General features: G+C 31.5%; 199 protein-coding genes, 1 tRNA gene and 4 pseudogenes (2 of these 204 running past the window's edge). 95 read left to right on the top strand and 109 right to left on the bottom strand.

The window, feature by feature from the left end; translation table 11 throughout:
• From EAG11_RS18135 to dusB, 12 genes and pseudogenes are all read left to right on the top strand, one after another.
• Nucleotides 1-49 carry the final stretch of a polysaccharide deacetylase family protein gene (locus EAG11_RS18135; RefSeq protein ID WP_129540413.1) on the top strand. The gene continues 728 nt to the left of window position 1, outside the view, so 49 of the gene's 777 nt are visible here — the last part of the coding sequence; its start codon lies off the left edge, out of view; its stop codon occupies nucleotides 47-49.
• Nucleotides 39-674, top strand: coding sequence for an outer membrane lipoprotein carrier protein LolA (locus EAG11_RS18130; protein ID WP_129540412.1), 636 nt, complete (start codon nucleotides 39-41; stop codon nucleotides 672-674). Before EAG11_RS18135 ends, EAG11_RS18130 begins: the two co-directional genes overlap by 11 nt.
• The gene (locus EAG11_RS18125) at nucleotides 640-1278 is read left to right on the top strand and encodes a hypothetical protein (RefSeq protein WP_129540411.1); all 639 of its coding nucleotides are present in this window, start codon (nucleotides 640-642) and stop codon (nucleotides 1276-1278) included. Before EAG11_RS18130 ends, EAG11_RS18125 begins: the two co-directional genes overlap by 35 nt.
• A gap of 33 nt (nucleotides 1279-1311) precedes the next feature.
• The gene (locus EAG11_RS18120; protein ID WP_129540410.1) at nucleotides 1312-1920 is read left to right on the top strand and encodes a porin family protein; all 609 of its coding nucleotides are present in this window, start codon (nucleotides 1312-1314) and stop codon (nucleotides 1918-1920) included.
• A gap of 10 nt (nucleotides 1921-1930) precedes the next feature.
• Nucleotides 1931-2302, top strand: coding sequence for a 3-hydroxyacyl-ACP dehydratase (locus tag EAG11_RS18115; RefSeq protein WP_129540409.1), 372 nt, complete (start codon nucleotides 1931-1933; stop codon nucleotides 2300-2302).
• Between the two features lie 66 nt (nucleotides 2303-2368).
• Nucleotides 2369-3555: pseudogene (locus tag EAG11_RS18110) on the top strand (DUF2062 domain-containing protein).
• 102 nt (nucleotides 3556-3657) lie between these two features.
• On the top strand, nucleotides 3658-4926 hold the full coding sequence (locus tag EAG11_RS22475) for an MMPL family transporter (protein ID WP_242499198.1): 1269 nt from the start codon (nucleotides 3658-3660) through the stop codon (nucleotides 4924-4926).
• A 227-nt stretch (nucleotides 4927-5153) separates the two neighbouring features.
• Nucleotides 5154-7340: a lysophospholipid acyltransferase family protein gene (locus tag EAG11_RS22470; protein WP_242499197.1), complete on the top strand. Its 2187-nt coding sequence runs from the start codon at nucleotides 5154-5156 to the stop codon at nucleotides 7338-7340.
• 1 nt (nucleotide 7341) lies between these two features.
• Nucleotides 7342-8859, top strand: a complete 1518-nt coding sequence (locus tag EAG11_RS18100; RefSeq protein WP_129540408.1) for an NAD(P)/FAD-dependent oxidoreductase — start codon at nucleotides 7342-7344, stop codon at nucleotides 8857-8859.
• 8 nt (nucleotides 8860-8867) lie between these two features.
• Nucleotides 8868-10538, top strand: a complete 1671-nt coding sequence (locus EAG11_RS18095; RefSeq protein WP_129540407.1) for a C45 family peptidase — start codon at nucleotides 8868-8870, stop codon at nucleotides 10536-10538.
• Nucleotides 10535-11827, top strand: coding sequence for an AMP-binding protein (locus EAG11_RS18090; RefSeq protein ID WP_129540406.1), 1293 nt, complete (start codon nucleotides 10535-10537; stop codon nucleotides 11825-11827). The genes EAG11_RS18095 and EAG11_RS18090 overlap by 4 nt, the downstream gene beginning before the upstream one ends.
• 149 nt (nucleotides 11828-11976) lie before the next feature.
• Nucleotides 11977-12969 (top strand): tRNA dihydrouridine synthase DusB, encoded by a 993-nt coding sequence (gene dusB, locus EAG11_RS18085; protein WP_129540405.1) that lies wholly within the window; start codon nucleotides 11977-11979, stop codon nucleotides 12967-12969.
• Between the two features lie 100 nt (nucleotides 12970-13069).
• Here the strand turns inward: dusB and EAG11_RS18080 are convergent.
• From EAG11_RS18080 to rbfA, 6 genes and pseudogenes are all read right to left on the bottom strand, one after another.
• Nucleotides 13070-13909: pseudogene (locus EAG11_RS18080) on the bottom strand (IS3 family transposase); the annotation flags it as partial.
• A complete protein-coding gene (locus EAG11_RS18075; RefSeq protein WP_129538344.1) occupies nucleotides 13903-14433 on the bottom strand; it encodes a helix-turn-helix domain-containing protein in 531 nt (176 codons plus the stop codon). The pseudogene EAG11_RS18080 and the gene EAG11_RS18075, both read right to left, overlap by 7 nt.
• Before the next feature lie 77 nt (nucleotides 14434-14510).
• The gene (locus tag EAG11_RS18070) at nucleotides 14511-15116 is read right to left on the bottom strand and encodes an N-acetylmuramoyl-L-alanine amidase (protein WP_129540404.1); all 606 of its coding nucleotides are present in this window, start codon (nucleotides 15114-15116) and stop codon (nucleotides 14511-14513) included.
• Nucleotides 15117-15186: 70 nt separating this feature from the next.
• Complete coding sequence (locus EAG11_RS18065; RefSeq protein ID WP_129540403.1) at nucleotides 15187-16614, bottom strand: MATE family efflux transporter; 1428 nt, start codon at nucleotides 16612-16614, stop codon at nucleotides 15187-15189.
• A 177-nt stretch (nucleotides 16615-16791) separates the two neighbouring features.
• Entirely contained in the window at nucleotides 16792-17991 is a 1200-nt protein-coding gene (locus EAG11_RS18060) for an FtsX-like permease family protein (RefSeq protein ID WP_129540402.1), read from the bottom strand.
• 1 nt (nucleotide 17992) lies between these two features.
• Nucleotides 17993-18385 carry a 30S ribosome-binding factor RbfA gene (gene rbfA, locus EAG11_RS18055; protein ID WP_129540401.1) on the bottom strand — a complete coding sequence of 131 codons (393 nt, stop codon included), beginning with the start codon at nucleotides 18383-18385 and terminating at the stop codon, nucleotides 17993-17995.
• Nucleotides 18386-18614: 229 nt separating this feature from the next.
• Between rbfA and EAG11_RS18050 the strand changes: the two genes are divergently transcribed.
• Nucleotides 18615-19034: a CBS domain-containing protein gene (locus EAG11_RS18050; RefSeq protein ID WP_129540400.1), complete on the top strand. Its 420-nt coding sequence runs from the start codon at nucleotides 18615-18617 to the stop codon at nucleotides 19032-19034.
• A gap of 208 nt (nucleotides 19035-19242) precedes the next feature.
• On the opposite strand, the gene EAG11_RS18045 is transcribed toward EAG11_RS18050, so the two are convergent.
• From EAG11_RS18045 to EAG11_RS18000, 12 genes are all read right to left on the bottom strand, one after another.
• Complete coding sequence (locus tag EAG11_RS18045; RefSeq protein WP_129540399.1) at nucleotides 19243-20490, bottom strand: murein hydrolase activator EnvC; 1248 nt, start codon at nucleotides 20488-20490, stop codon at nucleotides 19243-19245.
• A gap of 23 nt (nucleotides 20491-20513) precedes the next feature.
• Nucleotides 20514-21293, bottom strand: a complete 780-nt coding sequence (locus EAG11_RS18040) for a DUF4292 domain-containing protein (protein ID WP_129540398.1) — start codon at nucleotides 21291-21293, stop codon at nucleotides 20514-20516.
• Between the two features lie 6 nt (nucleotides 21294-21299).
• Entirely contained in the window at nucleotides 21300-22649 is a 1350-nt protein-coding gene (locus EAG11_RS18035; protein ID WP_129540397.1) for a lipopolysaccharide assembly protein LapB, read from the bottom strand.
• A gap of 49 nt (nucleotides 22650-22698) precedes the next feature.
• The gene (locus tag EAG11_RS18030) at nucleotides 22699-23715 is read right to left on the bottom strand and encodes a sugar phosphate nucleotidyltransferase (RefSeq protein WP_129540396.1); all 1017 of its coding nucleotides are present in this window, start codon (nucleotides 23713-23715) and stop codon (nucleotides 22699-22701) included.
• A 53-nt stretch (nucleotides 23716-23768) separates the two neighbouring features.
• Nucleotides 23769-24131 (bottom strand): four helix bundle protein, encoded by a 363-nt coding sequence (locus tag EAG11_RS18025; RefSeq protein WP_129540395.1) that lies wholly within the window; start codon nucleotides 24129-24131, stop codon nucleotides 23769-23771.
• 89 nt (nucleotides 24132-24220) lie between these two features.
• A complete protein-coding gene (gene dut / locus EAG11_RS18020) occupies nucleotides 24221-24655 on the bottom strand; it encodes a dUTP diphosphatase (protein WP_129540394.1) in 435 nt (144 codons plus the stop codon).
• A gap of 38 nt (nucleotides 24656-24693) precedes the next feature.
• On the bottom strand, nucleotides 24694-26154 hold the full coding sequence (locus tag EAG11_RS18015) for a lipopolysaccharide biosynthesis protein (protein ID WP_129540393.1): 1461 nt from the start codon (nucleotides 26152-26154) through the stop codon (nucleotides 24694-24696).
• A 99-nt stretch (nucleotides 26155-26253) separates the two neighbouring features.
• The gene (locus EAG11_RS18010) at nucleotides 26254-26697 is read right to left on the bottom strand and encodes a GNAT family N-acetyltransferase (protein ID WP_129540392.1); all 444 of its coding nucleotides are present in this window, start codon (nucleotides 26695-26697) and stop codon (nucleotides 26254-26256) included.
• A gap of 64 nt (nucleotides 26698-26761) precedes the next feature.
• Complete coding sequence (locus tag EAG11_RS22940; RefSeq protein WP_371414648.1) at nucleotides 26762-26878, bottom strand: hypothetical protein; 117 nt, start codon at nucleotides 26876-26878, stop codon at nucleotides 26762-26764.
• Nucleotides 26879-27141: 263 nt separating this feature from the next.
• Entirely contained in the window at nucleotides 27142-28734 is a 1593-nt protein-coding gene (locus tag EAG11_RS18005) for a S8 family serine peptidase (protein WP_164998732.1), read from the bottom strand.
• Between the two features lie 165 nt (nucleotides 28735-28899).
• Nucleotides 28900-29058, bottom strand: a complete 159-nt coding sequence (locus EAG11_RS21850; protein ID WP_164998731.1) for a hypothetical protein — start codon at nucleotides 29056-29058, stop codon at nucleotides 28900-28902.
• A gap of 145 nt (nucleotides 29059-29203) precedes the next feature.
• Nucleotides 29204-30925, bottom strand: coding sequence for a helix-turn-helix domain-containing protein (locus EAG11_RS18000; protein WP_129540390.1), 1722 nt, complete (start codon nucleotides 30923-30925; stop codon nucleotides 29204-29206).
• Nucleotides 30926-31407: 482 nt separating this feature from the next.
• On the opposite strand from EAG11_RS18000, the gene EAG11_RS22465 reads away from it, so the two are divergent.
• From EAG11_RS22465 to EAG11_RS17965, 8 genes are all read left to right on the top strand, one after another.
• A complete protein-coding gene (locus EAG11_RS22465; RefSeq protein WP_242499196.1) occupies nucleotides 31408-31557 on the top strand; it encodes a hypothetical protein in 150 nt (49 codons plus the stop codon).
• Nucleotides 31558-32678: 1121 nt separating this feature from the next.
• Nucleotides 32679-33068, top strand: a complete 390-nt coding sequence (locus EAG11_RS17985; protein WP_129540388.1) for a hypothetical protein — start codon at nucleotides 32679-32681, stop codon at nucleotides 33066-33068.
• A 1479-nt stretch (nucleotides 33069-34547) separates the two neighbouring features.
• Complete coding sequence (locus EAG11_RS17980; protein WP_129540387.1) at nucleotides 34548-35690, top strand: HlyD family secretion protein; 1143 nt, start codon at nucleotides 34548-34550, stop codon at nucleotides 35688-35690.
• Between the two features lies 1 nt (nucleotide 35691).
• Entirely contained in the window at nucleotides 35692-37842 is a 2151-nt protein-coding gene (locus EAG11_RS17975; RefSeq protein WP_129540386.1) for a peptidase domain-containing ABC transporter, read from the top strand.
• Nucleotides 37843-37945: 103 nt separating this feature from the next.
• Nucleotides 37946-38080 (top strand): hypothetical protein, encoded by a 135-nt coding sequence (locus EAG11_RS22665; protein ID WP_256387068.1) that lies wholly within the window; start codon nucleotides 37946-37948, stop codon nucleotides 38078-38080.
• A 35-nt stretch (nucleotides 38081-38115) separates the two neighbouring features.
• The gene (locus tag EAG11_RS21845; protein ID WP_164998729.1) at nucleotides 38116-38259 is read left to right on the top strand and encodes a hypothetical protein; all 144 of its coding nucleotides are present in this window, start codon (nucleotides 38116-38118) and stop codon (nucleotides 38257-38259) included.
• A 233-nt stretch (nucleotides 38260-38492) separates the two neighbouring features.
• Nucleotides 38493-39158: a type II CAAX prenyl endopeptidase Rce1 family protein gene (locus EAG11_RS22935; protein WP_129540385.1), complete on the top strand. Its 666-nt coding sequence runs from the start codon at nucleotides 38493-38495 to the stop codon at nucleotides 39156-39158.
• 892 nt (nucleotides 39159-40050) lie between these two features.
• Complete coding sequence (locus EAG11_RS17965; protein WP_129540384.1) at nucleotides 40051-40686, top strand: ABC transporter ATP-binding protein; 636 nt, start codon at nucleotides 40051-40053, stop codon at nucleotides 40684-40686.
• 668 nt (nucleotides 40687-41354) lie between these two features.
• On the opposite strand, the gene atpG is transcribed toward EAG11_RS17965, so the two are convergent.
• The 13 genes from atpG to EAG11_RS17900 all read right to left on the bottom strand — a co-directional run bounded on the left by atpG (nucleotide 41355) and on the right by EAG11_RS17900 (nucleotide 54030).
• Nucleotides 41355-42215: an ATP synthase F1 subunit gamma gene (gene atpG, locus EAG11_RS17960; protein WP_129540383.1), complete on the bottom strand. Its 861-nt coding sequence runs from the start codon at nucleotides 42213-42215 to the stop codon at nucleotides 41355-41357.
• A 91-nt stretch (nucleotides 42216-42306) separates the two neighbouring features.
• The gene (gene atpA, locus EAG11_RS17955) at nucleotides 42307-43884 is read right to left on the bottom strand and encodes a F0F1 ATP synthase subunit alpha (protein WP_129540382.1); all 1578 of its coding nucleotides are present in this window, start codon (nucleotides 43882-43884) and stop codon (nucleotides 42307-42309) included.
• A 28-nt stretch (nucleotides 43885-43912) separates the two neighbouring features.
• The gene (locus tag EAG11_RS17950; RefSeq protein ID WP_129540381.1) at nucleotides 43913-45442 is read right to left on the bottom strand and encodes a hypothetical protein; all 1530 of its coding nucleotides are present in this window, start codon (nucleotides 45440-45442) and stop codon (nucleotides 43913-43915) included.
• Nucleotides 45443-45451: 9 nt separating this feature from the next.
• Nucleotides 45452-45988, bottom strand: coding sequence for an ATP synthase F1 subunit delta (gene atpH, locus EAG11_RS17945; RefSeq protein ID WP_129540380.1), 537 nt, complete (start codon nucleotides 45986-45988; stop codon nucleotides 45452-45454).
• Nucleotides 45989-45992: 4 nt separating this feature from the next.
• Nucleotides 45993-46484, bottom strand: a complete 492-nt coding sequence (locus EAG11_RS17940; RefSeq protein ID WP_129540379.1) for a F0F1 ATP synthase subunit B — start codon at nucleotides 46482-46484, stop codon at nucleotides 45993-45995.
• An 82-nt stretch (nucleotides 46485-46566) separates the two neighbouring features.
• Entirely contained in the window at nucleotides 46567-46770 is a 204-nt protein-coding gene (gene atpE, locus EAG11_RS17935) for an ATP synthase F0 subunit C (RefSeq protein WP_039113322.1), read from the bottom strand.
• 40 nt (nucleotides 46771-46810) lie between these two features.
• Complete coding sequence (gene atpB / locus EAG11_RS17930; protein ID WP_129540378.1) at nucleotides 46811-47974, bottom strand: F0F1 ATP synthase subunit A; 1164 nt, start codon at nucleotides 47972-47974, stop codon at nucleotides 46811-46813.
• A gap of 133 nt (nucleotides 47975-48107) precedes the next feature.
• Complete coding sequence (locus EAG11_RS17925) at nucleotides 48108-48314, bottom strand: hypothetical protein (protein ID WP_129540377.1); 207 nt, start codon at nucleotides 48312-48314, stop codon at nucleotides 48108-48110.
• 175 nt (nucleotides 48315-48489) lie between these two features.
• Nucleotides 48490-48717 carry an AtpZ/AtpI family protein gene (locus EAG11_RS17920; RefSeq protein WP_129540376.1) on the bottom strand — a complete coding sequence of 76 codons (228 nt, stop codon included), beginning with the start codon at nucleotides 48715-48717 and terminating at the stop codon, nucleotides 48490-48492.
• Entirely contained in the window at nucleotides 48695-49087 is a 393-nt protein-coding gene (locus tag EAG11_RS17915) for a polymer-forming cytoskeletal protein (RefSeq protein ID WP_129540375.1), read from the bottom strand. Before EAG11_RS17915 ends, EAG11_RS17920 begins: the two co-directional genes overlap by 23 nt.
• 2 nt (nucleotides 49088-49089) lie before the next feature.
• A complete protein-coding gene (locus tag EAG11_RS17910) occupies nucleotides 49090-51624 on the bottom strand; it encodes a gliding motility protein (protein ID WP_371414607.1) in 2535 nt (844 codons plus the stop codon).
• A 171-nt stretch (nucleotides 51625-51795) separates the two neighbouring features.
• The gene (locus EAG11_RS17905) at nucleotides 51796-52491 is read right to left on the bottom strand and encodes an ABC transporter ATP-binding protein (RefSeq protein ID WP_129540373.1); all 696 of its coding nucleotides are present in this window, start codon (nucleotides 52489-52491) and stop codon (nucleotides 51796-51798) included.
• A gap of 69 nt (nucleotides 52492-52560) precedes the next feature.
• The gene (locus EAG11_RS17900) at nucleotides 52561-54030 is read right to left on the bottom strand and encodes a DUF5687 family protein (protein ID WP_129540372.1); all 1470 of its coding nucleotides are present in this window, start codon (nucleotides 54028-54030) and stop codon (nucleotides 52561-52563) included.
• Nucleotides 54031-54155: 125 nt separating this feature from the next.
• Between EAG11_RS17900 and EAG11_RS17895 the strand changes: the two genes are divergently transcribed.
• Nucleotides 54156-55208: a ferredoxin--NADP reductase gene (locus EAG11_RS17895; protein ID WP_129540371.1), complete on the top strand. Its 1053-nt coding sequence runs from the start codon at nucleotides 54156-54158 to the stop codon at nucleotides 55206-55208.
• A 172-nt stretch (nucleotides 55209-55380) separates the two neighbouring features.
• Here EAG11_RS17895 and EAG11_RS17890 read toward each other — a convergent pair whose 3' ends face one another.
• A complete protein-coding gene (locus EAG11_RS17890) occupies nucleotides 55381-56388 on the bottom strand; it encodes a glycosyltransferase family 9 protein (protein WP_129540370.1) in 1008 nt (335 codons plus the stop codon).
• A gap of 39 nt (nucleotides 56389-56427) precedes the next feature.
• On the bottom strand, nucleotides 56428-57033 hold the full coding sequence (locus EAG11_RS17885) for a DUF4254 domain-containing protein (protein WP_129540369.1): 606 nt from the start codon (nucleotides 57031-57033) through the stop codon (nucleotides 56428-56430).
• A 112-nt stretch (nucleotides 57034-57145) separates the two neighbouring features.
• Here EAG11_RS17885 and upp point away from each other — a divergent pair, with 112 nt between their 5' ends.
• Complete coding sequence (gene upp, locus EAG11_RS17880; protein ID WP_129540368.1) at nucleotides 57146-57799, top strand: uracil phosphoribosyltransferase; 654 nt, start codon at nucleotides 57146-57148, stop codon at nucleotides 57797-57799.
• Here the strand turns inward: upp and EAG11_RS17875 are convergent.
• Nucleotides 57794-58663 carry a DUF6427 family protein gene (locus tag EAG11_RS17875; protein WP_242499372.1) on the bottom strand — a complete coding sequence of 290 codons (870 nt, stop codon included), beginning with the start codon at nucleotides 58661-58663 and terminating at the stop codon, nucleotides 57794-57796. The two genes, upp and EAG11_RS17875, sit on opposite strands and share 6 nt — an antisense overlap.
• Before the next feature lie 202 nt (nucleotides 58664-58865).
• Between EAG11_RS17875 and EAG11_RS17870 the strand changes: the two genes are divergently transcribed.
• Nucleotides 58866-59096, top strand: coding sequence for a uracil phosphoribosyltransferase (locus EAG11_RS17870; RefSeq protein ID WP_129540367.1), 231 nt, complete (start codon nucleotides 58866-58868; stop codon nucleotides 59094-59096).
• Here the strand turns inward: EAG11_RS17870 and purD are convergent.
• A complete protein-coding gene (purD, locus tag EAG11_RS17865) occupies nucleotides 59088-60362 on the bottom strand; it encodes a phosphoribosylamine--glycine ligase (RefSeq protein ID WP_129540366.1) in 1275 nt (424 codons plus the stop codon). The two genes, EAG11_RS17870 and purD, sit on opposite strands and share 9 nt — an antisense overlap.
• Before the next feature lie 133 nt (nucleotides 60363-60495).
• Between purD and EAG11_RS17860 the strand changes: the two genes are divergently transcribed.
• Together EAG11_RS17860 and EAG11_RS17855 are read left to right on the top strand one after the other, a co-directional pair.
• Complete coding sequence (locus EAG11_RS17860; protein ID WP_129541131.1) at nucleotides 60496-61806, top strand: phenylacetate--CoA ligase family protein; 1311 nt, start codon at nucleotides 60496-60498, stop codon at nucleotides 61804-61806.
• 39 nt (nucleotides 61807-61845) lie between these two features.
• Nucleotides 61846-62376 carry an ORF6N domain-containing protein gene (locus EAG11_RS17855; protein ID WP_129540365.1) on the top strand — a complete coding sequence of 177 codons (531 nt, stop codon included), beginning with the start codon at nucleotides 61846-61848 and terminating at the stop codon, nucleotides 62374-62376.
• Between the two features lie 35 nt (nucleotides 62377-62411).
• Here EAG11_RS17855 and EAG11_RS17850 read toward each other — a convergent pair whose 3' ends face one another.
• The 6 genes from EAG11_RS17850 to EAG11_RS17825 form a co-directional block, all read right to left on the bottom strand.
• Nucleotides 62412-63176: a glycosyltransferase family 2 protein gene (locus EAG11_RS17850; RefSeq protein ID WP_129540364.1), complete on the bottom strand. Its 765-nt coding sequence runs from the start codon at nucleotides 63174-63176 to the stop codon at nucleotides 62412-62414.
• Nucleotides 63176-64528 (bottom strand): exopolysaccharide biosynthesis polyprenyl glycosylphosphotransferase, encoded by a 1353-nt coding sequence (locus EAG11_RS17845; RefSeq protein WP_129540363.1) that lies wholly within the window; start codon nucleotides 64526-64528, stop codon nucleotides 63176-63178. Before EAG11_RS17845 ends, EAG11_RS17850 begins: the two co-directional genes overlap by 1 nt.
• Entirely contained in the window at nucleotides 64529-65512 is a 984-nt protein-coding gene (locus EAG11_RS17840; protein WP_129540362.1) for a UDP-glucuronic acid decarboxylase family protein, read from the bottom strand. It abuts the gene before it with no gap.
• A 145-nt stretch (nucleotides 65513-65657) separates the two neighbouring features.
• A complete protein-coding gene (locus EAG11_RS17835; protein WP_129540361.1) occupies nucleotides 65658-67334 on the bottom strand; it encodes a hypothetical protein in 1677 nt (558 codons plus the stop codon).
• 29 nt (nucleotides 67335-67363) lie between these two features.
• Complete coding sequence (locus tag EAG11_RS17830) at nucleotides 67364-68851, bottom strand: GH3 auxin-responsive promoter family protein (RefSeq protein ID WP_129540360.1); 1488 nt, start codon at nucleotides 68849-68851, stop codon at nucleotides 67364-67366.
• A 3-nt stretch (nucleotides 68852-68854) separates the two neighbouring features.
• The gene (locus EAG11_RS17825; RefSeq protein WP_129540359.1) at nucleotides 68855-69373 is read right to left on the bottom strand and encodes a peptidase; all 519 of its coding nucleotides are present in this window, start codon (nucleotides 69371-69373) and stop codon (nucleotides 68855-68857) included.
• Nucleotides 69374-69581: 208 nt separating this feature from the next.
• On the opposite strand from EAG11_RS17825, the gene tatA reads away from it, so the two are divergent.
• The gene (gene tatA, locus EAG11_RS17820; RefSeq protein WP_129540358.1) at nucleotides 69582-69767 is read left to right on the top strand and encodes a twin-arginine translocase TatA/TatE family subunit; all 186 of its coding nucleotides are present in this window, start codon (nucleotides 69582-69584) and stop codon (nucleotides 69765-69767) included.
• A 74-nt stretch (nucleotides 69768-69841) separates the two neighbouring features.
• On the opposite strand, the gene EAG11_RS17815 is transcribed toward tatA, so the two are convergent.
• Complete coding sequence (locus tag EAG11_RS17815) at nucleotides 69842-71965, bottom strand: Tex family protein (protein ID WP_129540357.1); 2124 nt, start codon at nucleotides 71963-71965, stop codon at nucleotides 69842-69844.
• Nucleotides 71966-72081: 116 nt separating this feature from the next.
• Here EAG11_RS17815 and EAG11_RS17810 point away from each other — a divergent pair, with 116 nt between their 5' ends.
• Entirely contained in the window at nucleotides 72082-72393 is a 312-nt protein-coding gene (locus EAG11_RS17810; RefSeq protein WP_129540356.1) for a DUF1294 domain-containing protein, read from the top strand.
• Nucleotides 72394-73532: 1139 nt separating this feature from the next.
• Here the strand turns inward: EAG11_RS17810 and rpiB are convergent.
• Nucleotides 73533-73964 (bottom strand): ribose 5-phosphate isomerase B, encoded by a 432-nt coding sequence (rpiB, locus tag EAG11_RS17805; protein ID WP_129540355.1) that lies wholly within the window; start codon nucleotides 73962-73964, stop codon nucleotides 73533-73535.
• A 764-nt stretch (nucleotides 73965-74728) separates the two neighbouring features.
• Entirely contained in the window at nucleotides 74729-74962 is a 234-nt protein-coding gene (locus EAG11_RS17800) for a putative signal transducing protein (RefSeq protein WP_129540354.1), read from the bottom strand.
• A 197-nt stretch (nucleotides 74963-75159) separates the two neighbouring features.
• Here EAG11_RS17800 and rnr point away from each other — a divergent pair, with 197 nt between their 5' ends.
• The 3 genes from rnr to EAG11_RS17785 are packed head-to-tail and all read left to right on the top strand — an operon-like array spanning nucleotide 75160 to nucleotide 78730.
• Nucleotides 75160-77340: a ribonuclease R gene (gene rnr / locus EAG11_RS17795; protein ID WP_129540353.1), complete on the top strand. Its 2181-nt coding sequence runs from the start codon at nucleotides 75160-75162 to the stop codon at nucleotides 77338-77340.
• A gap of 26 nt (nucleotides 77341-77366) precedes the next feature.
• Complete coding sequence (locus tag EAG11_RS17790; RefSeq protein ID WP_129540352.1) at nucleotides 77367-78035, top strand: head GIN domain-containing protein; 669 nt, start codon at nucleotides 77367-77369, stop codon at nucleotides 78033-78035.
• 17 nt (nucleotides 78036-78052) lie between these two features.
• Nucleotides 78053-78730, top strand: a complete 678-nt coding sequence (locus tag EAG11_RS17785) for a LysE family translocator (RefSeq protein WP_129540351.1) — start codon at nucleotides 78053-78055, stop codon at nucleotides 78728-78730.
• Between the two features lie 418 nt (nucleotides 78731-79148).
• On the opposite strand, the gene EAG11_RS21835 is transcribed toward EAG11_RS17785, so the two are convergent.
• A tRNA-Cys gene (locus EAG11_RS21835) sits at nucleotides 79149-79219 on the bottom strand.
• Nucleotides 79220-79321: 102 nt separating this feature from the next.
• On the bottom strand, nucleotides 79322-79684 hold the full coding sequence (gene folB, locus EAG11_RS17780; protein WP_129540350.1) for a dihydroneopterin aldolase: 363 nt from the start codon (nucleotides 79682-79684) through the stop codon (nucleotides 79322-79324).
• Nucleotides 79685-79802: 118 nt separating this feature from the next.
• On the opposite strand from folB, the gene EAG11_RS17775 reads away from it, so the two are divergent.
• The 5 genes from EAG11_RS17775 to EAG11_RS17755 all read left to right on the top strand — a co-directional run bounded on the left by EAG11_RS17775 (nucleotide 79803) and on the right by EAG11_RS17755 (nucleotide 85010).
• Nucleotides 79803-81920 (top strand): glutamine--tRNA ligase/YqeY domain fusion protein, encoded by a 2118-nt coding sequence (locus EAG11_RS17775; RefSeq protein ID WP_129540349.1) that lies wholly within the window; start codon nucleotides 79803-79805, stop codon nucleotides 81918-81920.
• 1444 nt (nucleotides 81921-83364) lie between these two features.
• Complete coding sequence (locus EAG11_RS17770) at nucleotides 83365-83844, top strand: hypothetical protein (RefSeq protein ID WP_129540348.1); 480 nt, start codon at nucleotides 83365-83367, stop codon at nucleotides 83842-83844.
• Between the two features lie 82 nt (nucleotides 83845-83926).
• Entirely contained in the window at nucleotides 83927-84256 is a 330-nt protein-coding gene (locus tag EAG11_RS17765; RefSeq protein ID WP_129540347.1) for a YtxH domain-containing protein, read from the top strand.
• 145 nt (nucleotides 84257-84401) lie between these two features.
• Complete coding sequence (locus EAG11_RS17760; RefSeq protein ID WP_129540346.1) at nucleotides 84402-84752, top strand: competence protein; 351 nt, start codon at nucleotides 84402-84404, stop codon at nucleotides 84750-84752.
• 3 nt (nucleotides 84753-84755) lie between these two features.
• Nucleotides 84756-85010: a DUF6327 family protein gene (locus EAG11_RS17755; protein ID WP_129540345.1), complete on the top strand. Its 255-nt coding sequence runs from the start codon at nucleotides 84756-84758 to the stop codon at nucleotides 85008-85010.
• A gap of 26 nt (nucleotides 85011-85036) precedes the next feature.
• Here the strand turns inward: EAG11_RS17755 and EAG11_RS17750 are convergent, their stop codons facing one another.
• Entirely contained in the window at nucleotides 85037-86014 is a 978-nt protein-coding gene (locus EAG11_RS17750) for an SPFH domain-containing protein (RefSeq protein ID WP_129540344.1), read from the bottom strand.
• Between the two features lie 147 nt (nucleotides 86015-86161).
• Entirely contained in the window at nucleotides 86162-87667 is a 1506-nt protein-coding gene (gene gltX, locus EAG11_RS17745; protein ID WP_129540343.1) for a glutamate--tRNA ligase, read from the bottom strand.
• A gap of 164 nt (nucleotides 87668-87831) precedes the next feature.
• Here gltX and EAG11_RS17740 point away from each other — a divergent pair, with 164 nt between their 5' ends.
• From EAG11_RS17740 to EAG11_RS17710, 7 genes are all read left to right on the top strand, one after another.
• Nucleotides 87832-91143 carry a hypothetical protein gene (locus EAG11_RS17740; protein WP_129540342.1) on the top strand — a complete coding sequence of 1104 codons (3312 nt, stop codon included), beginning with the start codon at nucleotides 87832-87834 and terminating at the stop codon, nucleotides 91141-91143.
• Nucleotides 91140-91559, top strand: coding sequence for an rRNA maturation RNase YbeY (gene ybeY / locus EAG11_RS17735; protein WP_129540341.1), 420 nt, complete (start codon nucleotides 91140-91142; stop codon nucleotides 91557-91559). The genes EAG11_RS17740 and ybeY overlap by 4 nt, the downstream gene beginning before the upstream one ends.
• A 184-nt stretch (nucleotides 91560-91743) precedes the next feature.
• Nucleotides 91744-93615, top strand: a complete 1872-nt coding sequence (gene mnmG / locus EAG11_RS17730; RefSeq protein WP_129540340.1) for a tRNA uridine-5-carboxymethylaminomethyl(34) synthesis enzyme MnmG — start codon at nucleotides 91744-91746, stop codon at nucleotides 93613-93615.
• 587 nt (nucleotides 93616-94202) lie between these two features.
• Nucleotides 94203-94667, top strand: coding sequence for a GNAT family N-acetyltransferase (locus tag EAG11_RS17725; RefSeq protein ID WP_129540339.1), 465 nt, complete (start codon nucleotides 94203-94205; stop codon nucleotides 94665-94667).
• 96 nt (nucleotides 94668-94763) lie between these two features.
• Complete coding sequence (locus tag EAG11_RS17720; RefSeq protein WP_129540338.1) at nucleotides 94764-95612, top strand: bifunctional 2-polyprenyl-6-hydroxyphenol methylase/3-demethylubiquinol 3-O-methyltransferase UbiG; 849 nt, start codon at nucleotides 94764-94766, stop codon at nucleotides 95610-95612.
• A 672-nt stretch (nucleotides 95613-96284) separates the two neighbouring features.
• The gene (locus EAG11_RS17715; protein WP_129540337.1) at nucleotides 96285-96872 is read left to right on the top strand and encodes an OmpH family outer membrane protein; all 588 of its coding nucleotides are present in this window, start codon (nucleotides 96285-96287) and stop codon (nucleotides 96870-96872) included.
• Between the two features lie 161 nt (nucleotides 96873-97033).
• On the top strand, nucleotides 97034-99301 hold the full coding sequence (locus EAG11_RS17710; RefSeq protein WP_129540336.1) for a helix-turn-helix domain-containing protein: 2268 nt from the start codon (nucleotides 97034-97036) through the stop codon (nucleotides 99299-99301).
• A gap of 419 nt (nucleotides 99302-99720) precedes the next feature.
• Here EAG11_RS17710 and EAG11_RS17705 read toward each other — a convergent pair whose 3' ends face one another.
• The 21 genes from EAG11_RS17705 to EAG11_RS17605 form a co-directional block, all read right to left on the bottom strand.
• The gene (locus EAG11_RS17705; RefSeq protein ID WP_129540335.1) at nucleotides 99721-101172 is read right to left on the bottom strand and encodes a hypothetical protein; all 1452 of its coding nucleotides are present in this window, start codon (nucleotides 101170-101172) and stop codon (nucleotides 99721-99723) included.
• Nucleotides 101173-102207: 1035 nt separating this feature from the next.
• The gene (locus tag EAG11_RS17700) at nucleotides 102208-103977 is read right to left on the bottom strand and encodes a hypothetical protein (RefSeq protein WP_129540334.1); all 1770 of its coding nucleotides are present in this window, start codon (nucleotides 103975-103977) and stop codon (nucleotides 102208-102210) included.
• Between the two features lie 219 nt (nucleotides 103978-104196).
• On the bottom strand, nucleotides 104197-104583 hold the full coding sequence (locus EAG11_RS17695) for a hypothetical protein (protein WP_129540333.1): 387 nt from the start codon (nucleotides 104581-104583) through the stop codon (nucleotides 104197-104199).
• A 223-nt stretch (nucleotides 104584-104806) separates the two neighbouring features.
• Nucleotides 104807-106282 carry a hypothetical protein gene (locus EAG11_RS17690; RefSeq protein ID WP_129540332.1) on the bottom strand — a complete coding sequence of 492 codons (1476 nt, stop codon included), beginning with the start codon at nucleotides 106280-106282 and terminating at the stop codon, nucleotides 104807-104809.
• Nucleotides 106283-106461: 179 nt separating this feature from the next.
• On the bottom strand, nucleotides 106462-106932 hold the full coding sequence (locus tag EAG11_RS17685) for a phage holin family protein (RefSeq protein WP_129540331.1): 471 nt from the start codon (nucleotides 106930-106932) through the stop codon (nucleotides 106462-106464).
• 122 nt (nucleotides 106933-107054) lie between these two features.
• Nucleotides 107055-107411 carry a hypothetical protein gene (locus tag EAG11_RS17680; RefSeq protein ID WP_129540330.1) on the bottom strand — a complete coding sequence of 119 codons (357 nt, stop codon included), beginning with the start codon at nucleotides 107409-107411 and terminating at the stop codon, nucleotides 107055-107057.
• A gap of 74 nt (nucleotides 107412-107485) precedes the next feature.
• Nucleotides 107486-109408 carry a fibronectin type III domain-containing protein gene (locus EAG11_RS17675; RefSeq protein ID WP_129540329.1) on the bottom strand — a complete coding sequence of 641 codons (1923 nt, stop codon included), beginning with the start codon at nucleotides 109406-109408 and terminating at the stop codon, nucleotides 107486-107488.
• 26 nt (nucleotides 109409-109434) lie between these two features.
• Nucleotides 109435-110082, bottom strand: a complete 648-nt coding sequence (locus EAG11_RS17670) for a hypothetical protein (protein ID WP_129540328.1) — start codon at nucleotides 110080-110082, stop codon at nucleotides 109435-109437.
• A 16-nt stretch (nucleotides 110083-110098) separates the two neighbouring features.
• Entirely contained in the window at nucleotides 110099-111202 is a 1104-nt protein-coding gene (locus tag EAG11_RS17665; protein ID WP_129540327.1) for a hypothetical protein, read from the bottom strand.
• A gap of 201 nt (nucleotides 111203-111403) precedes the next feature.
• On the bottom strand, nucleotides 111404-111706 hold the full coding sequence (locus tag EAG11_RS17660) for a hypothetical protein (RefSeq protein WP_129540326.1): 303 nt from the start codon (nucleotides 111704-111706) through the stop codon (nucleotides 111404-111406).
• Nucleotides 111693-111980 (bottom strand): hypothetical protein, encoded by a 288-nt coding sequence (locus EAG11_RS17655; RefSeq protein WP_129540325.1) that lies wholly within the window; start codon nucleotides 111978-111980, stop codon nucleotides 111693-111695. Before EAG11_RS17655 ends, EAG11_RS17660 begins: the two co-directional genes overlap by 14 nt.
• A gap of 225 nt (nucleotides 111981-112205) precedes the next feature.
• The gene (locus EAG11_RS17650) at nucleotides 112206-112538 is read right to left on the bottom strand and encodes a hypothetical protein (protein WP_129540324.1); all 333 of its coding nucleotides are present in this window, start codon (nucleotides 112536-112538) and stop codon (nucleotides 112206-112208) included.
• A 4-nt stretch (nucleotides 112539-112542) separates the two neighbouring features.
• Nucleotides 112543-113007, bottom strand: a complete 465-nt coding sequence (locus EAG11_RS17645; RefSeq protein ID WP_129540323.1) for a hypothetical protein — start codon at nucleotides 113005-113007, stop codon at nucleotides 112543-112545.
• Nucleotides 113008-113010: 3 nt separating this feature from the next.
• Nucleotides 113011-113493, bottom strand: a complete 483-nt coding sequence (locus EAG11_RS17640) for a M15 family metallopeptidase (protein ID WP_129540322.1) — start codon at nucleotides 113491-113493, stop codon at nucleotides 113011-113013.
• A 481-nt stretch (nucleotides 113494-113974) separates the two neighbouring features.
• Nucleotides 113975-114589, bottom strand: coding sequence for a hypothetical protein (locus EAG11_RS17635; RefSeq protein WP_129540321.1), 615 nt, complete (start codon nucleotides 114587-114589; stop codon nucleotides 113975-113977).
• Nucleotides 114590-114599: 10 nt separating this feature from the next.
• On the bottom strand, nucleotides 114600-116888 hold the full coding sequence (locus EAG11_RS17630; RefSeq protein WP_129540320.1) for a hypothetical protein: 2289 nt from the start codon (nucleotides 116886-116888) through the stop codon (nucleotides 114600-114602).
• Between the two features lie 39 nt (nucleotides 116889-116927).
• Nucleotides 116928-117272 (bottom strand): hypothetical protein, encoded by a 345-nt coding sequence (locus EAG11_RS17625; RefSeq protein WP_129540319.1) that lies wholly within the window; start codon nucleotides 117270-117272, stop codon nucleotides 116928-116930.
• 421 nt (nucleotides 117273-117693) lie between these two features.
• Nucleotides 117694-118119, bottom strand: coding sequence for a hypothetical protein (locus tag EAG11_RS17620; RefSeq protein WP_035684757.1), 426 nt, complete (start codon nucleotides 118117-118119; stop codon nucleotides 117694-117696).
• 126 nt (nucleotides 118120-118245) lie between these two features.
• Nucleotides 118246-119421, bottom strand: a complete 1176-nt coding sequence (locus EAG11_RS17615; protein ID WP_129540318.1) for a DUF2586 domain-containing protein — start codon at nucleotides 119419-119421, stop codon at nucleotides 118246-118248.
• A 300-nt stretch (nucleotides 119422-119721) separates the two neighbouring features.
• On the bottom strand, nucleotides 119722-119901 hold the full coding sequence (locus tag EAG11_RS17610; protein WP_129540317.1) for a hypothetical protein: 180 nt from the start codon (nucleotides 119899-119901) through the stop codon (nucleotides 119722-119724).
• A 113-nt stretch (nucleotides 119902-120014) separates the two neighbouring features.
• Nucleotides 120015-120590: a hypothetical protein gene (locus EAG11_RS17605; protein ID WP_129540316.1), complete on the bottom strand. Its 576-nt coding sequence runs from the start codon at nucleotides 120588-120590 to the stop codon at nucleotides 120015-120017.
• A gap of 283 nt (nucleotides 120591-120873) precedes the next feature.
• Here EAG11_RS17605 and EAG11_RS17600 point away from each other — a divergent pair, with 283 nt between their 5' ends.
• Nucleotides 120874-121674 (top strand): S24 family peptidase, encoded by an 801-nt coding sequence (locus EAG11_RS17600; RefSeq protein WP_129540315.1) that lies wholly within the window; start codon nucleotides 120874-120876, stop codon nucleotides 121672-121674.
• A gap of 98 nt (nucleotides 121675-121772) precedes the next feature.
• Here EAG11_RS17600 and EAG11_RS17595 read toward each other — a convergent pair whose 3' ends face one another.
• From EAG11_RS17595 to EAG11_RS17550, 10 genes are all read right to left on the bottom strand, one after another.
• Nucleotides 121773-122543, bottom strand: coding sequence for a hypothetical protein (locus EAG11_RS17595; protein ID WP_129540314.1), 771 nt, complete (start codon nucleotides 122541-122543; stop codon nucleotides 121773-121775).
• Nucleotides 122494-123450, bottom strand: a complete 957-nt coding sequence (locus tag EAG11_RS17590) for a hypothetical protein (RefSeq protein WP_129540313.1) — start codon at nucleotides 123448-123450, stop codon at nucleotides 122494-122496. Before EAG11_RS17590 ends, EAG11_RS17595 begins: the two co-directional genes overlap by 50 nt.
• Nucleotides 123451-123460: 10 nt before the next feature.
• A complete protein-coding gene (locus EAG11_RS17585) occupies nucleotides 123461-124093 on the bottom strand; it encodes a DUF4280 domain-containing protein (protein ID WP_129540312.1) in 633 nt (210 codons plus the stop codon).
• Nucleotides 124094-124096: 3 nt separating this feature from the next.
• Nucleotides 124097-125095 carry a hypothetical protein gene (locus tag EAG11_RS21975; RefSeq protein WP_207209604.1) on the bottom strand — a complete coding sequence of 333 codons (999 nt, stop codon included), beginning with the start codon at nucleotides 125093-125095 and terminating at the stop codon, nucleotides 124097-124099.
• Between the two features lie 77 nt (nucleotides 125096-125172).
• On the bottom strand, nucleotides 125173-126405 hold the full coding sequence (locus tag EAG11_RS17575; RefSeq protein ID WP_242499195.1) for a hypothetical protein: 1233 nt from the start codon (nucleotides 126403-126405) through the stop codon (nucleotides 125173-125175).
• Entirely contained in the window at nucleotides 126398-126955 is a 558-nt protein-coding gene (locus EAG11_RS17570; RefSeq protein ID WP_129540311.1) for a DUF6046 domain-containing protein, read from the bottom strand. The genes EAG11_RS17575 and EAG11_RS17570 overlap by 8 nt, the downstream gene beginning before the upstream one ends.
• Before the next feature lie 18 nt (nucleotides 126956-126973).
• Entirely contained in the window at nucleotides 126974-127444 is a 471-nt protein-coding gene (locus tag EAG11_RS17565) for a hypothetical protein (RefSeq protein ID WP_129540310.1), read from the bottom strand.
• A 70-nt stretch (nucleotides 127445-127514) separates the two neighbouring features.
• On the bottom strand, nucleotides 127515-127712 hold the full coding sequence (locus EAG11_RS17560) for a hypothetical protein (RefSeq protein WP_242499194.1): 198 nt from the start codon (nucleotides 127710-127712) through the stop codon (nucleotides 127515-127517).
• A 454-nt stretch (nucleotides 127713-128166) separates the two neighbouring features.
• Nucleotides 128167-128358: a hypothetical protein gene (locus tag EAG11_RS17555; protein WP_129540309.1), complete on the bottom strand. Its 192-nt coding sequence runs from the start codon at nucleotides 128356-128358 to the stop codon at nucleotides 128167-128169.
• 98 nt (nucleotides 128359-128456) lie between these two features.
• Nucleotides 128457-128684 (bottom strand): hypothetical protein, encoded by a 228-nt coding sequence (locus tag EAG11_RS17550; protein ID WP_129540308.1) that lies wholly within the window; start codon nucleotides 128682-128684, stop codon nucleotides 128457-128459.
• A gap of 326 nt (nucleotides 128685-129010) precedes the next feature.
• Between EAG11_RS17550 and EAG11_RS17545 the strand changes: the two genes are divergently transcribed.
• From EAG11_RS17545 to EAG11_RS17520, 6 genes are all read left to right on the top strand, one after another.
• Nucleotides 129011-132133: a hypothetical protein gene (locus EAG11_RS17545; protein WP_129540307.1), complete on the top strand. Its 3123-nt coding sequence runs from the start codon at nucleotides 129011-129013 to the stop codon at nucleotides 132131-132133.
• A gap of 30 nt (nucleotides 132134-132163) precedes the next feature.
• Nucleotides 132164-133177: a toxin-antitoxin system YwqK family antitoxin gene (locus tag EAG11_RS17540; RefSeq protein ID WP_129540306.1), complete on the top strand. Its 1014-nt coding sequence runs from the start codon at nucleotides 132164-132166 to the stop codon at nucleotides 133175-133177.
• A gap of 61 nt (nucleotides 133178-133238) precedes the next feature.
• Nucleotides 133239-134249 carry a toxin-antitoxin system YwqK family antitoxin gene (locus EAG11_RS17535; protein ID WP_129540305.1) on the top strand — a complete coding sequence of 337 codons (1011 nt, stop codon included), beginning with the start codon at nucleotides 133239-133241 and terminating at the stop codon, nucleotides 134247-134249.
• A gap of 60 nt (nucleotides 134250-134309) precedes the next feature.
• Nucleotides 134310-135287: a toxin-antitoxin system YwqK family antitoxin gene (locus tag EAG11_RS17530; protein WP_129540304.1), complete on the top strand. Its 978-nt coding sequence runs from the start codon at nucleotides 134310-134312 to the stop codon at nucleotides 135285-135287.
• A 61-nt stretch (nucleotides 135288-135348) separates the two neighbouring features.
• On the top strand, nucleotides 135349-135573 hold the full coding sequence (locus EAG11_RS17525; RefSeq protein ID WP_129540303.1) for a hypothetical protein: 225 nt from the start codon (nucleotides 135349-135351) through the stop codon (nucleotides 135571-135573).
• Between the two features lie 95 nt (nucleotides 135574-135668).
• The gene (locus EAG11_RS17520) at nucleotides 135669-136355 is read left to right on the top strand and encodes a hypothetical protein (RefSeq protein ID WP_129540302.1); all 687 of its coding nucleotides are present in this window, start codon (nucleotides 135669-135671) and stop codon (nucleotides 136353-136355) included.
• A 172-nt stretch (nucleotides 136356-136527) separates the two neighbouring features.
• On the opposite strand, the gene EAG11_RS17515 is transcribed toward EAG11_RS17520, so the two are convergent.
• Nucleotides 136528-136971 carry a hypothetical protein gene (locus EAG11_RS17515; protein WP_129540301.1) on the bottom strand — a complete coding sequence of 148 codons (444 nt, stop codon included), beginning with the start codon at nucleotides 136969-136971 and terminating at the stop codon, nucleotides 136528-136530.
• Between the two features lie 189 nt (nucleotides 136972-137160).
• Nucleotides 137161-138123 carry an SPOR domain-containing protein gene (locus EAG11_RS17510; RefSeq protein ID WP_129540300.1) on the bottom strand — a complete coding sequence of 321 codons (963 nt, stop codon included), beginning with the start codon at nucleotides 138121-138123 and terminating at the stop codon, nucleotides 137161-137163.
• 236 nt (nucleotides 138124-138359) lie between these two features.
• Between EAG11_RS17510 and dprA the strand changes: the two genes are divergently transcribed.
• Complete coding sequence (gene dprA / locus EAG11_RS17505) at nucleotides 138360-139460, top strand: DNA-processing protein DprA (RefSeq protein ID WP_129540299.1); 1101 nt, start codon at nucleotides 138360-138362, stop codon at nucleotides 139458-139460.
• A gap of 95 nt (nucleotides 139461-139555) precedes the next feature.
• Here the strand turns inward: dprA and EAG11_RS17500 are convergent, their stop codons facing one another.
• Nucleotides 139556-139966: a hypothetical protein gene (locus EAG11_RS17500; RefSeq protein ID WP_129540298.1), complete on the bottom strand. Its 411-nt coding sequence runs from the start codon at nucleotides 139964-139966 to the stop codon at nucleotides 139556-139558.
• A gap of 14 nt (nucleotides 139967-139980) precedes the next feature.
• The gene (trpS, locus tag EAG11_RS17495; RefSeq protein ID WP_129540297.1) at nucleotides 139981-140955 is read right to left on the bottom strand and encodes a tryptophan--tRNA ligase; all 975 of its coding nucleotides are present in this window, start codon (nucleotides 140953-140955) and stop codon (nucleotides 139981-139983) included.
• 310 nt (nucleotides 140956-141265) lie between these two features.
• On the opposite strand from trpS, the gene EAG11_RS17490 reads away from it, so the two are divergent.
• Entirely contained in the window at nucleotides 141266-142063 is a 798-nt protein-coding gene (locus tag EAG11_RS17490) for a 1-acyl-sn-glycerol-3-phosphate acyltransferase (RefSeq protein WP_129540296.1), read from the top strand.
• 256 nt (nucleotides 142064-142319) lie between these two features.
• Here the strand turns inward: EAG11_RS17490 and recA are convergent, their stop codons facing one another.
• The 7 genes from recA to EAG11_RS17455 all read right to left on the bottom strand — a co-directional run bounded on the left by recA (nucleotide 142320) and on the right by EAG11_RS17455 (nucleotide 148618).
• A complete protein-coding gene (recA, locus tag EAG11_RS17485; protein WP_129541129.1) occupies nucleotides 142320-143327 on the bottom strand; it encodes a recombinase RecA in 1008 nt (335 codons plus the stop codon).
• A gap of 167 nt (nucleotides 143328-143494) precedes the next feature.
• A complete protein-coding gene (locus EAG11_RS17480) occupies nucleotides 143495-144004 on the bottom strand; it encodes an acyl-CoA thioesterase (protein ID WP_129540295.1) in 510 nt (169 codons plus the stop codon).
• Between the two features lie 204 nt (nucleotides 144005-144208).
• A complete protein-coding gene (locus EAG11_RS17475) occupies nucleotides 144209-145120 on the bottom strand; it encodes a hypothetical protein (RefSeq protein ID WP_129540294.1) in 912 nt (303 codons plus the stop codon).
• A gap of 185 nt (nucleotides 145121-145305) precedes the next feature.
• Nucleotides 145306-146265, bottom strand: a complete 960-nt coding sequence (locus EAG11_RS17470; protein ID WP_129540293.1) for a WG repeat-containing protein — start codon at nucleotides 146263-146265, stop codon at nucleotides 145306-145308.
• Nucleotides 146266-146276: 11 nt separating this feature from the next.
• Nucleotides 146277-146963, bottom strand: a complete 687-nt coding sequence (locus EAG11_RS17465; RefSeq protein WP_129540292.1) for a WG repeat-containing protein — start codon at nucleotides 146961-146963, stop codon at nucleotides 146277-146279.
• A gap of 118 nt (nucleotides 146964-147081) precedes the next feature.
• On the bottom strand, nucleotides 147082-147465 hold the full coding sequence (locus EAG11_RS17460; protein WP_129540291.1) for a DoxX family membrane protein: 384 nt from the start codon (nucleotides 147463-147465) through the stop codon (nucleotides 147082-147084).
• A gap of 4 nt (nucleotides 147466-147469) precedes the next feature.
• Nucleotides 147470-148618 (bottom strand): DNA polymerase III subunit delta', encoded by a 1149-nt coding sequence (locus EAG11_RS17455; protein WP_129540290.1) that lies wholly within the window; start codon nucleotides 148616-148618, stop codon nucleotides 147470-147472.
• 491 nt (nucleotides 148619-149109) lie between these two features.
• On the opposite strand from EAG11_RS17455, the gene EAG11_RS17450 reads away from it, so the two are divergent.
• From EAG11_RS17450 to EAG11_RS22460, 13 genes and pseudogenes are all read left to right on the top strand, one after another.
• Nucleotides 149110-149559: a hypothetical protein gene (locus EAG11_RS17450; protein WP_129540289.1), complete on the top strand. Its 450-nt coding sequence runs from the start codon at nucleotides 149110-149112 to the stop codon at nucleotides 149557-149559.
• A gap of 171 nt (nucleotides 149560-149730) precedes the next feature.
• On the top strand, nucleotides 149731-151020 hold the full coding sequence (locus EAG11_RS17445) for a hypothetical protein (protein WP_129540288.1): 1290 nt from the start codon (nucleotides 149731-149733) through the stop codon (nucleotides 151018-151020).
• Nucleotides 151021-151147: 127 nt separating this feature from the next.
• On the top strand, nucleotides 151148-151516 hold the full coding sequence (locus EAG11_RS17440) for a hypothetical protein (RefSeq protein ID WP_129540287.1): 369 nt from the start codon (nucleotides 151148-151150) through the stop codon (nucleotides 151514-151516).
• Nucleotides 151513-152973: a hypothetical protein gene (locus EAG11_RS17435; protein ID WP_129540286.1), complete on the top strand. Its 1461-nt coding sequence runs from the start codon at nucleotides 151513-151515 to the stop codon at nucleotides 152971-152973. Before EAG11_RS17440 ends, EAG11_RS17435 begins: the two co-directional genes overlap by 4 nt.
• Before the next feature lies 1 nt (nucleotide 152974).
• A complete protein-coding gene (locus EAG11_RS17430; protein ID WP_129540285.1) occupies nucleotides 152975-156922 on the top strand; it encodes a PorP/SprF family type IX secretion system membrane protein in 3948 nt (1315 codons plus the stop codon).
• A 152-nt stretch (nucleotides 156923-157074) separates the two neighbouring features.
• The gene (locus EAG11_RS17425) at nucleotides 157075-172986 is read left to right on the top strand and encodes a T9SS type B sorting domain-containing protein (protein ID WP_164998727.1); all 15912 of its coding nucleotides are present in this window, start codon (nucleotides 157075-157077) and stop codon (nucleotides 172984-172986) included.
• A 41-nt stretch (nucleotides 172987-173027) separates the two neighbouring features.
• Complete coding sequence (locus EAG11_RS17420; protein ID WP_129540283.1) at nucleotides 173028-174002, top strand: type IX secretion system membrane protein PorP/SprF; 975 nt, start codon at nucleotides 173028-173030, stop codon at nucleotides 174000-174002.
• 166 nt (nucleotides 174003-174168) lie between these two features.
• A complete protein-coding gene (pgk, locus tag EAG11_RS17415; RefSeq protein ID WP_129540282.1) occupies nucleotides 174169-175356 on the top strand; it encodes a phosphoglycerate kinase in 1188 nt (395 codons plus the stop codon).
• 107 nt (nucleotides 175357-175463) lie between these two features.
• Nucleotides 175464-177305, top strand: coding sequence for a LysM peptidoglycan-binding domain-containing protein (locus tag EAG11_RS17410; RefSeq protein ID WP_129540281.1), 1842 nt, complete (start codon nucleotides 175464-175466; stop codon nucleotides 177303-177305).
• Between the two features lie 55 nt (nucleotides 177306-177360).
• Nucleotides 177361-178338, top strand: a complete 978-nt coding sequence (locus EAG11_RS17405; RefSeq protein WP_129540280.1) for a DUF4837 family protein — start codon at nucleotides 177361-177363, stop codon at nucleotides 178336-178338.
• Nucleotides 178339-178374: 36 nt separating this feature from the next.
• Nucleotides 178375-178821, top strand: coding sequence for a GNAT family N-acetyltransferase (locus EAG11_RS17400; protein WP_129540279.1), 447 nt, complete (start codon nucleotides 178375-178377; stop codon nucleotides 178819-178821).
• 54 nt (nucleotides 178822-178875) lie between these two features.
• On the top strand, nucleotides 178876-179802 hold the full coding sequence (locus EAG11_RS17395) for a S9 family peptidase (protein WP_129540278.1): 927 nt from the start codon (nucleotides 178876-178878) through the stop codon (nucleotides 179800-179802).
• Nucleotides 179803-179880: 78 nt separating this feature from the next.
• Nucleotides 179881-180294, top strand: a pseudogene (locus EAG11_RS22460) (GNAT family N-acetyltransferase).
• 131 nt (nucleotides 180295-180425) lie between these two features.
• On the opposite strand, the gene EAG11_RS21830 reads toward EAG11_RS22460, so the two are convergent.
• The 4 genes from EAG11_RS21830 to EAG11_RS22930 all read right to left on the bottom strand — a co-directional run bounded on the left by EAG11_RS21830 (nucleotide 180426) and on the right by EAG11_RS22930 (nucleotide 182529).
• On the bottom strand, nucleotides 180426-180650 hold the full coding sequence (locus tag EAG11_RS21830) for a hypothetical protein (RefSeq protein ID WP_164998726.1): 225 nt from the start codon (nucleotides 180648-180650) through the stop codon (nucleotides 180426-180428).
• Between the two features lie 216 nt (nucleotides 180651-180866).
• Nucleotides 180867-181391 (bottom strand): lipopolysaccharide biosynthesis protein, encoded by a 525-nt coding sequence (locus EAG11_RS22455; RefSeq protein WP_242499193.1) that lies wholly within the window; start codon nucleotides 181389-181391, stop codon nucleotides 180867-180869.
• Nucleotides 181392-181420: 29 nt separating this feature from the next.
• Complete coding sequence (locus EAG11_RS22450) at nucleotides 181421-182110, bottom strand: hypothetical protein (RefSeq protein WP_242499192.1); 690 nt, start codon at nucleotides 182108-182110, stop codon at nucleotides 181421-181423.
• A gap of 179 nt (nucleotides 182111-182289) precedes the next feature.
• Nucleotides 182290-182529, bottom strand: coding sequence for a helix-turn-helix domain-containing protein (locus tag EAG11_RS22930; RefSeq protein ID WP_371414647.1), 240 nt, complete (start codon nucleotides 182527-182529; stop codon nucleotides 182290-182292).
• Between the two features lie 244 nt (nucleotides 182530-182773).
• Between EAG11_RS22930 and EAG11_RS21825 the strand changes: the two genes are divergently transcribed.
• The 3 genes and pseudogenes from EAG11_RS21825 to EAG11_RS17370 all read left to right on the top strand — a co-directional run bounded on the left by EAG11_RS21825 (nucleotide 182774) and on the right by EAG11_RS17370 (nucleotide 184455).
• The gene (locus EAG11_RS21825; protein ID WP_164998725.1) at nucleotides 182774-182923 is read left to right on the top strand and encodes a hypothetical protein; all 150 of its coding nucleotides are present in this window, start codon (nucleotides 182774-182776) and stop codon (nucleotides 182921-182923) included.
• Nucleotides 182924-183097: 174 nt separating this feature from the next.
• Nucleotides 183098-183334, top strand: a pseudogene (locus tag EAG11_RS17375) (GNAT family N-acetyltransferase); the annotation flags it as partial.
• Between the two features lie 119 nt (nucleotides 183335-183453).
• The gene (locus EAG11_RS17370) at nucleotides 183454-184455 is read left to right on the top strand and encodes a hypothetical protein (protein ID WP_129540276.1); all 1002 of its coding nucleotides are present in this window, start codon (nucleotides 183454-183456) and stop codon (nucleotides 184453-184455) included.
• Between the two features lie 122 nt (nucleotides 184456-184577).
• On the opposite strand, the gene EAG11_RS17365 is transcribed toward EAG11_RS17370, so the two are convergent.
• Both EAG11_RS17365 and EAG11_RS17360 read right to left on the bottom strand, forming a co-directional pair.
• Nucleotides 184578-186215, bottom strand: a complete 1638-nt coding sequence (locus EAG11_RS17365; RefSeq protein ID WP_129540275.1) for a S41 family peptidase — start codon at nucleotides 186213-186215, stop codon at nucleotides 184578-184580.
• Between the two features lie 97 nt (nucleotides 186216-186312).
• Nucleotides 186313-186735: a ribonuclease P protein component gene (locus EAG11_RS17360; RefSeq protein ID WP_129540274.1), complete on the bottom strand. Its 423-nt coding sequence runs from the start codon at nucleotides 186733-186735 to the stop codon at nucleotides 186313-186315.
• A 125-nt stretch (nucleotides 186736-186860) separates the two neighbouring features.
• Here EAG11_RS17360 and EAG11_RS17355 point away from each other — a divergent pair, with 125 nt between their 5' ends.
• The 3 genes from EAG11_RS17355 (at nucleotide 186861) to EAG11_RS17345 (ending at nucleotide 189484) form a co-directional block, all read left to right on the top strand.
• Nucleotides 186861-187595, top strand: coding sequence for a 1-acyl-sn-glycerol-3-phosphate acyltransferase (locus tag EAG11_RS17355; protein WP_129540273.1), 735 nt, complete (start codon nucleotides 186861-186863; stop codon nucleotides 187593-187595).
• 10 nt (nucleotides 187596-187605) lie between these two features.
• Nucleotides 187606-188598 carry an acyl-ACP desaturase gene (locus EAG11_RS17350; RefSeq protein ID WP_129540272.1) on the top strand — a complete coding sequence of 331 codons (993 nt, stop codon included), beginning with the start codon at nucleotides 187606-187608 and terminating at the stop codon, nucleotides 188596-188598.
• A gap of 232 nt (nucleotides 188599-188830) precedes the next feature.
• Nucleotides 188831-189484 carry an HD domain-containing protein gene (locus tag EAG11_RS17345; protein ID WP_129540271.1) on the top strand — a complete coding sequence of 218 codons (654 nt, stop codon included), beginning with the start codon at nucleotides 188831-188833 and terminating at the stop codon, nucleotides 189482-189484.
• Nucleotides 189485-189625: 141 nt separating this feature from the next.
• On the opposite strand, the gene EAG11_RS17340 is transcribed toward EAG11_RS17345, so the two are convergent.
• Entirely contained in the window at nucleotides 189626-191686 is a 2061-nt protein-coding gene (locus EAG11_RS17340; RefSeq protein ID WP_129540270.1) for a M13 family metallopeptidase, read from the bottom strand.
• A 205-nt stretch (nucleotides 191687-191891) separates the two neighbouring features.
• Between EAG11_RS17340 and EAG11_RS17335 the strand changes: the two genes are divergently transcribed.
• Complete coding sequence (locus EAG11_RS17335; RefSeq protein WP_129540269.1) at nucleotides 191892-192815, top strand: DMT family transporter; 924 nt, start codon at nucleotides 191892-191894, stop codon at nucleotides 192813-192815.
• Between the two features lie 143 nt (nucleotides 192816-192958).
• Here the strand turns inward: EAG11_RS17335 and EAG11_RS17330 are convergent, their stop codons facing one another.
• The gene (locus EAG11_RS17330; protein ID WP_129540268.1) at nucleotides 192959-195019 is read right to left on the bottom strand and encodes a M13 family metallopeptidase; all 2061 of its coding nucleotides are present in this window, start codon (nucleotides 195017-195019) and stop codon (nucleotides 192959-192961) included.
• A 212-nt stretch (nucleotides 195020-195231) separates the two neighbouring features.
• Between EAG11_RS17330 and EAG11_RS17325 the strand changes: the two genes are divergently transcribed.
• The 4 genes from EAG11_RS17325 to EAG11_RS17310 all read left to right on the top strand — a co-directional run bounded on the left by EAG11_RS17325 (nucleotide 195232) and on the right by EAG11_RS17310 (nucleotide 198548).
• The gene (locus EAG11_RS17325; RefSeq protein WP_129540267.1) at nucleotides 195232-195897 is read left to right on the top strand and encodes an SCO family protein; all 666 of its coding nucleotides are present in this window, start codon (nucleotides 195232-195234) and stop codon (nucleotides 195895-195897) included.
• A 183-nt stretch (nucleotides 195898-196080) separates the two neighbouring features.
• Nucleotides 196081-196311: a FeoA family protein gene (locus EAG11_RS17320; protein ID WP_129540266.1), complete on the top strand. Its 231-nt coding sequence runs from the start codon at nucleotides 196081-196083 to the stop codon at nucleotides 196309-196311.
• Between the two features lie 8 nt (nucleotides 196312-196319).
• Nucleotides 196320-198419, top strand: a complete 2100-nt coding sequence (gene feoB / locus EAG11_RS17315) for a ferrous iron transport protein B (protein WP_129540265.1) — start codon at nucleotides 196320-196322, stop codon at nucleotides 198417-198419.
• 6 nt (nucleotides 198420-198425) lie between these two features.
• On the top strand, nucleotides 198426-198548 hold the full coding sequence (locus tag EAG11_RS17310; protein WP_129540264.1) for a FeoB-associated Cys-rich membrane protein: 123 nt from the start codon (nucleotides 198426-198428) through the stop codon (nucleotides 198546-198548).
• Nucleotides 198549-198781: 233 nt separating this feature from the next.
• On the opposite strand, the gene EAG11_RS17305 is transcribed toward EAG11_RS17310, so the two are convergent.
• The 3 genes from EAG11_RS17305 to EAG11_RS17295 all read right to left on the bottom strand — a co-directional run bounded on the left by EAG11_RS17305 (nucleotide 198782) and on the right by EAG11_RS17295 (nucleotide 201864).
• Nucleotides 198782-199435 (bottom strand): metal-dependent transcriptional regulator, encoded by a 654-nt coding sequence (locus EAG11_RS17305; RefSeq protein WP_129540263.1) that lies wholly within the window; start codon nucleotides 199433-199435, stop codon nucleotides 198782-198784.
• A 98-nt stretch (nucleotides 199436-199533) separates the two neighbouring features.
• Complete coding sequence (locus EAG11_RS17300; protein WP_129540262.1) at nucleotides 199534-201402, bottom strand: Nramp family divalent metal transporter; 1869 nt, start codon at nucleotides 201400-201402, stop codon at nucleotides 199534-199536.
• Nucleotides 201403-201486: 84 nt separating this feature from the next.
• Nucleotides 201487-201864: a Fur family transcriptional regulator gene (locus tag EAG11_RS17295; RefSeq protein WP_129540261.1), complete on the bottom strand. Its 378-nt coding sequence runs from the start codon at nucleotides 201862-201864 to the stop codon at nucleotides 201487-201489.
• An 84-nt stretch (nucleotides 201865-201948) separates the two neighbouring features.
• Between EAG11_RS17295 and EAG11_RS17290 the strand changes: the two genes are divergently transcribed.
• The 10 genes from EAG11_RS17290 (at nucleotide 201949) to EAG11_RS17245 (ending at nucleotide 212123) form a co-directional block, all read left to right on the top strand.
• Nucleotides 201949-202299, top strand: a complete 351-nt coding sequence (locus tag EAG11_RS17290) for a MerC domain-containing protein (protein ID WP_129540260.1) — start codon at nucleotides 201949-201951, stop codon at nucleotides 202297-202299.
• A gap of 128 nt (nucleotides 202300-202427) precedes the next feature.
• Entirely contained in the window at nucleotides 202428-203339 is a 912-nt protein-coding gene (locus tag EAG11_RS17285) for an NAD(P)/FAD-dependent oxidoreductase (protein WP_129540259.1), read from the top strand.
• Between the two features lie 183 nt (nucleotides 203340-203522).
• A complete protein-coding gene (locus EAG11_RS17280) occupies nucleotides 203523-205799 on the top strand; it encodes a TonB-dependent receptor (RefSeq protein WP_129540258.1) in 2277 nt (758 codons plus the stop codon).
• Nucleotides 205800-205931: 132 nt separating this feature from the next.
• On the top strand, nucleotides 205932-206396 hold the full coding sequence (locus EAG11_RS17275; RefSeq protein WP_129540257.1) for a thioredoxin family protein: 465 nt from the start codon (nucleotides 205932-205934) through the stop codon (nucleotides 206394-206396).
• A 142-nt stretch (nucleotides 206397-206538) separates the two neighbouring features.
• Nucleotides 206539-207714: a lycopene cyclase family protein gene (locus tag EAG11_RS17270; protein WP_129540256.1), complete on the top strand. Its 1176-nt coding sequence runs from the start codon at nucleotides 206539-206541 to the stop codon at nucleotides 207712-207714.
• Between the two features lie 16 nt (nucleotides 207715-207730).
• Complete coding sequence (locus EAG11_RS17265) at nucleotides 207731-208528, top strand: tetratricopeptide repeat protein (RefSeq protein ID WP_129540255.1); 798 nt, start codon at nucleotides 207731-207733, stop codon at nucleotides 208526-208528.
• Between the two features lie 99 nt (nucleotides 208529-208627).
• Nucleotides 208628-209038, top strand: coding sequence for a BrxA/BrxB family bacilliredoxin (locus EAG11_RS17260; protein WP_129540254.1), 411 nt, complete (start codon nucleotides 208628-208630; stop codon nucleotides 209036-209038).
• A gap of 248 nt (nucleotides 209039-209286) precedes the next feature.
• The gene (locus EAG11_RS17255; protein WP_129540253.1) at nucleotides 209287-210645 is read left to right on the top strand and encodes a rhodanese-related sulfurtransferase; all 1359 of its coding nucleotides are present in this window, start codon (nucleotides 209287-209289) and stop codon (nucleotides 210643-210645) included.
• Nucleotides 210646-210651: 6 nt separating this feature from the next.
• Nucleotides 210652-211893 carry a peptidase U32 family protein gene (locus tag EAG11_RS17250; RefSeq protein WP_129540252.1) on the top strand — a complete coding sequence of 414 codons (1242 nt, stop codon included), beginning with the start codon at nucleotides 210652-210654 and terminating at the stop codon, nucleotides 211891-211893.
• Nucleotides 211893-212123 (top strand): ferredoxin, encoded by a 231-nt coding sequence (locus tag EAG11_RS17245; RefSeq protein ID WP_129540251.1) that lies wholly within the window; start codon nucleotides 211893-211895, stop codon nucleotides 212121-212123. Before EAG11_RS17250 ends, EAG11_RS17245 begins: the two co-directional genes overlap by 1 nt.
• Nucleotides 212124-212181: 58 nt before the next feature.
• On the opposite strand, the gene EAG11_RS17240 is transcribed toward EAG11_RS17245, so the two are convergent.
• Nucleotides 212182-213198, bottom strand: a complete 1017-nt coding sequence (locus EAG11_RS17240; protein ID WP_129540250.1) for an oxidoreductase — start codon at nucleotides 213196-213198, stop codon at nucleotides 212182-212184.
• A gap of 438 nt (nucleotides 213199-213636) precedes the next feature.
• On the opposite strand from EAG11_RS17240, the gene EAG11_RS17235 reads away from it, so the two are divergent.
• From EAG11_RS17235 to EAG11_RS17210, 7 genes are all read left to right on the top strand, one after another.
• Nucleotides 213637-214956, top strand: a complete 1320-nt coding sequence (locus tag EAG11_RS17235; protein WP_129540249.1) for a regulatory iron-sulfur-containing complex subunit RicT — start codon at nucleotides 213637-213639, stop codon at nucleotides 214954-214956.
• Nucleotides 214940-215419, top strand: a complete 480-nt coding sequence (locus EAG11_RS17230; protein ID WP_129540248.1) for a gliding motility lipoprotein GldH — start codon at nucleotides 214940-214942, stop codon at nucleotides 215417-215419. The genes EAG11_RS17235 and EAG11_RS17230 overlap by 17 nt, the downstream gene beginning before the upstream one ends.
• Nucleotides 215420-215430: 11 nt before the next feature.
• Entirely contained in the window at nucleotides 215431-217734 is a 2304-nt protein-coding gene (locus EAG11_RS17225; protein ID WP_129540247.1) for a penicillin-binding protein 1A, read from the top strand.
• Between the two features lie 405 nt (nucleotides 217735-218139).
• The gene (locus EAG11_RS17220) at nucleotides 218140-218841 is read left to right on the top strand and encodes a CoA transferase subunit A (protein WP_129540246.1); all 702 of its coding nucleotides are present in this window, start codon (nucleotides 218140-218142) and stop codon (nucleotides 218839-218841) included.
• A 92-nt stretch (nucleotides 218842-218933) separates the two neighbouring features.
• Entirely contained in the window at nucleotides 218934-219590 is a 657-nt protein-coding gene (locus tag EAG11_RS17215; protein ID WP_129540245.1) for a CoA transferase subunit B, read from the top strand.
• A 368-nt stretch (nucleotides 219591-219958) separates the two neighbouring features.
• The gene (locus EAG11_RS22925) at nucleotides 219959-220630 is read left to right on the top strand and encodes a hypothetical protein (protein ID WP_371414606.1); all 672 of its coding nucleotides are present in this window, start codon (nucleotides 219959-219961) and stop codon (nucleotides 220628-220630) included.
• An 86-nt stretch (nucleotides 220631-220716) separates the two neighbouring features.
• Nucleotides 220717-222735 (top strand): M4 family metallopeptidase, encoded by a 2019-nt coding sequence (locus EAG11_RS17210; protein ID WP_371414605.1) that lies wholly within the window; start codon nucleotides 220717-220719, stop codon nucleotides 222733-222735.
• A 48-nt stretch (nucleotides 222736-222783) separates the two neighbouring features.
• Here the strand turns inward: EAG11_RS17210 and EAG11_RS17205 are convergent, their stop codons facing one another.
• The 7 genes from EAG11_RS17205 to hemB form a co-directional block, all read right to left on the bottom strand.
• Complete coding sequence (locus EAG11_RS17205; RefSeq protein WP_129540244.1) at nucleotides 222784-223536, bottom strand: hypothetical protein; 753 nt, start codon at nucleotides 223534-223536, stop codon at nucleotides 222784-222786.
• Nucleotides 223537-223672: 136 nt separating this feature from the next.
• Nucleotides 223673-225112, bottom strand: coding sequence for a nucleoside recognition domain-containing protein (locus EAG11_RS17200; RefSeq protein WP_129540243.1), 1440 nt, complete (start codon nucleotides 225110-225112; stop codon nucleotides 223673-223675).
• A 110-nt stretch (nucleotides 225113-225222) separates the two neighbouring features.
• Nucleotides 225223-226299, bottom strand: a complete 1077-nt coding sequence (locus EAG11_RS17195; RefSeq protein ID WP_129540242.1) for a winged helix DNA-binding domain-containing protein — start codon at nucleotides 226297-226299, stop codon at nucleotides 225223-225225.
• 153 nt (nucleotides 226300-226452) lie between these two features.
• Nucleotides 226453-227166 carry a 3'-5' exonuclease gene (locus EAG11_RS17190; RefSeq protein ID WP_129540241.1) on the bottom strand — a complete coding sequence of 238 codons (714 nt, stop codon included), beginning with the start codon at nucleotides 227164-227166 and terminating at the stop codon, nucleotides 226453-226455.
• Between the two features lie 134 nt (nucleotides 227167-227300).
• Complete coding sequence (locus EAG11_RS17185; RefSeq protein ID WP_129540240.1) at nucleotides 227301-227777, bottom strand: methylated-DNA--[protein]-cysteine S-methyltransferase; 477 nt, start codon at nucleotides 227775-227777, stop codon at nucleotides 227301-227303.
• 293 nt (nucleotides 227778-228070) lie between these two features.
• The gene (locus tag EAG11_RS17180) at nucleotides 228071-228469 is read right to left on the bottom strand and encodes a c-type cytochrome (protein WP_129540239.1); all 399 of its coding nucleotides are present in this window, start codon (nucleotides 228467-228469) and stop codon (nucleotides 228071-228073) included.
• Nucleotide 228470: 1 nt separating this feature from the next.
• On the bottom strand, nucleotides 228471-229463 hold the full coding sequence (hemB, locus tag EAG11_RS17175; protein WP_129540238.1) for a porphobilinogen synthase: 993 nt from the start codon (nucleotides 229461-229463) through the stop codon (nucleotides 228471-228473).
• A 229-nt stretch (nucleotides 229464-229692) separates the two neighbouring features.
• Between hemB and EAG11_RS17170 the strand changes: the two genes are divergently transcribed.
• Together EAG11_RS17170 and EAG11_RS17165 are read left to right on the top strand one after the other, a co-directional pair.
• The gene (locus tag EAG11_RS17170; protein WP_129540237.1) at nucleotides 229693-230325 is read left to right on the top strand and encodes a hypothetical protein; all 633 of its coding nucleotides are present in this window, start codon (nucleotides 229693-229695) and stop codon (nucleotides 230323-230325) included.
• A gap of 41 nt (nucleotides 230326-230366) precedes the next feature.
• A protein-coding gene (locus tag EAG11_RS17165) for a hypothetical protein (RefSeq protein WP_129540236.1) crosses the window boundary here: on the top strand, nucleotides 230367-230686 show its 5' end (the start). The gene runs 1477 nt beyond the window's last position; only the first 320 of its 1797 coding nucleotides appear in the window; its start codon is at nucleotides 230367-230369; its stop codon lies beyond the right edge, outside the window.

Below are 230686 nucleotides of genomic sequence, written 5' to 3'. Positions count from 1 at the left end.
CGTGATTTCGGTTGAAAACCTTTTGAATCTTAAAGCATATGAAGTCTAAAATATATTTATTCGTTATTATTCTGAACCTGTTCGTTTTGAATTCTTTCGCACAAGAACAGAAAATGTCCGACAGTGAAATCGCAACTTTCAAACAATCAGTTAATATCGTTTCTAAAAAAATAAAAACATTAAGTACTGATTTTGTACAGTATAAACATTTAGATTTTTTATCCAAGGATATCGAAACATCAGGAAAGATGATTTTTAAAGAGCCTAACTTATTGCAATGGCAATACAAAAAACCATATAATTATAGTATTGTTTTTAAGAACAACAAAATCTTGATTAATGACGAAGGTAAAAAAAGTGCTGTAGACATTGGAAACAGCAAAATCTTTGGCCGAATAAATAAGCTCATTGTAGGCAGCGTGAGTGGCGATATGTTTGACGATAAAGAATTTAGTATCAGCTATTTTAAATCAAAAAATCAGAATATTGCCAAGTTCATTCCAAAAGATGTAACTTTAAAGAAATACATTAAACAAATAGAATTAACTTTTGATAAAGAAGACGCTACGGTTGTTCAGGTAAAACTGCTTGAATCATCTGAAGATTATACTCGAATTGTACTTAAAAACAAAGTGATAAATGCAAAAATCGACGACTCCGTTTTTACTAATTAGTTGTTTTTTAGTCTGTTTTCTGTTTTCTTGTGGTCAAAAAGTTACGAGAAATTACACTCCAAAACCATTAGAAAAAACATCTTATGAAGCACCTTATTTTTCTAGTCCCGAAATTGATTATGTGTATAAAGCAAACATAACGGTTTATGGTCATGAATTATCAGGGATATTTATTGCCAAGAAAATAAATGACACTACTCATAGAGTTGTATTTACAACCGAATTTGGCAATAAATTGCTAGATTTTGAAATTTCTGAAACTAACTTTAAAGTCAACTCAATCGTATCCGAATTAGACCGAAAGATTCTTATTTCGACCTTAAAAAAAGATTTTCGTTTGCTTCTTAGAAAAAATTACTTGATTGAAAAACAATTTGAAAACCAAACCAATACTATCTACCAATCTAAAGATGGCAAACAATATAATTTTATTTTTTTATCTAAAGACAATCAAAAATTAGAGAAAGTAATTCATGCCTCTCAAACAAAAGAAAAGATAACTATTCATTTTAGTTCAGAAAATAATAATTTTGCAGAGAAAATTGAGATTTTACATCAAAATATAAAGTTGAAAATTGAATTGAATTATTTTAAACCTGAATAAAAACTTAAACTAATCATCCAAATTAAATCAAAAATGAGAAAATTAACCTTAATCGCATTTATATTTTTTATCGGCTTTATAAAATCTCATGCACAAGTAACCGTTAGCCCAGGAATTCGTGGTGGTTTAAATATTTCAAATTTTACCAATTTTGGATCCAGCAACCCAAAAACAGATTTTTATGCTGGTGGATTAATAGCTATAAAATTCAATAAATATTTTACACTTCAGCCAGAACTAACTTATACAAGACAAGGCGCAGAAGCTCGTGAATATTTATTAGGGTCAAGCAGGTCAAATAAAAGAACCTACGAATTAAATTATATTTCATTAGGTGCAGTTGCTAAATATCATTTTACTGGAGGCGGATTTCATATATTAGGTGGCCCTTCAGTAGATTTTAAAATTAATGACAATTTCCCTTCATATGATTACAATCCTGTTGGAGTTGACCTTGCTTTTGTTAGTGGTGTCGGATATACATTACCTAATGGTTTAACCTTTGAAGCGAGATTTAAACAAGGATTAATCGATATTTACGGATATGATGGAATTGATAATGGATACGATTACTACTACGATACTATTATTTTAAATCAAGTATTTCAAATTGGAATCACCTATACATTTAAAGTAAAATAAAAACACATCTATGGTTTTAAAAGACTTTTATAAAATACTGTCATTAGAAAACGCAAGTGGCTCTATATATGATGCTGTCATTTTAATAAATGACAAACATGATGTCTTCAAAGGGCATTTTCCAGACAATCCTATAATGCCAGGAGTATGTATGATCCAAATTATAAAAGAACTTTCAGAAACAATCACGCAAACTAATTTAACGATACAAACGCTTAGTAATGCAAAGTTTATGGCGATAATTAATCCAGAAGTTACTCCCGAATTGCGTTTAGAATTAGACATTACCACAACCGAGGATGGTTTAGTAAAAGTAAAAAACACGACTTATTTTAACGAAACAATTGCTGTAAAACTAAGTAATGTTTATAGAAAAATATAATTCAGAATCTAAACGTTTTCTACAACAGAAAAACAAACGATAAAGTAGTTAAAGAAAAATCACAAAATGAAACCTATTCTATCTCAAGAAGAACAGCTTGCTCAAACTAATTTTTGTGTTATTGTACCCACATACAACAATAACAAAACGTTGGAGAAAGTTCTTAATTCAATATTGATCTACACTAAGGATATTATTGTAGTCAATGATGGATCTACAGATAGAACAAGTCAAATTTTGGAAAATTTTCCAAACCTCATCCAGATTCATCATCCTAAAAACCAAGGAAAGGGAGTTGCATTACAAAACGGATTTAACAAAGCGATTGCTTTAAATTATGAGTATGCAATAACAATAGACTCAGATGGACAACATTTTGCTTCAGACATTCCTTCGTTCATTGATTTTATTCAAAACGAGCCAAATACTTTACTCATTGGTAGTCGTAATATGACACAAGAAAATGTGCCTAAAAAAAGTAGCTTTGGAAATAAATTTTCAAACTTCTGGTTTTGGTTTGAAACAGGAACACGTCTAGAAGACACACAATCCGGATTTCGATTGTATCCTTTGCAACTAATTCCTGAAAGGTACTATACAACAAAATTTGAATTTGAAATCGAGGTAATTGTGCGTGCTGCTTGGAAAGGAATTCCAGTTAAAAACATCCCTGTTAAAGTTTTATACGATCCGCTGGAGCGAGTTTCACATTTTCGCCCATTCACAGATTTTACCCGAATTAGTATTTTAAATACAGTATTGGTTATTATTGCACTTGTCTATATCAAACCAAGAGATTTAGTTCGAAAAATTAAAAAAAAGGACTTAAAAAATTTCTTCTCGAAGATATTCTGGAAAGCGACGAATCTAATTTTAAAAAATCAGCGGCCATTGCTTTAGGAGTATTTATTGGGATTTCACCATTTTGGGGATTTCAAACAGTATTACTTCTTTTTTTAGCCACATTATTTAAGCTCAATAAAGTCATTGCTTTTGTAGCCTCAAATATTAGTTTACCTCCTTTAATTCCATTAGTAATATATGGATCTCTAAAAATGGGAAGTCTTTTTATAGCAAACAATACTTCCTTAACACAAAATGATTCAATGGTTCTTTCTGACGTTTCAAAAAACATAACACAATATGTTGTTGGAAGTCTTATTTTAGCATCTCTAATGGCATTATTATTCGGATCAATAACCTACTTGGTCTTAACATTGTTTAGTACACCAAAAAATAAAATCAACAATTAAATTAAATATTTTGCCACAGACTAAAGGATTAAAAAAAATTATATTCGCAACGAGAGTAATCTGTGTGAATCCCTGTAATCAGTGGTTAAAAAAACAATAAGCATGCATCATTATTTCTACGCCATACATTTATTTGTAAATCGAAGAAAATCACTCTCGGTTTTTTTGGCAATCGCAGTGCTTTTTATATTTGGATTTTTTGCTTCTAAAATTAAATTTGAAGAAGATATTACCAAGCTTATTCCAACAAATGATAAGACTGATGTTACTGCCAAAGTACTAAAACAACTTAATTTTGCGGATAAGATTACTGTAATTTTTCAACTTGAAAAAGAGGGAACTGATGAAGACTTAAAAGAAATGGCTGCTGTTTTTACAGACAGTATTGCCAAAACTTGCAAACCTTATATAACAGCTGTACAAGGAAAAATAGATGAAGAAAACATCCAACAAACTATTGATTTTGTTCATAATAACGTCCCCCTTTTTTTAGATGATAACGATTATATAACTATTCAATCTAAACTACAAAAAGATAGTATTGAAGCAACTGTACAAGGAAACTACAAATCAATACTTTCTCCTTCAGGGTTTATCACCAAAGATTTTATATTACAAGATCCTTTAGGAATTTCATTTATAGCCCTAAAAAAATTACAACAATTAAATGTAGGTGATGATTTTACCTTAGATAATGGTTTTGTAATGACCAAAGACAAAAAGAAATTACTCCTGTTTATTACTTCTAATCTGCCTTCAAGCGAAACAGAAAAAAATTCCATTTTTGCTGCAAAACTCAATACTATAAAAGACAATTTAAATAAACAATTCAAAGCAAAAGCTTCAATTAGTTATTTTGGTTCGGCCCTTATCGCAGTTGCAAATGCCAACCAAATTAAAAGTGACATTGTACTTACTACAACTATTGCAATGATTACGCTAATGCTGATTTTGATTCTATTTTATCGAAAAGTATTTATCCCTTTAATTATTTTCCTTCCAACGGTATTTGGGGCGCTATTTGCGGTTGCATTTTTATATTTTGTAAAAGAACGAATTTCGGCTATATCATTAGGGATAGGCTCAATACTTTTGGGAATTACAATAGATTATTCCATTCATATCCTTACACATTACAAACATAACAGCGATGTAAAAACCTTGTACAAAGACATTACAATGCCTGTAATCATGAGCAGTTCAACAACTGCCGTTGCATTTTTATGTTTGCTTTTTGTAAAATCAGATGCATTAAACGACTTAGGGATTTTTGCTGCAGTAATCGTAATGGCTTCTGCATTTTTCTCCCTGCTCATTGTTCCACATTTATACAAACCAAAAGAAAATAATTCTGTTCATAAAAAAATGTAATTGACAGACTTGCTCATTTTTCATTTCATAACAATAAATTTCTAATTGGGTTTTGCGTTTTAATTACAATTATTTGTTGCTTTACATATAACGATGTTGGTTTTAATAATGATTTATCGCAATTAAACTTTGTTCCAAAAGAAATCAAAGCGGCTGAAAAAGATCTTGAAGAAAGCACAACAAGTTTAACTTCTAAAACAATTTATCTGGCTTCATACGGAAATAGTATGGAAGACGTTTTGCAAAAAAACAGTCAGCTTTTTGATGCTCTCGCAAAAGACAAACAACAAAATAAAATATTAAATTATAGTTCTGTAGGAGGAATTATGCTTTCGCAAAAGGAGCAAAAACAAAAAATAGACAAATGGAATTCGTTTTGGGATGCCAATAAAAAACAGCTTTTAAAATCTAAATTAATAAGCGAAGGTGCCAAACTTGGATTTAAACCCACTACATACACCGCATTTTTTGACCATCTTGATGCTAACTTTAAACCTATCTCCTATCAGGATTATTTAAAGATAAGTGCATTGCAATTACAGGAGTTTATTAGTGAGAAAAATGGATTTTTCACTATTTCGACATTAGTAAAAGTCGCACCCGAACAACGTGATCCTTTTGTAAAATCAACTTCTGTCAAAGATGGTTTATTGGCTATTGACCGCCAACAGATGAATGAAACTTTTTTTAGTACGCTTAACAGCGACTTCAATTCTCTTGTAAATTATTCTTTTGTTGCTGTAATTCTTATTCTGTTTTTCTTTTTCAGAAGAGTCGAATTGGTTATCATAAGTTGCATCCCAATTGCATTAACTGGAATTGTAACTGCTGGTATTATGGGGCTTTTTAATATCGAACTGAACATTTTCAGTATGATTGTATGCACCTTAATTTTTGGGCATGGTGTCGATTTTAGTATTTTCATGACTAGTGCATTACAGAAAGAATATACAACTGGAAAAAATGAAATTGCAATTTATAGAACATCAATTATCCTAGCTGTAATAACAACTATTCTAGGAATTGGCGCATTGATATTTGCCAAACATCCAGCCTTACAATCTATTTCGTCAATCTCATTAATTGGAGTATTTGCGGCACTAATCATTACGTTCATCTTTTACCCCATTTTGTTTAAACTATTTTTGTCTAATCGCCCTAAAAATGGAAAAGCACCATTTGAGCTTCGTTCTTTCATAAATGGAATATTATCATTTTTATATTACGGTCTTGGCGGCGCTTTAATGTCTGGTTTTTGCTTGACAATCATGAAAATTCTTCCTTTAAAAGAAGAAACAAAAATGAACGGTTTTAGATATCTGATTTCAAAATTCATGAAATCAGTCTTATATACCAATCCTTTTGTACGTAAAAAAGTAATTAATATTCATAACGAGGACTTCAAAAAACCTGCTGTAATCATTGCCAACCACTCTTCTTTTTTGGATATTCTGGCAGTTGGAATGTTAAGTCCAAAAATCATCTATCTGGTAAGCGACTGGGTTTATAACTCTCCTGTTTTTGGAGCAACTGTAAAAAAAGCTGGATTTTATCCAGTATCAGAAGGACTAGAAGGAGGTCTCGAACATTTGCGCAAAAAAATAGATGAAGGATATTCATTAATGGTATTTCCAGAAGGAACAAGATCTGAAAGCAATCAAATAAAAAGATTTCATAAAGGAGCATTTTATCTTGCCGAGCATTTTAATCTGGACATTGTTCCGATTGTAATTCATGGTACTTCCGAAGTCTTACCAAAAGGGGATTTCATTATATACGACGGCTCAATAACCGTTTCTATTCTTGACCGAATTACCTCTGAAAATCTTTCTTTTGGAAAGAATTATACCGAAAGAACGAAACAGATAAGCACCTACTTTAGATCCGAATTCAAAAAAATACGCGAACAACTTGAGGGTTCAGATTATTTCAAAAAAATGATTCTTACTAGTTTTGATTACAAAGAATTAGAAATAATAAATAATGTAAAAAAGAATCTAAATACCAATTTAGAAGCCTATTATTCGTTAAACAAATACATCAATTCAAAAGCCAAGATTTTACATTTAAACAATGATTATGGTCAACTTGATTTACTATTAACATTGCAAGAACCTCAACGAAAAGTTGATTCCTATACAACCGATGAAGAAAAACATGCAGTTGCAAAAACAAATTATATCGTTAAGAAAAGGGCCATCCACCATCTGGAAAATCTGAATCCTGCGTTACTAAAGCAATATGATGTAGTTCTAATTTCTAATGAAAATTATAGTTCTATAATCGAAGAAATAGTTACTGTATCTTCTTGCATAATTTTAATAAACAGCTCGAGTTTAAAAGACTCATTGCTTAATTTTGGTTATACTTGTACAAATAAAGAAGACAAAATTTTAGTCTTAAATAAAGAATAGCATGAAAGAACGTTATGATGTTGTCATCGTTGGGAGCGGTTTAGGTGGTCTCGTTTCGGCTATCATTCTTGCTAAAGAAGGATATAGCGTTTGTGTACTTGAAAAAAATAATCAGTTTGGCGGAAACCTTCAGACTTTTGTAAGAGATAAAACTATTTTTGACACAGGAATCCATTATATAGGAGGATTGAGTGAAGGACAAAACTTGCATAAATATTTCAAATATCTAGGAATTATAGATCATTTGAAATTAAAAAAAATGGATGAAGATGGTTTTGATATCATATCTTTTGAAAATGAAAACAAAGAATATCCACATGCACAGGGATATAAAAACTTCGTTAATCAATTATTAAAACATTTTCCAGAAGAAAAAGAAGCAATAGAAAATTATTGCAAAAAAGTAAAAGAAACCTGCGATTTGTTTCCCTTATACAATTTGTGCTGGGAAGGAAAATATGATACCGATATCTTAACTTTAAATGCCAAACAAACTATTGATTCCATAACTGAGAATAAACAATTAAGAGCTGTACTTGCAGGTTCTAATTTTTTATATGCTGGTATAGAAGACAAATCTCCTTTTTATGTACATGCCTTAGTTGTAAACTCCTATATAGAAAGCTCTTGGCGATGTATAAATGGAGGAAGCCAAATTACAAAACAACTCATCAAACAATTAAAAAAACACGGTGGAGAAGTTCATAAATACAAAGAAGTAATTCATTTTAACACCAAAAATAATGATGTAACCTCAGTTAAAATGAAAGATGGAAGCGAAGTTTCAGCAACTTATTTCATTTCTAACATTGAACCCAAAACCACTTTAAAAATGGTTGGTGAGGAAAATTTTAGAAAATCATTTTACAATCGCATTCAAAGTCTCGAAGGAGTACTATCAGCGTTTAGCCTCTACTTGGTTTTTAAACCCAAAACATTCAAATACATCAATCATAACTACTACCATTTTAAAAACAGTAATGAAGTTTGGACTGCACATGAATATGATGAAAATACATGGCCAAAAACATATATGGCCTCAATGAATGCATCCAAGGAAAAAGAAGAATGGGCTGATGGAATGACTTTTATTACCTACATGAAATTCGATGATTTATTACCATGGGCGAATACATTTAATACCACTGCAGAAAAAAATAATCGTGGTGAAAGTTATGATGAATTTAAAACTCGTAAAGCGACTAAATTTTTAAACGAGATAGAGATAAAATTCCCTGGAATAAAAGATTGTATTCAATCAATGCATACATCGAGTCCACTCTCTTATCGTGATTATATTGGTGGTCATAATGGCAATATGTATGGTTATATAAAAGACTCCAATAATCCGATGAAGTCATTTATTCCTTCCAAAACTAAACTTAATAACCTATATTTAACGGGACAAAGTATTAATATGCATGGTGTGTTAGGAGTTACTATAGGCGCTGTTATTACATGCTCAGAAATAGTTGGAAAAGAATATCTAGTAACTAAAATCAATCAGGCCTCTGAATAAATTTGATTATGAAAAAACGAATTCTGGTTGTCTTACTAATCGGTTTTTTGTTGGTGTGCCTATCATGTGGTACTTCAAAATCAATGCATCATCAGCCCAAAATTTCAGATTATGATACTATTTTACCTATTGTAAAAAAACAATCCGATTCAGTATTTTCATCAGGAAACAATTTCTTCTTAAAAAACAAACAAGGTCTTTGGGAGCTCTATGTAGAAGGAGATGCTTATCAAATTGGCCTTAATTCAGGAGCATTAACCGACTCTCTCTTAAAAAAACAGGAACGTATATTTTTCTCTAAAATTAAAGATATAGTCCCATCAAAGTTTAAACAAAATATACTTCGAAACTTTTTAAAATGGTACAACAGGAAGTTATATCTCAATGTTCCCGAAGAATATCAAACCGAAATTTATGGTGTTTCTCAATATACATCTCATGATTACGATGCAATCGCATCACAATATTTACGCAATTTGTATTTACATGCAGCACATGATATCGGACATGCACTACAAGATTTGGCATTGGTAGGCTGTTCTTCATTTGCAGCATGGGGAGAAAAATCAGAAGATGGCAATTTAATCCTTGGGCGCAATTTTGATTTTTATGTAAATGATGCTTTCGCGAAAGACAAAATAGTAGCTTTTATAAAACCAAAAACGGGCCATCCATTTATGATGGTAACCTGGCCAGGAATGATTGGAGCTGTTTCAGGAATGAATCAGGAAGGATTAACAGTAACCATAAACGCTGGAAAATCTAAAATTCCGCTGATTGCAAAAACTCCAATTTCTATTCTCACTCGCCAAATTCTGCAATATGCAACCAATATCGATCAAGCTATTGCTATTGCAAAAAAAACAACCGTTTTTGTTTCAGAATCAATAATGGTGGGAAGCGCCAATGACAATAAAGCCGTTTTAATAGAAGTATCTCCAAACAAATTTGGAGTGTATGAGGTCCCAAATAACAATCAGCTTATTTGTTCAAATCATTTCCAAAGTGAAGCTTTAAAAGATGACAACCGAAATAAAAAACAAATTCTCAACAGTCATTCAAAATATAGATATGATAGAATGCTTGAACTTTTTGAAGAAACTCCAAAAATAAACCCTGAAAAAGCATCTGAAATACTTAGAAATAAAGAAGGTTTAGAGAATATAAAATTGGGCTATGGTAACGAAAAATCTCTAAATCAATTAATGGCTCATCACGGTATAATTTTTAAACCCGAAGAAAAATTAGTTTGGATATCTGCCAATCCTTATCAACTGGGCGAATTCGTTTGTTATGACTTGAATAAAATATTTAAAAATCGTGAACAAACCGATACAATTGTATCTTTGTCTGAAAGTAAATTAAATATTTCTAAAGATCCTTTTTTGTCAACAACCGAATTTAAAAATTATCAAAAATTCAGAATTGAGGACCATGAAATAGATGTTTATCTAAAAAATAAGTCCACAATTTCTACTGAATTTATTCAGGAATATCAATCCTTAAACCCTGATTACTGGATAGTTTATTATAAAGTGGGATTGTATTTTTATCAGAAAAAAGAATATGCTTTGGCACAAAAGCACTTTCAAAAAGCACTAACAAAAGAAATTACAACACTTCCTGAGAAACAGAAAGTCGAAAAATATATTAAAAAAATCAAAAGCAAGTTAAGATGATCCCAGAAATAGAAAAAGGTTCTTTAGAAGAAATTAAAATTTTTCAAGAGAAAAAATTAACTGAACTTTTGACTTACATCAGTCAGAAATCTCCTTTTTATAAAGACCTTTTCGAAAAGAAAAAAATTGATATTTCTGCTATTAAAACTCTAGAAGATCTTCAGCTTTTACCAGTTACCACTAAAGAAGACCTTCAAAACAATAATGATGATTTTCTGTGTGTTCCAGTTTCTAAAATCATCGATTTCGCAACTACTTCAGGGACTTTAGGTGATCCTGTAACGTTTGGTTTAACCGATGCCGATTTAGACAGATTGGCTTATAATGAGGCTATTTCTTTTGATTGTGCAGGAATTAAAGAAGGCGATATTGTACAGCTCATGACCACAATTGACCGTAAATTCATGGCCGGATTAGCTTACTTTTTGGGATTGCGAAAATTAAAAGTGGGTGTAATTCGTGTTGGGGCAGGAATCCCCGAATTACAATGGGACTCCATCTTAAAATACAATCCGTCTTATTTAATAACCGTTCCTTCATTTTTGTTAAAACTAATCGAATATGCCGAAAATCATAATATCGATTATAATAATTCGAGCATAAAAGGTGCAATCTGTATTGGTGAATCATTAAGAAATCAGGATTTTTCGATGAATATTTTATCTAAAAAAATCACTGACAAATGGAACATCAAATTGTTCTCGACTTATGCTTCAACCGAAATGAGCACTGCTTTTACCGAATGTGAGCATGGAAATGGAGGACATCATCATCCCGAATTAATTATTGTAGAAGTTCTAGATGAAAACAACAATCGAGTAAAGAATGGCGAAGTTGGTGAACTTACCTTTACCACTTTAGGAATCGAAGCCATGCCTTTATTACGTTTTAAAACTGGGGATATCGTTCAATTACACGACACTCCTTGCGCTTGTGGAAGAAACACGTTGCGTGTAGGTCCAGTTATCGGGCGCAAAAAGCAAATGATAAAATACAAAGGAACAACCCTTTATCCACCTGCAATGAATGATGTTTTAAGTGATTTTGATGCTATCGAAAATCACATCATTGAGATATCCACCAATGATTTAGGTACTGACGAAATCCTAATTAAGATTGCTGTAAAAAATCAATCGGATGAATTATTACATGCAATCAAAGATCACTTTAGAGCCAAATTAAGAGTAACTCCAAAAATAGAATATACTTCTAGAGAAATATTAAATTCATTGGTTTTTAATCCATTGAGTCGTAAACCAATTCGTTTTTTTGACAACAGAGATTCTTAAGAAAGGTTTAAAGAAGGTGCAAAGGTTCAGAGGGACAAAGGTTTACATATGGAAGTCAAAAAACTGTGAACCTTTGTATCTGTGAACCTTTGAACCTCAATTTGGTACAAATTGAACTAAATGTTGTAATTTTGCAAAAAATATTGAAGATGGTCAAGATTGGCAACATAGAATTACCTGAATTTCCTTTACTACTCGCTCCTATGGAAGATGTGAGTGATCCACCGTTCCGTAGATTGTGTAAAGCACATGGAGCAGATTTAATGTATTCGGAATTTATTTCTTCGGAAGGATTAATTCGTGACGCAATTAAAAGCAGAATGAAGTTGGATATTTTTGATTACGAACGTCCTGTTGGAATTCAGATTTTTGGTGGAGACGAAGAAGCGATGGCAATGTCATCAAAAATTGTTACTACCGTAAATCCTGATTTAATCGATATCAACTTTGGTTGTCCTGTAAAAAAAGTAGTTTGTAAAGGTGCAGGTGCAGGAGTTCTAAAAGACGTTGATTTAATGGTACGTTTAACCAAAGCAGTCATTGATAGTACTAATTTACCTGTTACTGTAAAAACCCGCTTAGGTTGGGATGATAACTCAATAAACATCGATGAAGTAGCAGAACGTCTACAGGATATTGGCGTACAAGCGTTAACGATTCATGCAAGAACCCGTGCTCAAATGTACAAAGGCCATTCAGACTGGTCACATATTGCCCGTGTAAAAAACAACCCAAGAATTACGATGCCTATCTTCGGAAATGGCGATATCGATAGTCCAGAAAAAGCATTGAAATTTAAAAATGAATACGGTATCGACGGTATTATGATTGGTCGTGCTGCAATTGGATATCCTTGGATTTTTAACGAAATAAAGCACTTTTTCGAAACGGGTGAGCATTTACCCGCACCAACTGTTGGTGATCGCGTAGAAGCCGCAAGAAACCATCTTACGTGGTCGATGGAATGGAAAGGAGAACGCTTAGGAATTGTAGAAATGCGTCGTCATTATACCAATTACTTTAAAGGAATACACTCTTTTAAAGAATACAAACAAAAACTAGTTACAATTGATGATCCTCAAGAACTGTTTAATGTAATGAACGAAATCCAGGATGTATATTCTGGATATGAATTTGTTTAAACTATAGATTAATCTTTGACAAAGATGTTTTTCTTTTCAATATATTATAAAAAAAGACCGTCAATATAGACTGCACCCAAAAGTTTAGACAAATTTATAATTAATTTTGATAATGATGAGCTCGATATTGTATCGGGCTCATTCCTTTTAAATTCAGTTTGATTCTTTCATTATTGTAATATTTTATATATTCTATAATTTCCTTTTTTAGATGATTTATGTCTTTAAATTTCATAATATAAAATAGTTCTGATTTTAATATGCCAAAGAAATTTTCTATAACTGCATTGTCTAAGCAGTTTCCTTTTCTTGACATACTCTGCACTAATCCTTTCTCCTTCAAAAGCTGATGATATCGCTTCATTTGATACTGCCAGCCTTGATCGGAGTGTAATATTAAATTAGTATCATTTGATATTCTTCGAAAAGACTTTTTAAGCATATTGGTGATTTGATTAAAATTTGGTCTTTCAGATAAATCATAACTTATTATTTCCCCATTGAAAAGATCAATTATAGGTGATAAGTACAATTTATTACCTGAGATATTAAACTCAGTTACATCGGTAGCCCATTTTTGATTGGGTTTATCAGCCTTAAAATTGCGCTGCAATATATTAGGAGCTATCTTTCCTTGTTCTCCTTTATATGATCTGTACTTCTTGATTCTGATTAAACTTTTTAATCCTAAAATTTTCATCAATCGCAACACTGTCTTGTGATTAATTAAAATTCCTTTTTGCTTGATTAATAAAGTAATACGCCTGTAACCTAATCTACCCTTATGATGATTGTAAATCTGTTTAATCAAATCTTTAACATCTTTGTATTTATCAATTACTTGACTTCTTTTTTCATAGTAATAATAAGTACTTCTAACCATGTTCGTACAATTTAGCAAGAGGTCTAAATCATATTTATGCCTTAGTTCCATTATGGTTTGAGCCTTTTGTTTTGATTGGCTTGTTCGGCTTGAACTAAGGCGTTGAACTTTTTTAAAATTTCGTTCTCAGCTCGTAAATACTCCAGTTCCTTTAAAAGTTCTTCTTCCCTAGTTAAGGGTTTGTCTGTTTTTCTCTGTTTTCTCTTAAAATTCATAGATCTGGGTCTTCCTTTAGGTTTAGATGATAATCCCTCTAAACCAAAGTTAGCAAAATCTCTTTTCCATCTGATAATAATTGAGTCTGAGGGAATGTTAAATTTTAAACGAGCTTCCCTTAGTGATAATAAATCCTTATCTATTGATAGTAATACTTTTTGTTTAAAATCAATGGAATAGACACGATTCTTCCGTGGTAACAATCCGATTGTTCCATATGCTCTGTAAAAGCTAACCCATCTACGAATATTTGACTCACTAATACTCTTTTCATTAGATACCGCTTCACTGGAGTATCCTTTCTCGATAACTAACCTTACACATTCAAGTTTGAATGCGTAATCATACTTGACTTTTCTTTCCATAAAAATGCCCCCAAATAGTGTCTAACTTTTTGGGGGCAGTCTAATAGACGGTCTTTTTTATGCTGTATGATTATTGTTTATTTTACTGACTCTAAAATTTTAGTTGCAATTTCATTTTGTCCATTCTCACTAATAAGGTACTCTCTATCATTGTTATTCGATAAAAATCCCATTTCTAATACTAATGCTGGGCAATTGGTATTTTTCAAAATATAAAAAGGTGCTTCTCCTATGCTTCTTTTTAAAAGGTTTTCTCCTGAAATCTCATTAACTATCTTCTCAGCAGTTTCTTTCGATTTTTTATAAAAATCTTTCTTTGATGCAATATAGGCTTCAACTCCATTTGTATCGGCATTTTTTGAAGCATTAACATGTAATGAAATTACCAAATCAGGATTATGATTATTTATTATTGAAACTCTTTCGCTCAATTCCATAAAATGATCTCCATCACGAAGCAATACAATTTCTAGATTACTATCTTTATTAAATTCTTTGATTTTCTTAGCAATCGCTTCAGAAATGTTTTTTTCCTGAAAACCGTGCATGTTTACTCCAAAATCATGACCACCGTGACCAGCGTCAATTACAATTACTTTTTTCTCTTCAAATGGCTTAAATGCAAAAAGACAAAATAATACTATTGCACTAAGAATTCCAGAAATTTTGATGTTGGTTTTCATACTAATTTAGTTTTGATTTGATTAGTCTATTCCAACGAGAATATTTAAGAAATATTGTACAAATTATATTTTACACCTGAATACGTTTCCATTTTCCTTTTTTGTACAATACTATGCTTGCCAAAGTGATAGCCGTTTCTGCAACTGGAATAGCAATAAATACACCTGTTGGTCCCATTTTAAAATGCTTCGCTAATACATATGCTAATGGAATCTGTAACAACCAGAATCCAACAAAATTAACCAATGTAGGCGTCCAGGTATCTCCAGCCCCATTAAAAGTATTTATTAATACCATTCCGATTCCGTAGAAAATATATCCAGAACTCATAATCTGTAAAGCTTCAACAGCTATATTTTGTATTAGAATATCATAGGTGAAAAATGAAACTATATATTTTGCAAAAAAGAACGTTATAAGCATTATTGTTGCCATAAAAATAACATTGTATTTTGCAGTCGTTAAAACAGATTTTTCGGCACGTTCAATTTGTTTGGCACCTAAATTTTGACCAACCAAAGTTGCTGCGGCATTACTTAATCCCCATGCTGGGAGAATGAAAAACATCATGATACGCAATGCAGTTTGATACCCTGCAGAACCGTGGTCTCCTCCTGTTGTAGCAACTAATTGTGCAAGAAAAATCCAACTACATGATGCAATAACAAATTGCAGTACTCCTGGTGCAGCAATTTTAACCAAAGCTTTAATTTGCTTAAAGTCAGGAATAAAATAAGATGAAATAATCTTTAAAACGCCTTTTCCGTTAAATAAGTGGTACAATTGATACAACACACCAATACTTCTTCCTGAAGTTGTTGCTATTGCTGCACCTACCAACCCAAAAGCTGGGATTGGGCCAAATCCATTAATCAAAATAGGACACAAAATGATATTACAAATATTAGCAATCCAAAGGCTTTTCATAGCTATAGCAGCATTTCCTGCCCCACGGAAAATACCGTTGATAAGAAACAAAAGCATCACACATAAACTTCCGCCTATCATAATTTGAGTAAATCTATAACCGTATTCGGCAGCTTCTACAGAAGCCCCCATAAGTAACAAGATCTCTTTGGCATAAATAAAACCAAAAACACTAATTACACTATTGATTGCAAAAGCAATAATAATGGCTTGCATTCCTGCTTTTGCAGCGGCAACTGGGTCTTTCTCCCCTATACGGCGAGCAACAACTGCTGTTGCGGCCATACTTATACCGATTGCTATAGAGTAAACAATAGTAATAACCGACTCTGTTAGTCCAACTGCCTGAATAGCAAAACTGCTATGCTCCAAGTGGCCAACAAAATATAAATCGACTAATGCAAAAACCGATTCCATAAGCATTTCCAATACCATTGGAATAGCTAGAAGGATAACTGCTTTTTTTATACTGCCGGATGTATAATCAAAAGATTCATCTCCTTTGATTGCTTGTTTTATTGTTGAAAAAATTCGTGAGAATACACTTTTCTGTATTGTTGTTTCTGTCATGATAATTAAGGATAAATGATAAAATTGTCCAAAACCATATGCTGGCTGGACTTAAAAAAATTGAAGACATCCTAATTATTCGAAAATAAAAATAGGACTAGGCAGAAACTATCATAGCGTAGTGTTTTTTTGAGATGATAAATATAAGAAGAATTATTATTTAATTTAGAATAAAATCTAATCCAGTAATTTTGCACTAACGCGTGTACTTGCTATTAATGAAGCTATAAATCCAAGTGAAAAAATAGTTCCTAAAACAATAAATACGTTTTCAAGGGTAAAAACAACTGGAAAAGCTAGTGTTGAAGTAATCATTATAAGCTCATACTGCTGTTGTAACAAAACTAAAATAACACCCAGCACAAGACCTATTAAACCTCCAAAGACACTAAGTAAAGTTCCTTGTAACAAGAATATTTTTCGTAAATCTTTAATTTCTGTTCCAAGATTAAATAGCGTTTTCAAGTTGCTTTTTTTATCCAAAATCATCATAATTAATGCTCCAATCAAATTAAAAAGGGCTACAATAATTACCAGTGTAAATATTAAATAAACTGCAATGTTTTCGGTATTAAGCATTTTATACAAAGACGCATTAAGTTGTGCTCTGTTTTTTGTGGTAACTTTATTATTGAAAATTATTTGTAATTGTGAATCAATTTTTGATTCGTCTGCATTTGGTTTTAACTTAAATTCGATTCCTGAAATCTGATTGGGGTTATACTCCAATAGCTCCTGAACCAAACCTATATCAGCAAAAACATATTTAGAATCCAAATCTTCGCTTATCGAATATATGCCTACTGGCAATACATCCGTTTTACTAAATGCTTCTTCTGGGTTTTCTATAGTTCCTTTTCCTGGTTTTGGTGCAAATACCTGCAATGGATTCTCGAAATCTAATATTCCCATTGAAAAGTTCTTCGAAATCCCATAACCAACAACAACCTGATACGTATCCGGTTTTAACCATTGTCCATTAAAGAGTTTTTTTCTAATATCATTTACAACAGGATAATTACGATCAACTCCTTTTAAATAAGTTACCTGTTGTTTTCCATTAAAAATAAACAAAACCCGTTCTTCGATTATTTTAGTATACGAAGCAATCCCATCGATTTTTTTAATTTGACTATCCTGATCTGGAGTAACCATAAATGATTTTCCATAAGTGCTTTCAATTTTTAAATCAGGATCTATTTCATTTGTGAAAGAAAGACTGAATACTTTTAATCCGCTAAAAACGGATAAAACCACAAACAAAGCCATTGTACCAACAATTATTCCAAGGCTGGCAATACGATTTATGATATTGATAGCATTGTTTTTACTCTTGCTAAAAATATACCTTTTGGCTATGTAAAGGGGAAAGTTCAAGCTATGATTTTCTTCTTTTTTCTAAAAGATCACGATTTTCTATTGGGTTATCTCTATTGGCTAAAGCATTATCTATTTTCTCAATATAGTCTAATGAGTCATCTATAAAAAACACTAAATTGGGTACTTTACGTAATTGCAAACGTACTCGTTGTGATAGATCATGTTTAATCAAAGTCGAATTTGACTTAATTGCTTCCAATGTTTCTTTGGCTTTCTCCTGAGGAAAAATACTTAAATATACTGTTGCCACAGATAAATCTGTAGTTACGCTAACTTTGGATACTGAAATTATCAAATTATTAATTCCATTTTTTCTCACTTCACCTTGCAAAATATCAACCAAATCCTTTTGGATGACACCGCCTATTTTTTTCTGTCTATTTGTTTCCATAATGCAAAAATACTATTTTAAATTTCAATCGATACATTTTCAAATGAACAATACGGTCATTTTTATATTCTTATTTCCTTTAGCACAAATTTCGGTACTCTTTTTTAATAAAAATCCAAAATTGAGATAATTATTCCCTCATTTCTTCTTTTTATAAAGGTGACAAAAATCATGTTTTTTATCAGAAATATTCTACATCTTTAATAAAGAAATAACAACACAATTTATTATGAAAAAGAGAGAACCAATCAGTCATATAATGACTAAAACAGTAGTAACTGCAAATGAAAATGACGGATTAAGAGAAGTAGTCGAAAAACTTAGAAAAAACACTATTAGACACATTCCTATCGTTCGAGGTAAGGAGGTCATTGGTATTATAAGCCGAACGGATGTAAACCGATTAACTTTTGGTGCTTTATTTGAAGGGCAGGAAGGAGCTGATGAAGCCATCCTGGATATGCTTTCGATTTCTCAAGTAATGACAGCAAAACCCATGACAGTATCATCGGATACAATTATAAGAGACTTAGCTGAAATTTTTGTAAAAGAAGAATTTCACGCCTTACCTGTAGTTGACAATGGTGAACTCAAAGGTATCGTTACAACAACCGATGTTGTGAGATATTTTTTAGAACAATACGATTAAATCAAATACAAGCATAATACAAAAAGGAAACACGAATTTCACAAATTGACACGAATTAGTTTGCGGAATTAACTTCACACACTAAATTAGTCTTTACGATTTGTATCAATTCGTATAATTACTTCGTCAGGTATCTTTGCTCATGTCGTGGCAAAAAGTAGTTACTGACACAATTTTACAAAAAACGGGACATAAGTCCCGTTTTCTATTACATATTATACAACCAGCTCTGCGGATTGTTATACGTTGTGTTTTGAAGTATTAGGAACTTAATAGTAGTTTTTCCTGTTTCCCCACTAGTTCTAATTTTACCAATATTTTGTTTAATGCTTACTTTATCTCCTTTACTCACAGATACCGAACTTAAGTTTTGGTATACTGTAAAATAATCTCCATGCTGAATCATTACTGCTTTGTTTATTGGCGATAATACCATTACACTAGATACAACTCCTTCAAAAACAGCTCTTGCATTAGAACCCGACTCAGTTGTGATTTCGACACCACTATTATGAATTACCAATGTATTATAAATAGGATGTGGTTGATCTCCATAACCCAATGATACAAATCCTTTTTCTACAGGCCAAGGTAATTTCCCTCGATTGGCTTTAAAATCAGCCGCAAGTATTTTTGCTTCAGCTGTTAATGCGATTTTTGTGTCTGATACTACAGCAACCGATTTTGTTCCTGTTGCTTTTTCTTTTTCGGCGGCAGCTTTACGGTTAGCCGCAGCAATAGCTTCACGAATTAAACGATCAATTTGTCTGTCGATTCTTTTCGATTCTTGCTGTTTACTTTTCGTGTCAGCAATAATTTTGTTCTTATCTTTTTTAAGCGAATTCACCAGCTTTTGCTGTTCTTTCTTTTCTTGCTCTAAAGTTATTTTTTCTTTTTCGTTTTCAGCAATAATCTTTTTCTTGACCTGTCTTTGCCCATCAAGTTTTGCATTATAATCTGCTAATTGAAGTGATTTTGATTTAATTTCTTCTCCTTGATTTTTTCTGAAATTTGTATATTGTTTCATATACTGTGCACGCTTATAAGCTTGCAGAAAGTTTTCTGAAGACAATAAAAACATTGCTCTACTTTGCTCTGAACGGCTTTTATATGACTTAAGAATCATCTTGGCATAATCTTCTTTTAATACCTCTAACTCTTTCTTAAGTTTATTAATTTTTGTTTGATTAATATACATATCATTACTCAAAAGCTTGGTTTGCTTTTCGGTAGTATTGATTAGCTTTTCTTTAAGTTTAATTTTATTAGACTGAACGATAAAAACATTCACTGCAGATTTTTCTTTCTTCTTTACTGATTGTAACATTTTCTCGTTGTCTCTAATTTCTTGTTGAATCTGAGCTTTACGTTGTTCCAGTTTTTCTTGTTGCGAATCTTGTGCCCACATCAATGAAGTGGTGCAAATAAAAATTAGGCTTAGGAGAAATTTTGGCATCTTTAAAATATATTTTTGCAAACTTACTTAATTATAATTTTTTTATATCCATTTGGAACACTATAAGGAAAAGAAAGTTCCTCATTAAAAGTAATCGTATTGTAATTTAAATTGATTTCTGTCTTCCCTTTTGGCTGGATTGCTTCTATAGCAATAGATCTAGGAAGCGTCCCTTGATCAAAAGTTTTATTATCTCCATATGCAATTTGCATCATGATATTCTTTGACGTTTGCGAAATTTGTTCTTTCTCTAACAAAAACGTATCGGCTTCAAAGAAAAATGATTTTTTGATATCTGTCTCCTTCGCTTCATCTAATCGATATACTCTATCAATCAACGTTTCAATATATTTACCTTTCTTCAAGTCATCGATTGCAGCACCTAATAAAAGGTTTTGAACTTTATTAAAATCTAAATCTGTTCCTAACCATTTACTTAAACTACTAAAGTCTCCTTCATAATAAGAGCTTCCTATTTTTTCATAATAGCTCACTGAATTTGGCGTAATTAAAGCTTTAGCCATTGTAATACCCAGAAAACGAATACTTACCAAAATCTGTTCGTCTTTCTTAATTTTTATCTCGGCTGTAACATTCTGACTTTGTTTATCATCTGAATATTTGGCACTGGCTTTAATATATAAAGTCGAAAACTGTAATTTATTATTGTAATGTCCGTCGATAATTTTATTCGCAGAAATAAGATTTACCTCTTCTTTATTGTTATTCCCTTGCACTGCACCTGATTTCGATTTACACGAAACGATAAAAACGAGTAACAAGATCATTAAATATTTCTTCATCAGAATTTACTTTTTTTGTCTTAATAATTGATTTGCCTTCGCAAAATACGCTTCTTTTTTCTTCATATCCCCTAAACCATTATAAGCTTCTCCTAACTGAATGTTAAAATTTGCTTCTAAAGTTAGATCATCTACAACATAATCAAGTCCCATTTCTAAAACGTCTTTTGCCTTTTTAAATTGTTGCAATTGATTATTAGCCAGACCTGAATAAAAATAAAATTGTGGCTGCGTTGGGAATGTCTCTATCATTACCACCGAACGTTTAGCCATTGGTTCGTATTGTTTCGTTTCGGTATAAGCCTGAAGCAAAAGTAAATTAGTTTCGATATCTACTTGCGAAGCTGAATTTACTGACAACTCGTAATATTTAACTGCCTGATCAAATTGATTTTTACTGTGATAAAACTTTCCTATTTCCTTTGCGACATCTACATTTGCATCATCCTTAAAATAAACAATTGCCTTATCCAAATCTGGTGCAAATTGCGGATTCTTGCCTACGAAAATCAAAAACTCATTTAAGATTCGGTGTTTTATTTTAGAATCTATTTTAGAATTTGCTAAAACGACATTCATTGCCTGAATTGCTTTTTCCGGTTGATTTTGATCTAAATAGCTTTTAAAAGAACTTACTTGCGCCCACTCTGATGTTGGAACCGCTTTTTCTAATTGTTGCGTAATCTGTAGCACTTTGTCAGCATCATTATTCTTTGCATACAATGTAATCAAAGCAATATAATTAGACTCTTCTTTTGGATTTTTATTAATCTGATCAACAAGATTTTCTATTTCAACATTTTGATATTTTCCTTGTGACAAAATCTGTGCCTTATATAATTCTCTTTCATTCGATTTTCCAAACTTATCGTTCATTTCATTAATTAACGAAAGTGCTTTGTCAAATTGATTTGTAATCATATACAATGAAATCAAATCATCTTTATACTCCTCATCAAACGGAATAATTTTCTGAATGGTTTCTATTGCCAAAGGATAATTCTTGGTTTGATAACAAACATCGTAAATACCCAACCAAAACCATTTATTATTTGGATTTAACTGCGTTGCTTTTTCAAACGAACTTTGAGCATTTCTATAATCTTTTAAAGACAGATAGTTTTTTCCTAATTCAAAATAAACTGTTGCATCATTAGGTTGAAGCTTCTCACATTTTTGTAAAGCAATAATTGCTTTATCATAATTTTCGATGCCTTTTTGTAATAACGATTCATAAAAAGAGTCCTGAAATTCATTGGTAGCCATAGCAATATCTTCTGGTTCTGTTTGAGCCATTATCGAAGCCTGATTTCCAACCAATGCCATGAATACAATTATTAAAACTCTTTTTTTCATTTTTATTATTGCTGTTTTAAGTAAAAACGAATCCTCTTAAACTTCTTGCTTATTCTAAAACCGAATAATCACCAATGCTAATACTTGTAAACTTACCGTCATAACTAACGTGGTTTCCTATCATCGCGTTATCTAAATCAGCATTTTTTATTTGAGTATAGGTTTGCACCAAACTATTTTTAATCGTGCTATCAGTAACATGACATCCTTTTCCTAAAGATACATTTGGGCCTACGGTTGCATTTTTCAAGACTACATTTTCACCAATATAACATGGTGGAATAATTGTAGCATTTTCCAATTTCACATCATAATCAACTAAATGTTCACCGTCATTGTGCAAAAATCCTAACATTCTAGAGTTGGTTTCAACAGTAACATCTTTATTACCACAATCCATCCATTCATCTACGCTACCGGTTTTAAAAACTTTCCCGTTGGCCATCATAGCTTTAATACCATCATTAATTTGATATTCTCCACCATTCTGAATGTTATTGTCTAAAACTGTTTGTAGCTCATTTTTAAGAATCTCTATTTCCTTAAAATAGTATATTCCAATAACCGCCAAATCACTTACAAACTCTTTTGGTTTTTCGACCAATTCTGTAATTTCATTATTAGCATTTAACTTAACTACTCCAAATGCTTCTGGCTGCTCCACTTGTTTTACCCAAATTACTGCATCAGCATCCGGATCTAACTCAAAATCAGCTCTAATTAAAGTATCTGCATAAGCAATTACTGCTGGTCCTGATAAAGATTCTTTGGCACACATAATTGCATGTCCGGTACCCAATGGCAAATCCTGACGATATATAGATGCTTTAGCGCCCAAACTTTGTGCTAACTCTTGCAAGCTTAATACAACATCTTCACCAAAAAAAGCTTCATCTCCTAATATAAATGCCACCTCTTCAATAGGTTCTTTAAGTATTTTTGCAATATCCTCCACCAAACGATGCACGATTGATTTCCCTGCAACTGGAATTAATGGTTTAGGAATAGTTAAAGTATGTGGTCTTAATCTAGACCCGCGACCCGCCATTGGAACGATTATTTTCATATTCTATAATTTCAAAATTGAATATTCCTAGTTGAATATTCAAAATTATTATTTTACTTATTTTTATTTCTTGATGTTTCCAAACTTTTTACAAATATTGAAATTAGCTCATCATTTTCTTTTATTGCAACGTTTAAATCTAATTCTTCTTTTGAATATAACTCCGCTCTTAAAATGATTTTTAAACAAGAATGTGTCTCCCGAAGTTCTTTTAACACAATAGACATCTTATGAATAAAATCATTTCTAGATTCAGCACTCTGAGCTTCACTATAATTTAATGATGGTGAAGTTCCTGAACGTACAATTTGACCTGACAGATGATTTCCTGCCTTTGTTGCTTTTAGATTATCTGTTATTTTTATAATTTGAACTGCAAAATCAATTAACCTTTCATGTAAATCAAATTTTTTCACAACTTGTAAATTTTAAAGTTGAAATTAAAAAATTTTGAATTTTCAACTTGGAATTTTGAATTTTGAACTCTAAAAACTGCAACTGATAACTACTTCACTCCGGTACTACCAAAACCACCTTCTCCTCTTGAGGTTTCAGAAAGTTCGTTAACTTCAACCCATTCGGCTCTTTCATGCTTAGCAATAATTAACTGTGCAATTCTTTCTCCATTTTCAATCACAAAAGCTTCATTGGATAAATTTACTAAAATTACTCCGATTTCACCTCTATAATCAGCATCTACAGTTCCTGGAGAATTTAATACCGTTACCCCTTTTTTTGCTGCCAATCCGCTTCTAGGTCGTACTTGTGCTTCATAACCAATAGGTAATTCAATAAAAAGTCCTGTTTTAACTATTGTTCTTTCTAATGGGTTTAATGTTATTGATTCAGATAAATTAGCACGTAAATCCATCCCTGCCGAAGCTATTGTTTCGTAGTTAGGTAAAGCGTGTTGTGATTTGTTGATAATATTAATCGTCATTTTTATATTTTTAAATCTAATTGTAAATCTTGAAATTATTATTTTTTACTAAGTATTCCCTTTATCGTATCTTTTTCGTTATGATAAACGAAATAAATAAACAGAAGGAGTAAAGGAATCCCTATAAAGTAATTTTCTCTGAATCCATAAAATGAAATAACAGAGAATACAATCGAAATCCCTAAATAGGATCCAATTTTTTTCATGTCGTAAGGTATTGGATAATACTTATTTCCTAAAACATATGAAATAAGCATCATGCTTCCGTAAGCTGAAATTGTTGCAATTGCCGATCCGTAGTAACTGTATTTTGGAATCAATAGATAGTTTAACACTAAAGTCAATATTGCTCCAACTATCGATATGTAAGCACCGATTTTTGTTTTGTCAGTTAACTTGTACCAAACTGACAAGTTATTGTAAATACCTAAGAAAAAGTTGGCCAGAATAATCAAGGGAACCACTTTCATAGCCTCCCAATAGGTTTTATTATCTAATAGAAGTAATTTTAAAATATCTGCAAAAACAATCACCCCTAGCAAAATCAAAGATCCTAGAATCACAAAATACTTTGTGATTACGGCATACGTTTGAGGCGCATTTTCATTTTTGGCATGACTAAAGAAGAATGGCTCAATTCCTAGTCTAAATGCTGTTGCAAATAACACCATGAACAATCCCAATTTGTAACAGGCTGAATAAGCTCCAACCTCTGACTTTGCAATATTTTCTGGCAATAAATACCCCAATAAGATTTTGTCGAAATGCTCATTAACCGCGAAAGCAAGCCCTGCCACCAAAATTGGCAAACCATACTTCATCATTTTTTTCCATAGTACTGGGTCGAATTTTCGTCCAAGCGAAAGATAATTTGGAGATAATACTATAAAAGTAGCTAAACTCGCAAGCAAGTTTGCAATGAAAATATAAGCGATTTGGAAATTTTCAACATATAAATTATCCCAAACTGAGTTAGGGTGTTCTGCTGCAAGCGTAGGTAAGTACATCAAAAAGAAGATATTAAGAACAAGATTTACTACTACATTTCCAATTTTTATTGCTGCATAAACCATTGGGCGCTGATTGGCTCGAAGTTTAGAAAATGGTACTAAAACCAATGCATCCAAAACTAATATCCAAACAGAATAGGTAACAAACTGTACATCGACTTCTGCAAGAGTTGCAAGTGTATTTCTAAAAATTAATGCTGCAAAAAGAAAAATAATAGATGACCAAAAAATAGAAATCGTAGAAGTAGCAATTACGTTTTTCTTATCTGGTTCAGAATTATAAAATCTAAAAAAGGCTGTTTCCATTCCGTAAGAAAGAACTACATTAAAGAAAACCATCCACGACAACACAATAGAAACTTCTCCGTATTCGGCAGTTGGCAAAATGCCCGTGTATAGTCGTACTAATAAAAAACTAAGCATTCGTGGCAGTACAGTTGCAAGCCCGTAAATAGCTGTCTGTTTAAAAAGATTTTTATATAATCCCAAAATAATTGTAGTGATAAAATTTATAAAACAAAAATAACCAATTCTTTTGTTTAATATCGTTTTTGTTGATTCATTAAGAAAATGTTATGCTCTTTTATATTAAGTCAACTTATTTTCATCTAGGATTTTCACAAAATGAAACCCCTTTGGTCCATATCCTTGATTATAATAAAAACGATGTGCTGCAAAATTAGAAGTAAAAGCATCTAAAACAATATTAGAACACCCTAAATCGAGTGCTTTTTTCTCAACATAATCTGTCAATAATTTCCCGATCCCTTTTGAACGATGTTCCGGATGCACAACAAAATTATCAATCTCAAGATATTTTCCCGACCACAATTTTGTAGATGACCAGCAACCTGTGATTCCTAAACAAGTATCATTTTCAAAAACAGCAATTTGAGTGTAATTATGAGGAACCATCTCCGAAAGATATTGTTCGTATTTATCCAAACCTAAATTAGGATATAAATACTGCATGGTCTCAATTTGAGCAACCATTTCGGCAATTGTAGTAAGTTCTTTGATTATAAATTGCATAGTACTATAAAAATAGAAGCCAAAATTAATCAAAAAAACCGATTAATACTTAGGAGTACTGTAATCAAAATTCAATTGGAGCTGATTGTCGATAAGCTATTGTTTTATAATACCGATATAAATGATCGTAAATTAGTAGTTCATACATCCTTTGTTTTGATGAATATTGCCTGTTTACCATCATATGTATGTGACTCATTAAAAAACTGGATAAAGAAATCGATAACACTACTATTCACAAAAGAAACTATATTAATTGCTTCATTTTTAAAAGCTCAATCACTATCAAAAATTTAACTAGAATATTGTCCGAATTGGAATCAAAAGGAGAAAAAATACACTCTTGTATTTTTTTCTCTATTATAAAGTCATAATTACTCCGAAATTGATTTTTTGTTTTTGATGTTGATTTTTTAAAATAAACATTCTGGTATTTCATAAACACTATAATTTCTTTTTACTCACTTTTTCTGCTAGTTGCATGGCATCAAAAACATTTAATACTTTACCTGATTTAGATAATTCCGAAAAAAGAGCTTTTTTATCTTTCGTTCCTGGAACAATAACCTCAAGATTATAAGCCGTTCCTGAATCTAAAATAATTTGCTTCACTTCCTGAACTGTGAGTTTTGGATAATACAACCAAATAAGTGCTGCAGTTCCAGAAACCATTGGCGCCGCTAGTGAAGTTCCTGAATCGAAAACATATTTATTTCCAGGTGATGTAGAATAAATTTCGTCTCCCGGTGCAAACAAATCGACATTTTGTTTTCCAAAATTAGAAAAATCAGACACAAATGTACTATCCAAATTATGAGTAACAGATCCTACGTTAATGAAATTTACACTGATCTCTTTATAATCTTCAAAATCATTATCACTCGGATAAAACGGGTTTTTATCCACGTCAAGCCCTTCATTCGCTGCACAATGAACTAAAAGCACATTATGCTCTTCAGCATATTTAAACGCTTCTGTAACCCATTCTTTATGTAATGAAAATTCTTTAGCAAAAGACATATTAATAACTTTTGCACCGTTATCGACTGCATAACGTATAGCCATCGTAATATCTTTATCATGTTCATCTCCTTTTGGTAAAATATTCAAGGGCATAATTTTTACATCTTGTACGATTCCTTTTATCCCAATATCATTTTGTCTATTGGCTGCAATAACTCCAGCCACCTTAGTACAATGATTCTTAATAGGTCTATGTCCTTCTTTATTATTACTCACATTGTTATTACCATACCCTTTTTCTAAAACATTTGGGTTATCCCCTATCAAAAGACGCTCATTGTATTCAATATTTAATTTTTTATTCACAATCGAATCCAACTGTGTCTGCATATCTCGCACTTCTTCAAAGGTTTTTTCATTAACCTCCAAATTAACCATCATATAAGATATTAAAGCCCCTAAATCTTTATCATTATCATCACGTCTTTGTTTGTATCTTTTGTCGTTTATTTTATATTTTTTGTACAAACTATCTAGTTGTTTGTATGAATAATCCTCTTTAGGGAAAAAAAATTTTAAAGTATCTTTTACCAATGGATAAATAGCAACATTATGATTCAATGATTTAAACCAGTTTTTATAATACTTGTTCTTATCTTCCAACTCCTTTAACGCTCTATGGTATTCTTTGTACTTGTACAAATCCTGAGCATCAATTTGTGAGTCGGTTTTACCTGCAAACAATGGCCCCCAATCTCTTACAATACGAACATATTCATAGTTACTCCATACTACATAACCTCCATTTTTGGTTCCCGTATAGCTCCATCCATTAATATCGTCTATATAACCGTTATCATCATCATCAATCCCATTGTTTGGAATTTCTTTCTCGTTTGTCCAGAATTGCCCTTGCAAATCTTCATGATTTATATCAATTTGAGTATCTATTACTGCAACAATAATGTTTTTACTTTTGGGCTTTTTTTTATTTAAACGATACCATTTGTCCAATGAAATTCCTGGTATCGAATCTTCTTGATAATCTTTTTGGTACCAAGTCTGTAACTCCAATGGGCTAAGTTCTTTTTTGAAAATTAATTTTGTTACTGGAGTATTCGTTTCTTTTATCGTTTTACAACTTATTAAAAAGAAAAAAAAAGAATTACATTAAATGATTTCATGTTTTTTATAATATTTTCAATATACATATATTTGAATTTTACACTAAACCTATATTTAGGCGCAATTGTTACCCGACCCGCCTTTATTTGTATTAGTAACTTCAGCTGGCTCATCTTTTGGAACAGGTATTCCCCCACCTTTAATTAAATGTATGTTTTCAAATTTTGCAATTTCAAATTTATTAGCTTCTTTTTTTTCTTTTTTCGTTTTCATATCTATAAATTTTAATTTATTATTATACTTACAAATATAGTATACCTCCTTCTCAGACTCCCTAAATAACATATAATGCTTATCGGAATTCCTGAATGTCGAGTTATTCTATTCGTTTAAGAATCTAAACATAAGATACTTAGTGTTATATCACTGTGTCTAATTCTTTAATAAAATAAGTTGGTTTGATTCCTGTTTTTTTATAAAAAGCAGCTGAAAATGATTCTGCATTATTAAAACCAAATTCCAGAGCAAGTGCCTGAATGGTGTATTTTCTTAACATTTTATTTTCTTGCAATTGTACAACTGTATATTCAATTCTTAAATCGTTTATATATTGAGTAACTGTTTTTCCTTTATATACATTCACTATTTTAGAAACATACTTGCTATTCGTCTCAAATGTCGTAGATAACATTTGTACTGTAATATTCGATTCTAAGTATCCCTTCTTGTTTTCGAATTCATCAAGCTTTTCTAAAATCTGATTTACCAATTCTTCAGCTATACCAATAGGTTCAATTTTAGTCGTAGCAATTTTATTTTCTTTTTCCTTATTTACCTCAATTTCCTTATCTCCTATTATGGATGTTTCCTCTATTATTTTTTCAAATCGCGAACGATATTTCTTTTTAAGTTGATACTGATAGACTCCAAAACCTCCTACCCCTATTGTTGTTAAAAATAAAACCCCCAACACCCAATAGGTTACTCTTTTATCAGTATTTAAAGAAGCAATAAGTTTTTCTTTATCAGAAATTAAACGTGGGATATCGTATTCTTTATGTACCAACTTATTTAATTCTTTATAATTTTTCTGTAAAGTACTGTCTATGGTCATATAGGCAGTTATGTACTTTAATTGATTTTCTTTATCTCCTAAGTTTTTATAATAGGTAATCAAATACGGGTACCCATCTATAAATTCGGTACTTATTTCTTTTGTTACTTTATAAATAGAGTCTACTTTGATAAAATTTTCAGCAGCAATTTCTTTTTTACCCAAACCATCAAAGGCTTTCCCTAAAAAATAATAAGCCGCTAATACATTGCCAACATTATTATATTCAATCATCTTGGGTAACGCTTTATTAATACTATCTAATCCTATTTTATAATTCTTTCCTTCTATTTGGTTTGCTCCCTCATTTAAAACAAATAAAAATTGATATTCTTCATTTTTGGTTATTTGAGACTCTCTAAACCCCAATTTATTATAAAAAGTAGTTGAATCCCTATTTTGCAACGATTTATAGCAATCTGCTAACCCGAAAATAACACTTTGATAATCCCTAGAAAGCTTCGGATTTCTTAAATCTTTACTTTTATAATACCGATAGCATTCTTTATAAATATCTAATGCTCCATTATAATCACCTAAGTCTTCGGATTTAGTTATTCCAATATATTCCCGCACCACATAATAGTAATCAATATTTGTTTTAAGCGCAATCTTCTCTGCCATATTGTAATTAGCCATAGCTTCTTTAAACTTAAATTGCTTTTTAAGAAAATCCGCTTTTTCGCAATAAGCCGCAGCAGGAAAAAATTTATGACCCGTATTTTGAGAATATTTAATTACACTATCCAGATATGTGATCGCTTTATTGATGTCGGTTTTATAATATAAAAGTGCAAATTGATAATTGGCTTTAGCCTTTCTTATAGCAATATTTTCCCTATTAGCCTTCGCCAAATAAGCTTGAGCGTATTCTAGTTGCTTCGTCTGATCTTTCTCATTATCAAAATAAAGATCATGCAACTCATCATAAGAAAGTTTTGTATAGTCCTTTTTTTGAGTTTGTCCCAAGCAAATTATTGGCAATAAAAGCAATAAAACCGTTCTGTTTTTAATAAAGCATATCATTACTATTTAGTTTTCTTACAAAGAAACAATAAACTTGTACGATTTAGCCAATAAAAACTAAATTTAACGCATATGACACAACATGCTCATTACCAATTATTTAAACTATTTTTTAATCTAAAATTCCCGAAAACAGTATCGGGATTCCCGAATCCCGATAACGACTATTTGTTTTCAATACGTTGTTTGTCATAGTTTTGACAAAAGAAAACGAGATTGTTTTTTAGTTAAGACGTTACCTGAAATCCACTCTTTTTCAAAAATTACAATTTGGCCAATTGTGAGGGAATAATACAGCTGTTATGTAACCCTATAAAAAACAGAGCACAGGGTATTGATAAAACTAATTTCTAATCCTTAAAAAAACAAAGCAAATGGAATTTACAGCTGCTGGAATAAAGAATGTAAAAAAAGTCACACTAAATTTCTCGAGAAATTATTTGTCACAAACAAAAAATGTTTAACTTTAAAAACAACAAATCATGAATTTAGAAAATTTGAATTTAGTTGAGCTTAATGCTCAGGAAGTACAAGAAGTTGAAGGTGGCTTCTTTGGGCCATGGTGGGTTGGAGCTGGGAGAATTAACATTATGAGTATGTATGATTTCGGAGGTTCATCAACCTATGCATAATACTAATTAACTTAACAGCTACAAATTTAATAAAATAAATTTGTAGCTGTTTTATCACATCTATAATTATGAGTTTATACATAATATTATTGTTTTTATTATTTGATGTTTTTGTTTTGATATTTTTGGCAACAAAATATCAAAAAAAGATATGGGATTTTTGTGGCATTTTAAAAGCTTGGAAAAAAGAGTTTGGAGGATAAGCACTGTTTAATTATTTCTATTTAAAGGGTGATATTAAAATTATTGAAGCTGGAAATAATCAAACTAATAATATCTGACATAGTGCAGGAAAGGCAGTTGGAGCTTTTTTCGCTGCATACGGAATTTATGCATTTTTAGTTGCTTTATAATTTAAATTTTGAACAACTCTTTTTTAAATAATCCGGAAATTAATTTAGAGAATAACAATTCCTTTGTTTTTAAAATAAAGGAATTGTTTATAATCTATCTGAAAATGATGCTTTTAATTTTCCTTATCGCATTTTTAATAAATTTTATAGATTTAATTATTTTTCAAAAATCTAAATTTTCCTTCTTTAAAGAAATTAAAAAACTACAAGAGATAAATTTCAATAAATTACCTGTCTTCTTTATTCTTTTTTCAGAACCTTTTATGGAAGAAATAATCTTTAGATTACCACTAAAATTAAAAAAGAGGAATATTGTTTTATCGTTATCTTTTTTATCTATTTACTTTATTGGTGATAAAATAGTTAACATTAACATCTACAGCTTTTGTACTTGGATAAAAATAGTACCCATCATTTTTATAAATATCTTTTTTATATATGCGTCAAAGATTCATTAATGGAGGCTATAAATAAGAAATATTTTAAAACTTTTTTTTACCTGCTTACGATATCATTTGGACTGATACACATTGTTAATTTTTATAAAATTGTACCTTCAAATTTACTGTATCTTACTCCTATATTTGTCTTACCACAAATAGCATTATCCTTTTTCACAGCATATATTAGAATGAAAAATGGTTTTATTTGGGGTTTCCTTTTACATTTTTTATATAATTTGCCAATTACTCTATTTTATCTTTTGAAGACCTAAAAATGAATTCATTTTTACCGATACAAGAAATATCTTAATTATAAAAACACATAATGCAAACGAATAAAGACTTAATTCTCAGAAACATTAAGAAATTTTCAGACTTTTTAATGGCATTGACAAAGCAAAAACCATCAGAAATAGAAAATATTGTTGACTATATAGATGAATTCAACTTAAAAACTTTTAATCATTCTACACAATCCCTTTTAGAAAAAGAATCTTCTGAAATATTAGAAATAATTGGAAGCACAAATTTGGATAATATTAAAGATTTTGCAGATTTATTATTTTTTAGATTTTCACTCGAGAAAGATACATCAATACGATTACAACAATCTAAAAAAGTACTTGAATTATATCAGTTTTATGAAAAGATGTCTTTAATATATTCATTTGAAATTCAATCAAAAATTAATATATTAAAGAAAGAATCCAATTGATTACCTCTTACGAAGTCTTTCAATATTCTAAAAAACAGCAAAATATTAAGTAAATTGCGACATAAAAAACTGGCAATAAATTTTAGAAAAAATCTACTCATGTAGTTCGCTGAAATTAAGATAGAAATCTCACCTTTAGTTAGCAAAACTATATCTCGAAATAAAATAATATTCGAGGTGTATCATTATTAAAATTTAAAATAACCAAAAAACATCGTACAATCCAAAAATTAATCTTTAATGAACTTATCAAAAAACTTTTATCTTGTTTTAAGTCTGTTATTCTCAATAAGCTTCTTTTATTCATTATTTGATACACGTGACACACATGAATTATTCTTTTGGGATGTCAATAAATGGATTTATAGAGGCTGTCGATTGTTAATTGCACTTGTATTTATCAAATTGTATTTTGATAAAAAAAAGAACGAAAAAAATTAACTTATTTAAACCCTTAATGTTGCATCAAATGAAAAAAATTAGAATCGCGCTTTACGTAATTACTATTCTCTATGGATTGTCAATTGTATTTTTTCATATAGACTTTATATACAAAAAACCTATTCTTTACTTTCTTATAGTTGCCCTACTAATTTTTGATTTAATTATTCCAAATTTTAGAAATAAATCTAATCCTGAGAAATAAATTGATGGAAATTTAAAATAAATAATGCTAAAAATTATGGAAAAGAAATCGTCAATATCAACTCTTTTTTTGGAACAAAGGAAAAAAATCTAATAAAGGCTATCTACGTATGCATAATAATTGTCTCATTTATCTATTTTATGGGAACATTATGCGGAAAAGCGTATTATAATTATACGCATTAAATTTTAAAGCTCTTTAATCTTAAAAGAGATCTACCAAATTATTAAAATTTTATTTATGGAGTCATCAACATTATTAAAGCGAATTCGAATTGTAATCTTGTTATCCTTATTTCTTTATTTATTAGGATATGCTTTAGGTTCTTTTTTAAAATAAATGATTTTTATATATTTTAAAAGGAGGATACCTAGGCGGCCTCTTATTACATAGAAAAAGAAAATAATGTCTGCATTGAACGACTTTTGTTTAAAAACAAGTTGCAATCAAATAAAAATTGGAATATTATTTTATTTACCGTAGTTTTTAATTTACTACTATCACTCCCTCTTATTTACAACTTTCGATTAAAGATATCCCCGATCTTTTCGTGTTTTTGAAGCTAAATGAAACAACCATCTCATTTTCTTAAGGCAATATCCCAATAATCTTATCTGTTTTAAAACCTATTAGATGTAAACTATTACAACTCTATCCCTTAATTGATATACAATACTATTTGCAAGTTCAATTGTATTATAATTCCTGAAAACAATATCGGGATTCCCGAATATCGATAACGACCATTTGCTTTCAACACATTGTTTTCCATAGTTTTGACAAAAGAAAATAAGACTATTTTTTAGATAAAATCAACTAAATAAATTTAAATCATGAACTTCAGTTCAGATCCAATAAACACCCTCGAAAATCTTATTGCAAAAAACAAGACAAAGAACATATCCATATACCTGGCTCTTGTTTTGGCAATTATTGTTTTCTTGGCTTTATTACCAATAATTAAAGTAGACATTAGTAGTCAGAGTCGTGGTATTATCCGTAGTACTACCGATAATGTTCCTGTTTCAACTATAGTAAGTGGCCGTGTGACCTGGTTGTCACTTAAAAACAATGCTATTGTACAAAAGGGCGATACTCTTATAAAAATCTCCAAGCAAAATCTGGAAAGTGATAAAAAAACACAAGACAGCTTATCAAGCTCTGTTTCGGCATTACTAAAAGATATTTCCTGTCTGTTGCAAAATAAAACGGCTCATATAGCAACATCTACTGCCCGAGAAGATTTATCCAAATTTCAAGCCCGCAAAAATGAATTGCAAAGCAAAGTGGCACAAGCACAAATTAATTTCAACCGAAATAAGAGCTTATACCATAAGGATATTATTGCAAAAGCTGAATTCGAAAAAGATGAATACGAATTTCGTTTTGCTAATCAGGCATTACAAAGCTATATAACTCAGCAAAAATCCACTTGGGAAAATCAAAAAAGAGACTTAGAGGAACGATTAAAAAACTTGAATGGAACTGTTGCCAAAATAAATACCGAATCGACTAATTATATTGTTTTAGCGCCTATTTCTGGAACTGTAGAGAGTTTTTCGGGTATCCAAGTCGGTTCTTACATAAATACCTCACAAGCTATCGCATCAATTTCGGCAGCAGATCATCTTATTGTCGAAAGCAATGTTTCCCCAAATGATATTGGCCTTATAAAAAAAAGCCAGAAAGTAAAATTTCAGTTGGATGCCTTTAATTACAATCAATGGGGTTTATTAGAAGGAAAAGTAATTGATATTGATCGAAATATCACCATGCAAGGAGAACAAGCCTTTTTTAAAGTACGAAGTGCACTAAATTCTTCAACGATGCAGTTACAATCGGGTTATAAAACAAATGTTTCAAAAGGAATGACACTCACTACACGATACATCATTACCAGAAGAAGTTTATTCGATTTATTATTCGATAAAGTAGATGATTGGCTTAATCCTAAACAATTAGAAAGTAGTAATTAATATGAGTTCAATAAAAATAAAACAACATGATATTAAAGATTGTGGTGCGGCTTGTCTGGCTTCTATTGGAAACCATTTCAAAGTTAATCTCCCTATAGCGAGAATCCGCCAATATGCCAATACCGATAAACGAGGCACCAATGTGCTAGGGATTATTGAAGCTGCGGAAAAAATGGGTTTTACCGCCAAAGGAGTCAAAGGCGGAATAGATTCTTTGGATAAAATCCCACTTCCGGCCATTGCTCATATAATTACAAAAGAACAATTGCATCATTATGTGGTGATCTATAAAGTTGAAAAATCAAGGGTTACTGTTATGGATCCAGGCTTTGGAAAAATGGCAGCCTATACTTTTGAAGACTTTCAAAAAATATGGTCTGGAGTATTAATTCTTTTTGCTCCGAATGATGACTTTAAAGTGTATAATGAAAAAACCTCTCCTGTAACACGGTTTTGGCATTTGGTACAACCGCATAAAACTATTTTAATTCAAGCCCTCGTTGGTGCAATACTGTTTACCGTTTTGGGATTAGCAATGTCTATTTACATCCAAAAAATAACCGATTATGTATTGGTTGATGGGAATAGAAATTTACTCAATTTATTAAGCATATCAATGCTTGCAATTATAATACTGCAGGCCTATATTGGTTCCAAAAAAAGCATCTTTGTAATGAAAACCGGGCAACTAATTGATGCTAAGCTAATACTCGGTTATTATAAACATTTGCTCCATTTGCCACAACGTTTCTTCGACACTATGCAAATAGGAGAAATTACTTCCCGAATAAATGATGCTGTAAAAATTCGTTCATTTATAAATGAAGTAGCAATTGAGATGATTGTAAACGTTTTTATTGTTATCTTTTCCTTTGCGTTGATGTTTACTTATTATTGGAAACTGGCTTTGGTAATCCTACTCGTAATTCCTTTTTATGCAGCAATCTATTTTGTTCTGAATAAATTCAATAAAAAAGTAGAACGAAACATTATGGAAAATGCCGCCGAACTGCAAACCCAACTAGTCGAAAGCATCACTCACATAAGAACCGTAAAAGAATTTGGAATCGAAGAATATTCCAATTTAAAAACCGAAAACAAATTTGTAAAACTATTGTTTACGGGTTATAAATCTGGTCTAAATGGGATTTTTGCAAATACATCTACCCAATTTTTGGCTTCGGGATTCACCGTTATTTTAATGTGGATTGGCTCAGGGTATGTAATTGACAGAGCAATCACTCCTGGAGAATTGTTTTCTTTTTATGCCTTAATCGGTTATTTTACTTCTCCTGTTGCTTCTTTAATTGGGATGAACAAAACTGCACAAAATGCATTGATTGCAGCTGATAGACTTTTCGAAATAATGGACTTAGAGCGGGAAGAAACAGAAAACAAGGTAGAGCTTCAAAGAGAAAATATAGGAAATATAAAATTCGAGAACGTCTCCTTTCGTTATGGTTCACGAGTTGAAGTCTTTAAAAATTTCAATGCAGTATTCAAAAAAAATGAAACAACTGCTATTGTTGGTGAAAGCGGAAGTGGTAAAACTACATTAATCTCTTTGTTGCAAAATTTATATCCTATAAAAGAAGGTAAAATTTACATCGGCGAATATGATACACAATTTATCCATCATCAAAGTTTAAGGAATTACGTTGGAGTAGTTCCTCAACAACTCAATTTATTTTCAGGAAATATTATCGAAAATATTGCTTTAGGTGATTCTTTTCCAAATATTCAACGTGTTTTGCATTTATCTAAAGAACTTGGAATAACAGAATTTGTAGAAAAATTGCCTAATGGTTTTGAAACTCAAATAGGAGAAAATGGCACTATGCTTTCAGGTGGTCAAAAACAACGAATTGCAATTGCAAGAGCTTTATACAAAGATCCGGAGATTCTATTAATGGATGAAGCAACATCATCACTAGATACGAATTCTGAAAGAATAGTAAAAGAAGTAATCGATAATTTTAAATTACAAGGGAAAACAGTTATTGTTATCGCCCATCGATTAAGTACAATTGCTAATGCTAACACAATTTTGGTAATGAAAAATGGTTCTATCATCGAATCAGGAAATCATATCGATTTATTAAATCAAAAAGGAGAATATTTTGATCTATGGAATAAACAGGGATTGTTATAATATTTAAATCAATTAAAATGTTTTACAGTTTTTATTTACAAAATATTTTACATTTATCATAAATAGACCTATATTTAAACTTTTGCTATCTTAAAATATATAAATGATGAAAAACGAAAACAATCTTACAAACATCAATACTTATGCTAAAATAGTTCTATCAGCTATTATATTATGGGCATTTGTATATTATGTCGGTTATCTAGTAGGGAAAGCCTTCTATAACTTCTCAAATTAACAACACTTTAAACTACAAACTAATTAAACTAAAATATGAAAAAGTATATCGATAAAATGGAGCTTTATGCAAAAGAAAAAACTATTAGTTTCATGACAATGGTATTATCTATATCGCTTATTTTAATGTTTATTGGTTATCTATTGGGTCGATTTGCATATCTATTGATGGCAAATTAATTTATTACTAATTATAAAGCAAAATTACTACTGTTTAATAAGATTCGTAATTTCTATCAAGCTCTATACTTTTTAGGATATGCAATTGATTATTTTTTAAAAATAGATAAACCTTAACATTAATTCTAACATAAATTATCTTTCTTTTATTGGAAAGAAAGATAACTATTGGTCTATTCTGATATTTAACAAAATATGTAAAAATTTGATTTTACAAATAACAAAACCATAAAATGTTTAATCTATTAAAAAAAGATGTTAGATATCTCTTTACTTCTCCCAATTCCATACAATATGTTGGATTACGTGGTAATCTAAAATTGATTCTTTACTACTATTTTATCAGTATCTTATTTATATTGTCCTCATCAGTATTTTTTGGGATCTTAAAACATTTCTTTATTAATCAACCTCATATCGTAATACCGAAAAATATAACATTTTTAAAAGTTGCGATTGTAGCTCCAATAATGGAAGAAATTTTATTCCGATTAGTAATAAGAGTAAACAAATCTAATATCATTTTATTTGTTGTTTTTTTGATAGTTTCTCTTTTGTATGAAACATATATTTTAACAACTACAGCTTATTATATATTCATTGGAGGTTTTTCATTATTCCTTATTTCTAAAAAGTTTAATCATAAAATAAATAGTTCGTTTGAAAAAAATAATTCTCTACCTTTTTTAATTTATTTTTCATGCCTACTTTTTGGATTATTCCATTTATCAAATTTTAAAGACATAGATATAACCAATATTACAGTAATAACCTATTTGATTTCAAAAATTTTAGACGGTTTTGTTTTTATACTTTTAAGATTAAAATTTGGCATAATTGCATCAATCTTATTGCATATATTTATAAATTCACTTGCATATATACTGATTTCATATTAACACATGATAAAAATATTAAAGTATTTAATTGTAATACGATTTAGAAAAATCCTACCAAAGGATGATTATCTGGCCATTGGTTTACTCCTACTATTTTATGCAGTTATCATTTATTTTTTAAATCAATTATTTCCAAAGTACAGTTATTACTTTTTAATAACGACTTTGGAACTGGCATTTTACCACCAAAACAGAAAAGATATTGAGTTATTAAAAGTCAATAAAAACTATCGTCTATTATTGTTCTTAGAATATCTAATTTATAGCTCCCCATTTATATTCATTTATGTAATAAACCAAAGATGGGACATACTTATAATTCATTTTGTAATACTTTATTTCTTGATTCTAATAAGTAAAATAGGAGTCAAAATTATCAAATACCCTTTCAGGTTATTTGATCCTTTCTGGCATATTAGTTTTAGAAAAAATAAGCTCATTCTTTTTATCCCTTTGATTATCTTCTTAAACGTAATGGGAAACCAATATCATAATGATAATCTAAATACAGCAAGCTTATTTTTAGTCTCCTTTATAGCCTGCCTTGCTTCTTTTAATAGAGAGGATTTAATTTATATCAAAATGAGTTCATTTGATTCTAAAAAATATCTTATAAAACAGATTCAAACTACATTCTATAACACCTTAATAATAACCAGCGCTATCATTTTATGTTTTTTAATATTCAAAAAATGGGATTTATTGCTATTTATTCCACTCGTTTTTGTGTTACCCATAATAAATTTACTTTTTAAGTATAGCTTTTTTTCAAATGGATTATTGCAACAGCTATTTTTAGCATTGTTTATTATAAATATTCCTATTGGATTGCCTTTTTTAATCTTACCCTATTTGTATTATAAGTCTATAAAAACCATAAACAATTTGAAATATGTTACAGATTAATATCTTGAAGAAAGCATTTGGAAGTAAAACTGTTTTGCAAGATATTAATCTTTCAATCTCAAAAAATGGAATTTACGGTGTAGTTGGGAAAAATGGGGAAGGAAAAACAACATTATTTAAAATCATTACATCACTTATAGATTTTAATGGAACAATATCCTTCCATAATTCACCTATAAAACATAACGAAATAGCTTTTTTTCCTACTGAAGTACCCATATATGAAGAACTAACTGCAACTGAGTTTTCAGATTTTTATAAAGAATTACTAAATCTTAAAATTGAAAATAAATCAAATTTGTTTGATGTCGTACAAGATAAACTCATCAAGACGTTTTCTACTGGAATGAAAAAAAAGGCCTACATGAATGCGGTATTCCAAAAAGAATATCAAATTTATATTTTTGATGAACCTTTTAATGGTCTTGATTTAGAGTCTAATTATTTGTTGATGAATTACATTAGAGAATTGTCAAAAGACAGCATTGTTTTTATCTCTTCACATATCCTGGAAATTCTATATAAAGATTGTGATAAAATTTTTCTAGTAAAGAATACTGCTATTAGAGAATTTGAAAAACAACAATTCATAAAAATAGAAGAAGAACTTTTCATAAAATAAGTTTGTTTCTCTAAAGCATCAAAATTATTCACAAAAAAGAGCCAACAATTACTTGTCGGCTCTTTATATATCCTTTTAATTTTTCTTATCCTTTCAAAGCTTCGCAATTTTGAAGATTTGAAAAATTAAAAATTTTTCTTATCCTTTCAAAGCTTCGCGATTTTAAAGATTTGAAAAATTAAAAATTTTTCTTATCCTTTCAAAGCTTCGCGATTTTGAAGATTTGAAAAATTAAAAATTTTTCTTATCCTTTCAAAGCTTCGCAATTTTGAAGATTTGAAAAATTAAAAATTTTTCTTATCCTTTCAAAGCTTCGCAATTTTGAAGATTTGAAAAATTAAAAATTTTTCTTATCCTTTCAAAGCTTCGCAATTTTGAAGATTTGAAAAATTAAAAATTTTTCTTATCCTTTCAAAGCTTCGCAATTTTGAAGATTTGAAAAATTAAAAATTTTTCTTATCCTTTCAAAGCTTCGCAATTTTGAAGATTTGAAAAATTAAAAATTTTTCTTATCCTTTCAAAGCTTCGCAATTTTGAAGATTTGAAAAATTAAAAATTTTTCTTATCCTTTCAAAGCTTCGCAATTTTGAAGATTTGAAAAATTAAAAATTTTTCTTATCCTTTCAAAGCTTCGCAATTTTGAAGATTTGAAAAATTAAAAATTTTTCTTATCCTTTCAAAGCTTCCGCTCCACCAACGATTTCTAAGATTTCGTTTGTAATAGCAGCTTGACGTGCTTTATTGTAAGTTAATTTCAATTGATTTCTCAACTCAGTAGCATTATCAGTTGCTTTGTGCATTGCAGTCATACGAGCACCATGCTCTGAAGCAAATGAATCACGAATACCTTTGTATAATTGTGTTTTTAATGATTTAGGAATCAAAGTTAACACGATTTCTTCTTTTGAAGGTTCAAAGATATAATCTCCTGTTGAAACAGGCACATCTGATTTAATTGGAGCTAATGGTAAAAACTGTTCTACTTGAACAATTTGAGTAGCAGCGTTTTTAAATTGATTGTAAATCAATTCAATTCTATCATACTCTCCTGACAAGAATTTCTCAGTTAAATTATCAGCAATAGCCGCAACATTATCAAAAGTCAAATGGTCAAAAATTGCATTATGATGACCGTGAACTTTATGAGTTTTACCTAAAACGTCGTTTCCTTTTTTACCTATTGGAAAAATATCAACTTGTTTTCCAGCGTAGAATTCAGTACGTGCTTTTGCTTCCTTTATTACATTAGTATTAAATGCTCCACATAAACCTCTGTTTGAAGTTATTGCAACAAGTAATACTTTTTTCACTTCACGTTGTGTAGTAAAATCTCCTCCAACATCACCATCTAGTGTTGCTGAAAGGTTTTGTAATAATTCCGTTAATTTCTCGGCATAAGGACGCATCGCTGTGATTGCATCTTGTGCTTTCTTAAGCTTTGCTGCAGAAACCATTTTCATTGCCGATGTAATCTGCATCGTAGATGAAACGGAAGTAATTCTATTACGGATTTCCTTTAAATTTGCCATTTTTTCTAATTAGAAAATTTGATAATCAGTCAACTAGATAATTAAAAAAACACTTTGATTCTTCTAATTATCTAATTGCCTAATTGTCTTATTAGTTATATTTTGCTGAAATTTCTTTTGCTACTTTTTCGATAACATCTGTAATGTTGTCATCTAACTTACCAGCTTTAAGTGCATTAAGAGTATCTTTATGCTTGCTGTTAAGGTATGCTAAGAAATCAGCTTCAAATTCTTTTACTTTATTCACAGGAACACTTCTTAATAAGTTTTTAGAACCTGCATAAATAATAGCTACTTGGTTTTCAACTGTATAAGGATCATTTAAACCTTGTTTCAAGATTTCAACGTTTCTTTTTCCTTTTTCAATTACGTTTAAAGTAACTGCATCAAGATCAGAACCAAATTTAGCAAACGCTTCCAATTCACGGAATTGTGCTTGATCTAATTTTAAAGTACCTGATACTTTTTTCATTGATTTAATTTGTGCATTACCTCCAACACGAGATACTGAGATACCTACGTTAATAGCAGGACGTACTCCAGAGTTGAACAAATCTCCATCAAGGAAAATTTGACCATCTGTAATCGAGATTACGTTTGTTGGGATATATGCAGAAACGTCACCAGCTTGAGTTTCGATAATTGGTAAAGCAGTTAATGAACCACCTCCTTTTACGATTGACTTAATAGAATCTGGTAAATCGTTCATGTTTTTAGCAATTCCATTATCTGCAATTACTTTACAAGCACGCTCTAATAATCTACTGTGTAAGTAGAAAACGTCTCCAGGATATGCCTCACGTCCTGGTGGTCTTCTTAATAAAAGAGAAACCTCACGGTAAGCAACAGCTTGTTTAGATAAATCATCATACACAATAAGTGCTGGACGACCTGAATCTCTAAAATATTCTCCAATTGCAGCACCTGCAAAAGGAGCATAAACTTGCATTGGAGCTGGATCAGAAGCATTTGCTGCAACAATAACTGTATAAGCCATTGCACCTTTTTCTTCTAACATTTTAGCAATTCCTGCTACAGTTGAAGCTTTTTGTCCAATTGCAACATATATACAAAATACAGGTTTTCCTGCATCGTAAAATTCTTTTTGGTTTAAGATAGTATCCAAACAAACAGTAGATTTTCCTGTTTGACGGTCACCAATTACAAGCTCACGTTGTCCACGTCCAACTGGAATCATAGCATCAACAGCTTTAATACCTGTTTGTAATGGTTCTGTTACTGGCTGACGGAAGATAACTCCTGGTGCTTTTCTTTCTAAAGGCATTTCGTATAAAGTTCCACCAATTGGTCCTTTTCCATCAATTGGAAAACCAAGGGTATTCACTACACGTCCTACCATTTGCTCACCTACTTTAAGAGAAGCAATACGTTGTGTTCTTTTTGCAGTTGATCCTTCTTTGATTCCTGTTGATGGTCCTAAAAGTACAACACCAACATTATCTTCTTCAAGATTCAATACAATAGCTTCAAGTCCGTTTTCAAATTCAACTAACTCACCGTATTGTACATTTGATAGCCCATAAATACGAGCAATACCATCTCCAACTTGAAGTACTGTTCCTACTTCTTCTAGCGTAGCACCAGATTCAAAACCTTCTACTTGCTTTCTTAATATTGCTGAAATTTCAGCAGGTTTGATTTCCGCCATAATTATTTTTTTTACCTACTTTTATTTTTTATTTAAAATTAGAATATAAATCACTTAGATTTTTTAAGCCTTCTAAATTGCTGTAATCAATTTTTTCTAAATCATTACTATCAATAGAAGCACCTACATATTCTTTTAACTTACTTAAGAATTTATCTTCTTTACCCTTTTTTACCAAAACTTGAAATCCTTTTTCCTGTGTTGGAATTTTAATTACATAACTGTTTGAAGGTAAATCTTGATAAATACTCATTTTATCTGTTGATTCTACTTCTTTAAAATATTTCCAAGAAGCTGAAGCTAAAGACATTCCAGCTAATGCACCTAAATCTAGAGCAGTATTATCTTTTGGAGCAATAGTTTCAATTTTTACTAAAAGAGCTTTAAATTTTGTTTCTGTATTATCGTCATTAACAATACTAAACATCACATTTTCTTTTGCTTTGTAATTATAGATTCTAAAATTACCTTTTTCATTTTTAGCACTAACCTTTAAACCTTTTCCGTCACCAGTAGCATCTAAATCAATCATTCCACTACTACTTGATTTTGGAGTGATATTTTCAAAATCAATAGAAAGCAAACCTTCTAACTTTACACCTTTATTATCAATTACATATCCTTTTTGATCATAAATGTTACATGAGTTTAATTTTGCTTCATTTGTTTTAGCAATTTTATCATCGTGTCTAGCACTTAAAAGTACTTCTGCTTCACTTAATGTCATATACTTTTGACCGTTTAAATAGGTCTTATCAACTAACTCTTTAATAAAGCTTTTAGTCGAATTTACATCATTAGCTACAAACTTTACAGATGGTACATAAGTAAATGTAGTATTTGATTCAGTTAAAGCAACTACAAATTTTCCACCTCTTTCTACAGCTTTTACAAGAACTCTTCCACTCAAAGATGATATATCAACATTTAAAACAGGTGTTGGAGAATTGTTTTGCTTCATAGAGATGTCATATTTAGCAACAACTTTAGACATAAATTCTTTACGCTCTGCATCATTGTACTTTGGTGTAAAAGCATCCTCTGGAACAAATCCTGAAAAAATTAATTTTTCAGTAGAATGAACTTGGTAATTAAGTGCTGAAAGTTGTTTTTCATCAACTTTACCAGCTTCTTTCAATTTATCAACTTCTGCAGTAATACTTGGACGCTCTTCAGCAAAAAAAGTATCAAGATTCTCTAATCCATTTGCTGTAAATACATTGTATTTTTTTGCAAGAAGTTCAGCGATTGCTTTTTTATAATTTAAAGTAAATGATAATAATTCAAAATTTACTTCTGTTTTTTTAGAACCATCTAAATTGGTTACAACAAGCCAACTTTTAGAATTTTGAGCATCAATTTTATGTGTTTTCAAATTAGCAATAATACCATTTGAATCATTTAATGAAGTATACGTAAACTGTGTACCTGTTTTATCTTTTTCAACTTTTACAATAGCAGTACCGTCGAAAAATATTTGATTTTTATCTTCTTTGATTTTTTGACCGAAAGAAACAAAAGATGTACAGAAAACAAATAAAATTATAAAATTCTTCATAAATAAAATTTAATTTTGGGCTAACTCTCTTTTTAAAACTTGTAATCTGTTTGCAACAGAAGCATTATATTGCTTATCACCTATTCTTAAAATAAATCCTCCAATAATTGAAGCATCTACATTATTTACGATTGTAATTTTCTTATCTGAGAATGTTGCAATTTTAGCTAAAACTTTAGCTTCTAAAGCTGCATCCATAGGAATTGCTGTAGTAACCGTAGCAACTTCAACTCCATTATTTTCATCAAATAATTTAACATATTCTAGAGCAATTGCTTCTAGAATTTCGAATCTTTTATTTTCAAACAATAAACGGAACAACCCTTTGGTTACACCATTTACAGCTGCGAAAACTTCTAAAAGAGCACTTTCTTTAACTTCAACTTTTATAGTTGGACTTTGAATGAATGTACTCAATTCTTCATTTACTTCAATTGTTGAAGCAATTGATTTCATATCGTTATTAACAGCTTCGGCAACACCTTTAGAGTTTGCTAAGTCTAGAATTGCTTTTGCATAACGAATTGCTGCTCTTGTACTTGCCATAATATTAGTTTAGCTTTACGTCACCTAACATTTTCTCAACTAATTTAGTTTGAGATTCTTTGTTAGATAATTCATCCTTCAATAATTTTTCAGCAATGTTTAATGATAAAGTTGAAACTTGAGATTTCAATTCAGCCATAGCTGCATTCTTTTCATTTTCGATAGCCGCTTTAGCTTGGGCAATTAATTTTTGTCCTTGCTCTTGTGCTTCATTTTTAGATTCAGCTATAATTTGCTCTTTCATTTCGCGAGCTTCTTTTAACATCGCGTCACGTTCAGCACGAGCTTCTTTTAAGATACGCTCGTTATCAGCAGTTAAATTTTGCATTTCTCTTCGAGCTGCTTCTGCAGCTGCTAATGCATTATTTATAGATTCTTCACGGCTTTTTACTGCACCTAATATAGGTTTCCAAGCAAATTTTGCCATAAGAATGAAGAAAACAATAAAGATAGTTGTTGTCCAAAAAATTAAACTTTCTGGTGAAGTTAATTGCATAACATTATATATTTAAAATTTGTTTGTCTTTTTTTAAAAAAACTTCCTGAAGCCAACCGCTACAGGAAGTTTTAGATTTTAATTATGCGTTTGTAATTAACGCAACAACTACTGCAAAAAGTGCAACACCTTCAATAAGTGCAGCAGCAATAATCATAGCAGTCTGGATTTTTCCAGCAGCTTCTGGTTGACGAGCAATAGCGTCCATTGCAGATCCACCAATTTTTCCAATTCCAAGACCTGCACCAATTACAGCTAATCCAGCTCCGATTCCAGCTAATACCATAATAATAAATTTATATAGTTAATAATTAATAAAACTCTGATTAATGATGATCGTGCTCTTCAACAGCCTGACCAATAAATAATGCTGAAAGCAATGTAAATACATACGCTTGCAAAGCAGCAACCAACATCTCTAATACACTCATGAACAATACGAATGCTCCAGCAACTGGTCCGATAGCAATACTTTTGAAAATGAAAATCAAAGAAACTAAACTTAAAATGATGATGTGACCAGCAGTGATGTTTGCGAACAAACGAATCATCAATGCAAATGGTTTAGTAAGCATTCCTATAATCTCTACAGGAATCATAATTGGAGCCAACCACACAGGAACTCCTGGCGTGTTGAAAATGTGTCCCCAATAATTTTTGTTTGCACTTAAAGTTGTAACGATAAAAGTGATAAATGCCATTACAAATGTAAAATAGATATTACCTGTTAAGTTAGAACTAAATGGAAAGAAAGGAATTAATCCAATAAGGTTATTTATCCAGATAAAGAAAAATATAGTTAAAAGATATGGCATGTATTTACCAGATTTTTTTGCTCCAATATTTGGAATTGCAATTTCGTCTCTAACATAAGTAACTAGTGGCTCTAAAAATCCAGCTAATCCTTTAGGTGCATTTGGATTCTTTTTATATGATCTCGCAACAGCGAAGAATAAGAAAAACAAAAGTATTGCTGACATCAACATAGAAAAAACATTCTTTGTGATAGAAAAATCTAAAGGTCTTGCATCAAAAGCAAAAGCTCCATTATCTCTTTCTTCTTGTGTCATTTGCTCAAATTTGTCAGCATAAAAAATTACTTCTTTATAACGAACTACTTTTTGACCATTGATATCTACAACATGTTCTCCTGCATTGTCATGGTGAAATTTTTCAGATGAAAAAATTTCTAATCCGTTATTGGTCCATAAAATAACTGGTAGATTAAGAGAAATAGCATGGCCATTCCAGTCAGCGATATGAAAATCGTGAGCATCTCCAATGTGTGAATTAATTAATTCACTTGCATTAAATTCTTTTTCTATTTCGTGACCTACACTTTCTCCGTGACCGCTTACTTCTACTGTTTCAACAGCATTTTCTTGTTTAACAGAAACACTATCAACAGTAGTTGATGCGTAATTTATTGACGAAGTAAATGCTAATAAAGTAACTAATAAGTACTGAACTGGTTTATTTGAAAATATCATTATTAAATCTTTATCTAATTTTAGGTTCCAAAAATTTTTTGCAAAGGTACATTTTAAATTGAAAATTGAAAATTTATATATATAATTTTTAAAATTACATTTTATTTTATCAATTCATCTAATAATGAAGTTGTTAGCTTTTATTTATAAGACGTACTGTAAAATAGGTTTCAAATAGTAAAAATAAAAAATAAGGGATAAAAAATGCTCCAAGATCAATTATTGGATCTTTAACATGCGCTTTTATTAACGGAATCAAGAAAACAATAGCTGCCATCATTCTTAAAAAGCTTGCTCCTAGAAAAGCAAACCCAGTATAAGTTGGGAAAATTTTATGCACATAAATTAAAAACAAGTACACTAAAAAAGTAGCTATAATATTAAATGTGTAAATACTCCATGTGGAGTAAAAAAAACTAATTTATCTGATAATGATTGTATTATAAAATATTGTGCGACAAACAATACAATCGAAAAGGGAACAAAATACTTAAGGAAATCTACAACTCTATTCATTATTTATTTAAATTTTTAACTTGTCGGATGACATTATAAAGTGCTAGGAAGACAGAAAATAAAGACAAGATAATTGTCCATAATGAACCTCCATTTGAATACTTTTCATCTAACCAAATACCGAGATAGGAGAATAAAAATATAATTACTCCCATCTGTATTGGAATGTTAATAAAAACTAACCATTTATTATTTTTCTGGTTTTCATTTGGCTCTTTGTCCGTCATTTATTACACTTTTAAAATCTGTTGCCATAATACATGTTGCGGTAAAATCGGCACCCGGCTCTACTGATAATTTACTTGTTGTTACTTCTCCATTAATTTTTGCAGTTGCTTTTACATTTAAAAGCTCAGCAACTTTAATTTTTCCTATGAATTCTCCTTCAATATCAGCATTCTGGCAAATGATGTCACCTTTAACTTTACTTGCTGGACCAAGTACAATTTTCCCTTTTGAGGTAAAATTACCTATTAATTCGCCATCTAATCTAAAATCGGCTAGAGATGTAATGTCTCCTGTTATGATAGTTCCTTCGACTATTCTGTTGGTTTTTCCTAAGTGTTCTGTGGTAAATTTTGGGGCTTTATTAAACATGTTTAAGGTGTTTTAGGAGCTAAATACGCTTCTAAATTTTTATTAATTTGTACTATACTATAATTATCACTTGATATTATTACTGCAGGATATAATACCAGATTATATTTTTTGTTTTCCTTTAATACTTTGGCAACATCATTTGCATAAATTTCTGATTTTATACCGTGAATGGTAACAAATTCTGAATCCAAATCATATTTATCAAAAGAATAAGTCAGTTTTTGGAAGTTCTCATCAACTAAGAATTTTTTAATAATATCCTCAATTGTTTTTCTTGCTTTCTCATCCTCGATCCCAATTTTATAGAGTATTTTCCAGTTATTGCTGTCTGTCGTTGTGAATACTCGTTTCTCTAAATAAGGAATCTGATTAACTAAAACATCTTGTGCTTTTTTACCTTCTTCACTATTAGGATAGTTTTCTGCAACATTTTCTATTGCTTTTTTATACGCAACTAATCCTTTGGCTTTTCCTAACGTATTGGCTTTTAATAATTCAAACTTAGATACAATTTCATCTCCCGAATATTGATTAATTAGTTCATCAATATTATTTAAAACTGTTGCATATTTTTCTTCTTGGAATAATTTGTACCACTTTTGATATTCTTTTTCTGGCGCCTTTATTCCTGCTCCTTCATCTAAACCATTATTATTTATGATTTGTGCATAGCGTGAATCTGGATAACGAGTAGTTATATCCAGTTTCATCGATACCGCTTTTGCAGGATTTGTAATCTCGTAAATTTTATACAGATTATACATCGATGGCAAAATCAATTTTTCTTCAGGATTATTCTTTAATAATTGCTCTAACTTATTGCTTGCCAATTCATATTCTTTGAATTTCTCCTTATAAATAAGTCCTAACTGGTAGTAAGAAAAATTTCGTTCCTGAACAATACTGTCTATTGCTTTTTTGTCTTTTGGAAGTTGTTTCAAATAAAAATCTGTAGTATATTTTTCAACTATCACATCTGTTTTAATTGAGTCATTTTCAACAATAGTTGTCGATTTATCATCATCAGAATTTGAATTTGACTTGCTAGCTGGTAACCTCCAGTTGCTATTTAATTCTCTATTTCCCCACAGTTTTTTAAACTGTAATTTCCCATAAGCAACTGTAGAAGGATTATAAAAATAAAAAACACTTGCAACTTCATTTCCTGTTGGCGGACTTGGAATTCCACTTTTCTCAGAATTACCTGGTAAAGCTCCTTTTGCAGTTATTGTTTCTAAGCCTCCTCCGTTTGTGTTTCGTTCGATATTGGCAATTTTCTCCTTTTGTTTTTCTTCAAGAATTCGTTTTGCTTCATCGGCAGTTTTTAACTTAGCGATATACTCACCAAAATATTTTACTCTGGCAGAGTCCGAAAGTCCAACGACATTTATAATACTATCATTACGTTGCGCAATACCTTCATATTTTATAACATCATCTAAATTTTTTCTAGTTTTCTGGATATAAACATACTCTCTAGTTTTAGGATCCATTTTTACCAAAGTACTATCATAATACTTTGCTGCCAATGTATAACTAGCTTTTTTAAAGTACATATTCCCAATGTTTCGATAAGCTGATGCTACTAAATATGGATCTTTAGATTTTCTTTTTAAAGAAGAATTATAAAACTCTAATGCAGCTTTTTCGTCTTTATTTTTATCAAAAAAGACTCCCATCTCATAAAATATTACATCTAAGAATGGTCTGTTTTCTCTATCTTTAACTAATTTATTATATGTTTTGATGAAAAGTTCATTATCTCCATTTTGATAATCAAATAACTGAGCCTTTTTTGCGTAAGCATGAATTACATACTTTCGTTCCGCTCTTCTGTTCATATCAATTACCGATTGATAAAAATAAAGTGCACTATCTCTCTTATTTGTTTCCTGATACAATTGTCCTAAAATAAAACGGTATCTCGATCTTTGTGGATTTCTTTTGGTAAATTCTTCTGCAATTTTAAGTTTTGTAATTGCACTGTCTTTTTGTTCCAAATTGATAAAAGCTTCTGCCAATAACGCATTTGCATCAGAATATACTTGCTCTTTTAATGCAACTCCTTTAATTAATTTATAGATGTTTTTTATAACCAACTCATCATTACCTAAACGCATATTGGTTTTTTCACGCCAAATTCTTGCGGTATTGATATTACTACTTGTTGGATATTTATATAAAATATAATTAAATGCTTCCAGAGCAGGTAAAAATCTCTGATCATAATAACGAGCCTGACCAAGCATTAAATATGCTTCGTCTATCTGACTGTTTTTTTCTCGTCCCCCAATATTCATCGAGTGTTTCTGGATGGCTTTGGTTGCTTTTGTCTCTGCAAGTTGAAAATCTGGATTTTTAGCTTTAGCTTCATCCGAATTACCTTCATCAATTTGCATTCTTTCAATAGGCAATAATTTCCAAAAATTATCAGTATAATTAGCTTCTATCGCTTTCATACCTTTATCAAAACCCAATTGTCCATTATACAAAATATTATACTTTGTACTCAAAGCATGAGAGTTTCTTGCCAAAAACGTGTCTCTTTTTGTAGAACAAGCTATCAAAAAGGAGATAAATAAGAACAGAAAAATGTATTTAAATAGATTGTTTTTCAATGGGAAACACTTTTAACATTTAACATCTAAAAAAGTTTTTTAGTATAATGACTGGTAAAAATACGCTTCTTTTTGAAATATTTATATCTAAACGGCAAAAAACGCCTCGAGTTCTTGAAGTGTTTCTCTAGAAGTTTGAATATCTTTTACAATTTCTCCTTTATTTAAGGCAACAATTCTATCGCAAACTTCAACTGTATGTTGTAAATCATGACTCGAAACTAGAACAGTAACATTCGGATTATCAGCTAGTTCTTTAATTATTTTTTTTAATCGACTCACCGTTGTTGGATCTAAATTAGCAAATGGCTCATCTAAAACAATCACTTCAGGACTACCAATAAGTGTAGCTATAATTCCTACTTTCTTTTGATTTCCTTTTGATAAATCACGTAGGTATTTTTTATTATTTAGAATTTCACCATTAAAAAATTCTTCGTGTTTTAATAATAATGCATCAACATCTGCTTTATTTTGTTCCCGTAAATCTCCTACAAAGTAAAAATATTCTTCTGGAGTTAGGTATCCTATCAAAAAACTTTCGTCTAAAAAAGAACCGGTAAAAGATTTCCATCCCTCATCATTGTTTACTTGTATAGTATTATTAATTATATTTCCTGTAGAGGGTTGAATCAAATCTAATAATAAACTAAAAAAAGTAGTCTTTCCAGCCCCATTGTTTCCTACTAATCCAAAACTTTGTCCTTTTGGAATCTCAAGATTTTCTATTTTTAAAACTGTTGTTCCGTTATATATTTTTGAAAGTTGATTTACTTGTATCATGATAATTTTGATTTTTGATTACATCAATTGAAGTTAATTTTCTAATTGACACATTTTGAAATTGATGAACTAACTCTTTTGTTTGTATGCACTTATGGTTTTATATTTTTCGATTTTATATCTTTTTTCAATTAAAAGAAAAACCTTGTCTCTAAATACAAAACCTATTATTCCTGCTAAAGCAACTAATGCTAAACCGATATTAGGATTTCCTAGAGAGAAACCAATCCAGTACAATCCCACTGGCAGTAATAATTTAGGAAGCGTAAGTAGCATTGCATTTACATTGAACGCTTTTTTATCTCCAAAAGCACCACTAGTCGATGTTAAATCAATTGGCGTTTTAGTAAATGCCCCTCCTAAAAGTACTAAATGGGAATTAACACCAATATTATAAATTGCTCCAACTACAATTGTAAGGTACACTTGCCATCCAAAATAAAGATAAAATGACGCTATTATTGTTGATACAATTGTTGCAATAACTATTAGCCACCATTTTGATGTAATATATCCTTTGTACGGGATATTTTGTGTCATCATAAGTTGGTAATACGAACTATCCCAGCTTGGTACAAATTGTCCGAAAGTAAACAGGAAACCACCTGAAACAAAGATGCCCGCAAAAATGTGCATAACAGGACTATTATATGATTTGACCCCTCCAGAAAAAAACAATAAGCCATAAAATAAGAAGAGAATACTCATCATGATAGTCATCTTAGACCTTTTATTTCTCTTTATAAGTTTGATATCATTTTTAAGAAACGTTCCTAATGTACCAAATTGATTAAGCCATGTCAGATTTTCGGTTTTAGCAATATCATGTTTATTCGAAAGCCCTGCATCAAGATATAAATTGTTTTTAAAATAATTAAACGTTACATAATACAATCCTATCAAAACCAAAATCGGAATAAGAAAAAATCCTTTTATTGCATATAATCCATCAAAAAACAAAACAGTATAATTTGTAATATCAAAAAGATTATAATATTGTAATCCTCCCAGAATGGCTATTATTCCAAGAAAAAGGGCAAACAATTTATCAATATTACTTAATAAAATATTCAAGTAATTATTGATATAAATTAAAGATATAATCGCTAAATGCCAACAGATTACGCCCAATATATCGTATCCTTCTATTAATAATACTATTGTAAAAGGAAGAAAAAAGAAAGCATGAATGATATTAAAAAATGATAAAGCTGTTTTTCCAAGTGAAAAATGAACTATCGTTTTCTTCTGGATTCTTAATGTTAACAAAGGTCTTATGTTAAGCACTGGAATGGCTTGCATCAATAGTCTAATGGCTAAATCGAATAAAAAATAATAAACTAAGAATTTATTAATAGTTAGTAAAGGATCAAGATTCAACTTTTTGAGTACATAAAAGACTCCAGCCCCAGCAGCTATGAAAATAAGTGAGAAATAAACTGCCAGAAAACCTATTATAATTTTTAATGCTACATTGGCACCAAAAGAGGCAGACCTAGAAAAGGCTTTCCATTCGAGATAAATAAATTTTTTAATCATTTTTTTTTGGTTTAGTCAGACGGTAAGTATGTAAATGTAAGAAAACGTTACGAACAAAATAAAATATTACTTTTAAATACCAATCATTTAATAGCGGTTTGCTACTTTTGCAAAAAAATAATATCATGCCTTCATTCCTAAAACTAATAATAAAAGAAGTAAAACGCGAAACTGCAGCCGCAGTATCGATACTTTTTAATGTTCCTGAAGAACTAAAATCAAACTATACTTTTGTTGCAGGACAATATATCAATTTACGATTAACACTAGACAACAAAGAACTTCGTCGTGCTTATTCTATTTGTTCTTCTCCAGAAAGTGGTGAATTACGAATTGCTGTAAAAGCTGTGAAAAATGGTGTTTTTTCTCAATTTGCAACAACAAAACTCAAAGCTGGGGATGTCCTTGAAGTTGGTAAACCAGAGGGTAAATTTACATTTGAACCTGATCCAGAAAGACAAAAGAACTATGCTGCATTTGTTGCGGGAAGCGGAATAACTCCTGTTCTCTCTATTCTAAAATCTGTTTTAAAAAGTGAACCAAAAAGCTCATTTGTATTGGTTTACGGAAATAAAACGGTGGAAGACACTATATTTCACCAAGAACTACACGATTTACAATTGCAATATGTGGGGCGTTTATTTGTACATTATGTTTTTAGTCAGGCTAAAGTAGAAAATGCATTATTTGGCAGAATTGATAAATCAGCGGTAAATTATGTGTTGAACAACAAGCACAAAGAATTACAATTTGATAAATTCTATTTATGTGGTCCTGAAGAAATGATCAATACCGTTTCAGGGATTTTAAAAGAGAAAAATGTCAAAGAATCTGCTATAAAATTTGAATTATTTACTTCTTCTACGCAAGAAAATAAAATTGATACTTCATTAGAAGGGCATTCAAAAATTACTGTTCTTGTTGATGATGAAGAAGTTTCTTTCGAAATGTCTCAAAAACAGACCATTCTTGATGCCGCTTTAAAACAAGGAATAGATGCTCCTTATTCTTGCCAAGGCGGAATTTGCAGCAGCTGTCTTGCTCGTGTAACTTCTGGTTCTGCAGAGATGAAAAAGAACTCAATCTTAACTGATAAAGAAATCGCAGACGGATTAATTCTTACTTGCCAGGCACATCCAACATCTGAGTCTATTTATGTAGACTACGATGACGTTTAGTATTTAATATCAATATTCAGTAGCAGTCACAGTTTTGAGACATTTATTGAATATAAAATATAAATCCATAAAAAAAGAGTTTGCAATGCAAACTCTTTTTTGGTTTTATAAGCTTATTTTTATGTATAACAAGATTCCTGAATACTAAAAATTGTGACTAAATACTAATTTATTACAACTGCGACTGAATACTAGATACTACTTTATCTGGCGAAATAGTTCGCATTACATCTTCATAACCAGGAACTATTTTGTTTCCATACACCGATGTTGGTAATAAAGGAAATTTAGTTCTATCTGATACCAATGCTTCTTCTATCTTTTGATTAAATGGTAAGAATCCTGCGTATGGATGTGTTGCTCCCCAAAGTGTAATTACTTTTACACCTAGCATTGCAGCAATATGAGCATTTCCTGAGTCCATAGAAAGCATTACATCAAGATTACTTATCAATTTTAGTTCTTGCTGAAACTTAATTTTTCCTGCTACATTTATTACATTTTTAAAAGGCTTAGAAAGCGATTCTAAAATTTCGATTTCTTTTTTTCCTCCACCAAAAAGTAAAATTGTATGCTCTTTATTTTCAGCTAATTTTGCGATTACTTCCTGCATTAAATCCAAAGGATATACCTTAGATTTATATTGAGCAAAAGGTGCAATCCCTATTAATTTCTGATAGTTTTCTCCAATCAGATCTGTAATTTCTGCACTTAAAACCGCTTTTTTAGGAAATGTAGGATTAGATAAATCCACCGAGAAACCTAGTTCTTCAAACACTTTTCTATGTCGTTCAAACATCGTTGGTAATTGCTTGAATATCTTATTTTCTGCTCGCATTAATGCCTTTTTATCCTCTCTTGCTTTATCAACAAAAGCTGTTTTTTTTCCGCTTAAAGCGAATAAAGTACGAACAACTTTAGATCGTAAAACATTGTGTAAATCGGCAAAAGCATCAATATCCAACTTTTTTAAATCTTTATATAGACGCAGTAATCCGACAAAGCCTTTATGACGCTCTTTATCATCAAAAACGAAAAAAGTCAAGTTAGGAATACCATCAAAAAATGGTTTAAAAAATGGGCGTGAAATTACGGTTAATTGAACCTCAGGGTGCTGTTTTACAAATGCGCGTAAAACAGGAACCGTCATAGCGACATCTCCCATTGCGGAAAGTCTCATGACGGCTATATGCTTAATTTTATTGGACAATTCAGCCAATTATTTTTTATTTTGGTATAAAACAGGATTCAAATCATCATCATTGTACATTTTCATTTGTTTGTACACTTTCATGAATTTATCCCCATTTTCAATATCTGTTAACAAATCATCAATTGCTGTAGACAAATCACTTCTTTGCTCTAAAAGTATATTTAATTTTTCCTGACATTTATCTCTATGCTCTTGAGTCGCTTCTGCACGAGTAGCTTCTTCATTCATATGATAAATTTTTAAAGCCAAGATTGATAGTCTATCAAATGCCCATGCTGGACTTTCTGAATTGATTTTGGCACCGTCTTTTACTTTTACATTGCTAAATTTTTGTAAAAAATAGCTATCGATATATTCCACCATATCAGTACGTTCCTGATTAGAGGCATCAATCCTTCTTTTTAAAGCAAGTGCAGCAACGGGGTCAATATTCGGGTCACGAATAATATCTTCAAAATGCCATTGTACAGTATCTATCCAGTTTTTTAAATATAATAAATGTTCAAATTTATCTTTAGGATATGGATTGTTTATTGGCTGATCAACATTATCAAATTTATGATAATCTTTGATGCTTTGTTCGAATACAGAATATGCTAATTTTGAAAACATGTCTTTAATTTTTATAGATACAAAGATACTTTTTATACTTTTATAAAAAAATATCAAATCATAAATCTATTTATCATAAATCAGATTTTAAAATAAATTAAAAAATACCATCATGCAGATTCATTATTTATCCGAAAACAACAGCGTATTGAACCATTTTTTAGGTCAGATACGAAATATAAAAGTGCAAAACGACAGTATGCGTTTTCGAAGAAATATTGAACGGATTGGTGAAATTATGGCTTATGAGATAAGTAAAGATCTATCATACAAAAACGTAGAAATAGAAACCCCTCTTGGCATTAAAAACACTACCGAAATAGATGATAAACTTATTTTATGTTCTATTTTACGTGCCGGTTTACCATTACATATTGGTTTTTTAAACTACTTTGATGAAGCCGAAAATGGTTTTGTTTCTGCATGTAGACATCATCCAAACAATGATGATGAATTTGTAATTTTGGTCGAATATCAGGCCTTATCTAGTATCAATAATAAAACCGTTTTATTAATAGATCCAATGTTGGCAACTGGCCAATCTATCGTTGCTGTTTATGAGAAATTAATACAAAATGGTGCTCCAAAAGAAATGCATCTCGCTGTTGTAATTGCTGCTCCAGAAGGTGTTGCTTATCTAGAAAAACACCTGCCAGATTCTTGTCATTTATGGATTGCTGCCCTAGATAGTAACTTAAATGAGAAAAATTATATAGTTCCTGGATTAGGGGATGCTGGCGATTTAGCGTATGGAAATAAATTATAACTGAGAGAAAAAGGTAAATAAACTACACAAAATCAAGACTCCAAAAACGATTTCATTGTTTAATTTATTTTGCGAAAACTCTATATGACTTGACCCCATAATAGCCAAAGGCGCAACTGTAAACAATAATAAATCGTTGCTTTTATTAGGAGACACTAAAAATATAATAACTCCAATAAAAAAATAAGCTACAATTTTCTTATAAGAGGAATGTAGTAACAACGGTCTATTTGATAAAGTCATTAACAATGAGACTACAAAGAATAAAGCGACTGCAACGTAGATAGATAAAGCTCCATTTTGGTAATTATTGGTGAAATAATTAATTCTAAAATCTACAGCTACACGATCATGGAAAAATGCAAGTACATCAATATTAAATAATAAAGCAACTAATAAAAAAAGTGTAGCTATAGCAAAAAGAGCTATAAATGGTAAAATCCAGTTTCTATAATCGCCTGCAACGTGAAAAATAATTGATATAAATACCAATACCATAAATAAAATACTCCAAAACTGGAATAATGAAGCCAGTAATATCCATAATGAAGCATCGAATATCTTTTCTTTTGATGCTTTAAGAGATTGCAATGACAACAATCTACGAAGAGCCAATAAAACAAAGAAATTAGCTAGTAAAATGTTCGGATTATTAAATGCAGAAGGGAAAAATAAAGTTAACAATAAATAAAAAAATATCGTGTAACCATTGTCTTTGCTAAGTCCGTTCTTCTTGACAACAAAATTTGTTATCAACATCGATCCTAATACAACGATCAATAAACTTATTTTTTCTGAAATTGAAATAAGCGATTTAGTCCAAGAAATATCTTGAAATTGAAAGATGAAAAAGAAAACCAGCATCAAAATTACAACCAATGAATAATTTAATGGTGTAGATTTTTAAAAACACTTGTTATCATAAGGATATTTTATACTTTTGTGACTGTAAATATAATACTTGTTTAAAAAGGAAACCAACAACTTGAAATAAAGATTCTGATTATCGGGATTTATAACTTCAATGCGTTACAAAACAATAAATAACAAAATAATTTTATAAATTATGACAACTTTTTTTGAAGGAATACAGTACTTATTCGTAAACATTTTATTTGCTCCGCTTGATTTTTTACGTTCATTAGAACTTGTATCATGGTTTGGTGCTAATACAATTAATTGGATTTTCATGATTATCTGTACAGCTGCAATGGTATATTGGATTAAACAATTACGCATTTTTGATGCAGCCGGAACAGAAAATCAAGATACTACGGCTCACTCTTTTTTAAAGTAAGTCGAAGCCAATATCTTTTCTAAAATACATCTTATCAAAATTTAGCTTGTCTATGTTTTGATAAGATTTTTTTATGGCCTCTTGGAAGTTGTCTCCATACGAAGTCACAGCCAAAACTCTTCCTCCATTACTTAACACATTGTTGTTATCCAACTTTGTTCCTGCATGGAAAACAATAGAATCTGAAATGTTTTCTAATCCAGAAATTACTTTTCCTTTTTCAAAATCCTCTGGGTAACCTCCTGAAACAACCATAATTGTTGTAGCGCTTCTTGGGTCTACCTCTAGAGAAATTGTATCTAGTTTTTCATTGGCTACAGCCAAGAACAATTCTACTAAATCAGTTTTTAATCTCGGAACGACCACTTCAGTTTCTGGATCACCCATTCTTACATTGTATTCTATAACGATTGGCTCATTATTAACATTTATCAATCCAATAAATACAAAACCTTTATATTCGATTCCGTCTTTCTGGAAACCTTCGATTGTTGGTTTAACGATGCGTGTTTCGATTTTTTCCATTAAAACAGCATCAACATAAGGAACTGGAGAAACTGCTCCCATTCCGCCTGTATTTAATCCTGTATCACCTTCTCCAATACGTTTGTAATCTTTTGCAGTAGGAAGTATTTTATAGCTTTTACCATCCGTTAATACAAAACAACTTAGCTCGATACCATCTAAGAATTCTTCGATAACAACTTTTGAACTCGCTGCACCAAATTTTTCATGAACAAGCATGTTTCTTAATTCCGTTTTAGCTTCTTCTAAATCTTGAATAATCAAAACTCCTTTTCCTGCTGCCAAACCATCTGCTTTTAAAACATATGGAGGTTGCAATGTTGCTAGAAACTCACATCCTTTTTCTACAGTTGCTGCAGTAAAACTATCGTAAGCCGCTGTTGGAATTTTATGTTTCATCAAAAATTCTTTAGCAAACTCTTTACTTCCTTCAAGTTGTGCACCTAATTTTGATGGCCCGATAACCGGAATATGTTTTAAACTTTCGTCATTTTTAAAGTAATCGTAAATTCCTTTTACCAATGGATCTTCGGGTCCAACAACAACCATACCTATGTTTTCCTGAAGCACTAAGGTTTTTATTGCTTCAAAATCGGTTGGACTAATATTTACATTGTGAGCAATACCTGCTGTTCCAGCATTTCCTGGTGCCACAAAAAGTTTATCGCAAAGCGGACTTTGAATCATTTTCCATGCAAATGCATGCTCTCTTCCTCCTGAACCCAATAGTAAAATTGTCATTGTATAGTTGTATTTAGTTGTGGTGCAAAAATAATTGCTTTTAACCTTAAAACAGAATTAATTTTTAAAAAGTTGTTGGTTCTTGATTTTTAGTTGTTGGTAAGTCTTATTTTTGATAAAATTTATGCTCCAAATGCTTCGACTTTTTGATCTTTCTCTTCTTATAAATGGATTTCCAATTAAGGAAGCTAAAGCTGAATTGGAAGCCATTATTCAATTTTCTGAAGAAGAACATGCTCTATTTATTCAGCATAAAAAAGAGGAGATCGTTGTTTATCATTTGCAAAACAATCCGTTTTACAAATCATTGGTTGGTTCTATAAATACCAAAAACTGGAATGATTTACCTGTTTTGAACAAACAGAATTTACAAAAACCTCTTTCTGATAGGCTATCTAAAGGTTATTCTATAAAAAACGTTTACCTCAACAAAACCTCTGGATCAAGCGGAACTCCTTTTGTTTTTGCCAAAGATAAATATTGTCATGCCTTAACCTGGGCTTCAAATAGTATGCGTTTTGGTTGGCACGGAATAAATTTTAATACTTCGTATCAGGCGCGTTTTTATGGAATTCCAATGGATTTTATTGGAAACAGAAAAGAACGTTTAAAAGATTTTTTTAGTAACCGCTATCGCTTTCCAATTTTTAATTTATCAGATATTGTTTTGGAACGGTTTTTACAAAAATTTCAAACAAAAAAATTCGATTACCTCAACGGTTACACAAGTTCGATTGTTTTGTTTGCTAAGTTTTTAGAAAAGAAAAATATCGTCTTAAAAGATATCTGTCCAACATTAAAAACTTGTTTTGTTACTTCAGAAATGCTTTTTGAATCTGATAAAATTCTTTTGAAGAAGCAATTGGGGATTCCTGTTGTTAATGAATATGGAGCCTCCGAACTTGATTTAATTGCTTTTGAAAACCCTGAAGGAGAATGGCAAATAAATACAGAAACTCTTTTTGTCGAGATTCTAGATGAAAATAATCAACCTGTTCCCAATGGAACTGAAGGCAAGATTGTAATTACTTCATTATTTAACAAAGCGCATCCATTTATTAGATATGATATTGGCGACATGGGGATTCTGGATGAAAAAAGCACATTACAAAAACCAATCCTTAAAAAACTTATTGGCAGAACCAATGATATTGCGTTATTACCTAGTGGGAAGAAATCGCCTGGCTTAACCTTTTATTATGTTACCAAAAGTATTATCGAAGACGATGGAAATGTAAAAGAGTTTATCATCAAACAAACTCAAATCGATACTTTTGAAATTGAATATGTATCTGAAAAAGAATTAAATACTAACCAAATTGATAAAATTAAAACTGCAATTGTTCATTATTTAGAGCCTAATTTAAACTTTACTTTTACCCGAAAAACAGTTTTAGAAAGAACCAATCGAGGCAAACTAAAACAGTTTAATTCTTATTTTTAATATAAATAAAATCTTACATTTGTTTTTTAATTAAAACTCATGGACGATCAATCTCTGCTTTCTGAAGAAACTATTTCAAACAAAATATATTTTATCCGTAACCAAAAAGTAATGTTGGATAGTGATTTAGCAATCCTTTATGGAATAGAAACAAAACGATTAAACGAACAAGTAAAAAGAAATATCTCTAGATTTCTCGAAGATTTTATGTTTCAACTAACTGAAATTGAGTATAAATCTTCAAGGTCGCAAATTGCGACCTTGAAGAATGGCAGAGGATTTAACTTAAAATATTTACCTTTTGCTTTCACAGAACATGGTGTTTTGATGCTATCAAGCGTTCTAAAAAGTGATAAAGCAATTCAAACTAATATCCAAATCATGCGTATTTTCACGAAAGTAAGACAAATGCTTCTGGACACAACCGAAATTAAAGTTGATATTCTGCAGATTCAAAAGAAATTAGAGAATCATGATAAAAATATTGAATTGGTCTTTTCTTATTTAGATGAACTCACTGAGAAAAAAGAAGACGAAAGCGAAAGAGTAAAAATTGGATATAAGAAATAATTCTTTAAGGTCGCAATTTTCGACCTTAAAGAATACTAAACTTTCTTTATATATCTTGGCTTAATAATCAATTGTGTGAACAAAAATCGAGTCGTATAAATGCATGAAACCATAAAATTAAATCCATGAAATCGCCTGTAAACGCCAAAATTATGCTTTATCAATTTAAACTTTGAAGATGAAATTGAATCTTTTCTTATCCTATAATAAGCCAAAGATTCAGGAACAGGTTTTGCTTCTTTAATTTGCTTTAAAATCGTAAGCCACAAGCGCCAATCTTGTCTTTTTTGAGTCGCTTCGGTAGTAATTTTTCCAAAAAAATCAACATCGTAGATTGCAGTTAAATTGCCTATATAGTTACAAAAAAACAATTCCTGATAAGTCAATTTTAGTGGAGCTTCTATCTTTTTGTTTAAAATATTCCCTTCTTCATCAATCCACTCATAAAAACTAAACGTAAAAGGCAGATTCTTATCTTTTAAGAACTTTATTTGTTTTTCTAATTTTAAGGGAAACCATAGATCGTCAGCATCAAGAAATGCTATATACCTTCCATTTGCTTTATCCAAAGCTACATTTCTAGCAAAACCATTTCCTGAATTTTTTTCTAATTCGATTATCTTTATTCGATTATCGACTTGAGCAAATTCATTTATTATTGTCACTGTATTATCTGTCGAAGCATCGTCAATCAAAATAATTTCCCAGTTAGGATAACTTTGGTTTTGTACAGATTGCACCGTTTGATGAATAAATTTTTCGCAATTATATGTTGGAATTATAATAGAAACTAAATCCATTAATATGCTTTATCATCGCCTTTTAGCGTATTACGAATCGTATCAAAAATTATTTTTATATCCAATAAAATAGACCAATTTTCCATATAAAAAATATCATATTTAACTCGATTAATAATATCCTTATCCGATTCAACTTCGCCACGAAACCCGCTCGTTTGAGCTAATCCTGTAATACCTGGCTTGACAAAATGCCTTACCATAAATTTATTGATTTTAAGCGCATAAACCTCCGTTACGCTTAACATATGAGGTCTTGGTCCTACTACTGACATATTTCCCATTAAAACGTTGAAAAATTGTGGCAGCTCATCAATACTCGTCTTACGAATAAACTTACCTATTTTTGTTATTCTCTCATCGTTTTTAGAGGCCAAATTTATATGTGCTCCATCATTTAATTTCATCGATCGAAACTTATAACAATAAAACTCTTTATTATTCAATCCATTCCTTTTTTGCTTGAAAAAAATGGGCCCTTTTGTTTCTGATTTTATTAAAATTCCTATAATTGGTATTAACCACGAAAGTATTCCAAGTATAATTATAGTAGAAAAAACTATATCAAAAATACGCTTAACTACTTTATTAAAATTATCATCTAGCCGGATATTCCTTAACTTAAGAACAGGTATATAATCATAATATTCGAACATAAAATTTCTGAAAAATATTTGTTTATCGTCTGGAATAAACTTTAATGTCTTCAAATTATTATCTGCAAAATAAATAAGATCTCTCATTTGTTGTTGCGATAAATCAATCATAGAACAATACATTTCATCTATTCTATTTAATAAAACAAAATCTTTCATTTGATTAATTTGGCATTTTTTCTCACTCCCAATATCAAATATATGCATCAGCTTATATCCATAATCTAAATTATCAGTAAAAAAATTTTGCAATGGAGCAACGCTCTTGCTATTCCCAATTAATACTACTCGTCTGAAATTACCTCCATATAGTACCCTGAATTTTTTTAGGAAAAAATAAATAGAAAATTTAATGGTCAATATCACCAAAAAGGATGAACTAATAAACACAATTACTGAAGGTAAACTTATTCTTTTCGAATAAAAAAAAGCTAATGCAAAAACTACTAAACTAAACAAAACATATTGCTTAAGTGCACAGTTTAAAATTGCAATTACTTTAGTATATCGATATACTTCATAAAAACCTAAATGTACAGCAATAGAAACCCAAGCAAAGCTTAAAGCTAAAGGAAATACAATTTTGTGAACAGGAAAATCAATTATATAAACCGCAAATAGATTAATGATAATTAAATCTATCAAATATGAAAAAGGCCTAATATAACCTGAATATCTTCCTGTTTTTGTACGCATCTACCTTATGTAATTTGAAAAATCTTTATGCTCTTCTTTCGATAGCTCTTCTTTAGAAAGGGACTTAAAATAATCATATGTAATTTTCATACCCTCTGCACGATTAACTTTTGCTTCCCAACCAAGCAATTCCTTTGCCTTTGTAGTATCTGGCTGTCGTTGTAATGGATCATTAATCGGTAATGGGTGATAAACTACTTTTTGATTTGTTCCCGTAAGTTTTATAATTTCTTCTGCGAAATCTTTTATAGTAATTTCATCTGGATTTCCAATATTAACTGGATAAACATAATCAGAATGTAACAATCGGAAAATACCTTCTACCTGATCATCTACATAACAAAATGAGCGTGTTTGCATACCATCTCCAAAAATAGTTAAATCTTCTCCACGAAGTGCCTGACCAATAAAAGCCGGAATTACGCGACCATCATTAAGTCGCATTCTTGGCCCATAGGTATTAAAAATACGCACTATTCTGGTTTCTACACCATGAAAAGTATGATATGCCATTGTGATAGATTCTTGAAAACGTTTTGCTTCATCATAAACTCCACGTGGCCCTATTGTATTTACATTTCCATAATATTCTTCTGTTTGTGGATGTACCAAAGGATCTCCATAAACTTCGGATGTTGAAGCTATCAAAATTCTTGCTTGCTTTACTCGTGCTAAACCTAATAAATTATGAGTACCCAATGAACCAACTTTTAATGTTTGGATTGGAATTTTTAAATAATCAATCGGACTAGCTGGTGAAGCAAAATGTAGTATATAATCTAAATCTCCAGGAACATGCACAAATTTTGTGATATCATGATGATAAAATTCGAAACTTTCAAGTTTAAACAAATGCTCGATGTTTTTTAAATCACCAGTAATTAAATTATCCATTCCGATAACATAATAACCTTCTTTTATAAAACGGTCGCAAAGATGTGAACCTAAAAATCCTGCAGCTCCTGTAATAAGAATTCTCTTCATTGTATTTTTTGTATGTGCCAAATGTAATTCAATTTATTAATTACATTCTTTAAAATATTGTGATCTAAATATTTGCGATAAAATTAATCGCAAATCTATTTTTATTTTATCAAGGACACTTATGTGCCCTTGAATACTAATGCTATTATTTTACGTTAAAAATCTGTTCAAGAATTTTAATTGTAATTAAATAAGTTGGCTTTACCCCTGTTGTTCCTAATCCGCCTGAAGCCAATGTACTTCCTGTTTCTAATGGATTATCTGATGCATAATAAGCATATCTAACCTTTATATCGTGCGGAACACTTTTTCTGATTTTTGAAGCCGATTGAATCGCTTTTTGATAATACGACCCTTCCATTTCAAGACCAATAACACCCCAAGTAGATTCATGGAAGAATTTTAAAAGATCACGGTTCTGCAACGAAGTTCCTAATACGGTAACCATTGCACCCTCAAAAACGGCAATATCATTTCCTTCAAACATTGCTCCTGTTAATTCATTTTCGAAATAATAGTTATCAGCCGTTCCTTCATTTATATGCGCTGTCGGAATCATGATATCTCCTTTTCCTCCTTCTAGAATCCCTGCTTTACCCATAATCGAAACCGATTTTACATTAAGAAGTGTTTCTTTTTTAAATGGTTTTAATAACTCATCAATGGTTTCATAAGCTTGCTCTCCAAACGCATAATCCATAACAATGATTACTGGTTTCTTTTCGTCTAAATCAGCTTTAGGAAATGCCGTTTTAGCCCAATCAATCTTAGCAGTATCAAAAATTTGTACGTCAATATTAGTACCTGAAGCATCAGGTAAAGAAATCATTCCATTTTTCAATGCAAGCGCTTCAACGTCTTTACGTATTGTTGCTCCCGATTTACTTAGTTCTTCATAAATAAAGAAATCCGATTTGTCTTTGAATTTAGTTTTTAATAAAGGCGTTGCAAAAATTGAATTCATCACACTATGCATATTAGCACTTATTACGTGTATAGGACGATCTAAAAGCGAATTTGCTTTTAAAACCTCCTTGATATTCGTTGCCCATATTTCTCCGTGAATATGGTGTCCTAAACGCTCTCGTAAAATAGGACTAAATGTAATTGTACGTTTATTATTTTCAACAACTTCTTCAATCGCTAGTTTACCTAACCAATAGATAATATGTAAAAAACGATCTGGCTCAGCTTCAGAACCAAAAGCGTCATAGATATTTAGAACTTCTTCAAATGTTCTTCCTAAGATATTTGCAACATGCGATATTGCCTTTTCTTTTTCTATAAGTGGTAACTTTTTTGTTTGCATTACTGCTAACTCCAATTTTAACCAATCACGTGAAACTTCGCCTCCATCATCTAATAAAACTCTATTTCTAATTTTATGAGATTCAATGAAAATAAAAGTCAAGTGGGTCAAAATATCATAGATATCTGAACGTCCACGAGTAATTTCTACGTTCATTTGTTCCTCATCAATTCTATAACAATTTCTTCTTCTTTTTGGAGGAACAATTGCTTGAAAATGGGACTTCGAGTATCCTTCGTCAGAAGTTAGATTAATATAACGGCATTCCTCAATTCCTATCGGAAGTCGTTCTATAACATACAAAAGCCCATTAAGCTCTACTTTTTCTTCGGCAATATTTCCATAAATTTCTGGTCGCAAAGCTAATAATGCTTCACGTAATGTATCGCCCGAAATTCCCATTGGTTTGTAAAAACCTCTGTTAAACAAATGGCGCATTGTAATGTACATTTTTTCAATTGCAGCTGATGATTCCTGTGCTCTTGATCTCGAAATGTTTTTTGATTCTTTCATTCTAAATATATTTTTTAAACTTTTAAGTTTTATTGTTTTTTTAATACGTCTGCAATATCTCTATTATTAGACAGTCGCGGGATCTTATTTTGTCCTCCTAATTTTCCTTGTGATTTCATATAATCTTGAAAACCATTTTTGGCAACTCTAGTTATTACTACTTTTTGCAAAATGTTTCCTGTAATCAAATCGTCGTAATAAATGTTTTGTTTACGCATGGCATCATCTATTGCTTCTGCGAAAGTTACTATATTTTCTGGTTCATTTTCAAATTCTACAAGCCATTCATGATATGGTAATCCTTCTGTTGGATTAATTTGTGGCGCAACAGTAAACTCATTAATTCTAACATTGGTATTTTCCATAGCAGTTTTCATTGCATTTTCGACCTCATTAGCAATAACATGCTCTCCAAATGCCGATATATAATGCTTAATCCTTCCAGAAACAATTACACGATGCGGATATAAAGAGGTGAATTGTACCGTATCTCCAATATTATAACCCCAAAGCCCAGCATTTGTTGATATAATCAAAACATAATTTACACCTAACTCTACTTCTCCAATTGTTAATCGTTTTGGGTTCTCGCTAAAGAACTCCTCTGCTTTTATAAACTCATAAAAGATCCCAGAATTCAATAATAAGAGCATTCCTTTTGATTTTTGAGAATCCTGATAAGCAAAGAAACCTTCAGAAGCAGGAAACAACTCAATACTATCTACTTTTCTTCCTATCAGGTTTTCAAACTTTGCGCGATAGGGTTCGTAATTAACTCCACCGTAAATAAAGAGATTAAAATTTTTGAATAAATCCCCTACTTTCTTACCGCTTTTTTCTTCTAGACGTTCAAAATACATTTGCACCCAAGATGGAATACCAGAAATAATAGTCATATCCTGATCTATTGTTTCATCAACAATTGCATTAATCTTAGTTTCCCAATCCTCAATACAATTGGTTTCCCAAGATGGCATACGGTTCTTTTGAAGATATTTTGGAACAAAATGAGCTGCAATTCCAGATAATCGTCCTAGTTTAATTCCATTTTTCTCAATCAATTCAGGGCTTCCTTGTAAAAAAATCATTTTTCCATCTACAAAGTCTGTTTTTCCAGTTTCATGTATGTAATGTAAAATAGCATTTCGAGAAGCTTCAATATGATAAGGCATTGATTCTTTGGTAAGCGGAATATATTTTGCTCCCGAAGTGGTTCCAGATGTTTTAGCAAAATAAAGTGGTTTCCCTTTCCAAAGAATATCTTTCTGACCTAATTGCACTTTATCTATATACAATCTTAAATCTTCATAATCTCTTACAGGTACTTGCTTTTTAAAATCTTCAAACGTCTTTATTTTATCAAAATGGTGGTCTTTTCCAAACTCAGTATCTTTTGCAGCTTTTATTAAACTCTTAAAAACTTTCTGTTGAGTTTCAATAGGTTTCTTAGCCCAAGTCTGCGTATTATTATAAATTTTGCTGGCAAATAATTTTGCAGCGACTGATTTTATAGACATTCTTTATTTTTGTTTTTTATCACTTTTATCCTTTTTTACAGAACTAGTGTTTTCTTTTTTTTCTTCGTTTGCCACTTCTTCACGCAATTTTAATTCTTCTTTAGAAGGAGCTAAATTCACATCTTCCTCTTTTAGATCAACACTTGACAAGATAGAATCTTTATTAAATTTAGCATATTCTAATTGACCTGTCAGCACTTTTTGGATAGATTTAATATACGCTTCATTTTTCTTTAATGCAACTGTTAATGAGTCAGATTTTAAAGCCAATTCTGTTGCATTTCTTTTTAATTCAGTCGATGAATATCCCGGAATAAATTCTCGTAATGGTGTAAAAGCGATTATAAATGTGGTAATTAATATCAAAAAAATAGCACCTAAAGTTGCAACTACAAAAACATTCATAAGATTTAACTTAAAAGAAAAAATCTCTTCAAATGTATCCTCATTCAAAATAACTAATCTGTTTTTGACAAATAATCTGTTTCTGAATTTAATTCGTTTTAATCTTTTTTCTGTCATTGTGGTACTTTAATTGACAAATATAATAATTAATAGTATTGATAAAACGGTCAAAACAGAATACGATAGGCTTTAAAATAGCATTTTATAAAATATTTAACGTGACTAGAAAAAAATATTTTATAGTAAAACTAATTCATATTAACTAATTCTGTATACCTTTGCCTTTATTATATACAAATTTGCTCCGGCAATTAACTATTCAATCATGGGAAGATTAGGTGTTACAGAAATCCTTGTTATATTAGCAGTTGTTTTATTACTTTTTGGAGGTAAAAAAATTCCAGAATTAATGAAAGGTTTAGGTAGTGGAATTAAAGAATTCAAAAACGCTGCTAAAGACAATGATCAGCCAGCTGATAAGAAAGAAAAAGAAGAAGATAAACCGGCTTAATTTATTTAATAAATTATAGGTCTTATAAATTCCAAATCCCAGTAAAATATTATTGGGATTTGGAATTTCTTGTTTTATAATATCATCGTCAACTGAATACGTTTTCTCTCTTCGTCAACCTCAGTTACTTTTACATCAACATGTTGGTGTAGTTTTACCACTTCGTTTACATCACTTACAAAACCTGCTTTAAGCTGGGAAATATGAACCAAACCGCTTTCTTTAACACCGATGTCAACAAAACAACCAAAGTTGGTGATGTTATTAACAATTCCTGGTAAAATCATACCGGTTTTTACATCTTTTATGCTTTTTACATTCGGATCAAATTCAAAAACCTTAGCCGATTTTCTCGGATCTAAACCTGGTTTTTCTAATTCTTTGATAATATCCTTTAAAGTCAATAAACCAATTTCTGGCGTAATATAATTCTCTGGTTTAATTAAAGCTGTGCGTTCTTTATTGGCAATAAGATCATTAACCGTTAGTTTTAAATCTTTGGCCATTTTTTCAACAATTCCATATGCTTCAGGATGTACTGCCGAATTATCCAACGGATTTTTAGCATTAGTAATTCTAATAAAAGCAGCTCCTTGCTGATATGCCTTATCACCTAAACGAGGCACTTTTTTTAATTGTTTACGATCTTCAAAGGGGCCATTTTCTGAGCGATATTGTACTATGTTTTCGGCAAGCTTCTCTCCTATTCCACTAACATAACTCAATAAATGTTTACTCGCTGTATTAATATTAATACCTACCGAGTTTACGCAACGAATTACGGTATTATCCAGCTCTTCTTTTAATTTTGACTGATCTACATCATGTTGGTATTGTCCTACTCCAATAGCTTTTGGATCGATTTTTACCAATTCGGCCAACGGATCCGAAAGTCGTCTTCCTATAGAAACTGATCCTCGCACAGTAACATCATAATTAGGAAACTCATCACGAGCGATTTTAGATGCCGAATATACCGAAGCTCCTGCCTCAGAAACTATAAAAACCTGAACTGGTTTGTCAAATGCAATTTTTTTAATAAAAAACTCCGTTTCTCTAGATGCCGTTCCGTTCCCAATAGAAATTGCATCTATTTTATAAGAATTTACCATAGAGCGGATTTTTTTCATCGCCATAGCATCTTCATGTTGTGGTGCGTGCGGATAAATGGTTTCATTGTATAACAAATCTCCTTTTTCGTCCAGACAAACCACTTTACAACCACTTCTAAATCCAGGATCAATGGCTAGAATACGTTTTTCACCCAATGGTGGGGCCAATAATAGCTGTCCTAAATTATTAGCAAAAACCTGAATAGAATTAGCATCAGCTTTAGCCTTGGCTTCTTGCAAGGTTTCATTTCCTATAGCAGGATTCAACAACCGTTTATAACTATCTTCAATTGCTAATTGAATATGCGGTGTTGTATTATTTTGTCCTTTTATAACCAGTTCATCAATAACATCATAGGCTTCATCAATATCAACCTCTACTTTCATTTTTACAAATCCTTCGTTTTCAGCACGAAGCATAGCTAATAATCGGTGTGATGGCGCTTTTATTAATAGCTCTGACCAATCGAAATACTGATTGAACTTTTGCGCATTCTCATCATCTTTTTTTGTTTTTACAACCTTAGTTGCAATTGTCGATTTACGTTGGTATAATCTTCGTAATTGCTTACGAACATATATATTTTCGTTGATCCATTCCGCAATGATATCACGAGCTCCTTGTAAAGCGGCTTCTTCATTAATAACATTATCATTAATATATCGTGTTGAAATAAAATCAACATCGTCATTGCCTTGCGACATGATAATCTTAGCCAACGGCTCAAGTCCATTTTCACGCGCTACATCGGCTTTTGTTTTCTTTTTCTTTTTAAACGGAAGATAAAAATCTTCTATCTCTTGTAAATCAAAACTTTGTTCAATTTTTTGCTTTAATTCAGGAGTAAGTAACTTTTGTTCTTCTATCGATTTTAAAACTGCTTCTTTACGTTTTACAATAACTTCATAATCTTTCTGAAGTTTTGCAATTTGCTCAATTACAACTTCATCAAGATTTCCAGTGGTATCTTTTCGATATCTAGAAATAAACGGAATAGTGCAATCTTCCTCAAGTAATTTAACCGTGTTTTGAATGTTTATTGCTGCTGTTTGAACAGACTTTGCAATGAATTGAATATTAGTCATGCTTTTAATGAAATAATTTCTTAATTATAAATTGATATAATTTACTTATTAAAATGAAATAGCAAATTAATCAATAATTCTGCTAAAATAATATCTTTGTTCTTAATTTTAAGCCAATGAAAGTTTTATTACCGTATTTTTTTATCGTAAATAGTATTGCCTTTATTTTAGCTGGATATGATAAATATTTGGCAATCAAACATAAACGTAGAATCTCCGAAAATACATTGTTTGCAATAACTGCTCTTGGTGGTTCATTAGGATTGTTACTAGCAATGCTATTGTTTAAACATAAAACGAGTAAACCTTCTTTTATTATAAAATATACAGGAATTATTTTCCTTCAGATAGCAATTGCTGTCCTTATGTTTATTTATTACAATGATACTGAAACTCTTGCTTGGTTTATAGTAAGTGCCAATAAATAGTGCTGTTTTTATATTGTTAATAACTACACAAATACTTATTTATCAAATAATTAAATCTAACATTAAAAGATTTGATTATACTATTGCTGGTATATTTATCATTAAGATTCTCATTTAAAAAAATAGTAGCACTTCCCTTGATAATTACAATCTAAAAAACGCTGTTTTACCTATACAATCAAATAATAAATGAGTTTGTTTTTATGTTGTTAATAACTCCATAAATACTTATTTATCATATAATTAAATCTAACATTTTTAAATATTTGCTTATATTGTTTCTGGTATATTCATTGTTAACATTGTTATTATAAAGACATAAAACAACTAAATACTCTTTTATAACAAGATAATAGAACTGTCCTTGGTAATTACTATCTAAAAAGCATTGTTTTGCTTATAGAATCAAATAATAAATGAGTTTGTTTTTATGTTGTTAACAACTCTGCAAATACTTATTTATCAAACAATTAAATATAACATTTTTAAATATTTGCTTATATTAATTCTGTTATATTTATCATTAACATTGTCATTATAAAAAATAGTAGAACTGTCCTTGATAATTACTATCTAAAAAGCGTTGTTTTGCCTATACAATCAAATAATAAATGGGTTTGTTTTTATGTTGTTAATAACTATGCAAATACTTATTTATCAAACAATTAAATATAACATTTTTAAATATTTGCTTATATTAATTCTGTTATATTTATCATTAACATTGTCATTATAAAAAATAGTAGAACTGCCCTTGGTAATTACAATCTAAAAAGCGTTGTTTTGCCTATAGAGTCAATTAATAAATGAGTTGTTTTTATGTTGTTAATAACTATATAAACACTTATTTATCAAATAATTAAATCTAACATTTTTAAATATTTGCTTATATTAATTCTGCTATATTTATCATTAACATTGTCATTATAAAAAAATAGTAGAACTGCCCTTGGTAATTACAATCTAAAAAGCGTTGTTTTGCTATAGAATTGATTAATAAATGAGTTGTTTTTATGTTGTTAACAACTCTACAAATACTTATTTATCAACTAATTAAATTTTAAAAAAGCCGGATGAATTGAAAAAATTCACCCGGCTTACTATTTTATAGGTGCGAAGCACTCATTTTTTTGACTTATTTACTGACAAGCAATCTTATTTACTCTATTTTGGTGTCTTCCACCTTCAAATTCAGTATTTAAAAATGCTTCAACCATTTCTACAGCTTGTGGAATCGATGTAAAACGCGCTGGAATACTAATAATGTTAGCATCATTGTGCAAACGTGTTAAAACCGCAATTTCTTTAGTCCAACATAAACCAGCTCTCACTTTCGGATGTTTATTAACAGTCATTGCAATTCCATTTCCGCTTCCGCAAATAACAATTCCAAAATCAGCCTTACCTTCAGTGATATCTGTAGCAACTGGATGACCAAAATCTGGATAATCTACAGAATCCTCAGAATCTGTACCATAGTTAGTTACTTCATGTCCTTTTGCTTTAAGCATAGCAACAATTGCTTTTTTATATTCTGGCCCTGCGTGATCGTTTCCTATTGAAATTTTCATTATTAAGTTATATTAAGTTGTGTCCTGCAAATTTAGCCAATTAATAAATGACTGCTATCAATTTCTATAATTTTCATTTATTTTTTACTTAATAACTTTTAAAAACATAGTTTTTATAACTCATAGATATTGGTGAAATTCGTAGTATAAAAACTTAAAAATATAACTCATTTAGTATCAAAATATTAACACTTATTAACATTATTAATAACTCCATAAGTACCTAGTAATCAATGAAAGATAAACATCTTTTTTGTTAATTTTTTATAATGTTAATAGCAAAACGCAATTGCTTGATATTCAGTTAACTTTAAATTAACAACTTTTGTTAATAACTACAGAAAGAAAATTAGAAGTTTTTTTTGGTTGTGTCATAAAAAAACCTAATCCAAAATTGGAACTTAATAACCTAATAAAGTTTGGAGATTTTTTGGAAAAGTTATCAATATCAAAAAGTGCATTTTCAACAAAAATCAACATATGAAGTTATCTACAAAATGAATTCATTTTAGGTTGTTAACCAATGTTAATTAAAATCTAAAAACTCTTAGAAACTAATACTTTAACAAAATATAAGTATGTTGATAACTCTATATAACTAAGAGAAACTTCATTTCAATGCTTTTAAAAATAAATTTATATGACATATTAACACACTATAATAACAACCAAAAATTAATTAAATTTAAATTTTTCTTTTTTAATATATAATATATGTTGACAACTTTGAAAATTGAAAAAGAAAAAAAATTGAAATTTTAGATTTAAACGATTGAAAGTGGACTATTGAGATTGTCAAGAATTTCCTGAACTCTTTCGAAATCCTCTGGATGAACGTTGAGTTTGATTCCGCCCAAAGCTGCAGAATAGAAAGGAGCCACCGATAAGGTCATTTCGTTCTCTAGATAGTATGGAATGTCTTCTTGTTCTAGTAAGTGCTTTAGAACGACTGTTTCGTGCAGATAATTGAATATAGCAATGGTTTTAAAGCTTTGCATAAAGGTCTTTCTGTAAAGATACGAAATGAACATTACGAAAAATTAGTAGATGCAATTAATTTAAATATACAGATTGGAAAATACCTCTGAAAATCAATAGGTAGCAGTGTTTGAAAGTTATATTTTTAATAAAATGGAACCTAAAAAGCATTATCTGATATCTTCTTTGTAATTTTAAACCTTATAAGAAAAGATATATGAGTAAGAAAATTAGAAAACCGATAAAGAATGAGAAAGATTTCTCTAGTAAGATTATAAAAATTTTATCGCAACATGCTAATAAACCATTTAATTACAAACAAATAGGAGCGAAGCTCGAACTAGACGATACTAAAAGTCGTAACCAAATTATAAAAGATTTAAAAATTCTGGCTTCTCAAAATAAGATTGTTGAATCAGAACCAGGAAAATATTTAATTAAAGCTGTTAGTCAGGATTATTACGAAGGTACGATTGATATGACAAGTCGTAAAACAGCTTACTTTATTTGTCCAGATTTTACCGAAGATGTTTTTATTCCCACAAATAATTTAAATCGTGCACTAGATAAAGATAAAGTAAAAGTTTACGTTTATAACAGAAGAAAAGGGAAACGTCCTGAAGGTGAAGTTATTGAAGTAATAGAAAGAAATAAAACTGACTTTGTTGGAGTTATTGACATTCAGAATAACTTTGCTTTTGTTTCTACTGCAAATCCTAAAATGTACACTGATATTTTTATTCCAAAGGATAAAATAGGAGAGGCTCAAAACGGTGATGTAGTTTTAGTTACGATAGAAGATTGGCCAAAACGTGCAGATAGTCCATTTGGTTCAGTAGTAAAAGTTTTAGGTAAACCAGGAGAACACGATACCGAAATTCATGCTATTTTAGCTGAATATGGTTTACCATCAGATTTTCCAGTAGAAGTAGAGGTTTATGCACAAAAGATAGATACTTCTATACAAGAAAGTGAAATAGCTAAGCGTCGCGATATGCGAGATACGCTTACGTTTACAATAGATCCAAAAGATGCAAAAGATTTTGATGATGCATTATCATTCAAGAAGTTAGAAAATGGAAATTACGAAATAGGAATTCACATTGCTGATGTTTCGTATTATCTAGAAGAGGGAACAATTTTGGATGATGAAGCATATCAACGTGCAACTTCGGTATATTTAGTCGATAGGGTAGTACCAATGCTTCCAGAAGTGTTATCTAACTTTGCATGTTCATTGCGTCCTAATGAAGAGAAATATACTTTCTCAGCAGTTTTTGAAGTATCAGAGAATGCACAAGTTATTAACCAATGGTTTGGTAGAACAGTAATATATTCGGATCAGCGATTTGCTTATGAAGAAGCACAATATATCATTGAAACAAAAGACAATACAATTCCAGCAGAAACTTCTATTACAGGAAGTTCATATGTTGTTTCAGATGAAATTACAAATGCTACTTTAAAACTTGATGAATTAGCTAAGATTTTGAGAAAGAAAAGAATGGCTAATGGGGCTATTTCTTTTGACAAAGTTGAAGTTAAATTTGATTTGAATGCAGAAGGAGAACCAGAAGGAGTTTATTTTAAAATATCAAAAGATGCCAATCATTTAATCGAAGAATTCATGCTTTTGGCTAACAGAAAAGTTGCTGAATACATTGGTAAACAAAAGAAAACATTTGTTTATAGAATTCACGATGAACCAAATGAAGACAAATTAATTGCAATGCAATCGGTAATTGCTAAGTTTGGTTACAAGATAGATTTCCGAAATAAAGGAGATATATCAAAATCATTAAATGCTTTAATGGAAGAAGTTAATGGTAAAAAAGAGCAAAATTTAATTGATACTCTTGCAATAAGAAGTATGAGTAAAGCCAAATATTCGACAGATAATATCGGACATTATGGTTTGGCTTTTGATTATTATAGCCATTTTACATCGCCAATTCGTCGTTATCCAGATGTTATGGTACATAGATTATTGCAATATTATCTAGATGGAGGAAAATCTGTAGATGAAGAAACATATGAAACCAAGTGTTTACATTGTTCAAACATGGAAGGTTTAGCAACAAATGCAGAACGTGATAGTATTAAATACATGCAGGTTAAATACATGCAGGATCATAAAGATGAAGAGTTCTTGGGAGTTATTTCAGGAGTTACTGAGTGGGGAATTTATGTAGAAATAGTATCAAATAAATGTGAAGGAATGGTAAGAATCAGAGAGATAAAAGATGATTATTATACTTTCGATGAAAAACAATATGCACTTGTAGGTGCTACTTCTGATAAGATATTACAATTAGGCGATGAGATTTACGTTAAAGTAAAAAATGCCGATTTAGTTAAAAAACAATTAGATTTTCATTTTTTAAGAAGAGCAGAGTAAGAAGTAAAAATTTAAAAAAGAAAAACATGAAAAAGTTATTAATAGGAGTTGCAATTTTATTTGTACAAGTATCATTTGGTCAGGTAACTAAAAACTTAGGAGATTTTGATAAAGTTAAAGTATTCGATAAATTGAGTATTACATTAATTCATTCTTCAGAAAATAAGATAGTTATAAAAGGAAGCAGAGAGAGTGAAGTTGAAGTTGTTAATAAAAATGGAGAATTGAAATTAAGAATGCCATTTCCAAAACTTTTATCTGGAGATGATATATCAATACAGTTATATTACAAACGTATTGAAAGCATTGATGTAAGCGAAGGAAGTATAGTTTCAAGTAAAGAAACATTCAAACAAACAACTATCGATTTAAATTCTAAAGAAGGAGGAGAAATCAATGTAATTTTGGATGTTGATAATGCTAAAGTAAGAGCAGTTTCTGGAGGAACAATCAAAGTATCTGGAGAAGCAAGCAATCAAGTTGCTAATTTAGGTTCAGGAGGAATTTTACGAGCTAAGGGATTACATACCTCACAAACGACAATAAGCGTTTCTGCGGGAGGAAATGCCGAAATCTATGCTACTACCTTAGTTGATGCAAAAGTGAATGCTGGTGGCTATATTTACATCTATGGTAAACCAAAACAAATTAACCAAAAAACTGTTCTTGGCGGTAGGATTGAAGAAAAAGAATAAAACGAAATTGTATTTTAATGATAAATGATATTATAGCAGGGATTCCATGGGGAGTATTTTTAAGCTTTATGGTAGGCCCGGTATTTTTTATATTACTAGAAACTAGTATTACCAAAGGTTTTAGAGCCGCATTAGTTTTTGATCTAGGAGTAATTCTAGGAGATATTTTCTTTATAGCGATTGCTTATTTAGGAAGTTATAGATTAATTAAAAGTTTACAAGATAAACCCGCCCTTTTTATTTTTGGAGGTATAATCATGTTGGCTTACGGTATTATTTCGTTTATACAACTCAAGAAAGAAGCTAAAATAAACGATGAAGAAATAGACCGTGATATCATCAAAAGAAACTATGGAAGTCTTTTTGCAAAAGGCTTTTTCCTAAATGTTATTAATATCGGAGTACTTGGTTTTTGGGTTGCAATAATTATTTCTATTGGACCAAAATTAGAAATGCAAACATCAAGAATGATGACATTTTTTGTAACAGTTGTATTAACTTATTTGATTATTGACTGTATAAAAATTGTTTTAGCAAAGCAATTAAAATCTAAAATGACACCATCTAATATTCTTAAAATTAAAAAAGGAATTAGTATAGTTTTAATGATTTTTGGATTTGTTTTAATAGTTCAAGGATGGTTTCCAAAAGAAAAAGAAATGGTAAAACATGCTTTTGAAAAGATAGAAAAGTAGTTGTTAATAACTGCAAAATATAGTTTTAAACCTCTCATTACGAGAGGTTTTTTTATGTTTAAAAATTTAAAAATTCTTTGTAAAAGTTCTAAACCAAGGGTAGGGAGGAACTTAAGTTTTACGCAAAATAATCCTCAATCTTGTCATTTCGAGGAACGAGAAATCTCCACGAGTAGCTCGAAAATTTAAGAGAAAAACTGTGAGTTAGCTTCTTGCGAAGATTTCTCGTTCCTCGAAATGACAAAAGTGCGCAGACTAACTTTAAACTTAAGTTTTTATTAAAGCTTCTTACAGTCAAAGCTTAAACTTTTGAAAAGGTAATAATACTGTTTAATAAGACTTCGACTCCGTTGATTTTGAAAATATTGAGGAAAAATTAAGCATAAAAAAAAGAGATACATTTCTGTATCTCTTCTTGAGGCATCGTCCGGATTCGAACCGGAGTAGGAGCTTTTGCAGAGCCCAGCCTAGCCGCTCGGCCACGACGCCATTACTTGAACGGATGGCAAAAGTAACCATAATCTTTAAATTTTAAAAACTTAAAGCCAACTATTTTTTAAATTTTTTAAAAGAAATAAAATTTCATTCTAATTATTTCTTTCTAGTTTCTTTCATTCTAATTGTAACCGACTCAACATCACCACCAATAGGAGGGTTAATCTTTGAAACTTCAACAATTGTTTTTGTGATCATTGGGATCTCATCAAGAACCCTTGTAATGATTCTTTTGGCAACATGTTCCAATAATTTAGATCTAATGGCCATTTCTTCGGCTACAATTTTGTTTAAATGTACATAATCAACCGTGTCAGCAAGATGATCAGACTCGGCAGATTTTCTTAAATTAGCATGAATTTCTAAATTCACTTCATAATCAGATCCAATTTTTCCTTCTTCAATTAAACATCCGTGGTAAGAAAAAGTACGGATATTTTTTAGTTTAATAATTCCCATTTTTTAATTTAATTTCTTGCTCTAAGTTTCAGATTTACTGAGAAGTTTCCAAAGAAAACTGTAAACTGTAAACCGAAAACTATAAACTTTTTTATCTTTGCTAAAATTACTATAAATAATGGCATCAGAAGAAAAATCACTCAATTTTATTGAACAAATCATAGAAGAAGATTTAAAATCAGGTTTATCAAAAGATAAGCTTCATTTTCGTTTTCCACCAGAACCAAATGGTTATTTACATATTGGTCATGCAAGTTCTATTGCTTTAAATTTTGGATTAGGAATTGATTATCAGTCACCTGTAAATTTACGTTTTGATGATACCAATCCAGAAAAGGAAGAACAAGAGTTTGTTGATGCAATTAAAAAAGACGTAGAATGGCTAGGATATACTTGGTCAGAGGAACGTTATGCATCTGATTATTTTCAGCAATTATACGATTGGGCAGTTTTATTAATTAAAAAAGATAAAGCATATGTTGATAGTCAGTCTTCTGAAGAAATGGCTATTCAAAAAGGAACCCCATCAACAACAGGTACAGATAGTCCATTTAGAAATCGTTCTGTAGAAGAAAATTTAGACTTATTTGAAAGAATGAGAAACGGAGAATTTGAAGCTGGAACTCATATTTTACGTGCAAAAATAGATATGAAATCTACTAATATGTTGATGCGTGATCCTATCATGTATAGAATTTTACACAAGCATCATCATAGAACTGGAGATGCCTGGAAAATTTACCCAATGTATGATTGGGCTCATGGACAAAGTGATTATTTAGAAAGTATTTCACATTCATTTTGTACGCTTGAATTTTTACCTCACCGTGAATTATACGATTGGTTTTTAGATCAAATTATAGATGATAATAAGTTGCGTCCTAAGCAAAGAGAATTTGCAAGACGTAATCTTTCGCATACAGTTGTAAGTAAAAGAAAATTACAACAATTAGTTAAAGAACAGCATGTTAATGGTTGGGATGATCCAAGAATGTCAACTATTTCTGGATTAAGAAGAAGAGGATATACTGCAGCTTCATTACGTAATTTTGCTAATTCAACAGGAATTGCAAAACGAGATAATTTAATAAGTGTATCGGTTTTAGAGTTTTGTATTCGTGAAGATTTGAACAAAATAGCACCACGTGTAATGGCTGTTTTAGATCCGGTAAAATTGGTAATTACTAATTATCCAGAAGGAAAAGAAGAGTTACTTGATGCAGAAAATAACCAGGAAGATGATACTGCAGGATTTAGAAAAGTCCCATTTTCGAGAGAGTTATATATAGAAAGAGAAGACTTTTTAGAAGAAGCTCCAGCTAAGTTTTTCCGTTTAACATTAGGAAAAGAAGTGCGTCTTAAAAATGCTTATATCATTAAAGGAGAAAGTGTTATAAAAGATTCAGCAGGTAATATTACTGAAATTCATGTTACTTATGATACAGATTCTTTAAGTGGAAGTGGAAGTGAAGCTAGCCAACGTAAAGTATCAGGAACCTTACATTGGGTTTCGATTGCACATGCTATAGAAGCTGAAGTTCGTTTGTATGATCGTTTATTTATAGATGAAGCTCCAGACAGTTATAAAGATAAAAATTTCTTAGATTTTGTAAATCCAAATTCGCTAGAAATTGTTACTGGATTTGTTGAACCAAGTTTAGCTACAGCTCAAAATGAAGATAAATTTCAATTTCAACGTTTAGGGTATTTTACTGTTGATAAAGATTCAACTGCTTCTAAACTAGTATTTAATAAGACAGTAGGATTAAAAGATGCTTGGGAAGAAAAAGGTAAAAAGGAAGAAAATAGCATTAATAATTCTTTAAAAGACATCAATAAATATTTTAAAGTTGAAACTAAAGCTGAACGTTTGGTAATTGAAAATACAATAGGGGAGAGTATAGCTGCTATTTCAAGTTTTTCATTATTACAAAATTCATTAAAGAAGAATATTAACAATAATAAGAGTTCGTTATTATTTGCTCAATTCATTCTGAAATATTCAAATTTAAAATCATCTGATTTTGAAGAAGAAGAAATAAAAAAATTATATACCATGTCACTAAGAAGTGAATCGACTTATGTTCGTTCGAAAGCACTTTTGAATTTAAGAGATTTGGAAACAGAAAATTTTAGAAATCAGTTTGAAGAAGAAATTCAAAAATTAAATTCAAATCCTCCAAAAAATGCTTCTGATAGAGAAAAGGAAATTTTGGAAGAAATGTTAAAAAAATAATATCAGTTTTAGTTATCAAAAAGCGCTTTTTATAAGCGCTTTTTTTATTATTTATAATTCCTATTAAAATACAAAAATTGATAGTTTTATTATATTAAAATCAACCTTCATAAATTGATTTTAAGATGTTTTTAATAATCAGTCAATATAATTATCGTTTTTATAAAAATAATTAATTAGCGTTCTTTATTTTAATTTAAACTAAATTTCAAGATGATTTTGTCGTTGTTAACATCAAAATGTTTATAAGTACAAAATCTTTACAATTCTGGTGCTTTTATCAGATTTCAATTCAAATTTTTTACTTAGCGACAGTTTTACATTTTTTGATTTTAAAATCATTTTAATTCCTTAAAAAAATATTTCTAGTAAGTGAGAAAACCTTTTGTTAAAATGGAATGAAAACCAGTAATCAGTTTTATTTATGAAAACTATGTATTATTATAATTTTATCTATTATTAATATTAATTATTATTTTTGTAATTTATATAGTTTTTTTAGATTAAAAACAGCTTCCATATGTTGTTTTTAAGACGTTTTTATAATTATAACAACTCTATAATTGGTTTTGTAAAAATAATTGATTAGCGTTCTTTATTTTAGTTTTAGACTTAATTTAAGCGTGATTTTGTCCTAATTGACACTGAAATGTTTATAAATACAGTATATTTCCCATTTTAATAGATTTTACCGATTCTCTATTCAATTTTTTGCTCTGTCTATATTTTCCTTTTTAGATTTTTAAAATGTAATCTCAAGATTATCTCGTTTACTCAAATAACAGAAATTTGTCTAGTATTAAATTTTATTGTAAAAAAAGGATGAAAGCTAAGTATCAATTTTAATTATATAAAATATAATTATTTATAGATTTTTATATTATTTATATATATTATTATTCTGTGATTTACTATAGTTTTTATATATTAAAAACAGCTTCTATATATTGTTTTTAAGACGTTTTGTAAAAATGGATAACTCTAATATTGGTTTTATAAAAAGGATTGATTAGCGTTCTTTATTTTAGTTTTTAATCAAATTTAAGATGGTTTAACGCGTTTTTAACATACAAATGCTAATAAATGTATTATTTTTATGAAAAGCCAATTAAGCAAATTTTTATAAAGTGGATTTATCCATTTTAAGATAAAAATGGAATGGGCTATGATTATAGAATTATTTCTTAAATCTTAAAATTTGATTTTATGTAAATTTTAGTTTTGAATAGTTTTAGATGGAATTATTAAAATTAATTTATCGTTTGTATTTTGTTTATGGTTTAGTTTTGATAATACTTTTTTTTACAAAGTGTTTTTTGATTTTATTTCATAAATATCAAAATCAACGAAATTGATTTTTTGATTATTTTCAAAATTGTTTATTTCGTTTCAAAATCTGCTTATCGAGGTTTACTTTATTAAGTTGAACTTAAAATCAGAAATTATGAAAATCAAATTTTTAATATTAGGATTATTATTTACGAGTTTTGCTTTCTCTCAAACTCATGAAATTCTCAAACATAACGGAGAAAAAATAGATGTCAATTATATAAAACAAGATAATGATCTTATTTACTATTCATTGAATGGTAGTCAGGAACAATTTGCAATTAGTAAATATGCAGTTTCTTCTCTTAAAGAAAAAGCAAGTTCTAAATCAGAATCTATTTCTCCTAAAATTCTAGTAACAGACAAGAAGGATTATAGTTTGGTAAAAGTTTTAAAACCTAGCCAAACTATCGGACTCAAAGAAGTTGAAACTTTTTCAGGATTGTCTACAAAAACAAAAGGGGAATCTCCTTTGGCTTTAAAGGAACATACTGAAAGACGTATTAAAACTAAGTCTGCAGATAATGGATATCCATTCGTAGCAATTGTCGAAAAACCAGATGGTAAGTATCAAGCAATTGCTTATGTATATTAAAATTATATTAAACATTTATTTATAAGAATTTTATCTATATAAAATTGATTATCTTTAGTATCAACTTTTAAAATTTATAGTTATGTCAAACAACACAGGAAACACAATATTAGCACTTCTTACTGGAGCAGCAATTGGAGCAGGAATTGGAATTTTGTTTGCACCAGATAAAGGTTCAAAAACAAGAGGACGTATTAAACATGGAATTGATGATGCAAAACATAATTTGAAGCACAAATTAGAAACATCAACAGAAGGTTTACGTGATAAGTTTTTAAATGCTAAAGAAGATTTAGATGGTACATATGAGAATTTGCTTTCGAATATGAGTCACAAAACAGAAGAAGTAATTTCTTTTCTTGAAACTAAATTAGCAGATTTGAAAACTCAAAATGCTAAACTTCAGAAATAAATAGCCCTTTTTTAGGCATAAGCGAAGTACACATTGGACTTTAATTGTTATTGTTTCAAAAAATTTAATTAATTTTAAGAATTGCAATACATTGGTTTCATTGTGTACTTTGTATTTTTTATCAAATCAACTAAAATAGTTATTTATGGCTTTTGAAGAGTTTAAAGAACATACCGAAAATATTCAAGATCAGGCAAAAGCCTATGTTGATAGTCACCTTGCTTATTATAAATTGTGGGGTTTTAAAGTTGCAATGAAATCTACAACAGTAATTTTTAAATTTATTTTGATTTTACTGTGTTTTAGTATGGTTATGTTGTTCGGATCTGTTGCGGCTGCTTTTGCTATTAGTGCTGCTTTAGGCAGTTACACTTTTGGATTTCTGATAGTAGGAGGGATCTATTTACTAGCAACGATACTCATTTTCTTTATAAAAGATAAAATGGTAGAAGGACCAATTTTAGAGAAATTTTCAGAAATCTTTTTTAACGACTAAATTATGGAAACTAAAAAATACTCATCATATGCTGAAATTGAAAGAGAATTGGAAATTCTAAAAATTGAGAAGCAAATTAATTATCAGAAGTTAGTTTTAAGTGTTCAAAAAACTAAAGAATCTTTAGAACCTCAAAATATAGTAAACGGATTTTTAGGTTCATACAAAACAATACTTTCTAATTCATATATAAAAATAATACAAGCGGCGATTCCTTATTTAATAGGATGGTTTATAAACAAAAAAAGAGGCCATTAAGCCTCTTTTTAAATTTTACATATAAATTATTCTTCTGTTTCTGGAGCTTCAGGAGCTTCATAATCTGGTTTTACTTCTGTCTTTGGTTTTACTTTTTTATTCGTTCTCTTCATCATCTCGCCAACTTGGTTCGATGCACTAAATGAAGCTACCATATTATTTAGCATGTCGCTTCCTGCTTGTGGTGAATTTGGTAACAAGATTAAGTTAGAATTTGCATCAGCACCAATAGCTTGTAATGTATCATAATGTTGAGTAACTACAATTAAAGCAGAAGCTTCTTGAGAATTAATACCCACTTTATTTAAAACATCAACACTTTCTACAAGACCTCTCGCAATTTCTCTTCTTTGATCTGCTATACCTTGACCTTGTAATCTCTTACTTTCAGCTTCCGCTTTTGCCTTAGCAACAATTCTAATTCTAGAAGCTTCTGCTTCAAATTCTGCTACAGTTTTTTCTCTATCAGCAGCATTAATTCTATTCATTGCATTTTTAACCTGGATGTCTGGATCAATATCAGTTACTAATGTATTGATAATTGTATATCCATAAGTAGTCATAGCTTCATTTAATTCTCTTTTTACTGCAATTGCGATATCATCTTTTCTTTCAAAAACATCATCTAATTTCAATTTAGGAACTTCGGCACGAACAACATCAAATACATAAGAGGTAATTTGATCGTGTGGATATTCTAATTTATAAAATGCATCATACACAGTTTCTTTAATAACCATAAATTGAACTGAAACTTTAAGTTTTACAAAAACGTTGTCTTTAGTTTTTGTTTCAATGATTACATCTAGCTGTTGGATTTTAAGATTTACTCGCCCAGCAATTCTATCAATCATAGGTATTTTTAATTGTAAACCTGATGTTCTTACACTTAGAAATTTTCCGAAACGTTCTATAATTACAGATGTTTGTTGCTTTACTGTAAAGAATGACGATAAGAAAATAAATAATCCGAAGATTAAAAGAATAATAATTGGAATGTTCATAACTGATAAATTTAGTTTAAATATTAACGGTCAAATTACGAAATTTCTTCCATTTTAATACGTTATGTTTTCATTAAAATAAAAAAGCGTTAAGAATAGCCTCTATTGGTATTCTTAACGCTTTTATTAATTATAGTATTTATTTGTTTACAAAGCTACTATTGCTTTTTGTATTCTTGAGATTGTTTCTTCTTTTCCTATGATTTCAACAATGTCAAATAGGTGAGGACCTTTTAAAGCTCCAACCAAACTCAAACGGAAAGGTTGCATAACTTTACCCATTCCAATTTCATTTTTAGTCATCCAATCTTTTACTATAGTTTCAATATTTACAGAAGTAAAATCTTCAATATTTTCTAGAACAGATGTAAGTTCTTGCATTAATGCAGGAGTTTCTTCCTTCCAGTTTTTACTTGCTTTTTCATCATATGATGTTGGAGCTTGAAAAAAGAAATCACTTAATTCCCAAAATTCTGAAACAAAATGAGCACGTTCTTTTATCAGAGAAACTATTTTTGTTGTCAGCTCTAGCGGAGTCGAGAACCCTTTTTCTTCAAGAATAGGAGAGAAGTCCTTAGCTAAATCTTCATTATTTTGTTTAATCAAATGTTGGTGATTAAACCATTTGTTTTTCTCTGGATCAAATTTTGCTCCTGATTTGTGTACTCTGTTCAGGTCAAATGCTTCTACTAATTCATTTAATGAAAAGATTTCTTTGTCAGTTCCATCGTTCCAACCTAATAAAGCTAGGAAGTTAATAACAGCTTCTGGGAAAAATCCTTTCTCTCTGTATCCAGATGAAACACCTTCTTCCGTTTTCCATTCTAATGGAAATACTGGGAAACCTAGTTTATCCCCATCTCTTTTAGATAATTTTCCGTTACCAATTGGTTTTAGAATTAATGGCAAGTGCGCAAATTCTGGTGCATCCCAACCAAAAGCTCTGTATAGTAAAACATGTAAAGGCATAGATGGTAACCACTCTTCACCACGAATTACATGAGATGTTTCCATCAAATGATCATCTACAATATTTGCTAAATGGTAAGTAGGCATTCCGTCACTTTTAAATAAAACTTTATCATCTAAAAGATTAGTTTCAAACTTAACTTCGCCACGAATAATATCTTGTAAATGCAATGTTTCGTTAACCGGAGTTTTAAATCGGATTACATAATGTTCGCCATTAGTAATTCTCTTAGCAGTTTCATCAGCAGAAATTACTAGAGAAGTATCCAGCTTTTCACGGTTATGATGATTGTATATAAAAGTTTTTCCTTCTGCTTCGTGTTGTTTTCTTAGAGCATCTAATGATTCTGGAGTATCAAATGCATAATACGCCCAACCTGAATTGATCAATTGATCAGCATATTGTTGGTATAAATGTTTACGATCACTTTGTCTGTATGGACCAAATTTTTCATTTTTTCCAACAGTTTCATCTGGAGCAATTCCTAACCATTCTAAAGCTTCCATAATATAAGCTTCGGCTCCAGGAACAAAACGGGTTTGATCTGTATCTTCAATTCTAAGATAAAAAACACCGTTATGTTTTTTTGCAAATAAATAATTAAATAGGGCAGTACGAACACCACCAATATGTAATGGTCCAGTCGGACTTGGTGCAAAACGCACACGAACTTGCTTTGACATTTGTTTAAATTTTGATGCAAAGATACGATTCTAATTAGAGAATTTGAATATGAGTTTTAATGTGATAATGTGTTGTTTGCAGTTCAATTGACTAATTATCTAATAGATCATTATCTAATTAAAATTATTACTTTTATAGGTTATAAGCAAAACAGAATACTATTTTGAAAACAGTTCCATTTATATATCAAAAGCTTGAAGATTTTATAAAGAAATATTACACCAATGAGTTGATTAGAGGTTTACTTCTTTTTACTGGATTTGGTTTATTATATTTTTTATTTACCATTTTCATTGAATATTTTCTTTGGTTAAAGCCATTAGGAAGAACTCTTTTGTTTTGTGCTTTTGTATGTGTAGAAGTGTTTCTGTTGTTTCGTTTTATTATGTTTCCACTTTTTAAATTATTTAAGATTCAAAAAGGGATAGATTATAAGGAAGCTTCAAGAATCATTGGAAATCATTTCACAGAAGTAAATGATAAATTAACCAACTTTTTGCAACTATCATCTAGTACTAATGAGATTGAACAATCAGAATTAATGTTGGCTTCTATTGAACAAAAAGCAAATTCATTACAATTGATTCCGTTTAGCAATGCAATTAATTTTAGTGCTAACAAGAAATATTTACCCTTAGCTTTAATACCAATTTTATTCTTTTTAGTTTTTTATATTTCTGGAAATAGTGGTATCCTTTCTCAAAGTTTAAATAGGGTAGTGCACTTTAATGCTGCTTTTCTACCTCCAGCTCCTTTTAAATTTGTAGTTCTAAATTCAAATTTACAAACAGAACAGAATAAAGATTTCATCCTTCAAGTACAATCTGAAGGGAATGTTATTCCTGAGAATGTTATGATTCATATTGAAAACGAAAGTTATTTTATGGAATCAACTAAACCTGGAGTATTTGAATTTAAAATAGAAAAGCCTAATAGTAATGTTGAGTTTTATGTAGAGGCTAATCAGGTAACTTCTCCTTCATATGAATTGAAAGTTATTACAGTTCCTTCTATTGCAAACTTCGAAATGCAATTAAATTATCCATCTTATTTAAATAAAAAAAGTGAAACTATAAGTGGCACTGGTAATGCGATTTTACCTGAAGGAACTCGTGTAACTTGGAAAATGAATACCAAATCTACTCAAAATGTGGATTGGAAAGAAGGGAGCACATTAATTCCCTTTGTAAAAGGAGATAATAGCTTTATTTTATCTAAAAATATTGCTCAAAATACAGAATATCAAATCCTTACATCTAATAATAAGATTAAAAACTACGAAAAACTCAATTATCAGCTCTCAGTAATCAAAGATCAGTATCCTACTATCAATGTAAGCGTTGCTCCTGATAGTTTAAAGCTAGGAAAGGATTATATGTTAGGGCAATTATCAGATGATTATGGTTTGTCAAAATTGCAAATTGTGTATTACGAGCGTAACAAACCTAACAATGCCAAACGTGGAACAATTGCTGTCAAGAACAATGTCTTTGATCAATTTGTTTTTTCATTTCCTAGTAATCTTCCTGTTGAGCAAGGTGTATCTTATGAATATTATTTTGAAGTTTTTGATAACGATGCTCCACATAATTTCAAGAGTGCAAAGTCTTCCGTTTTCTCAGACCGTGTTGCAACTAATGATGAGTTACACGAGCTAGATTTAGAACAACAAAATAGTAATATTAATGCTCTTTCTAAATCTTTAAAAAGTCAGGATAAGCAAATTTCTGAATTAGAAAAACTTCAAAAAGTAGGTAAGGAAAAGAATAATTTAGAGTTTAAAGACCAACAAAAAGTAAATGATTTTATCAAGCGTCAGAAACAACAAGACCAAATGATGAAAGAATTTGCTGAGAAGATGAATCAGAATCTTGATAAATTCAAGACTGAAAAGAAAGATCAAACTATTGAAGATTTACAAAAGCGTTTAGATAATGCGGATAAGGATTTAGAGAAAAATCAAAAGCTATTAGATGAACTTAAAGACCTAAATGATAAAATAAAGAGTGATGAATTGTTTGATAAGATAGATAAATTTAAACAAATTTCTAAAAACCAATCTAAGAATTTAGAGCAATTAGTTGAGCTTACAAAGAGATATTATGTAACTAAAAAAGCTGAACAGTTAAAAGATAAACTGGATAAGTTAGCAGATAAACAAGATCAGCTTTCTAATAAAGAAAAAGAAAACACTTCAGAGAAGCAAGATGAAATTAATAAAGCATTTGATAAACTTCAGGAAGATTTAAAAGATTTAAAGAAGGAGAATAAGTCTTTAAAAGCTCCAATGGAAATACCTGCTGATGCTAATAAAGAAAAAGATATTGATAATGATTTAAAGAAAGCTTCAGAAGAGTTAAAGAAAAACAACAGTGCAGGAGCTAAGCCTAAACAGAAAAATGCTGCAAAGAAAATGAAAGAGATGGCTCAGAAAATGAAGGAAGGAATGCAGTCTTCTGAGCAAGAACAATTGGAAGAAGATGTTAAAATGTTGCGTCAGATTTTAGATAATCTTTTAGCTTTTTCACTATCTGAGGAAGCAGTTATGCTACAGTTTAAATCACTTAAATTAGGTTCGTCAGTTTTCAATAAGAATATAAAGATTCAGCAAAACTTAAAATTACAGTTCAAGCATATTGATGATAGTTTGTTTGCTTTGTCTTTACGTAACCCTAAAATAGCTGAAGATGTTACAAAAGAAATAGGGAACGTTCAATACAATATGGATAAAGCGCTTGAAACTTTAACGGATGTTCAGATCCGTAAAGGTGTTTCTCACCAACAATATGCTGTTTCATCAGCTAATAAATTGGCTGATTTCCTAAGTGATTTATTGAGTAATATGCAAATGTCTATGGCTAGTCCTAGTTCAGGACAACCCAAACCTGGTCAAGGAGAAGGCATGCAATTGCCAGATATAATAAAAAAACAAGAGGGACTTGGTAAGAAAATGAAAGAAGGAATGGAAAAAGGGCAGGGGCAAGGACAAGGAAAAAATGGTAAAAATGGAAAGGATGATAAGTCTGGTGGTAAAGGAAACTCTGGTGAGAATGGTGATGATGGAGAAGGAAATGCTCAAGAAATAATGGAAATTTACAAAGAGCAAGTTCGTCTTAGAGAAGCATTACAAAAGGAATTAGAAAAACAAGGACTCGGACCAAATGGACAAAAGACATTGGAACAAATGAAACAGTTAGAAAAACAACTTTTGAATAAAGGTTTTAAGAATGAAAACTTGCAACGTATATTGAATATTCAGCAAGAATTATTAAAGTTAGATACAGCTGTTCAAGAACAAGGCCAAGAGAACAAGCGACAATCAGAAACAAATAGGAAAGAATTTAATAATCAATCTAATGCGTTGCCTGCGTCATTATCAGATTATTTAAATAGCATAGAGATTTTAAACAGACAATCATTACCTTTGCGATCGAATTTTAATCAAAAGGTTCAAGAATATTTTAATACTAAATGATCAATTTTAATTACGAAACAGACTTCGTTTTAGAGAATGAAGAAGCGTTTGAAGGATGGCTATCTGCTGTCATTCTATCAGAGAATAAAAAAGAAGGGGAGATAAGTTACATTTTTTGTGATGATGAATATCTTCATAAAATAAATGTAGAGTATCTTAATCATGATACACTTACTGATATTATCAGTTTTGATTATACTGTAGGTAACGAATTAAACGGAGATATTTTTGTTTCTGTTGAGAGGGTTCGTGATAACGCTCTAGATTTTAATGTTCCTTTTGATAATGAATTGAAGCGTGTGTTAGCTCACGGTATCTTACATTACTGCGGATATAAAGATAAGTCTGAAACTGAAGCAGTATTAATGCGTTCAAAAGAGGAAGAAAAAATTGCAATGTTCCACGTGGAACTATAATTAAACAACTTCTTTTTTATACATGTTCCACGTGGAACATGGTTTGATTTTACTGCAAAAAAAAATAAAGTGTTTCACGTGGAACATTTTATTTATAGTTTTTTAGAGAGTTCCACGTGGAACAAATTAATAAAGTTAATTCTGGAAAGTGCCTTAAACTGTTTCTGGAGAATAATAAAACAAAATGTTTTTAGAAGAATACGATGTTATTGTAGTTGGCGCAGGACATGCTGGCTCAGAGGCCGCGGCAGCGGCCGCGAATCTTGGATCTAAAACTTTGCTTGTAACAATGAGCTTGCAAAACATAGCACAGATGTCATGCAACCCAGCAATGGGAGGAATTGCAAAAGGGCAAATTGTGCGTGAGATTGATGCGCTAGGTGGGTATTCAGGAATTGTTTCTGACCGCACAGCGATTCAATTTAAAATGTTGAACAAATCAAAAGGACCTGCAATGTGGTCGCCAAGGGTTCAGAGCGACAGAATGCGTTTTGCAGAAGAATGGAGAATGATGCTTGAAGGAACTCCTAATCTTGACTTTTACCAAGAAATGGTGAAAGGTCTGATTATTGAGAATGGAAAGATAAAAGGTGTTCGAACTTCGCTTGGAATCGAAATTCGCTCCAAGTCGGTTGTTCTGACAAACGGAACTTTCTTGAATGGTTTGATTCATATTGGTGATAAACAATTCGGAGGAGGTAGAGCAGGAGAAAGTGCTGCATACGGAATCACCGAAGATTTAGCTCAAGCAGGTTTTGAATCTGGAAGAATGAAAACAGGAACGCCTCCGCGCGTGGATGGACGTTCTTTGGATTATTCTAAAATGAATGAAGAAAAGGGAGATGCTAAACCGGATAAGTTTTCATACTCGGATGTTACTACGCCTTTGGTTCACCAAAGGTCTTGCCATATGACATACACTTCTTTGGATGTGCATGATATTTTGAGATCAGGTTTTGATCGTTCGCCAATGTTTAATGGAAGAATAAAAAGTATCGGCCCAAGATATTGCCCGTCTATTGAAGATAAAATTAATCGTTTTGCAGATAAAGAGCGTCATCAGTTATTTGTTGAGCCAGAAGGTTGGAACACTTGTGAGGTTTATGTAAATGGATTTTCTACTTCCTTGCCAGAGGATATTCAGTTTAAAGCGTTGCGCACTGTAGTAGGTTTTGAGAATGTGAAATTTTTCCGTCCTGGTTACGCAATCGAATATGATTATTTTCCACCAACGCAATTGAAACATACACTTGAAACTAAATTAGTAGAAGGTTTATATTTTGCTGGACAAATAAACGGAACGACTGGATATGAAGAGGCAGCTTCGCAAGGTTTAATGGCGGGGATAAATGCGCATTTAAAAGTTCACGAAAAAGCACCATTAATTTTAAAACGTGATGAAGCGTATATTGGTGTTTTAATTGATGACTTAATTACGAAAGGAACAGAAGAGCCTTATCGTATGTTTACGTCACGTGCTGAATATAGAACTTTGTTGCGTCAAGATAATGCCGATTTCAGATTAACGCCAATGTCATATGAAATTGGTTTGGCTTCGGAGAAGCGATTACGTAGAATGGAGCATAAATTAAAAGAATCAGAAAAAATGGTTGCCTTCTTTAAAGAAACAAGTGTTTCTGTTGCTGAAGCAAATCCTATTTTGGAATCTAAGGGAACAGCTTTGATTTCTCAGGGTGATAAAATGTTCAAGGTTTTTTCTCGCCCTCAAATAGATTTGGAAGATATTATGAAATTTGAGAAGGTAAAGGAATATGTTGAACTAAATGATTTGGATCAGGAAATTTTAGAACAAGCCGAAATTCAAGTTAAATATTCTGGTTATATCGAGAAAGAAAGAAATAACGCTGATAAGCTAACTAGATTAGAAGAAGTGAAAATCCCTGAAAATTTTGATTACAATAAAATAAAATCAATGTCGATTGAAGCAAAACAAAAATTAGCAAAAATTCGTCCTGTGACGATTTCTCAAGCTTCAAGAATTAGCGGTGTTTCTCCAAGTGATATTTCGGTGTTGCTAATTTATATGGGAAGATAAAATTTTGCTTCAAGTTTTTAGTCTCAGTTTTTAGATTAAACTCAATTTGTGAAAATTAAATTAATAAGTTGTTATCTGAATAGTGTAGATGATTAGCTAATATATTTTAAACTGATTACTGAGACTGTAAACTTGAAAATTGTTCCACGTGAAACTATTTTGTAAAGCCTTAGTTTTACAAGAACTTTTAGTTTTTAATTTATTTGTAAATTAGAAATGATTCTGTTTTATTTGATTTTTTTTGTTAGTTCATTTTTTAAATAGACGGAGTGGAGTTTGTTTTACTAATTTGTTTTCCAGAATATTTATTTAAATGATTTTGATTATAAAAATTTGATTTGATCTGATTGTGTTTTAGTTTATGAATGTGCTGTATAATCAGAATCAATATTCGTTGGATGTTCGTTTTGGTTTTTTTTTTGAAATTATAAAATCATCATCTGAAATTAACTAGATTGAAAACTGTTTTGAGAATTATTGATTTTTATTAATACTGATTTTGTAATCTTAAATTATTTGTTCCACGTGAAACTACTTTGTGAAGTCTTGATTTTACAGAGAATAATAAGTTTTTAATTTTTTAGATTATGAAAATTATTAAAGAAGAAGTTTTATCGTCGGAGCTAAAAGAATCCTTATTGCAACTTTGGAACAATGAATATCCCGCGAGTTTAAATCATGAAGCAATTCATGATTTTGATTTGTATTTGAAAAGTTTGTCAAATGAAAAACATTATTTTTTAATTGATGATGAGAATAAAATTAAAGCATGGGCGTTTACTTTTTTGAGAGAAAATAAAGTTTGGTTTGCAATAATTATCGATAGTCAAATTCAAGGAAGAGGTAAAGGCTCGTTATTGATTAAAGAATTAAAAAAGAGCAATGATAATTTGAATGGTTGGGTTATTGACCATGAGAATGAAATTAAAAATAATGCAACGCCATATAAATCGCCATTGTTGTTTTATGTAAAAAACGGTTTTACTGTTTGTTCAGAAATAAGAATGGAAAATGAAAAAATATCAGCTGTCAAAATAAACTGGAAGCGTTAAAGAAAAATAAATAATAAGAATAAAAAACCCTAAAAATGAAAGATTTCGTTTTTAGGGTTTACTATAAAAATAAACCAAAATACCAATAATTATAAAATGGACGTTTTAAATAAAAAACATTTTCTTACTGTAAAAGATCACTCAGTTTCTAAAGAAATTTTTGAATTGTATTATGATGAAACTTTGGACATGCTAATTACATCTCCACAACCCAATGAAAATGATTTGGGGAAATATTACGAAAGTGAAGATTATATTTCGCACACAGACAACAAACGTTCATTATTTGAAAAAGCATATCACATTGTAAAAAATATTGCACTGAAGAATAAATTAAATTTGATTAATTCTGAAAACCCACAAAAGGGAAGAATTTTGGATATTGGTGCTGGAACCGGAGATTTTTTATTAACGGCAAAAGAGAATGGATGGGATACAGTTGGAGTAGAACCGAGCGATAGAGCTAAATCTATTGCAATCAAAAAAGGAATTTCTTTTGTTGAAAAAATTTCGGAGTTAGAAAATAACTCTTTTGATGTAATTACGATGTGGCATGTTTTGGAACATGTTCCAAATTTAGAATTGCAAATTCAAGAATTGAAGCGATTACTAAAACCAACTGGAACGTTAATTGTAGCAGTTCCAAATTTTAAATCTTTTGATGCAAATCATTATAAAACTTTTTGGGCAGCTTATGATGTGCCAATTCATTTTTGGCATTTCTCAAAAAAAGCAATTCAGTCTCTTTTTGAAAAAGTAGATATGCGCCTGGAAAAAATTCTTCCAATGAAATTTGATTCATTTTATGTGAGCTTACTTTCGGAAAAATACAAAACCGGAAAAATGAATTATCTATCGGCGTTTTTTATCGGATTAAAGTCAAATTGGAAAGCAAAGCGAACTTTAGAATATTCATCTCACATTTATGTATTAAAAAACAAGTAAAACGCATTTATAGTTGTTTTAAAGCGCTTTTTAGGTGGTAAACATGTATTTGTATTCCTTTTTTTAGAAAATCGCTTAAATAAAGGCTGGTGAATCCACTATTAATAGCAGTAAATTATAAATAAATAGAGTTTGATAATAAAAATTGATACTAGAAAAATTGAGCATTTTCAAACATTTTTAGCCACTTTTGATGTGTCAATTCATTTTTTTTAAAATCGATTCTTTTTTTTAAAAACAGCTAAGCATTTAGAAAAAATTCTTGTCATGAAATTTGACGCGTTTTATGCGAGTCTATTTTCTTAAAAATGAAAAACTGCGAAAATGAATTATCTATTGGCGTTTTTTATCGGATTAGAGTCAGATTTGAAAGCAAAACGAACTTTAGAATATTCATCTCATATTTATGTCTTAAAAAACAAGTAAAACGCATTTTTAGTTGTTTTAAAGCGCTTTTTAGATGGTAAATATGTATTTGTATTCCTTTTTTTAGAAAATCGCTTAAATAAAGGCTGGTAAATCCATTATTAATAGCAGTAAATTATAAATAATCTAAGTTTAATAACAAAAATTGATTGCTAGAAAAATTGAGCATTTTTTAAACTTTATGTCGATGCTATTGATTTTTTTATATTTTTGTCATTCATACTTTAAAAAATAGAAATTAACAAAATGAAAAAAGCATTAGTAATTATCGCACTTTCGATTTCAGTAGTTGCTTGTAATAAACCAGCAGAAGTTAAGGAAGTAAAAACAGCTTACGTTGATACTTCAGTTTTAATGAAAGAGTACACTGAAGCAAAAGATTTAGAAGCTAAATACAAAGCACAAGCAGAGGAAAAAGGTAGACAGCTTCAAGCGGAGATTACTCGTTTCAAACAAGATGCTGCTAATTTTCAAAGCCAAGCACAAGCCAATGGTCAAGCATGGGCGCAACAAAGAGGTGCTGAGTTACAAAAAAGAGAACAACAATTGGGATATGCTCAACAAGCATTAGCTCAACAATTGCAACAAGAAAGTGGTGCAGAAATGGATTCTTTAGTTACAGGAGTTAAAAAATTCATCAAGAATTACGGTAAAGAAAAAGGGTACGCTTATATTTACGGTACTGGAGATGCCGCATCGATTTTATATGCAGAAGACAAATTTGATATCACAAAAGAGATTGTTAAAGCTTTGAACGATAACTACAAAGCTGGTACAAAACTAGATACTAAAACTGACGCTAAAGCAAAAGACTCAGCAGCAGTTAAAAAATAATTCAAACAAACTATTTTTAAAGCCTATATCTTTCTGGATATAGGCTTTTTTTATTATAAAATATTTACAAGTAGGCTTTTTACTCAATATGTTCTTCTATTTTTGTAAAATGATTTTCTGATATGAATTTCGTTTCTTTTTAGTTCTAAAATACAAGCCAAATGCAAAATATTTCCGAAGCCGCAGCTTACACATTACAGTTTATTAATCAAACGCAACGTTCCGTTTTTCTTACAGGTAAAGCTGGAACTGGTAAAACTACTTTATTGCGTGAAATTATTGAAACTACTCACAAAAATACTGTTGTTGTTGCACCCACTGGAATTGCAGCGTTAAATGCTGGAGGTGTGACAATTCACTCCATGTTTCAGCTACCATTTGCTGGATTTATTCCGGATAATTCCTCTCCACAATTTTCTGAAACAACTAAGTTTGAAACGAAAGCAACTTTGCGCAGGCATTTTAAAATGAATAATGTAAAGCGTGCAGTTATTAGAAATATGGAGCTTTTAGTTATAGATGAAGTAAGTATGTTGCGTGCCGATTTACTTGATGCTATGGACTTTATGATGCAAACCGTTCGTAAGAATAGTTATCCATTTGGCGGTGTTCAGGTTTTATTTATTGGCGATTTATTACAATTGCCTCCTGTAATTCGTGATGAAGAATGGAGAACTTTGAGAACGTATTACCGTGGAAAATTCTTTTTTCATTCGCATGTAATTCAACAAAACCCGCCTTTGTATATTGAATTATCTAAAATTTTCCGCCAGACAGATGATTCGTTTATTTCGGTATTGAATAATTTGAGAAACAACCAGATTACACCACAAGACATTCAGAGTTTGAATCAGTATGTTCAGCCTGATTTTGACTTAAAAAATAACCCAGGTTATATAACGCTTACTACGCATAATGCTAAAGCTGATACAATTAATAATCAGGCAATCAATGATTTAAAAGTAAAAATGAATAATTATTTTCCTGATATTGTAGGTGATTTCCCTGAGAAAATATACCCACTTGATCCAAATCTTCAACTTAAAGTTGGGGCTCAGGTTATGTTTGTTAAGAATGATTTGTCTTTTGATAAAAATTATTTCAATGGTAAAATGGGTGTAATTAAATCTCTTTCGAGCCAGGAAATCATGGTTCATTTTCCAGAAGAAGATAAAACCATTGAAGTTGAAAAATACGAATGGCAAAATATTCGTTACAAAGTTGACGAAATGACTCAGGAAATAGAGGAGGAGGTTCTGGGAACTTTTGTGCAATATCCGATCAAACTTGCATGGGCAATTACGGTTCATAAAAGCCAAGGTTTGACTTTTGACAAAGCTGCGCTCGATGTATCGCAAGTTTTTCTTCCCGGACAGGCATATGTCGCATTATCGCGTTTACGTTCTTTAAACGGGCTTATTTTGCTTTCTCCGCTACGTATGAATGGTATTTCTAACGATCAAGATGTAATGGATTATGCTTTGAATAAAGCTTCGGAAGAATTATTGAAGAACTCACTGCACTTTGAAACAAAGAATTTTATTCATAAGTATTTGGCTAACAGTTTTGATTGGGCTGATCTTGCTCAAGAATGGCGCAATCATCAATACAGCTATAATGATAAATCTGAAAATTCTCAAAAAGCCAAACATGCCAGTTGGGCTAAAAAGCAAGCTTTGATAATTGAATCACTTGTTGATCCAGCAAAAAAATTCATCGTTCAGTTAAACAGGATTTTTAATAATGAAACGGTTGATTTAATACATGTTTCTGAACGGATAGAGGCAGCCTACAGTTATTTCATGAAACCTATGGATGAATTGGTTGATGAGCTTTTGTATAAAATGGAAGAAATTCAGCGTGCAAAAAAAATGAAAGCATTTTATGATGAATTAAATTTATTGGAAGAATTGCAGACTAAAGCTGTTTTACGCCTATTTAAAGCCCGTTTATTGATCAAAACTGTTGTTGCGGGTGAAACTATATCAAAAGAGAAATTAACTTCGCCAGAGATTAAAAATTACAGGTCAAAGAAAACAACAACTATTCAAGAAAATTTTAAAAATAAAAATAGTGACTTAATTGATGATGATGAGCCAATTAGGCGTTATTCTGCTAAGACAACGAAAGAGAAAACAGTTAAAAAATCGACTGTAGAAGAGACGTATGAATTATGGCTTGAAAAAAACTCTATTTCGGAAATTGCTACTATTCGTAAACTGACTACTCAAACAATTGAATCTCATTTTGTAAAATTGATTCAAGAGAAAAAGATTAAGGTTGAAGATGTTTTATCTCCGGATAAAATTACTGCATTAACTGAAGCTTTTCAGTTCTACAAAGAAGAATCGCTTACGGGTTTGAAAGAACAACATGGAGAAAAATTTACTTGGGATGAATTGCGAATGTTTAAAGCAAGTTTGAATTAAGTAATGATGCTAAATATTCATTTATAATTGCAAAATTGAAATGAACACGATTTTATAGTAAAATATACGTTTTTAACCGATTTTAAACATCATCTAAATAAAACTATAGGCTGTCTGAAAAGTAATTTTCGGACAGCCTATTTTAACATCATTTAAACATTGATTAAATTCAATTACATTATCATTAAATAACGTATTTGTATTGTCAACGTTGTTTTCATAGCTATGGACATTCCTATATTATTAAATTAATAGATTTTAAAGCAGTCGATATTTCACAGCTAATAAGATACCAATAGTTTTCTTGCTAAATTACGAGATAGTTTGTGCTTAGACAAGATTATTTCAACTAGATTAATTGGTGTATTATTTATTATTATCAGTTGCTTTTCTATTTCTTTAATAGTCATAGTTTTTATTTAAGTTAATGATGCAGGAATAAATAAATTAGTTGCTTTTACTCTTCTTATATAAATAAGATTATTAGGAGTTGATATTTCAGAAAAATATGATACTTCTGATTGTTCAGGCATTTCTGGTGTGTAAGTTGTATTTGGTGTAATTGTCAATCTACAATCTGCTTTACCTGTATATTCCATATTTGTTAGCGACTCTATAATGACTCCATTAACTGAAATCAAATACTTGTGTGAGTTTTTGTCTTTAGAAAGGTTAATTTTTAGAGTTATGTAAGGTACATCAACTAAATTCCAAGAATAAACTGTTGTGTTTTTTATATCATTATTGTTATATACGTTAATACTTAAGTTATAAGGATAATCAGCCGCCATCCCTACTTCACCGCTGGCTAATATAATTTCAGTTTCTAAGATATCCCCATTTTTCATTTGTGTTAGACTATTAAAATTAGAAGGATAGATTCCATTCAAAATATCTCCACTATATCCATAGCCTTTCCACATATACAATGTTTCACCTGACTGAGCATATCCATGAAATACTACATCACTATTATACGTATTATTACCCTCAAAAAATGCACCGACAAGATTTCTACAACTGCTGGTAGGGCTTATCTCAGATCTGATATCTTCATGAGTTTCCCATAATATCCCATTTTCATCACGCTCTATAGCTCCATTTACAGGAACTGTTGTTAATGTTCCATTTGGAATGATTAAAGGTGGATTTGTTACACTTCCTTTAAATGTAGTAATCGTATTATTCCACTTTAAGGGTAGTGATTTAATCCAGTTCCACCAATTAAAAAGTTTTAATCGGCTTATTACTTTGTTGTCTTCAGATATATTTGTATCAATTTGTGTTTCGCTATCTGTTGCTAATGTTGCTGTTAGTTTTGTGTTCAATTGGTCTTTTAAGCCTTCAATTTCAGTAATTTCATGTGTATGTGAAAGTAAAGCCTTTTCATTTAGAGTTTTTTCTAAGTCTTTAATATCAACAATCTCATGTGTGTGTGTGATTAAAGCTTTTCCATCTAAAACACTTTCTAAATTTTGAATATTGGTAATCTCATGTGTATGTGAAAGTAAAGCTTTTTCATCTAAAGCACTTTCTAAATTTTGAATATCAGTAATCTCATGTTTATGTTTGATTAAAGCCTTTTCATTTAGAGTATTTTCTAGGTCTTGAATATCAATAATTCTATGTGTATGTATGATGTCTGCTTTGTTGTCAAACAAATCTGCATGTGCTTTTTTATTGTTTATATGTGCCTCAAGTTGGGATTTTTCTGCTTTAGTATTTAAGGTGTTTTCAAGGCCAAAAATACTTGATTGAGGTATTTGTTCATCTTTATGCCAAAACGATGCCCAGGTGGCCCAAAATTGCACTTGAGTGGGTTTATAACCAGTTTTAAACCAGTTTAAAATTGTATTTATGTTTGTTGCCATTTTTTGTATGTTTAAAAAGTAATTTATTTGATAAGGTTTATAGATAAGAAGTGTACTTGAATTTAAGTAATAGAAATTGACAAAAAATCGTATTTAATATTTTGTCAATTTTGAATTTCTATATTAAGCTCAATAAAAACTTTCTTATCGAACATAATTTTAATTATTTTAACCAGTAAAATTTTGTTATATTTTTATTTTATACGTGTTAATAGTTACATAATGAGTGGTATTTTTCTGGTGCCATAACTTCCTTTTTTAATTAGATGTTCGTGACTTGCTTTAAATAACAACCTTAGTTTGTATTACTAAAAGTATATAGACAAATTGAAGCTTCCTTAATAGTTGTCCTTGTTTATTTTGTTCAGTATAAATCAATTCTTTTACAATTGAAAATGAGTATTTAATCATGCTGATTTTTACTCAATGCGCTGTTAATAGTTTCTTTTTTTTCCGAATTGATAGCCTCCTTTTTCTTTAAAGGGAGGTTAAACAAGTCTTTAAAAATCACATTACCTGATGCATTTATACTGGTAATGATGCTCGATAATTGGCATTCAAACGGCTAAACGACAACTTTCAACGCTTTTTATATTGATTGATAAAAAATGTAAGCACTAATCCCAACGGAAATAATAATGTCGCAAAAACAAGCGAAACAAATGCTAAAGCTGTCACCATTATACCTTCATTGTAAACTAATTACCAACCGGTTCACCATTCATAATGAAATTATTCATTAAGAAACCTATTGCAAGCGGTGCAGTTATATTAATCTCTGGGCTTTCAAGAGTGCTACCCTGAAAGTGTTACATCACCTTTTCATACCTAGGGTAACCGTAATCAACCATAACGTAATCGGGAGGCATTATCTCTCTTTGTTTCATTAAATAATTAAATAAAGAGAGTATAATTATTTCCTTTCTAATAAAAAGCCAGTCCAATTAAGGCAAAACATAATCCTGCTAAATATGTTGGCACATCAGTTGTACCTAGAATGAGGTTTAAAAATTTATTCATTTTATTTTTTTTAAGTTAAGGTACTGGTGTTATGGATGTTTGAAACCAACCAGTTGAAGTTTTTTCATAGATCAATGATCCGCCGTGTATTTTGTTGGCTATAACTCTTTTCACGATAGTACCTCCGTACGTAGTTTCTAAATAGCTGGAAGACAAATTAACAGTCGTGTTATTTTCTACAGTTGTATTAGCTAATGCTAATTCATAAGTACCATCTACTGAAGGTGCCGGAAATTTTATATTAGTATTAGCGACAGGGGTAGCTATTTCTATTATAGTTTGTTTACTTGTAATTCCTCCATCATTACTATAATTTTCATTAATTTGAAAACTACCTTCTGAAGATAGAAATTCATTCTTTTTAATTTTTCGATTATCTACGCTATCTATAGATTGTGTAGCAAATCCACCAATAGTCGAACCATTTATGGCAGTCGCTACTATTTTAACAGTCTTAAGTTCATCTGGACTACTAACCTGACCTATAGCAGGACCATTATCTAATACTCTTTGAAAAGTCACCTCGTCTCTAGTAGTAAGCACATAATTAAAGCCATCATTCCCAACATTTACAACTTTATCGTTTGGTAATTTGAAAAATAAAGACCCCGAACTATCAACAGGTAAGCTACCTGTTAGAGAAATAATATGATGGTTTACCCCTTTTTCGCCTGAGGTAAAACCAAATGCCGTAGGGGTTATCCCAAAACTACTCGTAGGACAACTAAATGAAATAGAATTATCAGTACCTAAATCAGAGTCATCTATACTTAGAAACTTAGAATAAGACGAATCACTTGTCCAAGTCCTATTTAAATCCATAGTTTGTTGTAAGTTTTGAGAGCTACTAGTAGGGATATCACCTATTGTAGCTAAAATACCGCTTTTATCAGGAAACCTTAAATGATTGGTTTGCGTAGGCACTTCAAACGATACACTAGTAGCCTTATCGTTATACTCCTGTGTAATGTTAATACCGCCCGTAAGCTGTACCTTGCTTCCAAGTCTGCTCCCATCTGTATTTGTTTTGTCTGAACTTAATGACCCACCCCAAGGCGAAATGTACATAGAAGACCTTAAACTATTGTCGCTACTAAATGAGGTCATTTCAAATGGTTTGTTGTGCAATATAGCTGTAGCCTTTTGATTAGATACATCTTGTAAATTTGGAGGATTCCCCTGTGCTGGAATGTCTGATAATAGAGCAAATGTGCCACTCTTATCAGGCATTATAAGTTCGTTGAATTGGCTAATATCTTGAACTCTTATTATAGTCATGTTTCCACTTCTTCTAAACATCATTGCAGATGTATCAAATTTGGAACTCGATCCATAATCGTCAACAATTTCTATAGCCGTAGGTTCTAATACTACTCTATTACCTGCCATAGGGTCTGATGAGTCACTGCTTGATACACTAATTTGATTCCCTCCAAATCTTGATGTACTCTTTATGGTAGAAGATTTGTCTATATATTCTGTTTCCAACCCTATCGCAGAGATAGTATTGTTAATAGTACTATCAAACCTATCCTTTGATATAATTATATCTTTATCTGTGGTATTTCCGTTAGCCAATGTTTTGTCTAGATTTTGAGTTCCATTTAAGTCACTTCTTGGAATCCATTTAATAATTTTATCTACACCTCTTGCTAAAATGCTGTCTGATTTTGAAGTAGAAGCTGGTACATTGTCTAATTCTAATGGTTTGCCAAACCAGGTTGTTGATTGTGCCGATACATTAATTGTAATGATCATGGCTAAAAAGAAGAGAAACTTTTTCATATTATTTATTGTCTTTAAAAATTAATTGAGGTTTTGATGTTGTTGTAATTTTTTCAATCGTAAGTGTACCATCATTTTAACTGATAACTGCTTTTAAGTTGGAATTACTGGAATCAGTGATTGTAACACTGTTGCTTTGAACTTGTTTTCAAGCTGAGAGATTTGTGTCTCTAAAATTTTAATTCTTTTTTTTATTTTCATATAATTAGTTAATTAGTGTTAATAGTAGGAAGATTTCAACTGATCGTCACCGCCATTCCAATTGCCATTGATAAAACGACCTTCAACAATTCCCATGCAATAGTCGCCCTGCTCTTTTTTGTCTTCATTATGGTTTGGTGCGACTTTAAAAACCAGTAATCCTGCAACTGGAATTATCCTAGCTTTTAAAATTATATTTGCGTGAGCATTGGTATCAGTTTTATGTGCGTTAAATTGGTCATTTTCCGTTTTAGCATTTAAGACGTTTGTAAGATTGTTTATACTGCTTTGCGGTATTTGTTCGTCTTTGTGCCAAAACGAAGCCCAGGTGGCCCAAAATTGTGCTTGAGTGGGTTTTAAGCCCGTTTTGAACCAATTTAAAATTGTATTTATGTTTGTTGCCATATTTTGTGTCTTTATATTAAGTAATTTATTTGATAAGGGGGTATAAATGAAAAATGTAGTCAACTCTAGTAATGGAAATTTCAAATAGGATTCTCTATCAATCTTGAATTTTTTTCTATTTAGTTTAATGAGTTTTTTATTTAACAAGTATATTTATGTTAATAAATAGAAGTTTATTGGTTTTCAATGTTTTTATTTTTGAAATTAGGGTTAATTTTTTAGTTTAGAGCTTTAAAAACATCGTTGATACATTCGTATTTGATGATTTAGCTCCTGAATTTAGTTCATTGCTATTTGTCGCATCAGAAAAGATTAGAGAGACACGATATTCAAGAGATAGTGATGCGTCAGAGAATTTTAAATTGTTCCGTGGACTATCGATTAATCTTAAACCGTATGATCGATATGCATCAGATGATATATTTCCTAAATTATCATAACTTTTTTCTGAAAAATTTAAGGTCGAATACCAAGTACCACCACTTAAGCTTAGCCCTGTACTTAAAGGTATTTCATAACTATTTCTACTTATATATGTATTTATATCCGTTCGTAAAACAGAATATAATCTTACATATTGATTTCCTGAAAACGTACAGTTATTTCCTTTTAAATACACTTCAAAGAGTATTTCCTTTGGCGGTATTTTTCCAGTATCATGGCTTCCGTTTTTAATCAGATATTCATCAGTTGTTTTAAACAAATACGTGCCTCTTTCTGTGCTTCCCAGTGCATTTGAAGAAATTGGAGCTTCCTTAGTAAGTGTGAAATTCACATTTTTAGAACTATTCATAAATGCAGATTGTGAGGTTGTAGATCTCCAAGTTGCTATTAAAAAATTATTATAATCTCTATTATCCAGTAATCTGTATCTTGAAGATCCTGCTACATGATATAAATTTCCCGCAGAGTCTCTTTCTATCGCTCCGTTTTGAGGGGTTGTTGTTAATACTCCATTTGGGATAATTAAGGCTGGAGTTGTCGTATTTCCAGTAGCAAGGGTCAATTTATTACTTAGTGTTAATGGTTGTTTTTTTATCCATTCCCACCAATTAAAAAGTTTTAATCGGCTTATTACTTTTTTATCTTCAGATGCATTTGTATCAATTTGTGTTTCGGCATCTGTTGCTAAAGTTGCTGTTAGTTTAGTGTTCAATTGGTCTTTTAAACCTTCAATGTCAGTTGTCTGATGTGTATGCGTGATTAAAGCCTTTTCATCTAGTGTACTTTCTAAACCTCGAATATCAACAATTTCATGTTTATGTGAGAGCAAGGCTTTTCCGTTCAGAGTAGTTTCTAATTCTTTAATATCCAAAATATCATGTGTATGCGTGATTAAAGCTTTTTCATCTAGAGCACTTTCTAACTCTTTAATATCCCCAATCTCATGTTTATGTTTGATTAAAGCCTTTTCATTTAGAGTCTTTTCTAAGTCTTTAATATCAACAATTTCATGTGTATGTATGCTATTTGCTTTTTTATCAAACAAATTGGCATGTGCTTTTTTATTACTCAAATGATCGTCAAATTGCGTTTTCTCTGTTTTGTCATTTAAGGCGATCTCAAGACCAGAAATATTATTTTGTGGAATTTGCTCATCTTTATGCCAAAACGAAGCCCAGGTAGCCCAAAATTGCGCTTGAGTGGGTTTGAAACCTGTTTTGAACCAGTTTAAAATTGTATTTATATTTGTTGCCATTTTTATATCTTTTATTAAATGAATTATTTGATAAGGGGAATGACTGAAAAGAGCTCAATTTTAGGGATGGAAGCTTCAAAAGGATCGCCAATAATGTCGCTTTTTTAATTATGAAACTTCTCTATTTATGAGGTCTTATGGGATTTTTTTTATTGTAGATAGTTTAGTATTGATGAAGTTTATTTCTCTATGTGATATTTTGGATCGATGGTGAACAAAATTTTTTTAAATAGTTGTATTAAACGATTTCGTATTGATTTTAAAATCAAGGTCATTGCGTCGAAATTTTCTACTTCTTTTTTTGTCTTTATAGCAATAATATTGCTGATTATCGAAATACCATCACTTACGATAAGTAAGTTCATTACTATAGTAACAAACCATTTAAAGTTGTAGTTAAGTCCTTTACTCATTAATGCTAAAGCTGTTGGAATCAACAATACCGCTAATTTGGAAACAAATCCTAGGGCTAATTTTTTAAAGCTAAATGTGTTATTTAATACTATGGTTTTGATTATGCCTAAAAAAGTATCCATAACCATGAGGTAAAACAGCACTTTAACAATTTCTACATCCATCTCTAAGTAAATAAAAATTCCATAAAGCAATAATTTTATTTCGTTTGAATATTCTGAAAATTTATGCATCATCGTGCTTTTTTATATGTATTGACTTTATACAATGGATTTTTTGGTATGATCAAAATCTACGAATCTTAGTAAGTTTGTAAATCTTTTGGGGTACTATGCCCCCAAAAGATTGTTAAATAATTTTATATTGGATCCACAGGTTTACTGTTGTGAACAACAATTCCTGATATAACATAATTGTCTACATTTTCAACATCTAATAGTGCCACTTCCAACGGCTCTTCTTTAAATAGGATCGATTCAATAGGTTTTGTTTCTCCAGTTTTATCAACCAAAAACATATTTTGAGTTATATTTTTTGTACATACATATTGTACATTCTCACGATCTTCACTAATTAATAGAGGATGTTCTCCAGTAACTTTAATCGTTGCATCTGCCGTTTTAATTTCGTAGTAATTGGGCTGAATACTTGTTTTTTTGTTTACTACAGTTACCTCAGCTTTGGTGCCTTCATTTAGCTTTCCACTCCATAACATATAGTCTCCTTCAGCTTCATCGATCTCGTTCGGGAAAGTAAGTCCTTGAAGTTTATCTCCAACTATAATATCCCTTAATTTTTTGATTCACCTGATGCCATTGTTACTAAGGATTCTACATCGAAACAGGCTACAGGCATTGTAGCTTCACTAATCTCGTTCGTAAAATCTGAGAGATTTCCTGCAGCATCTACAGCTCTTACTTTAAAATAGTACGTTTTATAAGGTTCGCCATAGAAAGTAGCATTGGTTTCAAGAGTTCTAGCCGATAATCTATAATCTTCATCAGGGATTTTCCTCCATACCTGATATTCGGCTATACCTACATTATCTGTTGAAGGATCCCATTCAATTGTTATTTGATCATTGGTTTTTAAGAAGCTTCTTATGTTTTTTGGTGATGTTGGTGGGATTTCATCTGTTCCCTTTGTAATTGCGTTTACAATATTACTAGATTTGGATAAATTTCCAGCCGCATCTTTTGCTATGACTTGAAAGCTGTAAGCAGTATTGGCAGATAGCCCAGTGACATTATAAGTTAGAATGTCTTTTCCTAATTCAGCTAAAGGGGTATTACTATTGTCTTTATAAACAAGATAATTAGTAATACCTACATTATCAGTAGATGCGTTCCAGCTTAAAGTTACAGATGTAGTACCAATATTTGTGACTTTTAAACCTGTTGGTGCTATTGGTGCTATTGAATCAGCAGGCTCAGTAATGTTTCCCGTATATTCTATGAAATGTACTACTCTGTAGGGATTAAGAATATTTATAGCTTTAATAACATTACCTTTATTTACCACATCTAAATATTTTTTATCAAACGCGTAATCTACATCAGTAGCATTAACATATGAAGCATTACCCCCGCTGTTATCATTTGAAGAAGTTGGTAACGTTACATCAAGTGCAGGAATATTTTCTTTCTGCAATATTTTTTCTTTGTTACCACCAATTCCTAACAGTGTATTAAATGCTTGATCATTTATATCCAAACCTACTGGCATTCTTCCTCTCAACGGTACATATTCTTCCCAGCCTTTTGGAAATGGAGCTGATTTTCCCCAAATAGCTATCATTCCAATGGGTGCAGCTGTTGTAGGTTTGTTTTCTAAGGCTGTAATACGATTTAATAAAGAATCGATTAGTGTATTACTTTTAGTTACCTGATTTGCATTGTCTATTACTAGTAAAGAACCAGTATTAGATGTATTAATATTATTTAAAAATACTTTTCCGCCAATATTTGTATTTTCCCAATCGGATTGATAATTTAGAGAAAGACTTTTAGAAGGTTGATTCTTACCATCTACCAATGCTCTTCCTAAAGCGGATCCCAATCTAAAATCTGTCACTCTTACATTGGCTGTAGTACTTTCTTTTATATCTAATTTTGATAATTGATAAATGTCTAAATTCAAATCACCTTTCATGGCCTTTGAGCCGTCAAGAGGGAGATAAGATTGTTTGATTGAATTAATCTCTGCGTCAATTGTACCAATATTTGCTTGTATTGCTTTAATTTTTGCCTCAATTAAATCAAGAATTTCTTCAATAGTTTTAATATCTTTAATGGCTATAAAAACAGGATTTTTCAAATCATAATAATGTATTGCTAATGCATCAGTGATTGGAGATGCAGGGCGATTTACGTAATCTGTCTCACTGATGTAATGTGCTTCATAATCAAAATATGCGGTTTGAGATTTTCCGGTTCCGTACGTTAAATTTGTGCCTGTTCTGGTAGTTTTTAAAAAATTAGTTGGAGTGCCTATTTGAATAGGATATAAAATTCCTTCTCCCTCCTGACGAATAATTGCCCATCCTTTTTTTTTGGTTGTTGCTGGAGCTACTATATAATCATTATCTGGATTGATGCCTAAATGACTTTTTAAAGCTCCAAATAATTCAGATCTGTAGGCAGTTTGAAGTCTTTCTAAAGTTTCTTGCTCGAGAGGAAATCCTCCTGGATGACTAAAATTTATTTGTTTCATTTTTATTTATTTAAATGTCTGTTGTTTTATATTTCTTCTTTTAGTTTAATCTTCTGGTGATACGAATAAAGTTCATAACTTTTACCAGCCAGTTTATAAAAATTAAGTAGATTTTGAAAATCGATGTTTGCTACTATAATCGCTTCTGTTTGTTGTAATTTGTCATTACTTGGTTGAATAATTATGGTACCGTTTGCTATCAAACTTTCTGGGATAAATACTCTAAAATTGGCATAATTTATTTGAGTATAATCTTTACGATGAGCGAGATAAACAGGTTTATTGTTTCTGTTTTTATTATATTCATAATGCTTATATACTTCTAATTTCGGAATCAGTAACGTTCCGTCTGGCTCGTAATATTCTTTGTGTAGATATACATATTCTAAAGTAGGTTTGACTGATTCGTCTATATAAATTAATTCATCTGATCGTTTTTGCTCAGTGCTTAAATTAGGATTGTAATTTTTAGTTGGATTATAGGCGTCGTTCAGTACTTTTTCCAGATAAATAACCTGACCTGTATGTTGCATTTTATAAAGAATCTCTCCATAAAGAGTATTAAGAGGAGTCAGTAAAAGATTAAGCCAATCGACATGAGTTTTTTTTCTTAGAATAGGTGGAATAAGCCATAACAATAGTTTTTCCCACTTTAAAACGGTGTATTTATTCATTGTATATATATTTAGACTATTGTTTATCTCGGTAAAATGTGTACGGAATGTAGTTTACCTCAACTTGAAGCGTATCCATATCAAAATAACCCGCGTTAGGAATAAAATATTCAATTTTGGTTACATCTGTAAGATCTTCTGGTTTATCACTAGGATTTGTTGCCCAGGCTGTTTCGGTTTTAGTCAATATTGGGATTTTAATTCCTGGTGCTTTCTGAATAGCATCAACCAAAAATGTTTTTACGAAAGCACCATTAAACTCGATATTTTTTAAGTGATTTTCGATGGCATCTAGTACTGGAAATGTCTTTTCATTTAAGATTAAAGAACCATTTCTTGGATCTAATGGCTTTTTTAATAAATCTTCTTCGTATTTCGTTAATTTGGCTTGTTCATCTGCTTCTAAAGCCCTGCTTAAACTTTTTAACTGATAGTATTCAATGTCTTTTGGATTAATAAAAATGCTCAATGGGTCGATATAAACATTTAAGCTTAATTTTAGTCTATCTCCTTGATCAGATGTAATGTGAACTTGATTTCCAGCATCTTTTATCTTGGCGATATATTCTTTAAGGGCAAAAAGTTCATTAGGCACATCAATTCTCGAAATTTTGCCCTCTTTTACAGTGGCCACTTTTATAAAAACAACCCCGACCTTATTATGGAAATAATCAGAAAAAATTTCTTCTATTTCTTTATTTGGTTTAAGAACAGTTCCTAGGTCGATTTCACTTACAGCGCAATGCTTTATGATTTTAGATTGTTCAATTTCATCTTCAGTTAGATTTGTAGTATCAAATTGATACGAACCATCTTTCCATATCAGTGCCATTCTGTTACTCGAATCGGGATCCAAAGGCATTCCGTTACTCGAATCTTGGCCTAAAGGCTTTCCGTAATGAAAATTTAATGCCTGTTCACGATACCAGTTTAGTGTGTGAGGCCTTGATATCAGGGCATTTTTTTCGACTATTTTTTCGTGTACCCAAATCGCAGTAGCGACTATGTTAGTCCAAAGTTTCCAAATCGCAGTCTTGGAATCTGTTAAGCCATTCAGGGAGGGCTGTTTCCCTTTTTCAATCAGAATCTCATTCTGTATTTCAGCAATTGTACGTGCCATATTTTAATTTTTTAATATAGTTTAGCCTGTAAGACATGTGTAATATGCTTATAGATAGTTATTTTTTTTTTTTTTGTGGATGCTACGGTAATGTAGCTTAGTTTTTAAAAATTTCTAAAAACAGAAATTTTAAGGTGTAATTGCCATATTTTCATGATATTTTGAATCAAGGTTTTAGTTAATGACAATGAAGGCTATGTATTAATAAATTATAAAATCATCTTCAATAATCATATAATCAATTCCGGAGTAATCATTCAGTAAATACTGCTCTTCGTCTGTAATAGAAGTTGCAGGCTTTAAGTTTCTGGAATTGTAATACTCAACAATGTCTTTTTTAAAAGCTTCTCTTCCTATTTTTAAATCTTTGTAAACAGAAATATCTTCTGTAATATTAAATTGATCATTGTCTTCTAAAAGATCGAATACTTTTTCTATACTTCCGTATTCTTGTAAAGAGATGTCAAAAATGTTTTGGTTTTCTTGTGGTTTAATAGTTCCCATCGATTTTAATGTTTTGTAAATCATTGACATCTAGTTTTTTTACATAAAAGTTGTCATACGATAATTGTTTGTCTATTTCGTTTTCTAGTCTTAGCCTAGAGGTTGCGTCTGGGCTGTTGATGTATTTTTTTATTCCTACTCCAAGAATAGGGAACTCTTTATAACTTCCTTTTTGACTTAATAATAGATGTTCTATGTTTTGCTGATCTGCCTCTTTAATGGCAAAATCTCCATTTGTAATTAATAAGTCTTCATCTATGATAAAATCCTTCATATGTTGTTATTATTTGTTGTTTTGTTAATTAATTTTTTCCTTTTGAATTTGCGCATCATATCGAAAGGAGGCTGTTTTATTTGACACTGTAAAAATACGCTATGCTTTGTCCTTAACCAAGATTTTACAGGGTACTAATCAGTAGTTTCAGTAGGTTAATTTATGTTGTAAAGTGCTTATAATTAATTTGTTGACTTCGATATTTGAGAGTTAATGATAAGCTTGCTAAATGCTTGGGATAATCATATCAATAATTACTTTAAAAATTGTTTTAATGATATTATTTTTAATAGCGTTCAGTTTTATTTTCGATATTCCAGTAGTTTGAAGTGCTTGTAATGTCATTAAATCTAACTGACTTTTTAATAACCATTCTAATTCTTCTTCAGTTAAATCTCCAGTAGAAAAAAGAATCATCCAGCGTTCCAGTTTTTCTTTAGATGTTTCTAAAAATGTGTTTAGGTCTTTCTCTAATTCAGATTTATTGCTTTTATAACTGTTGATTATAATTGCTTTTGATTTACTTTTTAACTCTTCTATTAGTTTATTATGGTCCATAATTTTAGGTGTTTCCGTTGATTAAATCTAAAAGCGCATCCTTTGATTCTCTGTCTTTTTTAATTTCATACTGAATAAGTAAATCCAAAGCATCTAAAACTTGTTTTTTAGATTCTTCTAGAAAAGCCTTAGATACAATTCCTTTTGTTTCCCAACGTTTGAAGAAGCCAGCTAAAAGGTTTTTTTCTTTATTGGTTAGAAGCTTCCACATGGCAAAAGTGATTTCGTTGTTGGGCTTATTCTTTTCATATTCAGCCAATTTTTCGATGCTGAGCGTTAAAGCTTCAACTTCTTCTTTATGAGTGCTATAAGATGTAATAGCTTTATCCATTAATTTAGAGGTTTCAACTTTTAGCTCTGTCGTTTTTTGATATGAATAGTGATCGAATAGGGCAGTTTTGGTTGAAGTACAGGAGGTAATTGCAAAAAAAAGAGCAATTAGAAGCGTTAGGTGTTTTAATTGTTTCATTGTTTACTTGTATAAGATTACATAGTTTTTTTTGTCACGTTTTAGTTTGCTGAGCACTTTCCAGTCGCTATAGCCTTTTTTATCAAAATGCGGAAGGTCTTTAAAGGTTTTCCAATCACCACCCCAATTCCAGTTGTATTTCTTGAAAATTTGGACACATTCCTGCCAATCCGAAATTTGGTCACCATCCCAGTCTTTCGCTGTATCCCAAGAAGCCGTTTTACCATCGATAATCAGACAGATATCTACTGCAAAGCCATAATTGTGAATAGATTGGCCACCTTTGGCATTTGTTACTTTTTTTCCAGGTTTAGTTCTGCCGAAAGCATAAAGATCTTCCTGTTCCTGAAATGATCTAAGACCTTGTGTAATGCGTACTTTTGCTCTTCCGGTTAAAGCAATATCACATTCTTCGATGATTTTTGTAACTTCTTCCCTGACGGAGGGATGTAGCAAATCGATGTGTTTTTTTGTAGTTTGATCCATATTTGTATTTATTTAGATTTAAATTTTGAGAATAAAAAGCCTTTCTAATTGTTTGAAGACAACCAGGAATTTTAATATTCGATAAGATTATTTGTGTTTTAAATTTATTTACTGTTTAAATAAAGAGGTAAATAAATTTTAAAAAAGGTTCTTTTTGGTTTCTATTTAAGATGGAATACCTGTCTTTAAGAACACTGTAAAAATACGCCGAAATAGCGTGTTTAAAAAATAATAGTAACTTGTAAATCAGTAGTTTCAGTAGAAGGTTTTGAGGTTTTTCTAGTTTTGTTTTGTAGATTTTAATTTGGATAAATAGCAAAAAAAACACCCGTTTTTCCAAAGTAGAAAAACGGGTGTTTTTAAAATGAAATAAATTCATTCTTTATCTTTATTCTTTTGATAAACGTTCTATTTCATCAAATAATTCCTGATCCCAAATAAAATTAGATGTTTGATTACTTGTGAACAACTTTAAAACCAACTACCAAATCGATACGTATAAGATTACTTTATCTTCATTGATATTCAGTTTTATGCTGTTTTTAGTAATTTCTAACGAAGCTATTGGACTATCTTCCACTTCATAAAGCAATATATCATCCTTTTTAGTTTTGGTATATTCTTTTCCTTCTAAAGCTTTGTCGATAATATGAATTGGAACCTCTTGATTAAACTCCAGGAAAAGATTTTGCATATAATATTCACTCTTCCAATATTTCTCAATAATTTCCTCATCCGAATATTGTTCACTATGATATTGGGAAATCATACCGATAACTTCTGTTCTGGAAAAATTATAAGAGTTATATTTTGTTTCTGTAATAATTCTTCCTTTTTTATTGGTGTAAGATTGTAAAATCTGATCTTTTGAATCTAAGGAAATAATAGATTCAAATTTATCTCTAGCATATTTATCTTTGTATATATAAATCATTAGATATACCAATTCTTCAAAAGAGCAGGTTTTTGCATAATCTTCAAAATATCTTTCATCCCAATCAACTTTATCGTAATATAGTTCTTTTCTACTCAGATAATTTTCTTCTGTATGCTCTAGATTAAAATATAAAAAATCTAGTTTTGGTAAGTTATTCATAATTACTTATTTATTTTGTGAATTTAGTATATTCTATATAATCTCCAAACTTTTCTAATAAGGTTTCAGCATAAAACTGTGCCGTTTCGATGTCACCGCCACCAGTTGTATACTTTGTTGGATGTAATTTTGGGTATTTTGATTGCATTTTAGCATTTACTTTTTCAATAATTTTGAAATAATCTCTATCTACAGGATAAGCCTTTCTTCTTTTTAAACTGTAATCTACTCCAGTACTACCTACAGCACGAATTTCTTTTAAATTATGTTCTATAGCTATGAGTATGTCTGATGGGCTCAATGCTGAATTGCCAAAATGGTTGTGTGTTAGTATTAAATCACTGGCTTTTCCACCATTTTTCAAAATCTGTCGCTTTGCTTGGATAACTTGCATACGTTCAATTTTTAAACTAGCCTTTTTAATACCACCAAACTTTTCAAGAATTGCTTCACCATTGGCGTCAAAAAACATTCCAAATTCTTCTTCTAAAACTCTAATTTCATCTTCAATCTCTTTTACTTTTGGAAAATTCCCGGTAAGATCATCAATTTTACTTGAAATTTTCGCAAGCTTTGTTTCTAGTCTTTGAAATTCATTTATTATTTTTTCAGCATCCTCAATTTTCTCTTCTAACTTTAAAGCTTCATCGGTGTATCCGGCATCTTTAAGTGCTTTTGCTCCTTTTCTGCCTTTTTTAACTAAATTAATTAGTCCTTCTAATCCAAAAGTGGTAATATCAACAGCAATACTTATTTTTGTCCAATTGTCTACCAACCATCCTAAATCATTTTGTATTAATATTTGTTTTGCATCGTCATTGAGCATCGTTATTTCGACAGTTTCTTTTGCAACCTCAATATAAGCCAGAGTCACTGCTAGCTTACTTCCTCCGACTGCAATTACTCTTAAAGCAGATGCGATTCCCAGAATTGAGGTGGTAAGACTTACTAATTCCCAAAACTGCTTGTTTTTTTCTTGCTCAGAAAGGTGCAATAGCATTAAAATGGTTTCTGTTTTTTCAATGAATTCTCCAGTTTTCTGTCCTGCTGTAGTTAGTGAAGCCAAATGCATCGGATTACCATAATGGATAGGCATCGTTAGCATTTTTATCGAATCTGATCCTATTTTTGGATCTAAAAAATTAAAAGATGCTTTGAAATCAGACCAGAATTTATCCCAGTTTAATCCGTCGACAGATTTTACATTTATTAGACCTGTTTCTAATCTTATGGTGTTTAAAAAGATGTCTTTAAAAATAAAAGAATCTTTAGAACTGACGTAGGCTTTATTAATTTCTGCAAAAGATTGTTTGCCATAAGTTATCGCCAGTTGATGAATTAACTTTAAAAACTCGTTTCTAATACTTTTACCTGAATCATATATTTGTAAAACTTTTTTAGGTCTTTGTTCTAACCATTTATAAAGTTTTTTACCATCTTGTTTGTTTAAAGCCTTTAAGATGTTTAGAATTCCTTGATCTTCATTACGTCCTCCCAGATCAAAAATATTTTGATCTAAAAGAATATCAAGATCTCGATAGAGCTGTTTGCTTGTTTTAAGAGATGCTAAAATAAAATCAGGTATATCTTCATAGATAATATCTAATTTGTCTTTGTCGCTTCCTGCCTCGGTAATTGCTTTTTTATACTGTTGGATAATTGTTGCTTTAAAGGCTTCTATATCATAGCCAATAAATTGAGCCAAATATTCTAGTCCCTCATAACTATCAGTTTCAAATCTAAGTGCGAGGTTTTTTTTAAGATCGAAAATATTTAAAAGAAAGAAAATCTTTACGAGAAAAGATACTTTAAATTCAATATTTTTCAAATCAACAATAGCTTCTAAGATTTGACGATTACAACTAATAGAATATCCCTTAATAGTTCCTTTAAAATTTAGAGGAGCATTTTTAGGAAAAGAATCCAGTTGCAATTTTTGCGTTTTATTACCAATATTTTTCTTAATCCACAGTAATATAGATACTAAGGGTGATATTGATGCCGTTACAACTACTTCCTCTAAAGCACTTGCATTTGTATATTGATAATGATTCTCATTATTTAGTATATAACGATCACCTTTTAATGTGATTTCGTCTGGTTTTTTAGAATTTTTTGCATATTTAGCATCAAGTTCTTTGGCTGTTGCATAATGATCTTTAAGAAGTTTTTCCCATTCATTAGAATTCTTATCGTCTTCTATTTGCTGACGCCAAATGCCCAGGATAATTTGCCTAAACCGAGCCATTTCAGAAGCACTGGTGTCTTTTAGTTCTATAGTATGGTTTTTAATAATCATCAGGATAGTATTTTATGGGTAGGGCAAAAAAGGTGGTTGCTATAGTATTTCTACTTTAACGGGTTTTGGTTGGATATGATCTGAAAATGCTGTGGTAATATTGAGGCGTAAATCGTCTTCTTGTTCTATTTTTCCATCACCACCTAGATAGCAGTTTTTGAATAATACTTCGAGAGCTTTAAATTCGTCCATTTTTGAGGCTTGTAATACAGCAGAACGAATGCTGATATCTGGCTTTTTGAAATAAGCAAATAGAGTCGTTTCGTCATCATCAGCAATGGTGAGTTTAACTATTTTTTTATGCTTGTATTTCCATTGGTTTAATTGAGCTTGGGTAATATTTCCGTCAAGCACATCGACAGCTTTTGAGATTGTTTTTTCCATTTAGAAAGTGGTTGTTTGTTTTTATGATTGGGTAATTGATGTCTGATTTAATGATATTTCTTGATTGTTTACAACTGTTGTTATTAATACAGTAGAACAAGAGGAATGATAAAAGCCATATTTATGATAATAAAGGGCGGAGATGCTTTTTTATAGTGTCATTGGGGGTAATGACTGTATTTTAAAAAAAGAGGCCGCCTGAGTTATTGTTTTGAAGTTAAATAAGCTCGAAGCAGCCTCTTGAGGAAGATTTCCTGTCTAAAACGGACTAATAAAGAGCAAGTAGAATAGTTTGCTTACAAAAATCATGTTTCTTTTGAACTTCTTTTTTGCGTAACGCATTTAATATTGGGTTTCTCCTTTTAGTCGGTTTTAGAAATAGGGAAGAGGGTATTATAATTTTAGGAATTTATCCAGGTGATTAATTCCACTCAACATGAGAACAGATTAAGTCAAAAGAAACTGCAATTTTTGTATCTCCTTGGCTAATTCCTCTGCTGTTTGAGTTAAACTCACAGTTTCTTACCGTATGTGTAATTACTTCGTTACTATCGTCGAGGTAGCTTACAATGATACTAAAAGGGTTAATATCTTGTAATCTTTGTCCTTTAGGTAAAGCTGCTAAAATAGCTTCTACTTCGTAGTTGTATAAAGTGATTGAAGCTTTCGCCTCATATTTTCCTCTACCTCTGTGTACTGGCATATCTCCAGCTCCGTAATGGTTTTCTTTAGATACTGAGTCGCTATAGTTTACAGCTGTAATTCCAGTAACAATGTTACCTGCAATACTTACTTCAATTGATGACCAGCTGTGTTGTTGTCCGTTAATTAATGGTAATTTATTCATATGTATCTTGATTTTTTTTTGATAATTCCGATAAGGTTCGGGTTATTACTTTTCTTCATTTGTTTTATCACAATTGAATTAAGGCAATATTATTTGTGAATTTTATTGTTTTTAAATGATAAAGAATTATGCTTTATCGATTCCGAATGGATTTTTGAATCCTAAATCGACGATAATTTTGCGTGCAGTTCCAATTGGAGTAATTTCTGCTTTCACTTTTAATTCAGACGTTGCTAAAATGTTTTGTTTAGGATCTACATACACATCAAAATCAGAAACTTCTTGATTTGCAACCATTCCTTCTAAAGCACTTCTGCATAAACCTTCGAAGTTTTTTGAAACCGATTGTGGTAATTTGCCGTCAATATCTACTAAAACCGGAGAAGCTAATTTTGGTAATAAAGCGGTACGCAATAAACGTGTTGCTTTATTAATAGTACGGTTGTTTTCTACATAAGCAAAGTCAGATATACCTGCAGTACAAGTGTGACTGTCATTAAAATAAAGACCTGGTAAGCCAGTATGTGTTTTTGCGAAAATGAATCTTTTTTCGTTTAAATCATTTAAAGTTCCAAGAGTCTTAATTTCTTTTCCTCCTATAAAACCAGCTTTTGAAAAGCCTTCACCAGTAAGATTGAATTTTTCGATCCAGGCAATGTTTTCAGATACTTTTGCTTTAGAAATTGCGCCTAATACTAAACCAACTGCAGCAGAGTTTTTATATTTATTTGCTTTTTCTACATCCATAGCAATTACAACAGATACGTTTTCTGCATCTGATCCAGCTAAAGAAGTTGCGTCAACAGTAAATCCTTTCCCTTCCAGAATGACTTCAAAAGGCATATAGTCAGTATAAGCAAGATCAGCTTGGCTTTGTGCCGCTAAAACCGCGGCTTGAGTTTGTGTAAACGTGGTTGGTCCAGAGTAAATAATTGCTAATTGACGAATGTTTCCGTTTGCTTTTTCCTGCATGTCCATTGCTTTTGCGGCAATGTCTTCATAAGAAGTGGCTGCTGTTTTCATAATGTACAAATCACCAGAAGGATTCATTCTGAAAAATTGCTGAATCTGATAGTAAGCAGATTGTCCTTCTATATCATATGCTGCTGTAATTCCAATGGCTTCAGCATCTTCTAATGAAGCTAAACGTTTTACTGTGTCGGATTCTAGTTTTAATTTTAATTCATCTGGAAATGAAGAAGGTTCATCAAAAAGTAATCCTGAAACCATGTCCTGCTCTGGATTTCTTCTTCCTAATCCGCCTGATAGTTTGTTAATCACTACATCGTTTAATGTACTCATAATATAAATTGTTTTAATTGTTTAAAATTTGTTTTTCACTCAAAAAAGAGCAAAAGAAGGGCTGTAACAAGTTGCTAAAATTGTTATTATTAATTATTTAATGTTGTAAAAAGGTATTTGTAAACTAGAATCCAAAAAGCAGAATTGGTGTTTTTAGACAGTTTGGTAAAAACGGTTTTTTTTAATTGAATTTTCCTCTTGGCAAAGAGATTAATTTGCTTTTGATATCGAGTACAAATTTAAGGCTCAAGGTTGCTTTTTCCAATTATTTTGATAGTCAAAACCAGTAGTTTCAGTGGTTTAAGCTTTGGTTGCTGTAGAGAGACCTTCATTTATAATAGTGTAAATTGTGCGCTCTGTCAGGAATAATGTGTCAGAAAGTTCTGAAACCACAACTTTCATCTGTTTAGCTTGATTTCTATTTAGATAGCTGATAACATAATCTCTTCTTTTTTCTAATAGTGTTTTGCTTCTTCTCATGCTTTTAGGTTTAAATAGGGTACAGTTTAGTTAAGATTTGTGGGGATGTGGTTTAGTTTTTTTCTATTTAATTATTTGTGAATACCAACTGTTAAGTTTGTAGCCTGCTCAAATTAAGTACTAGTTTTCAAATCGATATCTCCTTTAACCTGATTTGGATTTATTTCTATTACTCCAGTAGTTAAGTTATATCCTAACTCTTCTAGTTCTTCATTACTTAAACCATTATTGAAAAGAATGTATTTCTTTTTTAATATATTTTCTATTAATGTTGTTTTATAAGTGATTTCCCAAATAAAATAATCATTTTTATTCCAGTAAGTGTGCTCGTTTGTACATTGTTTTTCCCTTATTTTAAATGTTGAATTGGTGTCTATATCAGCATTACTATTGTTTTTAGATAATATGGCTTTGTCTATTCGTTGAGCAATATCGAATGCATTTGCATAACTTGTTGAAGAAATAGTTTCTACAGGTAATATAATATACAGGCAAAATGATACATCAGCTTTGTAGTTTTTTTCAGAAGATGTTTCCCAGTTTACGATATCATACTTAAACATTACTACCGGTGTTTCAATAGAATCTTTAAAGATAGTATCAGTATAAAGTTGAACTGTTGGCGCATTAGAAGTGAACTCCATTTCGATTGCGTTCTTTTTTTCGGTATAAAAATCTTTTAAAATCATATGGTGGATTATTTTTGACAAATATACAACATATGTTTTGATTTGTGCAACATATTACGATGAAAAATGCAGTAATTTCAGTAATATGATTTAATTATTTGGATTGTATATTAGAGTAATACAGTAGGAAAAAGGCTTTAAATGTCTTTAAATTCAGATGTTACGTAAAAAAAACACTAAAGAATGCTATTATTTATTATATATTTTTTAATTTTGCAACATATAGTTGAATATGTAAGATTGGTTAAAACATATTACATGATAAAAACAAATGCAATACAAGATGGAAATACATACTAAGATAAAACGTATTATAGATGAGATGAAGTTAAATAATAACTCATTTGCGAAGTTAATAGGAGTAACCAGCACTACAATTGATAGTATAACTATTGGAAGATTGCAATCTGACGGAGAAAGAAAAAGGACAAAACCTGGTTTTGATTTGCTTCAAAGCATCATCACGCACTGTAATGTAAACCCAGACTATTTTTTTGGAAATAGTGATGAAATTTTTGCTAATAAAATAAATAGTGAAGTTGGTTTAAATTTACCGAAGATTATAACCGTAAATGAAGAGGGTGAGGAAAATATTAATTTTGTTGGTGTAAAAGCAAGAGCAGGCTATTTAGACGGCTATTCAGATCCGGAATATATGGAAAGTCTTCCGTCATTTAGTATGCCAATGTTAAAGAACGGAACTTACAGATGTTTTGAAATAAAAGGGAATTCGATGTCTACAACTATCCATGACGGCGATTATCTTTTTGGAAAATATGTTGATAATTTTGATGATATATTAGATGGAAGAATTTATGTGATTATCAGTAAGAATGATGGAGTAGTGGTTAAAAGGGTTTTAAACAGAATTAGGGAAAGTGGAAAATTAATTCTTAAATCAGATAACAGAGACGGTAATTACCCCATGTACTCTATTTATGCTGAAGATATTCTGGAAGTTTGGTACGCTAGTATGTATGCCTCTAAACAAATGCCAGATCCAATCAATATTTATGAAAAAATTCATGATCTCGAAAGTAAATTCTATGAAATGGAAGAGACTTTGAAAAAGAAGCTAAACTAGATAAACCAAAAAAACTGCAACGTTATGTTGCAGTTTTTTATTTATTATACATTTTTAGTTTATTATGATTTGATACTTCGTGTATTATAAAAGAGAAATTAGTTTTCTTTATGCTCATCACGCAATACGCCAGGTTCGTCTTCTAATACTGCATCGCTACTTGGTTCTTCCAGACTTACGCCAAACATTTCCATTATCATTCTTTCTTTTTCAGCACAAAGATCTAAACCTTCTAATTCTTTATTAGTAAAACTCGTTCTTCGAAATATCTGGCTAGGAAATGCGATGTAGTCTTTGTTTTTACCGTTTTTTATAAATAGCAAAATGATCTTAGGATAAGTATCCTCTATACCGCTGCAACCTGTTATTTTATAATTTCGAATAGTTATGTTATCATATTTTATTAGGTAATAGTTAAAGAGAATATCTGAAATTTTATTCATTTGTTCTTCAGTAACTAAAGTTTTAGAATCATGAAATTTTGATTTTAAGTAGTTTCGTGGTTCTTTATCTTCGTAGTATTTTGGCGTTACAACATAAACCGAATCGTATGTTGAAAAAGGAAATAATATCTTTGTTTTTTCTAATGGAATTTTGAAAAACAAAACGATTGAGTCTTCTTTTGTTTTTGGTTCTGGCGGAGCTGGCGGTAGATTTAATAAAGTTTTACGAAAATTTAAATTTTCGTGATAGAATTCACAATTATCGCCACAGTTATTATCTCGCAATTCTTTTAATTTTTTTTCTTGGGCACGGTTTATTAAAGCTATGAATAAAAAGATACAAATTAATATTTTTCTAGATGTCATATTTATATTTTTATTTAAAATCGGGGTATTTTTTTTCTTGCTCTTTTTTCCAATTATCATAGCTAATTGTTGTTACGTATTTTTTATGAAAGATCTCGTATATTTTAGAAAAGTACAATTGAGCATAATGTTCTTTATCAGTTTGTTTTTTTGTTAATTTAGCTTCTCTGTCTACTAAAGTATATATTTTTTTTCCCATACTATGTAACCAAAGTTCTTTTTTTGTTATAATTATCTGCTTTAGGTTAGTATCGTAATACAACCATCCATTTTTATCTCGCCATGCAGAAGATAAATAACTGTTTAAAATGGAATGATATTCGCTGATAGTTAGGTTGTTATATGTAGAGTCTCTCCCGTCATCGATAAAAGAAAAATTAGTGTTACCAAATATTTTAATGTTTTTATCTGTAAAATCTGCAAGTTCTTTTAAGAAACCTGCATCATCGGCTTCATTACATGCTACCGAAATGAACGTTCCACTATCTAGTATGGCCCCTATTAACATTTTTAAGCCCAAAAATGTTTTAATTTTTAATTCATCAGGACCATCTTTAGCAAACGTAAGTTTAGACTTTTCAAGAATTTTTGTAACATATGCCTGATTTATTTCTTTTGGAATTTCACTTAGTTTAGAAATCACTAGTTTAATTTCACGAATTTTGTTTGCAAATAAAATGGCCCAGTTTTTTTTGCCCTTTGAGGTGTCGGAAAATATATTTCCGTGATGAACAAGACAAATGTTTTTATATTCGTATTTTGCATTTAATTTATTTATTGCTTCAAGATCGGCTATGCTATCCAGTTTTACAACTTTCCAGATGTCATTATAGACTCTGTTAAATTGCAAGTTACCTCCAAGTTCTAAAACAATTAAAAGATTTATTTTCGTTTTATCTACAACTAATTTTTTATCTTGAAAACTAGTATTACCATTAACTTCTTTTATTCTAAATGTTCTTTCCATTTTTTAGTTATTAGTTTACGTTTTCAATCGCGATTTCCTCTTTTAAAATAGCAAATCCATCGGTATTTACTTCACCAGTAAATTTTACTTGTTTCGTGTTTTCTTTGACGTCTTTTCCGTCTATCTCATCTATTATAACAACGACTGTTTCTCCTTCTTTGTAGTTTTTTGTTTCTACAACCAAGCTTACTTTGTCTCCAATATTTGCAGTATCTATTTCTCTATCTAAATTTCCATTTTTCCAGGTAACATTTAATATTTCCTTTGTCAAAGGTGTTATCACCGGCGGTGAATAATTATCAAGGATGACTATTTTAGGTTCAGTTTGAAGCGGATCTATAATTTTGATATTTCCTCCAACTTCGCATTTTAGGGTTGAGTTTTCTAAAAGAGCTTTTTTATCTCCTTCGAATACATTATTTGCAGGATCCTTCCACTTCGTTTTTATATCAGGGATACAGAGATTATTTTGTCGTAATTTACAATTTCCAAAAAACAGACTTTCAAAAGTTTTCTCACTATCCGTAGCCATCAATTTTTCCTGAATAAAAATGTTACTTTGAGATTTCACATCAAGTGCTCTTGGGGCAGTACCTTGATCGCAGGCGCATATTGCACCATTACATACATATTTGGTAGCCATAATTTAATTGATTTTTACTTTATCTCCGCTAATAATAGTATCTCCTGTGGCATTAATATTGATTTTTTCAGTCGATTTAATATTTATATTTTTTGCTTCGATGTTAATATCTCCTTCACTTTTTAAACTAATGGCTGTTTTTCCTTTCAGTTCAATTAAATTCTGATCATCTTTTTTTAATCGAATACTATCGCTTTCTCCATTCAATTCAAATGATAGTTTCTTAAGCTCATCTTCTTCGAATAAGTATGCCGCTATTTTGCTTCTTTCAATAGCTAAAGAAGCTTGCTTTTTATCGTCATCGTTTTTTAATAAAATAGCATAATTCTCAGGAGTTGCAACCATTGAATTTAATTCTTTGCCTGTGTTGTTCTTAAATTTGAAAGAAACATTTTCTTTTGAAGCACTCAAGACTAAGGATTCTTTTACTTCTTTGTTTTCAATCGAATTAAAAGTTGTGGTTAAACTATCAGGTGTAAAATGTGTAATTGCCACTGGTTTTTCATCATTATCAAAGTAACTAATTTTAAAATGTTGTTCCTTATCAAACTCTATTTTAGCGACATCGATAATTTTAGTTTCATCAGTTTCAGTTGCGGTATCTGTATTTATATAACGAATATGTAGTTTATTGCCGTCAGCACTATAATCCAGAAAAAAATTAGAGTCAAATTTAGATTGAATTCTCCCCATAAGTCTGTCGACTTCTGAAAATTGCGAAACAAACGCTCTGGTTTCTACTCCGTCAATAATTGTGGCTAAAACCCAACTGTCTTTTTTGGGAATGGTTATAATTCCTTGTTCTACATCAAGGATTGAAGCTTTTAATCTCACGTTTTTAAGTATGGCACCATCGGCACGCATAATATTTACGGTATAAGCATCATTTGTATTATGAGGTGATTCTGTTTCCTTATTTATTTCGATGACTTTTGCCGCAAAAGTTTCAATGATTTGATTTTTACTGGCAACATCTTTGATTAGATCTGTTATATTTCCCATTTTTTATTTTTATGCTATTTCTACTCTTCGTCCTATATAAATTTTTTGCCTATACCCGTTTTCACCGTAACTTCGCTCTACTTTTTCGACCTGAAAAGTGCCGTTTTTTCTTTGTCCTTTGCATTTTCAAGAATTACCTTGTCGGTAGGTCGTACAAATGGCTCGCCAAAAGTGAGAAAATAGCCTTCAAATCCGCTTGGTTTCGATTCCATTGCTCTTGAAGCGGCATATTGATACAATTCTGAAGCAATTTCTGTTGTTGCTTTTTTGAAAGCTGCAGGATCGTTAGGCAAGTCATCGGTATCATTATGCAAAACATGAGTTTTTATTAATTGCCCATTTGGATCACCTAGTTCAATATAAATTGGAGTATTTGAATTTTTAAAATATTTTTCTACTCGTGTACGGGTGTTTTTTGTAGATTCATTAACTACGATTAGTTTATCTTCAATAATATTATAGCGAAACCTAAAACGTACTTTTCCGGAAAAACGATCAGAGACAGATTGTGTTGCTTTATTTAATTGTGAGCCCAAAAGAGCAAGTCCTTGATTAATTAACTTTTTTACCAGAGTTCCTGCTAACGGACTTTTAATGAAATTCCGATCTATAAAGCTCGCTAATTCAGTTGTGGTATGTTGTTGTGGATTATTGGTAATTGTAAGCACAGGCGCAGCATTTTCGGTTTTAAAATAGGTGTAAATCCCTTTGTCTTTCAACATCTCAAAAACTTGAGCCAAACTTTGGTTTCTGTTAATCACGATATTTCCTAATTCTTCATCAAGTGCATTTACTTTAAATGGTAATTTTAGTTCTTTAATTCTTTTTTCAAAGAAAGTTTTAGGATTGAAATTATCAACATTTGTTGTGGGGTTGGTTGCCACAATATTTAGAATATCTTGTTTATTCTGAACGTCATCATCTTTTACTGCTTTTACTTTTTTAAAAGCATACATCGCATCTTCGCAGGTTATCACAGCATTTATATCCGCTTGTACTCCTGTGATGTAACCTCTGAAAGCAGGTTTGTAATCGCCATCATATCCTAAAAATATTTCGATGAAATTTTCTAGTTTAAAAAAATCATAAATTGATTTTTCTTCACCACTTGCATTTGTAAACAAGCTCTGATCAAAACCTTTGGTATCCGTATATACTTTTTGCGGCATCACAATAGTCGCTGTATCGGTAAGGGATTTGTATGAACTGCTGATGTCTACTTTTTTTACATAAGTAAATTCATAAAATTTAGGAGTGGGGATATGTCTTACCGTTTCGTAAACTCTAATTTTAGCATTTAGTTTAAGCATTGTCTCTAATTATTAGTTCTACAGTTTCATCTGAGGTGGCACTTGCCGTAAATTTTTGAATGTTTTTTGTTCCTGAAATAGAAGGGATAGCGTAGGAGTCTATTACTAATTCATAGATACCAAATCGATTCAAAATAGCATGAGTAACTCTTAAAGCATAAGGGGCATTCAGGAATTGCTTCAATAAGAAAAGTTTTTCTTTTGGATATTCATCTCCAGTTTCATTGGCAATTAGTCCTTCGATTGAAATATTAAAATCACCATTTGTAATATGTTCCTTAATGGTTGAATCGCGTCCTTCGATTCCTTCTTTCTTTATAGTTTTTGAACGATTTAAATTAACCGTTACAGCATCTATTCGTAAACTAGGTAGGGTAAGATCTTTTTTTACAAGAGGTTCAAAAACTAAAGGAGCAAAGACTCTTAGATTAAATTCACCTCCGGTTTTATCAATAATAAAATCTTTCGATTCTGATTCGTTATAGTTAATGCCAGTATATTCGGTTTCTTTGGCATCTAAAATTTCGTTTACATTAAAATTGAATTTCATAATGATTTATTTTTATTTTTAATTTGAAAATGTTTGTGCAAAGGCTGTCATGAGTGTGTTTTCCATTCTTTTATCGTTATGTTTTTGTAACCAAAGGGCTTCTTCGAGTAATTTATAAAACTCGTCCATTGATAATTGATAGGGATCTATCTGAAAAGCATATCGAATAAGAGCGGCCGATTTTTTGAATTCATCTTTTTGTGGTGTTGCATCGATTGTAAATTCGCTATCCTTTTTGATCATAGTGACAATAGAATTTCCTGAAGAAAGCATGAATTCGTCATCATAATTTTCTTTATTCAAGACACATTCTTCAAATAAAAATAGGATTGCTTCATAAGGATTTTCCTTGTATTTATCTTGATAATTAAGAAATGTATTGAATGATGGTTTTTTGCAATATGCTGTTGTTAATTGATCCTCAGAAGTAAGTTTTAATACCGTATCGTATTTTTCTTTTAGTTTTTGTAGTGTTATTTCGTCTGGCATTTTTTGTTGTTTTAGAGAATTTGTCTTTTTGCTGTCATAGAGAATTGAGGATAAGAGATTATTCGTATATTTAAATACTGCTGTCTCTGCTTTCTTTTTTAATGGCTTCGGCTAAGCTTTCATTTTTTTCGGATAGACTTAAAGGCGCAATCGTAAAATGTTCTATAAAAATGTTTCCCTCAGATGTTTGTCCCAAAGGATTTTTGAAATTACTCATGTCGGGTGTTTTAGGTGTTTCTCCTAAGTCTCTTGGTGTATAATCCATCATGGGTTGAATGTTTAATTATTAAAATTGTTATTGAAAGTGATTCTTAAAGTTGAGGTATTAACACTCTAAAATGCTCTGAAAGTATGAGGCCACTTTTTAGTTATTAGAGAAACTAATAGTTGAAATTAGAGTTTGTAAAAGTAGTACTGAAAGGTGTAAATGAAGAAAAATATAACTCCTGTTTTCAGTAGTTTCAGTAGAAATAAAACAACAAACAAGTTGTTGATATTCAAGTGATTGTTTTTATTAGGATGTCAGTTTATTAACATTATTGTTCATGGAAAGGAATCTCATTATTATAGTTTTTAAACTGAGTTTGCATTTAGCTTTTTAATTAACAAAAACACCCAAGACCATCAGAAGATTTATCTTATCCGATGATTTTGGGTGTGTTAGTTTACATTAGTTTTGAGAGTTTGTTTTTAACTTGAGGATGCTTTTGTATTCCTATTATTTAATCTTCTTCTTTCGTAAAGAAGGGAGTAATACTTGTCAATGCTGCTGACAAAAACAGTCCGATTAATTTGATCCTGTTGATTGTTATCAATGACAATCCTGCATCTTGTAAAAGGTCAAATTTGGTGTCAATTAAAGCTGTTAAAGCAATAAAAAGACTTGTAATTACTGCGATTTTTTGTTTGTTCATATAATTTATTTTTGATTTATTTTTTTACAAAAGAGTACTAGTGATCGATAGTATAAGCTCCAAAAAACGGAATTGATGCTAGAACCAAGTAAAAGTATTTATTGATGCTTGGTATTTGCAATGTCATAATAAGGGCTTGTGGTTACTAATTTCAAATTTTGTATAATAACATAGGTAAAAGTTCGTCCAAGTATGTTATTTGCATACCCATCAGCAACGCTTTTTTGAGCTTTCTCTGCTTTAGTATTTAATGTGTTTACAGGGCTATTTATGCTGTCTTGAGGTATTGTTTCATTCTTGTGCCAAAACTCTGCCAGGAAGCCCAAAATTGCGTTTGTGCTGGTTTTTCCCAGTTTTAAACCAGATTAGAATAGGGTTGCTATTTGTTGTCATATTAGATAGGGGTTGATTATAAAATTAAATTGTGAATTAAATTTTTATAGACTCAGTTTTTTAAGTGGAAGTTTTTGAAAAAAAACGGAAAGTTGACGTATTGATATTTATAATTTGACCAGTACTATTCGATTCTTAATGATGCAAAAGTAGTATCAAAGAATAGAAAACAGCCACAAAAAAAGGGGCTATATTCAGTAGTTTCAGTAGAAACAAAACTTACTGAAACTACTGAATACAAGTGATTTGTAATTTTAAAATGATTTTTTTTGCAATTACTTTTACACCAAGAAAAAATACCCTAGCGATGAATAAAAATGCAATCCATAATTTCAATCTTTCAATCAAAAATAGTACTGCTATAAATAGTTCTGAAGATTTAACTGAAGCAGTCATAAAAGAATTAGCCAAAGTTTCAAAAGAAATGAGCCAGCAAAAAGATATAGTACAGGTATGGCAGGAGCAAAATGCTTTAAATACTACTATTACAAACAATTCTAGTGTCTTACCCGAAGGAGGTGCTATAGATACCAGTATTGAAACAATCAGAAAAACTGGGTTATCTGAGAGTACTATTTCTTCGGTTTTTGAGGGATCAATAGCAAATCATAATGCCTTAACAAGTATTATTTCATCAGAGAAAACAGGAACTCCAAATGCTCTAATCGGAGGAGGCGTTGCTGAAACCAATGGCAGAACAATAGTTAGTTCTACCGTATCAGGCAACACTACTCCTCCGATAATAGGAGCAGATAATAATACGCTAAACTTTAGCAACGGTCTAACAACTCAGACGTACGCGAGTGTGGCAACACAACAAACGCTTACGGTGCCTCAAATGCTTCAGGAAAATAGCAGTGAACCAACTATAGAAGTTGTCAAAGCAGGAATTAAAAAGAGATTAGATCTAGCCATTACCGCAAATAATAGTGTCGAGATTAAATATTGGAGAGGTATTTCCAACGCCTTTGATGAAGGAGCTACAGCTCAGGATTTTGATGGTAAAAAGGATCAAGAACGTTTTACAGAAATGTATTTTGGATTACAAAAGTGGCGTTTAGCAACAATTGATGAGACTACAATTAATAACGTAAATTGGGGAGAAGTAAGTGAGTCAATGATCTTCAAATTATCGCAATTATCCAAAGAAGAAAAAGAAGATAGGCTAATTAGATATTATAACAAATTGATTAAAGAAATTAGAAATCCGGCTATAAATATCCCACAACTCTTTTCAGAACATGATGAGTTATTTTTATTATTAAAGTCAATTTTCCCACATTTACCAGCTAAGATAGCAATTCAAACCCAAAAAGGAAGTTATCCAGATCTAAGTCCTCAAAAAATGTATCCTGACCTTGGAGTAAAAAACATGTATTTTATTTGGTCAGAAACTCAATTAGATGAAGTAGTAATTAAAAATGGTAAAGGAGAAATACTAAAAGACGAAAACGGTCAATATCGTGATTTAAAAAATGGTCAATGGTATGATTATGACAGAATCGAGAATCCTACAAAAGTGGGGTCTACTTTCTGGAAGGCCTCATTGTATAACACTATAAATGAGCAGCATTATTTATACCATACGATTGGGCAACGTCATGCTTATTATCAATTTGCAGATGCTTATTTAAAGACCAAAGGCATTATCTCTGAATGGTTTGATGCCGCTGCAAGAGTAACGATGGGGTCGATAAAAGAAGCGTTGCAAGGTGAAATCGCATTACAATCGGCAGAAATGGTTAATTTTTGGTATTTATCGGATAAGACTGACGAGTTCTTAAAGGAAGGAAATAGGAATTTGTTTTCGGATAATATGAATAATGTAAAACTACTTTTAGAAGGTAAAGGAAAATTAAGTGGTGAATTTATAGATGCAAAAGGGAATAAGCAGAGTTTTAAAAATTTATCTAAACAAGAGTTGGACTACAAATTAGTAGAGTTTGAACAGTCCTTGGTTCAGGAATATATCAATTTTTCTTTTAAGGATTTAAATAATAGTTTTATAAAAAAATCATTAGATGAAGTATCATCTACTACTGGAAATAAAGAATTTGACGCTATTATTAAAGAAATCAATGAGAATTTTACCCATTGGATGGCTCCGGATATAATGCAGGATATCATGGAAAAATATTTTATGACAAAAGGAAAATTAACGTTCAATTTTGCAAAATATGACGATAGGGTAAAATTGGGTCAGCTAATGGTAAAAGAATTGTATTACTTAAGATTGAGCGATACGTTTAAAGTTGATTCGATTGACAAAATACTAAAAAATCCGGTACAAAATAGTACTAAAACTAGGGAGTATTTTATAATTGATCAAAAACATGCAGTAAAAGAGAAAGATAAGCATATAAAGGAATATAAGTTTTTAGAGCGGTTAGAGCGAATAAAAAAGAAACTTAATGACAAGTCCGCCCATTCAGATGAGGTTTCTAAAATTAAAAAAGATTTAGTAAATGCTAGCGTTGAAGAAATTAAAAAATCACTAGTTAATATTAAAAAAGAAATTAAGAATTCATTAGTGAATATTGGAAATGAAGTTGAAAATTCTGCATTGGCTATTGAGAAAATAGTTTATAATGATTTGAGAGCATTCTACGATGAGATTAAAAAAGAATTTGAAATAACCAGTACAACTGGGTTTGAGGATAAAGAATATGCTGATTTAATTAAAAACTTTTACAAGGATTTGATTGAGATATATGAGATAAGCGAAAAATTAAGAGCAAAGTTACCAGAGGAGAGAGATAAAATAATAAATTCTATAGCAGAAGAAGCCAAAAAGATGCCTGATGAAATAGCTGTAAATGCATTACTTAGAGCTGCTGAATCTTATTACCCAGGAGTTAAGACACTTGAAGATGGTGAAAAAGAAGAATTATTTAAAAATAATTACAAAGCTTCAGTAGCTATTTTATTATATGAGTTTGCAACAGGTACTGGTCCTGAGATTCGTAATTTTGATTATCACGTGCATAAATTTGCGCAAGCCATTCTACAAGATCGAATGATTGATGAAATTATGGAGGAAACCTTAAAATTATTACAACAAACCAATTATGATTTTGTAAACAAACCCGACAGCAAAGACTTAAAAGTAGATTTAGAGCTCAGCCCAACCCCTGTTTTTGTCATTGAAAGTTTTGACAAACACTTAAACTCTAATTTGGCACAAATATTTATAGGTGGTGCTTTTGCCTTAGTGCGTATAAAAAATAAAAAACTAGAGGGCTATATTTATAATAAAACATCAAGAGAATCATTAATGCTTCATTTAAATGTTGGAAATAGAAAAAGGAAAAATGATAGAGCCGATGAAAAAATATTATCAACTATAATTCAAAGAATTTATTTCACGTTTAAATTACCCTAAAAATTGTAAATTGCAGGAAATTTAAAACAAATGAAGCCTAAAATCACTTTACTATTTCTCTTATTTGTCATTCTTTGTGCGTACACCTCTTGCCAGACAGAAGTCTTAGGGAAATATTACAATATAGAAGATGACAAAGCCCTGCATTATGTAGATTTTAAAGCAGATGGAACTTTTTTTCATTATTACAAAAAAGATACTATAGAACGCAGTCATTCAGGTGAATGGACTCGAGAAGACAACAAAATACATATTTTTAACTGGGAAGAATACAGCTACGAATATCTAAAGATAATATCAGGAATGGGCAAGGTAGAATTTGGAACTATTCTTGGCAATCAAATTTTTTGGATAAGAGGTCCGTTTTTAAATAATACTCCTGATGGAAGTAGTCCAGGAAGTTACATAAAAGAAGAAGATGTAGAGAAGGTAAGGAGTGAAAGCAAGGAAGAAGAAGAACGCTGGCAGAAATATCTAAAAGATAAAGACACTTTTTATTTTCCAAACACAAAAATTATTAGAGCTATTGGGATAGAAAAAATAACTTCTGGAGAGAACGAGAAAAATTATGGATGGAAACATTTTTATGAGACAGGCGAATTAGAATCAGAAGGCAAGTATTCATTAAATTGGAAAAGAGGTATTTGGAAATATTATTATAAGAATGGGCAATTAAAAGAATTAGGTACATTTCAGGATAGTTTAAAAGTAGGTACTTGGGAATATTATCATGATAATGGAAAATTAAAAGAAAAAGGGATATATATATATGTAAAAAATGGAGCATCTGGTACAGTTTCTGAAAATAAAAGCTCTAAATATTATTTTACGAAAAAGAGAGGAGATTGGAAAATTTATGATACTAATGGAGGACTAATTAAAACAGAAAAATTTCCAACAAGAGAAAAATACTATGATAGCCTATATATGGCGCCTCCATATGACTATAGCAAGAGCGATGCTATTGAAAAACGAAATGAAAGAATAGAAGTGTTGGATAAAGACTACAACGACTACAAAGCATCGTTACCTGCTAAAAAATAATATAAAAAGAGTCATTTGTAACCCAAATGACTCTTTTTGAACTGCAGGAAAATTAAAACAAATGAAGCCTAAAATCACTTTACTATTTCTCTTATTTGTTATTCTTTGCGTCAGCACCTCGTGCCAGACAGAAGTCTTAGGGAAATATTACAATATCGAAGATGACAAAGCCCTGCATTATGTAGATTTTAAAGCAGATGGAACTTTTTTTCATTATTACAAAAAAGATACTATAGAACGCAGTCATTCAGGTGAATGGACTCGAGAAGACAACAAAATACATATTTTTAACTGGGAAGAATACAGCTACGAATATCTAAAGATAATATCAGGAATGGGCAAGGTCGAATTTGGAACTATTCTCGGCAATCAAATTTTTTGGATAAGAGGTCCGTTTTTAAATAATACTCCTGATGGAAGTAGTCCAGGAAGTTACATAAAAGAAGAAGATGTAGAGAAGGTAAGGAGTGACAGTAAGGAAGAAGAAGAACGCTGGCAGAAATATCTAAAAGATAAAGACACTTTTTATTTTCCAAATACAAAAATCATTAAAGCTATTGGGATAGAAGAAATAATTTCTGGAAAGAACGAGAAAAATTATGGATGGAAACATTTTTATAACACAGGCGAATTAGAATCAGAAGGCAAGTATTCATCAAATTGGAAAAAAGGTATTTGGAAATATTATTATAAGAACGGAAAACTTAAAGAAATTGGAGCTTATGAAGATAGTCTAAAAGTAGGCATGTGGAAACATTATCATGATAACGGGAAATTAAAAGAAAAAGGTATTTATATATATAAAAAAAATGGAGTATCTGGTATAGCTTCTAAAAACTCAAGTTCAAAATATTATTTAACCCAAAAACGTGGAATATGGGAGTATTATGATACTGACGGTAAATTAAAAAACACAAAAATATTCGCAACTAGAGAAAAATTCTATGATAGTATATTTGTCAGTATGGGTTATAGTAAGGAATATGCAATTGATATGCGTAAAGAAACGATAAATAGGGAGGATAAATATTATAGTGACTACAACAAAGCATCGCTAACTACAAAAAAATAATATCAAAAGAGTCATTTGGGTTACAAATGACTCTTTTGAATTGCAGGAAAATTAAAACAAATGAAACCTAAAATCATTTTACTATTTCTCTTATTTGTTATTCTCTGTGGGTATACTTCGTGCCAGACAGAAGTTTTAGGAAAATATTACAATATCGAAGATGACAAAGCCCTGCATTATGTAGATTTTAAAGCAGATGGGACTTTTTTTCATTATTACAAAAAAGATACTGTAGAACGCAGTCATTCAGGTGAATGGACTCGAGAAGACAACAAAATACATATTTTTAACTGGGAAGAATACAGCTACGAATATTTAAAGATTATATCAGGAATGGGTAAGGTCGAATTTGGAACTATTCTTGGCAATCAAATTTTTTGGATAAGAGGTCCGTTTTTAAATAATACTCCTGATGGAAGTAGTCCAGGAAGTTACATAAAAGAAGAAGATGTAGAGAAGGTAAGGAGTGACAGCAAGGAAGAAGAAGAACGCTGGCAGAAATATCTAAAAGATAAAGACACTTTTTATTATCCAAATACAAAAATCATTAAAGCTATTGGGATAGAAGAAATAATTTCTGGAAAGAAAGTGAAAAATTATGCATGGAAACATTTTTATGAGACAGGCGAATTAGAATCAGAAGGAAACTATTCATCAAATAAGAAAAAAGGTATTTGGAAATATTATTATAAGAACGGAAAATTTGAAAAAATTGGTGCTTATGAAGGAGGTTTGAAAAAAGGGACTTGGGAGAAGTATTTTGAAAACGGGCAATTAAAAGAAGTAGGCATTTATATCTATATTTACCATTTGAATCATAAGATAGAAAAGAGAGGAGATTGGAAAATTTATGATACTAATAGAAAACTAATTAAAACAGAAAAATTTCCAACAAGAGAAAAATACTATGATAGCCTATATATGGCGCCTCCATATGACTATAGCAAGAGCGATGCTATTGAAAAACGAAATGAAAGAATAGAAGTGTTGGATAAAGACTACAACGACTACAAAGCATCGTTACCTGCTAAAAAATAATATAAAAAGAGTCATTTGTAACCCAAATGACTCTTTTTGAATTGCAGGAAAATTAAAACAAATGAAACCTAAAATCATTTTACTATTTCTCTTATTTGTTATTCTCTGTGGGTATACTTCGTGCCAGACAGAAGTTTTAGGAAAATACTACAATATCGAAGATGACAAAGCCCTGCATTATGTAGATTTTAAACTAGTTGAAGAGTATCTTTTTAATCCAATATCAAAAGATAAAACCCCTAGGGATTTAGGAATAGAATTTTATAATAATGCATTAAGGAATTAGAAACAGAGAAAAAGAATTAAAAAACACAGTTAATATAAATCCAAATAAAGAAGACCAGAATAGTAATAAAAATTTAATATTTTAGCAATAAAAAAATGAGAATTCTTATATTGTTTTTTGTGTTTGCTTTCCTTTCATGTAATAAAAAGCAAGAGCCATTTAATAGTGACTTGAGTAATAACAAGTCTCTAAATCAAGATATCCATGATTCTGAAAAGAAAAAGGGAATCAAAAATTTTTTAATAAATGAGGTATATAATGAGGATGATTTTGATTTTTCTGATGTAAGGATTAATTATAGTTCAGGTAAATTTGTAATTGACAATGATTTTAATGAGTTTATAATAGATTCGACTTTAGATCGTGAAGAAAGATATCAAACATTGAAAGATTACGCATTTAGTGAATATGCTGATGACAGAAGTATTATTCGAATATCTAATTATGCTTTTTCACTTCAAAAAAATAATAGTGTTTTGTATGTTGGGCTCTTTAGAAAGACAAAAGAGGATAATTGGAAATGTAAAGATATCAAAAAACTTGAAAAATACTCAGTGCTTGGAGATTATAATTATATCTTAGGGGATAATAAAGTATTTAGTTATACCTGTGAAACAATGGAAGGACATTCTTGTTTTGCCATCGTAATTGATAAAGTAAATTCTGTTGGCAAATATGACAAAATTTTAAAAGCTATAAAATTTGATTTAATAAATGAAAAAATTATCGAAGTAGATTTAAAAAAAGAAAAAGTAGAATGTCTTCCTGAAATTGGAGATTAATAAGTTGAGGTTTTTAAAATGATTTAAACTACTAAAGAAGCTTTTTAAGAGTAAAAAAGAGAAAAGGGTGTATTGATATGGCTTGGATGCTTTTTTAACGAACAGCATCTCGTTATCGGGTATAGAAAGTAAAAAAAGCTGTCTCATAATTTTTTGAGACAGCTTTTGATTTTTATTTAGAATCTAAAAGTTTTGTTAGATCTTGTTGTTGTTGTGTTAGTTTTGATTGGAGTTTCAAAACATCAAGTTCATATTGTTTTGATTTTATTTTCTTTTGTTGAATTTTGTTTTCAGGAAATTTGTTAAGTTTTAATTCGTCTTGGATTTTTTGATTTTTATCCTCTGTTTTTTTGATGTCTTTTTTGGTTCTTTCTATCTTATTTTGAGCGGATTCAATTTTTCTTTGACGCTTTTGAGCTTTATCTTGGTCCTGCTTTAAAAGGTCTTGTCTTTTTTGTAATTCTTTTTGATTCTCTAATGTTCTCTTTGCGTGTTCTTTTTCTTTATTTAATAGAATTTCTTGATTTGAACTATTTGAATTAGTTTCCTGTCCATAAAAAGATTGTGATGCAATAAAAAGGCAAATTGCAAACCCGAAATTTCGTACTATTCTCATAAGTCTTATTTTTAATATTTGTAATTATCCTACAAACATTATTCCAAAGTTTGTAAAATGCTTTAGTTTGTTTTAAATATAGAATTTTTTATAATAAGAAACACCATTTTATAATAAATATAAAATGGTGTTTCTTTAAGTAGGGGAATATAATCTCTAATACAAACTGCGTAAGTTTTCTATAGAATTTTATAGTGTTTCTATTAAAATCCAAGCTTCTGGATTTATAGTATTTTGAATCTCTCTTTGAGCTTTTTCTGCCTCACGCATTGTGGCATAACTACCATATAAGACTGGGAAAAGTCCATGTCTGTTTGCAGGAATTATTTTAGCATCAAATCCAGCTTTTTTTAATCTGTTGTAAGCTTTTTGAGCATTTTTTTCACTTCTAAAAGCACCTGCCATAATGTGATAAGGCATTGTTAATTTTTCTTCCTTTACTGAAAGAGTCACTGTTACTGCTGGCAGTGGATTTTTTATAAAGAATGTGGCTTCTTGAATTTTATTCTGAACTTGTTTTTGAACAGCTGTTTCTACAAGAACAGTTTGATTAGCAATTTGGTTTTGGTACATTGGGTAACCAATACTTCCTGTTACTCCTAATGCAAGTACAAAAATAGCAGCATATTTTAAATAAGAATTAGATCCTTTATAAGCAGAATGTAAGGCTACAGGTTCTTTTTCTTCAACTGTTTCTAATTCTAAAGCTTCAAGTTGTTTTTCAAACGATTGTCTTTTAACCATTGGAGAAACAAATGGGCTTAAGCCAAATGAAGTAGCTAAATAATTCTTTTGATCATTTGGAGTAAACACAAGGTTTTTGTCAGCATTCATTCGAATTTGACCAACATTTTTAATAGAAAGGAAACCTTTGTCCTCTAATTCTTTTTTCCAAGTTAAAACTTCAAAATGTACTGCACTGACAGCAAATTTATACGATGTTTTTTCGGTAAGAGCAATATGATTTGCTAACAAACCATCGTTGTTTTTGATATGCGGGTTGAAAGAAATTAATTTTTTTGGTGGAAAAAATGAATTTGAACCTTCATTAAGTTGGGCCGATTGAATTTCGGTTAAAAAAGCTCCAAACCCAGGAACCGTTACACACTGATAACGATACAATAACTGCGCGATGTAAGTTTCGATTTTCATAGTAACAAAGTTAGGCAAGGAAAATAGTTATCAAAATTTTATTCACAATTTTTATTAACAATTCACTTTTTTATACAAGTATTTGAAATTTAGTTATTTGCAATTTTAAATTTTTTTGACTTTTTTAGTTTATTTTTTAAATATCTTTTTTTGGCAAGAATTTACCTTAAATTACCATCTTTGTAATTGATAAATATGATTTTTATTTTATCTGAATAACCTAATTATTGTAGCAAATGACTGAGCAAGATTTATTTTATTTATTGGCATTACAAAGTGTTGAAGGAGTGGGTGATATAATTGCAAAAAGGTTATTATTACAATGTGGAACTGCCGAGGAAATTTTTAAAACTAAACCTTTGCAACTATCTTTAATTGAAGGTGTTGGATCTGTTTTATTAAAGAATATAAGAGAAAAATCAATTTTTGAAAAAGCACAAAAAGAACTCGACTTTATCAAGTCAAATAGTATTAATGTAACGTTTTTTGACGAAAAAAACTATCCCGAGAGATTAAAACATTGTATTGATGCACCGGTTTTGCTGTTTAGTTCTGGAAACATTGATTTGGAGAATAAAAAAGTCATAAGTATCGTTGGAACGCGACAAATTACTTCATACGGAATAGAATTTTGTAAAAAACTGATAGAAGATTTGTCGCCCTTAAATCCCGTTATTGTAAGTGGTTTTGCTTATGGAGTCGATATTGTTGCACATCAATTGGCAATAGAGAATAATCTTCAGACTATTGGCGTTGTAGCACATGGTTTAAACCAAATATATCCTAAAAGCCATAAAAAATATGTCGCTCAAGTGGAGCAAAATGGTGGTTTCATGACTGAATTTTGGAGCTCCTCGAATCCTGATAAAGAAAATTTTGTGCGACGAAACCGTATTGTTGCTGGAATAAGTGAAGCTACAATAGTAATTGAATCTGCGGATAGAGGAGGTTCACTTATTACTGCCAACTTGGCAAATGATTATAATCGGGATGTATTTGCAGTTCCCGGGCGTACCACTGACAAATACAGTCAAGGCTGTAATAACTTGATTAAGGCTCAAAAAGCGAATGTGCTGACCAATGCAGCCGATTTGATTTATATTTTAAACTGGGACGTTAAAAATGAGTCCAAATCAGTACAGAAACAATTATTTGTTGAGTTAGATCCTGATGAACAGAAAATATATGATTATTTGTTAAAAGCGGGTAAAGAGTTGATGGATATTATTGCTTTAAGATGTGATTTTCCGATTTACAAAATATCAGGATTGTTGCTGAATATGGAACTTAAAGGAGTAATTCGTCCATTGCCTGGAAAGCTATTTGAGGCTATTTAAAAACACACCCCTTTCAATGTTAAACTGAAAGGGGTGATTATTAATGTATTGTGAGGTAGTTTTTCTAATTAAAGCTTGGTTGTTTTGAGAGACTTTTATTGTTCTTTGTTGTCATAATTCCAAAAAGCTTCTTTAGGACCAGTCCCCTCAAGCAGACAAAAAGCGGCATAAGATATATCAATCAACCAATCATCAATTTGTAATGTTTGTTGTTCATTAAGCAATTCATTACGTTGTAACATTCCATCAGGATAAATAGCCCACATTCTGCCGAAATGGCAAATTCCCCATATTGCACCTATGATTCTTTTATCAATAAAATCTTTTTCCAATTCAGGTGCGAGTATTTTTAGGGCTTGTATTATTGAATGGTAATTTTTTTCGTGTAAGACGCCTTTATAAGGGCGTAACTGACCTAAAAAACCATTTTTCCATCTTTCACTTTCTATGTTCTCGTGTTGTCCGCTTTGGTATTCTAACTCCTCGATAGCATCTTCAATAGTCATGCTTAGGTAGATTATTATTTACTAAACCCTAGTTTTGCTCTTACTCTTTCTAGAACTTCATTAGCAACAATGGCTGCTTTTGCAGCTCCTTTTTTAAGTAAAGCATCTACTTCGTCTAGGTTGTTTATATAGTAATGGTATTTTTCTCTTTCTGTTTTGAATTTTTCTGTAATTAATTCAAACAAAGCTTGTTTTGCATGACCATATCCATAATTTCCACCTAAATAATTCGCTCTCATTGTAGCAATTTGATCTTCATTAGCCATAAGAGAATAAATTGCAAATGCATTACAAGTATCAGGATTTTTTGGTTCTTCAAGTGGTGTACTATCAGTCTCGATACTCATGACTTGTTTGCGTAACGCTTTATCATCTAAAAATATATTGATGAAATTATTTGCTGATTTACTCATTTTTCCTCCGTTTGTTCCAGGAATCAACATGCTGTCTTCTTGAATTTTAACTTCTGGAATTACAAAAGTTTCACCCATTTGGTGGTTAAAACGTGAAGCTACATCGCGAGTAATTTCTAAATGTTGCATTTGATCTTTTCCAACAGGAACAAATTCAGCATCATAAAGTAAAATATCTGCGGCCATTAACATTGGGTATGAGAATAAACCTGCGTTTACATCATCAAGACGATCCGCTTTATCTTTGAATGAATGTGCTAGAGTCAATCTTTGAAATGGAAAAAAGCAACTCAAATACCAGGTTAATTCTGTTGTTTGAGGAACATCTGATTGTCTGTAAAAAGTAACACGGTCAATATCCAAACCAAAAGCAAGCCAGGCAGAAGCAACGCTATAGGTATTCTCGCTTAGAGTTTTACCGTCTTTTATCTGTGTAATCGAGTGTAAATCGGCGATAAACAAAAATGATTTGTTTTCGGGTTTGTTAGATAATTCGATTGCAGGAATAATTGCTCCCAATAAGTTGCCTAAATGCGGCGTTCCAGTACTTTGTACGCCAGTAAGTATTTTTGCCATGCTAAATTTTTTTCTTAACCGCAAAGTTCGCAAAGTTTTACGCAAAGTCCACAAAGTTTACAAAGTTTTTAGTCACAGATTATAAAGATTAAATAGATTTTTTAAACCTTGTGTTGATTTGTGTAATTTATCTCAAGTATTTTTTGCAGTTTGTCTAGTGTCTTTTGTAAATAATTTTTAACAACAATGTGTACAAAATTTTCGCAAAGTTGACTGATATCTTAAGATTCATTACTTGATAAGTTTTTTAATCTAAAAATCTATTGGTCTAAAAATTTAAATTTACATCTGTTTTCTTACTTTTGGGTTTATGAAAGGAGTAAAAATTGTTTTTTGGGTTATTTGGCGTATTTGGTTTTATGTTTTAATGGCCATACCAATATTGGTAATGTTTCCGTTTTTAGTGTTATCAATTCTTACTGAAAGTGGGTACCCATATTTTTTTAGAATGGCAAGAATTTGGGCAAAATTCATCCTTTTTGGAATGGGGTTTTACTATAAAGTAGAGAAGGAGCAAGCGCTTGATCCTAAAAAAAGTTATATGATTGTTGCTAATCATACTTCGATGACGGATATTATGCTTACGCTAGCGATTATTAAAAATCCATTCGTTTTTGTTGGAAAGAAAGAACTTTCTAAGATTCCTTTGTTTGGTTTTTTCTATAAAAGAACCTGTATTTTAGTGGATCGTAAATCTTCAAAAAGCAAAATGGATGTTTTTAACAGAGCACAAAAGCGTTTGAATCAGGGATTAAGTATTTGTATTTTCCCAGAAGGCGGTGTTCCTGACGATGAATCGATTATTTTAGACGAATTTAAAGATGGTGCTTTCCGTTTGGCAATTGAGCATCATATTCCGATTGTTCCGATTACATATGCTGACAATAAAAAACGATTTTCTTATACTTTTTTTAGTGGTAGTCCTGGAAAAATGAGAGTGAAAATTCATTCGTTTATAGAAACAACGAAGCTTCAGCCTGAAGATAGAAAATATCTTCGTGATCAGGTAAGAGATCTAATTTATAAGCAATTATTGATATTTGGAAAAGGCAAAACCTTACAAGAAGATATCGTTTTGCAAAAGGAACAATCTAGTATTAATTCTTAAAATGTAAATTTTATCCTATCGATGAATGATTTTTTGTGAAATAAAATTCATGGCAATTTTTAATTTTCTTTTTGTTATCCAGTGTTTTTGAAATAATGTTCCCAGTTTCTTCTTCATCTTTTAAATTTAAAAAAGTAATATATACAAGCTGTTTAAGGCTTAAAAACGGTAATTCTTTATAAGGATATCGTTTATTGAAAAAGGTTGCGTGAAAAGCATAAAAAAACCCGAAAATTAAATTTTCGGGTTTTTGTTTTTAGGCACTTGCCAATTCTTTGATATGTGCTTTAATCTTAACTTCTAGTTCATCTGCTAGTTCTGGATTATCTTTAATTAGCGATTTTACTGCATCACGACCTTGTCCTAATTTAGTATCACCGTAGCTAAACCATGAGCCTGCTTTCTTAACGATTTCAAATTCAACAGCTAAATCTAAAATTTCTCCGGTTTTAGAAACTCCCTCTCCGTACATAATGTCGAATTCAGCAGTTTTAAATGGTGGAGCAACTTTATTTTTAACGATTTTTACTTTTGTTCTGTTACCAATTACATTGTCACCATCTTTGATTTGAGAAGAACGACGAATATCTAAACGTACCGAAGCGTAAAATTTTAAGGCGTTACCACCTGTTGTTGTTTCTGGATTTCCGAACATTACCCCAATTTTTTCTCTTAATTGGTTAATGAAGAATACCGTACAGTTTGTTTTACTAATTGTTCCAGTAAGTTTACGAAGTGCTTGTGACATTAAACGAGCATGAAGTCCCATTTTTGAATCTCCCATTTCTCCTTCGATTTCACTTTTTGGAGTTAATGCGGCAACAGAGTCAATTACAACAATATCAATTGCTCCTGAACGAATTAAGTTTTCAGCAATTTCTAGTGCTTGTTCCCCGTTATCTGGTTGAGAAATAATTAAATTCTCGATATCGATTCCTAATTTCTCAGCATAATTTCTATCAAATGCATGCTCAGCATCTATAAATGCAGCAATTCCACCCGCTTTTTGAGCTTCAGCAATAGCATGTAATGTTAGGGTTGTTTTTCCAGAAGATTCTGGCCCGTATATTTCGATAATTCTTCCTTTTGGGTAACCGTTTACTCCTAGGGCTAAATCTACTCCTAATGAACCTGATGAAATTGTTTCTACTTCTACAATGGCTTTATCGCCCATTTTCATTACGGTTCCTTTTCCGTAAGTCTTATCAAGTTTATCAAGCGTAAGTTGTAGCGCTTTTAATTTGGCTTCTTTCTCTGAACTCATCTCTTTTTTGTCTTTTTCTTTCATCTAAATTTTTATAACTCTTTTATATTAAATCAATCAAGTATTAACTTCTTGATTTAATTTGTATTGGCGTGTAATCGACGTAAAAATACTTCTTTTTTTTGAAGTTGCAACTCGATTTATTTTCTCTTTTTCAGATTGTTTTTTTATAAAAATAACGCTCTAAGTTCTGTTGCTTCTTCAGGTTTTATTTTTCCAGCCAATAATAAACTTAATTGTTTACGACGCAATGCAGCTTCAAAACGTTGTTTTTCAAGCTCTGTTTCTGGATCAATTGGCGGTACTTCTACCGGTCTTCCAGTATCATCAACTGCAACAAAAGTATAAATTGCTTCGTTGGCTTTTGTTCTATTTCCTGATTCGCGATCTTCTACCCATACATCTATAAAAACTTCCATTGAGCTTTTGAATGATCTTGATACTTTTGCCTCAACAGTTACTACGCTTCCTAAAGATATTGCTCTATTAAAAGCAACGTGATTTACAGATGCAGTAACTACAATTCGGCGTGAATGTCTTCTGGCAGCAATACTTGCGGCACGATCCATTCTGGCTAATAATTCGCCACCAAATAGATTGTTTAAAGGATTAGTTTCGCTTGGTAAAACTAAATCGGTTAATATAGTTAAAGATTCTGAAGGATGTTTAGGTTTCATGTAAATTTTATATTGTTGTATTTCAATGTTTTAGTTATTGAATATTGAAATTTATTATTTGCCTCAAATGTAATTAAAATTTAAAATTATAAAGGAACTTTTTCTCTTGCATTGATCAAAGACTAGGTTGTGTTTACTGTTTTAACACTTTAGGTTACAATTGTATAAACAATGAATGCATTATTTTGTTTAGATATTGTATTTTTAATAATATTCTAAAGTGCGAATTTCTATTGTTTTTGGAATACATTGCCTATCGAATTCTATTTTCTTTATCCAATTCTTTTTTTTATCATATTCATAAACGTGATATCTGATTCCGATTATAAAATCTCCAGTTGGACAGAAAACTAAGTCACTATCAAAAAGATAGCGTACGGTTTCATTTCCATAGGAATCATATTCATATTTGAATGAATAAGCATTATCTTTTTCAGTAGCAATATTTCCATGTTTATCATAAGTGTATAACACTTTATTTGTCGGACCTGAATAGGAAATCATTATTCTACCAATAGAATCGTATAGATCCCGTTTAGAAATTTTTGAATTATCATACTTTATCACTTCTTTTATTATCCCTGAACTACTTAATAATGTGGTTTCTATAATTTGTAATGAGCTGTCCTTTTTGATTAAGTGCTCTATTGATTTTAACTTTTTAGCATTATATTTATATTTAGTAACCGCCTCTAAGCTATTTGTATCCTGATTATATTCTTCAGAATTTAGTAGTTTTTTTCCTTTATATTGGTGTTTATATATAGAATTAATTTGTAAAGTATTATATGAAAATTTTGAAGATGTAACTTTATTACTCGCATCAAAAATATATTCGGCATCAATATTATTCGATTTGTCCTGATGTGTAACTTTATTTCCGGTTAAATTTCCCAATACATCAAATGTCTGAATTTGAACAAAAAGTGGTTTTTTATCGCTAATGATTTCAGTAGAATCATTTATGCTGTAATGAGTTAATATCACTTTTTTAACTGAACGATTAAAATCTAAATTTGAACTTTTTGCTTCTAATCTGGTAAGTTTTGTGATTTTTTTAGTTTTGCAACCAACTAACAGACAAAACAGTGACAATAATAAAATTATTTTTTTCATAATTGTAATATGAGACTCATTAATAAGCTTTAATAATTTTGTACAAATTGCGATAAAGTACAACTATAAAGATTTAGAACGCTACACTTATATTGATTTTATTGCAATTTAGATGTTTATATCAAGCTTGAAAATGTAAAAGCATATGAAATTAATTCGCACAAGTTAAACGGATCTTTTAAAGACTAAATACGTTCTCCTCTGATGTTCAAAGAAAATGTTTCTCCGTTAAGTTCAACTTCTACTCGCTCTCCACAAAAGCAAGTCATAGAATCATATTTAAACGGTATGATTGTATCTCCTTTTCGGTTAATTAATCCCCATTTACCTTGGATGCTTGCGGGTGCATAATCCCCTTCGAAGGCATAAATAGTATCATATTTTAATGGAATAACTTCCTTTCCTGTTGTATCTAGATATCCTGATTTTCCGTTTAGAGTTACTTGTGAAATGTTATCTTCCAGGCCAAATATTTTGTCGTATTTTAATGAGGTAATTTCTTTTCCCTTCGCATTTATTAGGCCCCATTTATCTTTATTTCCGACTATTGCCACTCCCTTGTCAAAACCGAACGCATCATCATATTTTGGTTCAATAATCTCTTTTCCGCTTCTATCTACAAATCCTGTTTTGTTGTTAAGTACAACCATTGAAAAATTTTCTTTAACGCCATATATTTTATCGTATTTTAATGGAGTAATTTCTTTTCCGCTCGTGTTAATTAAACCCCATTTTCCGTTTAAAATTACAATTGCTAAGCCATCTTGAAAAACATAAACTTCATCATATTTGGGTAAAACTATTTCTTTTCCATTATGATCTGCAACACCATGTTTTTCCCCATTTCTGACAACAAAAAAACCGTCTTTAGGTGAAAATATTTCATCATATTTAGGGGATACAATTTCTTTTCCAGTTAAATCTATAAATCCATATTTATTGTTTTTAACTACAATAAAGAACCCTTCTTCGGGTGCAAACATTTTGTCATATTTTGGTTCAAGGATATAGTTATCTTCTCCATCGATTAACCCCCATTTTTCAGTTTCGGGATCTAAATATGCTTCTTGTGCGATTGTTTTTGATTGAATTACAAATGCTAATACAACCAAAAGTAGGTGCTTGTTTAATTTTAAATGATTCATAAAATTTGGTTTTAATTGTAGGGTGTTTGTTCTCCTTTTGTATTAATATAAAATTTCTTTCCGTTAAGTTCTACTTCCGAGATGCCATTATAGAAAAGTGTTACACTATCATATTTTAATGGGATTATTTCTTCACCATTACTATCTACAAACCCCCATTTGCTATCGAGAGTCACCAAAGTAAGTCCTTCTGTTAGCCAACCGACATTGTCATATTTTATAGGAGTAATTTCTTGACCAGTTTTGTTAATCAGCCCTTGTTTGTTGTTAATAATTATATGTGCCTGACCTTTGTTGAAAAAACCTGTGTCATCATATTTTATTGGTGTAATTTCTTTTCCAAAGCTATCTATGAATCCCCATTTATTATTAAGTTGAACAGATGCAAAACCTTCTTTAAAAAAGAGGACACTGTCATATTTTATGGGAGTAATTTCTTGACCTTTTTTATCGATGAATCCCCATTTCCCATTTAGGGATATTGGAGCAAATCCTTCATCAAAAAGGTATATAATGTCATATTTTGGAGTTATGATAATATTTTTATTGTCATCAATTAATCCCCATTTATACGAAATAGGATCCATAAAGTCTTCTTGTCCAATTACTTTTCCTTGATATAGGAATACTAATAAAGGCAAGATAATGTTTTTATTTATTTTTAAATAATTAGTTTTGTTTACGTAATTGTTTATCAATTTTGATTATTTCTATATGTTACACAGGTGTTTTGCCAGATATTAATTAAATAATATTTGGACTGAAGTAAATTGAATGTACGATTAGTTTGTTTTGAGAAATCTTATGAATTGAGATTTAATTCAACCAATAAACTGCTACAACTGCCGGGATAAAATAAATAGCAATTGTTCTTGCTCCATCGTAATCTTTGGCTAATCTTTGTCCAAAAAGTAACATTATCAGGGTAATACAAGAGAAAATTGCTCCATATAAACCATATTCTCTGCCACTATTTAAAAATAACTGAATTGATCCTACAATACAAAGTATACCAGATATCAATTCTAAAACAAGGACATTAAATAAGGCAAGTGGTACTTGGTTTTTAAGCTGTGTTTTTGCAAAATGTTCTTTTAGCCAGCTTACATTATCTTTCCAATAAAAAATTTTGTCGTAACCAGATTGAAGAAATGTTACAGCTAAGAACACTAAAATTAAAATTGAGGCAATATTGTTCATCTTTTTATTTTTTATGAATTAAACGGGTTAGTTTTATGGATAAATCGGTTAAAATAATTTTTGCATTTCCGTTGCGCTCAATATGATACATCGCATCAGATAGCTCTTTGAATATATCGTTAATGTTATTTCCATTTACAAATGGAGCAAAATTTTCTAGTTTAAATTTTTCAACTTTAGGCTCCATATAAACTAAGCTTGGAGCTTGATAATTAAGTAAAAGGGCTTGACGAAACATTTCGATGCAGAATTCTAAGAATTTTTTCTGACTTTCTCGACCTAAAGCAGCAATTTGCTCACTCCAGGTAATTAAATCTTGTATTGCTGCAGCGTTTCCTTTTGCTTTAAAAGCGGCACGAACCCATGTAACAAACCATTGTTCAAAAGGATATTCATCTTCGTCATTTTTTATTAAGTGTAAGGCTTTGTTGTAATTACCTTGTGCCTGATGAGCTATTTTTAATGCCATATTGGGCTCTAAATTTTCTTTAGAAACTAATGCATCGGCTATTATCCTCTCACTTAATCCGTTGAAATGCAATACTTGACAACGTGAACGAATGGTCTGAATGATTGATTCTTCGTTTTCGGATATTAAAATAAAAATAGTTTTATCAGATGGTTCTTCTAATAGTTTTAAAAGTTTATTAGAAGCTGCGATATTCATTTTATCTGCCATCCAGATGATCATAATTTTATAACCACCTTCATACGATTTTAACGCAAGTGATTTTAACACCTCTTGAGCATCTTCTACTCGAATTTCACCTTGTTTATTTTGAACGCCAAGGGTTTTGTACCAATCGAATAAACCACCATAAGGCATTTCTTGAATAAAATTGCGCCAATTTTGTATAAAATCGAGACTTTTGGGTTTGGTTTTTACATCTTCGGTAGTTACTGTTGGATATATAAAATGTAAGTCGGGATGTGATATGGACTGAAATTTTAAATTACAGGACGTATTTCCGTTTTCATTATCAGGACCAGAATTTCCGCACAATATATATTGTGCGTATGCTATGGCAGTGGGTAAAGTTCCAGATCCTTCTTGACCTATAAATAATTGTGCATGAGGAATTCTCCCCGAAGAAGCAGTTTTTATTAAGTGATTTTTGATATGGTCTTGGCCTAAAATTTCAGAAAATTGCATGAAGCAAAGATAGTAGAAAATGATTTAGCCGAAAATTTTCATCTACAAAGTTTAATGCCTTCTTAAAAATGAAGATTAAATTCGTTTGTAAAAAAACAATTAGACATAAGAACTTGTTTTTAATCAATTTTAACGGTTTTTATTTATTTCATAAAAAATTTTTTTGTGAAAAATATAACAATTAGTTTTATGAAATAATTATTAACATTTCTTGTTAATATCGTTTGTTTTAGGATTAAAAAAGAGTCTGATATTTTAGATATAAATGTGTTAATGTATTGACATATAGTTTGATAAAAACAATAATACTCTTATAAAATGGTTTTTATTAGATAGTCAAAAAAAACCGTTAAAAGAATAGATTTAGTCGTTATGCGGTATTTTTTCGTCTTATTTTGGCTCTATTTATTTAAAAAAAGGGTAATAAAGATTGTGAGTTAAGTTTATTTACATATTTTTGTTTTTATAATTGAATTTTTAAAATAGAATTTATGAAAGGGAAAATTATTTTTTTAAGTATCTTTTTAACGTTGTCAACACAGATGGTATCATCTCAAGCTAAGAATGCTCCTCAAAGTATTATTAGTACATCGGCATTGATCAAAAAATACCATGATCAAAAAGAATTGAAAACAATGCAAAAGGGAGAGCTTTTAGAACTATACATTGAACGTATCAAAGTTTTGGTGAAAACATTACCATTTATTGCTTTGGCTACTAAACCTGGAGTAACGATGGCTGATCTTGGTATCCCTACGGATAATGAGAATAAAAAAATGCAAGACGCTCAACTAGCAGCAACAAATTCTTTCCTAGATATAACTGTAGAATTTGAGAAAAAAATGATGCCATATTCTGATAGAAATAATTTAATAGCTGCTATTTTATTCTATGAAAACACGATAAAATCATTGCATTTATTTAACGAGAATATAGAATAATTATTTTGCCTATTTAATTCTCTTCATCAACAATATATTGTTGAACGAGATATAGGATATATGCAACTCGTTTTCGGTGTTTTCTTTGATTTATCAGGAAAATAACGAAATGAGTTTTTTTAATTTTCATTAACTCAAATATTATTAGTGTTAATATTAAAACCTACTACCATGAAAAAATCATTACAAATTATTTGGATCGCTCTTTTTGCGGTGTGCAGTGTAAATGCACAACAAGAAAAAGGAATAATGGGTTATAGCAACTGGTTAAACAATTGGACAGAATTTAAACCAAATAAAGTTGATTATGGTGAAGCTAACCAAATTTTAGCGGGAAAAATATCTGTAAACACAAAATTATTAAAGAGGAATATATATGTTCTTCAAGGTAATGTTTACGTTACTAACAATGCTGTTCTTACTATAGAACCTGGTACATTAATAATTGGTGACTTTGAATCAAAAGGAACTCTTGTTATTACGAAAGGAGCTTCGATTATAGCTGACGGTTTAGAAACAGATCCTATTGTTTTTACTTCAAACAAAGGTGTTAAAAAAGCTGGAGACTGGGGAGGAATTATAATTTTAGGAGATGCTCCAATAAACAAGTTTGGAAACATGTCATCTATTAATTACGATCTTGATCCATCGTTAACTACATACGGAGGAGATAACGTTACATCAAATTCAGGTATTTTAAGATATGTTAGAATTGAATTTGCAGGAAAAAAAGTAAGAGGTAATGGTAATTTTAATGCTTTAACATTAGCAGGTGTTGGAAATAAAACTATTTTAGATAACGTAATGGCTAGCTTCTCAGGAGGTGATTCATTTGATATGATCGGTGGAGATTTAAACCTTACGAAATTTGTTTCTTATAAATCAATCAATAACGATTTCAAATTTACTCAAGGAACACAATGTAAAATATATAATTCATTGGCTGTTAGATCTTCTTACTTAACTAGTAACAAAGAAGGTTCTCGTTGTATGGAAGTTTTATCTTATGATAAGAAAGAAGAAACGGATTTTACTAAAAAGCAAACTTTGGTTACAGCGGCTAATATCACAATGTTAAATGATAGTGATAATATTAGTGCAGATATTCAATCTGGATTGGTAAAAGAAGCTATTTACGTTGGTAGCAATGCTGCCATAGAACTTAAGAGAAGTGTAATCTCAGGATTTAATCCAGCAGTTATATTAGATAGTAAAATAGAGATAAATGATGCTAATTTGAAGAAACTTAAATTTGAAGAAATGTATTTCAATATGTGTAAAGGAAATATTTTCACAGAGTTTAATTCTAACAATGAAGACTTAGAGAATTGGTATGGTAATACTATCTTCTTTAACGTTCATTCTCAAAGTAATAACAATGAAACTTTTATAGATATATCGAATCCAAAAAGACCTGACTTCAGACTTAATATCGGTAAGATTACAGCTTCAAACAAATAGAATACCTACCTATAGTTTGATTCTTAATCTTTTTAAATGATTTAGTCGTAAAAGAGTTACAGTTTTTAATTGGAAACATATAAGATATAAAAAAATGACTGCCCCACTTTGTAAAAAAATACCATGCATGTTGTTATTTGGATTACTTATAACAACAAATTATACATTCGCTCAAGAGGCAACAACAGATAAACCTATTGTTCCTTCTTCTATTTGCGAAACTGTTGTAGAGAATCTTTGCTCTTCATCAATTTTAGAATTAAGTACTACAAATGAGTTTATAGTAGAGTTGTCTGTCCCCATAGATTGCTTTGCTATAAATTCAGCGGTAGGAAATAGTTCTAATGATATAAATGCCGACCCCAAATCGTTATTTACTTCATGGAATAATTCTGTAAATACATTAGACGTAAACTGTAAGTATGATTTCTCAGAAACCTTTATAGATAGTTTATTATTTTTTGACCTCGATGTAATTAAAGAGCGTATAATATGATTAAAGATTTACCTACTAATCTTCGCATAAGCTTTCTTTTTTTATGTGTGTTTTTTTGTGCAAATACGAATACATTCGGACAAGTAATTGGACCTGTTGCATTACCATTTGATAAAATTTGCGCGGATGCAACTTTCAATGATTTCTCGGTTACATTTAATCATCAGGGTTTTTTAGATTCTGCTAATTATGTAGTTATATTATCTGACGATTCAGGAAATTTTGATAATCCTGTATCTACAATTTTTGTTTCTATAATGGATATAACTGCGACTCAAAAAAGAATTAAGTTTATTTTACCATCTAATTTAATTGGTTCTGAAACATATCGTTTAAGAGTCAAAGAAACTACAACAGGTATAACTACAGGCGATTTTTCGACTTACTCAGGGCCTAAGACTTTTCCTATATATTATAAAGTTCAGGATTCTAAATTTACTATAAATAATTTCAATCCAACAGCGACTTATTGTTCAGGAGGAAGTTATGTCTTATCAATTGATAATCCAGGAATAGGTGGTAATGACTCCCCGTTAAAATATCCGTCACTTAAATATAATTGGTATAAATCTAATGGATTAATTTTACCAGAAACTTTAGTGGCAGGAAATACAGGAGGAACTTATACTGTTACAGAGCCAGGTATATATTATGTAAGAACCAATTACGGAACTTGTACTTCTGATTCTGAATCTAATCAGGTCAGTGTTACTTTGGCCTCAAGTAATACCACCACAGAAATAGTATCTAGCCTTGGAAATCCATTTTGCCCAGCAACAGGAGCGACAATTTTAAGTGTTGGAACTGGAGCTAGTTACCAATGGTCTAAAGATGGGGTTGCTATTACAGGAGCAATTAGTCAAACCTATAGCGCCACAACAGCAGGATTATATACTGTTAAAATTGAATTTGGTGGTTGTACAGGCAATGGTTCTATTAATTTACAAAGCGAAGGATCTTTCACGGGGAATCTTAATATCCCAAATAGTAATACGATTAATGTAGAGACAGGAGAAACATTAAATGTAACTGTAACTAGCGATGCTGTTGACCCTTCTTACAAGTGGTATATCAATAGTACTCTTATTACTGATGCAATTACAGATAGTTATTTCGTTACAGCTGTAGGTAATTATAAAATTGAAGTTACACAAACTACAGGTTGTACTGCAACCAAAGAATTTAATTTTCAAGTATCCGATTCAAATCTTAAAAATATTCCTAACATAGTGAGTCTAAGCAGTGGGTTTAATACTTGGGACTTACCAGGAGATTATAAAAATGCAGAAACAAATGTTATGATTGTTAGTTCACAAGGAGAGGTGATGTTTAATGGAGTGGATTATGATCCTTCTAAATGGGAAATAAAAGATTTTAAAAATATAAATCCAGTTTATTATTACATTATTAAAAAAGGTAGTGATGAAAAAAAGGGATCTATAACTGTAATTAAATAATATGAAGAAAATTTTACTATTCATTACTTTTCTTTACGGCTCAACACAAGTACTCTATTCTCAAGACAATGTCAAAGGGGATGGAGTTGTTCCATTTTCTATACCTATCAGAAATTCATTAAAATTTAATAGATATATAATTAACCCTGCTTTCAGTTTTGTTAGAGAACAAAACACTTATGCGAGTTTTTATAACAAGCGTCAATGGGTACAATTTGATAATGCTCCGCAAACTTATTTATTTAGTTATTCAGGAAGATTTAGTGAAAATCAAGGAATAGGAGTTGGTTTGTTCCAGCAAAATTATGGTCTTATGACCACTTTCGGAATTGTAGGAAACTTTGCTCACAATGTAATGCTTCAAGAAGATAGCAACTTGACTTTTGGAGCCAATGTTGGGTTTTATAAAAGTGGACTTGATCAAGGAAAGATTATTTCAAATGATTCGAATCTTAACATTGATAATATCCCTTCTAATTCAATGCTTACGATAAATCCAGGGGTTAACTACGGAAATGCCTTTTTGGACGTAGGATTGTCTGTAAACAACCTATTGCTGTATAATTTTGCCACTTCCGAAATGGTGAAAGATAATCCAGAACAAGCTGTTGAGGCACATCTTATGTATACGGGGTATATTGATGCTTTTGGTTTTTTTGACAGAAGTAAATTTTCGGGGCTTGTAAAATCAGAATTTAAGAAAGACAAAACTGTAATTTCTGGATTGGCTATGATCTCTATTCCAAAAGGATTTTGGGCGCAAGCAGGTTACAATACATTATACGGAATGTCAGCAGGATTTGGTGTTAATGTAACACCAAAAATTGCTATTGAATATAATTACGAAAAAGGAACGGGTAACTTTTCCAATTTTGGAGCTTCTCATGAATTTGTTATTGCTTATAAATTTAAAAGTAAAAGTTATTATTATGGCGATAATGAAGAGGACGAGGGAGCGCTTATTACACCTACTGAGGTTAAAAAAGTTACACCAGCTAAGGTTACAAGTCCAGCAGTAAAAACTGATGGAGCCGAAAAAGCTAAACTTGCTGCAGAAGAAAAAGCAAAAGTTGATGCTGCTGCAATTCAGGCAAGGTTAGAGGCTCAAGCCAAACTTAAAGCAGATGCTGAAGAGAAAATAAAATTAGCTGCTGATGCAAAAGCGAAAGCAGATGCTACTGTAATGCAAGCAAGATTAGATGCTCAAGCTAAAGTTAAAGCTGACGCTGAAGCAAGAACTAAATTGGCCGCTGATAATAGAGCCAAAGCTAATGCTGAAGCACAAGCACGATTAGAAGTAGTTCAATCAAGAGCGGCTGAAGCTAAAGCCAAAGCTGAAGCAGTTAGAGCTAAACTTGCTGCAGATACTAAGGCTAGAGCAGATGCAGTTGCACAAGCTAAATTAAAAGCAAATGAATCTAAAGCCAATGCTGATACTAATAGAGAAAAATTAGCAGCCGATGCTAAAGCGAAAGCTGATGCAGCCGCACAAGCTAGATTAGAAGCAGGAAAGTCTAAAGCAGATGCAGAAGCGCTTAAAGCAAAAGAGCTTTCATCGGATGGAAAAACTAAAGTTGATGCCACAGCGCAACAAGCAAAATTAGCAGCCGATGCCAAAGCGAAAGCTGACGCCGATGTACTTAAAGCTAAGTTAGCAGCGGATGCCAAAGCGAAAGCCGATGCCGCAGAAGCACTTAAAATTAAGCTTGCTGCAGATTCAAAAGCAAAAGCAGATGCAGATGCGCTTCAAGCTAAGTTAGCAGCCGATGCTAAAGCGAAAGCCGATGCCGCAGAAGCACTTAAAATTAAGCTTGCTGCAGATTCAAAAGCAAAAGCAGATGCTGATGCACTTCAAGCTAAGTTAGTAGCCGATGCCAAAGCGAAAGCCGATGCCGCAGAAGCACTTAAAATTAAGCTTGCCGCAGATTCAAAAGCAAAGGCAGATGCTGATGCGCTTCAAGCCAAGTTAGTAGCCGATGCCAAAGCGAAAGCCGATGCCGCAGAAGCACTTAAAATTAAGCTTGCTGCAGATGCTAAAGTTAAAGCAGATGCAGATGCACTTCAAGTTAAGTTAGCAGCCGATGCCAAAGCGAAAGCTGACGCAGATGCACTTCAAGCTAAGTTAGCTGCTGATGCTAAAGCGAAAGCTGACGCAGCTGTACTTCAAGCTAAGTTAGCCGCAGATGCTAAAGTTAAAGCAGATGCAGATGCACTTCAAGCAAAGTTAGCCGCTGATGCAAAAGCAAAAGCCGATGCAGTTGAAGCAATGAAAGCAAAATTAGAAGCAGATGCAAAAGTTAAAGTAGATGCAACTGCTTTACAAGCTAAACTAGATGCAGATGCCAAAGCCAAAGCTGATGCCGCGGAAGCACTTAAAATAAAATTAATAGCAGATGCGAAAGCTAAAGCTGACGCTGATGCACTTCAAGCAAAATTAGTTGCTGATGCTAAAGCAAAAGCTGATGCCGATGCAATTCAGGCAAAATTAGATGCGGATGCTAAAATAAAAGCAGAGACGAAAGCTAAAGCTGAAGCCGCAGAATTGAAAGCAATAATTGAAGCCGATGCAAAAGCGAAGGCAGAATCAGATGCTTTACAAGCAAAATTGGCTGCTGAGGCAAAACTTAAAGCAAAAGCTGATGCACTTGCGTTACAAGCAAAATTAGCGGTTGATGCCAAAGCTAAAGTTGCCGCGGCTGCATTATTGGCTAAAGAAACTGCAGATGCAAAAGCTAAAGCAGATGCAGAAGCTAAAGCTAAATTAGCGGCAGACGCCAAAGCCAAAGCAGATGCTGATGCACTTGCGGCCGAAGCCAAAGTAAAAGCCAAAGCAGATGCAGATGCAAAACTAGCCGCTGATGCCAAAGCGAAAGCTGATGCGATAGCTTTACAAGTTAAGTTAGCTGCCGATGCTAAAGCGAAAGCCGATGCCGATGCAAAAGCAAAATTAGAAGCTGATTCAAAAGCAAAAGCTGATGCCGATGCGCTTCAGGCTAAACTTGCTCAAGATGCAGCACTAAAAGAGAAACAAGCTGCAGATGCACTTGTAGCAGCTAATGCCGCTGCTAACGCAGCCAAAGATGAAACTGCTAAATCAATTGATAATTTAACAACTATGTTTGATAGTTCAAATAAAATACAAACAGACTTGTTAAATCAATTGACTGCAACAGTTGCTAAAAAACAAAAAGATCTTAATGATATTAGAGAAGAAAATGATTTAAGTGAAAAAGGAATATATAAAGAGCCGAAACCATTTAAAAGCGTAGCGTCTGAAAATAGCGAGCTAGAAGCATTAAAAATGCAAATAGCACAAGTTAATAGAGAACAAAAAGATGCGCTTGCTAGGCTTACAAGTTTGTACAATGAGAGACTTAAAAAAGTGCCAAATAAAAATGATGCGCTTAACAAAAGTTACTTAGCCAAAATTGAGGCTTTAAAAGCCGAACAATTAAAAGCCGAAAGAGATAACGCTGATTTAATAGCAAGTTTAGAAAATATTAAACTCGAAACAGAAATAGAGAGAAAACGTAGAATTAAGCGTGCAGCTTTTGAGAATGACCAAGGGCGTTACCAACAAGATGTTGCTACTTTAAAACGTATAAAAGAAACAACAAAACTAAGTAGTACTGCATTAACGGCAAATGATTTTGATTTTGGAGACGAGCAGTCGAACATGCAAATTATCAAGAACGTTAAAAATGCTGAAAGTGGTTATTACTTAATTATAGCAGTTCACAGCAGTACAGATAAAAGAAATCAATTTTTGACCAAAGCAGTTTCAGCAGGTCAATCGAATATTAATTTCTTTTATAATGTGAGTTCTAGTAAATATTATATCTATTACGATAAGTATGATGATTTGCAAGAAGCAAGTAAAGCTTTAGAAACAAAAGGTAGTAAGCCATACAACGGAAAAATGTCTATTGTGAAAATCGAAAACGAATAAAAATTATTGTATAAAATTATAAGAATAAGCAGGTAAAGAGGCTTCTGTTTTTAGAAGATTATGTCCCTGAATAAATATTTTAGAGTGCCCTTTGCAATGTTTTTCTGATGCCCCATTAGAAAAATGTTGCAAGTTATTAAATGAAAAATACCATGAAAAAACCTACTATTTTAAAGATTGCCTTATTTGCTTTGATATTTCTTCAAAGTATAATTTCTTATTCTCAAAATCTGGTATCATATTCCCCGAAATATGATAATGAGGTAAAAGCGGATATGTTTATGATGGGAGGATTTCCTTTAAGTCAAAAATTTTTAGCATTAAGTAATAGTACTGTGAATGCTAAAAGCGCCGTAGCACCTCTTACCAATCCAGTAATTAAATATGCAAAAGCACCTTATTTAGGAACAGTTTCAATATGTCCTAATGATGGAAATGAACTACCGAAATTATTTTTGTGTGGTAAGACTGAGACTCGAGAGATTGTGACAGGATTAGTAAATCCAAAATCTATTATCTGGGAAAGATTTAAACCTGGAGGAGCTTGTCCAGTTATGGCAAATGGGGATTGTGCCAATGAAAAGTCTTCACCTTCTTGCTGGGAACAAGTAGCAAATACAATAGACTATGTAGCAGATACTGCAGGACAATTTAGAATAAGAATTGTCGATAATGGAGGAACTCCATATATATTTTATTTCAATGTATATCAAAACTCACTAGACGCTAGTGCAGTTGCTAAAAATAATATTGTTAAGTACGGAACATCTTGTCAGAGCGATGGCAAAATTACGGTTAAAGGTTTTGGTAATGGTTATGAATATAGTTTAACTAAAGATACTTCTCCTGTTGACTGGCAGGATAGTAATGTTCTTAAAGTTACAAAGGATGGAACTTACAATGTATTTATTAGATTAAAAGGAATTGCAGGTTCTTGTGATTTTAAAGTTCCAAACATTGTTATTGCTACAGAAAATTTTATAGTAAAAAACGTAATTAATTCTCCTAAATGTAATGGTGAAACTGGAAATATAAAGGTAATCACTAACGATGTTGGTTTGAAATATCTTTATAGACTTTTAAAAGGCACAAAAGTAGTAGGTACATATGGACCAACTGCAGATCCAGAATATACTTTTTCAGATCTTAGTTCAGGAACTTATACAGTTGAAACTTCAGTAGAGGGTTTGACATGTATGAAGGATGTAAAAACGGCTATTATTGATAATGCTCCAGGACTTTTAACGGCCACTTTAAACGTTACAAAACCAACAACTTGTAGTACGGGTACAATCAAGGTGACGCCAAAAGGAGGAGCTAATCCTTATATATATTCAGTAAGTATTAATGACGGTCCTTTCGTATCAAATCCAAATAACTCTATTATAATTGTTAATGGAGGTAAATATACTGTCCGTATTGTAGATGTAAACGGTTGTTCGATTGATAAAACAGAACAAGTTAGTTCAGTAACAAAACCAGAATATGCGATTAAGTCTGTTGATGGTGATTGTAATGGAGGGAAAGGTAGTATAACCATAAATGTTACTAATTCTAACAGTTATACCGTAGAGTATAGTTTTAACGGAAATAATTATTCTACTGTTAACACTCTCACAAATCTAGATTCAGGTAATTATGATGTAATAGTTAGATATAGAAAGTCAGGAGTAAATAATAATAATTACTGCTATGATCCTAAGGAAATCATAACAATTGGGGCTTCAACTGCCTTATCTGCATCAGCAGGTGTGGCTAAATTATCTGGATGTGGACTTCCTGGAAAAGAAATTCAAGGATTGGTTAGAATTACAAATCCTGTAGGTGGAATTGCTCCATATAAGTATAGTTTTAAAGGAGGGGCAGCTGGCACTTTTATAAATGAGAATGAACTTTATGTAAATCCAGGAAAATACTCTTTAGTTATTATGGATTCTAAAGGCTGTACTTTTAAAATGCCAGAAATAACTTTAGGAGAAAAACCAACTGATCCAACTATTGATAAGGTAGAATCAGTTTTTAATTGTGATGGATCTGCTACAAGTACAGTAACTGTAAAAGGAGGAAGTCCTGGGGTTAACTATAGTTACATATATTCTATTGATGGGAAACTTAATACCCCACCTGAAAGTAATGTTTTCTTAAATGTTGATAAAGGACGTCATACCATTACTGTAGAGTATAAAGTATTGACTGTTCCAAGTTACAGTAACTTGTTAAATGAGGATTTTGGAAGTGGTGAGTCGACGACTTCGCCTGGTATAAATACATTTTATTACTGTTTCGAAAGACAATTAGTAGGTCAAAATGCTACATATTGTAATGGAGACTGGCATATGAATGATGGGGATTACGCAGTAACAAGCGCATTAAATCCAGATCACGTAAACTGGTCTTGGAAGCTTCCAAAAGATCACACTAGTAACGGAGTAGATCCAAAGGGTAGGTTTCTGGTTGTAAATATTGGAAATACAATACCAGTAACTACAATTCTATACGAAAAACGTATTAATGATATTATTCCGAATCAACCAATTATGTTCGATTTTTATGCAATGAACTTAATGAAGATTGGTGCAGGAAAAGCTGACCCTGACTTAAGAATTGCCTTAGTAGATGATAATGGTGATGAAATATCTTGGTTTGCTACAGGTAAAATTGACAGAACAGCTTCAAATACCGAATGGGTTCATTACCCTAAATCTGTAATTACACTAGATCCTGGTAATAATAAGTCTTTACGATTTATTGTTCGTTCTAATGTTAGGGATACAAACGGTAATGATGTTGTTATTGATGACATCAAAGTTTTTCAAGTTCCTGAAGTCTGTGGATCAATTATAGATTATGAGGTTGTAATTGATGGAAGTAAAGCATTTTCTGCAGATGTAACACCAGCTAATTCTGTAACATGTTTTGGTTCCAAGGATGGTGGATTTACTATTACTGCTCAAAATTTTAACCCTACACGTGGATTCGATTATTCATTGACAGGAGAAAATGGTCCTTGGATAAATTCAAAAGTTGGTACTGTAACTCGCAATGATCTCGGCGCCGCAGTTTATGATATATGGGTTAGATATGATGAAACTGCTAATAGTTGTAGACGTCCTTTTACAAGAGAAGTAAAAGCACCAGAAGTCTTGACTGTAAGAGCCGAAGTACTTAAAAATGCAACTTGTAAACAAAAAGCTATAATTCGTGCTTCAGCAGAAGGAGGAACTCCAGCGTATCAATTTGAACTTTGGAACGCTGATGCAACAACTAAGTTAAGACCTAAGCAAACCGATACAGATTTTATAGATGTAGATTTAGGTACTTATACAATCAAAGCATACGATAAGAATTCTTGTTCGAACAAAGTTAATGCAGTAGTAACAGTAACAAGCCCACCAGCTATTGATGCTACTATTGCAACAGGTTCAAATATTTGTTATACACCTGCTAATAAAGGAAGTTTTGTAGTAAATGTTACTGGCGGAGTAGGTCCTTTTAATTATAGTTTAAATGGTCAAGCATCTATATCAGACCCAGCAAGAAGTTATTCATTTAAAGATCTTGAGCCAGGATCTTATACTGTAACTGTAACTGATATTAATGATTGTGATGTTACTACACAAGCAGTGGTTATTGAACCTGAATTAACTGTTTTGGCTAAAGTAACTAAAACATTAAGCTGTGCAATTCCCCCAGCTTCATCAAAGGCAACAATAACAGGCGAAATAAATGGAGGAAAAGGTCCGTATAGTGTAACAGTATTTTCTGGTCCTGATGCGGGATCAATTACTGTAACAGGAAATGTATTTACTTTTACAAGTGGTGTGGCAGGACTATATACATTTGAGATTACAGATTCAAAATCATGTAAAACAAAAATTCAAGTAACAATCGACGCGATTTCTAATCCAATTGCTTGGGCAGAACCTCATGATCCATTATGTAATGGAGCATCTACTGGTTCAGTAGTTTTATCTGGAACTCAAGGATCTGGTGGATATAAATATAATTTTAATGGTGGAGGATTTTCTTCAACTGCATTATATAAAAACTTAAAAGCGGGTATTCCTTATAAATATCAAGTACAAGATAATAATGGATGTATATCTGCTGAAAAAACATTTACATTAACAGAGCCTATTTTGGTTGAAGGGTCTATTAGTGCAACTGTAATCGGGTGTAATGGAACGAATACTGTTCCAGCGGTTGTAACTGTAGTAGGTAGCAAAGGATCAGGAGCACCTTATACGTATAGTTTTGTTAACAACACAAGTTATAGTAATGTTAATACGTATTCAACATCAGTAGCAGGTACAGTTAAGGCCTATGTAAAAGATAAGAATGGTTGTGAAATAGGACCTTTAAGTGTTGTTATTGCTCCTCAAGCATTACTAACTGGAATTGATATTGTTTCTGATAGCGGTTTGAGTTGTCCAGCCAATACAGCCGATGTGGTAATTAAAGCCGTAGGAGGAGTTGGTCCTTATGAATATAAAATAATCTTACCTACTGTTTCTGCAGGTAATAGTGATGGTAAATTTTTAGGATTAACACCAGGACCATATACTTTTCAAGCTGTAGATAAATACGGATGTAATTTTTCTATAGACTATACTGTATTATCAAGTCCAGCTATTAAAGTTACAGGTACTGTTACCTCTCCAATAAAATGTTTTGGAGATAAAGGAGAAATACAATATGTTGTTTCTGGAACAACAAGATTTTCATATAATGTAGTAAACAGTGCTAATGTTTCGGTAGCAAACAATACTGATACTACTGTTTTAACAATAAATTTAAATAATCTTCCAACTAGTACTTATACAATTACTGTAACTGATAAGGTTACTAAATGTACAGCTACATATTCACTTGATTTAACACAACCTGTTGCAGCAATAGTTGTAGGCGCTACGGCTTCTAAAATTAACTGTAAGAAAGGAAAGTCAGATATTACTGTGAGTGTAACAGGAGGAACGCTTAATTATAGTTATGCTGTAGCAAAAAACACTGACCCAGTTCCAACTGTTTTTGGTCCTTCTGAGGTTTTAACTGTTGACACAAATTTAGGAGTTGATAAAAACTGGATAGTCTATGTAAAAGATGCAAATGGATGCCCAGGTAATTTTTCAATTGTGATAGATAGTGAAGAATTACCTACTGTTTCGGCGGTTGTAAACAATCAATGTATTGCAACTGGTATAGGAAATGTTTTTACTATTACAGCTACTGGTACAGGATTGGGGCCTTTAAAATATAGTATTGATGGTGTAAGTTTTCAAACAAATAAAATATTTAATGTTCCTGCTGGAACTTATACAGTAACGGTTGAGGATAAGAATGGCTGTAGAGCTAGTGCACCAGCAGCAATTATAGTGAGTCCTGAATTAAAACCTTTGGCTTTAGTAAGTAAAGAGTTAGATTGCTCTATTAACCCTAATGCAAAAATAACCGTTAATATTATTGGAGGTAAAGGACCATTTCAATATACAGTTACTAAGGGTGCAGGGATACCTAGCGCACCAGTTACAATTACTAATGGACCAATTATATTGCCAGTAACAGCTGCCAACGCAGCCAATTATAGTTTTACAATTACAGATGCAAATAATTGTGAGAAGACGGTTATTGCAGATGTAAAATCAATATCAAATCCAACCGTGAGTGTTAAGACATTTAAACACCCATCATGTTTCGGTAAAAGCGATGGTTCTGTAGAACTACAAGCAACTGGGGGTTCTGGTGGAGGATACTTATATAAATTTAATGGAAGTGTATTCACTTCAACAACTTTTTATCCTAATTTACCTGCAGGAGAATATACATACGAAATAATTGATGGAAAAGGTTGTCCTTCTAATGGTACAATTACTTTAACAGCACCAACAGCACTTGAAGTTACAGTTGATGAAGTTAAATTTACTTGTAGTACAGTCAACAATAAAGTTGCTGGTACTGTGACCATAAATGTTACTACAGGTACAGGAACTGGTCCATATGAATATAGTTTTAATAATGGTGCTTATACTGATAAAAATGTATTGACATTAGATGACACAGGTTTTGATCAGCCTTATACTTATGTAGTTAGGGATGCTAAAGGATGTAATGTTCCTGGAAATGGAATTTTATTAAAATTAAATCCTCCAACAATTAAAGATATTCAAGGAACACCTATTACTTGTCTTGTAGATAAAAGTACAGTTACTATAACAAAAAATTTAAATACAGGAGTTGGAAACTTATCTTATGAAATTACTGCTCCAGCAAGTGAAATAGGTAATGTTACTGGAGCTACTTCTGGAGAATTTACAGGATTAGGTGTTGGTACTTATTCATTTAAAGTAACAGATGAAAATGGATGTTTTGCAACAGGAACTTATAAAGTTGATAATGTTGTGAAAATTACAGTATCTGGAGAAAAAATTAATGATGTTATATGCTTTAATGACAATAATGGTTCAATAAAGTTTACAGTAGGAAACTATACAACTACATATTCTCATGAGTTAAAAGATTCTTTAGGGAATCTTGTTACTACTGCTGGTGAGACAATTAGTAATGGTGGTAAAACAATTACTTATACAGGATTAAGTAACGATTTATATACTTTTAATGTTACAGATGACAAAACAGGTTGTTTAGCTTCATCTACTTTAAAAGTTGTTCGACCTCTAGCTTTAGACCTTACTGCTGTAGGATCAAAAGTGTTTTGTAATTCTTATAATTCTAATATTACTGTAACTCCATCAGGGGGTACGCCAAATTATACGTATGCAGCTGTTGTAGAAAACGGAACTGAACCTACAATTTATGGAGCTAATCCAATAAAAGTTAATACTGTAAATGGGACTATTTTAAGATGGGATGTTTATGTAAAAGATGGTAATAACTGTATTAGTAAGAAAACAATTGAAATTGATAAAGAGGATGCTCCTACTGTAACAGCTACTGTTGTACAATGTGTGGCTGGAGCAACATTGTTTGAAGTGACAGCGTCAGGAAGTGGGGTAGCACCTTTATTATACAGTGTTGATGGTACTAATTTTCAAACAAATCCAAAATTTAATTTAGTAGCAGGAACATATACAATAACAGTTAAGGATGCTAATAAATGTATAGGTATATCAAGCCCTATAATTGTTAATCCTGCGCTTACAGCAGAAGCTATTTTAACTAAAGATCTAACTTGTTCTACACCTACTGCCGCAACTATAACAGTAAAGGTAGCTGGAGGAAAAGGACCCTATAGTTATACGGTAAAAATTGGTACAGGTGGTTACGGAACTACTTTTACAGATATTACTGGAAATGAATTTACGTATTCTGCTACCACAACAACTGGAGACTCGTATCAGTTTCTGATTAAAGATTCAAATACACCTACTGGTTGTACTATTGAAACAGGAGTAATTATTACAAATCAAGTAGTCATGCCTACCGCAGTAACAAGTTTTGAAAACCCAACTTGTAATGGTTATAATGATGGTTCAATAAAATTAGGTGCAACAGGTGGCTTGGGAGCTTATGAATATAGTATTGATAATGGTGCTAATTTTTATAATACCAATACTTTTGGAAATCTTGTAGCAAATACTTATTACTATGTTATTAGAGATAAAAAAGGATGTGAGGTTAGTGGAGAGATTACATTAAATAATCCAGCTCCAATAGTACCAGTAATTAAAATTAATGACATAAGCTGTAATGCAGATGATGTTCCTGGTAGTCTTGAAATTATATCTATTGCAGGGGGTGTTGCGCCGTTTGTTTATACACTATATAATAGTTCAAATACAGTACTAGATAAAACTGCACCAACAAATACAAGAAGTTATCATTTTCCAGTAGATTTAAAATTTGGTGATTATTATGTGGGTATTGTTGATTCAAAAGGGTGTGAGTATTTAAGTGGTAAAAAAAGAATATCAACAATTCCATATTTAAAATTTTTGCCACCATCTATTATTGGAGGTGATTGTATAACTAAGGCAACTGTAGATTTATTTTTGGATCCCGCTTTCTCTAGTGCCCCAGATTATATTTACTCAATATATGGAGATCCTACAAGTGTTTCTCTAAAAACTTCTGCTACAACTTATAGTTTTACAGGTTTGAACTTTGGACAAACTTATGTTTTCATGGTTGTAGACAATAATGGTTGTTCTTCTATGGTTGAAGTTGCTATTCCTGCTATATCTCTTATAGCGTTTACGGATGTTAAAACGACTAATGTAACTTGTCTTACAACACCAATAACAACAAATGGTAGAATTGATTTTACTGTATCAAATTATTCTAGCGGTGTAGGACAACTACTTCTAGAGGTATTAGATCAATTAACTAATTTACCAATTGCTGCAAAAACTGTTGCCGTAAGTAATCCATTAGTTGAAAATTTTCAAAATTTAGCAGCAGGTTCATATATCTTAAGGGTTACAGAAGTTGATGGTACAAAATGTTCAAACTCAATGCCATTTGAAATTTCTCAACCAACAAATGTAGTTACATCTGCAGTGACGGGTAGAGTAAATGCAAATTGTGATAATCCTGCTCAGGTTACTTTAACGACTACTGGTGGAACAGGTCCTTATACGTATGCTGTAGCAGTTGCTCCTAAAACACCTACTGATTTCAATACAGGTAATAACGTATTAGAATTGAGTCCAGGTATTGGAAAAACGGATTTAAATTGGAATATTATTGTTAAAGATAGTAGAGGGTGTACTTTTGCTCTTAGCACTATAATTACTTTAGATCCAAGCCCTGAAATTCGTTTAGATGCTACAAATTGTGCTAACGAAGGTGCTTTTGAAATTACAGTTAATGAGGTAATCGCTGGAATGGGATCTTATAAATTAAGTGTTGATGGAGGTGCCTTTTTCCCTATTATTAGTTTACCATATACTGTAAAGGGATTGAATTCAGGTAAACATGATATTATTTTAGAAGATGCAAATGGTTGTAAAGACACAAAATCTATTATTTTATATAAGAAACTAACTGTAAATCCTGAAATTAAAAAGGAGATAGATTGTACTACAACTCCAAGTGCCGTAATTACATTAAATGTATTGGACGGAAAAGGTCCTTTCAGATATGAATTGAGTATAAATAATGATCCATTCAGTACTTTCTCTGCTCCTTTTGCAGGGCCAAGTATTGATGTTATTGCTTCAATTCCTGGGACATACGAATTTAGAGTTACTGATGATAATTCATGTACTAATTTAGGAAGTATCGTAGTTGAAGACAAAGTTACGCCAGATTTTACTTCTACTTCAACAGATGAAACTTGTATTACTTCAGATGATGGTACCATTACCGTTACACCTTCAGCAGGTGTTGGACCATTTACGTATAGTATTAATGGAGGTGGTTTTCAAACAAGTAATGAATTTAAAAATTTGGTTGCAGGAACTTATGACATTATGATCAAAGACTCAAAAGAATGTCTTTCGTCAGTAAAAAAAGAAACAATTGATGAGCCGTTAGAATTAACCGCTTTGTCTACAATTACTGCTTCATTAAATTGTACAACTGCAAATGCACCAACTAAAGCTGTAATTACTATAACAGCATCTGGAGGTACAAAACCATATTATTACAGTTTCAATGGAGGTACTAGTTATTCTGAAGAGAATAAATTTGAGTCTTATGCAGGAATCAAATTTGATGTTTTGGTTAAGGATGCCAATGGATGTAAATTTACATTAGTTGATGGTGTAGATATTGCTGAATTAACTCCACCAACGGCTCTAAGTTTTAAAACGACTGCTTTAGTGACTTGTGCACAAAAAGCAACAGTTGAAATTATTGGTCATACAGGTGGTACGGGACCAAATTTTGAATATGAAACACTTGCACCATCACCAGTAATAGTACCAAAGCAAACAAGTACAACATTTCCAAATTTAACACCAGGAGATTATATTTTCCAGATAACAGACGAAAAAGGATGTACATATCAGGAATCGTATAAAGTTGAAAATGTTGTTAATATTACTGTTATTGGTAAAACAGAAAGTAATGTTGCATGTAATGAAGCGCCAGCAGTTAATAACGGATCTGTTTCATTTACAGTAGCTAATTTTAAAGGGGCATACGGTTATAATATTTCACCAGCTGTTCCATTAGCAAATATTTCGGTTACTAAGAATGCAGGAAATGATGTTATAAAAGTAATACAACTCGGTAAAGGCACATATACAATAAGTATTGTTGATGGTGTTACTAATTGTGGAGCAACGGCTTCGGCTGAAGTTAAGGAGCCATTAGTGCCATTGGCTATTACAATAAAAAGCAATATCAATGGTAATTGTACAAGAGGTAGTATAGTTACAGTAGAAGCAACAGGAGGAACAGGAATTTATGAGTATGCTTTTGTATCAACTGGTGGTACAGTAGTATATAAAAGTGATGCTATTGCTATTTTGGATTATACTAAAACTTGGATTGCTTACGTTAAAGATGCAAACGGTTGTACAGCACAAATACCAGTACCAGTAGCTCAAGATCCATTACCAACTATTAATCCGATTACAGGAATTTGTTATACAGGAGCACCAATAAGCGTGACCCTTACAGGAACAGTTGCGCCTGGATCAGGAACTCCAGAATTTAATATTGGAAACGGATGGACACCTAATCCTGTTTTTGAATTAAATGCCCCTGCAAAATACATTTTCTCGATTAGAGATGGTTATGGTTGTATTGCGGCAACAACATATGAATATGAGTTAAAACAGGAACTATTGTTAGAGGCAAATTTACTACAGGATTTAACTTGTGGTGATATTGCTAAAATTGATTTAATAGTAACTCAAGGAACTGGAACATATAGTCCAATAGAGTTTTCTATGGATAATCAGCCGTATGCAGTAGCAACAATTCCTTTTACTACGAATACTCCGGGTACTTATACATTTAGAGTTAAAGATGATGCTACTTGTGAGGTTGTTTCGGTGCCGGTAATCGTTACGCCGTTAACAAGTCCAACTTTTACTTATACTAAGAAGGATATCTCTTGTTTTGGAATTTCAAATGGTAGTTTCGTTATAACTCCAGCTGCTGGCGTTGGTCCTTATCAGGTAAGTATTGATGGAGGTGTATTGTATGATATAAAAGGTAAATATGAATTTACATCTTTAGCTAAAGGGAAATATGTAGTATTTATAAAGGATAGTAAAAATTGTACATATTCTGAAGAAATAAATATAGTTGAGCCAAGTCAATTAGTTGTAACTCCAGTTGTAACACCATTTGGATGTAGTGCTACAAATGCTCCCGTTGATGCAGTAGTAACACTTAATGCAACATTTGGTACAACACCATATAGCTACAGCTTTGATAATGGAGTTAGTTTTTCTGATATAAAAAATAGTATTTCAGTTAGTTCATCAAAAACAATTAAATATGTTGTGATAGACAAAAATGGTTGTAGAATTCCGGGTGAAGTACTTGTACCAGTTTATAATCCACCAACAGATATGAATATTGAATATACTCCTATCTATTGTAATACGCTTAGCGGAAAGTCGACAGTTACAGTTACTAGTGTTACAGGTCCACCAGTTGGAACTGCATATACATATGAAATCATTAGTCCAGTTGGTGTTGCACCATCTAATAATACTGGTGTTTTCCTTGATTTATTACCTAATACATATCAAATAAAAGTTACAGATGATGCTTCTAAATGTTACAAGATTAGCTCTGTTGAGGTTAAAAAAGCCTCAGAGATAAGTGTAGTTGAGCAATCACTTACTGATGTATTATGTAATGGTGACAGTACAGGTTCAGTATCATTTACTATAAGTAATTATATTACAGCAACAAAGTATAGTTATACATTGGTTCCAAATCCATTAGGGTTAGTACCAATACCTGTAGGAGATCTTGTTACTTATACAGGTTTATCGAAAGGAAGATATACTTTCACTGTAACTGATGATATTTCAGGTTGTAATGATAAAATAGTTGATTTCTTGATAGATGAACCAATTAACCCTCTTAGCTTTACTAGTACAGCTTCAAAGATTAATTGTAATAAGGATACAGCTTTAATAACTGTTACAGCTACAGGAGGAACGTCTGATTATAAATATGCAGTGGTGCCAGTAGGAACATTAGCACCTACAGTATTCTTCGATAATAAGGTACTTGAAGTAGATACTAATAACGGTACAGTTATGTCTTGGCAAGTATATGTTGTAGATAAGAATGGATGTCCTGTTGATGGACTACAAGAAATTGAGCTTGATCTTAAACCTGCAAACATAACTGTTAATGCATTCAGTCATTGTGCTGATGAAGTAACAAAGAAATATACATTTGTGGTTACTGCTACTGGGGTTAATCCTTTGACTTACAGTATTGGTGGAGGTTTTAATTCTGATGGTATATTTGTGGTTGATAACCCAGGAAAGTATGATGTAATTGTTAAAGACGGTAATGGTTGTGAAACTATAGCAACAGCTTTGGTTGATATTTTACCTGCATTAAATTTAGAATATAAAATAGTTAAAGAACCAAGTTGTGACGAAGGTGATGGAGAAATTTTTGTCAAAGGATTAGGAGGATCTTCAAATTATACTTATGTTTTAGATAATAACGGATTCCTTTTTTCTGGAGCGATGCATACATTTAAAAATGTTTCTTCTGGTGATCATACTATTAAAGTTACTGATGATGTTACTGGATGTTCATATGTAGTTAGTTTCAAAATTCTTAGAGCAACTCCAGTTGATTTTAATGTAGATTCTTCGAAAAAGGTTTCTTGTTTTGGAGCAAGTGATGGAAAAATTATTGTATTACTAAAAGGGATTAACGATAATCCAGTATATAAATATAAGTTGGATGGTACTACCAAAGGAAGTACAGTTATTGGAGATGTAAATCTTCCAGCCCAAGATAAAAACTTCTTTGAAAACCTTAAACCTGGTGATTATACTATAACTGTAATTTCAGGAAGAGGTTGTAAAAAGGCTGAATTTGTTAGAATTGCTGAGCCTGATATAATTGTTGTTTCTAAGCCAGTTATTGAAGATTACGGATGTACTTTATTGAACATAGCTGATCATGCTTCTGTAACAATCAATACTGTTACTGGTGGTTCAGGTAAGTATACGTATCAATTCTTTAGAGATGGTGCAGAGGTTCAAAATGGTCCTTTAAATGTTTATATTGAAACAGACTTTTTAGGAGGAAACTATGTTGTTAAAGTTTTTGATGAAAATGGATGTTCAGGAACTTCTATTGATGATGATGTTAGACCGTTTATTAGTTTAGACAAAATTATTATTGATAAAATAGCTATTACATGTGTTAAAAACGAGGATATAAAAGTTACTGTTAAAACTACTGGTGGTGTACCAGCAAATTTAGTGTACACTATCACAGGAACAGGAACAACTGTTTTTTATGAGGATAATAATGATGGAAATTTTACAAACTTGCCAGTTGGAAGCTATTTGATTTCTGTTAAAAATATTGATACAGGTTGTGTTATAGAAGATAGTTACTTCGTTAATCATCCTAACACATTTGATCTAGTATCAAGCAATGTAACAAATGTAAAATGTTTTGGAAGTGCAGATGGAAGTGTTGATTTAACGTTAGTTGATAATATAGATCCAAATGATGCAGGTGAATTTAAGTATGATATTATAGATGTTGAAACTGGATCTATTGTGAAATCAGGAGATAGTAGAGTTGATGGAACAGTTACAATTTCAGGTTTATTAGCAGGAACTTATAAAGTGATAGCTAAACTAAAAGGGCCATCTGAATGTGATGTTGAAACCAATTTTACAATATCTCAACCAGCTTCTAAGTTAGAAATTAATCCAATTTCTTATTTGATTACTTGTAATCCAGGTAATGATGGTAAGATTTTTGTAACTGCGTCTGGTGGGTGGCCAGGTGAATATGAGTATGCTTTAGCAGGACCTGTTAACCATGCGTTTTCTGATAAGTTTGAATTTACAGGCTTAACAGAAGGAACTTATATTGTTAGTGTTAGAGACAGTAAAGGATGTATTGTAGATAAAACAATTAAACTTGATGAACCAAAACCAATAAATGTTACAGCATTAGCAGATGCAAATGTGTTAACTTGTTTTGGAGATACTAATGGTATTATTAGAGTTACCGCTGTTACAGGTGGTGAAGGAAGTAATTACTCTTATATATTGAATAACCTTTCTGTTGTTCCAACTGTTTCTACAGATGCACAAACTGACCCTGTTTTCATGGGATTAAGCGCCGGAAAATATTCTGTAACGATTGTTGATGGAATTAATTGTTCTGCTACAACAGCCGAAATTGAAATTACACAAGCAACAGAAGTTGTGCCAGAATTAGTTCTAGAAAGCAGAGTAACATGTTTGACTCAAGCCACACTTACATTAAGCGCAACAGGAGGAACGGGACCATATGAATATAGTACCGATAAAACTTTTGCAACTATAGATGGTGTGTTTATAAATTCATCAACGTTCCCGGTAGCAATAGGAAATCACCAATATTATGTAAGAGATGTAAATCAATGTGTAAGTTATATTTCTAACAATGTTACTGTAAACCCAATAACACCATTATCCCTAATTTTAGATTTAGATAATGCTCTTGTTTATTGTAAAGGTGAAGCATCTGCTGCTATTGATGCTACAGCGGTAGGAGGTTTAGGAAATTATATCTACACTTTATTAAATGGTGCAGGTGTAGAAGTAAGACCAGCTCAAACAGATGGATATTTTGATAATTTACCAGCAGGTAGTTATATTGTTAGAGTAAACAGTGAAGATTGTGACTATGACACTCCTGCGGTAATTACTATTAATGAACCAAATACTAAGTTAACTGTTAGTTATCAAAAAACGGATGTTAGTTGTAATGGTGGTAATGATGGTAAAATCGTAATTACTGCTAGTGGAGGTACTGGAGTTATTAAGTATGCTATTTCACCTAATTTAGGTCAGTTTGATGATAAATTTGAATTTGATCGTTTAGAGGCTGGTACTTATACAATAATAGTTCAGGATGAGGCAGGATGTTTAGGAGACGGACCATTAACTATTACGATAGATCAACCAAATATTTTAGGTGCCAAAGTTATAGGTCCTATTATACAACAAATATGTGAAGGAGTCGCAGATGGTGCTTTTAGTATTGAAATTTTTGGAGGTACCCCACCATATAGCGTAAGCCTAGATAAAGAAAATGGAGTTTATGAACCAGTTTCTGGAACACAACATGACTTTAATAACATTGTTGGAGGTAAACATAAGGTGTATATAAAAGATGCCAGCTGTTTAACTTATCTTGAGGTTATTATGGATAATGCTGTTAAGTTAGATCCTGTGGTAGTGATTAATACGGATTGTGTTAGCAACGTAGCTGCAAATTTTGTTACTATTACAGTTCACGAAAGTAATACAAGACTTACGGATGTAGATTACTCACTTGATGGAGCAGATTTCCAACCAAGTAATGTTTTCCCAAATGTAGCTCCTGGGAAACACGTTGTAATAGCAAGACACTTAAATGGATGTACAGAACCTACAGCAGAATTTACTATAGAAGATGTTCAACCATTAACATTAACATTAGCAGATGGCGGATTAAATGAAATTGTTGCAACAGCTACTGGTGGTGGTGGAGAATACCAATACACATTAGACGGAGAGCCTTATGGATCAGTTAATAAATTCATTATTTACAAATCAGGAACCTATACCGTTACTGTAACAGATAAAAATGGATGTACAGCTACAGCAACAAGATATTTTGAATACATCGATGTTTGTATTCCAAATCACTTTACTCCAAATGGAGATGGCATAAACGATACTTGGGCACCAGGATGTACAGTGAATTACAAAGATTTAACATTCGATATCTTTGATAGATACGGACGTGTAATCTGCAAGTACAGATTGGGGCAAAAATGGGATGGAAGATACAACGGTAACGAATTACCATCTGGTGATTACTGGTACGTATTGAAACTCAATGACAAAAAAGATGACAGAGAGTTTGTTGGACATTTCACTCTTTACAGATAACAAATAGCAAAGTAATTATGTTATCTAAAATTAAAAATACAATGAAAAAAATTATCATATCATTTCTACTTATGGCTGTAACATCAGGTTACAGCCAGGAGTTAAATTTGCCAGTTTTTACGCAGTACCTAGCCGATAACCCATTTGTAGTCTCTTCAACATTTGCAGGTATTGGTGATAACTTAAGAATACGTGCCAATGGTTTAACACAATGGGTAGGTATTAAGGATGCGCCAGACAATCAATCGCTTTATGCTGATTTCAGAATTTTGGATCGTTCAGGAGTGGGAATCTCACTTTATAACGATAAGAATGGTTATACAAGACAAACAGGAGCCAAAATATCATTTGCGCACCACTTAATTCTTGATTATTATTCAAAACAATACCTATCATTTGGTATTTCGTATAACATCAATAATTTTAAAATTAATATAAACGAGTTCAATCCAACGTACGAGAATCCACTACCGGATCCGAGTATTACCGATAATCGATTCGTTTCTAATAATAATTTTGATGTAGGAGTGTTGTACCGTAATAAGGCATTTTATTTAAGTTTTAATGCAAGTAATATTCTAAACAAGGAAATAGATAGATTTGACGGAATAGAGCCTAATTTGCTTCGAAATTATCAAATATATTCAGGTTATGTTTTTAGAGGAGCCGAAAATAATCGTATCGAGTTTGAACCATCGGTTTATTACCAATTATTTGCTGGAGATAAACGTTCAAGTACCGATTTCAACTTTAAATTCAGACAATACAACCGTTACGAAGATTATTATTGGTTAGGAGTTTCTTATCGATTCTTGAACGATCAGTTTTTTCAGCCATTAATGGTTGGTCCAATGGCAGGTTTCAAGAAATCAGATTTTTATTTTGGATATTCATACCAAGCTTCGCTTAACCGTATTGGAGCCTATAATTCAGGAACACATGTCGTAACCATAGGATTTGATTTCCTTCAAGCAATTAGTAATTGCCCATGTACCCAAAATCCAGTTCACGATTGATAATTAATTTCGCTATTTTTTGAGATTTGTGTTTTATTTAAAATAATTATCGAATTACAACGTTTTCGTTTATAGAAAGCGTTGTTTTTTATTTTTATCAAATTTATTACTAAGTTAAAAGTTCTATATTTGTTATTCTTTCAAAAAAAACTAAAAACTTACCTTAATGAAAACTTTAAAAGATTTTGATTTTAAGAATAAAAAAGCAATAATTCGTGTTGATTTTAACGTGCCATTAGACGAAAATTTTAATGTTACAGATGCAACTCGTATAGAAGCAGCAAAGCCTACAATAGATGCGATATTAGCACAAGGCGGAAGCGTGATTTTAATGTCACACTTAGGAAGACCAAAAGGAGTTGAAGAAAAATACTCTTTAAAACATATTTTAAAAACAGCTTCAGACATCTTAGGTGTTCCTGTACAGTTTGCTACAAATTGTGTTGGAGATGTTGCCAAAGATGCTGCTGCTAATTTAAAACCAGGCGAAGTATTATTACTAGAAAATTTACGTTTTCATGACGAAGAAGAAGCAGGAGATGTTGCTTTTGCAAAAGAACTAGCATCACTAGGTGATATCTATGTAAATGACGCTTTTGGAACAGCACATAGAGCACATGCTTCGACAACAATAATTGCCCAATTTTTTCCAAACGAAAAATGTTTTGGAACATTATTGGCAAAAGAAATAGAAAGCTTAAATAAAGTACTTAAAAATAGTGAAAAACCTGTTACAGCAGTTCTAGGTGGATCTAAAGTTTCTTCGAAAATTACTGTTATCGAAAATATTTTAGACAAAGTTGACCATATGATTATTGGGGGAGGAATGACATTTACCTTTATTAAAGCACAAGGTGGTAAAGTAGGAAATTCTATTTGTGAAGATGACAAATTAGAATTGGCACTTGAAATTTTGAGATTGGCTAAAGAAAAAGGCGTTCAAATTCATATTCCAGTTGATGTTATTGCTGCAGATGATTTCTCAAATACAGCAAATACACAAGTAGTAGATGTATATGCAATACCTGATGGATGGCAAGGTCTTGATGCAGGTCCTAAATCATTGGCAAACTTTGAAAAAGTAATCATGGATTCAAAAACGATCTTATGGAATGGACCATTAGGAGTTTTTGAAATGGAATCTTTTGCTAAAGGAACAATTGCTTTAGGTGATTATATCGCAGCATCAACAGCAAATGGAGCTTTCTCATTAGTAGGAGGAGGAGATTCAGTTGCAGCTGTAAAACAATTTGGTTTCGAAGAAAAAATGAGTTACGTATCTACCGGAGGTGGAGCAATGTTAGAAATGCTAGAAGGTAAAGTTTTACCTGGAATAGCAGCTATTTTAGACTAACTATCTCATTTTTAACACTTTTTAAAGAGTATTTTAGATTGTTGTTATTAAGTTTGCAAATAATGGCATTATAATTGTTTGAAATATAGCCAGTAGAAATATACATTATGATTGTAAAAAATACCACATTATCAGTACTCCTGTTATCCACAATGGGCTTGTTTGCACAAGAAGTTGCACAAACAAATACCCTTGTAAAACCGGAAATCAAAATTTCGTATTTAGATTCAGTTAAGAAATCATTCGTAAAAGATGAATATGCAAGTCGCGTAGATAGTCTTTGGATGAAAGAATTAGTGAGTTTAGACATTTATGAAGATTTATCAAAAGATATCCAAACTTTAAATACAGATGCAAAGGTAGATTATGAATTGCCAACAGAGTTGCTAAAACAACGATTGGCGGCAATGAATGAGAAATCGCCCTTTAATATTCAGTATAATCAAGGGTTGGAAAATATTATAAAGTCATTCTTAAAAAATCGTAAAAAATCATTTTCTCGATTAATGGCTTTATCAGAATATTATTTTCCGATGTTCGAAGAGGCATTTGCTAAACAAAACGTCCCTTTAGAAATAAAATATTTAGCCGTTGTAGAATCTGCTTTAAACCCTAAAGCAGTTTCTAAAATGGGAGCTACAGGACTTTGGCAGTTTATGTATCATACAGGTAAACAGTACAATCTAAAAATAGATTCGTTTATCGATGAGCGTAGTGATCCTTTAAAAGCATCAGCTGCTGCAGCGGATTATATGTCGAAGATGTTTACTATTTTTGGCGATTGGGAGCTAGTTTTGGCATCCTATAATTCAGGTCCAGGAAATGTATCAAAAGCGATTCGTCGTTCAGGAGGGAAGAAAACGTATTGGGACATTCGCAGTCACTTACCAAAAGAAACACAAGGATATGTTCCCGCTTTTTTAGCAACAATGTACCTTTATGAATACCACAATGAACACGGAATAAATCCAGATAGAGCTGTTGTACAACATTTTGAAACAGATACTATACGGATTAAAGAGAAGATGACATTCAAACAAATCTCAAGTTTGTTAGATGTTCCCGAAGCACAATTGCAATTTCTAAATCCTTCGTATAAACTTAATGTAGTTCCGTTTTATCAAGATGAAGACCATTTCTTGAGGTTACCAAAAGAAAAAGCTTCAGTATTTGCTTCAAATGAAGATAAGATTTACGCTTACCTTAATTATGAATCAAATCCAAAAATAAATCAAGTTCAAACATCAATTGCTTCTGCAAAAGTTGCTTCGCCTAGAGCAACGCAAACAGTTATCTCAAAAACACAACTTTATAAAGTTCGTTCAGGAGATAATTTAGGTGCAATTGCAAGTAAATACAATGTTTCAGTTATTCAGTTGAAGAAATGGAATAATCTAAAGAGTAATTCAATTGCTTTAGGTAGAAATTTAAAAATTATTTCGGAAACTAAAATTATCAAGAAAGACATTAACGAAGTAAAATTAGCACCTGCTGTTGATAAAAAACGTACAGAAGAAGCTATTGCTAGTGTTGAAGATAAAAATTCAAAAGACGCACAATCATCACTTTATGTGGTGCAAGCAGGAGATAACTTGAGTAGTATTGCAAGAAAACTGAATGTTTCGGTAGCAGACTTAAAAGACTGGAATGGATTGACAGCCGAGAATATGGATATAGTAACTCCAATGAAAAAGTTAGTTATTCATTCAAAAGCAGAAGAATCAGAGGATGCTCCAGAAATTTTAGTTGCATCAAACAACATCGATACATTTAAGAAAAAATCTGCAACTGCAAAAAATAGTGGAGTTGATTATTATGTTAAAAAAGGAGATTCGTTATATAGCATCGCCAAAAAATATCCAGGAGTAACTATTTCGGATATTAAAAAATGGAATGATATAGAAAACGGAGACATTAAACCCGGAATGAAACTCAAAATAAACGGATAATCAAAAATTGTATATAAATTTGGGTTTTATTTCAGAACTTAACTAAAAATTAAAAATGAATAAAACCCATTTTTTATTGCTTATAATTCCATTTTTGTTATTCTCATGTCTAAAAAAGAATGAGAGGATACATCAGCACAAGAATAGCAGTAAGATAAACACAATCTCGGTTATTATAGATGATCAGTTGTGGTATGGAGAAGTAGGAGATAGCATCCGAAATAAATTTGCTTCACCAGTTGTTGGGCTCATCCAAGAAGAGCCTTTGTTTACCATAAATCAATATCCAGCCAAATTACTTGAAGGTTTTATGACCGATGGGCGAAATATTATTGTGGTAAAAAAATCAAATGTCAATAAATTCGAAATTACAAAAAATGTATACACATCACCTCAGAATGTGTTTCGAATATCTGGAAAATCAGTTTCAGATATTATAAATGCATTTGAAATACACACCCCACAGATAATTCGAATTATTAGGGAAACAGAAATTGCTCAGTGCCAAAAAATCAACAGTAAATCATTGTTGAATCCTGACATTCTTAATAATAAGTTTCATATCAAGTTAGATGTTCCAACTGCATATCAATACGTATTGCATAAACGTAATTTTATTTGGCTAAAAAAAGAAATGGCAAGTGGTAGTACTAGTTTACTCATTTATCAAGTTCCGATAAATAATATCACCAATAGCTCAAATATTGTAGGCAATATAGTAAGGATGCGAGATTCGGTAGGAAGATATATTAAAGGCAGAGAACCCAATACCCGAATGATAACAGAAGAAGCATATGCACCTTATTTTTCTAAAATCATTCTTGATGGAAAAACAGCTTATGAAACCAGAGGGACTTGGGATTTAAGGAATGACTTTATGACTGGCCCATTCATCAATTACGCAATTATTGATAAAGCCTATAATCGAATATTAGTTCTTGAGGGATTTTGTTATTCTCCTTCGCATGAAGAACGAGATTCAATGTTAGAACTTGAAGCAATTATTAAATCGGTTAAAATTAACAACCGATAATATTCTTTATTATAAAACTACATTATACTATTATAGATGAAACCAAATTGGAAAATAAAGCCTTTTGAGGCATTAACTGTTCATGAATTATATGATACTCTAAAATTAAGAAGTGAAGTCTTTGTAGTGGAGCAAAACTGTGTTTATTTGGATATTGATGGCAAAGACAAACTCGCTTTGCACCTAATGGGCGAGTATGAAGGTAAAATTGTGGCACACGCACGCCTCTTTGATGCTGGAATTAGTTTTGATAACGCTTCTATAGGAAGAGTAGTTGTAAGCCCGGATTATCGTGATAAAAAATGGGGACATGATTTAATGACAGAAGCAATTGCAGGGATTAAAACTCATTTTGGTAAAACCGATATCACTATTGGAGCGCAATTATATTTGAAAAAATTCTATGAAAGCCATGGTTTTATACAAACCAGCGAAATGTATCTGGAAGACGATATTCCGCATATAGAAATGGTGAGAAAGTAGTTTTTAAAAGAGTAGTTTTGTGATTGTTTCTATAACCAATCTCTTAAGTCAATTATGAATAAAATTACTCTTTTAGCTTTATTGCTTTTTTTTAATTTCGGTTCTTCACAAATATCAAAAACGAATTTTATCTTAGAGATTCGTAAAGTCACAGATTACCCTTTTAATCCTGTTATTTCTGACAAGATAAATGACAAGATAGTTTTCAAAAAAGAATATCAATTTCTTGATTCTTTAAATTTTCATAGCATCAACTACACGTCTTTTGATAATCTTAAACTTAGAGGGTTTTTAATAGAGCCCAAAAAGAAAGGAGTGTATCCTGTTTTAATATATAATCGTGGTGGTAATGGTAATTTTGGCGCAGTAAAATCAGGATTTTTAACAGAGTTTCTTAGCAAAATTGCTAATGAAGGTTATATTGTTATTGGTTCTCAGCTCCGTGGTACATCAGTAAGTGAGGGAGAAGATGAATTTGGAGGTAAAGATGTTAATGATGTTTTAAACCTTTTTGATATTATAGATCAATTGCCTAATGCTGACAAAAAGAGAATTGGAGTTTTTGGCTGGAGTCGTGGTGTGATGACCAATTTCTTGATGCTAAAGAAAACCAATCGCATAAAAACCAATATTGCAATTGCGGGACAAGCTGATTTATACCAAACAAAGCGACCTGAGATGTTTGGTGTTTACAGAGAAAGAATTCCCGGTTATGCCAAGGATTCTGTTACAGCCCTAAAATCACGTTCTAGTTTGCTGGCCATCGATTCAATTCAGAATAAAAACGTTTCGCATTTTATTATTCAAGGTAATAAAGATGTGAAAGTTGATGTTAATAATGCTTTTGCTTTTTATTCTAAATTAGATTCAAAAGGATATACTACACGTTTACTAGTTTATGAAAATGAAGGACACGATTTAGAAGTTGTAAATGATAATTTATTAGATCAAATAGCAGATTGGTTAAAAAGATATTTGTAACCTGAGTTGATTAATCAAACGTAAATTTTTAATAGAAATTCTGTTCCTACAAGGTTTCAAAAACCTTTTGAGGCATTAATTGTTCATAAACTATTGATACTCTAAAATTAAGAAGCGAAGTCTTTGTAGTGGAGCAAAACTGTGTTTATTTGGATATTGATGACAAAGACAAACTCGCTTTGCACCTAATGGGCGAGTATGAAGGTAAAATTGTGGCACACGCACGTCTTTTTGATGCTGGAATTAGTTTTGATAACGCTTCTATTGGAAGGGTAGTGAGTAGTTGTAAGTCCGGATTATCGTGATAAAAAATGAGGACATGATTTAATGACAGAAGCAATTGCAGGGATTAACCCCCATTTTGGTAAAACCGATATCACTGTTGGAGCGCAATTATAGTTGAAAAAATTCTATGAAAGCCATGGTTTTATACATACTAATGAGATGTATCTGGAAGATGATATCCCGTATATAGAAATGGTGAGAAAGTAGATTAAATTACTGATTCTTCATTTTTTTTTAATTTTTCTTTGAGTTTGTTGTTTTCTTTTTTAATGATTCAAGATGTTCAATAAGAAAATCAGGGATGTTAAAATGATTTATGTTTATATCATCTCTGTATTTTATATTTTTTGTATCAGGTTCATAAATAGCTTCTTTTTTATATCTAATTCCTTAGCTATTTTTAGCCATTCAACCTCCGTAATGTTTTTACGTCCATTTTTATTCTGCTTAGTTACATTATTAATCTTTCCGTGATAAGATTCAATTTTTTTAAGTCTATTGATTTTAGCTTTTGTATTAAAAAACTGAAAATTATTTTTGCTTAAAATTATTAAAGTTTTCATGTAAGGGATTAAGCAGAAACTGCTTAATAATCTTGTTTATATCAACTGAAATAATAAATTTATAATGGATAAAGAAGTATAATATTGTTAATATAATTGATTTTAGGATTATATTGATTATATGTGGAAAAGAAAATTCCCAAAAGTAAAATGTGAGAAACAGAAGAATTGTAATGATGATAGAGTATACTGTTTCCTTTGTAAAGGGATATAATTTCATTTTTTTACGACAAAAAGTAATTTTGCTAAACTATATAATGTCATAGATAATAATGTAGCAAATGCAGCTCCTATAACTCCGAATTTTGGGATAAAATACATATCAAAAGTTATTATAAAAAAAACTAATAAAACACCTAAAACTAATATTGTTTTGTAATACTTAGAGTTAAAAATAATGGCATTATTGTTTCCTAATATTAATTCAAAGTATTTAGAAAGACCAATCATAAAAACTACCCATTTGCCACTACTATATCCTTCTTTTGGAATTAACGCATAAAGTTCATTAATATTGGTAAAAATACAAAGCATTACTAATCCTCCTACGACTTGAAGATTAATTGATGTTTTTTTATAAATTAAATTTAATTTTTCATATTCGTTATTAATCATTAGTTTGGCAGTAATCGGATAGATAATTTGTTGCATTGCTCTACTTGGAACTGAGATAACTAATGCTATATATGTTGCTACACCATAAAAAGCAATATTTTGAATAGATAAATATTGGTTAAGCATTAATTTGTCTACATCTAAAAGTAAATTGGCTATTGTTCCTGAAAGTATAATGTAAAAAGTATATTCAATAATATTTTTATATTATTAGGTATATATAATTTAAATACCGGTTTTTTTAAATAGAAGGCATAGTACATCATAATTATTAAAGAAAAAAAATAAATTCCGCCAGTTATGTACAAAAAAGATTGAATAGTTATCAATTTATAATACACGGAAATCAAGGCGATTAAACTAAGTAATCTTATTCCGACCTCTTTTATGAAATTTCCAAAAACAGAATGCATATTTACTCTAGCCCAAGCATAGAAAATTTCAAAATAACCCATACACAAACCAATAAGAGGAATTAGTAAAATAAATGATTTTACAATTTTATTTTTCTTTGAAACAAAGAAAGTAATGTCTTGGTAGAAGTATAAGGATACTAAAGATATAGGGATAAAAAACAAAATTGGAACGAAAACAGTAAATGATAAGAAGCCATTTTTTTCCTCTTCAGTTTGATATTGAGAATAAAATTTGATCAAAGTGTTTTGCATGCCGAATGCTAACAAAGGCATTATTATATTTGATGCAGATGAAATGTATCCAGTTAAAGCATAGTAAACATCCCCTAAAATGACAGGAAATAAAAAAAGAGTATTTATAGCTCCTATTCCAAATCCTAAATATGTAATGATTGTATTTTTTATAGATTGATTTAATATTATTCCCATTTATTCTTAACTAGTTGACTATAATTGTTTATTACTATTGCGTAATTGTGTAATAAATTTTTTAGCTTGATTATTATTAATTTGAATTGTTTAAAAGAAGCTTCCTTATAAAAACTTATCGGAGTAAAGTAGTTGTCAAATGTCTAATATTTATATTTCTTTATTTTCGATTTGCTTTTTCAAAAAAAAATTTGGCTTTTCAAAGTTTGAATGTCTTCTTTGTTTTCTTGGACTATATTACTAATACAATCTTTAGGTTTTTCGTTAATTTCTAAAGTGCCGAAATTTTCATTTATTAACATTGAAACTGAGGTATTGAGAATATTTGCGATTTTTATTAGTCTTGTAATACTGATTCTATCATCTTCTTTTTCTAATCTAGCATAAGAAGGTTGATTAGTACCTAATTCAAATGCTATGTTATCTTGCGATAATCCTTGATTTTTTCTTCTTGCTTTAATTTTAAGACCAATCTTATTTATATGAATTGTAAGAAATAGAATAATTTATTTACAATATTAATAAAAACAAAACCAATAATGTAAGAAAAAGCATAAATATGTTTGTTTGATATTGTGATTATTTGCTTTTAAACCTGCGCTGGAGAGACCAAGGAAATGATTGTGATTTTTTTCTTTAATAATTAATTTAAAATAAAAAAACATGGAAAGCAGAAAGTTAGGCTTAGATAATTTTAAAAAAATGAGCGAAAATATTCAAGAAGATGAGATCTTGGCTAAACTAGAAGGAGGTAATGTTCCCGCAGATTTTGATTGGTGTCATTTTTGGGACGGTATTAGACAATATATTTGAAGCCCAAGTATTTAATTTAAATTTTATATTCAATTAATTTAAGAAAGGTTGTTTTTAATTAAATGACCTTTCTGTTTACTTTTCAAAAAAATGGATATTGTAAATAATGATTTAGGGAATCAAATTAGAATGATGCTTTATAAAAAGAATAATGAGATTTTTGATGTTTTAGATTTTGATAGCGCTTCTATAGGAAGAGTAGTTGTAAGTCCGGATTATCGGGATAAAAAATGGGGACATGATTTAATGACAGAAGCAATTGCAGGAATCAAAACTCATTTTGGTAAAACCGATATCACTGTTGGAGCGCAATTATATTTGAAAAAATTCTATGAAAGCCATGGTTTTATACAAACTAATGAGATGTATCTTGAAGATGATATCCCGCATATAGAAATGATTAAAAGTTAATTGCGAATATTTTTTTTGGCTTTGTCCAAACATTCAAATTAAATAACCGATTAGTAAAAATGATATTTATAGGATATATTTGTTTATGTAAGAATATAGAAACAATTTAAATTTAATAAATGAGCATCCTTAGGTATTTTATAATAGCTTCATTTTCGTGTTTTGTTATGCATGCACAAAGCGGAGAAGATTTCCATTTGCAAAAAGCAGGGTTTGATAAAATATCCCTGAAGTCAAAGAACGATACAATTGTCTTTTTGATATCTAAAAGCGATTCTAAAGTGCCAAAGCCTACAATTTTGTTTATTCAAGGTTCATTGCCTCTGCCAGTAATTTTTTATGATCAAGAAGTATCTAATTCTCTGATTCCGTTTAGTATTAAGGAGTATTCTGAAAAATTTAATTTTATCATTATTGCAAGAAAAGGAATTCCTTTAATCGGTAGCTACGATAAAGATGCAAACGGTTATCTAGATTCAAACGGAGAAGTACCTCTAGAGTATATAAAAAACAATAATTTAGGATACAGAGTTAGTCAGGTACAATCGGTTATAAACTATTTATATGGTGATAAAAGGACCATAAAAGATTCCATCTTTGTTATCGGACATTCTGAAGGTTACAGAGTAGCGTGTAAACTAGCAGAGAATAATACAAAAATTGCAAAACTAGTTTGTATGTCGGCAGATCCCTTTAATAGAGTAACCGAAAGCATTTTGCGTGAGCGAGTTAAGGGTTTTGGGACAAATAATGATGAAGCTTCTCAATTAGAAATTGATAAATTAATAGATGATTACAAAAACATTCCTGCAAATAAAATAGCGTTTAAGGATAATGTAAATTTTAATAACTGGTTGAGTCATAACGAAAATATGAGTTATGAGAGCCTACGAAAATTTAAAAATCCAATATTGGTTGTGTATGGATCGGCCGATATAGGTTCAGCACACAATGATTTACTACCTTTCTTATTACCAAAAAGCAATATAAAACTCAAAGCTTATCCTAACTATAGCCATAATTATGAAAAGAAAGAATTTGATGCTAACGGAAATCCTTTAGAGGATAGCTATCATTGGGATGAAGTATTTAAAGATGTAGTTAATTGGCTCACTTTATAATGATGAAAATTAACTAGTTGAGTATAATTGATTTTAGGGTATAGACTTGTACTTCCAAAAAAAAAATGCAAAAAGAAAAACATTCCTTTTTGCATTTTTTATAAAATCTATTTTTTATTGAATTACATTTTTAAGATTGACTTATATTCCGTTTGATTGTTCAAAACCCCAACGGCCTTTTTAATCTCAGAGTTGTTTTTAATATAGTATTGATACAAACCTTCTTGGTATTGGTATCTTTTTATTAGTTCTTCTAAAATCAAATTCTTGATTTCTTTTTGATTCTTGTCAAGTAAAGTAGTCTCACTTTTTTCAAGGGCATTCAATAATTGCTGATATTCTGAAGTAATCGTTTCGTCTATTTTTTCTTTTTTGGCAGCAGCCAAAGTATTCTTTAATGCTGTTTCAGTTTCAGTATCAAAAGTGATTTTATTCGTTTTTAAAAACTGTTTAAAGTTACTATAATCAGCATCGGTTAGAGTAGGGATCTGAGTTCCAAGATTTGGATTTTTATAATAGTAACTTGTTGCATAGTCGAAAATACCGTTGTTTTTTAATAAAGCATTGGTGATTGCACTCAATTTAGCGTCGTCTAATTCAATATCAGGCATAACTCCACCACCATCATAAACAGTTCTGCCTTTTCTGGTTTTAAAAGCATTAAAGTTTTTAGCATCCGTTTTTGTAGCTACACCATTTTTGTCTTTATGAGCATAGTCTAGGGCCTGAATGCAGCGCCCAGAAGGAGTATAGTAACGCGAAATAGTTACTTTTAGCTGAGTTCCGTAAGTAAGATCAACAGAACGTTGTACCAAACCCTTTCCAAAACTGCGACTTCCAAGAACAACAGCACGATCTAAATCTTGTAATGCTCCCGAAACAATTTCTGATGCTGAGGCACTTCTTCCGTTAACCAAAATTGCCAATGGAATTTGTGTGTCTATAGGCTCTTTGGTTGTTTTGTAGGTATTGTTATGTTTTTCGATTCTTGATTTTGTAGTTACAATAACTTCGTTTTTCGGAACAAAAAGGTTGCATATGTTTACAGCTTCGTTAAGAAGCCCGCCTGGATTTCCTCTCAAATCCAAAACAATCTGAGTAGCACCATCACGTTTAAGTTGTTCTAATGCACTTTGTGTTTCGGCAGAAGCTTTACGGCTAAAATGAGCCAAAACAATATATCCTGTTTTTGAGTCAATCATTCCATAGAAAGGAACCGATTTGATATCTATTTCATCTAGAATAATATTAGTAGTATTGGTTTTTCCTTGGCGTATATATTTAATGGCAATTTTGGTGTTTTTAGCCCCTTTTAGCAATTGCGAAGCATCATCTTTGAAATCAGCAATTAACACATCACCAATCTGAATGATTTCGTCACCAGCTTTAAGTCCCGCTTTATCGGCAGGATAATCTTTATACTGTTCTTTTATAATTAATCGATCGGCTTTGCGAGTAATCATAGCACCAATTCCAGTATATTCCCCAGTATTATTGATTTTAAAATTGATAACATCCTGTTCGTTAAAGTAAACCGTGTAAGGATCTAAACTCCCCAACATGCTTTTAACGGCTTTGTCCATTAAATCACCAGGGTTGGTTTCGTCTACATAATTGGTGTTAACAGCTTTAAATAAGGTTGTGAAGATTTCTATTTGTTTGGCAATTTCAAAGAAGTCATCTTTGAAACTGGTTCCAATGAATAAAAACGCAGCTGCAACAATAGGAATTATAATTTTTTTTTTGAAAAACGTGACCATGTTTGTGATTTATCTTAAATTTCAGAGTACTAAAATAAGAATAATTCAGCAACATTAATGCGGGTCAGTAAGGAAACACGATTTATGGAGTCAAAAACTATTGAATAGTATCGTTTTGTAAATCTGTTTTAGCTTCAGTTTCAGGTTTTGGGTTTACTTGAAGTAAAAATTTTTCAAACAATTGAATCGTTTTGGTGTTGATTTCGTCATAAGACAGCCTGTCTTTTGTTTGATAAAAAAGCATAAACGAATAGGGCTTGTCTAAATTGTCAAGTAAAATATGTTTGTTTAATCGGTAAGTTTCACGTAAAACACGTTTGAAGTAATTGCGGTCAACCGCTTTCTTGAAATATTTTTTAGATGTCGAAACACCCATTTTTATTTTCTCATCTTGCTTTATATCACCTGAGTAATAAACTAAGCGCAACGGATATTTAGAAACTGATTTCCCTTCAGAAAAGAGTAGTCCAATTGTTGTTTTGCTTTTTAGGCGTTCTTTTTTTGGGTAAGTAAAGCTCATTTTTTGATTTTGAAAAAACTGTGAATTATGTAACAAAGGTACAATTTAACAACAAACCTATTATTATTTGCGATTTAATTAGCGCTAAAAATATATTTATTACTTTTGCACCTAATTTTTTAAGCATGCAAAAACTAATTTCGTACCCTATATCCGTTGTTTATTATTTGTGTTTTGGATTTTGTCTAGCAATTTTCCATCCAATTCAATGGGTTTGTCTTAATGTTTTTGGCTACCAGGCGCATAAAAAAAGTGTTGATTACCTTAATTTCTTTTTGGTAAAATGCACCAATCTCATTGGGACAACCTATAAATTTGAGAATAGAGAACTGATTCCTGAGGGGGTTCCTATTATTTTTGTTTCAAATCACCAAAGCATGTACGATATTGTAGCAATGATTTGGTATTTACGCCGTTTTCATTGTAAATTTGTAAGTAAGAAGGAGTTAGGTTCAGGGATACCAAGTGTGTCTTATAATTTACGTCATGGGGGTTCTGTCCTAATTGACAGAAAAGATCCTAAACAAGCCATTCCAGCAATTAAAGGATTGTCTGAATATATAGAAAAATACAATCGTTCTGCTGTAATTTTTCCTGAAGGTACTCGAAGTAAAACTGGTAAACCGAAGGAATTTGCACAAAGCGGTTTGAAAATATTATGCAAATATGCACCATCAGCATATGTTGTACCAGTTAGTATTAATAACTCATGGAAAATGGTAAAATTTGGCTTTTTTCCCGTGGGTTTAGGAAATCATCTTACCTTTACCATTCATAAACCGTTAGCAGTGAAAGATTATGATTTTGCAACGATAATGGAAAAGTCGGAAAAGGCTGTAGTAGAAGGAGTTAAAATTTAAATTATATAAAATGTCTATAAAGAACATTCGATTAGAAGTAATGCAGTTTTTAGAGAAAAACGTAGACAGCTTCGTTGAACAGTATTTAATACCTGTTGAAAAGATTTGGCAACCGTCAGATTTTTTACCTAATTCTGAAAAAGATACTTTTTTTGAAGAAGTAAAAGAACTACGCGAAATAGCTAAGGATTTACCATACGATTTTTGGGTAACTTTAGTTGGTGATACTATTACTGAAGAGGCTTTGCCTACTTATGAATCTTGGTTAATGGATGTAGAAGGCATCAATCAAGTTGAAAATGGTGGAAACGGTTGGTCTAAATGGATCAGACAATGGACGGGTGAAGAAAACCGCCATGGTGATTTACTAAACAAATATTTGTATTTGTCTGGTCGTGTAAACATGCGCGAAATAGAAATGACTACCCAGCATTTAATCAACGATGGTTTTGATATCGGAACAGGAACAGATCCATACAAGAACTTTGTTTATACTAGTTTCCAGGAGCTTGCAACTTATGTTTCGCATAACAGAGTGGCACAAATGGCTAAGAAATATGGTGATAACAAATTGTCTAAAATGTGTAAAATGATTGCTGGTGACGAAATGCGTCATCATCATGCATATAGCGAATTTGTTAACCGTATTTTTCAAGTAGATCCAAGCGAAATGATGCTTGCTTTTCAATATATGATGAAAGCAAAAATCGTTATGCCTGCACACTTCTTGAGAGAATCTGGACAAAAAATAAGTTCTGCTTTTGAGCAATTCTCTGACTCAGCACAACGTATAGGTGTTTACACAGCTAGTGATTATGTTGATATCATGCAAAAGTTAATTGATAAATGGGAAATTGATAAAATCGGTGGACTTACAGATGAAGCTGAAAAAGCCCGTGATTATTTAATGAAGTTACCAGGAAGAATGGCTAAGATTTCTGAAAGATTAGTTATTCCTCAAGAATCACATATCTTTAAATGGGTTGAACCAGCAAGACTTTAAATTTAAGATTTCTGAGTTTAGATTTAAAATTGAATTTTGACTTTGAAACTGAACTTTGAAAAAATATAAATAGTTAATGTTGATTGTTAAGGTTTTCAAGACTTTGACAATCAACATTTTTTATTTAAAATGAGGATTTAGAGCTAAATCTACCCTATTTAAATCCACTTAATCAATAAAATCTGTTTGCTTTTTTTAGTTTTGTAAAGAAGCATTAATTAAATACATGAATATGAATAATTCTGACTTAATAAACAAAACAATCATTTTTGTAAAAGATAAGCTAAATGATGCCGAAGGAGGGCATGATTGGTTTCATATTGAACGAGTATATAAAAATGCACTTTTAATTGCTAAAAACACTCCTTGTGATAGCACAGTGGTAAAATTAGGGGCTTTGTTGCATGATATTGCCGATAGTAAGTTTCATAACGGAGATGAGACTATCGGACCCAAAACAGCACGTTTGTTTCTGGAATCAGAACATGTCTCAGAAGATATTATAGCACATGTCGTAAAGATCATCGAAAACATATCGTATAAAGGAGGTAATTTTGAGAAAAAATTTACTTCTACAGAATTAGATATTGTGCAAGATGCAGATCGCTTGGATGCTATTGGTGCTATTGGAGTAGCAAGAGCATTTCATTATGGAGGATATAAAGATAGAACTATTTATGATCCTAGTATTGCCCCGATTACCAATATGACAAAAGAAGAATATAAAAAGAATAATGCACCGACAATTAATCACTTCTATGAGAAATTGTTGTTGCTGAAAGATAAAATGAATACAGAAACCGGAAAACAAATCGCAGCCGAAAGACATCGATTTATGGAAACATTCCTTTCACAATTTTACGCAGAGTGGGAAGGGGTGAAGTAGTATTCCGTTTTTAGCCACAGTTACAAGTTGCAGCAATCAGAAGTGTTATCCTGAGCAGAGTCAAAGGACAGACTCAGTTTTGGGTAAAAAAAATAGGCTGTTCACTAATGAAACAACCTATTTTCTTGTGTAAATATGATATTACCAGATTTTTACTCTTTTCTCTGGTTCTAGATACATTTTATCTCCTTTTTTAATAGAAAAAGCTTCGTAAAACGTGTCCATGTTTTGGATTGGCACATATGCACGATACATTCCTGGAGAGTGTGGATCTGTTTTTACTTGATTTTTCAAAGCTTCATCACGGCTTTTGGTTCTCCAAACTGTTGCCCATGATATAAAGAAACGTTGCTCTGGAGTATATCCATCAATTAATCCTGGATTTCCATTCGCTTTTAAATACAATTGTAATCCGTCGTAAGCAGCATTTACTCCACCTAAATCACCTATGTTTTCTCCCAATGTAAACTTACCATCTACATGAATTCCTGGAAGTGGCTCTAATGCGCTATATTGATTCGCAAGTGCGTCTCCTAATTTTGTAAATTCTTTCAAATCATTTTCAGTCCACCAATCAACAAGATTTCCTTCTGCATTGTAACGCGCCCCTGAATCATCAAATCCATGAGAAATCTCATGTCCGATTACTGCTCCGATTCCACCATAATTTACAGCTTCATCTGCTTCATAATTATAAAATGGGGGTTGCAATATTGCCGCTGGAAATACAATTTCGTTATACGATGGATTGTAATATGCATTTACAGTTTGTGGTGACATTCCCCATTCTGTTTTATCTACTGGTTTATTCAAATCTGAAAGTCCTTTTTCAAAACTCCATTTAGAATAACTTCTCATGTTATCAAAATAGCTTCCTCCTTCTGGCAGACTTTTAACTTGTAAAGCCGAATAATCTATCCATTTGTCTGGATAACCAATTTTAATTGTAATCTTATTTAACTTCTCGATTGCTTTAACTTTAGTTTCAGCAGACATCCAAGTTAGATTGTTTATTCTGTTTTGGTATGCTAAAATTACATTTTGGATCATTTTCTGAGCTTTTACTTTCGCTTCAGCTGGAAATAATTTCTCTACATATAATTTTCCTAATGCTTCTCCGATAGTTTGGTTTACTACCTGAAGCGCTCTTTCTTCACGTGGACGTTGCTTAATTGCTCCTGTTAAAGTTTTTCCGTAAAAATCAAAATTTGCTACTTCAATTTCTGTAGATAATTGTGATGCTGTTGCTCTCAACAAGTACCATTTCATATATTCCTTCCAAGCACCAACATTATTTTCTTTAAAAATAGTTTCTAAAGCTTTCATGTATCTTGGTTGTAATACGATAACTGTATCTACTTTAGCCATTCCGATTCCTGAAAGGTAATTTTTCCAGTTAATGGTTGGTGTCATTTTTTGCAAATCAGCAATTGAAGTCGGATTGTATTGTAATCTGCTATCTCTGCGTTCTACTCTATCTAATCTTGGTTTAGACATTTCGATTTCTAATGCTAATATTTTTTCAGCATTTTGTTTAGCAACCGCAGGAGTTTCTCCCACATATTGCAACATTCTAGCTACATGAAGTACATATTTTTCACGTTTTTCTTTTGAGTCTTTATCCTCAGCTGTGTAGTAGTCTTTGTCTGGTAAGCCTAATCCACCTAAACCAAGACTAACTGAATTTTTAGTACTGTTTTTATCATCAGCACTTACATAAACTCCAAAAAAACCAATTCCGCCAATAGGTTCTATTTCAGTTAAGAACTTCTCTAAATCAGCAACATTTTTTATTGCATCGATTTTTTTAAGATATGGTTTTAAAGGCGCAATTCCTTGTTTGTTTCTTCCAACCGTATCTAGTATTGTGTTAAAAAGACTGATCGCTTTTCCTTGATCTGTATTTGATTTATATTTTGGATTTTTCGATGCTTCTTTTAAAATAGCCAATGAATTTGCATCTGTCTTCTTCAGCAACTCATTAAAACTTCCCCAAGTTGTCCTATCGCTAGGAATCTCCGTTTTGGCCAACCAAGTTCCATTTACATAACGGAAAAAATCTTCACTTGGCTTAACATTCTTATCCATTAAAGAGATGTCAATACCTGATACTGAAGGTGTCTGACTTTGTGCCTGACACATTGCAAATCCTAACATTGCAGGAATTGCAAATAGCAAATTCTTACTATTGTGTTTTTTCATTTTTAAATAAGGTTTTATAGTTTCACAAACTTATTGTTATTATTTTGAATAAAATGTTGTTTTTTGTTAGATTTAAGCTTGCAACTAGATTGGTCTAAATTTAAAAAAAATGTTACAGATTTAGAATAAAACTTATAAGTAAAGTAATTTCATGATAGTAATTCAAATTAATTTCTGAATATTTACATCATAAAATCATCAGTACGTGAGAGCTAAAATCCAGCAGGCCTTTTCTAATAAAGTTGAATCAATTGGTTTACCGATTCTCGCTTTGTGTTGGGTGAGTTTTTTTTGGGGAACAACATGGCTAGCATCAAAAGAAGGTGTTAAGCATATGCCAGCTTTACAACTGGCAACTATCAGACAATTTATTGGTGGAATTTTATATGTTGGTTACTTTATACTCAAAAAAGAACCTTGGCCTAAAGGGAAACAATGGCAAACAATTTTAGTTTTGAGTATCTTAAATTTTGTTTGTAGTAACGGGTTAAGTACTTGGGGTGTAAAATATATCAGTAGTGGTTTGGGTGCAATTATTGGCGCAATTTTCCCAATATGGATTGTTGTTATTTGCTTTTTTAAAGGAGAACGAATTGCTAAACTAGCTGTGGCTGGAATTTTAATATGTTTCGCCGGGGTTTGCATTATTTTTATCGACCATCTTGCCGATTTTATTAATCCTGAATTTCAATTCGGAATCTTTTTATCAGTAGCTTCAACTATAACTTGGGCATTTGGAATTTTGCATACCATGAAAAAAGCATCCAGCTTTAATCCTTATTTTAGTTTAGGATTACAAATGCTTATTTCGAGTTTTATTCTTTTTGGTGTAACCGAAGTAACTGGAACGAATATGGCTTTGGATAAAATCCCAGCTTCGTCTTGGTGGTCAATTGCTTATTTGGTTATTATTGGATCTGTTTTAACTTTTATTGCTTTTATATATACGCTACAACATTTACCAAAAGAAGTTAGTAGCATTTATGCTTATATCAATCCAATTGTTGCAATATTATTGGGCTTCATTCTTTTTAACGAAACACTTACCCTTGCCATTGTAATTGGTGTTTTAGTAACTTTAATTGGTTTGTATCTCGTAAATTCTTCCATTCGGAAGATAAAGAAATAGACTTCTTAGATTATTTAGACTGGCTTAGACTTTTAGACTTCTTAGATATTGGCATTTATGAAAAATAGATTTTAGGCAAAACGCATAATACTTAAATAAAAAACGGCTGTCTTTAATAAGACAGCCGTTTTTTGTATATTATTTTACCAAATTTTAACTCGCTTTGATGGTTCGATGTACATGCCATCTCCTGGTTTTATAGAGAATGCTTCATAAAAAGCATCTACATTTTGTAACGGTACATAAGCACGGTACATTCCTGGAGAGTGTGGATCTGTTTTAACCTGACTTTTTATTGCTTCATCACGGCTTTTGGTTCTCCAAACTGTTGCCCATGATATAAAGAAACGTTGCTCAGGAGTAAATCCATCTATTAATCCTGGATTTCCATTCGCTTTTAAATACAATTGTAATCCGTCGTATGCAGCATTTATACCACCTAAATCACCAATGTTTTCTCCTAATGTAAACTTTCCATCTACATGAATTCCTGGTAAAGGCTCTAATGCGCTATATTGATTTGCTAGTGCTGTTCCTAAAGCAGTAAATTGCTTTAAATCATCTGCAGTCCACCAATCAACTAGGTTTCCATCTGCGTTGTAACGTGCTCCTGAATCATCAAAACCATGAGAAATTTCATGTCCAATTACAGCACCGATTCCACCGTAATTTACTGCTTCATCAGCTTGATAATTGTAGAAAGGAGGTTGCAAAATAGCCGCTGGGAATACGATCTCGTTATAGGATGGGTTGTAATATGCATTTACTGTTTGTGGTGACATTCCCCATACCGTTTTATCAACTGGCTGTTTGTATTTAGAAATGTTATCATTATAGCTCCATTTAGCTAGGTTAAGGCTATTGTCAAAATAACTTCCTCCCTCTTTTACATCTTTAATAACTAAGGCACTATAATCTTTCCATTTGTCAGGGTAACCAATCTTTATTGCAATTTTATTAAGTTTTTCAATTGCTTTTGTTTTAGTTGCTGCTGACATCCAAGGCAAATTAGTAATACGATTTTGGTATGCCAAAACTATATTCTGAATCATTTTCTCCGCTTTTACTTTTGCTTCAGCAGGAAACATTTTTTCAACATACAATTTCCCTAAAGATTCTCCGACAACTTGGTTTATCACCTGAAGTGCTCTTTCTTCACTTGGGCGTTGTTTCATTGCTCCTGTTAATGTTTTTCCGTAGAAATCAAAACTAGCATCTTCTATTTCTGTAGTTAACTGGGAAGTTACTCTATTTAAAGCACACCATTTTAAGTATTCTTTCCAAGCAGCAACTTTGTTTTCGGTAAAAATTGTTTGTAACGCTTTCATGTAACGAGGTTGTGTTACAATAATCGTATCTGCTTTTGCCATTCCAATACCTGCAAGATATTTATCCCATTGGATAGCTGGGGTCATCTTTTTAAGATCCGCAACTGCAGTTGGATTATATTGTAATCTTCCATCTCTACGCTCAACACGGTCTAATCTTGGAGCCGACATAGCAGTCTCTAAAACTAAAATTTGTGCAGCACTCTCTTTAGCCTTTTGTGGAGACTCACCTATAAACTGCAACATTCTTGCAATATGAAGCTCATACTTAGCACGCTTCTCTTTAGAGTCCTTATCTTCAGATATATAATAATCTTTGTCAGACAAACCTAATCTGCCAACACTTAAACTAACAGTATTTATTTTACTGTTCTTTTTGTCTGCACTAACATAAATTCCAAAAAAACCTGCCCCTCCTAAAGGTTCCATTTCTATTAAGAAATTCTGTAAATCTGCTACATTTTTGATAGCGTCTATTTTAGTCAAATAAGGTTTTAGTGGTTTAATTCCCTGCTTATTTCTTCCAATAGTATCTAAGATTGTATTAAAAAGCGCAATTGCTTTTCCTTGCTCTGTACTTGATTTGTACTTTTGACTTTTTGAAGCTTCCTTTAAAATAGCCAAAGCATCGTCATCTGTCTTCTGACGTAGTTCATTAAAGCTTCCCCATGCATTTCTATCACTTGGAATTTCTGTTTTATCTAACCAAGTTCCGTTTACATAACGAAAGAAATCTTGACTTGGCTTAACACTTTTGTCCATTAAAGAAACATCAATACCTGATGCTTTGGGCGCCACATTTTGCGCTTGAGACATTGAAAATCCTAACACTGCAGGAATAGCAAACAATAAATGCTTATTAATTTGTTTTTTCATAATTTGTTTTGGTTTAGTATTCACAAACGTATTGCTATTTTTTTGAATAAAAACAAGATTTTTATTTTCAAAACTCAAAATTGCTAATTATTCAATAAAAATAAAACAGTAAAACACTTACAATAAAAAAGCGCATCCTATAATTTGGTTAAAAAAAACAATGTTACCTTATTTAAATAGAGGTTTTTGTACTTTTGCACCAAATTATTTTTATGAAATCTTTACTCTACAAATACAGGAAATTTTTCTTGGTATTATTCGTATTTTCTGCTGTTACAATTTCATTGTTCTATTCTGCATTAAAACCTAGTAAAACATTACCTATTTATAATCCAACCGATGTAAATCCGGAACTGGTTGATAGCACCATGCAATACAAAAGCAAATATCATACAATTGCTGATTTCTCTTTTGTAAATCAGAACGGGGATACAATTACTCAAAAAGATTATGATGGAAAAATATATGTAGCCGATTTCTTTTTTACAACTTGTGGTTCTATCTGTCCAAAAATGACAGCTAATTTGGCCGATGTTCAAAAAGCGGTTTTAAATAATCCAAAAGTAAAGTTACTTTCACATACTGTGTTTCCTGAAACGGATAGTGTTCCTGTTCTAAAAGCATATGCTATAAAAAATGGTGTCATTGACAGCAAATGGAATCTTGTTACTGGTGACAAAAAAGAAATTTACACCATGGCTAGAAAGTCATATTTGGCTGTAAAACTGGGAAGACCTGATCAATTATACGATATGGTGCATACTGAGAACTTTATTTTAGTAGATCAAAAAAGACGCGTTCGTGGTTTTTACGACGGAACCAAAAAGGAAGATATTCAAAAACTAATAGAAGATATTAACTTTTTATCTGCTGAATAAGTTTTCCAATTTAAAATTCCTTTCAAAAGAGTTAATTCCCTGAATAAACGATTTTCATTTAACTTTTAATGAATCTGATTTCATATGTGAATTATATCTTAAAACATTGAAACCGTAGGATAAAACGACCTTAAATAAATATTAAATGATTAATATTGCAATATTAATTCAATCTAAATAAACTTGAAACACTCTATCCACTCCCTTAAAAAAGGCGAAAAAGCCACTATCAAAGAATTTGATATTGATCTCGTTCCGTTGAAATTATTAGAAATGGGTTGCTTACCAGGTAACATGGTCGAATTACTTCAAATTGCTCCATTTGGAGGTCCTTTATATTTGAATATTAATGGTTCACATGTAGCTATTCGAATAGAAACAGCACGTGTAATTGAAGTAGAAATAATCAAATAGAATTTGCAATGAGTATCCAAAATATAAATGTAGCCTTAATAGGTAATCCAAATACGGGAAAAACTTCGGTTTTTAATCAATTAACAGGTCTTAATCAACAAGTAGGAAACTATCCAGGAATTACTGTTGAGAAAAAAATGGGTTTCTGTAAATTACCCAACAATATCAAAGCCAACATTCTTGACTTACCAGGAACATATAGTTTAAATGCCAGCTCTATCGATGAGAACATGGTTATTGAACTTTTGTTGAACAAAAACGACAAATTATATCCAGATGTAGCATTGGTTGTTACAGATGTTGAGAATCTAAAACGAAACTTACTTCTTTATACTCAAATAAAAGACCTTGAAATTCCAACAATATTAGTTATTAATATGGCTGATAGAATGCAATCTAAAGGAATCACTCTAGATATTCCATATCTTGAAGAACATTTAAAGACAAAAATTGCTTTGATCAGTTCTCGCAAAGGACAGGGAATCGAAGAGCTTAAGAATATAATTGTTGACTACAAAAACATTCCGACTGAACCGTGCTTGAACGCATCAGTTATTGACCCGGAGTATTTTAAAAGCTTGCAACATGCTTTTCCTAATCAACTATTGTACAAATTATGGTTGGTAATCACTCAAGATGTTAACTTTTTAAATCTTGATAGAAACGAAGTCAGAAGTACCTTTACTAAATCGCACTCTGAGTTAAAACGTTTGCAACAAAAAGAGACAATTAAGAGATATCAATTTATAAATGATGTTTTAAAAGAAGGGTTAAAAGTAGACCATACAATAGCTACAGATTTCCGTGCGAAACTAGACCGCATATTAACTCATAAAGTATGGGGTTATGCTGTGTTTTTTGCCATATTGTTTATTATATTTCAAGCTATATTTCAATGGGCGGCTATACCAATGGATTTTATCGACGGTACATTTGCATCATTAAGTACATTAGCTTCTGAAAGATTACCAAGTGGAATCTTAACTGATTTAATTTCTCAGGGGATTATCCCCGGAATTGGTGGAATCTTGATATTTATTCCACAAATTGCGTTCTTATTCCTTTTCATTTCTATACTTGAAGAAAGTGGATATATGAGTCGTGTTGTTTTCCTTATGGATAAGATCATGCGTAAATTTGGATTATCAGGGAAGAGTGTGGTTCCATTAATTTCTGGAACAGCTTGTGCAATTCCTGCAATTATGGCAACTCGTAACATTGAAAACTGGAAAGAGCGGTTAATCACTATTTTGGTTACACCATTTACTACCTGCTCGGCTAGATTGCCTGTTTATACAATTATCATTGCATTAGTAATTCCCGACGAACGCCTTTTTGGATTCCTTAACTTGCAAGGATTGACCTTGATGTTATTGTATCTTCTAGGTTTTGGGATGGCAATTCTATCGGCTTATGTTTTAAATAAAATACTAAAAATAAAAAACAAAACGTATTTCGTAGTTGAAATGCCAAACTACAAAACACCATTATTCAAGAATGTTTTTATTAATGTAGTCGAAAAAACAAAAGCGTTTGTTTTTGGTGCAGGAAAGATAATCTTAGCAATATCTGTTGTTTTATGGTTTTTAGCCTCGTACGGACCCGGAAAGAACTTTAATGAAGCGGAAGCCATTGTAACAGAAAGACACAAAGACAAGCCTCTAGATGAATTTGAATACGAAGAAGCTGTTGCTTCACAAAAAATAGAGAACTCTTACATTGGAATAATGGGTAAAACCATCGAGCCTGTAATTTCTCCTTTAGGATACGATTGGAAAATTGGTATTGCAATCATAAGTTCTTTTGCTGCTAGAGAAGTATTTGTGGGTACATTAGCAACGATTTACAGCGTAGGAGGTACTGATGATGAGGCTACAATAAAAAGTAAAATGCAAGAAGAAATTAATCCTCAAACTGGTGAAAAAATATTCAATTTTGCTTCAGGAATCTCCTTGTTATTATTTTATGCATTTGCATTACAATGTGCCAGTACAATTGCAATTACCAAAAAGGAAACAAACTCATGGAAATGGCCAATAGTTCAACTAGTGTTAATGAGTGGATTAGCTTATATTGCAGCTTTGGTTGCTTATCAATTCTTAAAATAATGCATTATGATACAAGAAATTATAGCTTTTGCAATTTTAGCAGTAGCAATTGCTTTCTTAATTCGCAAATTTTTCTGGAAACCTAAAAATAAGAAAAACTGCGGAGACAATGACTGCGGTTGTCATTAAGAATAGGTACTGAGGTACTAAGATTAAAAAGACACTAAGAAACAAAGGTTCAAAGGTTGCTCAGTTTATGTATAAACGTGGCAACCTTTGAACCTTTTAAATTTTATTTATAGAAATCTCAGTAACCGAGCTGATGCTCTAGGTTAGGATAAAAATGTTTGGGTTCCTTATATCTGTAAAACAGAGTATACACTCAAAACTAACCTTTGAACCTTAGTACCTCAGTACCTTTTCTATAGCAACTTCACAAATAGGTTTGAAGCTATTTTATTAGAAATAGTTAGTTCTTTTTCATTTACTTTAATTTTTAGAGACAAATCGAAGCTTTCTTTTGATAGACATTCAATTTTTGAGCCTAAAGCTATTTCTTGTTTATCGAGATATTGCAAAAACTCTGATGAAGTATCTTTTACCCCTACACAAATACCAATTTGCTTTTCATTAAGTTCTGAAAGCAGTTGTTTTTCGACTTTAATAATTCGTCCTTGAGCATCAGGAATTGGGTCTCCGTGCGGATCTTCTGTTGGATTACCCAGAAAATCATCCAGTTTATTAATTAATTGTTCAGATTTGATATGCTCCAATTGTTCGGCAATATCATGAACCTCATCCCAAGAGAAATCAAGTTTATCTACCAAGAATACTTCCCATAAACGGTGTTTACGAACAATCATTTTGGCTGCTAGTTTTCCGTTTTCTGTAAGCGAAACTCCTTGGTATTTTTTATAATTAATCAAATCCTTTTCGGATAATTTCTTAAGCATATCTGTAACCGATGATGCTTTAGTTTCCATCATTTCAGCAATAGCATTGGTACTAACCTCAGCTTCTGAAGAAGTGGTTAAATGATAAATAGCTTTTAAGTAGTTTTCTTCTGAGAAGGTCATTTTTTTTAAGGTTCTAAGGCACAAAGACACAAAGGTTCTAAGGCTTTCTTTAGATTTTAAAAATCTTAGAACCTTAGAATCTCAGTAACTCAGCAATTTTATTTAACAATAAACAAAGGTATCGAAATTTTATGACGCAATTTGTCTACTGTTGTTCCAAAAATTAAATCTTTGAAGCCCGTATGTCCATGCGTTCCCATAACCAAAATATCAAAACTTCCTTTGTTTACAATGATCGGAATAATATTGTTTGGTTTGCCAAATCCAAGTTCAGTCTCGATTTTAAATCCTTTTGCTGTAAGCATCTCTTTATATTCTAACAACAGTTTTTCATCGATTGTCGTTTCATGGTCATCAACATTTTGACCATACATAAGAGCACCAACCGTTTCTACCACATGAATTAAAGTATAATTAGCATCTATCCCTCCTAATTCAAAGGCGCTGTTAATTGCTGCCTCATCTGCATTAGAGAAATCAACAGAAATCGCAATATTCTTTTTACTGTAAGTCTCTTTTACAGAAAAACGTAAAGAAAGGTTATGAGGGGAATGATTTTGTATGTCCGATTTTGCTCGTGCAATAAATGGTTTAAAAACAATATAAAGTAATAAAACTAAAAAGGCTATTGCCAAAGGTACCACTGTAACCCATAATATAATTGGATTCTCAGAAGCTTCTAACCAACCACTTATTTCATCATAAACTAATTTCCCATTTAATGATACAATAATTAAAGCAATAATCCACGCCGTAACCTGAGTTAATCTACTAATATGAAACCCTTTCATCTTTGTTTTATCGCTCACAAAATGTATCAAAGGTATAATTGCAAACCCTAATTGCAAACTCAGGATTACCTGACTCAAAATCAGCAGTTTTCCTGTTACACTTTCGCCATAAATCATGATTACGACTACAGCAGGCACAATAGCAATTAAACGTGTTATAATTCGACGAACCCAAGGTTGGATTCTTAAATTCAAATAGCCTTCCATAACAATTTGACCCGCTAGAGTTCCAGTAATTGTTGAACTCTGCCCTGCAGCAATTAAAGCAACCGCAAAGAGGATTGGCGCCCATTTGGTTCCTAAAAGTGGTTCTAGAAACTGATGCGCATCTTGAATCTCAGCAACTTCAAACATCCCATTTCGATGAAAGGTGGCAGCAGCAAGAATTAAGATAGCAGCGTTTACAAAAAAAGCAAGATTAAGAGCAATCGTTGAATCTATCAGATTGTATTTTAATGCCTGTTTGATTCCTGCTGGGCTTCTGTCAAATTTTCTAGTTTGTACCAAAGAAGAATGCAGGTATAAATTATGAGGCATTACTGTTGCTCCGATAATACCAATTGCAATATATAAAGCTGCAGAATTAGGAAGTGATGGGATCAATCCATACATTACCTTATCTAGTTCAGGTTCAGCAAAAATCATTTCAAAAACAAAAGAAAAACCTATAATTGCAACCAAGACAATTATAAAAGCTTCCATTTTTCGAATGCCTTTATTAATCAAGAAAAGCAATAAAAAAGTATCTAATACAGTAATTAAAACCCCTTCAATCAGCGGAATATCAAATAATAAATTTATACCAATTGCCATTCCTAAAACCTCGGCAAGATCACAGGCAGCAATGGCGACTTCGGCAAGAATGTATAATATATAATTGATGAATTTAGAATAGGTTTCTCTTGAAGCTTGTGCTAAATCACGTTGGGTTACAATTCCTAATCTAGCACTAAGACTTTGCAATAACAGAGCCATTAAGTTACTCATTAACAAAACCCAAAGTAAAGCATATCCAAATTGGCTTCCACCCGCAATATCAGTCGCCCAGTTTCCTGGATCCATGTATCCAACGCTCACTAAATAAGCAGGACCAAGAAAAGCTAATATTTTTCTAAAAACAGATTTTTTATTTTGCGTTTGAACCGATTGGTTAACTTCTTCTAGAGATTTAGTCATTTCATAAAAATTATTAAAGCAAATATATACAAAAATTGCATTGCTCAAACATTATTTTTAGCCTTGTCTAAATGTTAAATAAGATTATAAACAATTCGGACACAATCCCGAAAGAGTAAAATTCACATCGTTAACCTTATAATTACGGGGAATTATATAGCTTGGTTGGACGTTTTCCATACAAGTAACTTTCAAACATTTTTCACAACTAAAGTGTACATGATTGTGAATATGCACATGATTCTCATGATGGCATTTAGCATATTTAATAGTTCCATCAAGATTTACGATTTTATGGATGACATCTTCATTGACCAAACGGTCTAAAATTCTATAAATCGTAACCCGATCACATAAGTCCTGAGTCAATTTATGAATCTCTGAATGAGATAATGCCGAATCTGAATTGGTAATTAAATCTAAAATGGCTCCTTTGGCCACGGTATTACGGGTAATTTTCATGAATAAAATATTAACGCAACATAGTTGCATTTGAAATAATTTTCTATATTTGCAACATAATTGCATTAAGCTAATATACACAATATGAAGACAAAAACAACTTTTAATTGGGACTTTTTAGGGATTTCAAGCGCAACGATATGCCTCGTACATTGTTTAGTGTTTCCTATATTAACAATACTTCCACTTGGCATAACCCATAATCCTACAATCGATTTACTTTTTGCATCCATCGGTTTTTTTGCAGTTATAAAAATAGTAAAAAAAGCGACTCTACTTGTTAGTAGTATTCTGGTTTTATCAATAACACTAATTTTCATAAGTATAATTATAGAAATTATATTAGATGTTCACACCTACCTAATCTTTATTGGGGGAATTGGGATGATAGTTGGTCATTTTATAAATTACCTAGGTCATAAAAAACAAGAATAAAATACTGCAGCAAATTAAAATAATCTTTGTGCCCAAAATAATGTTACTGATTATCTAAAAAGGTAGCTTTTAAACACAAACCCATTCCCTAAACCTAGAAATATTTCGCAATTCTAAAATATAAAATAATGATAAATAGCAACAAATATGATGTTATAATAATTGGTGGTAGTTATGCAGGCTTTTCAGCAGCAATGGCTTTAGGACGTTCGTTGCGAAAAGTGTTAATCATTGATAGCGGTAAGCCTTGCAACCAACAAACCCCATATTCACACAATTTCATAACTCACGACGGAAAAAAACCCTCGGATATAAATACTAGGGCAAAAAAACAAGTCTTAAAATATCCAACTGTGACTTTTTTAGAAGACAAAGTTAGCAAAGCTCTAAAAGGAGAAACTAATTTTGAGATAAAAACAGAAAAAGGAGAAACATTTACTGGTAGGAAACTACTTTTTGCAACTGGCTTAAAAGATCTATTTCCACAAATAAATGGGTTTGCAGAATGCTGGGGAATTTCAGTATTACATTGCCCATATTGCCACGGATATGAGGTAAAAAATGAAAGAACTGGCATTATTGCAAACGGAGCCATTGGTTTTGAATTTACAAAAATGATTTCCAATTGGACAAAAGACCTAAGCGTTTTTACGAATGGTGAAACATCACTAACCAAAGAGCAAAACGATATACTTGAAAGAAACAATATTACCATTGTAGAAGATCAAATAGATTACTTTCAGCACAATGATGGAAAAATAATAAATATTGTTTTTAAAAACGGAACAAAAACAGCTATTAAAGCACTTTATGCAAAACCTCCTTTTGAACAGCACTCCTATGTGCTACAAGAATTAGGTTGCGAAATAACAGATCAAGGACTTATAAAAGTTGATTCTTTTCAGAAAACAACTATCAACGGGATTTATGCAGCAGGTGACAATTGTACCGTTGGACGATCACTAGCTCTGGCTGTTTCTTCTGGGTCTGTAGCTGGTGCTATAATAAACAAGGAACTTATAGAGGAAGATTTCACTTAGTTGAAATACAATTTTATTAATGCCATTATTTATTAGCTATAGATAGATTTGTTTTCAATTAAATGTAAGCGGTTCATTGTTCGTAATAAACCGCTTTTTAATTGAAGAATGATATTTAACTGCGTAAGAATTTTATTTGTCGAATATAATTTTTAGATTTGTCTAAAATATAATTTATATAAAATGAAATATTTATTTACAATAGCGCTGTTTTCGGTACTTCAGATCTCATTTTCACAAAATACAGCTACAATTTCTGGTAGAGTAACTATTGAAAATCAAGAGAACCTACAAGCGAATGTTCAATTATTAAAAACTAATTACAAAACCCAAACCGATAGTTTAGGATATTACAAATTAGAAAATGTTCCTCAAGGCAATTATAAAATTCAAATTTCATCCCTTGGATTACAAACTTTAACAAAAAGCATTTCTACAAAAGAAAATCAAACATTGACTTTAGATTTTGAATTATCTAGCGATGAAAACGAGCTAAACGAAGTAGTAATTTCAGGTACATTAAAGGCGATAAAAAGGCTAGAAAGTGCTGTTCCTGTAGAAGTTTACACACCAGTATTTTTTAAGAAAAACCCAACAGCTAATATTTATGAAGCTTTGCAAAATGTAAATGGAGTCCGTCCTCAGCTTAATTGTGGTGTTTGTAACACTGGAGACATTCATATAAATGGTCTCGAAGGTCCTTATACTGCAGTAATGATTGATGGAATGCCAATTGTGAGCAGTTTATCAACCGTTTATGGATTATCAGGAATTCCGAATTCACTGGTTGAAAGGATAGAAATTGTGAAAGGCCCAGCATCATCTTTATACGGAAGTGAGGCTGTTGGAGGTTTAATTAACATCATAACAAAAAGTGCAGACAATGCACCCGTTTTTTCTGCTGATGTTTTTACAACGAGTTGGCTGGAAACAAATGTAGATTTAGGAGTAAAATTCAATGCTGGAAAAAATGCAACAGCTTTACTGGGAGTTAATTATTTTAATTACAACCAAAGAATCGACAATGATAATGATGGCTTCACAGATGTCACGCTTCAGGATCGCGTATCAGTATTTCAAAAATGGACTTTTAAAAGAAAAGAAAATAGAATCTTCACTATTGCAGGGCGTGGCATGTATGAAGATCGCTGGGGTGGCGATTTGCGCTGGGAGAAAAAATACAGAGGTGGTGATGAAATTTATGGAGAAAGCGTTTATACCAAACGTGCCGAACTTATAGGAAGCTATCAATTACCGACTGATGAAAAACTGATATTCTCATTCTCAGGTAATGTACACTATCAGGACAGTCGCTACGGAACTACCTCTTATATTGCCAACCAAAAAATAGGTTTTGCTCAACTTACTTGGGATAAGAAAATTAAAAATAACGATTTGCTAGCAGGAATAGCGTCACGTTACACTTATTATGACGACAATACAACTTCTACACAAGTGCAAGGAAAAAACAATCCAGACAAAACATGGTTGCCTGGTATATTTTTGCAAGATGAAATAACATTTACAGAAAAACACAAAATACTCCTAGGACTTCGATACGATTATAACTCTATCCACGGGAACATTGTAACACCTAGATTTGCCTATAAATTAAAATTCAATGACAATAATATCCTTCGTTTTAATGCTGGAACCGGATATCGAGTAGTGAATTTATTTACAGAAGACCATGCCGCTCTAACTGGTTCAAGAGAAGTAGTTATTGCTAATAATCTAAATCCTGAAAAATCAATCAATGCCAATATAAACTACATCAAGAAAATATACTTTAACAGTGGTACATTTATTGGTATCGAAACGACTGCTTTTCATACTCGATTTAGCAATAAAATAATTGCGGATTACGATACAGACCCAAACAAAATCATTTATGACAACATTGATGGGCACGCTGTAAGTCAGGGAATCAGCACAAACATTGACGTAAACTTCAATAACGGATTAAAGTTAATTGCTGGCGCAACGATCATGGATGTTACAAATATTGAAAACGGAGTCCGTGAAAGACCATATTTAACAGAAAAATTTACAGCAACTTGGAGTGTTTCGTATAAAATCAATCCAATTGATTTAGGAATTGATTATACCGGAAATTTATACAGCTCAATGAAATTACCTTTATTAGGCGATAACGATCCTAGAGACCCAAACTCGCCATGGTATAGTTTGCAAAATATTCAGTTTACCTACACAGGTTGGAAAAATTTTGAGTTGTATGCAGGAATTAAAAACCTACTTAACTTTACTCCAAAACGAAACAATCCATTCTTGATTTCCAGAACAAACGATCCTTTTGATAAAAATGTTGACTACGATGCAAACGGAAAAGTACTTGCAACTCCAAGTAACCCATACGGAATGACATTCGACACAACATATGTTTATGCTCCAAATCAAGGAATACGCAGTTTCTTTGGATTACGCTATAACCTGAGGTGAAAATAATTTATGCCACAGATTATAAAAATTAAAAGAATTTCAAACCATTGTGTACTTCGCGTATCCCGATAGTTATAGGGACTGTGCCCTTTGCGGTTAAATTATCGCTGACAAAAAACAAAACAAAAACAAATGAAAAAGCTAATTCTAATTATTTTCTTGATAGGGATTAACTCCAATGGATTTGCTCAACTACGTTCCTATTCGTTTGAACAAATAGACAGTTTACAGCAAATTCAAAAACGGAAAGTTATTGTTTTTATCCACACCGATTGGTGCAAATATTGTCAGGCGATGAAAAACTCAACTTTTAAAAACAAAACTATAATAGCTCAACTCAACTCCGAATTCTATTTTATTGATTTACATGCAGAAGAAAAAAGAACAATCCGTTTCAATAATCAAAAATTCAATTATAAATCAAACGGAAACTCAAGCGGAGTTAACGAATTAGCGATTCAGTTAGGCACCGTTAACAATCAACTAGCTTACCCAATCATTTGTGCTTTAAATCCCGAAAATGAAATCATATTCCAAGACACAAACTATCGCAATGCAAAAGACTTTGAAGTAATATTAGCAAAGTTGAAAGAATAAAAAATCAACCATGTAAGTCATATAACTTCATTAAAATAAAGCCCTTAAACTTGTTTTTACTTATATGGTTATAAAAAAAATTATTGAATAAACGCAACGAATTAAAATTACCTATTTTTGATAAAAATAGTACTACCAAAACATGAAGCATTTCGATTACATTTTTACAGGAACTGGTTTATCAGCAATGATGACAGTTTATAAGATGGTGCTATCTGAGAAGTTTATTGGAAAAACTATTTTATTAATTGATGAGGATTTAAAAAAAACCAATGACCGGACTTGGTGTTTTTGGCAAAAAGAGTCCTCAATTTGGGAAAGTGTCATTTCAAAAAAATGGGATACCGCATTATTTGCCAATGAAAGCTTTAAAAGAAATTTAGGTTTAAGTCCTTATCAATACAATCAAATTCGTAGTTTAGACTTTTATAATTTTGTTTTTGAATTTATCAAGGAACAAAAGAATGTTACCTTTCTTAACGACAAAGTAACTGATATTAATGAACTTGACACACATGTTTTTGTAGCGACTTCGACTAATACATTTACTTGCAATCAACTTTTAAATAGCATTTATAACAAAGCATTAATCGAAAACCAACAACAATATCCTGTTTTACAGCAGCACTTTATTGGGTGGTTCATCAAAAGCAAACAAGATCTTCTTAATCCGGAACAAGTTACATTCATGGATTTTTCAGTTGAACAAAAAAACAACACTCGGTTCATGTATGTTTTGCCAACATCAGAAAAAGAAGCTTTAGTAGAATATACCTTATTTTCGCATACCCTTTTAGAAAAACAGGAATACGAATCGGAGATTAAAAGCTATATTCATAATTTAGGCATTCAAGATTATGAGATAGTTGAGAAAGAAAAAGGAAGTATTCCGATGACCTGTTACCCCTTTTGGAAGAGAAACACTAAACGTGTACTGAACATTGGTACAGCAGGTGGATGGACAAAGGCGAGTACAGGGTACACATTCAGGAAATCAGATAAAAAATCGACACAATTGGTTGCGTTTCTTGAAACTCAAAATACTAAACCTTCGACACCAATTAAAATGTCCTCGTTCCATAAAAAAGATAAGTTCTGGTTTTATGACTTGCTCTTATTAGATATACTCGACAGAAATAACGAGCTCGGAAGTGACATATTTTCAGATATGTTTCAAAAAGGAAACCCAGTGTTGATTTTTAAGTTCTTAGACGAAGAAACTAACTTTATTGAAGATGTTAAAGTTATTTTAAAGTGTCCTAAAATACCATTTATAAAAGCGTTATTTAGAGTGATTTTTCTTTCAAAGAAATTCTAACTCTAAACGATAACCATTGAAAAAAATTATTTTAGGTTGCAGCTTTTTAATTCCCTTTCTCACATTTGCACAAGTTCCCAAAAACAAGACACAAGACGCTATTGTTAAACAATCTCTGGATAGTTGTGCTTATAAATACAATTATACATTCCAAATGCAAGAATGGCAAAGCTGTATCGATGAAGGTTTAAAAAAAGACAGCACAATAGCTTATTTATGGCAACAAAAAGCAATGCCGTATTTTAAATGCAAAAAGTACGAGGTTGGAATGTCTTTTTTAGACAAGGCTGTTTTATATAATAAACAGGAATGGCTTCCCTATAGAGGTTTTATAAAATGCATTTTTTCAAGAACATATAAAGAAGCGATCAAAGATCTGGAAGAATGCATTAAACTTTATGGAAATGGTTATGTAATGGATCATACCTATAGTTTTTATATCGGACTTTGCTATTTACAATTAAACGAATATGATAAAGCGGAAAAGGTTTTTGACGATTATGTAAATGACATTTACAAAAATAGACAACAATTAGAACATCCTACGGCATATTTTTATCAGGCGATAGCAAAATATGAACTACAAAAATGGGATGAAGCAATTGCAATTTTTGATAAAGCATTAAAAATCTACCCACAATTTTCGGATGCAAAATATTATAAAGCAATTTGTTGGCTGAAATTAGGAAAACCAAAAGAAGAAGTGGTTGCCTTAGTTGGGCTTGCAAGAGAAGATGCAGCAAAGGGATTCACTATTAATGAGGACAATACCGTTTACGAAACGTATCCATATCAAAAAAAGTTCAGCAAATAAGAATTAAACTATAACAAAACTTTATACCTGAATTAAAGTTCTTGTTTTTAAACTTTGTAACTTTGCAATTCGAAAAAGTTAAACTAAAAAAATAAAAATATGTATCCAGAAGAAATGGTAAAACCAATGCAAGCTGAATTAACAACTGCAGGTTTTCAAGATTTACATAGTGCAGCAGAAGTTGATAACGCAATCAAATCAGAAGGAACAACACTAGTAGTTGTAAATTCAGTATGTGGATGTGCAGCAAGAAACGCACGTCCAGGAGCAAAAATGAGCTTAGAAGGTGCTAAAAAACCGGACCATTTAATCACAGTTTTTGCAGGAGTTGATAAAGAAGCTGTTGATGCAGCTAGACAACATATGTTCCCTTTTCCTCCATCTTCGCCAAGTATGGCATTATTTAAAAATGGAGAGTTAGTTCATATGCTTGAGCGTCACCACATCGAAGGTCGCCCAGCTGAATTAATTGCAGAAAACTTAAAAGATGCTTTCAACGAGCACTGTTAATATTTAAGCTCCTAAGGTTCTGAGTTGCTCAGATTCTGAGGTTCAAAAGAAGCAAAGATTTAAAAAAGCACTATTAATTTAGTGCTTTTTTTGTTTGCAGTCTTTGTTCTTTCTCCTTCAATCTTTCGAAACCTTAGTGCCTCTTTATTAAGCCTTTGAACCTTTGCAACTCTGAGCCTTTGCAATTTCATAACTTTTTCCTTACCTTTGCACCTCAAAATATTTCTCAACTTAAAACTGTTTATAGCATGCAACTGTATAACACTTTGAGCGCAGAAGAAAGAGCCATCATGATTGATGATGCAGGTAAACAACGTCTTACGTTGTCTTTCTATGCGTATGCAAAAATTCAAGATCCCAAAAAATTTCGCGATGATTTATTTCTAGCCTGGAACGCACTCGATGCTTTAGGCCGAATCTACGTTGCCAACGAAGGAATAAATGCTCAAATGAGTATTCCGGAAGAAAATTTAGAAGCTTTTAGAGCAACTTTAGAAGTCTATGACTTCATGAAAGACTTACGCTTGAATATTGCTGTTGAGCATGATGATCACTCCTTTTTAAAATTAACCATTAAAGTACGTGACAAAATTGTTGCTGACGGTCTTAACGACGATACTTTTGATGTTACAGATATAGGCGTTCACCTGAAGGCCAAAGAATTTAACGATATCCTAGAAGATCCAAATACAATTGTAGTTGATTTTAGAAATCACTATGAAAGTGAAGTTGGTCATTTTAAAGGTGCCATAACTCCAGATGTAGAAACTTTTAGAGAAAGTTTACCGATAATTAACGAGCAACTTCAAAATCATAAAGAAGATAAAAACTTGGTAATGTACTGCACAGGTGGAATTCGTTGTGAGAAAGCAAGTGCTTACTTTAAACATCAAGGGTTTAAGAATGTATATCAACTAGAAGGTGGAATCATTAATTACAAAAAACAACTTGAAGAAGAAGGTTTAGAAAGTAAGTTCATTGGTAAAAACTTTGTATTTGATAATCGTCTAGGCGAAAGAATCACTGATGATATTATTTCACAATGTCATCAATGTGGAAAACCTTGTGACAATCATACCAATTGTGAGAATGACGGATGTCATTTATTGTTTATCCAATGTGATGAATGTAAATCGGCAATGGAAAACTGCTGTTCTACAGAATGCCTTGAAGTTATACATATGCCTTTGGTAGATCAGGTAAGAATGAGAACTGGAAAACAAGTTGGGAACAAAGTGTTTAGAAAAGGAAAATCAGAAAATTTAAAATTCAAACATTCTGGTGAACTACCGGATACAGCTTTGGCAGCGGCTGAGAAACCAGCAGATATTCGCCAGAAAATAAAAGTAAAAAAAGTACTTCTTGGTAAAGCTGAACATTACTATGTAAAAGCACAAGTTGGTCTTTTTACTATCGAAAATCAAGAGTTAAACACTGGTGACACCATCTTAATCTCTGGACCAACTACAGGTAACCAAGAATTGGTTTTAGAAAAAATGATGGTTAACGACACTGTAAATACTACTGCTAAAAAAGGAGATAGAGTTACTTTTGAAGTTCCCTTTAGAATTAGATTGTCGGATAAAATCTATAAAATTTTAGACTAATCCATCATGACAATAAACAATACAATTGAACTTATGGCTCCCGCAGGGAGCTTTGAGTCACTTCAGGCTGCGCTTGATAATGGCGCAGATTCTATTTATTTTGGAGTAGAACAACTCAACATGCGAGCACGTTCAACGGTAAACTTTACTATGGACGATTTGCAAGAAATTGCTGCTCGTTGTGCAACCAAAAACGTTCGAAGTTACCTTACGCTAAACACAATTATTTATGACCACGATTTATCGGTTGTAAAAACGTTGTTAAACAAAGCCAAAGAAGCCAATATTACAGCCGTAATTGCATCCGATCAAGCCGTAATTGCGATGGCAAGAACAATTGGTATGGAAGTACATATTTCGACACAGCTGAATGTGACCAATATCGAAACCATAAAATTTTACAGCTTATTTGCAGACACAATGGTTCTAAGTCGAGAATTGAGTCTACGTCAGGTAAAAAGTATTACGGATCAAATTGAGAAAGAACAAATAAAAGGTCCGAATGGAAATTTAGTTGAAATCGAAATTTTTGGACATGGTGCTTTATGTATGGCAGTATCAGGAAAGTGCTATTTGAGTTTACATTCGCATAACTCCTCGGCAAACCGTGGCGCTTGCAAGCAAAATTGTCGTAAAAAATATACTGTTATAGACCAAGAAACTGGTTTTGAAATCGAAGTCGATAACGAGTATTTGATGTCTCCTAAAGATTTATGTACGCTGGATTTTCTTGATCAAGTAATCGATTCTGGAATTCAGGTTTTAAAAATAGAAGGTCGTGGACGTGCTCCCGAATATGTGGCAACAGTAATAAAAACATATCGCGAAGCTATCGATTCCTATTACGATGGTACTTTTTCAAATGATAAAACGGCAACCTGGATGGAAGCTTTGAATACTGTTTACAATCGTGGTTTTTGGTCAGGGTATTACCTAGGACAAGAACTAGGTGAATGGAGCGATATTCCGGGATCAGCAGCAACGCAAAAGAAAGTCTATGTAGGTAAAGGAACTCACTTTTTTCCAAAAGCTGAAGTTGGGCAATTTAAAATTGAAGCTTACGACATTAAAATTGGGGATAGAATTCTTGTAACTGGGCCAAGTACAGGGGCTCAGGAAATGGTAATCGACGAAATGTATGTAAATGACATTGTAGCTGATAAAGCAACAAAAGGGGATGATTGTACCTTCAAACTTCCTTTCAGAATCAGAATGTCTGATAAATTATATAAAATTGTTGAGGTATAATGGTTATTGTAACATTACAAAGAGACAAGTGTATTGGGTGTAATTACTGTGTAGAAATGGATTCTTTACATTTTCAGATGTCAAAAAAAGATGGAAAATCAGTTTTGATACACTCAGTAAATGCAAAAGGCTTTTTTACTTTAAAGTCATCAAATCATACTATTGTAGAAAGCTGTGAATTGGCCGCAAAAGCCTGCCCAGTAAAAATCATTACGGTAAAAGAAACTTAAAAAGAAAAACCTATTCTAAATATCAAATGAATAGGTTTTTCTTTTTTATAAGGTTAAATTAATGTCTGTTATCACAATTTAAAAAGATGTCAGGTTCATTTTTATCTAAGAATGAAATCCCTGGGCAACCGAAAGAAACGTATTCAAAACCAAAAACCACCTCAGGTTTATTCTTAAACAGTTTACCAGTCCATTGACTAACTTCTTTATCTTCACTATTGTCATTTAATTGTGCAATCGAGTTGCCTTCGCTCTCACGGTAATACTTGTCACAAACTATCTGGTTTGTTTTTTCTTCTTTAACAATTAGCCTTCTCAACACTACTGTTTCTTCTTTTAGATAATCCTGTAAAAAGTATTCAAATCCATTTGATTTATAACTATAAGCCATTTTTTTGCTTGCCGTTTTTATCAAATTATTATATTCTGGATTTAGAGCCGTAGCAGGTGCCTTAGCAATTGTTGTTTCTTTCCATTTTATGGCTTTCAATTGCTTCATTGCAAAAGGATTCTTTGAGCCAATGCAAACTAGAGTATTCAAATAATAGGAGTTAAATCCTTTTAGCAATTGAGGATCTAGTGCAAATCCAATCATATAATCATGTTGTGAATAAGGCCAATCGGCTCCGTATACATTTATAGCTGCTACTACTTGTAGGGATTTCACAGAAAATACATTGATATTATTAGTAGCATAATCGTAGACATAAACACTATCTTTTTCTGATATTTTCATTTTAGATAGCATTCTATTTCTATATGTCGAATTCAATACTAGATATTGAGCGTCTTTTTCTCCTAATTTTTTGACATCAGGAATAGCAAGAGAGTCTTTATGTTCGCTTAATTGATATTTATCAGACAATGATATTAACGCAATGGTATCTTTTTCGCCAAAAATTGAATTAACATTATATATATCCAAATCAGATATTTTTTGCGTTTCTACTGTTGCAACACTGGTAGGAGTAGTGTCTTTTTTAGCTGAATTTATATTTTTTTGATCTAAAGACTTTTTATTCGTACAGCTAATAAAAAAAGGGATTGCGAATAAAACGTAAAATAATTTGTTCATGGTTTTTTGTTGTAAATAGTATAAAATAGATTGATAATATTTGAAGGTATTGACAGTAATCTCAACAGCAAAATAATAATTTGCAAAGTTGTAGCGAATGACTCATGTCAATGAGGGATATTTCGTTTTTTTAATCAATACTCGAGCTTAAGATTTTAAGATAAAACCTATAAATATAACCCAAATATAAGTTTAAATAATTATTTTAGAATAATCAGAATAGCTTTTTTGGTTAAAAAAACTATTCTTAAATAGTAAGTTCTTTTAACTAAGACAAATAAATAACAAGAGAATTTTCTCTTAAATAGTACTGCCTTTTGTATTTAACGTAGCATTAGTGTTAATCCATTAAAAAGCAAACTAAAAAAAATACTATCTTTACACATTAATCTTTTTAAGAACTTAAGTTGCATTAATTGCAACACTACATATAAAATTATGGCATGTACAAGTTGTTCAACTTCTGATGGTGGCGCACCTAAGGGTTGTAAAAATAATGGGACTTGCGGCACCGATAGCTGCAACAAATTAACCGTTTTTGATTGGCTTTCCAATATGAGTTTACCTAACGGAGAAGCTCCTTTTGATTGTGTTGAAGTACGTTTTAAAAATGGTAGAAAAGAATTCTTTAGAAACGTAGATAAATTAACTTTAAGTATTGGAGATATTGTTGCAACTGTAGCGTCTCCAGGACATGATATAGGAATAGTAACTCTTACAGGCGAATTAGTAAAAATTCAAATGAAGAAAAAAGGTGTTAATCCTGCAAGTAACGAAGTTCCTAAAATTTACCGCAAAGCCTCACAAAAAGATATCGATATCTGGTCGGCGGCTCGTGAAAGAGAAGAACCAATGAAAGTTCGTGCACGTGAGTTAGCGATTGCTCAAAAACTAGAAATGAAAATCTCAGACATTGAATTTCAAGGAGATGGGTCTAAAGCCACATTTTATTATACTGCAAATGACAGAGTCGATTTCAGACTTTTAATTAAAGATTTTGCTAAAGAGTTCAGTACCAGAGTCGAAATGAAACAAGTTGGTTTCCGTCAAGAAGCAGCTCGTTTAGGAGGAATTGGTTCATGTGGAAGAGAATTATGCTGTTCAACTTGGTTGACTGACTTTAGAAGTGTAAATACCTCTGCGGCACGTTACCAACAATTATCTTTAAATCCACAAAAATTGGCTGGACAATGCGGAAAACTAAAGTGTTGTTTAAATTATGAGCTAGATACTTACATGGATGCTCTTAAAGATTTTCCTGATTATGATACTAAATTAGTTACCGAAAAAGGAGATGCTGTTTGCCAAAAACAAGACATTTTTAAAGGATTAATGTGGTTTGCTTACACAAATAACTTTGCAAATTGGCATGTTTTAAAAATTGATCAGGTAAAAGAAATCGTTGCCGAAAACAAACTCAAAAAAAGAGTTTCATCACTTGAAGATTTTGCAATAGAAGTTACTCAAGAGCCTGAAAAAGACTTTAATAATGCTATGGGGCAAGAAAGTTTAACTCGTTTTGATCAACCTAAAAGAAAGAAAAAACCAGCTAAAAAACGCAAAACTATTGGTGAAAATGCTGCTGCAGCTCCTGCAATTGCTCCTAACAATCAAGCACCCAAAAATCAAAATCCAAAAGGCAATAAGCCAGCTGGAAACAATAATAACAATAAGCCAAACAATAATGCTGCGAATGATAAGAAACCAGCTGGCCCTAGAAAACCAATAATTATTACAAAAAATGAGAATAAAAAATAGCGCGATTCTTCTTTTGATGGCTATACTTCTTTTTTCATGCGATAAAAAAAGAGTATTTGATGAATACAAATCTGTTGGATCTGCCTGGCATAAAGATAGTATTGTAACATTTAATTTACCAGAATTAGATTCAACCAAACGATACAATTTATTTGTAAATTTGAGAGATAATAACAATTATCCTTTCAATAATATATTTTTAATTGTTGCTATTGAAACCCAAAGCGGATTCACCAAAGTAGATACCCTTGAATACCAAATGGCACACCCCGATGGAACTTTAATGGGCAATGGATTTACGGATATAAAAGAAAGTAAACTCTTTTACAAAGAGGACGTTAAATTTAAAGGGAAATACAAAGTTCACATCAAACAAGCAGTTAGAGAGTCTGGAAAAGTACCTGGTGTACAACAACTTGAGGGAATTACTGATGTAGGTTTTAGAATTGAAAAAAAAGATTAGAATAGATTTATATGGCTGCTAAAAAAAACAATCCAACAAAAACTGATAAAGACATAAATTATTACAAAAAGACCTTTTGGAAAATTTTCGGTTATGGTTTATTAGGTGTTATTACCTTTTTCTTATTTGCTTCATGGGGAATCTTTGGTTCTATGCCTTCATTTGAAGACTTAGAAAATCCTGATTCTAATTTAGCTACTGAAATCATCTCCTCAGATGGAGTAGTTATTGGTAAGTATTTCCAGACAAACAGGTCACAGTTAAAATATTCTGACTTACCTAAAAGTCTTGTTGAAGCACTTGTAGCAACTGAAGATGAGCGTTTTTACGAACATTCGGGTATCGACGGACGTGGAACTTTAAGAGCTATTGCAAGTTTAGGAACTAGTGGAGGAGCAAGTACCCTTACGCAACAATTAGCCAAACAATTATTTCACGGAGAAGGATCAAAATTTTTACCTTTTAGAATTGTACAAAAAGTAAAAGAATGGATTATTGCCATTCGTTTAGAAAGACAATATACTAAAAATGAAATAATTGCAATGTATTGCAACGTATATGACTTTGGTAATTATTCCGTTGGTGTAAGTTCTGCTGCACAAACCTATTTTTCTAAGGAACCGAAAGATTTAACAATGGACGAATCGGCAATATTAGTCGGAATGTTCAAGAACTCAGGTTTATACAATCCCGTAAGAAATCCGCAAGGAGTTAAAAATCGTCGTAACGTTGTACTTGCCCAAATGGAAAAAGCAGGTATGATTACAGAGGATCAAAAAAACAAGTTACAAGCCCTTCCTATCTCACTGAAGTTTAAACTAGAAAGTCACCGAGAAGGAACGGCAACTTACTTTAGAGAATACCTACGTGATTATATGAAAAAATGGGTAGCTGAGAATAAAAAACCAGACGGTTCAGACTACAACATTTACAAAGATGGTCTAAAAATATATACTACTATTGATTCTAGAATGCAATTACATGCTGAAGAAGCAGTTGCGGCACATATGAAAAACTTACAGGAAGAGTTTTTCTTACAATCAAAAACAAATAAAAATGCTCCTTTTGTTAATATTTCTGAAGCTGAAACGCAACGAATTATAAATCAAGCTATGAAATCTTCGTACCGTTGGTCAGTAATGAAAGCTGCCGATAAAAGCGATGAAGAAATCATAAAATCATTTAGCGAAAAAACAAAAATGACTGTGTTTACCTGGAAAGGAGAAAGAGATACAATCATGACCCCTTTAGATTCTATACGTTATTACAAACACTTTTTACAAGCAGGTTTAATGGCAATGGAACCACAAACGGGTAGTATTAAGGCTTGGGTTGGTGGAATCAATTATAAATATTTTCAATACGATCACGTAGGGCAAGGGGCTAGACAAGTAGGTTCTACATTCAAACCGTTTGTTTATGCAGCTGCAATTGAGCAACTAAATATGTCTCCTTGCGACTCTATTCTTGATGGTCCATTTATGATTCACAAAGGACGTCATCATGTTACAGCCGATTGGGAACCAAGAAACTCTGATAACAGATATCGCGGAATGGTAACTTTAAAACAAGGTTTAGCTAACTCTATCAACACTGTATCAGCAAAATTAATTGACCGTGTTGGTCCTGAAGCGGTAGTTGAACTAGCACATAAACTAGGTGTAAAATCTCAAATTCCAGTACAACCTTCAATCGCATTAGGTGCTGTTGAAATCACAGTCGAAGATATGGTTGCTGCTTACAGCACATTTGCAAACCAAGGTGTTTATGTAAAACCACAGTTCCTAAACCGAATTGAAAATAAAAGCGGTGAAGTAATTTATGAGCCAATTCCAGAATCTCACGATGTACTAAATAAAGACATTGCCTTTGCAGTAATTAAATTGCTTCAAGGAGTTACCGAAAGTGGTTCAGGTTCACGTTTACGCACTGAAGGGGGCGGTAGTGGAGACAAACGCTGGACAGGATATCCATACATGTTCCGTAATCCTATTGCTGGAAAAACAGGAACAACACAAAATCAGTCAGATGGTTGGTTCATGGGTATGGTTCCAAACTTAGTAACGGGTGTTTGGGTAGGTTGTGAAGACCGTTCGGCACGTTTTAAAAGTATTACCTACGGACAAGGTGCAACAGCAGCCTTACCTGTTTGGGGTTATTTCATGAAACTTTGTTATGCCGATCCTGCTTTACAAGTATCAAAATCTGAATTTGAAAGACCTTCAAATCTTTCGATAAAAGTAGATTGCTACTCGGCTCCAAAAGTCAAAGACACAACAGACATTGAGCAAAACACAGACGAATTCGAACTGTAGTTTAAATTCATTTCTATAAAATAAAAATATCCTTTTGTTGCTTCTGATTTTTCGGAAGACGCAAAAGGATTTTTTTTGGAACAAATTGAATGCAGATTAATCCAAAAAAATAAAAGATTAACCGCAAAGCACGCAAAGTTTTTAAATCCTTTTAATCAGGGTAATCTGTGGCTTAAAAATTTACCACAAAGTTCACAAAGATAAAAGCACAAAGTTCGCAAAGTTATTTATAGATTAAGCTTTGCCAACTTTGCGTAAACCTTAGCGCCCTTTGCGGTTAATCACAATCGTTGTTAAATTATATCCCACAAATTACCTTGTAGATTTATTTTTTACGAAATCGTTATAATTTAATCTAAAATTGGTATTTTTATCAAAAATATACGTCAATACAAGACAAATAATATGATTAGTAAAAAAGTCAACACCGTTCAGGAAGCAATTCAAGGAATTAAAAACGACATGACAATTATGTTTGGCGGATTTGGTTTATGTGGCATTCCAGAAAATACTATTGCCGAATTGGTAAAAACAGAAACCTCAGGGCTTACTTGTATCTCAAACAATGCAGGTGTAGATGATTTTGGTTTAGGGTTATTATTGCAAAAAAAGCAAATCAAGAAAATGATTTCTTCTTATGTTGGTGAAAATGCTGAATTCGAACGTCAGATGCTTTCTGGAGAATTAGATGTAGAACTCATTCCACAAGGAACATTAGCAGAACGTTGCCGTTCAGCACAAGCCGGAATCCCTGCTTTTTTTACTCCTGCAGGTTATGGGACAGAAGTTGCCGAAGGCAAAGAAGTTCGTGAATTTAATGGAAAAATGCATATTATGGAAGAAGCATTCAAAGCCGATTTTGCAATTGTAAAAGCATGGAAAGGCGATGAAGCTGGAAATCTTATCTTTAAAGGAACAGCTAGAAACTTTAATGCCTGCATGGCTGGGGGAGCAAAAATCACCATTGCCGAAGTTGAAGAACTGGTTCCTGCTGGAACATTAGATCCCAATCAAATTCATATTCCTGGAATTATGGTTCAACGCATTTTTCAGGGAGAAAAATTTGAGAAGAGAATTGAGCAGCGTACGGTAAGACAGAGAAATTAGATAATTGAGATAATGAGACAATTAGATAATTCTCACTGAATGGTTTAAATTATCAAATTGGCACATTAAAAAATTGACACATTAAAAAAGATATGTTAACAAAAGAAGATATTGCAAAACGAATTGCACAAGAGCTTAAAGACCGTTTTTTTGTGAATTTAGGCATCGGAATACCAACATTGGTAGCAAACTATATTCCGAAAGGAATTGATGTCGAATTTCAAAGCGAAAACGGTGTTCTAGGAATGGGGCCTTTCCCTTTTGAAGGAGAAGAAGATGCAGATGTTATTAATGCAGGAAAACAAACCATAACCACATTGCCTGGAGCTAGTTTCTTTGATTCAGCTTTTAGCTTTGGAATGATTCGTAGCCAAAAAGTAGACTTAACTATTCTTGGAGCTATGGAAGTTTCTGAAAATGGAGATATTGCCAATTGGAAAATTCCTGGAAAAATGGTAAAAGGAATGGGTGGTGCAATGGATCTAGTAGCTTCTGCAGAAAACATTATTGTTGCCATGATGCATGTAAACAAAGCAGGTGAGTCTAAAATACTAAAAAAATGCAGTTTACCGTTAACTGGAGTTGGTTGTGTAAAGAAAGTTGTTACCGAATTGGCTGTTTTAGAAATAACTCCAAAAGGTTTTAAACTTTTAGAACGAGCTCCTGGTGTTTCTGTTGAACACATTATAGTTTCAACCGAAGCAAACTTAATAATTGAAGGTGACATTCCTGAAATGATTATCGATTAACGATTCATTCTAAAAAATCCTAAAAAAGGCTAACATTTTTACATGTTAGCCTTTTTTAATTTCAACTACCCTGCAGTCCTCTCCATATTAAAACAGGAACACTCATAATTAATTAAAAAACAATATGTTAGCTAATTTGAAAAACAATGATTTAATAATAAAAACAAGTTATTTCTGACTATTATTAATATAATGTTATTATTTATTAAATATTCCACAACAAATGTTGTATTTTATCGATTAAAGGAAATTATGTGTTTTTATTTAACAAAATGTTTATAATTTTATTATTAATTAAAGTATTTACCTACATGCTTTAATTCATTTATAAACAAATTATCAAATTAACATTTAACCCCAAATCGATTATGAAAAGTACATTACCCCAAATTGCCACAACAACAGCTGTTGTGCTTACATTCTCTTTATCGGCATTTGCGCAAATAACAGATAAGCGCGTAAGCCAAAAAAATGTATCCGAAAATGGACAACCTAGTCTAATCACCTTTAGTGACAAATCAACCTACAAAGGTTCTGATTCTCAAAAGGTATTTCAGGATCAATTAGGTTTAAAAGAAAATCAATCCTTTGCAAGAGTCAAAACAGAATCTGATCCACAGGGCTACACACATGAAAAATTTCAATTGTATGAACAAGGCGTTAAAGTAGAGTTTGCAAACTACACTTTACATTCAAAAGACGGTAAATTAGTTTCTATGAATGGTGAGTATTACAACATCGATAAAGTAAATACAAAACCAAAACTTTCAGCTCAAGATGCTTTTAATAGAGCAGTTAGCTACACTGGTGCCAAGCAATACCTTTGGGAAACACCTAATGACGCTAAAGAGATTGGTTATGAAAAACCAAAAGGAGAACTAGTGTTATTGCCATCTATGGAGGATCAAGGTACTAACAGAACAACCGACAAGGTTCGTTTAGCCTATAAATTTGACATTTACGCAACAAATCCTGTAAGCAGGGGGATTTATACATCGATGCTGAAAACGGTCAAGTACTGTTTTATAATGCAACTATAAAGCATCTTGGAGAACATGCTCATGGTAGTAAGTTAAAATCAACTAATGTTAATGCAAAAAAACTAAAAGACGATGCCGGTTCTAAAATGGCTTTTGTTGCAGCAAATGCGGCTACACGTTATAGCGGAACTCAGGTAATTCAAACAACTTTAAGTGGATCTTCATATATACTAGCAGATGCAACAAGAGGTTTAGGCATAAACACGTATAATATGAAAAAAGGAACTAGTTATACTGCTGCAGTAAATTTTACAGATGCAGATAATAACTGGACTGCTGCTGAATATGCAAATACGAACAAAGATAATGGTGCACTTGACGCCCATTGGGGAGCTGAAAAAACGTATGATTATTGGTCAACAGTGCATGGTAGAAATAGTTTTAATAATGCAGGTGCTATCATAAAAAGCTATGTACACTACAGTAATGCATACGATAATGCCTACTGGGATGGTAGCGTAATGACTTATGGTGACGGAAGTGGAACTTACTTTGATATCTTAACTGCTATTGATGTTGCTGGACACGAAATTGGTCATGCCGTTTGTACTTATACAGCAAACTTAGCCTATCAAAAAGAATCAGGTGCGATGAATGAAGGTTTCTCTGATATTTGGGGAGCTTGTATTGAGTATTATGCCGCGCCTTCTAAATCTATTTGGCTAATTGGTGAAGATATAGAAAGAAGAGCTGGTCATCTTTCTCTTCGTTCTATGAGTAACCCTAAAGCCGAAGGGCAACCTGATACTTATGGCGGTACAAATTGGAAAGTTATTAATTGCGGAACCCCTACTCAAGCCAATGATTATTGTGGTGTTCATACAAATTCGGGTGTATTAAACCATTGGTTTTATATCTTGTCTGTAGGTAAGACAGGAACAAATGATATTGGTAGCTCTTATAGTGTAACAGGAATTACAATTGATAAAGCTGCAAAAATTGCTTATCGTTTAGAGAGTGTTTATCTAACTGCTAATTCTACTTTTGCAAATGCCAGAACATCTGGGATACAATCAGCTATTGATTTATATGGCGCTGGATCACCAGAGGTAATTGCAACAACTGACGCATTTTATGCAGTAGGTGTTGGAGCTTCTTATGTTGGTTCTACAGACACAATTGCCCCTACAGCTCCAACTGCTCTTGCAGCTTCTGGAACAACTGGAACAACTACTAATTTATCATGGACTGCAGCAACAGATAATGTAGCCGTAACTGGATACGATATTTATCAAGGAACAACTCTTAAAGGCTCATCTACAACTACAACTTATACTGTAACTGGGCTAACTGCTTTAACTGCTTATAGTTTTAGTGTAAAAGCCAAAGATGCTGCAGGAAATGTTTCGCCAGCAAGTAATACTGTAAATGTAACAACACTAGCCAATACTGTTACCTATTGTGCGTCACAAGGAAACAATACTGCCGACGAAAGAATCGGTAAGGTTGTATTTGGTACAATTAACAATACCTCAACAGGTACAGCTGGTTATGAAAACTTTACATCAATTTCAACCAATGTAGCTGCTGGAACTGCTTATACTATCACAATAACTCCTGCATGGACATCTACAACTTACAGTGAAGGTTATGCTGTTTTTATAGATTATAACCAAGATGGTGATTTTGCAGATACAGGCGAAACTGTTTGGACAAAAGCAACTTCTACAACAACTCCTGTAACTGGAACAATTACAATTCCAGCTTCGGCCACTCTTGGGACTACACGATTGAGAGTTGCTATGAAATACAACGGAATTCCAACTTCTTGTGAAGCTTTTTCTTATGGTCAAGTAGAGGATTACTCTGTGAATATTACTGCTGCTGGTGCAATTGTAACTCCAGAAGTAACTGCAGGATTAATAGAAACTAATGATAATACAAGTTTTGCCTTATATCCAAATCCTGTTAATAATGAGTTGAATGTTTCGTTAGCAAAAAGTGATGGAGCTACTTTCAGGATTACAAATAATCTTGGACAGCAAGTAACTGCAGGACAATTAAGCGGAACATCGATAGATGTTAGCAGCTTGAATACTGGTATTTACATCATAGAATTAAATAACGGCGGAAAAAGAATCGTTAAAAAATTCGTTAAGAAATAAATTGTTGCTTACTAAAAACGAAAAAGCCTCGTTGTTGCGAGGCTTTTTTTATTCTGCAAATTGAGGATAAAATTCATTAAAAGTAATGTCTTTTTTCCAGTATACCTTTTCCTTTGGGGTTAACAAACGTTTTTCCCATTTGTTGTTTTTCAAATGAAATACGATAGAATCCGAATGTTCAACGGTTCCCATATCTTCATCATTAACATCTTCTTTACCGCCGTAAGAAACTCTTTTGCTATAAAAAGAAACAGGTTCATTTTTAGGATTTATTCCTCCAAATTCTAACCAACTTCCCCAACCACCGTCACTCATAGAGTCCCAATCGTGCACAAGCTGTACGTTATTATTTTTCAGATAATACAAATAGTGTCGTCGATTATATCCACAAGCCTCATAACCAAAACTGATGTGGATAAAAGGTGATACCGTAGCATTGTCCTCATCTGATAAACCATATGTAGCGCCCCAATTCGAACCTTCGGTAAATGGGTCAATGGTAACTTTCTCAGAACCAACTTTTGTTTTATTAGTAAAGAAATCAAGTCTGTATTGAACAGTTATTAGACTGTCTTTATCAATTTTCTTATCTAAAAGAGAAGCTAAAACATAGTTACTCGCTCCTATTTCTTCATTCCCAGAAATATAAATCGTATCTATTTTTGGGGTAGTCCTGTTAAATGCTGGCTTTGCAGTCATTTCTTTTTTGTCTTCCTTAGTCCACTTTGGACCTACTGTTGCTGGTTCTTTTTTACAACTTACCAGAGCCAACAAAAACAACGTAATATAAATTCTATTCATATTAATCAACTAACGTTTAAGCTAATAGACTCGTAACTAAAAAAAGCAACATTAGTGCAATTGCAATGTATTTGGTGTATTTACTAATTCTCATACTGTTTTATATTTATATAATTTTTAATTTAAATTCTACTTATTAAAAAAACCAACTCGCCACAAATATAGCTGTAATCACACAAATTACATCTACCAAAAGCATAGTTCCTAATGCGTAACGGGTGTTTTTTATGTTTACTGACCCAAAGTAAACTGCAATTACGTAAAAAGTACTTTCGGCACTACATTGAAAAATACTACTCAATCTTCCTGTCATAGAATCTGCTCCAAAAGTATTCATCGAATCAATCAAGAAACCTCGTGAACCCGCAGAACTAAAAGGACGAAGCATTGCAACTGGTAACGCATCGGTGATTTCTTTGCTCACTCCCATATTCGAAAAAATAAATGCTATCCAATGGCTGATAATTTCAAACAAACCACTGTTTCTAAATAATGAGATAGCTACTAACATTCCTAAAACATAAGGGAAGATAGTAACTCCTGTTTTAACTCCATTGTTTGCTCCTACTACAAATGCATCAAAAACGGTAGTCTCAGCAGCAATAAATTTTTTCTCATGTCTAAGAGAGAAAACCAACGTAAAACCAATGATTGCAAACAATATCAATCCTGAAAGATTTGATGTAAAGAAGTTTTTACCAATTAAATCTAAACTATTTACATAGAATAAAAGTCCAACTATGGCAGCAATCATAACCATCAATCCTAAAACTAAAGAAGCACTCTTGAAATTGATTTTTTGTTTAACACCAACAATTAAAAAAGCAGCAATTGTCCCGATAAAAGAGGTAATAATACAAGGCAACATTACATCGGCTGGATTAGTAGCACCAGCAGCAGCACGATATCCGATAATGGAAGTCGCAATTAATGTAAGACCTGATGCATGCAAACACATAAACATAATTTGTGCATCACTGGCTTTGTCCTTATCTGGATTTATTTCTTGTAAACTTTCCATGGCTTTAAGACCAAAGGGAGTAGCTGCAGAATCTAATCCTAAGAAGTTAGCTGCAAAATTTAAGGTCATATACGAAATCGATGGGTGATTTTTTGGAATACTAGGAAACACTTTTACAAACACTGGACTCAAGCCTTTTGCTAATTTCCCTGAAGCTCCTGAAATAATTAAAAGCTCCATCAATCCGCAGAAAAAAGCCAGATAAGCAATAAGTGGAAGAATTAAATCGACTAAAGTGCTCTTACAAGTTGGTAATAAGCCATCTGATTTTTGAACACCGCTAAAAATCTTTACCGTTTTGTTTTTATAAACGTAGGTTGTATCTGCATTTGAAGCATCACGATTGATAATAACAGTATTGTCTGGTGCTTTCTTAATACTATCTCTTACAAACGCTGGAATTTGCTCAATATATTTTTCAGAGATTAAAATAGGTTCATCTTTCTTACCATTCAAAACATAATCAATAGTATATGTATTACCAGTAAACAAACTGATTACAATAAAAGCAATTGACGAAATAAATATCGCTAGCCAAAATCTACTTAACACCATAATTATAATTTTTTGTAAATGTAATTATTTAGCCATAATATGCACAATCATTTTACTTAGCAAACGAGAAGTATTTGTTTAAAACCTTCTATTTCGCATAAAACCTCAGTTTATTCTATAATAATTTTAGTTTCTAAGTAGTTCTCAAAAGGAGTGATAGCTTCCAAAACAAGACTCTTTTTGTCTGCAGAAATCGTCTCAAAAAAATTGGTTTCTATCTTTGTATGTTCCTTTTTTGCTGCTCGTTTCCATGTTCCAATGACTTTTTCGTCTTCTATTATTATAGGCCAAAAGATACCGTTGTTTGTGAAAGCATTGGCTTGATGCTCTTTTGCAATAGTGATTTCTCGCGTTTTATATGAAATTAGAATCTCATCAAACGAAGGTAGAAAATGGATACTTTTCGGAGTATTAATTTCTGAAGGAAGGCCTTTTTTAAACCAATACTTTTTACCATCAACTTCAATAGAATCTAGCTCTGATTCAACTGAATAAATAGCCAATTTTGCTATTGTAGCTGGAAAACCTGACCACCATGTAAAATCTAATAATGTTGCAGGTCCATGACTTTCAAAATATCGTTTTGCTAATTTTGCCAGCCCTTCCTCTTTTGTTAGTTTAGTATTTGTTTTTGGGACTTTCTCTTCTAGTAATGAATATGTTAACTGCTTTCCTTTCATTTTTCCGTTACAAACTAGACCATCTAATTCTGCATTCATCATAATGATGGTGCTATTGAAAAATCCATCACCCGAATTTTTCTTAACGTCAAGTTCTTGCATAATTTCATCACGAGTCAATGAATTGTTCCCTGCTAATATCTTTTGGATTGATGAATTAACTTTATCTAATTTCTTTTCGTCAAAACCATTTTTTCTAGCTGCAGAAAGCACAATTTTTTTTACCTGAGGCCCTGAAATATCTAACATCCAATAAATATCATCTGCAGAAACAAAATGCCAAGTTGGGCGTAAAATATGTGTTCGAATAATTTTGCCAGAATTAATTGCTTCTTCAATACTCTTTTCTGAAGCATCACATCGTGAACCAATTGCCCATTTTGCCATCGAATAATCTTGCGCCTGCATAGCTCCCAAATGTTTTACAATTTCTTGAGGTTCATGAAAATTGGTCTTCAATATTTTTTGTGAAGCCATTCTTAAAAAAGCTATTTCTGGATGTGTCATTTTTTAAGTTTTATTAAAGCATACAAGATGTATTAGCGTATTGCTTAAAACATTTTAATTAATTTCTTTGTATTAATTATTTCTCGCAAAGACGTTAAAACGTATTTTTTTATTGTTGTCTATTTATCCTCTGTCCCTTTGCAACTTAAAAAGCTAAACATGAATAATCTCATCATCAATCAATAAATCTTCACGTCGCAAGCGAAGGAAGATTTGCGCTACAGCGATGGTGTCTTTTTCACAATAGGTTACGATTCTATCAATATCTTTCTCTACATAAAAAACATGTCCGACCTGACTTCCGTCAATATCTCCTTTTGGAGAAGGGATTCCGAGGATTTTTGTCAATAGTTTTAAGGAAGTAAAATGTTTATAATCACCAAATTTCCAAAGCTCTAAGGTATCCAGATGTGGAATTTCCCATGGTTTTTTTCCAAATAGATTCAGCTTGTCTGGAATTGCAATTTGATTGATAATCATTCGTCTAGCGATAAATGGAATATCGAATTCCTTTGCGTTATGCCCGCATAAAACATGGTACGGTTTATTGTAATGGTTGTTTAGTAGATTATTGAAATCTTTAAGGATTTTTATCTCATCTCCAAAAAATGATGTCACTCGAAAATTTCGAATATCTCCTTTGATGGTAAAATACCCTACAGATATACAAACAATCTTACCAAACTCAGCCCAAATTCCTGCACGGTCATAAAATTCTTCGGGTGTAAAATCCTCTTTTCGCTGATATTGTGTTTTATGCTCCCAGAGTTCTTTCATCTCATCATCTAGTTCTCCAAACGCTGCTGTTTCAGGAACGGTTTCTATATCTAGAAAAAGGATGTTGTTTAAGTTTATTTTTTCAATCATTAATTTAGACTTCTTAGATTGGTTAGACGGCTGGCTTCTTAGATATTTAGACTGCATTAAAAACTAATTCATCGCCTGTATAAATGTACTTAAATTTTGACACTTTCAAAATTCGTGAAATTAATCTTGGCAAACTAAAATAGACTTTGCTGTTTTACTGGATTTTCATGTTCTAATAACCATTTCTTACGCCATAATCCTCCAGCATATCCTGTTAGTGATCCATCAGTTCCTATTACGCGATGACAAGGAACAACAATCCAAAGTGGATTTTTCCCATTTGCAGATGCTACGGCACGAATAGCTTTAACATCTCCTAACTTTTTGGATAGTTCTAAATAACTCATGGTTTTACCAAAAGGAATCTCAAGTAATCCTTTCCAAACTCTTTGTTGAAAATCTGTTCCTTTGGGGTTTAGCTTAAAATCAAATTCTATTCTTTTGCCTAAAAAATAGTCGTTTAATTGCGAAACAGCTTCTTGCAACTCTGTTGCAATTTTATCAGAAACCCCATTGTCTCCAGCGTTAGCAACGGTAATCTCTGAGATTCCGTTTTCATCGCCAACAATTTTGGTGATTCCTAAAGGTGAATTAATGTACGCTGTTTCCATTTTATAAAAGTAAAGAAAATAATGCTTAAGGCCTGCAATTCTTTGTGGACTTTCATCGTGAGCTTTGTCAAAGTTCAAAACTTTGACAAAGGTGTCCTTATATTATGGAAGTACTTGTGAGGTTCTTCGACTCCGCTCAGAAGTACAAAGTTGTGGTTCTGAAAACCTTGCAGGTATAAAAAAAACCATTCGTATCTACGAATGGTTTTTGTTTTTTTAGCCACGATTGAAGCGACATCCTTTATGTTTTTCCTTTAAAAACATAAAGATATAGCGGAAAGCGTGATCAGCTCCTACTTTAAAAAGCTATAAAAATAAGTTTCGATTGCTTTAAGTTCTTCGTCAGACATAGCTTGCGTTACAGGAAAATTGGTCTTCATGACTTCAAACTGACTTGGATCAACAATCGGATCCCCTTTTCCTTTAAGAAATGCAACCATATCTCCGTTTTTCTCTTTGTATATTTTAGCGATTTCTTTAATGCTTGGGCCTATAACTTTTTGGTCTACCTGATGACAAGCAAAACAATTTCCTTGTCCTTCAAAAATTGCTTTTCCTAATTCTTCTGGAGTTTTAGCAGTTAAAGTAGCCGTTTCTTCGCTTGGCATTCCTGAATTATCTATCGTTACTTTCTCTTCTTTTTTACAAGAAACGAATGCAAGTATTACTAATACCAGTAGTATTTTCTTCATGTTATTTGTTTAATATTACTGCTGCTTCTTTGGCAAAGTAAGTCGAGATAATACTGGCCCCGGCTCTCTTAATGCAATATAATTGCTCAATCATAATTTTATCGTGATCTAGCCATCCTCTTTCTGCAGCAGCCTTTACCATTGCATATTCACCTGAGACTTGATATACAGCTACTGGAACATGAACTGCATTTTTTACCTCTCGAACAATATCTAGATATGCCATTCCTGGTTTTACCATAACAATATCAGCACCTTCTTCTACATCTAGCAATGCTTCGCGAATTCCTTCGATACGGTTAGCATAATCCATTTGGTATGTTTTTTTGTCTTTTGGGACTTCTTGAAGATCTACTGGTGCAGAATCTAAAGCATCACGAAATGGACCGTAAAATGCCGAAGCGTACTTAGCACTATAACTCATAATTCCCACATTGTGATGTCCGTTTTCTTCTAATGCTCTTCTGATTGCCAGAACACGACCGTCCATCATATCACTTGGTGCAACAAAATCTGCTCCTGCATCGGCATGACTTAAACTCATGCGAGTTAGTGCATCTACAGTTGCATCGTTTATCACTTGCCCTTTTTCTATGATTCCGTCATGTCCATAAATAGAGTAGGGGTCTAGTGCCACATCAGGCATAACAATCATTTCTGGGACAGCATCTTTAATTGCACGGATGCTTTGTTGCATTAATCCGTCTTTGTTCCAAGATTCTACCCCTTTATTGTCTTTAAGGTTCTCACTAACTTTTACATAAAGATTTACTGCTTTAATACCGAGTGCCCAAGCTTCTTTTACTTCTTTGATGGTGTTATCCAACGAATGACGGTAGATTCCTGGCATTGATGGAATTTCGATTTTTACATCTTTTCCTTCTGCAATAAACATCGGAAGCATAAAATCGTTTGGACTTAGGGTAGTTTCACGAACTAAAGAGCGAATAGATTCATTAGTTCTTAAACGGCGGTTTCTTTGTAGTGGGAACATATATGATTTTTATATTTTTTTAAAAGAATGCTACTGCAAAATCGACTTCACATTCATTTTAAAGTTGAAATTAAAATTGTGTCGCAAAGTTAAAGAAAAATCAACAGAATAAGGCTTTTAGCATTGTTTAGAATGCGTTAATATTATCTAAAATTTACTGTTTTAAAAATATTTTTTCAGAATCTTCTTATATCATGGTTTTTCAAATATTTAGATTTAAATTTGCAGAATGAAGAAATTTCTCGCTTTATGTTGCTGTTTACTCTTAACTGGATGTTTTGAGATAACAGAACGAATCAAACACCATGATGACCAAAGTGGTGAATATACGCTTATGATTGATTTTTCGAAATCATGGTTCAAAACAAAATCTGCCATTTGGCTTGAAGAAGTTGATGGTGTGAAAATTCCAAATGAACAAGAAATCACAAAAAAATTAGCCGATTTTAAAGCGAAAGCCTTAAAAATTGAAGGAATTACAGGAGTAAACACCAAAACCGATTTTCAGAATTATATTTTCATTATTAAACTGAATTACGCGAATTTAAAGGCGCTTAATGCTGTTGTGAATAGCATTAATAACCAAAGTGATCAAATACATTTTAACAGTAGTACAAAAGGCTTTGAGAGAATTGCTTCTTATCCTGTTCCTGAAAACTTGGTAAAAGACCAAAAGAAGAAACAGGATTTAGAACAGGCAAACATTATCTCTATTTATACTTTTGACCGTGATATTGCAATTTCTGAAAACCCGAACAGTAAGATATCTAAAAATAAAAAGACCGTTTTTTTAAAACAAAGCATGTACAGCGTGCTTAAGAAATCATCTTTAATGAATAATACAATCCGATTAACTCCTTAGTACACACAATTTATAATCCCTAAAACAAACTCTAACCATAAATGAAACAGTTCTTTACTTATTTAATTCTATTAATAACTTTAGTAGCCAATAGTCAGGCAATTTCTAAAAAATACGATTATTTTATACAGTTTAATGGCGACCAACTTTCGAAAAAAGTAAGTGTCGCTGATGTATTAAATCATTCATTAATAAAGCAATACAAGGAAAAAAATGCCGATTTTGATTTTCAACTATATGCAGATCTTTTTAAATTAGACCAGAAGACAACCGTTAACGGAAATTTTACTGGCGAAACTCCATATTATCAAATTACAATTCCGGTAAGAAACAGAAGTAAAATCAAGGACTTCATGCAAAA

The organism is Flavobacterium sp. 140616W15 (assembly GCF_003668995.1).
Classification (GTDB): domain Bacteria; phylum Bacteroidota; class Bacteroidia; order Flavobacteriales; family Flavobacteriaceae; genus Flavobacterium.
This window is presented reverse-complemented; position numbering and strand designations above follow the sequence as displayed.

What these genes read in the sequence shown, in the direction of transcription:
- EAG11_RS18130 (WP_129540412.1), top strand. Translation starts at nt 39, where the DNA reads ATGAAGTCTAAAATATATTTATTCGTTATTATTCTGAACCTGTTCGTT.
- EAG11_RS18125 (WP_129540411.1), top strand. Translation starts at nt 640, where the DNA reads ATGCAAAAATCGACGACTCCGTTTTTACTAATTAGTTGTTTTTTAGTC.
- EAG11_RS18120 (WP_129540410.1), top strand. Translation starts at nt 1,312, where the DNA reads ATGAGAAAATTAACCTTAATCGCATTTATATTTTTTATCGGCTTTATA.
- EAG11_RS18115 (WP_129540409.1), top strand. Translation starts at nt 1,931, where the DNA reads ATGGTTTTAAAAGACTTTTATAAAATACTGTCATTAGAAAACGCAAGT.
- EAG11_RS22475 (WP_242499198.1), top strand. Translation starts at nt 3,658, where the DNA reads ATGCATCATTATTTCTACGCCATACATTTATTTGTAAATCGAAGAAAA.
- EAG11_RS22470 (WP_242499197.1), top strand. Translation starts at nt 5,154, where the DNA reads ATGGAAGACGTTTTGCAAAAAAACAGTCAGCTTTTTGATGCTCTCGCA.
- EAG11_RS18100 (WP_129540408.1), top strand. Translation starts at nt 7,342, where the DNA reads ATGAAAGAACGTTATGATGTTGTCATCGTTGGGAGCGGTTTAGGTGGT.
- EAG11_RS18095 (WP_129540407.1), top strand. Translation starts at nt 8,868, where the DNA reads ATGAAAAAACGAATTCTGGTTGTCTTACTAATCGGTTTTTTGTTGGTG.
- EAG11_RS18090 (WP_129540406.1), top strand. Translation starts at nt 10,535, where the DNA reads ATGATCCCAGAAATAGAAAAAGGTTCTTTAGAAGAAATTAAAATTTTT.
- dusB (WP_129540405.1), top strand. Translation starts at nt 11,977, where the DNA reads ATGGTCAAGATTGGCAACATAGAATTACCTGAATTTCCTTTACTACTC.
- EAG11_RS18075 (WP_129538344.1), bottom strand. Translation starts at nt 14,433, where the DNA reads ATGGAAAGAAAAGTCAAGTATGATTACGCATTCAAACTTGAATGTGTA.
- EAG11_RS18070 (WP_129540404.1), bottom strand. Translation starts at nt 15,116, where the DNA reads ATGAAAACCAACATCAAAATTTCTGGAATTCTTAGTGCAATAGTATTA.
- EAG11_RS18065 (WP_129540403.1), bottom strand. Translation starts at nt 16,614, where the DNA reads ATGACAGAAACAACAATACAGAAAAGTGTATTCTCACGAATTTTTTCA.
- rbfA (WP_129540401.1), bottom strand. Translation starts at nt 18,385, where the DNA reads ATGGAAACAAATAGACAGAAAAAAATAGGCGGTGTCATCCAAAAGGAT.
- EAG11_RS18050 (WP_129540400.1), top strand. Translation starts at nt 18,615, where the DNA reads ATGAAAAAGAGAGAACCAATCAGTCATATAATGACTAAAACAGTAGTA.
- EAG11_RS18045 (WP_129540399.1), bottom strand. Translation starts at nt 20,490, where the DNA reads ATGCCAAAATTTCTCCTAAGCCTAATTTTTATTTGCACCACTTCATTG.
- EAG11_RS18040 (WP_129540398.1), bottom strand. Translation starts at nt 21,293, where the DNA reads ATGAAGAAATATTTAATGATCTTGTTACTCGTTTTTATCGTTTCGTGT.
- EAG11_RS18035 (WP_129540397.1), bottom strand. Translation starts at nt 22,649, where the DNA reads ATGAAAAAAAGAGTTTTAATAATTGTATTCATGGCATTGGTTGGAAAT.
- EAG11_RS18030 (WP_129540396.1), bottom strand. Translation starts at nt 23,715, where the DNA reads ATGAAAATAATCGTTCCAATGGCGGGTCGCGGGTCTAGATTAAGACCA.
- dut (WP_129540394.1), bottom strand. Translation starts at nt 24,655, where the DNA reads ATGACGATTAATATTATCAACAAATCACAACACGCTTTACCTAACTAC.
- EAG11_RS18010 (WP_129540392.1), bottom strand. Translation starts at nt 26,697, where the DNA reads ATGCAATTTATAATCAAAGAACTTACTACAATTGCCGAAATGGTTGCT.
- EAG11_RS22940 (WP_371414648.1), bottom strand. Translation starts at nt 26,878, where the DNA reads ATGGTAAACAGGCAATATTCATCAAAACAAAGGATGTATGAACTACTA.
- EAG11_RS21850 (WP_164998731.1), bottom strand. Translation starts at nt 29,058, where the DNA reads ATGAAAACGAAAAAAGAAAAAAAAGAAGCTAATAAATTTGAAATTGCA.
- EAG11_RS18000 (WP_129540390.1), bottom strand. Translation starts at nt 30,925, where the DNA reads ATGATATGCTTTATTAAAAACAGAACGGTTTTATTGCTTTTATTGCCA.
- EAG11_RS22465 (WP_242499196.1), top strand. Translation starts at nt 31,408, where the DNA reads ATGAATTTAGAAAATTTGAATTTAGTTGAGCTTAATGCTCAGGAAGTA.
- EAG11_RS17985 (WP_129540388.1), top strand. Translation starts at nt 32,679, where the DNA reads ATGCAAACGAATAAAGACTTAATTCTCAGAAACATTAAGAAATTTTCA.
- EAG11_RS17980 (WP_129540387.1), top strand. Translation starts at nt 34,548, where the DNA reads ATGAACTTCAGTTCAGATCCAATAAACACCCTCGAAAATCTTATTGCA.
- EAG11_RS17975 (WP_129540386.1), top strand. Translation starts at nt 35,692, where the DNA reads ATGAGTTCAATAAAAATAAAACAACATGATATTAAAGATTGTGGTGCG.
- EAG11_RS22665 (WP_256387068.1), top strand. Translation starts at nt 37,946, where the DNA reads ATGATGAAAAACGAAAACAATCTTACAAACATCAATACTTATGCTAAA.
- EAG11_RS21845 (WP_164998729.1), top strand. Translation starts at nt 38,116, where the DNA reads ATGAAAAAGTATATCGATAAAATGGAGCTTTATGCAAAAGAAAAAACT.
- EAG11_RS22935 (WP_129540385.1), top strand. Translation starts at nt 38,493, where the DNA reads ATGTTTAATCTATTAAAAAAAGATGTTAGATATCTCTTTACTTCTCCC.
- EAG11_RS17965 (WP_129540384.1), top strand. Translation starts at nt 40,051, where the DNA reads ATGTTACAGATTAATATCTTGAAGAAAGCATTTGGAAGTAAAACTGTT.
- atpG (WP_129540383.1), bottom strand. Translation starts at nt 42,215, where the DNA reads ATGGCAAATTTAAAGGAAATCCGTAATAGAATTACTTCCGTTTCATCT.
- atpA (WP_129540382.1), bottom strand. Translation starts at nt 43,884, where the DNA reads ATGGCGGAAATCAAACCTGCTGAAATTTCAGCAATATTAAGAAAGCAA.
- EAG11_RS17950 (WP_129540381.1), bottom strand. Translation starts at nt 45,442, where the DNA reads ATGAAGAATTTTATAATTTTATTTGTTTTCTGTACATCTTTTGTTTCT.
- atpH (WP_129540380.1), bottom strand. Translation starts at nt 45,988, where the DNA reads ATGGCAAGTACAAGAGCAGCAATTCGTTATGCAAAAGCAATTCTAGAC.
- EAG11_RS17940 (WP_129540379.1), bottom strand. Translation starts at nt 46,484, where the DNA reads ATGCAATTAACTTCACCAGAAAGTTTAATTTTTTGGACAACAACTATC.
- atpE (WP_039113322.1), bottom strand. Translation starts at nt 46,770, where the DNA reads ATGGTATTAGCTGGAATCGGAGCTGGATTAGCTGTAATTGGTGCAGGT.
- atpB (WP_129540378.1), bottom strand. Translation starts at nt 47,974, where the DNA reads ATGATATTTTCAAATAAACCAGTTCAGTACTTATTAGTTACTTTATTA.
- EAG11_RS17920 (WP_129540376.1), bottom strand. Translation starts at nt 48,717, where the DNA reads ATGACGGACAAAGAGCCAAATGAAAACCAGAAAAATAATAAATGGTTA.
- EAG11_RS17915 (WP_129540375.1), bottom strand. Translation starts at nt 49,087, where the DNA reads ATGTTTAATAAAGCCCCAAAATTTACCACAGAACACTTAGGAAAAACC.
- EAG11_RS17905 (WP_129540373.1), bottom strand. Translation starts at nt 52,491, where the DNA reads ATGATACAAGTAAATCAACTTTCAAAAATATATAACGGAACAACAGTT.
- EAG11_RS17900 (WP_129540372.1), bottom strand. Translation starts at nt 54,030, where the DNA reads ATGATTAAAAAATTTATTTATCTCGAATGGAAAGCCTTTTCTAGGTCT.
- EAG11_RS17895 (WP_129540371.1), top strand. Translation starts at nt 54,156, where the DNA reads ATGCCTTCATTCCTAAAACTAATAATAAAAGAAGTAAAACGCGAAACT.
- EAG11_RS17890 (WP_129540370.1), bottom strand. Translation starts at nt 56,388, where the DNA reads ATGAGACTTTCCGCAATGGGAGATGTCGCTATGACGGTTCCTGTTTTA.
- EAG11_RS17885 (WP_129540369.1), bottom strand. Translation starts at nt 57,033, where the DNA reads ATGTTTTCAAAATTAGCATATTCTGTATTCGAACAAAGCATCAAAGAT.
- upp (WP_129540368.1), top strand. Translation starts at nt 57,146, where the DNA reads ATGCAGATTCATTATTTATCCGAAAACAACAGCGTATTGAACCATTTT.
- EAG11_RS17875 (WP_242499372.1), bottom strand. Translation starts at nt 58,663, where the DNA reads ATGCTGGTTTTCTTTTTCATCTTTCAATTTCAAGATATTTCTTGGACT.
- EAG11_RS17870 (WP_129540367.1), top strand. Translation starts at nt 58,866, where the DNA reads ATGACAACTTTTTTTGAAGGAATACAGTACTTATTCGTAAACATTTTA.
- purD (WP_129540366.1), bottom strand. Translation starts at nt 60,362, where the DNA reads ATGACAATTTTACTATTGGGTTCAGGAGGAAGAGAGCATGCATTTGCA.
- EAG11_RS17860 (WP_129541131.1), top strand. Translation starts at nt 60,496, where the DNA reads ATGCTTCGACTTTTTGATCTTTCTCTTCTTATAAATGGATTTCCAATT.
- EAG11_RS17855 (WP_129540365.1), top strand. Translation starts at nt 61,846, where the DNA reads ATGGACGATCAATCTCTGCTTTCTGAAGAAACTATTTCAAACAAAATA.
- EAG11_RS17850 (WP_129540364.1), bottom strand. Translation starts at nt 63,176, where the DNA reads ATGGATTTAGTTTCTATTATAATTCCAACATATAATTGCGAAAAATTT.
- EAG11_RS17845 (WP_129540363.1), bottom strand. Translation starts at nt 64,528, where the DNA reads ATGCGTACAAAAACAGGAAGATATTCAGGTTATATTAGGCCTTTTTCA.
- EAG11_RS17840 (WP_129540362.1), bottom strand. Translation starts at nt 65,512, where the DNA reads ATGAAGAGAATTCTTATTACAGGAGCTGCAGGATTTTTAGGTTCACAT.
- EAG11_RS17835 (WP_129540361.1), bottom strand. Translation starts at nt 67,334, where the DNA reads ATGAAAGAATCAAAAAACATTTCGAGATCAAGAGCACAGGAATCATCA.
- EAG11_RS17830 (WP_129540360.1), bottom strand. Translation starts at nt 68,851, where the DNA reads ATGTCTATAAAATCAGTCGCTGCAAAATTATTTGCCAGCAAAATTTAT.
- EAG11_RS17825 (WP_129540359.1), bottom strand. Translation starts at nt 69,373, where the DNA reads ATGACAGAAAAAAGATTAAAACGAATTAAATTCAGAAACAGATTATTT.
- tatA (WP_129540358.1), top strand. Translation starts at nt 69,582, where the DNA reads ATGGGAAGATTAGGTGTTACAGAAATCCTTGTTATATTAGCAGTTGTT.
- EAG11_RS17815 (WP_129540357.1), bottom strand. Translation starts at nt 71,965, where the DNA reads ATGACTAATATTCAATTCATTGCAAAGTCTGTTCAAACAGCAGCAATA.
- EAG11_RS17810 (WP_129540356.1), top strand. Translation starts at nt 72,082, where the DNA reads ATGAAAGTTTTATTACCGTATTTTTTTATCGTAAATAGTATTGCCTTT.
- rpiB (WP_129540355.1), bottom strand. Translation starts at nt 73,964, where the DNA reads ATGAAAATTTCAATAGGAAACGATCACGCAGGGCCAGAATATAAAAAA.
- EAG11_RS17800 (WP_129540354.1), bottom strand. Translation starts at nt 74,962, where the DNA reads ATGCAAAGCTTTAAAACCATTGCTATATTCAATTATCTGCACGAAACA.
- rnr (WP_129540353.1), top strand. Translation starts at nt 75,160, where the DNA reads ATGAGTAAGAAAATTAGAAAACCGATAAAGAATGAGAAAGATTTCTCT.
- EAG11_RS17790 (WP_129540352.1), top strand. Translation starts at nt 77,367, where the DNA reads ATGAAAAAGTTATTAATAGGAGTTGCAATTTTATTTGTACAAGTATCA.
- EAG11_RS17785 (WP_129540351.1), top strand. Translation starts at nt 78,053, where the DNA reads ATGATAAATGATATTATAGCAGGGATTCCATGGGGAGTATTTTTAAGC.
- folB (WP_129540350.1), bottom strand. Translation starts at nt 79,684, where the DNA reads ATGGGAATTATTAAACTAAAAAATATCCGTACTTTTTCTTACCACGGA.
- EAG11_RS17775 (WP_129540349.1), top strand. Translation starts at nt 79,803, where the DNA reads ATGGCATCAGAAGAAAAATCACTCAATTTTATTGAACAAATCATAGAA.
- EAG11_RS17770 (WP_129540348.1), top strand. Translation starts at nt 83,365, where the DNA reads ATGAAAATCAAATTTTTAATATTAGGATTATTATTTACGAGTTTTGCT.
- EAG11_RS17765 (WP_129540347.1), top strand. Translation starts at nt 83,927, where the DNA reads ATGTCAAACAACACAGGAAACACAATATTAGCACTTCTTACTGGAGCA.
- EAG11_RS17760 (WP_129540346.1), top strand. Translation starts at nt 84,402, where the DNA reads ATGGCTTTTGAAGAGTTTAAAGAACATACCGAAAATATTCAAGATCAG.
- EAG11_RS17755 (WP_129540345.1), top strand. Translation starts at nt 84,756, where the DNA reads ATGGAAACTAAAAAATACTCATCATATGCTGAAATTGAAAGAGAATTG.
- EAG11_RS17750 (WP_129540344.1), bottom strand. Translation starts at nt 86,014, where the DNA reads ATGAACATTCCAATTATTATTCTTTTAATCTTCGGATTATTTATTTTC.
- gltX (WP_129540343.1), bottom strand. Translation starts at nt 87,667, where the DNA reads ATGTCAAAGCAAGTTCGTGTGCGTTTTGCACCAAGTCCGACTGGACCA.
- ybeY (WP_129540341.1), top strand. Translation starts at nt 91,140, where the DNA reads ATGATCAATTTTAATTACGAAACAGACTTCGTTTTAGAGAATGAAGAA.
- mnmG (WP_129540340.1), top strand. Translation starts at nt 91,744, where the DNA reads ATGTTTTTAGAAGAATACGATGTTATTGTAGTTGGCGCAGGACATGCT.
- EAG11_RS17725 (WP_129540339.1), top strand. Translation starts at nt 94,203, where the DNA reads ATGAAAATTATTAAAGAAGAAGTTTTATCGTCGGAGCTAAAAGAATCC.
- EAG11_RS17720 (WP_129540338.1), top strand. Translation starts at nt 94,764, where the DNA reads ATGGACGTTTTAAATAAAAAACATTTTCTTACTGTAAAAGATCACTCA.
- EAG11_RS17715 (WP_129540337.1), top strand. Translation starts at nt 96,285, where the DNA reads ATGAAAAAAGCATTAGTAATTATCGCACTTTCGATTTCAGTAGTTGCT.
- EAG11_RS17710 (WP_129540336.1), top strand. Translation starts at nt 97,034, where the DNA reads ATGCAAAATATTTCCGAAGCCGCAGCTTACACATTACAGTTTATTAAT.
- EAG11_RS17705 (WP_129540335.1), bottom strand. Translation starts at nt 101,172, where the DNA reads ATGGCAACAAACATAAATACAATTTTAAACTGGTTTAAAACTGGTTAT.
- EAG11_RS17700 (WP_129540334.1), bottom strand. Translation starts at nt 103,977, where the DNA reads ATGAAAAAGTTTCTCTTCTTTTTAGCCATGATCATTACAATTAATGTA.
- EAG11_RS17695 (WP_129540333.1), bottom strand. Translation starts at nt 104,583, where the DNA reads ATGGCAACAAACATAAATACAATTTTAAATTGGTTCAAAACGGGCTTA.
- EAG11_RS17690 (WP_129540332.1), bottom strand. Translation starts at nt 106,282, where the DNA reads ATGGCAACAAATATAAATACAATTTTAAACTGGTTCAAAACAGGTTTC.
- EAG11_RS17685 (WP_129540331.1), bottom strand. Translation starts at nt 106,932, where the DNA reads ATGATGCATAAATTTTCAGAATATTCAAACGAAATAAAATTATTGCTT.
- EAG11_RS17680 (WP_129540330.1), bottom strand. Translation starts at nt 107,411, where the DNA reads ATGTTATGGAGTGGAAAGCTAAATGAAGGCACCAAAGCTGAGGTAACT.
- EAG11_RS17675 (WP_129540329.1), bottom strand. Translation starts at nt 109,408, where the DNA reads ATGAAACAAATAAATTTTAGTCATCCAGGAGGATTTCCTCTCGAGCAA.
- EAG11_RS17670 (WP_129540328.1), bottom strand. Translation starts at nt 110,082, where the DNA reads ATGAATAAATACACCGTTTTAAAGTGGGAAAAACTATTGTTATGGCTT.
- EAG11_RS17665 (WP_129540327.1), bottom strand. Translation starts at nt 111,202, where the DNA reads ATGGCACGTACAATTGCTGAAATACAGAATGAGATTCTGATTGAAAAA.
- EAG11_RS17660 (WP_129540326.1), bottom strand. Translation starts at nt 111,706, where the DNA reads ATGGGAACTATTAAACCACAAGAAAACCAAAACATTTTTGACATCTCT.
- EAG11_RS17655 (WP_129540325.1), bottom strand. Translation starts at nt 111,980, where the DNA reads ATGAAGGATTTTATCATAGATGAAGACTTATTAATTACAAATGGAGAT.
- EAG11_RS17650 (WP_129540324.1), bottom strand. Translation starts at nt 112,538, where the DNA reads ATGGACCATAATAAACTAATAGAAGAGTTAAAAAGTAAATCAAAAGCA.
- EAG11_RS17645 (WP_129540323.1), bottom strand. Translation starts at nt 113,007, where the DNA reads ATGAAACAATTAAAACACCTAACGCTTCTAATTGCTCTTTTTTTTGCA.
- EAG11_RS17640 (WP_129540322.1), bottom strand. Translation starts at nt 113,493, where the DNA reads ATGGATCAAACTACAAAAAAACACATCGATTTGCTACATCCCTCCGTC.
- EAG11_RS17635 (WP_129540321.1), bottom strand. Translation starts at nt 114,589, where the DNA reads ATGAATAACTTACCAAAACTAGATTTTTTATATTTTAATCTAGAGCAT.
- EAG11_RS17630 (WP_129540320.1), bottom strand. Translation starts at nt 116,888, where the DNA reads ATGATTATTAAAAACCATACTATAGAACTAAAAGACACCAGTGCTTCT.
- EAG11_RS17625 (WP_129540319.1), bottom strand. Translation starts at nt 117,272, where the DNA reads ATGGAAAAAACAATCTCAAAAGCTGTCGATGTGCTTGACGGAAATATT.
- EAG11_RS17620 (WP_035684757.1), bottom strand. Translation starts at nt 118,119, where the DNA reads ATGAATAAATTACCATTAATTAACGGACAACAACACAGCTGGTCATCA.
- EAG11_RS17615 (WP_129540318.1), bottom strand. Translation starts at nt 119,421, where the DNA reads ATGAGTACATTAAACGATGTAGTGATTAACAAACTATCAGGCGGATTA.
- EAG11_RS17610 (WP_129540317.1), bottom strand. Translation starts at nt 119,901, where the DNA reads ATGAGAAGAAGCAAAACACTATTAGAAAAAAGAAGAGATTATGTTATC.
- EAG11_RS17605 (WP_129540316.1), bottom strand. Translation starts at nt 120,590, where the DNA reads ATGATTTTAAAAGATTTTTATACCGAAAAAAAGAACGCAATCGAAATG.
- EAG11_RS17600 (WP_129540315.1), top strand. Translation starts at nt 120,874, where the DNA reads ATGGAAATACATACTAAGATAAAACGTATTATAGATGAGATGAAGTTA.
- EAG11_RS17595 (WP_129540314.1), bottom strand. Translation starts at nt 122,543, where the DNA reads ATGATAATTGGAAAAAAGAGCAAGAAAAAAAATACCCCGATTTTAAAT.
- EAG11_RS17590 (WP_129540313.1), bottom strand. Translation starts at nt 123,450, where the DNA reads ATGGAAAGAACATTTAGAATAAAAGAAGTTAATGGTAATACTAGTTTT.
- EAG11_RS17585 (WP_129540312.1), bottom strand. Translation starts at nt 124,093, where the DNA reads ATGGCTACCAAATATGTATGTAATGGTGCAATATGCGCCTGCGATCAA.
- EAG11_RS21975 (WP_207209604.1), bottom strand. Translation starts at nt 125,095, where the DNA reads ATGGGAAATATAACAGATCTAATCAAAGATGTTGCCAGTAAAAATCAA.
- EAG11_RS17575 (WP_242499195.1), bottom strand. Translation starts at nt 126,405, where the DNA reads ATGCTTAAACTAAATGCTAAAATTAGAGTTTACGAAACGGTAAGACAT.
- EAG11_RS17570 (WP_129540311.1), bottom strand. Translation starts at nt 126,955, where the DNA reads ATGAAATTCAATTTTAATGTAAACGAAATTTTAGATGCCAAAGAAACC.
- EAG11_RS17565 (WP_129540310.1), bottom strand. Translation starts at nt 127,444, where the DNA reads ATGCCAGACGAAATAACACTACAAAAACTAAAAGAAAAATACGATACG.
- EAG11_RS17560 (WP_242499194.1), bottom strand. Translation starts at nt 127,712, where the DNA reads ATGATGGATTATACACCAAGAGACTTAGGAGAAACACCTAAAACACCC.
- EAG11_RS17555 (WP_129540309.1), bottom strand. Translation starts at nt 128,358, where the DNA reads ATGAACAAACAAAAAATCGCAGTAATTACAAGTCTTTTTATTGCTTTA.
- EAG11_RS17545 (WP_129540307.1), top strand. Translation starts at nt 129,011, where the DNA reads ATGATTTTTTTTGCAATTACTTTTACACCAAGAAAAAATACCCTAGCG.
- EAG11_RS17540 (WP_129540306.1), top strand. Translation starts at nt 132,164, where the DNA reads ATGAAGCCTAAAATCACTTTACTATTTCTCTTATTTGTCATTCTTTGT.
- EAG11_RS17535 (WP_129540305.1), top strand. Translation starts at nt 133,239, where the DNA reads ATGAAGCCTAAAATCACTTTACTATTTCTCTTATTTGTTATTCTTTGC.
- EAG11_RS17530 (WP_129540304.1), top strand. Translation starts at nt 134,310, where the DNA reads ATGAAACCTAAAATCATTTTACTATTTCTCTTATTTGTTATTCTCTGT.
- EAG11_RS17525 (WP_129540303.1), top strand. Translation starts at nt 135,349, where the DNA reads ATGAAACCTAAAATCATTTTACTATTTCTCTTATTTGTTATTCTCTGT.
- EAG11_RS17520 (WP_129540302.1), top strand. Translation starts at nt 135,669, where the DNA reads ATGAGAATTCTTATATTGTTTTTTGTGTTTGCTTTCCTTTCATGTAAT.
- EAG11_RS17515 (WP_129540301.1), bottom strand. Translation starts at nt 136,971, where the DNA reads ATGAGAATAGTACGAAATTTCGGGTTTGCAATTTGCCTTTTTATTGCA.
- EAG11_RS17510 (WP_129540300.1), bottom strand. Translation starts at nt 138,123, where the DNA reads ATGAAAATCGAAACTTACATCGCGCAGTTATTGTATCGTTATCAGTGT.
- dprA (WP_129540299.1), top strand. Translation starts at nt 138,360, where the DNA reads ATGACTGAGCAAGATTTATTTTATTTATTGGCATTACAAAGTGTTGAA.
- EAG11_RS17500 (WP_129540298.1), bottom strand. Translation starts at nt 139,966, where the DNA reads ATGACTATTGAAGATGCTATCGAGGAGTTAGAATACCAAAGCGGACAA.
- trpS (WP_129540297.1), bottom strand. Translation starts at nt 140,955, where the DNA reads ATGGCAAAAATACTTACTGGCGTACAAAGTACTGGAACGCCGCATTTA.
- EAG11_RS17490 (WP_129540296.1), top strand. Translation starts at nt 141,266, where the DNA reads ATGAAAGGAGTAAAAATTGTTTTTTGGGTTATTTGGCGTATTTGGTTT.
- recA (WP_129541129.1), bottom strand. Translation starts at nt 143,327, where the DNA reads ATGAGTTCAGAGAAAGAAGCCAAATTAAAAGCGCTACAACTTACGCTT.
- EAG11_RS17480 (WP_129540295.1), bottom strand. Translation starts at nt 144,004, where the DNA reads ATGAAACCTAAACATCCTTCAGAATCTTTAACTATATTAACCGATTTA.
- EAG11_RS17475 (WP_129540294.1), bottom strand. Translation starts at nt 145,120, where the DNA reads ATGAAAAAAATAATTTTATTATTGTCACTGTTTTGTCTGTTAGTTGGT.
- EAG11_RS17470 (WP_129540293.1), bottom strand. Translation starts at nt 146,265, where the DNA reads ATGAATCATTTAAAATTAAACAAGCACCTACTTTTGGTTGTATTAGCA.
- EAG11_RS17460 (WP_129540291.1), bottom strand. Translation starts at nt 147,465, where the DNA reads ATGAACAATATTGCCTCAATTTTAATTTTAGTGTTCTTAGCTGTAACA.
- EAG11_RS17455 (WP_129540290.1), bottom strand. Translation starts at nt 148,618, where the DNA reads ATGCAATTTTCTGAAATTTTAGGCCAAGACCATATCAAAAATCACTTA.
- EAG11_RS17450 (WP_129540289.1), top strand. Translation starts at nt 149,110, where the DNA reads ATGAAAGGGAAAATTATTTTTTTAAGTATCTTTTTAACGTTGTCAACA.
- EAG11_RS17445 (WP_129540288.1), top strand. Translation starts at nt 149,731, where the DNA reads ATGAAAAAATCATTACAAATTATTTGGATCGCTCTTTTTGCGGTGTGC.
- EAG11_RS17440 (WP_129540287.1), top strand. Translation starts at nt 151,148, where the DNA reads ATGTTGTTATTTGGATTACTTATAACAACAAATTATACATTCGCTCAA.
- EAG11_RS17435 (WP_129540286.1), top strand. Translation starts at nt 151,513, where the DNA reads ATGATTAAAGATTTACCTACTAATCTTCGCATAAGCTTTCTTTTTTTA.
- EAG11_RS17430 (WP_129540285.1), top strand. Translation starts at nt 152,975, where the DNA reads ATGAAGAAAATTTTACTATTCATTACTTTTCTTTACGGCTCAACACAA.
- EAG11_RS17425 (WP_164998727.1), top strand. Translation starts at nt 157,075, where the DNA reads ATGAAAAAACCTACTATTTTAAAGATTGCCTTATTTGCTTTGATATTT.
- EAG11_RS17420 (WP_129540283.1), top strand. Translation starts at nt 173,028, where the DNA reads ATGAAAAAAATTATCATATCATTTCTACTTATGGCTGTAACATCAGGT.
- pgk (WP_129540282.1), top strand. Translation starts at nt 174,169, where the DNA reads ATGAAAACTTTAAAAGATTTTGATTTTAAGAATAAAAAAGCAATAATT.
- EAG11_RS17410 (WP_129540281.1), top strand. Translation starts at nt 175,464, where the DNA reads ATGATTGTAAAAAATACCACATTATCAGTACTCCTGTTATCCACAATG.
- EAG11_RS17405 (WP_129540280.1), top strand. Translation starts at nt 177,361, where the DNA reads ATGAATAAAACCCATTTTTTATTGCTTATAATTCCATTTTTGTTATTC.
- EAG11_RS17400 (WP_129540279.1), top strand. Translation starts at nt 178,375, where the DNA reads ATGAAACCAAATTGGAAAATAAAGCCTTTTGAGGCATTAACTGTTCAT.
- EAG11_RS17395 (WP_129540278.1), top strand. Translation starts at nt 178,876, where the DNA reads ATGAATAAAATTACTCTTTTAGCTTTATTGCTTTTTTTTAATTTCGGT.
- EAG11_RS21830 (WP_164998726.1), bottom strand. Translation starts at nt 180,650, where the DNA reads ATGAAAACTTTAATAATTTTAAGCAAAAATAATTTTCAGTTTTTTAAT.
- EAG11_RS22455 (WP_242499193.1), bottom strand. Translation starts at nt 181,391, where the DNA reads ATGCTTAACCAATATTTATCTATTCAAAATATTGCTTTTTATGGTGTA.
- EAG11_RS22450 (WP_242499192.1), bottom strand. Translation starts at nt 182,110, where the DNA reads ATGGGAATAATATTAAATCAATCTATAAAAAATACAATCATTACATAT.
- EAG11_RS21825 (WP_164998725.1), top strand. Translation starts at nt 182,774, where the DNA reads ATGGAAAGCAGAAAGTTAGGCTTAGATAATTTTAAAAAAATGAGCGAA.
- EAG11_RS17370 (WP_129540276.1), top strand. Translation starts at nt 183,454, where the DNA reads ATGAGCATCCTTAGGTATTTTATAATAGCTTCATTTTCGTGTTTTGTT.
- EAG11_RS17365 (WP_129540275.1), bottom strand. Translation starts at nt 186,215, where the DNA reads ATGGTCACGTTTTTCAAAAAAAAAATTATAATTCCTATTGTTGCAGCT.
- EAG11_RS17360 (WP_129540274.1), bottom strand. Translation starts at nt 186,735, where the DNA reads ATGAGCTTTACTTACCCAAAAAAAGAACGCCTAAAAAGCAAAACAACA.
- EAG11_RS17355 (WP_129540273.1), top strand. Translation starts at nt 186,861, where the DNA reads ATGCAAAAACTAATTTCGTACCCTATATCCGTTGTTTATTATTTGTGT.
- EAG11_RS17350 (WP_129540272.1), top strand. Translation starts at nt 187,606, where the DNA reads ATGTCTATAAAGAACATTCGATTAGAAGTAATGCAGTTTTTAGAGAAA.
- EAG11_RS17345 (WP_129540271.1), top strand. Translation starts at nt 188,831, where the DNA reads ATGAATAATTCTGACTTAATAAACAAAACAATCATTTTTGTAAAAGAT.
- EAG11_RS17340 (WP_129540270.1), bottom strand. Translation starts at nt 191,686, where the DNA reads ATGAAAAAACACAATAGTAAGAATTTGCTATTTGCAATTCCTGCAATG.
- EAG11_RS17330 (WP_129540268.1), bottom strand. Translation starts at nt 195,019, where the DNA reads ATGAAAAAACAAATTAATAAGCATTTATTGTTTGCTATTCCTGCAGTG.
- EAG11_RS17325 (WP_129540267.1), top strand. Translation starts at nt 195,232, where the DNA reads ATGAAATCTTTACTCTACAAATACAGGAAATTTTTCTTGGTATTATTC.
- feoB (WP_129540265.1), top strand. Translation starts at nt 196,320, where the DNA reads ATGAGTATCCAAAATATAAATGTAGCCTTAATAGGTAATCCAAATACG.
- EAG11_RS17310 (WP_129540264.1), top strand. Translation starts at nt 198,426, where the DNA reads ATGATACAAGAAATTATAGCTTTTGCAATTTTAGCAGTAGCAATTGCT.
- EAG11_RS17305 (WP_129540263.1), bottom strand. Translation starts at nt 199,435, where the DNA reads ATGACCTTCTCAGAAGAAAACTACTTAAAAGCTATTTATCATTTAACC.
- EAG11_RS17300 (WP_129540262.1), bottom strand. Translation starts at nt 201,402, where the DNA reads ATGACTAAATCTCTAGAAGAAGTTAACCAATCGGTTCAAACGCAAAAT.
- EAG11_RS17295 (WP_129540261.1), bottom strand. Translation starts at nt 201,864, where the DNA reads ATGAAAATTACCCGTAATACCGTGGCCAAAGGAGCCATTTTAGATTTA.
- EAG11_RS17290 (WP_129540260.1), top strand. Translation starts at nt 201,949, where the DNA reads ATGAAGACAAAAACAACTTTTAATTGGGACTTTTTAGGGATTTCAAGC.
- EAG11_RS17285 (WP_129540259.1), top strand. Translation starts at nt 202,428, where the DNA reads ATGATAAATAGCAACAAATATGATGTTATAATAATTGGTGGTAGTTAT.
- EAG11_RS17280 (WP_129540258.1), top strand. Translation starts at nt 203,523, where the DNA reads ATGAAATATTTATTTACAATAGCGCTGTTTTCGGTACTTCAGATCTCA.
- EAG11_RS17275 (WP_129540257.1), top strand. Translation starts at nt 205,932, where the DNA reads ATGAAAAAGCTAATTCTAATTATTTTCTTGATAGGGATTAACTCCAAT.
- EAG11_RS17270 (WP_129540256.1), top strand. Translation starts at nt 206,539, where the DNA reads ATGAAGCATTTCGATTACATTTTTACAGGAACTGGTTTATCAGCAATG.
- EAG11_RS17260 (WP_129540254.1), top strand. Translation starts at nt 208,628, where the DNA reads ATGTATCCAGAAGAAATGGTAAAACCAATGCAAGCTGAATTAACAACT.
- EAG11_RS17255 (WP_129540253.1), top strand. Translation starts at nt 209,287, where the DNA reads ATGCAACTGTATAACACTTTGAGCGCAGAAGAAAGAGCCATCATGATT.
- EAG11_RS17250 (WP_129540252.1), top strand. Translation starts at nt 210,652, where the DNA reads ATGACAATAAACAATACAATTGAACTTATGGCTCCCGCAGGGAGCTTT.
- EAG11_RS17245 (WP_129540251.1), top strand. Translation starts at nt 211,893, where the DNA reads ATGGTTATTGTAACATTACAAAGAGACAAGTGTATTGGGTGTAATTAC.
- EAG11_RS17240 (WP_129540250.1), bottom strand. Translation starts at nt 213,198, where the DNA reads ATGAACAAATTATTTTACGTTTTATTCGCAATCCCTTTTTTTATTAGC.
- EAG11_RS17235 (WP_129540249.1), top strand. Translation starts at nt 213,637, where the DNA reads ATGGCATGTACAAGTTGTTCAACTTCTGATGGTGGCGCACCTAAGGGT.
- EAG11_RS17230 (WP_129540248.1), top strand. Translation starts at nt 214,940, where the DNA reads ATGAGAATAAAAAATAGCGCGATTCTTCTTTTGATGGCTATACTTCTT.
- EAG11_RS17225 (WP_129540247.1), top strand. Translation starts at nt 215,431, where the DNA reads ATGGCTGCTAAAAAAAACAATCCAACAAAAACTGATAAAGACATAAAT.
- EAG11_RS17220 (WP_129540246.1), top strand. Translation starts at nt 218,140, where the DNA reads ATGATTAGTAAAAAAGTCAACACCGTTCAGGAAGCAATTCAAGGAATT.
- EAG11_RS17215 (WP_129540245.1), top strand. Translation starts at nt 218,934, where the DNA reads ATGTTAACAAAAGAAGATATTGCAAAACGAATTGCACAAGAGCTTAAA.
- EAG11_RS22925 (WP_371414606.1), top strand. Translation starts at nt 219,959, where the DNA reads ATGAAAAGTACATTACCCCAAATTGCCACAACAACAGCTGTTGTGCTT.
- EAG11_RS17210 (WP_371414605.1), top strand. Translation starts at nt 220,717, where the DNA reads ATGGCTTTTGTTGCAGCAAATGCGGCTACACGTTATAGCGGAACTCAG.
- EAG11_RS17205 (WP_129540244.1), bottom strand. Translation starts at nt 223,536, where the DNA reads ATGAATAGAATTTATATTACGTTGTTTTTGTTGGCTCTGGTAAGTTGT.
- EAG11_RS17200 (WP_129540243.1), bottom strand. Translation starts at nt 225,112, where the DNA reads ATGGTGTTAAGTAGATTTTGGCTAGCGATATTTATTTCGTCAATTGCT.
- EAG11_RS17195 (WP_129540242.1), bottom strand. Translation starts at nt 226,299, where the DNA reads ATGACACATCCAGAAATAGCTTTTTTAAGAATGGCTTCACAAAAAATA.
- EAG11_RS17190 (WP_129540241.1), bottom strand. Translation starts at nt 227,166, where the DNA reads ATGATTGAAAAAATAAACTTAAACAACATCCTTTTTCTAGATATAGAA.
- EAG11_RS17185 (WP_129540240.1), bottom strand. Translation starts at nt 227,777, where the DNA reads ATGGAAACAGCGTACATTAATTCACCTTTAGGAATCACCAAAATTGTT.
- EAG11_RS17180 (WP_129540239.1), bottom strand. Translation starts at nt 228,469, where the DNA reads ATGAAGAAAATACTACTGGTATTAGTAATACTTGCATTCGTTTCTTGT.
- hemB (WP_129540238.1), bottom strand. Translation starts at nt 229,463, where the DNA reads ATGTTCCCACTACAAAGAAACCGCCGTTTAAGAACTAATGAATCTATT.
- EAG11_RS17170 (WP_129540237.1), top strand. Translation starts at nt 229,693, where the DNA reads ATGAAGAAATTTCTCGCTTTATGTTGCTGTTTACTCTTAACTGGATGT.